The 224,267-nt window shown below is 66.8% G+C and carries 213 protein-coding genes and 2 pseudogenes (1 of these 215 running past the window's edge); 110 read left to right on the plus strand and 105 right to left on the minus strand.

The features are described from left to right. Positions 1–17 precede the first annotated feature (17 nt). The 3 genes from R1Z03_RS20675 to R1Z03_RS20685 form a co-directional block, all read right to left on the minus strand. Positions 18–194 (minus strand): hypothetical protein, encoded by a 177-nt coding sequence (locus R1Z03_RS20675; RefSeq protein ID WP_284429121.1) that lies wholly within the window; start codon positions 192–194, stop codon positions 18–20. After that, complete coding sequence (locus tag R1Z03_RS20680; RefSeq protein ID WP_284429120.1) at positions 191–748, minus strand: hypothetical protein; 558 nt, start codon at positions 746–748, stop codon at positions 191–193. The genes R1Z03_RS20675 and R1Z03_RS20680 overlap by 4 nt, the downstream gene beginning before the upstream one ends. Before the next feature lie 75 nt (positions 749–823). Continuing rightward, entirely contained in the window at positions 824–1,534 is a 711-nt protein-coding gene (locus R1Z03_RS20685) for a haloacid dehalogenase type II (protein WP_284429119.1), read from the minus strand. Between the two features lie 175 nt (positions 1,535–1,709). Here R1Z03_RS20685 and R1Z03_RS20690 point away from each other — a divergent pair, with 175 nt between their 5' ends. Further along, on the plus strand, positions 1,710–2,951 hold the full coding sequence (locus R1Z03_RS20690) for an MFS transporter (protein WP_284429118.1): 1,242 nt from the start codon (positions 1,710–1,712) through the stop codon (positions 2,949–2,951). Between the two features lie 9 nt (positions 2,952–2,960). Here the strand turns inward: R1Z03_RS20690 and R1Z03_RS20695 are convergent, their stop codons facing one another. Then, positions 2,961–3,806: a phosphatase PAP2 family protein gene (locus R1Z03_RS20695; RefSeq protein ID WP_317354631.1), complete on the minus strand. Its 846-nt coding sequence runs from the start codon at positions 3,804–3,806 to the stop codon at positions 2,961–2,963. 374 nt (positions 3,807–4,180) lie between these two features. On the opposite strand from R1Z03_RS20695, the gene R1Z03_RS20700 reads away from it, so the two are divergent. From R1Z03_RS20700 to R1Z03_RS20720, 5 genes are all read left to right on the plus strand, one after another. Then, positions 4,181–5,269: a diacylglycerol kinase family protein gene (locus tag R1Z03_RS20700; protein WP_317354634.1), complete on the plus strand. Its 1,089-nt coding sequence runs from the start codon at positions 4,181–4,183 to the stop codon at positions 5,267–5,269. A 23-nt stretch (positions 5,270–5,292) separates the two neighbouring features. Further along, complete coding sequence (locus R1Z03_RS20705; protein WP_284429115.1) at positions 5,293–6,102, plus strand: metallophosphoesterase; 810 nt, start codon at positions 5,293–5,295, stop codon at positions 6,100–6,102. A gap of 48 nt (positions 6,103–6,150) precedes the next feature. Continuing rightward, a complete protein-coding gene (gene corA, locus R1Z03_RS20710; RefSeq protein ID WP_317354639.1) occupies positions 6,151–7,122 on the plus strand; it encodes a magnesium/cobalt transporter CorA in 972 nt (323 codons plus the stop codon). A gap of 199 nt (positions 7,123–7,321) precedes the next feature. After that, positions 7,322–8,443: a TRAP transporter substrate-binding protein gene (locus R1Z03_RS20715; RefSeq protein WP_372588181.1), complete on the plus strand. Its 1,122-nt coding sequence runs from the start codon at positions 7,322–7,324 to the stop codon at positions 8,441–8,443. After that, the gene (locus tag R1Z03_RS20720) at positions 8,443–11,118 is read left to right on the plus strand and encodes an EAL domain-containing protein (protein WP_317354641.1); all 2,676 of its coding nucleotides are present in this window, start codon (positions 8,443–8,445) and stop codon (positions 11,116–11,118) included. The genes R1Z03_RS20715 and R1Z03_RS20720 overlap by 1 nt, the downstream gene beginning before the upstream one ends. Positions 11,119–11,275: 157 nt before the next feature. Here R1Z03_RS20720 and R1Z03_RS20725 read toward each other — a convergent pair whose 3' ends face one another. After that, on the minus strand, positions 11,276–12,184 hold the full coding sequence (locus tag R1Z03_RS20725) for a DMT family transporter (protein WP_284426497.1): 909 nt from the start codon (positions 12,182–12,184) through the stop codon (positions 11,276–11,278). Between the two features lie 134 nt (positions 12,185–12,318). Here R1Z03_RS20725 and R1Z03_RS20730 point away from each other — a divergent pair, with 134 nt between their 5' ends. From R1Z03_RS20730 to R1Z03_RS20750, 5 genes are all read left to right on the plus strand, one after another. Next, on the plus strand, positions 12,319–13,305 hold the full coding sequence (locus tag R1Z03_RS20730; RefSeq protein ID WP_317354644.1) for a quinone oxidoreductase: 987 nt from the start codon (positions 12,319–12,321) through the stop codon (positions 13,303–13,305). Beyond that, positions 13,302–14,123, plus strand: a complete 822-nt coding sequence (locus tag R1Z03_RS20735; protein ID WP_317354646.1) for an NUDIX domain-containing protein — start codon at positions 13,302–13,304, stop codon at positions 14,121–14,123. Before R1Z03_RS20730 ends, R1Z03_RS20735 begins: the two co-directional genes overlap by 4 nt. A gap of 357 nt (positions 14,124–14,480) precedes the next feature. Further along, a complete protein-coding gene (locus tag R1Z03_RS20740) occupies positions 14,481–15,710 on the plus strand; it encodes a hypothetical protein (protein ID WP_317354649.1) in 1,230 nt (409 codons plus the stop codon). Positions 15,711–15,811: 101 nt separating this feature from the next. Beyond that, positions 15,812–15,961 (plus strand): hypothetical protein, encoded by a 150-nt coding sequence (locus R1Z03_RS20745; protein WP_317354651.1) that lies wholly within the window; start codon positions 15,812–15,814, stop codon positions 15,959–15,961. Between the two features lie 236 nt (positions 15,962–16,197). Further along, positions 16,198–16,791, plus strand: coding sequence for a hypothetical protein (locus R1Z03_RS20750; protein WP_317354653.1), 594 nt, complete (start codon positions 16,198–16,200; stop codon positions 16,789–16,791). Positions 16,792–16,842: 51 nt separating this feature from the next. Here the strand turns inward: R1Z03_RS20750 and R1Z03_RS20755 are convergent, their stop codons facing one another. Continuing rightward, entirely contained in the window at positions 16,843–17,787 is a 945-nt protein-coding gene (locus tag R1Z03_RS20755) for a LysR family transcriptional regulator (RefSeq protein WP_284429108.1), read from the minus strand. A 96-nt stretch (positions 17,788–17,883) separates the two neighbouring features. On the opposite strand from R1Z03_RS20755, the gene R1Z03_RS20760 reads away from it, so the two are divergent. Next, a complete protein-coding gene (locus tag R1Z03_RS20760) occupies positions 17,884–18,954 on the plus strand; it encodes a bile acid:sodium symporter family protein (protein WP_284429107.1) in 1,071 nt (356 codons plus the stop codon). Positions 18,955–18,991: 37 nt separating this feature from the next. Here the strand turns inward: R1Z03_RS20760 and R1Z03_RS20765 are convergent, their stop codons facing one another. Together R1Z03_RS20765 and R1Z03_RS20770 are read right to left on the minus strand one after the other, a co-directional pair. Continuing rightward, a complete protein-coding gene (locus tag R1Z03_RS20765) occupies positions 18,992–19,147 on the minus strand; it encodes a hypothetical protein (RefSeq protein ID WP_284429106.1) in 156 nt (51 codons plus the stop codon). A gap of 81 nt (positions 19,148–19,228) precedes the next feature. Then, positions 19,229–19,588 carry an HPF/RaiA family ribosome-associated protein gene (locus R1Z03_RS20770; RefSeq protein WP_317354656.1) on the minus strand — a complete coding sequence of 120 codons (360 nt, stop codon included), beginning with the start codon at positions 19,586–19,588 and terminating at the stop codon, positions 19,229–19,231. Positions 19,589–20,477: 889 nt separating this feature from the next. Here R1Z03_RS20770 and R1Z03_RS20775 point away from each other — a divergent pair. Next, a complete protein-coding gene (locus R1Z03_RS20775) occupies positions 20,478–20,975 on the plus strand; it encodes a hypothetical protein (protein ID WP_317354658.1) in 498 nt (165 codons plus the stop codon). 45 nt (positions 20,976–21,020) lie between these two features. Here R1Z03_RS20775 and arsC read toward each other — a convergent pair whose 3' ends face one another. Further along, positions 21,021–21,413 carry an arsenate reductase (glutaredoxin) gene (gene arsC, locus R1Z03_RS20780; RefSeq protein WP_317354661.1) on the minus strand — a complete coding sequence of 131 codons (393 nt, stop codon included), beginning with the start codon at positions 21,411–21,413 and terminating at the stop codon, positions 21,021–21,023. Positions 21,414–21,493: 80 nt separating this feature from the next. Next, a complete protein-coding gene (locus R1Z03_RS20785) occupies positions 21,494–23,164 on the minus strand; it encodes a Na/Pi cotransporter family protein (RefSeq protein WP_317354664.1) in 1,671 nt (556 codons plus the stop codon). 266 nt (positions 23,165–23,430) lie between these two features. Between R1Z03_RS20785 and R1Z03_RS20790 the strand changes: the two genes are divergently transcribed. After that, a complete protein-coding gene (locus R1Z03_RS20790) occupies positions 23,431–24,828 on the plus strand; it encodes a hypothetical protein (RefSeq protein WP_317354667.1) in 1,398 nt (465 codons plus the stop codon). A gap of 56 nt (positions 24,829–24,884) precedes the next feature. Here R1Z03_RS20790 and R1Z03_RS20795 read toward each other — a convergent pair whose 3' ends face one another. The 6 genes from R1Z03_RS20795 to R1Z03_RS20825 all read right to left on the minus strand — a co-directional run bounded on the left by R1Z03_RS20795 (position 24,885) and on the right by R1Z03_RS20825 (position 30,494). After that, a complete protein-coding gene (locus R1Z03_RS20795) occupies positions 24,885–25,736 on the minus strand; it encodes a phosphodiesterase (protein ID WP_317354672.1) in 852 nt (283 codons plus the stop codon). Beyond that, positions 25,733–26,797 carry an ABC transporter ATP-binding protein gene (locus R1Z03_RS24975; RefSeq protein WP_372588182.1) on the minus strand — a complete coding sequence of 355 codons (1,065 nt, stop codon included), beginning with the start codon at positions 26,795–26,797 and terminating at the stop codon, positions 25,733–25,735. The genes R1Z03_RS20795 and R1Z03_RS24975 overlap by 4 nt, the downstream gene beginning before the upstream one ends. After that, positions 26,787–27,584 (minus strand): ABC transporter permease, encoded by a 798-nt coding sequence (locus tag R1Z03_RS20810; protein ID WP_284429102.1) that lies wholly within the window; start codon positions 27,582–27,584, stop codon positions 26,787–26,789. The genes R1Z03_RS24975 and R1Z03_RS20810 overlap by 11 nt, the downstream gene beginning before the upstream one ends. A gap of 13 nt (positions 27,585–27,597) precedes the next feature. Beyond that, entirely contained in the window at positions 27,598–28,416 is an 819-nt protein-coding gene (locus tag R1Z03_RS20815) for an ABC transporter permease subunit (protein ID WP_317354678.1), read from the minus strand. A gap of 4 nt (positions 28,417–28,420) precedes the next feature. Further along, positions 28,421–29,434: an ABC transporter substrate-binding protein gene (locus R1Z03_RS20820; protein ID WP_317354681.1), complete on the minus strand. Its 1,014-nt coding sequence runs from the start codon at positions 29,432–29,434 to the stop codon at positions 28,421–28,423. A gap of 67 nt (positions 29,435–29,501) precedes the next feature. Beyond that, on the minus strand, positions 29,502–30,494 hold the full coding sequence (locus R1Z03_RS20825; RefSeq protein ID WP_317354684.1) for a LacI family DNA-binding transcriptional regulator: 993 nt from the start codon (positions 30,492–30,494) through the stop codon (positions 29,502–29,504). Between the two features lie 444 nt (positions 30,495–30,938). Here R1Z03_RS20825 and R1Z03_RS20830 point away from each other — a divergent pair, with 444 nt between their 5' ends. Further along, positions 30,939–31,853, plus strand: coding sequence for a hypothetical protein (locus R1Z03_RS20830; protein WP_317354687.1), 915 nt, complete (start codon positions 30,939–30,941; stop codon positions 31,851–31,853). Positions 31,854–31,902: 49 nt separating this feature from the next. On the opposite strand, the gene lspA is transcribed toward R1Z03_RS20830, so the two are convergent. From lspA to R1Z03_RS20845, 3 genes are all read right to left on the minus strand, one after another. Next, positions 31,903–32,412 (minus strand): signal peptidase II, encoded by a 510-nt coding sequence (lspA, locus tag R1Z03_RS20835; protein ID WP_317354690.1) that lies wholly within the window; start codon positions 32,410–32,412, stop codon positions 31,903–31,905. After that, a complete protein-coding gene (gene ileS / locus R1Z03_RS20840) occupies positions 32,412–35,270 on the minus strand; it encodes an isoleucine--tRNA ligase (protein ID WP_317354693.1) in 2,859 nt (952 codons plus the stop codon). Before ileS ends, lspA begins: the two co-directional genes overlap by 1 nt. A gap of 109 nt (positions 35,271–35,379) precedes the next feature. Then, on the minus strand, positions 35,380–36,420 hold the full coding sequence (locus R1Z03_RS20845; protein WP_272564649.1) for a bifunctional riboflavin kinase/FAD synthetase: 1,041 nt from the start codon (positions 36,418–36,420) through the stop codon (positions 35,380–35,382). 166 nt (positions 36,421–36,586) lie between these two features. On the opposite strand from R1Z03_RS20845, the gene R1Z03_RS20850 reads away from it, so the two are divergent. The 4 genes from R1Z03_RS20850 to R1Z03_RS20865 all read left to right on the plus strand — a co-directional run bounded on the left by R1Z03_RS20850 (position 36,587) and on the right by R1Z03_RS20865 (position 40,181). Beyond that, the gene (locus R1Z03_RS20850) at positions 36,587–37,144 is read left to right on the plus strand and encodes an HNH endonuclease (RefSeq protein WP_284429095.1); all 558 of its coding nucleotides are present in this window, start codon (positions 36,587–36,589) and stop codon (positions 37,142–37,144) included. A gap of 114 nt (positions 37,145–37,258) precedes the next feature. Next, positions 37,259–38,242, plus strand: coding sequence for a TRAP transporter substrate-binding protein (locus tag R1Z03_RS20855; RefSeq protein ID WP_272564647.1), 984 nt, complete (start codon positions 37,259–37,261; stop codon positions 38,240–38,242). A 119-nt stretch (positions 38,243–38,361) separates the two neighbouring features. Further along, entirely contained in the window at positions 38,362–38,877 is a 516-nt protein-coding gene (locus R1Z03_RS20860; RefSeq protein WP_317354700.1) for a TRAP transporter small permease, read from the plus strand. A 20-nt stretch (positions 38,878–38,897) separates the two neighbouring features. Next, entirely contained in the window at positions 38,898–40,181 is a 1,284-nt protein-coding gene (locus R1Z03_RS20865; protein WP_272564644.1) for a TRAP transporter large permease, read from the plus strand. 77 nt (positions 40,182–40,258) lie between these two features. On the opposite strand, the gene R1Z03_RS20870 is transcribed toward R1Z03_RS20865, so the two are convergent. After that, positions 40,259–41,572, minus strand: a complete 1,314-nt coding sequence (locus R1Z03_RS20870) for a tetratricopeptide repeat protein (RefSeq protein WP_272548716.1) — start codon at positions 41,570–41,572, stop codon at positions 40,259–40,261. 215 nt (positions 41,573–41,787) lie between these two features. Beyond that, positions 41,788–43,095, minus strand: coding sequence for a glycoside hydrolase family 18 protein (locus tag R1Z03_RS20875; protein ID WP_317354705.1), 1,308 nt, complete (start codon positions 43,093–43,095; stop codon positions 41,788–41,790). A 176-nt stretch (positions 43,096–43,271) separates the two neighbouring features. Between R1Z03_RS20875 and R1Z03_RS20880 the strand changes: the two genes are divergently transcribed. Continuing rightward, positions 43,272–44,399: an esterase-like activity of phytase family protein gene (locus tag R1Z03_RS20880; RefSeq protein ID WP_317354708.1), complete on the plus strand. Its 1,128-nt coding sequence runs from the start codon at positions 43,272–43,274 to the stop codon at positions 44,397–44,399. Between the two features lie 28 nt (positions 44,400–44,427). Here R1Z03_RS20880 and R1Z03_RS20885 read toward each other — a convergent pair whose 3' ends face one another. From R1Z03_RS20885 to R1Z03_RS20895, 3 genes are all read right to left on the minus strand, one after another. Further along, complete coding sequence (locus R1Z03_RS20885; protein WP_317354711.1) at positions 44,428–45,543, minus strand: acyl-CoA dehydrogenase family protein; 1,116 nt, start codon at positions 45,541–45,543, stop codon at positions 44,428–44,430. 48 nt (positions 45,544–45,591) lie between these two features. Then, a complete protein-coding gene (locus tag R1Z03_RS20890; RefSeq protein WP_284405788.1) occupies positions 45,592–46,797 on the minus strand; it encodes an acyl-CoA dehydrogenase family protein in 1,206 nt (401 codons plus the stop codon). Positions 46,798–46,860: 63 nt separating this feature from the next. After that, positions 46,861–47,574, minus strand: coding sequence for a YceH family protein (locus R1Z03_RS20895; RefSeq protein ID WP_284429088.1), 714 nt, complete (start codon positions 47,572–47,574; stop codon positions 46,861–46,863). A gap of 21 nt (positions 47,575–47,595) precedes the next feature. On the opposite strand from R1Z03_RS20895, the gene purN reads away from it, so the two are divergent. Further along, entirely contained in the window at positions 47,596–48,180 is a 585-nt protein-coding gene (gene purN, locus R1Z03_RS20900) for a phosphoribosylglycinamide formyltransferase (RefSeq protein ID WP_317354713.1), read from the plus strand. Positions 48,181–48,207: 27 nt separating this feature from the next. On the opposite strand, the gene R1Z03_RS20905 is transcribed toward purN, so the two are convergent. Both R1Z03_RS20905 and xopAW read right to left on the minus strand, forming a co-directional pair. Then, on the minus strand, positions 48,208–49,266 hold the full coding sequence (locus tag R1Z03_RS20905; RefSeq protein ID WP_317354715.1) for a sensor domain-containing diguanylate cyclase: 1,059 nt from the start codon (positions 49,264–49,266) through the stop codon (positions 48,208–48,210). Positions 49,267–49,582: 316 nt separating this feature from the next. After that, positions 49,583–50,644 (minus strand): XopAW family type III secretion system calcium-binding effector, encoded by a 1,062-nt coding sequence (gene xopAW, locus R1Z03_RS20910; protein WP_317354718.1) that lies wholly within the window; start codon positions 50,642–50,644, stop codon positions 49,583–49,585. 253 nt (positions 50,645–50,897) lie between these two features. On the opposite strand from xopAW, the gene R1Z03_RS20915 reads away from it, so the two are divergent. Then, the gene (locus R1Z03_RS20915; protein ID WP_317354720.1) at positions 50,898–51,626 is read left to right on the plus strand and encodes a response regulator transcription factor; all 729 of its coding nucleotides are present in this window, start codon (positions 50,898–50,900) and stop codon (positions 51,624–51,626) included. Then, positions 51,626–52,786 carry an ATP-binding protein gene (locus R1Z03_RS20920; RefSeq protein WP_317354723.1) on the plus strand — a complete coding sequence of 387 codons (1,161 nt, stop codon included), beginning with the start codon at positions 51,626–51,628 and terminating at the stop codon, positions 52,784–52,786. Before R1Z03_RS20915 ends, R1Z03_RS20920 begins: the two co-directional genes overlap by 1 nt. Before the next feature lie 107 nt (positions 52,787–52,893). On the opposite strand, the gene R1Z03_RS20925 is transcribed toward R1Z03_RS20920, so the two are convergent. Then, positions 52,894–53,559 (minus strand): hypothetical protein, encoded by a 666-nt coding sequence (locus R1Z03_RS20925; protein ID WP_317354726.1) that lies wholly within the window; start codon positions 53,557–53,559, stop codon positions 52,894–52,896. 192 nt (positions 53,560–53,751) lie between these two features. Further along, positions 53,752–54,018: a DUF1653 domain-containing protein gene (locus R1Z03_RS20930; RefSeq protein WP_317354728.1), complete on the minus strand. Its 267-nt coding sequence runs from the start codon at positions 54,016–54,018 to the stop codon at positions 53,752–53,754. Positions 54,019–54,057: 39 nt separating this feature from the next. Between R1Z03_RS20930 and R1Z03_RS20935 the strand changes: the two genes are divergently transcribed. From R1Z03_RS20935 to R1Z03_RS20945, 3 genes are all read left to right on the plus strand, one after another. Then, complete coding sequence (locus R1Z03_RS20935) at positions 54,058–55,914, plus strand: M48 family metalloprotease (protein WP_317354730.1); 1,857 nt, start codon at positions 54,058–54,060, stop codon at positions 55,912–55,914. A gap of 52 nt (positions 55,915–55,966) precedes the next feature. Next, positions 55,967–57,289 (plus strand): RsmB/NOP family class I SAM-dependent RNA methyltransferase, encoded by a 1,323-nt coding sequence (locus R1Z03_RS20940; protein WP_284429079.1) that lies wholly within the window; start codon positions 55,967–55,969, stop codon positions 57,287–57,289. A gap of 137 nt (positions 57,290–57,426) precedes the next feature. Beyond that, on the plus strand, positions 57,427–58,641 hold the full coding sequence (locus R1Z03_RS20945) for a fatty acid desaturase (protein WP_317354733.1): 1,215 nt from the start codon (positions 57,427–57,429) through the stop codon (positions 58,639–58,641). Between the two features lie 64 nt (positions 58,642–58,705). On the opposite strand, the gene R1Z03_RS20950 is transcribed toward R1Z03_RS20945, so the two are convergent. Then, a complete protein-coding gene (locus tag R1Z03_RS20950) occupies positions 58,706–59,122 on the minus strand; it encodes a hypothetical protein (RefSeq protein ID WP_317354736.1) in 417 nt (138 codons plus the stop codon). 221 nt (positions 59,123–59,343) lie between these two features. On the opposite strand from R1Z03_RS20950, the gene R1Z03_RS20955 reads away from it, so the two are divergent. Further along, entirely contained in the window at positions 59,344–60,849 is a 1,506-nt protein-coding gene (locus R1Z03_RS20955) for a PLP-dependent aminotransferase family protein (RefSeq protein ID WP_317354739.1), read from the plus strand. Between the two features lie 123 nt (positions 60,850–60,972). Here the strand turns inward: R1Z03_RS20955 and rpmG are convergent, their stop codons facing one another. The 3 genes from rpmG to trxB form a co-directional block, all read right to left on the minus strand. After that, positions 60,973–61,143: a 50S ribosomal protein L33 gene (rpmG, locus tag R1Z03_RS20960; protein WP_008904999.1), complete on the minus strand. Its 171-nt coding sequence runs from the start codon at positions 61,141–61,143 to the stop codon at positions 60,973–60,975. 11 nt (positions 61,144–61,154) lie between these two features. After that, positions 61,155–61,388, minus strand: a complete 234-nt coding sequence (gene rpmB, locus R1Z03_RS20965; RefSeq protein ID WP_087496789.1) for a 50S ribosomal protein L28 — start codon at positions 61,386–61,388, stop codon at positions 61,155–61,157. A gap of 193 nt (positions 61,389–61,581) precedes the next feature. Further along, the gene (gene trxB, locus R1Z03_RS20970; RefSeq protein WP_272564625.1) at positions 61,582–62,541 is read right to left on the minus strand and encodes a thioredoxin-disulfide reductase; all 960 of its coding nucleotides are present in this window, start codon (positions 62,539–62,541) and stop codon (positions 61,582–61,584) included. Positions 62,542–62,766: 225 nt separating this feature from the next. On the opposite strand from trxB, the gene R1Z03_RS20975 reads away from it, so the two are divergent. Then, on the plus strand, positions 62,767–65,109 hold the full coding sequence (locus tag R1Z03_RS20975) for a DNA translocase FtsK (RefSeq protein WP_284429075.1): 2,343 nt from the start codon (positions 62,767–62,769) through the stop codon (positions 65,107–65,109). A 49-nt stretch (positions 65,110–65,158) separates the two neighbouring features. Continuing rightward, the gene (gene lolA, locus R1Z03_RS20980) at positions 65,159–65,791 is read left to right on the plus strand and encodes an outer membrane lipoprotein chaperone LolA (RefSeq protein ID WP_272564623.1); all 633 of its coding nucleotides are present in this window, start codon (positions 65,159–65,161) and stop codon (positions 65,789–65,791) included. Between the two features lie 110 nt (positions 65,792–65,901). On the opposite strand, the gene R1Z03_RS20985 is transcribed toward lolA, so the two are convergent. Beyond that, positions 65,902–66,258 (minus strand): DUF1304 domain-containing protein, encoded by a 357-nt coding sequence (locus tag R1Z03_RS20985; RefSeq protein ID WP_272564622.1) that lies wholly within the window; start codon positions 66,256–66,258, stop codon positions 65,902–65,904. A 259-nt stretch (positions 66,259–66,517) separates the two neighbouring features. Here R1Z03_RS20985 and R1Z03_RS20990 point away from each other — a divergent pair, with 259 nt between their 5' ends. The 5 genes from R1Z03_RS20990 (at position 66,518) to R1Z03_RS21010 (ending at position 71,752) form a co-directional block, all read left to right on the plus strand. Next, complete coding sequence (locus tag R1Z03_RS20990) at positions 66,518–67,822, plus strand: replication-associated recombination protein A (RefSeq protein ID WP_317354771.1); 1,305 nt, start codon at positions 66,518–66,520, stop codon at positions 67,820–67,822. A gap of 374 nt (positions 67,823–68,196) precedes the next feature. Then, entirely contained in the window at positions 68,197–69,126 is a 930-nt protein-coding gene (locus R1Z03_RS20995; protein WP_272564621.1) for a branched-chain amino acid ABC transporter permease, read from the plus strand. Positions 69,127–69,139: 13 nt separating this feature from the next. Further along, positions 69,140–70,219 (plus strand): ABC transporter ATP-binding protein, encoded by a 1,080-nt coding sequence (locus tag R1Z03_RS21000; RefSeq protein ID WP_272564620.1) that lies wholly within the window; start codon positions 69,140–69,142, stop codon positions 70,217–70,219. 19 nt (positions 70,220–70,238) lie between these two features. Further along, entirely contained in the window at positions 70,239–71,021 is a 783-nt protein-coding gene (locus R1Z03_RS21005; RefSeq protein ID WP_272548690.1) for an ABC transporter ATP-binding protein, read from the plus strand. A 2-nt stretch (positions 71,022–71,023) separates the two neighbouring features. Further along, on the plus strand, positions 71,024–71,752 hold the full coding sequence (locus R1Z03_RS21010; protein WP_272564618.1) for an ABC transporter ATP-binding protein: 729 nt from the start codon (positions 71,024–71,026) through the stop codon (positions 71,750–71,752). 144 nt (positions 71,753–71,896) lie between these two features. On the opposite strand, the gene R1Z03_RS21015 is transcribed toward R1Z03_RS21010, so the two are convergent. Continuing rightward, positions 71,897–72,496 carry an outer membrane beta-barrel protein gene (locus R1Z03_RS21015; RefSeq protein WP_284405804.1) on the minus strand — a complete coding sequence of 200 codons (600 nt, stop codon included), beginning with the start codon at positions 72,494–72,496 and terminating at the stop codon, positions 71,897–71,899. Between the two features lie 291 nt (positions 72,497–72,787). On the opposite strand from R1Z03_RS21015, the gene R1Z03_RS21020 reads away from it, so the two are divergent. Further along, the gene (locus R1Z03_RS21020; RefSeq protein ID WP_092740846.1) at positions 72,788–73,435 is read left to right on the plus strand and encodes a DUF47 domain-containing protein; all 648 of its coding nucleotides are present in this window, start codon (positions 72,788–72,790) and stop codon (positions 73,433–73,435) included. Positions 73,436–73,471: 36 nt separating this feature from the next. Then, entirely contained in the window at positions 73,472–74,482 is a 1,011-nt protein-coding gene (locus R1Z03_RS21025) for an anion permease (protein WP_317354779.1), read from the plus strand. A gap of 88 nt (positions 74,483–74,570) precedes the next feature. Here R1Z03_RS21025 and R1Z03_RS21030 read toward each other — a convergent pair whose 3' ends face one another. Both R1Z03_RS21030 and R1Z03_RS21035 read right to left on the minus strand, forming a co-directional pair. Then, entirely contained in the window at positions 74,571–75,017 is a 447-nt protein-coding gene (locus R1Z03_RS21030; protein ID WP_317354781.1) for a hypothetical protein, read from the minus strand. Positions 75,018–75,024: 7 nt separating this feature from the next. Next, positions 75,025–75,546, minus strand: coding sequence for an N-acetyltransferase family protein (locus R1Z03_RS21035; RefSeq protein ID WP_317354784.1), 522 nt, complete (start codon positions 75,544–75,546; stop codon positions 75,025–75,027). Between the two features lie 123 nt (positions 75,547–75,669). Here R1Z03_RS21035 and rpsP point away from each other — a divergent pair, with 123 nt between their 5' ends. The 8 genes from rpsP to R1Z03_RS21075 all read left to right on the plus strand — a co-directional run bounded on the left by rpsP (position 75,670) and on the right by R1Z03_RS21075 (position 83,164). Continuing rightward, complete coding sequence (gene rpsP / locus R1Z03_RS21040; RefSeq protein ID WP_272564613.1) at positions 75,670–75,921, plus strand: 30S ribosomal protein S16; 252 nt, start codon at positions 75,670–75,672, stop codon at positions 75,919–75,921. Positions 75,922–76,007: 86 nt separating this feature from the next. Continuing rightward, positions 76,008–76,580 carry a ribosome maturation factor RimM gene (gene rimM / locus R1Z03_RS21045; RefSeq protein WP_284395110.1) on the plus strand — a complete coding sequence of 191 codons (573 nt, stop codon included), beginning with the start codon at positions 76,008–76,010 and terminating at the stop codon, positions 76,578–76,580. 68 nt (positions 76,581–76,648) lie between these two features. After that, the gene (gene trmD / locus R1Z03_RS21050; protein ID WP_317354789.1) at positions 76,649–77,416 is read left to right on the plus strand and encodes a tRNA (guanosine(37)-N1)-methyltransferase TrmD; all 768 of its coding nucleotides are present in this window, start codon (positions 76,649–76,651) and stop codon (positions 77,414–77,416) included. Between the two features lie 112 nt (positions 77,417–77,528). Next, positions 77,529–77,915, plus strand: coding sequence for a 50S ribosomal protein L19 (gene rplS / locus R1Z03_RS21055; RefSeq protein ID WP_272548681.1), 387 nt, complete (start codon positions 77,529–77,531; stop codon positions 77,913–77,915). 122 nt (positions 77,916–78,037) lie between these two features. Beyond that, the gene (locus tag R1Z03_RS21060) at positions 78,038–78,736 is read left to right on the plus strand and encodes a CoA pyrophosphatase (RefSeq protein ID WP_284408398.1); all 699 of its coding nucleotides are present in this window, start codon (positions 78,038–78,040) and stop codon (positions 78,734–78,736) included. Between the two features lie 66 nt (positions 78,737–78,802). Further along, positions 78,803–79,780 carry a CobD/CbiB family protein gene (locus tag R1Z03_RS21065; RefSeq protein ID WP_317354793.1) on the plus strand — a complete coding sequence of 326 codons (978 nt, stop codon included), beginning with the start codon at positions 78,803–78,805 and terminating at the stop codon, positions 79,778–79,780. Positions 79,781–79,883: 103 nt separating this feature from the next. Continuing rightward, positions 79,884–80,969 (plus strand): hypothetical protein, encoded by a 1,086-nt coding sequence (locus R1Z03_RS21070; RefSeq protein ID WP_317354795.1) that lies wholly within the window; start codon positions 79,884–79,886, stop codon positions 80,967–80,969. A gap of 305 nt (positions 80,970–81,274) precedes the next feature. Then, positions 81,275–83,164 (plus strand): ATP-binding cassette domain-containing protein, encoded by a 1,890-nt coding sequence (locus tag R1Z03_RS21075; protein WP_317354797.1) that lies wholly within the window; start codon positions 81,275–81,277, stop codon positions 83,162–83,164. Positions 83,165–83,190: 26 nt separating this feature from the next. Here the strand turns inward: R1Z03_RS21075 and R1Z03_RS21080 are convergent, their stop codons facing one another. The 7 genes from R1Z03_RS21080 to R1Z03_RS21110 form a co-directional block, all read right to left on the minus strand. After that, positions 83,191–84,303 carry a chemotaxis response regulator protein-glutamate methylesterase gene (locus R1Z03_RS21080; protein WP_317354800.1) on the minus strand — a complete coding sequence of 371 codons (1,113 nt, stop codon included), beginning with the start codon at positions 84,301–84,303 and terminating at the stop codon, positions 83,191–83,193. A 23-nt stretch (positions 84,304–84,326) separates the two neighbouring features. Continuing rightward, entirely contained in the window at positions 84,327–85,088 is a 762-nt protein-coding gene (gene cheD / locus R1Z03_RS21085; RefSeq protein ID WP_317354804.1) for a chemoreceptor glutamine deamidase CheD, read from the minus strand. A 25-nt stretch (positions 85,089–85,113) separates the two neighbouring features. Next, positions 85,114–86,004, minus strand: a complete 891-nt coding sequence (locus R1Z03_RS21090) for a CheR family methyltransferase (protein ID WP_284431713.1) — start codon at positions 86,002–86,004, stop codon at positions 85,114–85,116. Positions 86,005–86,103: 99 nt separating this feature from the next. Beyond that, entirely contained in the window at positions 86,104–86,595 is a 492-nt protein-coding gene (locus R1Z03_RS21095) for a chemotaxis protein CheW (RefSeq protein ID WP_284431712.1), read from the minus strand. Positions 86,596–86,626: 31 nt separating this feature from the next. Next, positions 86,627–88,786, minus strand: a complete 2,160-nt coding sequence (locus tag R1Z03_RS21100; RefSeq protein WP_317354810.1) for a chemotaxis protein CheW — start codon at positions 88,784–88,786, stop codon at positions 86,627–86,629. Between the two features lie 39 nt (positions 88,787–88,825). Then, positions 88,826–89,188 (minus strand): response regulator, encoded by a 363-nt coding sequence (locus R1Z03_RS21105; protein WP_092745705.1) that lies wholly within the window; start codon positions 89,186–89,188, stop codon positions 88,826–88,828. 51 nt (positions 89,189–89,239) lie between these two features. Next, on the minus strand, positions 89,240–89,686 hold the full coding sequence (locus R1Z03_RS21110; RefSeq protein ID WP_272565370.1) for a hypothetical protein: 447 nt from the start codon (positions 89,684–89,686) through the stop codon (positions 89,240–89,242). A 166-nt stretch (positions 89,687–89,852) separates the two neighbouring features. Here R1Z03_RS21110 and R1Z03_RS21115 point away from each other — a divergent pair, with 166 nt between their 5' ends. Both R1Z03_RS21115 and R1Z03_RS21120 read left to right on the plus strand, forming a co-directional pair. After that, on the plus strand, positions 89,853–90,971 hold the full coding sequence (locus R1Z03_RS21115; RefSeq protein WP_372588183.1) for an ATP-binding protein: 1,119 nt from the start codon (positions 89,853–89,855) through the stop codon (positions 90,969–90,971). Next, entirely contained in the window at positions 90,968–91,597 is a 630-nt protein-coding gene (locus tag R1Z03_RS21120) for a response regulator transcription factor (protein ID WP_284431709.1), read from the plus strand. The genes R1Z03_RS21115 and R1Z03_RS21120 overlap by 4 nt, the downstream gene beginning before the upstream one ends. A 12-nt stretch (positions 91,598–91,609) precedes the next feature. On the opposite strand, the gene fliR is transcribed toward R1Z03_RS21120, so the two are convergent. The 13 genes from fliR to fliF form a co-directional block, all read right to left on the minus strand. Continuing rightward, positions 91,610–92,380: a flagellar biosynthetic protein FliR gene (gene fliR / locus R1Z03_RS21125; RefSeq protein ID WP_272565373.1), complete on the minus strand. Its 771-nt coding sequence runs from the start codon at positions 92,378–92,380 to the stop codon at positions 91,610–91,612. After that, on the minus strand, positions 92,377–92,646 hold the full coding sequence (gene fliQ / locus R1Z03_RS21130; protein ID WP_272565375.1) for a flagellar biosynthesis protein FliQ: 270 nt from the start codon (positions 92,644–92,646) through the stop codon (positions 92,377–92,379). Before fliQ ends, fliR begins: the two co-directional genes overlap by 4 nt. Positions 92,647–92,655: 9 nt before the next feature. Beyond that, positions 92,656–93,417, minus strand: coding sequence for a flagellar type III secretion system pore protein FliP (gene fliP / locus R1Z03_RS21135; RefSeq protein ID WP_284431708.1), 762 nt, complete (start codon positions 93,415–93,417; stop codon positions 92,656–92,658). Beyond that, complete coding sequence (locus R1Z03_RS21140) at positions 93,410–93,769, minus strand: flagellar biosynthetic protein FliO (RefSeq protein WP_284431717.1); 360 nt, start codon at positions 93,767–93,769, stop codon at positions 93,410–93,412. The genes fliP and R1Z03_RS21140 overlap by 8 nt, the downstream gene beginning before the upstream one ends. Before the next feature lie 13 nt (positions 93,770–93,782). After that, positions 93,783–94,220 carry a flagellar motor switch protein FliN gene (gene fliN / locus R1Z03_RS21145; protein ID WP_284407477.1) on the minus strand — a complete coding sequence of 146 codons (438 nt, stop codon included), beginning with the start codon at positions 94,218–94,220 and terminating at the stop codon, positions 93,783–93,785. Continuing rightward, positions 94,210–95,214, minus strand: a complete 1,005-nt coding sequence (gene fliM, locus R1Z03_RS21150) for a flagellar motor switch protein FliM (protein WP_272565382.1) — start codon at positions 95,212–95,214, stop codon at positions 94,210–94,212. Before fliM ends, fliN begins: the two co-directional genes overlap by 11 nt. 18 nt (positions 95,215–95,232) lie before the next feature. Next, positions 95,233–95,814, minus strand: coding sequence for a flagellar basal body-associated protein FliL (gene fliL / locus R1Z03_RS21155; protein WP_272565383.1), 582 nt, complete (start codon positions 95,812–95,814; stop codon positions 95,233–95,235). Positions 95,815–96,062: 248 nt separating this feature from the next. Next, on the minus strand, positions 96,063–97,457 hold the full coding sequence (locus R1Z03_RS21160; protein WP_317354817.1) for a flagellar hook-length control protein FliK: 1,395 nt from the start codon (positions 97,455–97,457) through the stop codon (positions 96,063–96,065). 2 nt (positions 97,458–97,459) lie between these two features. Continuing rightward, on the minus strand, positions 97,460–97,933 hold the full coding sequence (gene fliJ / locus R1Z03_RS21165; protein ID WP_317354819.1) for a flagellar export protein FliJ: 474 nt from the start codon (positions 97,931–97,933) through the stop codon (positions 97,460–97,462). A gap of 21 nt (positions 97,934–97,954) precedes the next feature. Then, positions 97,955–99,313 (minus strand): flagellar protein export ATPase FliI, encoded by a 1,359-nt coding sequence (fliI, locus tag R1Z03_RS21170; RefSeq protein ID WP_284402669.1) that lies wholly within the window; start codon positions 99,311–99,313, stop codon positions 97,955–97,957. Between the two features lie 85 nt (positions 99,314–99,398). Continuing rightward, positions 99,399–100,127 carry a flagellar assembly protein FliH gene (locus R1Z03_RS21175; RefSeq protein WP_284414736.1) on the minus strand — a complete coding sequence of 243 codons (729 nt, stop codon included), beginning with the start codon at positions 100,125–100,127 and terminating at the stop codon, positions 99,399–99,401. Then, positions 100,111–101,106 carry a flagellar motor switch protein FliG gene (gene fliG, locus R1Z03_RS21180; RefSeq protein ID WP_272565391.1) on the minus strand — a complete coding sequence of 332 codons (996 nt, stop codon included), beginning with the start codon at positions 101,104–101,106 and terminating at the stop codon, positions 100,111–100,113. Before fliG ends, R1Z03_RS21175 begins: the two co-directional genes overlap by 17 nt. 51 nt (positions 101,107–101,157) lie before the next feature. Then, on the minus strand, positions 101,158–102,840 hold the full coding sequence (gene fliF / locus R1Z03_RS21185; protein WP_284402654.1) for a flagellar basal-body MS-ring/collar protein FliF: 1,683 nt from the start codon (positions 102,838–102,840) through the stop codon (positions 101,158–101,160). Between the two features lie 171 nt (positions 102,841–103,011). Between fliF and fliE the strand changes: the two genes are divergently transcribed. Continuing rightward, positions 103,012–103,320, plus strand: coding sequence for a flagellar hook-basal body complex protein FliE (fliE, locus tag R1Z03_RS21190; RefSeq protein ID WP_272565395.1), 309 nt, complete (start codon positions 103,012–103,014; stop codon positions 103,318–103,320). Positions 103,321–103,638: 318 nt separating this feature from the next. On the opposite strand, the gene R1Z03_RS21195 is transcribed toward fliE, so the two are convergent. The 4 genes from R1Z03_RS21195 to R1Z03_RS21210 all read right to left on the minus strand — a co-directional run bounded on the left by R1Z03_RS21195 (position 103,639) and on the right by R1Z03_RS21210 (position 107,330). Next, a complete protein-coding gene (locus R1Z03_RS21195) occupies positions 103,639–103,938 on the minus strand; it encodes a flagellar protein FliT (protein ID WP_092745692.1) in 300 nt (99 codons plus the stop codon). Positions 103,939–103,940: 2 nt separating this feature from the next. Beyond that, complete coding sequence (gene fliS, locus R1Z03_RS21200; protein ID WP_284431706.1) at positions 103,941–104,366, minus strand: flagellar export chaperone FliS; 426 nt, start codon at positions 104,364–104,366, stop codon at positions 103,941–103,943. Between the two features lie 159 nt (positions 104,367–104,525). After that, on the minus strand, positions 104,526–105,950 hold the full coding sequence (fliD, locus tag R1Z03_RS21205) for a flagellar filament capping protein FliD (protein WP_284407482.1): 1,425 nt from the start codon (positions 105,948–105,950) through the stop codon (positions 104,526–104,528). A gap of 156 nt (positions 105,951–106,106) precedes the next feature. Further along, positions 106,107–107,330: a flagellin gene (locus R1Z03_RS21210; RefSeq protein WP_284431705.1), complete on the minus strand. Its 1,224-nt coding sequence runs from the start codon at positions 107,328–107,330 to the stop codon at positions 106,107–106,109. A 386-nt stretch (positions 107,331–107,716) separates the two neighbouring features. On the opposite strand from R1Z03_RS21210, the gene R1Z03_RS21215 reads away from it, so the two are divergent. From R1Z03_RS21215 to R1Z03_RS21245, 7 genes are all read left to right on the plus strand, one after another. After that, on the plus strand, positions 107,717–108,946 hold the full coding sequence (locus R1Z03_RS21215; protein WP_284431704.1) for a flagellin: 1,230 nt from the start codon (positions 107,717–107,719) through the stop codon (positions 108,944–108,946). 82 nt (positions 108,947–109,028) lie between these two features. Next, the gene (locus R1Z03_RS21220; protein WP_284431703.1) at positions 109,029–109,259 is read left to right on the plus strand and encodes an acyl carrier protein; all 231 of its coding nucleotides are present in this window, start codon (positions 109,029–109,031) and stop codon (positions 109,257–109,259) included. Between the two features lie 6 nt (positions 109,260–109,265). Next, complete coding sequence (locus R1Z03_RS21225) at positions 109,266–110,303, plus strand: ketoacyl-ACP synthase III (RefSeq protein WP_317354835.1); 1,038 nt, start codon at positions 109,266–109,268, stop codon at positions 110,301–110,303. A 4-nt stretch (positions 110,304–110,307) separates the two neighbouring features. Next, positions 110,308–111,075, plus strand: a complete 768-nt coding sequence (locus R1Z03_RS21230; RefSeq protein WP_317354838.1) for an SDR family oxidoreductase — start codon at positions 110,308–110,310, stop codon at positions 111,073–111,075. A gap of 9 nt (positions 111,076–111,084) precedes the next feature. Continuing rightward, entirely contained in the window at positions 111,085–111,750 is a 666-nt protein-coding gene (locus R1Z03_RS21235) for a NeuD/PglB/VioB family sugar acetyltransferase (RefSeq protein WP_284431700.1), read from the plus strand. A 52-nt stretch (positions 111,751–111,802) separates the two neighbouring features. Continuing rightward, a complete protein-coding gene (locus R1Z03_RS21240; RefSeq protein WP_284431699.1) occupies positions 111,803–113,032 on the plus strand; it encodes an FkbM family methyltransferase in 1,230 nt (409 codons plus the stop codon). 48 nt (positions 113,033–113,080) lie between these two features. Further along, the gene (locus tag R1Z03_RS21245) at positions 113,081–114,328 is read left to right on the plus strand and encodes a hypothetical protein (RefSeq protein ID WP_317354841.1); all 1,248 of its coding nucleotides are present in this window, start codon (positions 113,081–113,083) and stop codon (positions 114,326–114,328) included. 16 nt (positions 114,329–114,344) lie between these two features. Here R1Z03_RS21245 and R1Z03_RS21250 read toward each other — a convergent pair whose 3' ends face one another. From R1Z03_RS21250 to R1Z03_RS21295, 10 genes are all read right to left on the minus strand, one after another. After that, positions 114,345–115,391, minus strand: coding sequence for a hypothetical protein (locus R1Z03_RS21250; RefSeq protein ID WP_317354844.1), 1,047 nt, complete (start codon positions 115,389–115,391; stop codon positions 114,345–114,347). Further along, positions 115,388–116,329 (minus strand): NAD(P)-dependent oxidoreductase, encoded by a 942-nt coding sequence (locus R1Z03_RS21255; RefSeq protein WP_284431696.1) that lies wholly within the window; start codon positions 116,327–116,329, stop codon positions 115,388–115,390. The genes R1Z03_RS21250 and R1Z03_RS21255 overlap by 4 nt, the downstream gene beginning before the upstream one ends. Continuing rightward, the gene (locus R1Z03_RS21260) at positions 116,307–117,197 is read right to left on the minus strand and encodes an NAD(P)-dependent oxidoreductase (protein ID WP_317354848.1); all 891 of its coding nucleotides are present in this window, start codon (positions 117,195–117,197) and stop codon (positions 116,307–116,309) included. Before R1Z03_RS21260 ends, R1Z03_RS21255 begins: the two co-directional genes overlap by 23 nt. Beyond that, positions 117,187–117,753, minus strand: a complete 567-nt coding sequence (gene rfbC, locus R1Z03_RS21265; protein ID WP_317354851.1) for a dTDP-4-dehydrorhamnose 3,5-epimerase — start codon at positions 117,751–117,753, stop codon at positions 117,187–117,189. Before rfbC ends, R1Z03_RS21260 begins: the two co-directional genes overlap by 11 nt. An 8-nt stretch (positions 117,754–117,761) precedes the next feature. After that, positions 117,762–119,078: a lipopolysaccharide biosynthesis protein RfbH gene (rfbH, locus tag R1Z03_RS21270; protein ID WP_317354854.1), complete on the minus strand. Its 1,317-nt coding sequence runs from the start codon at positions 119,076–119,078 to the stop codon at positions 117,762–117,764. A gap of 6 nt (positions 119,079–119,084) precedes the next feature. After that, positions 119,085–120,173, minus strand: a complete 1,089-nt coding sequence (gene rfbG / locus R1Z03_RS21275; RefSeq protein WP_317354857.1) for a CDP-glucose 4,6-dehydratase — start codon at positions 120,171–120,173, stop codon at positions 119,085–119,087. Next, positions 120,167–120,937: a glucose-1-phosphate cytidylyltransferase gene (gene rfbF / locus R1Z03_RS21280; protein WP_317354861.1), complete on the minus strand. Its 771-nt coding sequence runs from the start codon at positions 120,935–120,937 to the stop codon at positions 120,167–120,169. The genes rfbG and rfbF overlap by 7 nt, the downstream gene beginning before the upstream one ends. Next, the gene (locus R1Z03_RS21285) at positions 120,934–122,064 is read right to left on the minus strand and encodes an aromatic ring-hydroxylating dioxygenase subunit alpha (RefSeq protein WP_317354863.1); all 1,131 of its coding nucleotides are present in this window, start codon (positions 122,062–122,064) and stop codon (positions 120,934–120,936) included. Before R1Z03_RS21285 ends, rfbF begins: the two co-directional genes overlap by 4 nt. 128 nt (positions 122,065–122,192) lie before the next feature. Then, positions 122,193–123,344, minus strand: a complete 1,152-nt coding sequence (locus R1Z03_RS21290; RefSeq protein WP_317354866.1) for a DegT/DnrJ/EryC1/StrS family aminotransferase — start codon at positions 123,342–123,344, stop codon at positions 122,193–122,195. Continuing rightward, on the minus strand, positions 123,341–125,017 hold the full coding sequence (locus tag R1Z03_RS21295; RefSeq protein WP_317354869.1) for a tetratricopeptide repeat protein: 1,677 nt from the start codon (positions 125,015–125,017) through the stop codon (positions 123,341–123,343). Before R1Z03_RS21295 ends, R1Z03_RS21290 begins: the two co-directional genes overlap by 4 nt. Before the next feature lie 250 nt (positions 125,018–125,267). On the opposite strand from R1Z03_RS21295, the gene motA reads away from it, so the two are divergent. The 9 genes from motA (at position 125,268) to R1Z03_RS21340 (ending at position 134,697) form a co-directional block, all read left to right on the plus strand. Next, complete coding sequence (gene motA, locus R1Z03_RS21300) at positions 125,268–126,128, plus strand: flagellar motor stator protein MotA (protein WP_284431688.1); 861 nt, start codon at positions 125,268–125,270, stop codon at positions 126,126–126,128. A gap of 15 nt (positions 126,129–126,143) precedes the next feature. Next, complete coding sequence (gene motB / locus R1Z03_RS21305) at positions 126,144–127,082, plus strand: flagellar motor protein MotB (RefSeq protein WP_272565427.1); 939 nt, start codon at positions 126,144–126,146, stop codon at positions 127,080–127,082. Between the two features lie 66 nt (positions 127,083–127,148). Continuing rightward, complete coding sequence (gene cheY, locus R1Z03_RS21310; protein WP_092745669.1) at positions 127,149–127,535, plus strand: chemotaxis response regulator CheY; 387 nt, start codon at positions 127,149–127,151, stop codon at positions 127,533–127,535. A gap of 2 nt (positions 127,536–127,537) precedes the next feature. Then, positions 127,538–128,167, plus strand: coding sequence for a protein phosphatase CheZ (locus R1Z03_RS21315; RefSeq protein ID WP_272565428.1), 630 nt, complete (start codon positions 127,538–127,540; stop codon positions 128,165–128,167). Between the two features lie 263 nt (positions 128,168–128,430). Further along, complete coding sequence (locus R1Z03_RS21320; protein ID WP_272569821.1) at positions 128,431–129,585, plus strand: flagellar biosynthesis protein FlhB; 1,155 nt, start codon at positions 128,431–128,433, stop codon at positions 129,583–129,585. After that, positions 129,582–131,663 carry a flagellar biosynthesis protein FlhA gene (gene flhA / locus R1Z03_RS21325; RefSeq protein WP_284402628.1) on the plus strand — a complete coding sequence of 694 codons (2,082 nt, stop codon included), beginning with the start codon at positions 129,582–129,584 and terminating at the stop codon, positions 131,661–131,663. Before R1Z03_RS21320 ends, flhA begins: the two co-directional genes overlap by 4 nt. Then, a complete protein-coding gene (gene flhF / locus R1Z03_RS21330; protein ID WP_317354876.1) occupies positions 131,660–133,186 on the plus strand; it encodes a flagellar biosynthesis protein FlhF in 1,527 nt (508 codons plus the stop codon). The genes flhA and flhF overlap by 4 nt, the downstream gene beginning before the upstream one ends. After that, positions 133,179–133,976, plus strand: a complete 798-nt coding sequence (locus R1Z03_RS21335) for a hypothetical protein (RefSeq protein ID WP_272565433.1) — start codon at positions 133,179–133,181, stop codon at positions 133,974–133,976. Before flhF ends, R1Z03_RS21335 begins: the two co-directional genes overlap by 8 nt. A 4-nt stretch (positions 133,977–133,980) precedes the next feature. Beyond that, positions 133,981–134,697 carry an RNA polymerase sigma factor FliA gene (locus R1Z03_RS21340; RefSeq protein WP_284402625.1) on the plus strand — a complete coding sequence of 239 codons (717 nt, stop codon included), beginning with the start codon at positions 133,981–133,983 and terminating at the stop codon, positions 134,695–134,697. Positions 134,698–134,818: 121 nt separating this feature from the next. Here R1Z03_RS21340 and R1Z03_RS21345 read toward each other — a convergent pair whose 3' ends face one another. The 3 genes from R1Z03_RS21345 to flgA form a co-directional block, all read right to left on the minus strand. Then, positions 134,819–135,181, minus strand: coding sequence for a hypothetical protein (locus R1Z03_RS21345; protein WP_284402624.1), 363 nt, complete (start codon positions 135,179–135,181; stop codon positions 134,819–134,821). A 42-nt stretch (positions 135,182–135,223) separates the two neighbouring features. After that, a complete protein-coding gene (flgM, locus tag R1Z03_RS21350) occupies positions 135,224–135,559 on the minus strand; it encodes a flagellar biosynthesis anti-sigma factor FlgM (protein ID WP_284402623.1) in 336 nt (111 codons plus the stop codon). 91 nt (positions 135,560–135,650) lie between these two features. Next, the gene (gene flgA, locus R1Z03_RS21355) at positions 135,651–136,409 is read right to left on the minus strand and encodes a flagellar basal body P-ring formation chaperone FlgA (protein ID WP_372588184.1); all 759 of its coding nucleotides are present in this window, start codon (positions 136,407–136,409) and stop codon (positions 135,651–135,653) included. Positions 136,410–136,623: 214 nt separating this feature from the next. Here flgA and flgB point away from each other — a divergent pair, with 214 nt between their 5' ends. The 12 genes from flgB to R1Z03_RS21415 all read left to right on the plus strand — a co-directional run bounded on the left by flgB (position 136,624) and on the right by R1Z03_RS21415 (position 148,813). Next, positions 136,624–137,082: a flagellar basal body rod protein FlgB gene (flgB, locus tag R1Z03_RS21360; RefSeq protein ID WP_272565438.1), complete on the plus strand. Its 459-nt coding sequence runs from the start codon at positions 136,624–136,626 to the stop codon at positions 137,080–137,082. A gap of 39 nt (positions 137,083–137,121) precedes the next feature. Next, positions 137,122–137,526: a flagellar basal body rod protein FlgC gene (gene flgC / locus R1Z03_RS21365; protein WP_272565439.1), complete on the plus strand. Its 405-nt coding sequence runs from the start codon at positions 137,122–137,124 to the stop codon at positions 137,524–137,526. A 21-nt stretch (positions 137,527–137,547) separates the two neighbouring features. Next, positions 137,548–138,198, plus strand: a complete 651-nt coding sequence (locus tag R1Z03_RS21370; protein WP_272565440.1) for a flagellar hook assembly protein FlgD — start codon at positions 137,548–137,550, stop codon at positions 138,196–138,198. Positions 138,199–138,255: 57 nt separating this feature from the next. Next, positions 138,256–139,533: a flagellar hook protein FlgE gene (gene flgE, locus R1Z03_RS21375; RefSeq protein ID WP_284407501.1), complete on the plus strand. Its 1,278-nt coding sequence runs from the start codon at positions 138,256–138,258 to the stop codon at positions 139,531–139,533. A gap of 53 nt (positions 139,534–139,586) precedes the next feature. Beyond that, positions 139,587–140,327 (plus strand): flagellar basal-body rod protein FlgF, encoded by a 741-nt coding sequence (flgF, locus tag R1Z03_RS21380; protein ID WP_272565443.1) that lies wholly within the window; start codon positions 139,587–139,589, stop codon positions 140,325–140,327. Between the two features lie 40 nt (positions 140,328–140,367). Then, positions 140,368–141,150, plus strand: coding sequence for a flagellar basal-body rod protein FlgG (gene flgG, locus R1Z03_RS21385; RefSeq protein ID WP_272565444.1), 783 nt, complete (start codon positions 140,368–140,370; stop codon positions 141,148–141,150). 65 nt (positions 141,151–141,215) lie between these two features. Then, positions 141,216–141,935 (plus strand): flagellar basal body L-ring protein FlgH, encoded by a 720-nt coding sequence (locus tag R1Z03_RS21390; protein WP_284431686.1) that lies wholly within the window; start codon positions 141,216–141,218, stop codon positions 141,933–141,935. Positions 141,936–142,139: 204 nt separating this feature from the next. Beyond that, positions 142,140–143,285, plus strand: coding sequence for a flagellar basal body P-ring protein FlgI (locus R1Z03_RS21395; RefSeq protein ID WP_272565446.1), 1,146 nt, complete (start codon positions 142,140–142,142; stop codon positions 143,283–143,285). Positions 143,286–143,354: 69 nt separating this feature from the next. Further along, positions 143,355–144,272 (plus strand): flagellar assembly peptidoglycan hydrolase FlgJ, encoded by a 918-nt coding sequence (gene flgJ, locus R1Z03_RS21400; protein ID WP_284407503.1) that lies wholly within the window; start codon positions 143,355–143,357, stop codon positions 144,270–144,272. Between the two features lie 13 nt (positions 144,273–144,285). Then, a complete protein-coding gene (flgK, locus tag R1Z03_RS21405; protein ID WP_284402618.1) occupies positions 144,286–146,217 on the plus strand; it encodes a flagellar hook-associated protein FlgK in 1,932 nt (643 codons plus the stop codon). An 18-nt stretch (positions 146,218–146,235) separates the two neighbouring features. Then, a complete protein-coding gene (gene flgL, locus R1Z03_RS21410; protein WP_284431684.1) occupies positions 146,236–147,522 on the plus strand; it encodes a flagellar hook-associated protein FlgL in 1,287 nt (428 codons plus the stop codon). Between the two features lie 31 nt (positions 147,523–147,553). Then, positions 147,554–148,813: an HDOD domain-containing protein gene (locus R1Z03_RS21415; RefSeq protein WP_317354890.1), complete on the plus strand. Its 1,260-nt coding sequence runs from the start codon at positions 147,554–147,556 to the stop codon at positions 148,811–148,813. 337 nt (positions 148,814–149,150) lie between these two features. On the opposite strand, the gene R1Z03_RS21420 is transcribed toward R1Z03_RS21415, so the two are convergent. From R1Z03_RS21420 to R1Z03_RS21445, 6 genes are all read right to left on the minus strand, one after another. Further along, complete coding sequence (locus R1Z03_RS21420; protein WP_317354893.1) at positions 149,151–149,621, minus strand: hypothetical protein; 471 nt, start codon at positions 149,619–149,621, stop codon at positions 149,151–149,153. A gap of 228 nt (positions 149,622–149,849) precedes the next feature. Continuing rightward, positions 149,850–150,176, minus strand: coding sequence for a barstar family protein (locus R1Z03_RS21425; RefSeq protein WP_317354896.1), 327 nt, complete (start codon positions 150,174–150,176; stop codon positions 149,850–149,852). A 175-nt stretch (positions 150,177–150,351) separates the two neighbouring features. Next, on the minus strand, positions 150,352–150,660 hold the full coding sequence (locus tag R1Z03_RS21430; protein WP_317354899.1) for a hypothetical protein: 309 nt from the start codon (positions 150,658–150,660) through the stop codon (positions 150,352–150,354). A gap of 8 nt (positions 150,661–150,668) precedes the next feature. Further along, positions 150,669–155,585, minus strand: a complete 4,917-nt coding sequence (locus tag R1Z03_RS21435; protein WP_317354902.1) for an RHS repeat-associated core domain-containing protein — start codon at positions 155,583–155,585, stop codon at positions 150,669–150,671. 90 nt (positions 155,586–155,675) lie between these two features. Next, positions 155,676–156,143, minus strand: coding sequence for a DcrB-related protein (locus tag R1Z03_RS21440; protein WP_317354905.1), 468 nt, complete (start codon positions 156,141–156,143; stop codon positions 155,676–155,678). A gap of 38 nt (positions 156,144–156,181) precedes the next feature. After that, positions 156,182–157,177 (minus strand): DUF2345 domain-containing protein, encoded by a 996-nt coding sequence (locus R1Z03_RS21445; protein WP_317354908.1) that lies wholly within the window; start codon positions 157,175–157,177, stop codon positions 156,182–156,184. A 26-nt stretch (positions 157,178–157,203) separates the two neighbouring features. Between R1Z03_RS21445 and R1Z03_RS21450 the strand changes: the two are divergent. After that, positions 157,204–157,458, plus strand: a pseudogene (locus R1Z03_RS21450) (VOC family protein); the annotation flags it as partial. Positions 157,459–157,494: 36 nt separating this feature from the next. Beyond that, entirely contained in the window at positions 157,495–157,902 is a 408-nt protein-coding gene (locus R1Z03_RS21455) for a GFA family protein (RefSeq protein WP_317354912.1), read from the plus strand. Between the two features lie 192 nt (positions 157,903–158,094). Here R1Z03_RS21455 and R1Z03_RS24980 read toward each other — a convergent pair. Then, positions 158,095–158,933: pseudogene (locus tag R1Z03_RS24980) on the minus strand (DMT family transporter). Between the two features lie 185 nt (positions 158,934–159,118). Here R1Z03_RS24980 and R1Z03_RS21470 point away from each other — a divergent pair. After that, positions 159,119–159,988 carry a LysR family transcriptional regulator gene (locus R1Z03_RS21470; protein ID WP_317354921.1) on the plus strand — a complete coding sequence of 290 codons (870 nt, stop codon included), beginning with the start codon at positions 159,119–159,121 and terminating at the stop codon, positions 159,986–159,988. Positions 159,989–160,054: 66 nt separating this feature from the next. Here R1Z03_RS21470 and R1Z03_RS21475 read toward each other — a convergent pair whose 3' ends face one another. Further along, on the minus strand, positions 160,055–161,674 hold the full coding sequence (locus R1Z03_RS21475) for a methyl-accepting chemotaxis protein (protein ID WP_317354924.1): 1,620 nt from the start codon (positions 161,672–161,674) through the stop codon (positions 160,055–160,057). Positions 161,675–161,961: 287 nt separating this feature from the next. Between R1Z03_RS21475 and R1Z03_RS21480 the strand changes: the two genes are divergently transcribed. Next, positions 161,962–163,896, plus strand: a complete 1,935-nt coding sequence (locus R1Z03_RS21480; protein ID WP_317354927.1) for a propionate--CoA ligase — start codon at positions 161,962–161,964, stop codon at positions 163,894–163,896. A gap of 68 nt (positions 163,897–163,964) precedes the next feature. On the opposite strand, the gene R1Z03_RS21485 is transcribed toward R1Z03_RS21480, so the two are convergent. From R1Z03_RS21485 to R1Z03_RS21530, 10 genes are all read right to left on the minus strand, one after another. After that, complete coding sequence (locus tag R1Z03_RS21485; RefSeq protein WP_272569271.1) at positions 163,965–165,158, minus strand: sugar MFS transporter; 1,194 nt, start codon at positions 165,156–165,158, stop codon at positions 163,965–163,967. Positions 165,159–165,189: 31 nt separating this feature from the next. Then, positions 165,190–165,792 carry a DUF1349 domain-containing protein gene (locus R1Z03_RS21490; RefSeq protein WP_272569272.1) on the minus strand — a complete coding sequence of 201 codons (603 nt, stop codon included), beginning with the start codon at positions 165,790–165,792 and terminating at the stop codon, positions 165,190–165,192. A gap of 2 nt (positions 165,793–165,794) precedes the next feature. After that, on the minus strand, positions 165,795–166,448 hold the full coding sequence (locus R1Z03_RS21495; protein WP_317354933.1) for an HAD family phosphatase: 654 nt from the start codon (positions 166,446–166,448) through the stop codon (positions 165,795–165,797). Then, positions 166,448–167,125 carry a dihydrofolate reductase family protein gene (locus R1Z03_RS21500; protein ID WP_272569274.1) on the minus strand — a complete coding sequence of 226 codons (678 nt, stop codon included), beginning with the start codon at positions 167,123–167,125 and terminating at the stop codon, positions 166,448–166,450. Before R1Z03_RS21500 ends, R1Z03_RS21495 begins: the two co-directional genes overlap by 1 nt. A 37-nt stretch (positions 167,126–167,162) precedes the next feature. Beyond that, a complete protein-coding gene (locus tag R1Z03_RS21505) occupies positions 167,163–168,182 on the minus strand; it encodes an alcohol dehydrogenase catalytic domain-containing protein (RefSeq protein WP_317354936.1) in 1,020 nt (339 codons plus the stop codon). Between the two features lie 7 nt (positions 168,183–168,189). Continuing rightward, positions 168,190–168,381, minus strand: a complete 192-nt coding sequence (locus R1Z03_RS21510; protein ID WP_317354939.1) for a hypothetical protein — start codon at positions 168,379–168,381, stop codon at positions 168,190–168,192. 463 nt (positions 168,382–168,844) lie between these two features. Further along, entirely contained in the window at positions 168,845–172,738 is a 3,894-nt protein-coding gene (locus R1Z03_RS21515) for an EAL domain-containing protein (RefSeq protein ID WP_317354942.1), read from the minus strand. Positions 172,739–172,943: 205 nt separating this feature from the next. Then, the gene (locus R1Z03_RS21520; RefSeq protein ID WP_317354945.1) at positions 172,944–173,879 is read right to left on the minus strand and encodes a DMT family transporter; all 936 of its coding nucleotides are present in this window, start codon (positions 173,877–173,879) and stop codon (positions 172,944–172,946) included. After that, entirely contained in the window at positions 173,876–174,466 is a 591-nt protein-coding gene (locus R1Z03_RS21525; protein ID WP_317354948.1) for a methylated-DNA--[protein]-cysteine S-methyltransferase, read from the minus strand. Before R1Z03_RS21525 ends, R1Z03_RS21520 begins: the two co-directional genes overlap by 4 nt. A 54-nt stretch (positions 174,467–174,520) precedes the next feature. Beyond that, on the minus strand, positions 174,521–176,077 hold the full coding sequence (locus R1Z03_RS21530) for an AlkA N-terminal domain-containing protein (protein ID WP_317354951.1): 1,557 nt from the start codon (positions 176,075–176,077) through the stop codon (positions 174,521–174,523). Positions 176,078–176,315: 238 nt separating this feature from the next. Between R1Z03_RS21530 and R1Z03_RS21535 the strand changes: the two genes are divergently transcribed. The 3 genes from R1Z03_RS21535 (at position 176,316) to R1Z03_RS21545 (ending at position 179,996) form a co-directional block, all read left to right on the plus strand. Continuing rightward, the gene (locus tag R1Z03_RS21535) at positions 176,316–177,704 is read left to right on the plus strand and encodes a phosphomannomutase/phosphoglucomutase (RefSeq protein WP_317354952.1); all 1,389 of its coding nucleotides are present in this window, start codon (positions 176,316–176,318) and stop codon (positions 177,702–177,704) included. A 67-nt stretch (positions 177,705–177,771) separates the two neighbouring features. Continuing rightward, positions 177,772–178,578: a carbon-nitrogen hydrolase family protein gene (locus R1Z03_RS21540; protein WP_317354953.1), complete on the plus strand. Its 807-nt coding sequence runs from the start codon at positions 177,772–177,774 to the stop codon at positions 178,576–178,578. Next, positions 178,575–179,996 carry a 3-deoxy-D-manno-octulosonic acid transferase gene (locus R1Z03_RS21545; RefSeq protein WP_317354956.1) on the plus strand — a complete coding sequence of 474 codons (1,422 nt, stop codon included), beginning with the start codon at positions 178,575–178,577 and terminating at the stop codon, positions 179,994–179,996. The genes R1Z03_RS21540 and R1Z03_RS21545 overlap by 4 nt, the downstream gene beginning before the upstream one ends. Before the next feature lie 157 nt (positions 179,997–180,153). On the opposite strand, the gene R1Z03_RS21550 is transcribed toward R1Z03_RS21545, so the two are convergent. Continuing rightward, on the minus strand, positions 180,154–180,882 hold the full coding sequence (locus R1Z03_RS21550; protein ID WP_317354959.1) for a type II toxin-antitoxin system death-on-curing family toxin: 729 nt from the start codon (positions 180,880–180,882) through the stop codon (positions 180,154–180,156). Between the two features lie 610 nt (positions 180,883–181,492). Here R1Z03_RS21550 and R1Z03_RS21555 point away from each other — a divergent pair. From R1Z03_RS21555 to xopAU, 5 genes are all read left to right on the plus strand, one after another. After that, complete coding sequence (locus tag R1Z03_RS21555) at positions 181,493–182,428, plus strand: hypothetical protein (protein ID WP_284428390.1); 936 nt, start codon at positions 181,493–181,495, stop codon at positions 182,426–182,428. Between the two features lie 8 nt (positions 182,429–182,436). After that, positions 182,437–182,910 (plus strand): hypothetical protein, encoded by a 474-nt coding sequence (locus R1Z03_RS21560; protein ID WP_317354965.1) that lies wholly within the window; start codon positions 182,437–182,439, stop codon positions 182,908–182,910. 179 nt (positions 182,911–183,089) lie between these two features. After that, on the plus strand, positions 183,090–185,783 hold the full coding sequence (locus tag R1Z03_RS21565) for a bifunctional acetate--CoA ligase family protein/GNAT family N-acetyltransferase (protein WP_317354968.1): 2,694 nt from the start codon (positions 183,090–183,092) through the stop codon (positions 185,781–185,783). 337 nt (positions 185,784–186,120) lie between these two features. After that, complete coding sequence (locus tag R1Z03_RS21570) at positions 186,121–186,621, plus strand: ester cyclase (protein ID WP_317354971.1); 501 nt, start codon at positions 186,121–186,123, stop codon at positions 186,619–186,621. Positions 186,622–186,783: 162 nt separating this feature from the next. Then, the gene (gene xopAU / locus R1Z03_RS21575) at positions 186,784–188,460 is read left to right on the plus strand and encodes a XopAU family type III secretion system effector serine/threonine kinase (RefSeq protein WP_317354974.1); all 1,677 of its coding nucleotides are present in this window, start codon (positions 186,784–186,786) and stop codon (positions 188,458–188,460) included. Here the strand turns inward: xopAU and R1Z03_RS21580 are convergent. The 4 genes from R1Z03_RS21580 to R1Z03_RS21595 all read right to left on the minus strand — a co-directional run bounded on the left by R1Z03_RS21580 (position 188,364) and on the right by R1Z03_RS21595 (position 191,578). After that, on the minus strand, positions 188,364–189,695 hold the full coding sequence (locus tag R1Z03_RS21580) for a TolC family outer membrane protein (protein WP_284428384.1): 1,332 nt from the start codon (positions 189,693–189,695) through the stop codon (positions 188,364–188,366). The genes xopAU and R1Z03_RS21580 overlap by 97 nt on opposite strands. A gap of 72 nt (positions 189,696–189,767) precedes the next feature. Next, entirely contained in the window at positions 189,768–190,112 is a 345-nt protein-coding gene (locus R1Z03_RS21585) for a rhodanese-like domain-containing protein (protein ID WP_284428383.1), read from the minus strand. 28 nt (positions 190,113–190,140) lie between these two features. Beyond that, positions 190,141–190,851 (minus strand): protein-L-isoaspartate O-methyltransferase, encoded by a 711-nt coding sequence (locus R1Z03_RS21590; protein WP_284428382.1) that lies wholly within the window; start codon positions 190,849–190,851, stop codon positions 190,141–190,143. A gap of 31 nt (positions 190,852–190,882) precedes the next feature. Beyond that, on the minus strand, positions 190,883–191,578 hold the full coding sequence (locus R1Z03_RS21595; protein WP_284428381.1) for a TetR/AcrR family transcriptional regulator: 696 nt from the start codon (positions 191,576–191,578) through the stop codon (positions 190,883–190,885). Between the two features lie 107 nt (positions 191,579–191,685). Between R1Z03_RS21595 and msrA the strand changes: the two genes are divergently transcribed. The 11 genes from msrA to R1Z03_RS21650 all read left to right on the plus strand — a co-directional run bounded on the left by msrA (position 191,686) and on the right by R1Z03_RS21650 (position 200,835). Continuing rightward, on the plus strand, positions 191,686–192,225 hold the full coding sequence (gene msrA, locus R1Z03_RS21600; RefSeq protein WP_284428380.1) for a peptide-methionine (S)-S-oxide reductase MsrA: 540 nt from the start codon (positions 191,686–191,688) through the stop codon (positions 192,223–192,225). 403 nt (positions 192,226–192,628) lie between these two features. Continuing rightward, positions 192,629–192,817, plus strand: a complete 189-nt coding sequence (locus R1Z03_RS21605) for a hypothetical protein (RefSeq protein WP_317354987.1) — start codon at positions 192,629–192,631, stop codon at positions 192,815–192,817. 5 nt (positions 192,818–192,822) lie between these two features. Continuing rightward, positions 192,823–193,023: a hypothetical protein gene (locus R1Z03_RS21610; protein WP_317354990.1), complete on the plus strand. Its 201-nt coding sequence runs from the start codon at positions 192,823–192,825 to the stop codon at positions 193,021–193,023. A gap of 137 nt (positions 193,024–193,160) precedes the next feature. Next, positions 193,161–193,643, plus strand: a complete 483-nt coding sequence (locus tag R1Z03_RS21615; RefSeq protein WP_317354991.1) for a transcriptional repressor — start codon at positions 193,161–193,163, stop codon at positions 193,641–193,643. Beyond that, positions 193,640–194,311 (plus strand): ATP-binding cassette domain-containing protein, encoded by a 672-nt coding sequence (locus tag R1Z03_RS21620; RefSeq protein ID WP_317354994.1) that lies wholly within the window; start codon positions 193,640–193,642, stop codon positions 194,309–194,311. Before R1Z03_RS21615 ends, R1Z03_RS21620 begins: the two co-directional genes overlap by 4 nt. 11 nt (positions 194,312–194,322) lie before the next feature. Further along, a complete protein-coding gene (locus R1Z03_RS21625) occupies positions 194,323–195,573 on the plus strand; it encodes an FtsX-like permease family protein (protein ID WP_317354997.1) in 1,251 nt (416 codons plus the stop codon). Between the two features lie 92 nt (positions 195,574–195,665). Continuing rightward, positions 195,666–195,926: a hypothetical protein gene (locus R1Z03_RS21630; RefSeq protein WP_317355000.1), complete on the plus strand. Its 261-nt coding sequence runs from the start codon at positions 195,666–195,668 to the stop codon at positions 195,924–195,926. A 109-nt stretch (positions 195,927–196,035) separates the two neighbouring features. Further along, positions 196,036–196,569 (plus strand): DUF3299 domain-containing protein, encoded by a 534-nt coding sequence (locus tag R1Z03_RS21635; protein ID WP_317355003.1) that lies wholly within the window; start codon positions 196,036–196,038, stop codon positions 196,567–196,569. Between the two features lie 51 nt (positions 196,570–196,620). After that, positions 196,621–197,046: a hypothetical protein gene (locus R1Z03_RS21640; protein WP_317355006.1), complete on the plus strand. Its 426-nt coding sequence runs from the start codon at positions 196,621–196,623 to the stop codon at positions 197,044–197,046. 211 nt (positions 197,047–197,257) lie between these two features. Continuing rightward, positions 197,258–199,480: a TonB-dependent receptor domain-containing protein gene (locus tag R1Z03_RS21645; protein ID WP_317355009.1), complete on the plus strand. Its 2,223-nt coding sequence runs from the start codon at positions 197,258–197,260 to the stop codon at positions 199,478–199,480. A gap of 401 nt (positions 199,481–199,881) precedes the next feature. Continuing rightward, the gene (locus R1Z03_RS21650; protein ID WP_317355011.1) at positions 199,882–200,835 is read left to right on the plus strand and encodes an AEC family transporter; all 954 of its coding nucleotides are present in this window, start codon (positions 199,882–199,884) and stop codon (positions 200,833–200,835) included. Between the two features lie 51 nt (positions 200,836–200,886). Here R1Z03_RS21650 and pdxH read toward each other — a convergent pair whose 3' ends face one another. Together pdxH and R1Z03_RS21660 are read right to left on the minus strand one after the other, a co-directional pair. Further along, positions 200,887–201,540: a pyridoxamine 5'-phosphate oxidase gene (gene pdxH / locus R1Z03_RS21655; RefSeq protein ID WP_284428371.1), complete on the minus strand. Its 654-nt coding sequence runs from the start codon at positions 201,538–201,540 to the stop codon at positions 200,887–200,889. A 31-nt stretch (positions 201,541–201,571) separates the two neighbouring features. Then, on the minus strand, positions 201,572–202,168 hold the full coding sequence (locus tag R1Z03_RS21660) for a gamma-glutamylcyclotransferase (RefSeq protein WP_284401998.1): 597 nt from the start codon (positions 202,166–202,168) through the stop codon (positions 201,572–201,574). Between the two features lie 58 nt (positions 202,169–202,226). Between R1Z03_RS21660 and R1Z03_RS21665 the strand changes: the two genes are divergently transcribed. Further along, the gene (locus R1Z03_RS21665) at positions 202,227–202,757 is read left to right on the plus strand and encodes an OmpA family protein (RefSeq protein ID WP_284428370.1); all 531 of its coding nucleotides are present in this window, start codon (positions 202,227–202,229) and stop codon (positions 202,755–202,757) included. 106 nt (positions 202,758–202,863) lie between these two features. Here the strand turns inward: R1Z03_RS21665 and R1Z03_RS21670 are convergent, their stop codons facing one another. After that, positions 202,864–203,832 (minus strand): threonine/serine dehydratase, encoded by a 969-nt coding sequence (locus R1Z03_RS21670; RefSeq protein WP_317355018.1) that lies wholly within the window; start codon positions 203,830–203,832, stop codon positions 202,864–202,866. Between the two features lie 114 nt (positions 203,833–203,946). On the opposite strand from R1Z03_RS21670, the gene R1Z03_RS21675 reads away from it, so the two are divergent. Then, positions 203,947–204,420, plus strand: a complete 474-nt coding sequence (locus R1Z03_RS21675) for an Lrp/AsnC family transcriptional regulator (protein ID WP_284427879.1) — start codon at positions 203,947–203,949, stop codon at positions 204,418–204,420. Here the strand turns inward: R1Z03_RS21675 and R1Z03_RS21680 are convergent, their stop codons facing one another. Then, positions 204,421–205,449 carry a LacI family DNA-binding transcriptional regulator gene (locus tag R1Z03_RS21680; RefSeq protein ID WP_317355021.1) on the minus strand — a complete coding sequence of 343 codons (1,029 nt, stop codon included), beginning with the start codon at positions 205,447–205,449 and terminating at the stop codon, positions 204,421–204,423. Between the two features lie 161 nt (positions 205,450–205,610). On the opposite strand from R1Z03_RS21680, the gene R1Z03_RS21685 reads away from it, so the two are divergent. From R1Z03_RS21685 to eda, 6 genes are all read left to right on the plus strand, one after another. Further along, a complete protein-coding gene (locus R1Z03_RS21685) occupies positions 205,611–206,189 on the plus strand; it encodes a gluconokinase (RefSeq protein ID WP_372588185.1) in 579 nt (192 codons plus the stop codon). Further along, complete coding sequence (locus tag R1Z03_RS21690) at positions 206,186–206,746, plus strand: TRAP transporter small permease (RefSeq protein WP_372588186.1); 561 nt, start codon at positions 206,186–206,188, stop codon at positions 206,744–206,746. The genes R1Z03_RS21685 and R1Z03_RS21690 overlap by 4 nt, the downstream gene beginning before the upstream one ends. Before the next feature lie 10 nt (positions 206,747–206,756). Further along, entirely contained in the window at positions 206,757–208,037 is a 1,281-nt protein-coding gene (locus R1Z03_RS21695) for a TRAP transporter large permease subunit (RefSeq protein ID WP_317355028.1), read from the plus strand. 74 nt (positions 208,038–208,111) lie between these two features. Continuing rightward, on the plus strand, positions 208,112–209,122 hold the full coding sequence (locus R1Z03_RS21700; RefSeq protein ID WP_317355031.1) for a TRAP transporter substrate-binding protein: 1,011 nt from the start codon (positions 208,112–208,114) through the stop codon (positions 209,120–209,122). A gap of 129 nt (positions 209,123–209,251) precedes the next feature. After that, positions 209,252–211,060 (plus strand): phosphogluconate dehydratase, encoded by a 1,809-nt coding sequence (edd, locus tag R1Z03_RS21705; protein WP_317355034.1) that lies wholly within the window; start codon positions 209,252–209,254, stop codon positions 211,058–211,060. Next, the gene (gene eda / locus R1Z03_RS21710; protein WP_317360455.1) at positions 211,057–211,731 is read left to right on the plus strand and encodes a bifunctional 4-hydroxy-2-oxoglutarate aldolase/2-dehydro-3-deoxy-phosphogluconate aldolase; all 675 of its coding nucleotides are present in this window, start codon (positions 211,057–211,059) and stop codon (positions 211,729–211,731) included. The genes edd and eda overlap by 4 nt, the downstream gene beginning before the upstream one ends. Before the next feature lie 367 nt (positions 211,732–212,098). On the opposite strand, the gene R1Z03_RS21715 is transcribed toward eda, so the two are convergent. The 3 genes from R1Z03_RS21715 to R1Z03_RS21725 form a co-directional block, all read right to left on the minus strand. After that, the gene (locus R1Z03_RS21715; protein WP_317355037.1) at positions 212,099–213,496 is read right to left on the minus strand and encodes a phospholipase D-like domain-containing protein; all 1,398 of its coding nucleotides are present in this window, start codon (positions 213,494–213,496) and stop codon (positions 212,099–212,101) included. Continuing rightward, the gene (locus R1Z03_RS21720) at positions 213,493–216,954 is read right to left on the minus strand and encodes an AAA domain-containing protein (RefSeq protein WP_317355039.1); all 3,462 of its coding nucleotides are present in this window, start codon (positions 216,952–216,954) and stop codon (positions 213,493–213,495) included. The genes R1Z03_RS21715 and R1Z03_RS21720 overlap by 4 nt, the downstream gene beginning before the upstream one ends. Before the next feature lie 596 nt (positions 216,955–217,550). After that, positions 217,551–218,507 carry a LysR family transcriptional regulator gene (locus R1Z03_RS21725; protein WP_317355041.1) on the minus strand — a complete coding sequence of 319 codons (957 nt, stop codon included), beginning with the start codon at positions 218,505–218,507 and terminating at the stop codon, positions 217,551–217,553. A 108-nt stretch (positions 218,508–218,615) separates the two neighbouring features. On the opposite strand from R1Z03_RS21725, the gene R1Z03_RS21730 reads away from it, so the two are divergent. Further along, positions 218,616–219,818, plus strand: coding sequence for an MFS transporter (locus R1Z03_RS21730; protein WP_317355044.1), 1,203 nt, complete (start codon positions 218,616–218,618; stop codon positions 219,816–219,818). A 176-nt stretch (positions 219,819–219,994) separates the two neighbouring features. Here the strand turns inward: R1Z03_RS21730 and gloA are convergent, their stop codons facing one another. Both gloA and R1Z03_RS21740 read right to left on the minus strand, forming a co-directional pair. Next, a complete protein-coding gene (gene gloA / locus R1Z03_RS21735; RefSeq protein ID WP_284402030.1) occupies positions 219,995–220,411 on the minus strand; it encodes a lactoylglutathione lyase in 417 nt (138 codons plus the stop codon). After that, complete coding sequence (locus tag R1Z03_RS21740) at positions 220,408–220,959, minus strand: PaaI family thioesterase (protein ID WP_317355049.1); 552 nt, start codon at positions 220,957–220,959, stop codon at positions 220,408–220,410. The genes gloA and R1Z03_RS21740 overlap by 4 nt, the downstream gene beginning before the upstream one ends. Positions 220,960–221,010: 51 nt before the next feature. On the opposite strand from R1Z03_RS21740, the gene R1Z03_RS21745 reads away from it, so the two are divergent. The 3 genes from R1Z03_RS21745 to R1Z03_RS21755 form a co-directional block, all read left to right on the plus strand. Beyond that, complete coding sequence (locus tag R1Z03_RS21745) at positions 221,011–221,466, plus strand: MarR family winged helix-turn-helix transcriptional regulator (RefSeq protein WP_284428359.1); 456 nt, start codon at positions 221,011–221,013, stop codon at positions 221,464–221,466. A gap of 63 nt (positions 221,467–221,529) precedes the next feature. After that, positions 221,530–222,828, plus strand: coding sequence for an MFS transporter (locus R1Z03_RS21750; protein WP_317355054.1), 1,299 nt, complete (start codon positions 221,530–221,532; stop codon positions 222,826–222,828). Positions 222,829–222,926: 98 nt separating this feature from the next. Then, positions 222,927–224,267, plus strand: the 5' portion of a protein-coding gene (locus R1Z03_RS21755; RefSeq protein WP_317360456.1) for an MATE family efflux transporter. It continues 30 nt past the right edge of the window; only the first 1,341 of its 1,371 coding nucleotides appear in the window; the start codon lies at positions 222,927–222,929; the stop codon falls past the right edge of the window.

A 224,267-nucleotide genomic window follows, 5' to 3' on the forward strand; every position in this document is an offset into this window, starting at 1 on the left:
GGCTGCGGCTTGGCAATTCATCCGCCGTCTTTGTCTTGGTCCAAAAAGTGGCCGAAACTCTGCGAAAGAAGATAAGGAACCATGGACCCCGCCACCCACCACCAGCTCGACTGCCAGTAGGCGATGGCCCAGCAGGCCCAGGCAAACCAGATTGTTGCCGTTTGAAGATAGTCGGAGGGTTTCCGTTTGCTCATCGGGTGACCTTAACGCCGTTGAGTCCCCATCTCACATACACCAGGTAAGGAAGGATACGTGCCGTGCCCGCTGGCGTGGCCAGCATGATCGGAACCCGGGCCTGCGCTGCCACGATCAGATTGGTGGGCCGCCCGATGCGCGCCATATAGACACCTGGACCATAGATGCCATGACGGGGGAAAGCGCTGGCTCGGATCACTCCGGTGCGTGCTATCCCTGCAGCACCGGCTGTCGTAGTGAAGTGAATCAGGTTCTTGGGCAGAGCGGCGAATCCATAACCTGCCGTTCCGAGCGTGAGTGCGGTGGTTGGTGCTATTTCGGGTGTCCATAACACCGCGACGGCGCCGGGGAGGTGTGCCAATGGAGCCCAAGGGCTTCTGGAGTTCACCGCGATGTCGGCCCAATACTGCGCCGCGTTGTCACCGGCCAGCGTCGAGGCCTGGTACAACTGCTGGAGTTGGAGGATGAACCGGCGCATCGGGCCTGGATCGGATATTTCGACGGGCTTGCTGCAGCCGTCGCGTCGACACATCAACGTTGTTCGGTCATCCATCCCTCGGCGCTGTGGTTATACGGTGAGCTTACCTGCCGCCGTCCCACGTGCGATGCTGGCGCCTCGCGTGCCGGCTTACGCGCCCAGTCGCTCCGCCAGCCCCACCAGACTCTCCGCATGCCAGTCGTTTCCCGCCTGCGGTGACACGTCCTTTGGCCTGGCCCTCCCGAACTCCCATGGCCGCTCGATGTAGGCCGTCCGCAGCCCGCATTCCCGCGCCGCCGCCAGGTCCTCGTGGTGGGCCGCCACCATCATCACCTGCCCCGGCGCCAGGTCGAACGTGCGGGCCACGCCCTGGTACACCGAGGGATCTGGCTTGTACGCGCGGAACACCTCGGCGCTCAGGATGCAGTCCCAGGGCAGGCCGGCCCGCTTGGCCATGTTCGTCAGCAGGCCGATGTTGCCGTTGGAGAGCGTGGTGATCGTGTAGCGGCGCTTCAGGCGCTGCAGGCCCTCCACGCTGTCGGGCCAGGGGTCGAGCCGGTGCCACACGCGGTTCAGGTGCTGGCGCTCGGGCTCGGTCAGGTGCTGCAGGCCGAAGCGGGGCAGCAGGCCGTCCAGGATCAGGCGGTGCAGTTCATCGATGCGGGTCCAACCCAGTTCGCCGCTGCGCACGCGCTGCATGGCGGGCTGGTAGCCCTCGCGCCAGGCCAGCGCGAAGGCGTCGGCGTCCACCTGCGGATAGAGGGCCTGCACCTCGCGCACGATGCTTCCGTGCCAGTCCACCACGGTGCCGAAGATGTCGAAGGCCAGCACGCGCACGCCGTGCCAGGGTTGGTCGTTCATGGGGACTCCTTGGGGGGATGGATGCAAAGAGGATTCGCGGGGCCGCAAGGCCGCTGCCGCCAAAGCATAGCGGCGCGTTCTGCGATGTTCCCCGGCCTGCGGAGCGCGGCGGAGCGTGATATGGTCTTTGGCCTGCGGGTTAACCCTGATCTGCTTGCCCGCCAGCCGTTCCTCCATGACCACGCCTTCGATTCCTCCCCCTTGCGCCGACGCCCCGGCGGCCGCTATCTCTCCCACTGCCCCCGCGCGGGACGACCGCACGCTGCTGCGCGCCGTGCTGGCGCTGGGCCTGGGCGGGTTTTCCATCGGTACCGGCGAGTTCGTCATCATGGGCCTGCTGCCCGAGGTGGCGCGCGACATCGGGGTGAGCATTCCTCAGGCGGGCCACGTCATCAGCGCCTATGCGCTGGGCGTGGTGATCGGCGCGCCGGTGCTGGCCGTGCTGGCGGCGGGCTGGGGCCGGCGGGCATTGCTGATCGCGTTGATGGGGGTGTATGCGCTGGGCAATTTCGCCTCGGCGATGGCGCCCGGATACCTGTCGCTGAACGTGCTGCGCTTCGTGACGGGGCTGCCGCACGGCACGTATTTCGGCGTCGCGGCGCTGGTGGCGGCGTCGCTCGCGCCACCGGGGCGGCGCGCCCACGCGGTGGGGCTGGTGATGCTGGGGCTGACCGGGGCCACCCTGCTGGGGGTGCCGATCGCGGCGTGGCTGGGGCAGGTGTTCGGCTGGCGCGCGGCGTTCGTCTTCGTGGGGCTGATCGCGGTGGCGGCCATGGCCATGGTGCGCCGGGGCGTGCCCTACCAGCCGCCGGCCGAGGGCGCCAGCCCCTGGCGCGAACTGGGGGCGCTGCGGCGCAAGCAGGTGTGGCTCACGCTGGGCATCGGGGCGATCGGCTTCGGCGGCATGTTCTCGGTGTTCAGCTACATCAAGCCCACGCTGACCGAGGTGGCCGGGCTGCCGCTGGCCGGTGTGCCGCTGGTGCTGGCGCTGTTCGGCGCGGGCATGGTGGCGGGCAACCTGGTGGGTGCCCGCCTGGCGGACAAATCGCTGATGCGCACGATCGGCGGGCTGCTGCTGTGGTCCATCGTGGTGCTGGGCGGCTTCGTGTTCGCGGCGCACCATGTGGTCACGGCGGCCGCGGCGACATTCCTGCTGGGCACGATCGTCGCCATCGGCCCGGCGCTGCAGATCCGGCTGATGGACGTGGCCGGTGAGGCGCAGACCCTGGCCGCGGCCCTCAACCACTCGGCCTTCAATTGCGCCAATGCGCTGGGCGCCTGGCTGGGCGGCGTGGCGATCACGGCCGGCCTGGGCTGGACCTCCACCGGCTGGGTGGGCGTGCTGCTGGCCTTGGGCGGGCTGGCGGTGTTCGGGTGGTCCCTGGCGGCGGACCGCGCCGCGCGCAGGGCGGGCTGACGCCCCCCCTCAAGCCACGGGCGTGGCGCGGGAGCGCCGCCAGTGGCCGATGCCCGACATCACCATCACGCAGCACACGAGCCATGCCCCGCCGGTGAGCCAGCCGGCGAGCACGTCGCTGGCAAAGTGCACCTGCAGCACCACGCGGCTCCAGCCCACGGTGAACACGGTGGCCACCGCCACCAGCACGGCCGGCAGGTGCCAGCGCGCGGGCAGCAGGCGCAGCGCCAGATAGGCCAGCATGCCGTAGGCCACCAGCGAGCTGCTGCTGTGCCCGCTCGGAAAGCTGAAGCCGTCGGCCACGGCGATCTCGTGCGTGTGCACCGGCCGCACGCGTTCGAAGGTGTGCTTGAAGCCGCGCGTGAGCAGCCCGTTGCCGGCCAGCGCCGCCGTCCAGCCCAGGGCCAGCAGGCGGTCACGGCGCAGCCAGAGGGCGGCGGCCACCGCCACGGCCAGCACCGTCAGCACGGCGGTGTCGCCGGCATGGGTCAGGTTCGCGAACAGGGTGAGCGTGGCCACGCTGGCGGTGGCGCGCAGCGTGGCGGCCAGGGTGTCGTCGAACAGGGCCCACGCGGTGGGCGCGGCCCATTCCTCTGCGATGGCGGCCAGCGCCTGCGCGCACGCCAGCAGCAGCAGGGCAGCCACGCACAGGGTGGCCAGCAGCCGCGCGCCGGCGTTTTGCGGCGCGCCCCAGCGCTCGGTCCAGGGGGCGACCCACCGGGCCCCATGCGTGCGCAGCGGCCCGTTGGCCGCCCAGGCCGCAGCGGCGGCCACCAGCGCGATGGCCAGTCCCCCGGTCCAGACGGTCAGGGGGTGCGATCCGGCCCACAGGGCCATGGCCTGGACGTCCATCATGCGCGGGTCTCCAGTGGGGCGGGCGATGGGTTCGGGCGCGGCCGCGCGGGGCGGGCAGGGCAGGGATGGCGGTGGGGCAGTGGCATGGATCGCGCAGCGAGGGAGTGGACCAGGGCGGCAATGGTGGCAGGCGCGTGGCGGGCGGCCAATCCCATTTCCTGGCGATCCGTCGGGGTTTGCGGGCTGCTGCGAGCGGCGCGCACAGCGGCGGCGTGGCGTGTCGGCCATGGCTGACAAGGGGTGCGCCTGACTGCCGATGCACCCTTGCCCGGTCCGTGTGCAGAATCGGGCGTCCCGCGGTGCGGGCACCGATCCCCGAGCCTGATCGGGTCCAGCCCTGCGCAGGGTGACACTCCCTCGAAAGCCTTCCCGACATGCCATCCAACGACCTGCCAGCGTCCATGCCAAGGGGCCGTGGCCCGATCCATCTGGTGGTGCCCCACCGGCCCGGCGCCGACCATGGCCAGCTGCGAGCCCGCCTCGAGGGACTGGCTCCCCTGCAAAGCAATGCCGTGCAGTGGCACGTGCCCGCGCAGCGCGCCGGCATCGTCCAGGCGGCCGAAGAGGCCGCGCTCGCCGCCCAGGCCGACGGCGGCCTGGTGGTGGCCGCGGGCGGGGACGGCACCATCAACGCGGTGGCCACCGCCGCCTGGAAGCACCAGGTGCGCATGGGTGTCATTCCGGTCGGCACCTTCAACTATTTCGCGCGAGAGCAGAGCCTGTCGCTCGACCCGGAGCAGGCGGCCAACGACATCCTGGCCGCCATGGACTCGGGCGATGCGCGGCCGGTGAGCGTGGGCTTCGTCAACGAACGCATGTTCCTCGTCAACGCCAGCGTGGGGCTGTACCCGCGCCTGCTGGAGCAGCGCGAGCTGGCCTCGCGCCGCTTCGGCCGCTCGCGCTGGGTGGCCATCGTGTCCGCCGTGTGGAGCTTCTTTCGGCCGGCCTCGGCGCGCCGCTGGCGCGTGGCGCTGCGCCAGCACCGGGTGGCCGATCCGACGCGCGAGGAGTTTTTCGCCTCCACGCTGTTCGTCGGCAACAACCCCCTGCAACTGGAGCGCCTGGGCATTCCGCAGGCGGAGGACGTGGCCGAAGGCGACCGCCTGGCGGTGCTGCTGCTCAAGCCCCAGGACCGCGCCGCCACGGCACGCACCGTATGGAATGCCGCCGTGGGCCAGCTGGCGCGCGATGAAGCCGTCATCAGCCTGGCCTGCGCAGAGATGGTGGTGGAGCCCACCTGGCGGCCGCACCGCGTGAAGGTGGCCTTCGACGGCGAGCGCGAATGGATGGCGCCGCCGCTGCGCTTTCGGGTGGAAGAGCGCCCGCTGTGGCTGGTGGCGCCCACCGCCACGGCACGCGACGACGATCCCGCCGCCGAGGGCGCCGTGCCGGTGGCGGCCCCGCCCCCGGCCGCCCTTCCGGAGGGCGCCCCGGTGGCGGTACCCGGCCTGGCGGCCGGCTGAGTCACCCGCCCCGAAGACCGCCCATGAGCGTTCTCATGCACCTGTCGGACCTGCACTTCGGTGCGCACGACCCGCGTGTGTGCGCGGCGGTGGCCCGGCTGGTCAAGACGCTGGACGTGTCGCTGCTGGTGGTGTCGGGTGACCTTACGCAGCGCGCCACGGCCGAGCAGTTCGAGCAGGCGCATGCGTTCATCGCCGGCCTGGGCGTGCCGCATCGGCTGGTCATGCCAGGCAACCACGACGTGCCGCTGTTCGCCTGGTGGGAGCGGCTGGGCCGGGCCTACCGCCGCTACGAGCGCTGGTGGGGGCGCGACCTGGAGCCGGTGTGCGACGTGGACGGCTTCCTGGCCGTGGGGGTGAACACCACGCGACCCTGGCGGCACGAGCGCGGCAGCCTGTCGCATGCCCAGATCGACGCGGTGGCGCAGCGCCTGGCCTCGGCCCCGCGCGACCGCTGGCGCATCGTGGTCACGCACCACCCGCTGGTGGTGCACCCCACGAGCGACACCGAGCACCGGCCCCACCGCGCGGGCGAGGCCCTGGCGCGCTGGCGCGAGGCGGGTGCCCAGCTGCTGCTGTCCGGCCATGCGCACGAACCAGGGCTGGCCGAGGTGCTGCCCGGCCTGTGGGCCGCCCGCGCGGGCACGGCCGTGTCGGTGCGCCTGCGCGCCCATGCGCCCAACAGCCTGGTGACGCTGGAGTGCCCCGCGCCCGTGCGGTCCGGCGCCGAGGTGCTGCCCGCGCGCCACCGGCTGACGCGCTGGGACTACGACGCGCGTCTGCAGGCTTTTTTGCCGCTGCCGCCCAGGGACCTCGGGAGCGCCGGAACGTAGCGCCGGCATGGCAAGATCCAGGCCGTTGCCGTCGACCTGAATTGCCCCATGCTGATCAATTGCGTTGCCTACCAAAACGGTGCCAAGCTGGCCGATATCTCGGTCGACCACATCAGCGATTACGTCTCCCTGCCAGGCTGCTTCGTCTGGGTGGCCCTGGCCGATGCCACGCCGCGGGAGCTTGCAGAGATGCAGCAGGAGTTCGGCCTGCACGAACTCGCCGTGGAGGATGCCCAGCACGGCCACCAGCGCCCCAAGATCGAGGAATACGGCAACTCGCTGTTCGCCGTCCTGCACCTGGTCGAGCCCGACGCGGAGCAGGGCGGCATCAACGTGGGCGAGGTCGATGTCTTCGTCGGCAGCAACTACGTGCTGTCGGTGCGCAACCGCAGCAAGCTCGGGTTCCTGGGCGTGCGCGAGCGCTGCGAGCGCCAGCCGGAGCTGCTGCGCACCGGGTCGGGCTTCGTGCTGTACGCCCTGCTGGACGCGGTGGTGGACCGCTACTTTCCGGTGATCGACGCGCTGGAGGTGGAGCTCGAGCAGATCGAGCAGCAGATCTTCACCAAGGGCGCGCCGCACAACAACATCCAGCGCCTTTACGAACTCAAGCGCCGTGCCATGGTGCTCAAGCGGGCGGTGGCGCCGCTGATGGAAGGGGTGGGCAAGCTGCACGGCGGGCGTGTGCCCCAGGTGTGCATGGGCTCGCAGGATTACTTCCGGGACGTGCTCGACCACCTGAGCCGCATCAACGGCTCGATCGACGCCATGCGCGACACCATCGGCACCGCCATCCAGGTGAATCTCTCGATGGTGACGATCGAGGAGAACGAGATCACCAAGCGCCTGGCGGCCTGGGCCAGCATCTTCGCGGTCTGCACCGCGTTCGCCGGCATCTGGGGCATGAACTTCGAGGGCATGCCCGAGCTGAAGTGGACCTACGGCTACCCGGCGGCGCTGGTGCTCATCCTCAGCGTGTGCGGCTACCTGTACTACCGCTTCCGGCGGGCGGGCTGGCTCTGAACCGCAGGTCGGTGAACGCGTGTCGGCGGCGGCCGGCCGCCGGGCATCCGGTGGCGCACCGTGCCGTGCGCGCGGGTGTTGTCAAACGGATCGCTCCTGGGTCGCTGCCCATTGGTCAAATCGCGGCAAGATGGTACAAAAGCCGGGGAGGGAGAAATCTCTGGCGGCGACACGGCAACAAGAACCACGGCGTTCCTTCATGCAACACCTTTTCCTGACCCGCGCACTGTGCCGACTGGCACTGGCCTGGCTCTGCTGCGCTACTTTGACAGGGCACGCCCAGAGTCCCCCGGCCGCCAGCGCCGGCGGGCCGGGCGCATCGGCACCGGCCCCCACCCCTGCGCCGTTCATGCTGCGCGTGGTCGGCAGCCTGGGTGCCCTGTCGCAGTACACGCAGCGCGAGGCACCGTTCTGGACGCAGGAGCTGGCCCGGCTCAGCAATGGCCGTTTTTCTTCCACCATCGTGCCCTTCGACCGCGCGGGCGTGCCGGGCATGGAGATGCTGCGCCTGGTCGAGCTGGGCGTGGTGCCCTTCGGCACCGTGCTGATGAGTTCCCTCACCGCGCAGTACCCGCAGTACACGGCGCCCGATCTGCCGGGCCTGAGTCCCGACATCGCCAGCCTGCGCACCACGGTCGCCGCGTTTCGACCATATCTCCAGGCGTCGCTGCGCCAGGAGCGCAACATGGAAATGCTGGCCATCTACGTCTATCCGGCCCAGGTGATCTTCTGCAAGAACGCCATGACGGGCCTGGCCGACCTGTCCGGCCGGCGCATCCGCGTGGCCTCGGCCTCGCAGGCGGACTTCATCAGCGCGGTGGGCGGCATTCCGGTGCACACGGGCTTTGGCCAGATGGTGGCCAGCCTCAAGGCCGGCGATAGCGAATGCGCCGTGACCGGCACCATGTCGGGCAACACCCTGGGGTTGTACGAGGTGACCCAGTACGTCTATCCCATGCCGCTCACCTGGGGCCTGTCGATCTTCGGGGCCAACCGCGACGTGTGGAATTCGCTGCCCCCCGACCTGCGCACCCTGCTGCAGCGCGAGGTGCCCCGGCTGGAGGCAGCCATCTGGGCCGATGCCGAGCGCGAGACGACCGAGGGGCTCGCGTGCAACACGGGCCGGCCCACCTGCGTGAAGGGCGCCAAGGGTTCCATGGTGGTGGTGCCGGTGTCGGCGGCCGACGATGCGCGGCGCGTGGAGATCCTGCGCACCACCGTGCTGGCGAACTGGCAGCGGCGCTGCGGCCCCGCCTGCGTGGATCTCTGGAACCGTACGGTCGGCCCCGCGCGCGGCATCGCCGCCCCACGGGCCCCGTGATGCCCTCCATTTCCAGGCGCATCCGCATCGCCGTGGGCGGCGTCGTGGCCTTGTTCCTGCTGGCCCTGACGGGGGCGGCGGCATGGCTGGTATGGAGCACGCGGCACTCGGCGCTGGCCGAGAGCGAGGCGCAGGTCACGCGCTTTGCCACCGGCGCCGAGGCCGCGGTCAACCGGTCGCTGCTCGGCCTGGATGTGCTGCTGGCCAGCACCGCCGACCTCATGGCGATGCGCGAGCAGGTGCATGAATCCCGCGATCCCGGCGCGGTGAGCCAACTGCTGCGCGCGGCCGCCCGCCAGAACCTCATGGTGCGCTACGTGGCCCTGCTGGATGGGCAGCGCAAGGTGGTCGCCTCGTCGGATGCGGCCGGCGCCCGCGTGGGAATGGAGCTGCCCTCGGGCTTCTTCGAGGAGGTCATGGGCCAGCCCGTGCCCACGCTGGCGATCAGCGTGCCGACCATCAGCTTCGCCAGTTCCGAGCGCGTGGTGTACGTGGCCCGCCACGTGCGCTCACTGGGCGGAGAGCGCCTGATCGCCGTGGCCCAGGTGCCCACCAGCATGCTGGTGTCGGTGCTCACGCAGGCGGTGGACATTGCCGGTCTGGAGGTCACGCTGGAGCGCGGGCAGGGGCAGATGCTGCTGGGGTTCTCGGGCCGGGGCGATGCGCGCCACCGCGCGCGGGTGCATCCGCTGAGCGAGGTCGGCGTGCCCATCAGCGCCTGGGGCCAGGGCGCCCGCATCACCGGCGTGTCGTCGCTGGTGGTCGCTCGGCCCATCCTGTATCCGGATTTCTGGATCTCGGCCAGCCTGCCCGAGGCGGCGGCGCTGTCGTCCTGGCGCAGCGAGCGCACGGCCATCTTGCTCGTGGCGCTGTTCTTCGGCGTGACCGTGGCTGCTGCGGGGCTGTTCACCATCGCCTACCTCACGCGCATGAACCGCGCGCGCGTGGCGCTGGCCAGTTCCAAGGCCACGCTCGACCAGGCGCTGGGCTCCATGGTCACCGGCTTCGTGCTGCTGGGCCGCAACCTGGAGGTGCTGCAATGGAACCGCCGCTTCGAGGACATGTTTCCCTGGCTGCGCGGCGTGATGACCGAGGGCCTGCCGTTTCGCGCGCTGCTGGAGGCGACGGTGCTGCACCACCTGCCCGAGGCCACCGAGCGGCAAAGGCGCGAATGGGTGGACCAGCGCCTGGCGCTGCAGCGCCACCCGGAGGGCACGCACGAGCAGATGCTGCCCAACGGGCATTTCATCCAGATCACCGAGCGCGCCACGCCCGAGGGCGGCCTGATGATTTCCTACCACGACGTGACCGACCTGCGCCTGGCCAGCGCCGAGATCGAGAACCTCGCCTTCTACGACTTGCTGACCGGCCTGCCCAACCGGCGCCTGCTGCTGGACCGGCTCAACCAGGCCGCCGCCACGGCGGCGCGCTCGCGGGAGCTGGGGGCGCTGCTGTTCCTCGACCTGGACCATTTCAAGACCCTCAACGACACGCAGGGCCACGAAGTGGGCGACCTGCTGCTGCAGCAGGTGGCGGTGCGCCTGAAGGACTGCGTGCGCACCACCGACACCGTGGCGCGGCTGGGCGGCGACGAGTTCGTGGTCATGCTGTGCGACCTGGCGCGCGACCCGCAGGAGGCCGCCACGCTGGCGCGGCGCATCGGCGAGAAGATCCTGCTGGCGCTCAGCAAGCCCTACCAGCTGCGGGCGCAGACGCACCACAGCAATTGCAGCATCGGCGCCACCGTGTTCGGCGACTCGCGGCAGTCGGCGGCCGAGCTGCTCAAGCAGGCCGACATCGCCATGTACCAGGTCAAGGCCCGGCGCGGCCACGGCCTGTGCTTTTTCGATCCGCAGATGCAGGTGGTCATCACCCAGCGCGCGCAGCTCGAAGTGGACCTGCAGGTCGCCATCCAGCAGGGCCAGTTCGTGCTGCACTACCAGCCGCAGTTCACCTTGCCCGGCACCATGGTGGGCGTGGAGGCGCTGCTGCGCTGGCAGCACCCCGAGCGCGGCCTGGTGGCCCCCGGCCATTTCATCGCGGTGGCCGAGGAGAGCGAGCTGATCGTGCCCATCGGCATGTGGGTGCTGCGCACGGCCTGCGAGCAGCTGGCCGAATGGCAGCGCGATCCGCGCCTGCGCAACGTGCACGTGTCGGTGAACGTGAGCGCACGGCAGTTCCGCCACCCCGACTTCGTGGCGGGCGTGGTCGAGGTGATCCAGGAGACCGGCATCCGCCCGCACCTGCTGGAGCTGGAACTGACCGAGTCGCTGGTGCTGGACAACGTGGAAGACTCGGTCGCCAAGATGCACCTGCTGCGCACCAAGGGCGTGCGCTTTTCGGTGGACGATTTCGGCACCGGCTATTCGTCGCTGGCCTACCTCACGCGGCTGCCGCTGCACCAGCTCAAGATCGACCAGTCGTTCGTGCGCAACCTGGGCGTGCGTCCCACCGACGACGTGATCGTGCAGACCATCATCGGCATGGCGCGCAATCTGGAGCTGCAGGTGATCGCCGAAGGCGTGGAGACCGTCGAGCAAAAGGACTTCCTGGCGCTGCACGGCTGCGACCTGTACCAGGGCTATCTCTTCGCACGCCCCCTGCCGGTCGGGGAACTGGTGGAGCGCTTTGCCAGCACCGCCGCGCCGAGCGCACCCCTGCCCGGGCCGCTCTGAACCGGCCGCGCCCGTGCGTCGGGCCGGCCGCGCCCGTGCGTCGGGCCGGCCGCGTCAGCGACCCAGCCCGCGGGGGGATCGCCGGTTTGCTATATTTTTAATAGCGGTATGCCCTAGTATCGATTGCGCTGGAGGCCGTTTTGCCTCGGATGGCCGGTCAGGCCTTGTGGGGCCGGGACGAGGCGACGATGCCGCCCACGATCAGCAGGAACGCCGCCGCGTGGTAGGGGCGCGGCGTCTCGCCCAGGAACATCGCCGACATCACGGCGGCAAAGAGCGGCGTGAGGTTGATGAAGAACCCCGCCACCGCCGGGCCCGCGCGCTGCACGCCCACGCCCCAGCACCGGTAGGCGAGGATGGCCGGCCCGAGCGCGATGAAGGCCAGCGCCGCGGCCAGCGGCCAGCCCCATTCGATGTGCGTGTGGCCCAGCGCCCATTCGCCGCTGGCAAACGCGCCCGACCAGGCCAGGCCGAACACCATCTGCGCCATCAGGAACGCCGCCCAGTCCGAGCGCACCGTGGCCGGCTCGTGCGTGCGCGACAGCAGCCAGCTGTAGAACGCCCAGGAGATCGTCGCCAGCACCATGAACAGGTCACCGGGCACCAGGCGCAGCGCGAGCAGCTGGCCCCACTCGCCCCGGCTCAGCACCAGCAGCACCCCGGCCATGGACAGCACCGCGCCGATCAGCTGCGGGCGCCGCACGGGCGCGCCGAAGCACAGCGCGCCCACCGTCAGCATCCACAGCGGCAGGCTGGAGCCCACCAGCGTCACGTTCAGCGGCGTGGAGGTCTGCAGCGCCATGTACTGCAGCGCGTTGTAGCAGCCGATGCCCAGCAGACCGAGCGCCGCATAGCGCCGCCAGTGCGGCCACAGCGGGCTTTGCGGCCCCAGCACGCGGAACGCCAGCGGCAGCAGCACCAGGAATGCCAGCGCCCAGCGCATGAAGTTCAGCGTGACGGGCGGCACCAGCGTGTGGACCAGCCGGCCCACCACCGCGTTGCCGGCCCACAGCAGCGGCGCGGTGGCCAGCAGGGCGATCGTGCCCGGGGTGAGTCGTTGCGTCATGGGCGAGGACTGTAGCGCCTCGCTCCGGCAGGCCGCGGCAAAACATGGCAGGATTCACCCGCTTTCCGTCAGCCGGTCGCCCGCTTTTCGTTCTCTCGTTCCTTCCCCCTTCTCAGCTTGCAGGAGTGTTCCCCATGAGCCTTGCCGTCCAGATCCGCCAGCATGGCGGCCCCGAAGAACTCCATGTCGTCGATGTGGCCGTCGGCGACCCCGGCCCGGGCGAGATCCGCATCCGCCACCATGCGGTGGGCCTGAACTTCATCGACGTCTACCACCGCACGGGCCTCTATCCGCTGTCCATGCCGGCCACCCTCGGCATGGAGGGCGCGGGCATCGTCGAAGCCGTGGGCGAGGGCGTCACGCACCTGAAGGCCGGCGATCGCGCGGCCTATGCCAGCAACCCGCCCGGCAGCTACTCCGAAGTGCGCGTGATGCCCGCCAAGACCGTCTGCAAGCTCCCCGACGCCATCGGCTTCGAGACCGGCGCGGCCATGATGCTCAAGGGCCTCACGGCGCAGTACCTGCTCAAGAAGACCCTGCCCGCCGAGGGCCTGCAGCCCGGCGACCACGTGCTCTTTCACGCGGCCGCCGGCGGCGTGGGCCTGATCGCCTGCCAGTGGGCCAAGGCCCTGGGCCTGCAGCTCATCGGCACGGCCGGCAGCGACGAAAAATGCCGCCTCGCGCTCGCCAACGGCGCGGCCCACGCCATCAACTACCGCACCGAGGACTTCGCCGCGCGCGTGAAGGACATCACCGGCGGCAAGGGCGTGAAGGTGGTGTACGACTCCGTGGGCAAGGACACCTGGGAGAAGTCGCTCGACTGCCTGCGGCCCTTCGGCCTCATGGCCACCTTCGGCAATGCCTCGGGCCCGGTGCCGGCGTTCCCGCCCGGCCTGCTGGGCGCCAAGGGTTCGCTGTACGTCACGCGGCAGACGCTCTTCACCCACATGGCCACGCGCGAGGCCACGCAGGCCATGGCGGACGACCTGTTCGCGGTGGTGCAAAGCGGCGCGGTCAAGATCCACATCGAGCAGCGCTACCCCCTGCGCGACGTGCAGCAGGCGCACCGCGACCTGGAGGCCCGCAAGACCACGGGCTGCACCATCCTCACCCTCGAATGAGCGGGCAGCCCGTGCCGGGCTGGGTGCCCGCCGCGCGCCGCCAGGCGCAGCAGCCCCCCGCCGCGCCGCGCCTGCCGTTCGTGGTGGCCGGGCACGCGGTGGGCTCGGTCGCCGAGGGCGTTCTGGATGAAATCGCCCTCACGCCGGGGTATTCTTTGCCCTGGTTGCTATCAAAAAAGGAGCATCACGGTGCAGCTGCATGGCACCTCGATGCCCCGGCCGGCGACGTGACCGCCGCCCTGGCGGCCCTGGCGCAGGCGCTGCGCCAGGCCGGCCGCTGCGGGGCCTGGCGCGACGAGCAGCTCGCCGTGTGCAACGCCGCCGGCGAGCGCATCGGCACCGTGGAGCGCGGCGCCGTGCGCCCCTTGGGGCTCGCCACCCAGGCCGTGCACCTGGTGGGCAGTGCGCCCGACGGCCGCGTGTGGGTGCAGCAGCGCGCCTTCGACAAACCCACCCACCCTGGAAAGTGGGACACGCTCATGGGCGGCATGGTCAGCGCCGCCGACACGCTGGACACGGCCCTGGAGCGGGAAACCTGGGAAGAGGCGGGCCTGCGCACGAGCGCGCTGCACTCCGTGGCGCACGGCGGCCACGTGGACTTCGCCCGGCCCAGCAGCGACGGCGAAGGCGTGGGCTACATGGTCGAGCGCATCGACTGGTTCCACGCCACCGTGCCCGAGGGCCTGGTGCCCGAGAACCAGGACGGCGAGGTGGAACGGTTCGAACTGCTGCCCACCGCCGAAGTGCACGCACGGCTGGCGCGCGGCGAGTTCACGCCGGAGGCGGCGCTGGTGCTGGCGGGGTTCTACGGCTGGTAGCGCGCGAGGGCCCTGGCAGGTCTCGCTTCGGTGCGCCGCAGGCGTTTCGGGCTGGGGTGGGAATTGAGGCCATCCGCTGGTCAGATCGGAAACATGGGCCCAGCCCCGTTTTCCAAGGAAATCACCATGCTCGGTCTCGGTCACATCAAGCGCAAACTCACCGGCGGCTCTTCGTCTTTGGAGCGGCCGGCATCGCCCCCCGCTTCGCCGCCGCGCACGTCGCCCCATCGGCACGCATCTCCCCATGGAATGCCGCCATCGCGGCAGACGGGGGCGGGGCCTGTGGCCGGGCAGCTGGGGCAGCCGCGGATCGACCTTCAGGCACAGCGCAACAGGACTGCACGCCTGGATTGGAGCGTGGCTTCCCAACTCTACGATCACCGCGTCATTTCAGCCGAGAGGAACAAGATCGGGAGCCAAATGTTCGCGCAGGCGACTGGCAGCGAGACATTCGTTCCAGATCGCGCGGCCCTTGATAGAGCGGTCAAGGAGAACCTGACGGCGCGCGCCAATGCGAGCAACTGCTCGACCGAAGAGGTTTTCCGACGCACGGCGGCCGACCCGCATCTCAAAGCGGAATACGAGGCAGTGTGCGCAAAGATGAACACCATCAACAACCAGGGGGTCAGTTTCCATCGATTTGAAATGCTGCACATTGCCGCTGAGAATCTCGCGGCCCGCCAGCGGGCGGGGCAGCGGCAAAACCTGCAAGGAGGCGCTCACCAGCCGACCGCCAGCACTCCCGCATACCCATCGCAGCGCCTGCGCAGGCAGCGCGATGAAAGTCCGGCGCCCCGGCCCGGGACGTCGGGCGAAGGGGCTGGGCCCTCGCGCCCACAGGAAGCCATTCGCCGGCCGGACAAAGAGCCCGTGCAGCCCGAGGCCCCTTTGGAATCCTCCAGTCCGACTTCGCCTTCGGCGACCGGCTGGCGGGCCGCGACGTCCCGAAGGACACGGCCTGCATCACCGCCGCCGCCGGAATCCGTTGCCGCCTCGGTTTCTGCCTCGCCTGCCAGCGCCGGCGCGCCATCCGACGCGACCGGCCCGTCCTTGACGGCAGGGGAGGGGCCGAAGCTCAGCCGCAGCACCCAGTTCCAAGGCCGGCGCTTCAACGCGGCGTACGCAGCGGTCCGGCCGCAAGGTGGCGCCGAGCCGGCCGCTACGGTCGCCGGCGCTCGCCGGAAGGTCCAGTTTGCCGAGTACGCGGTGAGGGAAGGGATCGCTGAGAAAACGGATGGCACGAAGGGAAAGCCCGCACCGCTGCCCGGTGAGCTTCGGGACGGCAGTCTCTCGGAAATCAATCAGCAGATCCACAGAAATAAGATCATGGAAAGCCAGGGCATGCTCCCGCCCGATGACGAAGACGAGGCAGAGACATCCGCATCGTCCGAAGCGGGCAGTCGCCGCACATCCGAACCCCTGACGCTGGAAAGTTTCGGTTTTTCGCTGGAGCAGGACAGCGATTCGGACACCATCTCCGACCACGGTCTGGCAGACGAAGAAGCCATGGAGGTCAGCGAAGAAGACCGGGCGGCGATTGGATCGATGGGCGGCCGCATGTTCACCCGGCCGGGCGTAGGACGCTGATTGCCGATGCGATGCCCCGTGCATCGCTGAGTGAATCATGCCGCTAGTAACAAGCACGTCTCGGTGAACGGGAGCGTGCGGCGGGTTCGCCCCCCGGCCTCGTGGCGGGCGTGGTCGAGGCGATCCAGCAGACCGGCATCCGCCACCACCTGCTGGCACTGACCGAATCGTTGGCGCTGGACAACGTGGACGACTCGGTTGCCAAGAGGAACCTGCTGCGCATCAATTTTCTAATGCTATTGTTTTTATAGCGATATGCCCTAGTACTTATTGCGGCGGAGGCCTTTCAGGCTCTTCATGCCTCCGGTTGGTGCGCAGCCGGTTCACGGCGGAGGCGGCGCTGGTGCTGGTGCGGTTGACTGGCCGCAGAAGTGAAGGCCAAGGCCAGTCGATTGCGTTTTGCAACGCACTGCTTCGGATGGCTTCGGCGCCCATCTGGCGCATGCCTAAAGTAGAGCCATGTTCCACACTGCACGCAAGGATTCCCATGTTCAACGGCATCACCCATAAATTAGGCATAGGTCGCAGCAAGTCCAGCGACACGCAGGCCCATCCGAAAGAGGGTTCAGGCAAATCCTCGGGGAGTTCGTCAGGAAAGACATCGCGCCATTCGCATGCCGCTCCGCCCGGAATGCCTTCTTCTCGTGCCCAATCGGGAGCCGCTGCGTCTGAGCAGGGCGCTCGCCCCCGCACGCGGATCGGTGGGGACTCGTCTTCGGGCCGCCCACTCAGCGTCAAGGAGCAGCGGTATCAGCAATTGATGGCGGATGCGGCCATGGTGGGGGGGCTCTATGCGCAGACCAGCCACACGCCCCAACCGAAAACGGAAAAACCGCCAGCCTCTGTGCCTTCTCCGTCCTCTAGCTTCACGCGTCAGGAATCTTTCGACCCCGACATGCAAACCATGATGTTCGACACGCCCGCTGCGAAGGAGTTTTATCAGCACATGGTGAACCCTGGCGCGCAAGCCCAAAGCAGTGCGTCTGCCGACGCTGCCGCGCCACCGAGCGGTCGTGTTTTTGGACGCAGCGGGCCGATCCAGAACCGCGATTACAACGCTGGGCCGGCGCCTCAGCGTTAGGGCGCTGGCGCAAGCCGCTGAGAGCGGGTTTCGAAGGCTTGGCGATGCAAGTTATGACGTCGCTTCGGTCGAGTGCCTTGGCTCTGCACGGGGCGGACTTCTTGTCTGCCGCTCCCGGGCCACCGTCCGTACCAAGTCCCACGCGGCCTGGGCCACCGGCGCCAGCGCCCGGTTGCGGCGGTGGACGAGCACGATTTCGCGGTCCACGCGCGGGCGCAGCGGGCGCACGGCCACCCCAGGCAGGCCCTCTGGCGGCAAGGCCAGCGTGGGCACCACGGTGATGCCCAGGCCCGCGGCCAGCATGCGAAAGATCGTGGTCGGATGGCCGACCTCCTGCGCCACGGTGGCGGCCACGCCCTGGGCGGAAAACGCCTGATCGATGAGGCGGCGGCTGCCCGAGGCATGGTCGAGCAAAACCAGCGGTTCGCCCGCCAGATCGGTCCAGCGCACGCTGCGCCGGCGCGCCAGGGGATGGCCAGGCGGGCAGGCCACGCAAAAGGGCTCGGTGAGGATGGCCTCGCAGGTGAGCGCCTCGCGCTCGCCAGGGTCGATCACCACGCCGAAATCCACCTCGCCCGACAGCACGCTCGCCAGCACGTCGTTCTGAATGCGGTCCAGCAGCACGATCTGCAGCCCCGGAATCTCGCGCTGGCAGCGGGCGATGCAGTCAGGCATGAGGTGGGCCGAAAGCGTGGGGCTGCTGGCCACGCGCACCCGGCCCCGCCGTTCGGACGCCATGCCGCGCACATCCAGCAGCACCGCGTCCAGGTCTTCCAGCACGCGCTCCAGGCGGGCGGCGAGGCTGCGGCCCGCCTCGGTCAGCTCGACCTCGCGCGTGGTGCGGTTGAGCAGCTGCAGACCCAGTTGCGCCTCCAGTTCGGTGATGCAGCGGCTCACCGCGGGTTGCGTCAGGCCGATCTGTTCGCCCGCACGGCTGAAATGGCGCGTGGCGGCGACGGCGCGAAAGACATGGAGCTGGCGCAGCGTGACATTCATGATTTCCCATCATAAAACCATCAGATAAATCCATTTCTCTTTGGATCGCGCGCCGGGCCTAATGGCGGCCATCCGATTGCAAAGGTTCCGCGCTCCATGGCCCGCTCCCGTTTCCTTCCCGACAATTTCACCCTCGCGCTGCTCGCCACCGTGGCGCTGGCCAGCCTGCTGCCCGCCTCGGGGCGGGTGGCCCAGGGCTTCGAGCAGGCCACGCTGGCCGCGGTTGCGCTGCTGTTCTTCCTGCACGGCGCCAAGCTGTCGCGGGAGGCCATCGTGGCCGGCCTGTCGCACTGGCGCCTGCACCTGGTGGTGGTGGCCTCGACCTTTGTGCTCTTTCCGCTGATCGGCTGGGCGTTGCGGCCGGTGCTGCAGCCGCTGGTCACGCCCGAGCTGTACCTGGGCGTGCTCTTCCTGTGCGTGCTGCCGGCGACCGTGCAGTCGGCCATCGCCTTCACCGCCATGGCACGCGGCAACATGCCTGCCGCCGTGTGCGCTGCCTCGGGCTCGACGCTGCTGGGCATCGTGATCACGCCGCTGCTGGTGGGCTGGCTGCTGCCGGGCGTTCCCATGGCGCATGGCGCCGCCGGCGCAGCGGGTGGGGGCACGCACGATCTGCTGGCCAGCATCGGGCGCATCACGCTGCAATTGTTCGTTCCCTTCCTGTCGGGCCATCTGCTGCGACCGTGGATCAGCGGCTTCGTGCAGCGCCGTGCCGCGGTGCTCAAGTTCGTGGACCAGGGCTCGATCCTGCTGGTGGTCTACACGGCTTTCAGTGCGGCGGTGATCGAGGGGCTGTGGCGGCAGATTCCGCTGCCGGCGCTGGCCGGGCTGCTGGTCGTGTGCGCGGTGATTCTGGCCATCGCGCTGACGGCCACGACGTGGATCAGCCGGCGGTTCGGGTTTTCGAAAGAGGACGAGATCACCGTGGTGTTCTGCGGCTCCAAGAAAAGCCTAGCGAGCGGCGTGCCCATGGCCAAGGTGCTGTTTGCCTCGCACGCGGTGGGGGCCATCGTGCTGCCGCTGATGGTGTTCCACCAGCTGCAGCTCATGGTGTGCGCGGTGCTCGCACAGCGTTATGCCCGCCGGCCCGAGGGGCTCGCCCCCGCGGATCGCATCGCCGCCAATGCAGCGACGGCCCGCGCGGCCGAAACCTCGCAGGTCCGGTAGAAGGCCGGGGTCAAGCGCCCCAGAGGGCACCCTGGCCTCAGTCCTGTTCTTCGCCGGGCGGCACCTTCAGGCGGTCGTTGCGGACCTCTTTCATCATGGCCTCGCCCTCGGGGTCTGTGTCGTCCACCGGCACGCTGTCTTCCTGGGTGATTTCCGGCTCGTCGTTACCGGGGGGATGCTTGGGGGTGTTCATCGTGTCTCCTGGGGCGGGGATGCCGGCGGGGCAGTGCCTGACGGGTCTGCCCGGCCTTCGGCGGATGCCGATTTGGATTCATCAAGGCTGCAGCATCTCCGGCTGCGTGCGGATCGAGGTGCGGTCGCGCTGGTCCTTGAGCTTGCCGAGTGCGCTGTCCAGCGCGCGCTGCAACTTGGCTTCGGCGCCTCGGAAGGCTTCATCCACGGTGGGCGCGTTGTGGCTTGCGACAACGGGCGCATGCTGGGGCACCAAAGCCTCGATCACGCAGCGCTTGTCGTCCGCACCACCCCGGTCATGGTTGACGTCCGACAGGTGCACTTCGACGCGCCGCACGCCCTCGGTGAACCGTGACAGATTCTTTCGGATCTCGGCGTCGGCCCAGCGTTCCAGGCTCTCGCGGTTGTCCATGCCATTGCCCGTGTTGATGTGAATTTCCATGAGATCTCCTGATGCAGATAAGAGAGCCCAGAGTGCCTTGGGCGGTCCCGCCGCCCTGTAGGCCGAGGGAGCATGGGGCCGTGCGCAGGGTCCTTTGTCACGTTGCGTGACACCTGGGCTGAAGCCCCCCTCACATCGCTCAGCCGTGGCGCTGCGCCCCGTGGAAATCCAAAAAAAAGCCATGCGGGTGCCTTGGCATGGGGCGGATTCGCCTGTTAAATCTCGTAAGAGGGGTGAGAGGTGCTGCAGGCGTCGAGCCATGCACCCGAAGCGGAAGACGCAGGCCGTTTTCCGGACAACGGCCCCGAATCTTTGCCGGGACCCGAGCGTCGTTGCACGCCCTGTTTCCCAGTTCGGAAAGAGGCATCCGGCAAAGAAGTCGTTTCTCAAAAAAATCAGAACGGGTTGCGCCATGCACACGATTTCCTCTGGCCCGCGGCATGGCCGCCATGTCCTCGCGGCGTTGATCGCCTGTACGGCATCTCTACATGTCGCCGCAGCGCATGCCGCCGATGTCAGCATCACGCTGCCCCCTGGCGGCGGCTTCAGCGTGCGCAGCAGTGGCGGCGCCGATGAGCGCCTGCGGGTGCAGTCCGATGGCGCGGTCCTGTTGCCTGCACTGCCTGCCTCGCCGCAACAGGGCCAGCTGGCATGTTTCGATGGCGCTTCGGGCCGCCTGGGGAGTTGTTCCCCGGCCGCTGCTTCGGCCTTGGCGGGGCCCACCGGCGCGACCGGTCCGGCCGGGCCCGGTGGGGCGACAGGTGCTACGGGGGCCACGGGCGCGCAGGGGGCAACCGGCGCAACCGGGTCATCGGGTGCGACCGGAGCGACGGGGCCCATCGGATTGGCTGGCGCCACCGGTCCGGCAGGTCCGCAAGGAATTCAGGGCGTGATAGGGGCCACGGGCCCGACCGGCGCGGCGGGCGCCACCGGCACGGCGGGTGCGACCGGGGCCACCGGCCCTGCGGGCACTGGCGGGGCGGTGAGCGCGGTGTCGATGGCCGCGCACAACACGGCCGGCTCCACCATCGCCGTCCTGCTGGGGGGCACCAATGTGCCGATGCCGCAGGCGCAGAACCTCGGCGGTGGCTTTGTCGCCAATGGTTCCAGCGACGTCTTCACGGTGCCCACCACGGGCCGCTACCGCGTGAAATACGCCATGCGCACCACCGCCGCCACCCTGGCGAGCGCCCGGGTGCTCATCAATGGCGCTTCTTACCCGGCCTTGACCGAGGTGCCCAGCATGTCGACGAACCGGTATCTCGGCGAGACCATCGTGACGCTGATCGCGGGCTCCACCTTGCAGGCCCAGTTCTATGGGATGTTGGGCTCGGTGACCTTGGACGGCGGGGCGGGCGCGACCCTGATCGTCGAGCAGATGGACTGACCCCATCCGATGGGCGCACGGGCGGGCACCGGGCCCACCGCTTCGCTAGCGGGCGGGCAGAATATCCGCCACCCGTTCGGCGGGCCGGCACAGGCGCACCCCCCGCGGCGATACCACGATGGGTCGGTTGATGAGTGCGGGGTGGGCTGCCATGGCATCGAGCAGCCGGGTGTCGTCCAAGGCCGGATCGGCGAGGCCCAGTTCGGCGTGCAGCGGGTGCTTCTCGCGCAGCATGTCGCGCGCCGGCACGCCTGCCCGCGTGACCAGCCATGCCAGCATGGCACGCGAAGGCGGGGTCTTCAGGTACTCGACCACATGCGGCTCGATGCCGCTCGCACGGATCATCGCCAGCACGTTGCGCGAGGTGCCGCATTCCGGGTTGTGATAGATGACGACGTCGGGTTCGAGGGCACGGTCGGGCAGGGCAGGGGAGGTCACAGGCGGGGCTTTCGGCAAGGGGTCTGGCGGCAGCAGTGGCGCGGCACTCGGAAGGGGCACGTGCGTGGGTGGCGAGCCCGTCATTTTCCGATCGTGGCGTCCTGCGCCGCGCTGGTGGCCGAGCGCAGGCGGTTGGGCGCCAGGGCACCGGCCGAGTCCAGGATGGGATAGGCGATCGAGCAGATGTGCGAGTTGATGCGCTTGAGTTCGCTGATCAGGTCGATGTGCAGCGAGCTGGTTTCCATGCTCTGCACCGTCTTGTCCGCCAGGCGCACCAGATGGGTGGCGGCGTAGGCGCGCTCCAGGTCGCGAAAGCGCGCTTTTTCTTCGAGCAGCTTTTGCGCGTCGCGCACCGTGCCGTTGAGGAACACGCTCATTCCCAGGCGCAGGTTGTTGATCAGGCGCTCGTGCAGTTCCGTGATCTCGGCCATGCCGGCGTCGGAGAACTGGCGGCCCTTCTTGATCTTCTTGTCTTCGATGTCCAGCAACACGCGTTCGATGATGTCGCCGATCTGCTCCATGTTGATGGTGAAGCTGATGATGTCGGTCCAGCGCCGGCTCTCGTCCTCGCCCAGCGCCTCGCGGGAAATCTTGGTCAAGTAGTACTTGATGGACGAATACAGCTCGTCCACCTCGTCATCCATTTTGCGCAAGCGTTCGGCCAGTTGCACATCATTTTTCTTGATCACATCGAGCACGCCCAGCAGCATGGTCTCCACCACGTCGGCCTGGTGCAGCGCCTCGCGGGCGGCGCAGGAAATGGCGAGCGAGGGGGTGGACAGGGCTGACGGGTCCAGGTGGTGGGGCCGCAGGCTCTGCGCGCCCACGGGCTTGGGCAGCAGACGTGTCACCCAGGTGGCCACCCATTGCGTGAACGCGATGAACCCCAGGCTGATGACCACGTTGAAGCCCAGATGGAACAGCACCACGCCCTGCGCGGTACCTGGCATGTGGGGCTGCACATAGCGCAGCCACAGCCCGGCGAACGGGGCCACCAGCGCCACGCCCATCAGCTTGAAGACGAGGTTGCCCACGGTCACCTGCCGTACCTCCACGGCCGATTTGGCGGTGGTCAGCACGGCCAGCAGGCCGCTGCCCAGGTTGGCCCCCAGCACCAGGCCCAGGGCCACGTCCAGCGGCACCACGTGCGAGGCCGCCATGGCCGAGATGAGCAGCACGATGGCCAGGCTGGAGTACGCGATCACGGCCAGCACCGCGCCCATGACGATCTCCATCACGATGTCGCTGTTGAGCGAGGCGAGCATGGCCTTGATGATGGGAGAGGCCAGCATGGGGCCGCTGGCCTGCACGACCATTTCGAGCGCCAGCAGCATCAGCCCCAGCCCGATGAGCACGCGCCCCACGCGCCCGGCCGAGCTGGACTGGCGGGTGATGAACAACACCACGCCCACGAAGATGAAGAGGGGGGACAGCCACGACAGGTCGGTGGAGAACAGCACCGACATTAGGGCGGTTCCCACGTCGGCCCCGCGCATCACCGCCAGCGCGGCGGGCAGGGTGATGAGCCCCTGGCCCACGAACGACGAGGTCATGAGCGAGGTGGCCGTGCTGGACTGCACCAGGGCCGTCACGCCGATGCCCGACAGTGCTGCCGTGAAGCGGTTGCCCATGCTGCGGGCGAGCATGGTGCGCAGGTTGGCGCCGAACACACGCAGCACGCCCGTGCGCACCAGGTGGGTGCCCCAGACCAGCAGTGCCACGGCGGCCAGCAGATTCAACAGGTGCTTCATGAAAGGGATCGGATGCTTCACCCGGGGGCGGGGCACAGGGCTCCTGGCCTGCCTGCCGTTCCGGGAGTGACAGCATACTCCTGAATCCATAGCAGCCCGCCAGCAACCACGGGCCTGGGCGGGTCGGATCGGTGTGCCGGGTGGCCTGGATGGCACGGGATGGCCCGGGTTTCGCGCGCCGGGCAAGGGCTTCGGGCGCTGCGGCGCGGTGGGTCAGGCCCGTTCCTACCCTCGGCCCTTCCACTAAAGCATTCAAGGGAGAAGCCATGGTCCACCTCAAAGAAATCACGTCTCCGCCGCGCGTTGCCCGCTCCGTTGAGGAGCGCATCCAGGAGGTCGCACCGCAACGCAGGTCCAATTCCATGTCCGCAGCGACACTGGGCTTGCACGGCAGAGCGCTGGCCCTGCAAACCAAACCCGAGGATTCGGGGCCGCCGCCCACCCGCCGTCCCCCTCCGCCGAAACTTTCCCGACCAGCCGGGGTGCGTCACCGCGAACCGGCCGTATCCGGCACCGCTGCGTCAGCCTCGGCGACCCGTGCGGCGGCGCTTGCCGAGGCGCGTGCCGGCAAGGCCAAGGCTGTCGCCGTCGCCTCTACAGGCCGCTCGGGCCCTCCGCCCGTGGAAAATACCGACGCATGGCGCGACCTCGCAGCCGCAGGGATTCTGAGGATGCAGGGGTATGTCGGCCAACCAGAAAAGTCAGTGGCCGAAAACCCGGCGGCAATGCAGATCCGGATCAAGCGTCTGCAAAGCATGGCGAGCCTCAAAGCCGATTCGCTGCGCTTTCAATCGGAAATGCGCAAGCAGATGAACGGCTTGGACGGGAGCGCGACGCCGGAGAGCTACAAAAAATGGGTGCAGGCTGCATCGGTGAACCTGGAAGCGGTGTTCCAGACAGCGGAGGCTGCGGCGCGCGAGATGCATGCGCGGCTGGAGGTAGAACCTGAATCGGACGCTGACTCCGATACGGACGTCTTCATGGACGCGCGGTCGGATTGGGACGCGGATCTGGAAACGCACACGGAAGCAGAAACAGATGCTGCAACGGAAGCGAATGAAAGTGTGCAGATCGACGTGGAGGCGAACGTGGCGTCCACCCAGTCGGAATCTCCGAAATCGGCTGCCAGCCCCCGTGACGGTGCATTGATCGCATCGACCCTGCCGGTGTTCAGCGCTTCTTCGACCGAGGGCTCCGCACCGGCTTCCCCCACACATGTTGCCAGCACGGCGGCTGCCGAATCAGCCGCCGCGCTGGCACAGAGAGCGGCAGACGAAAAGCGCCACGAAATGGCGCAGGCCCTGTTGTCGCTCCGCACCATGAACATGAGATATCACGTCAGTGGCGTGCTGGAACTGCTCGGAAACGTCCAGGCGATGGGTAGAAAGATCCAAAACCTGGAGCAGGTGCTGGCGACTAAAGATGAACTGCTTCAAGGCCATGGCGATCTGGTGGAACAACTGGCCGACGAAACGCTGAGCGCCCGGCTGGATCCTCGGCAGCTCAAGCAGTGGCGCGATGCGGCGGCCATGAACCCTGGAGCGAAATTCAATGAACTGGCGGCATCGATCAGCGACATCAAAGCCCGCATGCGCAACGGCGTGGAGCATCTGACCAGGATCGAGGGCTACTTCATGGAAGAGATTTTTCCGAGGAGCCGATGAGCGAAGCCGTGCCGAGCGGCGCCATCGCGGCGAATGGGTTTCGGTGGACGAGATCCTCAATCGATGAGTTGCCCCGCCTCATGGAACGGATACGGCCCGGGATATGTCCCGCTGGCCGCGATGTGGCTGACCAGCCGCCCGTCCTGCGGCAGCGCATGCACCGCAAAGCCCGGCGGCTCCAGCGTCCAGGCCGAGGCGGCTTCGGGCGCCAGGTCCAGGCACACCTGGTGCGCGGGCGATGGCACGGTCGCTGCCAGCGTGCCGCCGAAGCGCACCTGGATGGCGCGGTGCAGGTGGCCGCAGACCACCCGCTCCACGTTGGCGTGCCGCGCCACGATGGCCTCCAGCGCTTCGGCGCCTTCCAGCAGGCCGATGGCGTCCATGTGGCCGATGAGCGTGCGAAACGGCGGGTGGTGCATGGCGATCACCACGGGCCTGCCGCGGTGCGCTTCCAGTTGGCGCTCCAGCCAGGCGAGCCGTGCCTCGCACAGGCCGCCTTCGCTGGCGCCGGGCACCACGGTATCGAGCGCGATGAGCTGCAGACCGCCCACCGGCACGCTGTATTGCACGAAGCCTTCTTCGCCCAGGTAGGCGTGCTCGGGAAAGCTGGCGCGCAGTTGCTCGCGGTCGTCGTGGTTGCCGGGCAGCAGGTAGAGCGGCATGGCCCCGAGCGGCGCCAGCAGGTCGCGCAGGTGGCCGTATTCCGCAGGCCGGCCGAAGTCGGTCAGGTCGCCGGTGACCACGACGGCATCCGGGCGCTGCGGCATGCGCAGCACCGTGTCCACAGCCTGGCGCAGGTAGGGAGCGGTGTCCAGCCGGCCATAGGCCAGCCGGCCAGGCTCGCGGATGTGCAGGTCGGAGAGCTGCAGGAGCAGGGTGGTGGTGTTCATGCGGGTCATGCGGGTCATGCGCTGAGGCTTTCGGTGACGGACAGCAGGCGGTGCGTGGCGATCCGAAAGCCTACCCGCTCGCCCTCGCGCGCGGGATGGTCGCGGTGCACATCGGCCAGGAGGGGCGCATGCCCCGAAACGGCCAGCGTGAGCTGCACGCGGTCGCCCAGGAAACTGCGGCGCGTCACGGCGGCGGTGCCCCAGTCGGGCAGGGTCGGGCCCACCTCGACGTCCTCGGGGCGCACGAGCAGCGCATCGGCCGGAGCCGAAGGGGCGTCGCAGGCCTGCAGCGCCGTGAGGTGCGGCAGTCCCCGCGCTGCGCTGGGGTCCACGGCCGGCACGATGCGGTTCACCCGGCCCAGGAACGTGGCGACGAACGGGTGGCTGGGCGTGCGGTACAGCGCCTCGCCGTCGCCCACCTGCACGATGCGGCCGGCATGCATCACGGCCAGGCGGTCGGCAATGGCCAGGGCTTCCTGCTGGTCGTGGGTGACGTGGATCGCCGTGATGTGCAGGCGGCGCAGCAGGTCGGCCAGTTCGTCGCGCAGCGATTCCTTGAGCTTGGCATCCAGCGCGGTGAGCGGCTCGTCCAGCAGCAGCACGCGCGGGCGCGCGGCCACGGCGCGGGCCAGGGCCACCCGTTGGCGCTGGCCGCCGGAGAGTTCGGCCGGGCGTTTTTTCTCCAGGCCGCCCAGGCGCACCAGATCGACGAGTTCGCCCACGGTGCGGCGGCGCTCGCTTTCGGCCACCCCGCGGATCTTGAGGCCATAGCCGATGTTGGCCTGCACCGTCATTTGCGGAAAGAGCGCGTAGTGCTGGAACACCATGCCCACGCCGCGCTGCTCGATCGGCATGCGGGTCACGTCGGTGCTCCCGAAAGCGATGCGGCTGCCCGCATCGGGGGCCTCCAGCCCGGCGATCAGGCGCAGCAGCGTGGTCTTGCCGCAGCCCGACGGTCCGAGCAGGGCCATCACCTCACCGGGCTCCACGGTCAGGTCGGTGGGCTGCAGGCCGCGGGTGCCGTCGGCATAGGTTTTGGCGCACTGGACCACGTCCACGCGCGTGCGTTCAAGTTCCATGGTGTTTCTCGATGAAGGTGCCGATGGCCTGCAGGCCCCACAGCACGGGAAGGATGACGATCAGAAAGACCAGCGTGTAGGCCGAGCCGATTTCGATGCGCATCGAGGCATAGCTGTCGGCCAGCCCCACGGGCAGCGTGCGGGTGAGCGGGGTGTGCAGCATCCAGGTGAGATTGAATTCGCCCACCGAGAGCGTGAACACCATCAGGCTGCCCGCCACGATGGCCGGCAGCACGGCCGGCACCAGCACGCCCAGAAAGCGCTGCGCGAAGCTGGCGCCCAGCGAGCGCGCGGCCTCTTCGAGCGAGCGCAGTTCGTTCTTCTGGAATGCCGATCCCACGGTGCGCACCATGAAGGGCAGCGTGAACACCATGTGCCCCACCAGGATGAAGGCGAAGCTCTGGCGAAAGCCCGAAAGCTGCCCGTAGGCGAGGATGAGTGCCAGCGCGCTGGCCAGGCCCGGCACGGCGACGGGCAGGGTGAGCAGTTCTTCGAACAGCCGGGCCCAGCGGGAGCGGCTGCGCGCCAGGGCATAGGCGCAGGGCACGCCCAGCAACAGATTGCCCAGCACGCACAGCAGCGCGAGCACCAGGGACCAGCCCACCGTGCCGCCGTAGTTCTCCCACACCTCGCCCAGCCAGCGCAGCGTGAGCCCGCTTTTCAGGCCCACGCTGTAGTTGTGGACCAGACCGGCCACCACCGAGAGGGCGATGGGCGCGATCATGAACAGCGCGACCAGGGCGGTCAGCGCCATCAGCAGTGCCGGGGCCTGTCTTGCGTTTCGCATGGTTTCGGCTCCTTCAGAAAGCGGTGGTGCCGGACACGCGGCGCGACACCCACAGCACCATCCAGGTGATCAGCCCGAGCGTAATCGACAGGCTGGCCGCCAGCGCGAAGTTGGCATAGTTGGTGAACTCGTTGTAGATGGTGATGGGCAGCACCTCGAACTTGGCCGACAGCGTGAATGCCGTGCCGAACGCGCCCATGGCCGTGGCGAAGACGATCGCGCCGCAGGCCAGCGTCGTGGCCGCCAGTTCGGGCACCCACACATCGCGCGCCACGCGCCAGCGCGAGGCACCCAGGGAGCGGGCCGCTTCTTCCAACTGCGCATCCATGCTGCCGGCCGCCGCCGTGTAGGTGGCGATGGCCCGTGGCAGCGAGAAATACAGATACGCCAGGAACAGGCCGGTGAGCCCATAGGCGAACGTGGTGCGGCCGGCGCCCAGCGCCTCCGACAGGTCGGCCACCAGCCCCTGCCGCCCGCCCAGCAGGATCATGAAAAAGCCCACGATCACGCCGGGGAACGACAAAGGCAGCGTCAGCAGCGACAGCAGCAGCGCACGGCCATGAAACCGCTGGCGCGCGAGCGTGATGCCCACCAGCGCACCCAGCACCAGCGTGGCCAGCGTGACGGCGAGCGACAGTCCCAGCGTCTGCAGCAGGCTCTGCAGGTAGCGCGCATGGGTCAGCACCGCGAAGTAGGTGTCCCAGCCCTTGCCCGCCGGCAAGGCCAGCAGCAGGGCGACGGGCAGCAGCCAGAACGCCGCGAAGAACGCCACGGCAGGCGCGGCGCACGCCAGCAGCACCGGGCGCGAGGGAGCGGAACCACCGTGGCGCATGGCGTTACTGCACTTCCTTCAGATAGCGGTCGGAGAACGCCTTTTGCGCAGCCGCCATGCGGCCGTAGTCCACGGTCTTGGCGCGCGCGTAGTCGCTGGCCGGCAGGAAGCGGGCCTGCACTTCCTTGGGCATGGCATTGGCGCGCACCGGGCGCAGGTAGGCGTTGGCCCACAGCGCCTGGCCTTCGTCGGACAGCACGAAGTCCAGCACCTTCCTGGCGTCTGCCGCATGCGGGGCATTGGCCACCAGGCTCATCACGTAAGGCACGACCACGGTGCCTTCCGCAGGGATGACGAACTGCACGTTGGCCTGGTCCTTGTACTTGGCGCGGTAGGCGTTGAAGTCGTAGTCCAGCAAGATGGCGATCTCACCCGACAGTACGCGGGCGTAGGCCGTCTGCTTGGGCACGATGGGCTCGTTCTTCTGCAGTGCCTTGAAGTAGTCGATGCCGGGGGCGAAGTTGTCCATGGAGCCGCCGCGCGCCTGGTTGACCGCCACCGCACCCACATAGCCCACGAAGGCCGAGGCCGGATCGAGGTAGCCGATCAGGCCCTTGTAGTCGGGCTTGAGCAGGTCGGCCCACGATTGCGGCACCGGCTTGCCCTTGAGCGCATCGACGTTCACCATGAAGCCGAGCGTGCCCGAGTGGATGGTGAACCAATGGCCCGCCGGGTCCTTGAGGCCTTCCGGAATGTCCTTCCAGCCGGCGGGCTGGTAGGTGCCTACGACGCCGTCTTTCTGCGCCTGGATGGCGAACGTCACGCCGAGGTAGGTCACGTCGGCCACGGGGCTTGCGCGCTCGGCCACCATCTGGGCAAGGGCCTGGCCGGAGTTCTTGTTGTCCGGCGGAACGGTCACGCCCGTGCGGGCCTTGATGGCCTTGAGCTGGCTGCCCCAGTCGGCCCATTCGGGCGGGCAGTTGTAGCAAATGGCGGTTTGCGCCATCGCGGCGGCGCCGGAGGCCAGGCCGAAGGCCAGCACGGTGGTGCGGATCAGGGTTTGCAAGGTGTGTTTCATCGAGGGCTCCAGAAAAGCAGAACGAAGGAAGGGATGGGTTGGGGGAGTGGGTTGCAGGATCTGTCGGTCAGGCGCCTGCGCAGGATTCGCCGGCACGGAAGCGATGGGGCAGCGTCAGGCTGGCCTGTGGCGCCAGTGGCGCATCGGCGGCCATGGCCTGGATCAGCAGCTCCACGCTGCAGCGGCCGATGTCCGCATTGGGCTGGGCCACGGTGCTCAGCACGGGGGTCAGGTCCTGCCCCAGCGCGATGCCGTCGAAGCCCACCACGCTGAGATCGCGCGGCACGGCGAGGCCCGCCTGGTGGGCGGCCCGCAGGCAGCGGATCGCAATCAGGTCGTTGGAGCAGACCAGGGCGGTCGGGCGCTCGGCCCCGCGCAGCCACTGCGCCACGTCCTCCACCGCGGTTTCCACGAACGGCACTTCGACCACCGGCGCCTGCGTCAGCCCGGCAGCGGCCATGCCGCGTCGAAAGCCGCGGCAGCGCTGCTGTGCGCGGTCCGATGCGGCCAACTGGCCGCTCACCATGGCGATGCGCCGGTGCCCCAGGGCCACCAGCCGTGCTACCAGGTCGGCCACGGCGCCTTCGCTGTCCACCGAGACGCAGGGGTGGCCGGGGTGCCGGTTGTAGGCCAGCACGTAGGGCAGGGCGGATGCCGCCAGGCGTGCGAGCGCCGTGGAGGACTCGGGCTGAGAGACCACGAGGATCATGCCGTCCACGTCGCCCGCCAGCAGCAGATTCACGGCGCGCTCTTCCTGGGCGATCACGTAGTCGGTGGTGAATGGCAGGATGGCATAGCCCGCCAGCGCCGCGGCGCGCGCGATGCCTTCGAGGCATTCCGTGAACACGGGATTGAGCAGCGTGGGCAACACCACCCCGATGACGCGGCTGCGCTGCGTGCGCAGGGTGCGGGCACTGGCGTTGGGCGCGTAGCCCAGGCGCTCGGCCACGCCGAGCACGAGGTCGCGCGTGGTGGGGGTGACCTTGTCCGGCAGATTGAACGCGCGGGACACGGTGGCGACCGAAACCCCGGCTTCGCGGGCGACGTCCTGGATGGTCATGGGAATGGGATGGGGCTGCAAAAGGCCATGTAATCGATTTCATGGCATTGGAATGGGGCGGCGTGACGGCGTGATGACAGCTTGGGCTTACCCATGGGATTGCGCTTCGTCTGCACACGAAATTGTTCGCACGGCGCATTCGCGAAGGGTTCCTGGCGGTGCATCCTCTGGTCGGCATAGACTTGTTTTCCTCGCGATCGCACTGGAGCTGCCATGGTTACGCCTCTTACCTCTCGCGAGGCCCGGCCTGCGCAGCGGGCCGTGGTGCCTGGCGCCGATGCGTTGACGGTGCCTCATCCCATCTCCGCGTCGGCTTGCCGAACGTCTTGTGCCGGACTACCGGCGCGTGCGCCATCGCCCGGGGGGCTTCCTCCGCGCCAGTACTTCCCTTTTTCAGGCGCGGCAATGCACCAGCAGAACGACGCTCGGCTACGTCCCTACGTCATGGCCCGCGCCATCGATGGCCGGGTGGTGGACAGCGCAGACCTTGCCCGGCTGAGGCTGGCCAATCGAACGGTCGATGCAGTTCGCGAAATGCTGCCTTTAGGTCGGGGCAATGTGGCCAGCGATATCGAGCGCACGCGGGGAGAAAGCTCACGCAGAAGCGTTGCTTGCAATGCCATGACGTACCAGTTGATCCAGATGGCAGGGTGGCCACCGGTGCCGACACGGGCTACAGCTGCACTGTTCGCGCAGACGGGAACTTGCGACGAGCATGCTGCGCTCGGCGTCATGTTGCATGCACCCTTTTTGCGGCAGGGCGAGGTGCTGTATCAAGTGATCTCTTCGCAGATCGGCCATGTGTGGGCCGAGTGGAGGCAAGAGGCGAATCCTCACAGTGCCTTTGCTTTGGTCTTGGACCCGTGGATGGATGGCCCTGCCGTGTTCGCGTCCGATGGCCAACTGTCGGACGTGCCCGAGAGCACCCAGTCTTATTTCAACTTTTCTCAGACCTCCAGCCTGGCCGCAAAAACCCGGACAGATTGGCTGATTGCGAGTAACGGGCTGGGGTTGGCTGCCATGTTCTTTCAGGCGCGCGCAACGGTTGCGCCGGATTACCGCTGGCCGCCCCACCACACCTATCGTGGCATGCCGGTGATCAGCCGGGCTTTCGAGTTACGCGTCCAGACCAAACTCAATCGTGCGGTCGACACCGCCAAGGCCACCCAGTTCGGTGTTTCCAGCGATGCGCTAGCGGCACCACCCAGTCTGCAAAAAGCCCGGCGCAGACTGCTCAATGAAACTCTCGCAGTTGGCGTGGCCCGCGAGATGAAGCCCGGCCTCAACATTCGGGATGCGCAAAAGGAAGTGCCTGGCCTTCTGTATGGCGCGAAGTACCAACTTCGCAAAAGCCGCTGAAATTCCCGGGTGCGAGCCCTCCGCAGTCGGGCCCACCCGAGACCACGGCTCAGGACGAGCGCTTCACCCGCAGCAACTCATCCAGGATCAGGCAGGCCGCTCCCACCGTGATGGCCGAGTCCGCCAGGTTGAAGGCCGGAAAGTGCCAGCCCCGCGCGTGGAAGTCCAGGAAGTCCACCACGTAGCCGTGCATCATGCGGTCCACCACGTTGCCCACGGCGCCGCCCAGGATGCTGGACAGCGCGAAGCAAAACAGCTTCTGCCCGGGATGGGCGCGAAGCTGCCACACGATGAACAGCGTGGCCGCCACGCCGATGCCCGTGAACACCCAGCGCTGCCAGCCGCCCGCATCCGCCAGGAAGGAGAACGCCGCGCCCGTGTTGTGCGCACGCACGATGTTGAAGAAGCCGGTGATGTAGGTGGCATCGCCCAGCCGGTAGTAGCCCAGGATCAACGTCTTGGTGAACTGGTCTGCGATCAGGATCAGCAGTGCCCAGACGAGCCAGGGCCACATCTTGCCGCCCGTGGAAGATGAAGACGAATAGCTGCTGCGGGCCATCACGCGTGCTCCCGCGCTTCGCCGGCGCCATACAGGTTGCTGGTGCAGCGGCCGCACAGCGTCGGGTGGGCCGGGTCCTGGCCCACATCGCTGCGGTAGTGCCAGCAGCGCTCGCACTTGGTGTCGGTACTGGCCTGCACGCTGATCCGCAGCGCATCGCCCGCCACCAGTTCGATCGCGGACGTGATGAAGACGAACTTCAGGTCGTCCCCCAGGCTGGAGAGCAGCGCGTGGTCTTCGGAGGCGGCGGTCAGGGTGACCGTCGCCTGCAGCGACGAGCCCACCTGGCCGGCCGCGCGCAGCGCCTCGATTTCCTTGTTCACCGCATCGCGGATGGCGCGCAGGCGGACCCACTTGGCCAGCAGCCCTTCGTCGGCGCCCGCGATGGCGCCATAGGTTTCCAGGAAGATCGATTCGGACGTGCCGAACACCTTCCACGCCTCTTCCGCCGTGAACGAAAGGAAGGGCGCCATCCAGCGCAGCATGGCGTGCGTGATCTGGTAGAGCGCGGTCTGGGCGCTGCGGCGTGCCAGGCTCTTGGGCGCCGTGGTGTACAGGCGGTCCTTGAGCACGTCGAGGTAGAAGCCGCCCAGGTCTTCCGAGCAGTACAGCTGCAGCTTGGCCACCACGGGATGGAACTCGTAAACCTGGTAGTGGGCCAGCACTTCGGCCTGGAATTCGGCGGCCCGCGTGAGCGCATAGCGGTCGATCTCCAGCATCTGGTCGAACGGCACGGCGTCGGCCTTCGGATCGAAGTCGCTCACGTTGGCCAGCAGGAAGCGCAGCGTGTTGCGGATGCGGCGGTAGGCGTCCACCACGCGCGCCAGGATCTTGTCGTCGCCCGCGATGTCGCCCGAGTAGTCGCTGGCGGCCACCCACAGGCGGATGATCTCGGCGCCGAGCTTCTTGTTGATCTCCTGCGGATCGATGCCGTTGCCCAGCGACTTGCTCATCTTGCGGCCCTGGCTGTCCACGGTGAAGCCGTGGGTCAGCAGGCCCTTGTAGGGCGCGCGGCCCTCCAGCGCGCTCGCCAGCAGCAGCGAGCTGTGGAACCAGCCGCGGTGCTGGTCGTGGCCTTCGAGGTACAGGTCGGCCTCGGGGCCGGTGTCGTGGTGCACGTTCGGGTGCGTGCCGCGCAGCACGTGGAAGAAGGTGGAACCGGAGTCGAACCACACCTCCAGGATGTCGGTGCTCTTGGTGTAGCAGGCGGCGTCCTCGGCGCCCAGGATGTCTTCGGGCGTCACGCGGCTCCAGGCCTCGATGCCGCCCTTCTCGACGATATCGGCCGCCTGGTCCATGATCTCCATGGTGCGCGGATGCAGCTCGCCCGAGTCCTTGTGCAGGAAGAACGGGATCGGCACGCCCCAGCTGCGCTGGCGCGAGATGCACCAGTCGGGCCGGTTGGCGATCATGTCGTGCAGGCGGGCCTTGCCGTTCTCGGGATAGAAACTGGTGTGCTCGATGGCTTCCAGCGCCGTCTGGCGCAGGGTCTTGGGCGCCTTGTCCTTCGTGAACACGCCTTCGCCTTCGTCCATGCGGATGAACCATTGCGCGGCGGCTCGGTAGATCACCGGGGTCTTGTGGCGCCAGCAGTGCGGGTAGCTGTGGGTGATGTCCTTGGTGGCCATCAGGCGGCCAGCGTTGCGCAGCGCCTCGATGACGACCGGCACGGCCTTCCAGATGTGCTGGCCGCCGAACAGGGGGAAGTCGGCCGCGTAGGTGCCGTTGCCCTGCACGGGGTTCAGGATGTCGTCCAGCGCCAGGCCGTGCGCGCGGCAGGAGTTGAAATCCTCCAGGCCGTAGGCGGGAGAGGAGTGCACGATGCCGGTGCCGTCGTCGGCCGTGGCGTAGTCGGCCAGGTACACGGGCGACAGGCGCCGGTAGCCGGCATCGACGTCGTAGAGCGGGTGTTCGAACTCCAGCCCGCCGAGCTTTTCGCCCAGCGCCGTGGCGAGCACCTGGCCGGTGAGGCCGTAGCGGGCCATGCAGTCTTCCACCAGCGATTCGGCCAGCACCAGCAGGCCACGCTCGGTGTCCACCAGCGCATACGTGATTTCGGGGTTCAGGTTCAGCGCCTGGTTGGCGGGGATGGTCCAGGCGGTGGTGGTCCAGATCACCACGAAGGCATCTTTCTGCAAAGCGCTCAATCCGAAGGCGGCGGCCAGCTTCGCGGGCTCGTGCGCCTTGAAGGCCACGTCCAGCGTGGTGCTCTTCTTGTCTTGGTACTCGATCTCGAACTCGGCCAGGGATGAGCCGCAGTCGAAGCACCAGTACACGGGCTTCAGGCCCCGGTACACGAAGCCGCGCTCCATCACGCGCTTGAACGCCCGGATTTCGCCTGCTTCGTTGGCGAAGTTCATCGTCTTGTAGGGGTTGTCCCATTCACCCAGTACGCCCAGGCGCTGGAAGTCGCCCATCTGCTGGGCGATCTGCTCGGTGGCATAGGCGCGGCTCTTGGCCTGCATGTCGTCGCGGCTCAGGTTGCGGCCGTGCTTTTTCTCGATGGCGTTCTCGATCGGAAGGCCGTGGCAATCCCAGCCAGGCACGTACAGCGCGTCGAAGCCTTCGAGCTGGCGCGCCTTGGTGATCATGTCCTTCAGGATCTTGTTCACCGCATGGCCCATGTGGATCTGGCCGTTGGCGTAGGGCGGGCCGTCGTGCAGGATGAACTTCGGTGCGCCGCAGCGGGCGTCGCGCAGCTTCTTGTAGATGCCTTTTTCGTCCCATTCCTTCACCCAGCCCGGCTCGCGCTTGGGCAGGTCGCCGCGCATCGGGAAGGCGGTGTCGGGCAGGTTGAGCGTGGCGCGGTAGTCCGTGCCGGTGGAAGGGGTGGGGGTGGCGTTCGTGTTCTCGGACATGGCAAGACCTAAGGAGCGGGCCGTTCCGGGCCATGGCCTGGAACGCAGGAAGAGAAAGAAGATGAGGGGGCGGACGGGGCCGCAGGGCTGCGCTGCGGCACGGGGACCGTCAAATTCGGTCGCGCGTGGTCTGGCGACGGGTCTCGGCGTGCGTGGAAGCGGAGAAATACGCCCGCGCGTCATCGCAGTCCCTGGCGATGCCGCGGGTGAGGGCGTCGAAGCTGTCGTATTTCAGCTCGTCGTGCAGTTTGTGCAGGAGTTCCACGCGGACGATTTTACCGTACGCCCCTTCGGCCCCCAGATCGCGGGGCCAGTCCAGGCAGTGCGTCTCCAGCAGCACGCGGCCGCCGTTCACGTCCCGGGGATCGAGCGACGGGCGCACGCCCAGGTTGGCCACGCCCGGCAGGGGCTCGGCGGCCAGGCCGTGCACCCGCACCACGAAGATGCCGCCCGCAGCGGGCTTCCAATGGGCAAAGCGCAAGTTGAGCGTGCGAAAGCCGTCGCCGGCGCCCTCGCGGCTGGCGCCCAGCTCACGGCCGAGCTTGCGCCCGTGCACCACGTGGCCCGAGATGGCATAGGGCCGGCCCAGTAGCCGCGCGGCGTCTTCCATGCGGCCGGCGGCCAGGGCCTCGCGCACGGCCGAGCTCGATACCCGCAGGCCATGCACCTCGTAGCTGTTCATGCGGGCCACCTCGAAGCCCTGGCTGCGTCCGGCGCCGTCCAGCATGGCGTAGTCGCCCGCGCGCTGCGCGCCGAAGCGGAAATCGTCGCCCACCAGCACGTAGCGCGCGCCCAGGCCGCGCACCAGCACGTCCTCGATGAACGCCTGCGGCGGCTGGCTGGCCAGCCGTTCGTTGAAGGGTAGCACCACGGTCTGCTGCACGCCGCAGCGGCGCAGTTCGTCCAGCTTGTCGCGCAGGGTGCCGATGCGGGCGGGGGCCAGTTCGGGGCGTTGGCGGGCGCCGGCGAAATAGTCGCGCGGGTGGGGCTCGAACGTCAGCACGCAGCTGGGCACGCCGCGGTGGGCCGCCTCGTTGTTCAGCAGCGCCAGCATGGCCTGGTGCCCACGGTGCACGCCGTCGAAATTGCCGATGGTGAGGGCGCAGGCCGATGCAATGTCGGGGTGATGGAAGCCTCGAAAGATCTTCATCGGAGTGCTTTACTTTTGATAGCGCCGTGCGCAGGTGTATCAAGCGCTGGACGCCAATTTGTCATGAACGGAGTATATTGTGAGCCACAGGCCGGCCTTGGCACGCCGCCCGTGAGACATCAGCGTTCCGAATCCTTGTGTGCATCGTTGTTCCAGGAGGCGAGTTGTGAAGGTCTTGAAGTTGTCGGCCCAGGGGCTGCCCCAATCGTGGATTTCGCTGGAACAGGCGGTCATTCACTATGCCGCGGGCGAGGTGCGCTGGGAATCCGGCGCGCAGATCGCCCGGTTCCGCGGCGGCCACAACGCCGTGACGGGCGAGCAGTCGGTCATCGGCGTCAACAGCATCATCGGCACCAAGGGCGTGCCGGCCATCAACCCGTTCAACCTCAAGCCCAGCCTGACCAACGGCAAGCTCTTCGCCCGCGACCGCAACGTCTGCGCGTATTGCGGCGGGCATTTCCACGAAGAAGACCTCACGCGCGAGCACATCGTGCCCTATGCGCGCCAGGGCGTGGACCACTGGATGAACGTGGTCACGGCCTGCCGCCCCTGCAACCACCGCAAGGGCCCGCGCACGCCCGAGCAGGCGCACATGCCGCTGCTCTACGCGCCCTACGTGCCCAGCCTTTGGGAGGACTTCATCCTGCGCAACCGCCGCATCCTGGCGGACCAGATGGAGTTTTTGATGGCGCATGTGCCCAAATCGTCCCGCCTGCTGGACTGATCGAAAAAAAGCGCCTGCGCAGGTACTTTCCCCGAGGGCTGGGGGCCGGGGCTGCGGGAATAATCCTGCCTCCTTTGTCACAACGCCCCCTGGGGGCCAGATCGGACCGTTTCCATGCGCATTGCTTCCCGCCGCCTGTTGCTGGCCGCCGCCGTTGCCGGCTTGCCCATCCTTCCCGTGTTCGCCCAGCAGGCCAAGGAAATCAAGGTCGGCTATGCGCTGGCGATCAACTCGCATTACGGCGCGGCCGCCCAGGCCTGGGCCGACACGGTCGAGAAAGGCACCAACGGCGCCTTCAAGTTCAAGCAGTTCCCCTCCAGCGCCCTGGGTGGCGAGCGCGAGCTGATCGAAGGCCTGCAGCTGGGCACCGTGGAGGCGGTGATCGTCTCCACCGGCGCCCTGAGCAACTTCGTGCCCGACGTGGGCGTGGTGGACATTCCCTTCCTGTTCCGCGATACGGCCCATGCCCGCGCGGTGCTGGACGGCCCGTTCGGCCAGGACCTGCTGGGCAAGTTCAAGGGCCGGGGCCTGATCGCCCTGGCCTGGGGCGAGCAGGGCTTTCGCCACCTGACCAACAACAAGCATCCGGTGAGCACGCCGGCAGACCTCAAGGGCCTCAAGATCCGCGTGACCGAGAACCCCGTGCACATCACGGCCTTCCGCACGCTGGGCGCCTCGCCCACGCCCATGTCCTGGCCCGAGGTGATCGGTGCGCTGCAGCAGGGCACGATCGATGGGCAGGAGAACCCGATGTCGGTGATCGTTTCCGCCAAGCTGCCGCAGGTGCAGAAATACCTCTCGCTGACCGGCCACGTCTATGCGCCCATGGCGCTGATCGTGTCGCCCAACCTCTGGTCGAGCCTCAGCGATGCGCAGAAGGCCAGCTTCACCCAGGGTGCCAAGGCGGGTGCGGCGGCCTCGCGCAAGTTCGTGGACGACGTGGAGCAAAAGGGCCTGGCAGACGTCAAGGCGGCCGGCATGCAGGTCGTGGAGTCGGTCGACAAGTCGGCCTTCCAGAAGGCCCTGGAGCCCGCCTACAAGCAATACGCCACCAAGTTCGGCCAGAAGACGCTGGACCAGATCACCGGCACGAAGTGATGGTGGCCGGCGCGGCCGGAGCCTGTCCGGCGTGCGCTTTTCCTCTGCCCGGCCTGGCCGGGCTTTTTCCGTTTTGATCGATCGACCGACAGATTGGCGCCGGCAGGTGCCCCCCTCCCATGCTGAACCGAATCGAGCGCGCGCTGGTGGCCTGTAACCGCTGGCTGCTCATCATCCTGCTGCTGGCCATGGCCTGCATCGTCTTCGCCAACGTGGTGCTGCGCTACACCACGGGCGATTCCATCGTCTGGGCGGAGGAGGTGGCCCGGCACCTGATGATCTGGGGCACGTTCCTCGGGGCCGGACTGGTGCTGCGTTTCGGCGGGCACGTGGCCATCGACAACCTGCACCACACGCTGGGGCAGACTGGCGCGCGCTGGCTGCGCGGGCTGATCGTGGCGGGGCTGGGCGTGTTCTTCCTGGTGATGGCGTGGTTCTCGGTGCAGTACGTGTGGGCCACGCGGTTCCAGACCACGCCGGCCACCGACATCGCGTTCGCCTGGATCTATTCGGCGATGCCGGTGGGCTTCCTGCTGCTGTTCGTGCACCTGCTGTTCATGGCGCGGGGCTATGTGATTCATGGCAGCTATGTCGAGTCCGACGAAATGGACGCCGAGTCCGCCGCGTCGCTGTGATGTTCCGAAGGACCTGACCCATGGCCATCACCCTCTTCGTTTCCGCCATCGTCCTGATGGCACTGGGCTTTCCCGTCGCATTCGCGCTGGCCATGTCGGCCGCGATCGCGGTGTTCGTGGGCGGGCGCTATCCGCAGCTGATCGTGTTCAAGGAGATGTTCACCGGCATCGACAGCTTCCCGCTGATGGCGGTGCCGTTCTTCATCCTCGCGGCCGAGATCATGTCCGGCGGCGCGCTCACCGTGGTGCTGCTGCGCTTCGCGGCGCAGTTCGTGGGCCACCTGCGCGGCGGGCTGGGGCATGCCAACATCCTGTCACTCACGCTGTTCTCGGGCATCTCAGGCTCGGCCCTGGCCGATGCGGCGGGGCCCGGCTCCATGATGGTGAAGATGATGGACAAGGCCGGGTATTCGCGTGCCTACGCGGCGGCACTCACCGCCAGCACGGCCATCGTGGGCCCCATCATTCCGCCCTCGATCATCATGATCATCTATGCGCTGCAGGACGAGCAGGTGTCGGTGGGGGCGCTCTTCATCGCCGGCTTCGCGCCCGGGCTGCTGATCGCCGCGGCCATGGCGCTCGTCAACTGGCGCGTGTGCGTGCGCCGAGATTACCGATCGCGCGAGCCGCGGCCGAGCCGCGCGGAAATGCTGTCCAACAGCATTCGCGCCATCCCGGCGTTGATGCTGGTCGTGCTGATCCTGGTGGGCATCCGCTTCGGGATCTTCACGCCCACCGAGGCGTCGGTGGTGGCGGTGTTCTATGCGCTCATCTGCGGCAAATGGATCTACCGCACGCTGGAGTGGAAGGCGCTGCCTCACATCGCCGCGCGCTCGGCCTTGCTGACCGCATCGGTGCTGCTGGTGGTGGCGGCGTCGGCCGCGTTCGCCTGGGTGCTGACGATCGAAGGCATTCCCCAGCAACTGGCGGAGACCATCGTGGGGTGGAACCTGTCGCCCGTCACCTTCCTGATCGCGGTGAACATCCTGCTGCTGCTGTTCGGCATCTTCATGGAGCCACTGCCGGGCGTGATGATCCTCGTGCCGATCCTGGCGCCCATCTCGGCGGCGCTGGGCATCGATCCGATCCACTTCGCGATGGTGGTGATCGTCAACCTCACCCTGGGCATGATCACACCGCCCGTGGGCGGGCTGCTGTTCGTGACGTCGGTGGCCACCAAGGTGCCGCTGGCGGCCCTCACGCGGGAGCTGCCGCCCTTCCTGCTGGCGCACCTGGCGGTGCTGATCCTGCTGACTTTCGTGCCGGCCATCTCGACCTGGCTGCCGCACGCGCTGGGGTTCTGACCCCGCGCACGAGGGCATGAAAAAAGCGCGGCAACGGCCGCGCTTTTTCTTTGGGGGCGCCGTGGGCGCTCCCGCCGTCAGACCGCCTTGCGCGCCGTGACGATGAAGCCCTGCACGGGCGCGTTGTTCTCGTAGCGCAGCACGGTGTCTTCCACTTCCACGGTTTCGAAGCCCGCCGCCTTGCACAGAGCCACCACGTGGCTGCGCTTGTGGGCGTAGCGGCCGCTGGGCTGCAGCACCATGTCCGGGCCCGCTTCGTCCGAGGTCTCGCAAGAGAAGATCAGCTCGCCCTGGGGCACCAGGATGCGCAGGGCGTTGGGAACGGTCTCGGTGAGGTCGCCGGTGTAGATGAACACGTCCAGCGCGGCCAGCACGTCGTAGATGGCGTCGGGCGTTTCCTGCAGGGCGTCGAGCAGGTTGACGTGGTGGAAGCGGTCGTACACGTTGTGGCGGCCGGCCTGCTCGATCATCTTCATCGAGATGTCCACGCCGATCAAAAAGCCGTCCAGCCGACCCAGGCACACGCCGAGCAGGCCCGTGCCGCAGCCCAGGTCCAGCAGGTTGAGCTTCTTGTCCGGAAAGCGTTCGAGGATCTTGTCCGCCACGCGCTTGGGCAGCTGGTAGCGCAGGCCGCGCACCATGTGCTGGTCGTACATCTCGGCCAGGCTGTCGAAGAGGCCGCGGTTCAGTTCCGGCGGCTGGTGCTTCGGCGTCACGCCATGGGCCAGCGCGGCGTAGTAGGCATAGACCGAGTCGCCAGGGGCCAGTTCCAGCAGCGTGGTGGTGTCGGCGACGGCACGGGCGGGCGTGCCCGCGGCGAGGTGTGCCTTCACGCGGCCGAGCAGCGATTCGGTGTCGGCCGGGTTCTCGGCGATCAGGCCGCTCCACAGCTCGACGGATTCGGCGTGCGCGCCCTGGCCGCTCAGGTCGCGTGCCAGCTGGCGGCGCAGTTGCGCATCGCCCGGCACGAGTTCCAGCCCGCGGCGCAGGTGGCGCACGGCCATGTCCAGGTGGCCCGCGCGGTGCGCGACGTCGATCACCCCGGCCAGTACCACGAGGTTGTTGGGTTCGATCCGGGCGACCTTCTCCGCAGTGCTCACTGCTTCGTCGAACTGGTTCTGGCGTGCCAGCAGCAGGGCCAGTTCCAGCAGGCCAGGGCCCCAGTCCGGCGAGATCGCCACGGCATGGCGCAGCGCCTCGAACGCCTTGGGCAGGTTGCCGGCCTTCTCCGCCATCAGGCCCGCCAGCATGAACACGCGCGGATCGTTGGGGGACTGCTGCTGGGCCTTGTTCAGCGTCAGCGCGGCTTTCTGGAGTTCGCCCTGGGCGATCTGCGTCCTGGCGGTTTCAAGGTGTTGGCGGTTGGGGTCTGCGAGGGGTGTTGCGCTCATGTCGGGAGGGGCAAATAGGGGGAGGCGCGCATGCTTGGCGCCTTCAGGATGGGTGGACGATTATCCCGGATTCGCTGCGGGCCCCGTTCGTGCATTGGCCGCGCTGCGACGAGGGCGTTGCACCATGCCTGCGCGGGGCGGGCACGGGCCTGAAAAAAGGCCGCTGCGACCCAAAGGGCGACAGCGGCCTTCCACCTTTGGCGAGCAGTGATCGTTCAGCGCGAGAGTTCGTCGCCCACGGCGCGCACCAGCTCGCCGCCATCGCCCGACAGCTCCCAGAACATCATGCCGCGCAGGCGGGCCAGCTTCACGAAGCGCGCTTTCTCGCGCAGGGTCTGCGCATCGTCGAAGGTCCAGAACGTGGTGCCGTCGAACAGCCAGGCCGCGCGTGCATGGGCATCCCAGTAGCGGGTGAAGCCCGGCTTGGCCTGGAGGGTCTGGTAGTCCTCGATGCCCGCCTCGTACGTGCCGGCGGGAATGCCCGTGGCCGCCTGGTACAGGCCGCGCTGGGCGTTGGTCACGCCCGTCCAGCCGCGCGAATACAGCGGCGCCCCGACGACGATCTTGTGCGCGGGCACGCCCGCCTGCAGGTATCGGCCCACGGTCTCGACCACCGAGAGTTTCTGCGCGCGGGCCGGGTCGTTCGGGTTCGGCGCGAGCGCGGCCTGGTGGTTGGTGGTGCTTTCCCATGCGCCGTGCAGGTCATACGCCATCACGTTGATGAAGTCGAGCGACCGGGCCACTTCGGCCAGTTCGATCTTGGCGGCGGTCTGCGGGCCGGCCGGCGCGGCGATGGTCAGGCGCAGCTGCGGGTCGATCGCATCGAGCTGGCGGCGAAACTCCTGCAGGAGCAGCGTGAAGTTGCGGGTGTCTTCGGGCCGCACGGTGTTGCCCTCGGCGCCTTCCGCGGCCGGGTATTCCCAGTCGATGTCGATGCCGTCGAACACGCCGGCGGCCGGCCCGTTGCCCGTGGTGCTGCCGTCGGTCCGGCCCTTGATGAACAGGTCGATGCAGGAGGTGACCAGCGCGCTGCGGGATTCGGCGGTGAGCGCGGCGTCGGAGAACCATTTCGATCCGTTCCAGCCGCCCAGTGCGATCAGGACCTTGGTGCCGGGGTAGGCCCGCTTGAGTGCGAGCAACTGCTGGAAGTTGCCGCGCAGCTGCTGGCTGGCATCGACCGCCTGGCCGTCCACGCTCTCTTCGGCGGCCCAGGCGCGCTCCACATCGGCGTAGGCATCGCCCAGCTGGCAGACCACCGGGCCGGCGCCGCCGGCCTGCGCGGGCTGCACGTTGCCGAACGCGTAGTTGATGGTGGTCACCGCGGGAACGCCTCCCTGGGCGACCAGATCCTTGACCTTGAAGTTGCGCGCATAGATGCCCCACGAAGTGAAGTAGCCGACGACTTCGCGCGGCGGGCTGCCGTTGCCTCCGCCAGGGCCGTGGCCCGGTCCGTGGCTCCAGGCGCTGGTGGCCATGAGGGCCATCAGGGGAATGGCCGCAATCTGTTGGATCAAGGTGCGCATGGCGGAAAAACCTCCGAGATGTTGTTGGGGCGGCCACTATAGCGAAATTCCATCTTTCGGAATGTGTGAAATTTCCCCGCCAAATGCCGGGCCGTGAGTGCCATCAGCCTGTCATGCGGGCCCGCTAAGGTCCGGCGCTGTCCACCCCCGCCATCCCCTTGACCGAAGAGCCGTCCATGTTCAGACCCCTTGCCTGCGCTGCCATCCTCTCCGTGTGCCTTGCCGCCTGTGGGGGCAGCGACGGCGGTGCCCGCGACATCAGCGTGCGCCTGATCGGCGAGCAGACCGTGCCGAACACGCTGCAGGTGGGCGGCACCCTGGTGGGAGGGCTCTCGGGCATCGACTACGACGCCGCGCGCGACACCTGGGTACTGGTCAGCGACGACCGCTCGGACAAGAACCCCGCGCGCTTCTATACCGCGCGCCTGCAGTTCGACCCATCCACATTCGCACCCGTGCAGTTCCTGGGCACCATGCCCTTGCGCCAGGCGGACGGCAGCGTGTACCCCGCGCGCACGGCCTCCACGGCGACGAGCCCCGTGCCCGATCCGGAGGCCATCCGCATCGATCCGCGCGACGGCAGCCTGTGGTGGACCAGCGAGGGCGACCGCAGCCTGGGCCTGGACCCGTTCGTGATGCATGCCGATGCCAGCGGCCGGGCCCTGGGCGCGCTGCCCTGGCCAGCGGCTTATCGCATGTCGCCCACGCAGGCGACCGGCGCGCGCAACAACCTCACGCTGGAGGGGCTCAGCTTCTCAGCCGATGGCGCATCGCTGTGGGTCGCCATGGAGGCGCCGCTCTATCAGGACGGCTCGGTGCCCACGCCCACGGCGGGCGCGTATTCACGCATGCTGCAATACAACCGCAGCGGTGCGCTGCTGCGCCAGGTGGCCTATCCGGTCGATCCCATCCAGGCGGTGCCCGGCACGGGCAAGAACGCGGACAACGGCGTTTCGGAAATGCTGGCGGTGGACGACCACCGCTTCCTGGTGCTGGAGCGCTCGGGCGTGCAGGGCAGCGACGATCTGTACCGCATGTACATCCGCCTGTACGAGATCGACACCGAAGGCGCGAGCGACGTGAGCGGCATGGCCTCGCTGGGTTCGGGCGGCTTCACGCCGGTGCGCAAGCGCCTGGTGCTCAACCTGAACACGCTGGGCCTGCGCACGCTGGACAACATCGAGGGCATGGCCTGGGGGCCGCGTCTGGCCAACGGCCACCGCAGCCTGGTGATGGTGTCCGACAACAACTTCAACGACACGCAGATCAGCCAGTTCCTCGCCTTCGAGGTGCTGTCCGAATAGCGCGCTGCGCCACGCCAGGCCCGCCCCGTCAGGCGAAGACGCCGGCCGTGTCCTGCATGCGCGCCGATACCTCGCCCAGGTGGTGCAGCGTGTCGCCGTAGGTCATCTCCAACTGGGTGAGCGTCTTGAAGTAGTGGCTGCCGATGTATTCGTCGGTCACACCGATGCCGCCGTGCAGCTGTACCGATTGCTGGCCCACGAAGCGCATCGACTGGCCCAGCTGCACCTTGGCGCGGGCGATGGCGCGGCGGCGCTCATCCGCCGGGGCGTTGAGCTTGAGGCTGGCGTAGTAGCTCATCGAGCGCGCCAGCTCCAGCTGCATCTTCATGTCGGCCACGCGGTGGCGCAGGGCCTGGAAGCTGGCGATCACCACGCCGAACTGCTTGCGCTGGTTCATGTAGTCCACGGTGAGCGATACCGCCTGGTCCATCACGCCCACGCCCTCGGCGCACACGCCGGCGATGCCGGTGTCCACCGCCAGGGCCAGTGCGGCCAGCCCGTCGGTGGTGACGAGCGTGGCGGGTGCGTCGGCCAACTGCACTTCGGCGGCGCGGCTGCCGTCCTGCGTGACGTAGCCGCGCGTGGTGACGCCCGGGGCGCTGCGTTCGACCAGGAAGAGGGCGATCGCGCCATCCAGTTGGGCAGGCACCAGGAAGGCATCGGCCTGGTCGCCGGCCGGAACGATGCTCTTGAGGCCTGTCAGCGCATGCCCTGATGGCGCCGCCGCCGCGGTGGCTTCGCACACGTCGAGGCGGTAGCGGGCTTTTCGCTCCTGCTGCGCCAGCACAACCAGGGCCTCGCCGCTGGCGATGCGCGGCAGCCAGTCGGCCTGAACGGATTCGGGTGCGTACTGGCCCAGCACGCTGCTGGCGATGAAGGCCTGGGCGAGCGGCTCCAGCACGATGCCCCGGCCCAGTTCCTCCAGGGCCACCATGGCGTCCACCGGGCCCTGGCCCAGGCCGCCGTGCGCCTCGGGCACGGTCAGGGCCGTGAGGCCCAGCTCGGCCAGTTCGTTGTAGGCCGCGCGGTCGAAGCCGCCGGTGGCCACGATGCCGCGGCGGCGCTCGAAGGTGTAGCCCTTGTCCACCCAGCGGCGCACCGCGTCGCGCAGCGATTGCTGGTCGTCCGAGAAATCAAAGTCCATTTTTTTCACTCCTGGCGAAGTTCTCGCCCTGGCGGGAGGGGGTGGGGTTCAGCCCAGAACGGTCTGGGCGACGATGTTGCGCTGCACCTCGTTGGAGCCGCCGTAGATGGTGGTCTTGCGCAGGTTGAAGTAGTTCGCGGCCAGCGGGGCGTTGGCCACCTCGCCGCCCGGGAAGCCGCCCAGCGCGCCGGCGCCCGCATCGCCCTGCCAGCCGGCCTCCATCGCCTCTTCGATGAAGGGCAGGCTGAAGGGGCCGGCGGCCAGCATCATCAGTTCGGCATAGCGCTGCTGGATCTCGCTGCCGCGGATCTTGAGCAGGCCCGCGATGTCCAGCGAGTTCTTGCCGGATTTTTCGGCCGACAGCACCCGCAGCACCAGCATTTCCAGCGCGACGATGTCCACCTCCAGCAGGGCGATCTGGTCGCGAAAGCGCAGGTCGTCGTACAGCCCCTCGGCGCGGGCGATGCGCTTGAGGCGTTCCAGCTCGCGCTTGCTGCGGTTCACGTCGGCGATGTTGGTGCGCTCGTGGCTCAGCAGGTGCTTGGCGTAGGTCCAGCCCTTGTTCTCTTCGCCGATCAGGTTCTCGGCGGGCACCTTCACGTTGTCGAAGAAGACCTCGTTGACCTCGCACTCGCCGTCCAGCAATCGGATGGGACGCACGGTGACGCCGGGCGACTTCATGTCGAGCAGCAGGAACGAGATGCCGGTCTGCGGCTTGCCTTCCGTGCTGGTGCGCACGAGGTTGAACATCCAGTCGCCGTACTGGCCCAGCGTGGTCCAGGTCTTCTGGCCGTTGACCACGTAGTGGTCGCCCACGCGCTCGGCGCGCGTCTTGACCGAGGCCAGGTCCGAGCCCGCGCCGGGCTCGCTGTAGCCCTGGCTCCACCACACCTCGCCGCTGGCGATGCCGGGCAGGAAGCGCTTTTGCTGTTCGGCATTGCCGAAGGCCATGATGACGGGCGCCACCATCACCGGACCGAAGGGGATGATGCGCGGCGCGCCGGCCAGGGCGCATTCCTCTTCGAACAGGTGCTTTTGCACGGCGGTCCAGCCCGGGCCGCCGAACTCCTTGGGCCAGCCGAAGCCCAGCCAGCCCTTCTTGCCCAGGATCTTGGCCCAGCCCTGCATGTCGCCCCGCGTCAGGCGCAGGGCGTTGTGCACCTTGTGGGAAATCTCCGGGGGGAGATGCTCTTTGACCCAGGCGCGAATCGTTTCGCGGAAGGCCTGTTCTTCGGGGGTGAATGCGAGATCCATGCGGTGTGTCTCCTGGGGCTGCCGGTTCGAGCCGATCCGCCGGTTGTAGCACGGTCGTGCTTTTTACTCCTGTCCGGGCGGCGACACGGGCGCAGCGCCTTGCGGCTGCGCTGCCTCCAGCCCCAGTTCCTGGCACAGGCGCTGCACCGTGGCGCGCAACTGGGCCACTTCGGCCTCCAGCGCGGCCACGCGCGGGGCCAGTCCCTGGGCGGCGGGGGCCTCGGCGGCCGAGGCACCGGCGGCGTACTGGCTCGCATCGACCGGGCCGCACAGCAGGTGGGCCCAGCGCTGCTCGCGGGCGCCGGGCGCGCGTGGCAGCTGCACCACCAGCGGGCCGCCTTTTTCTTCGCTGCGCGACTGCAGCTCGTCCAGGAAGGCCTCCACCGAGGAGATGTCGGCGAACCGGTGCCAGCGTTCCGAGTTGATGCGCAACTCGCCCGCGGTTTGCGGTCCGCGCAGCATCAGCAGGGCCAGCAGCACCGCCGACTGGTCGGGCACGCCGATGCCGCGCGGGAAGTTGTGCTCGAACTTCGTCGCCCGGTTGCCGCCGATCTCGACCGCCAGCGTGCGCAGGCGCAGCGAATCGAGTGCCTCCTGGGCTTGGGACTCGGTCAGCTGCATCACCGGGTCGCGGCTGCTCTTTTGGTTGCAGCCGGTCAGCACGCCGTTGAGCGTGAGGGGGTAGCTGTCGGGCACGGTGCGGGCTTTTTCCATCAGCGTGGCGAGCACGCGGGCCTCGGTGGGCGACAGGGGGCGGGTGCGGGGATCGAAGGGCATGGCGGGGGATAATTTCCGGCAATGAAGAACATCGTGATTTTGATCTCCGGCAGCGGCTCCAATATGGCAGCCATCGTGAATGCTTCGCGCCAGCAGGATTGGGCCGGCCGCCACGGCGCCCGGGTGGCGGCCGTGCTGAGCAACAAGGCCGACGCCGCGGGCCTGGCCTGGGCCCGGGCCGAGGGGATCGCCACGGATTCGCTGGACCACCGGGCGTTCGATTCTCGCGAGGCCTTCGATGCGGCGCTGGCCGAGCGCATCGACGCCCATGCGCCGGCGCTGGTGGTGCTGGCGGGATTCATGCGCATCCTGACGCCCGCGTTCGTGGCGCGCTACGCCGGGCGGCTGGTCAACATCCATCCCTCGCTGCTGCCCGCCTTTCCGGGGCTGCACACGCACCAGCGCGCCATCGATGCGGGCTGCGAGGTGGCCGGCGCCACCGTGCACGAGGTGACGGCCGAACTCGATTGCGGCCCCATCCTCGCCCAGGGCGTGGTGCCGGTGCTGCCCGGCGACACGGCGCCGGCGCTGGCCGCGCGCGTGCTGGCGCAGGAACATGCCATCTACCCCCGCGCCGTGCTCAAACTGCTGCACCGGCTGGGCTGATCCGGACCGCCGGGCGGCGGCCCCCGCTCAGGACCAGCCGTCGAACACGCAGACCCGGTTGCGTCCCGAATCCTTGGCCACGTAGAGCGCCCGGTCGGCCCGCGCCAACAGTGCGTGGGGATCGCTCACCTCCTCGAACCCCGCCGTGGCCACCCCGAAGCTGGCGGTGACCGGCCGGTGCGGCCAGGTGCTGGCATTCAATGCCGCATGCAGCTTCTCGGCCACGAGGCGGGCGCCGGTGGCGTGCGTCTGGGGCAGCACCACGCAGAATTCCTCGCCGCCGAAGCGGGCCACGAAATCGCCCGTCCGCACATGGCTGCGGACCACTGCGGCCGCATGGCGCAGGATGTCGTCCCCGGCCGGGTGGCCCAGTTCGTCGTTGACGCGCTTGAAATGGTCCAGGTCCACCATCACCAGGCTCAGCGGCTGCCCGGCCTGCTTGCCTTCGTCCCAGCTGGTGCGCAACTGCCGGTCCAGGCAGCGCCGGTTCCACAGCCCGGTGAGCCCGTCGGTCATGCTCTCCAGTTCAAGACCGGCCATGGCCTGGCGCAGCTCCAGCTGGGTCACCACCTGGCGGGCCAGCGATTCGAGCGCGCGGCGCTCGGCGTCCGTCAGGGTGCGGGGCTCGCGGTCGATCACGCAGACGGTGCCGATGGGCATGCCATCCGAGGTCACCAGCGGCGCACCGGCATAAAACCGGATGCCCGGCTCGCCGGTGACCAGCGGGTTGCCGGCAAAACGCGGGTCCAGGTGCGCATCGGGCACCTCGAACACGTAGTCGGGCTGCAGGATGGCATGGGCGCAAAAGGCCAGCTCGCGCGGGGTTTCGGGGGTGTCCATGCCGGTGCGCGACTTGAACCACTGCCGCTCCGCGTCGATGAGCGAAATCAGTGCGATCGGCGCCTGGCACACCGCTGACGCCAGCATGGTGAGGTCGTCGAAAGCCTGTTCGGGGCGGGTGTCGAGCACGCGCAATTTTTCCAGGGCTTCCAGGCGCTGCGGCTCGTTGAAGGGCAGGGGGGCACCCTGGGATGGGGGCGATTGCGTGGCCCCGGCGGGAGCGTCGGGTTTCTGGATGGGGGGCATCAATGGCTTCACTGAAGGAATGACAGTGAGTGTGTACGCAGCATCCGGTCATTCCGTTGTATCCATTTGATACGGCCAGGGTCTTTGCCCGGGGATACAGACGGCAGCGTGGCAGGCATGCCGATGAGTTTGCTATAAAAAATATAGCTATATGCCCTAGATGATATTGCGCTGGAGCTGTTTTTTTGCTCCAATGCCATCGGCGCGGGGTGCCGGTCCACGCAGCTCGTCCACTGACGGGCTGTGCAGCACTGCGTGGACCGGCAAAACCAAAGGGCCGGGCGCCCGGTGCCTGCGGGCGCGGCCGGCGGCCCTCTCAGGCCAGGGCGCTCAAGGTGCTGGCGTTGCTGCTGGTGGTCCACGCGCCGGCGGCCGCCGCGTATTGCCGGCGTGCCTGTTCGGCCAGCTGGGTCAGGTCCAGCCGCTGGCCGCTGCGGGAGGCGCTGGCGGTGCTGTCGTCCTGGCCGGTACCGCTGCTGCTGGCCGTGCTGGTGGCATTGGCCGTCGCCCACTGCGTCAGCTGGTCGATGAACGACGACGACTCGCTGGCGCTGAGCTGCTGGTCGCCGTCGGTGTCGATGGCATTGAACAGCGCGGTGACCGCATCCGTCGTGCCGCCGGATGTGCTGGTGGTGCTGGCCGCCGCCAGTTCCGAGGCCGACACGACACCGTCTTCGTTCGTGTCCAGCACGTCGTAGGTGGTGCTGCCGGACGATGCGCTCGCGCTGCTGGCGCCCCCCGCTCCGCTGGGCCCGCCCGGACCACCGGGTCCACCCGGGGGTGGGGGCGGCATGCCGCCCGCCTGCGGTCCGCCCGCGCCGCCCTGGCCCGAAGGCCGGCCGGCATCGAACTCCGCCTGCGACAGGCTGCCGTCACCATCCGCATCCAGCTGGCCGAACAGCTCGTCGCTGCTGGTGCCGGTGGCGCTGGCGGTGCCGCCGGAGATTTTTTCCAGGAGGGCTTGCAATTCCGCCTGGCTCACCTTGCCATCGCTGTCGCCGTCCACCTTGCCGAACAGGTCGTCGCCGGCCTGGCCGGTGGCGCCGCTGCCGGCGTCGCTGCGCGACTGGGCGAAGTCCAGGGTAGAGCGCTGCGGCAGCACGCTCTCCAGCGTCTTGGACAGCTCATCGCTGCTCAGGCTGCCGTTGCCGTCGCTGTCGTACTTCTGGATCAGGTCCGAAGCGCTGGTGCTGCTGTCCACACCGCTTTTCTTCGCCACCTTGTCCAGCAGCCCCTGCAGCTCGGTGCCGTCCACGCCGCCGCTGCCATCGGCATCCAATTTTCCGAACAGGCGCTCCGGCGAAGGTCCGGGGCGCGAAGCCCGCTGGACGCTCGCACTGGACCACGCGCTGCCGACACTACTGATGGTCGTCATCATCGTTCCTTTCGTTCCAAGGGTTGGCGGCTGCCGCGCCGTCGTGCGTCCCGGGAGCGGGGCGCGCGCACCGGCAGCAGCCTGCAGCCCATTCTTGGAAGCGCCGGTAACGGCGGTTTGTCCCGTTTGTATCGGGCCTGGTACGAAAGGGTTGGCCAAGGCGCGAACAGCGGGGAAAAAGCCCGCCAGTTCCCGCGCAACGCCGCGCGGGCGCTGCGTACACTGGGGCGGCAACCCCGCTTTTCCGCCCGCTCCCATGCAACACATCCTGGTGGTCGATGACGACGACGACATCACCGCGCTGCTGACGCAGTACCTTGCCCGCTTCGGCTATGCCACCCATGCGGCGCGCGATGCGCAGACCCTGCGCGAGCGCATGGCCGCGCAGGCCATGGACCTCGTCGTGCTGGACATCATGCTGCCCGGCACCGACGGCATCACCCTGGCGCGCGAGCTGCGCGAGCGCTCGGCCGTGCCCATCATCATGCTCACCGCGCGCGCCAATCCGTACGACTGCGTGCTCGGGCTGGAAATGGGCGCCGACGACTACATGAGCAAGCCCTTCGAGCCGCGCGAGCTGGTCGCCCGCATCCAGAACGTGCTGCGGCGCGCGGCGGGCCGTCCCGCGGCCGAGCCCGCGGTGCCGGACGACGTCGTGCGCTTCGACGGCTGGGCGCTGCACAGTGTGGAGCGCCATCTCGTCTCGCCGTCCGGCGTCACCGTGCCGCTCACCAACGCCGAATACCGCCTGCTGTGCACCTTCCTGCGCATGCCGCGGCGCGTGTGCAGCCGCGACCAGCTCATGGAGCATGCGCGCGGCCGCACCATGGATTCGTTCGAGCGCAGCATCGACCTGCTGGTCTCGCGCCTGCGCCACAAGCTGTCGGACGACCCGCGCGCACCCGCCTTCATCCGCACGGTGCGCGGCGTGGGCTACCTGTTTCACACCCAGACCGTGCAGGGGTTGGCGGGCAGGACGCAGTGATGCGGGCCGCGGCCACCGCGTCGATGGCGCCCGCGCGCGCAGGGTGGCGCCGCTGGCTGCCGGACACCCTGTTCGGCCGGCTGGCGCTGCTGCTGTTCGTGGCCGTCACGGCCAGCCACGTGCTGGCCCTCACGCTGATGTTTGAGCTGCGCCCGGCCGGCATGGGCCCGCCGCCGCCACCCGGGGCCGCCATGGACGGCGATGCCGCGCGGCGCCCGCCACCCGCCCGGCCACCCGAACCCGGTGGCCCCTCGCGCGAACGCCGCCCCGGATTTCTGCACGCGGGCCTTGCGCTGGACATCGGGGTGCGGCTGCTGGCCCTCATGCTCGCCGCCTGGTGGGGGGCGCGCTGGCTGTCGCAGCCCATCCACCGGCTGGCCCGCGCCGCGCGCGATCTGGGTGGCGATCTCCACGGCCCGCCGCTGCCCGAGGATGGCCCCGCCGAATGCCGCGAGGCCAGCCGCGTCTTCAACCAGATGCAGGCGCGCATCCGCCAGCAACTGGCCGAGCGCGACGGCTTCGTGGCCGCGGTGTCGCACGACCTGCGCACGCCGCTCACCCGGCTGCGGCTGCGCGCCGAAACCCTGCACGACGACGGCGAGCGCGAGCGCTTTTGCCGCGACATCGGCGAGATGGACGCCATGATCACCGCCACGCTCGACCACCTGCGCGGCGTGGCCCATGCCGAGCCGGTGGCGCCGCTGGACATCGGGGCGCTGCTGCAGAGCCTGGTGGACGACGCGCAGGACTGCGGCCACGCCGTCACGCTGCAGGGCAGCGCGCGGCCGCTGCCGGCGCGGGTGGGCGCGCTGCGCCGCTGCATCGGCAACCTGGTGGGCAACGCCGTGCGCTACGGCGGCGGCGCCGAGATCACGCTGAGCGAGGATGGCGCCGCGGTGCGCATCGCCGTGCGCGACCATGGGCCCGGCCTGCCCGAGCAGGAGCTGGACCGGGTGATGCAGCCCTTCTACCGCGTGGAGGGCTCGCGCAACCGGCACAGCGGCGGCGTGGGCCTGGGGCTGTCGATCGCGCACGACATCGCGCAGCGCCACGGCGGCAGCCTGCAGCTGGGCAATGCGCCAGGCGGCGGTCTGGTTGCCACCGTCACGCTGCCGCGCGGGGACGGGAACGGGGACGGCCAGGCAATGCGTTTGCTATAAAAACAATAGCTGCGGAGGCAATCAACCTTCTGGCGCTGGCACGTCGGCGCATCGAATTGCTCTGGCGGGGGCCGGCAGGGAATGGCCCGCGTCGCCCCCCGCTCCGGCTAAGACCGTTGGAAGAAATGGCGCAGCCGCTGCGCGATTCCCCCGGAGGGGGCATGCGCCGGCGCGGTGGTGGCCGCCGCCGCGGTCGGCAAGCGGGCTTGCGCCTTGGCCTGGGCCTTGGCCCGCGCCTTGTCCTCGGCATCGAACAGATCCTGCAGGGTGACCCTCGTCGCTTGTGCCTCCAGCTCGGGCTCTTCGGCGATGGTGAACAGGGTCCGGCCTTGCAGTCGGGCCATCGCGGCTTGCACCTCGGTGCTCTCGTCGGCCTGGATCTCCTCGGCGTGTGCCGAATCCGGTACGGGCTGCGCTGCGGGCGGCGGCTCCTGCCGGATCGCCGGGTGCGCCCCGGAAGGGGCTTGCGCCGCCGGCGGTTCCGCTGCGGGGCGGGGGAGCGGGGCGGTAAAGGCCGGTCCCGCGCTCGCGTTCATGTAGCGGATGGCGGAGGCCACGTCGGACGCCCGCTGGCTGGCAGTGCCGTCCAGGGGCTGGCGCGGCCGGGGCGCCGTTTGTGGCCTGGAATGGCGCCCCACCAGGCCGGACAGCAGGCCGCCACCGCCGTGGCTGCTGCTGGCTTTGGGCGCCGTACCCACTGTTTTCCCGGGCGAGGTCGACGGGGCCGCGTTCGGGGTGGGACGGGAGTGCGGCAGCAGTTTGGAAAATTTCACGGACCAGACCTTCGTTTCAACTGGCACAGACCAGAGGATGAAACAGGATGGTGTTCCTGGTGCAGTGGAATTCGTTTTGCCGCACGAACGCGCCGTGGCCCATCCGAAGCTGGCGTATTGCAACGGATTAGAATTAATTTGCTATAAAAATAATAGCTGCCAAGGCATTCGGATCTAGGGCATTCGGCACTTCTATGGCTTGGCCGCGGGCACGGCTTCCGGCGATGCCTGCACCCGCTGAAAGCGCGGCTGTGCCCGTCCGTCGATCACCACGGTTTCCTCGAACATCGCGGCGGGCCGCACCCACAGCCCTCGCTCGCCGTAGAGCGCGCGGTACAGCGTCATGGGCTCCAGCGTCTCGCTGTGGCGCGCGGTGTCGATCACCTCGTACAGCAGGCCCTTGTAGTGGCGATAGAGGCCGGGCGGGGTGGGGCGCAGGGCGGGAAGGTCGTCGGTCATGGATACGATAAGGGATTGGCAAACGGGGGATGGCGGGACATGGACCAGGCGGATTTCGTTCACATGGTGCGCATGAGCGAGCACGCGAGCGCTGAAGACTCCAGCGCGTACCGGCGCAGTGTCGCCGCTTTCGCGGCCCTGGGGTACGCCTGGGTGGTGGGTTGCCTGCTGCTGTCGGCGGGGCTGCTGGCCTGGGTGTTGCCCCAGTTGTGGCATGGCCGCTTTCGCGTGGCCTACGTGTGGGTGGTGCTCGGGGCGGGCGGCCTGCTGTGGACCTGCCTGCGCGCGCTCTGGGTGCGCATCGATGCGCCCGATGGCCTGCCCATCACGGCGGCCGATGCGCCCGGCCTGTTCGAGGCGCTGGAGCGCATCCGCACCAAGGTCAAGGGCCCGGCGCTGCACGGCGTGTACCTGGACGGTGACTTCAACGCCAGCATCCGGCAGACGCCGCGCTGGGGCCTGTTCGGCGGCGCGGTCAACCACCTCACCATCGGCCTGCCGCTCGTCATGGCGCTGGACAAGCCGCGCCTGATGGCCGTGCTGGCGCACGAATATGGCCACCTGCGCGGTGGCCACGGCCAATTCACCGCCTGGATCTACCGCACGCGGCTGGGCTGGCTGCGCCTGCACGAGGGCCTGCGCGATGGCAGCGGGCCGGTGGCGGCGGCCACGCAGGCCTTCCTGCGTTGGTACTTCCCGCGCTTCGCCGCGCGGACGTTCGCCCTGGCGCGCCAGGACGAATACGAGGCGGACCGCATCGCCGGCCGGTTGCTGGGCCCCGACGTGGCGGCCGCTGCGCTGGCCGAGATCGAGATCAAGGCCGCCTGGCTGGCGGACGAGTTCTGGCCCGGGCACTGGCGCACGGCCGTGGCCCACCCGCTGCCGGTGGGTCCCTACGGCGCCCTGCGACGCCTGCTGGCGATGCCGGTCGAGGCCGGCTTCGCCCAGGAGGCGCTGCGCCAGGCCGTGCGGCGCATCAGCGGCGTGGACGACACCCACCCGGTGCTGCGCGACCGGGTCGAGGCGCTCACCGGTGCGCGGCCCGCCCTGCCCGAGGGATCGCGCCGCGGCGCCCTGTCGCTGCTGGGCCGCGATCCGCAGCGCTGGATCGACCATTTCGACCGCCTGTGGTGCCAGGAAAACGCCACCGGCTGGAAGGAACACCACGCCTGGCTGACCCGGGTGCGCGAACGGGCCGAGGCGCTGAAAGCCAGCGCGGCCCGCCACAACGCCGACGAAACCGTGGAATGGGCCACGCTGCTGCGCCAGCTGGACCCCGCCGCCGATGTGCGCCCCCTGTACGAGGCCGCCCTGCAGCGCAGCAGCGAGCACGCCGGCGCGCTGCAGGGGCTGGCCCGCTGCCTGCCGGCCCCCGACCGGGAGGCCCGCCTGGCCGTTCTGGCGCGGCTGTGGGATGCGGCGCCAGCTCGGCGCTGGTGGGTGGCCAATGCCGCCGTCGCCGAACTGGAGACGACGCGGCCGGGCCTGGAATACGACGCCGAGGGCCTCAAGCACTGGCGCGAACGGCTGCGCCAGGCGGGCGAGGCCGAGGAGCGGGCGTGGGAGGAGCTGTCCACCCCGCCGTACTTCAGCCGGGTGGTGCGGCACGATCTCTCGCCGTTCGAACTGAGCGAGGTGCAGTCCGAACTGGCCCGCTGCCGCCCGGTGGCGAAATGCTGGATCGTGTGCAAGGCCCTGCGGGAGTTTCCCCAGCGGCGGGCCTACCTCGTCTTCGTGCTCCTGCCGGCCATGGACGATGAGGACCGCTACCGGCTGTGCCGCTGGCTGGAGCGAAACCTCAGCCTGCCCGGGCCCGCGCTCGTGCTGTGGGCGGGGGAGTCGCCCACGCTGCAGGAGATCGAGCGCTCGGCCTTCGCGCCGGTGCTGTCGAGATAGCACCGGCGAGGGCCCCGGCGGGCCGGGGTGGCGCCAGTGGGACAATCGGGCGATGCACCCCAAAGCCCTTCTGGACGCCTGCGCTGAACTCGTCAGGCTGACCTTGACCCTCGAACACCCCGCCGACGCGGTGGTGTCCCGTTTTTTCCGTGACAACCGCTCCCTCGGCCCGCGCGAGCGCGCCACCCTTGCCGAGACCGCCTACACGGTGCTGCGCAAGAAGCTGCTGTTCGAGCAGCTCGCCCGTTCGGGCAGCGGCCCCAAGGAGCGGCGCCTGGCCATCCTGGGCTTCGCGCACAGCCAGGACGAGCAGGCCCGCCGCGCAGGCGCAGGCAATGCCTCCGGTGCGCGCGACTTCCTGCGTGGCGCGCTGAACGATCAGGAAAAGAACTGGCTCGACCAGTGCGATGCCGTGCCGGCGGACGACCTCATGGACCGCCACCGCCACAACCTGCCCGAGTGGCTGGTGGCCCCGCTCAAGAGCCAGCTGGGCGATGGCTTCTGGCCCCTGGTGGACAGCCTCTCGCAGAGCGCGCCGCTCGATCTGCGTGTGAACGCGCTGCAGGAAAAGCGGGCCGATGTGCAAAAGGAACTGGCCAAGGCCGGCATTCCGGCCCAGCCCACCCCGTATTCCCCCTGGGGCCTGCGCGTGGACGGCAAGCCCGCGCTCACCAAGCTCGATGCCTTCACGCGCGGCGCCGTCGAGGTGCAGGACGAAGGCTCGCAGTTGCTCGCGCTGCTGCTCGATGCCAAGCGCGGCGAGATGGTGGTCGACTTTTGTGCGGGTGCCGGCGGCAAGACGCTGGCCATCGGCGCGGCCATGCGCAACACCGGGCGCCTCTATGCCTTCGACGTGTCGGCCCACCGGCTCGACGCGCTCAAGCCCCGGCTGGCCCGCAGCGGCCTGTCGAACGTGCACCCCGCCGCCATCGCGCACGAGCGCGACGATCGCATCAAGCGCCTGGCCGGCAAGATCGACCGCGTGCTGGTGGATGCGCCGTGCTCCGGCCTGGGCACGCTGCGCCGCAACCCCGACCTGAAGTGGCGCCAGAGCCCCCAGGCGGTGCAGGAACTGGTGGCCAAGCAGACGGCCATCCTCGCCAGCGCCGCGCGCCTGCTCAAGCCGGGTGGCCGGCTGGTGTACGCCACCTGCAGCGTGCTGCCCGAGGAGAACGAGGCCATCGCGGAGGCCTTCGGTGCTGCGCACCCCGACTTCGTGCCGGCCGATGCAGGCGAGCTGCTCACCCAGCTCAAGGTGGAGCAGGCCGGCGCGCTGTGCAGCGGCGGGGAATCGGGCACTGGTTATCTGCGCCTTTGGCCCCATTTGCACCAGACCGACGGTTTTTTTGCCGCCGTGTGGACGCGCAAGCCCTGAAAGCCCTGCCGCACGCCCCCGCAAGACAACGGCGGTGTTGCGGGTATGCGCGGCATTGTGCCTGCATCGCCCCTTAAAATCATTCAGTTGCCCTGAACGGGCCGCGATTTCATCTTGTTCGCTAGCGAAGGCTCCCTATGCTGTTACCCGACTGGGCTGTTCTGAACGCCGCCATCGACTGGCTGGGCCACGGCCTGTGGAACCTGTCGTGGTGGCAGGTGGTGCTGTACACGCTGTTCACCACGCACATCACCATCGCGGCGGTGACCATCTTTTTGCACCGCGCGCAGGCGCACCGCTCGGTGGAGCTGGGCCCGGTGCCCTCGCACTTCTTCCGCTTCTGGCTGTGGCTGGGCACCGGCATGGTGACCCGCGAGTGGGTGGCCATCCACCGCAAGCACCACGCCAAGTGCGAGACCGAGGAAGATCCCCACAGCCCGCAGACCCGGGGCCTGGACACCGTGATGTGGCGCGGCGCCGAGCTGTACCGTGCCGAGGCGAACAATGCCGAGACGGTGCGCAAGTTCGGCCACGGCACGCCCGACGACTGGGTGGAGCGCAACGTGTACAGCCGGTTCGCCTGGCAGGGCGTGGGCCTCATGCTCATCATCAACCTGGTGCTGTTCGGCGGCCTGGGCGCCACGGTGTGGGCCGTGCAGATGCTGTGGATTCCCTTCTGGGCGGCCGGCGTGGTCAATGGCATCGGCCACTTCTGGGGCTACCGCAACTTCGAGGCGCAGGACGCCAGCACCAACCTCGTGCCCTGGGGCGTGGTGATCGGCGGCGAAGAACTGCACAACAACCACCACACCTATCCGACCGCGGCCAAGTTCTCGGTCAAGCCCTATGAATTCGACATCGGCTGGATGTACATCTCCCTGATGCGCGCCGTCGGCTGGGCCACCGTCAAGAAGGTGCCGCCCAAGCTGCGCCTGGGCGCCGTGAAGCCGGTGGCCGACGAGCACACGCTGGAGGCGCTGATCGCCAACCGCTACGAAGTGATGGCCGGCTACGCCCGTGGCGTGCGCCAGGCCTGCCGCGAGGAGCTGGTGGCACTCAAGGCCCGCAAGGCCGACGTCTCCGTGCTGCGCGCCGCCCGCCGCTGGGCCCACCGCGATGCCGAGAAGGTGCCCGCCCGCGCCAAGCCGCACCTGGCCCAGGCCCGCGCTGCCCATCCGGTGCTCGACAAGATGATGACCATGCGCGAAGAGCTGCGCCAGCTGTGGCTGAACACGTCGCAGTCGCGCGAGCAGCTCACGGCCGACCTGCAGGCCTGGTGCCACCGCGCCGAGGAAAGCGGCGTGGCGGCCCTGCGCGAGTTTTCGCTGCGGCTGCGCGCGGCGCAGGTCTGACCCTCAGGGACTGCCGGGTCGGCAACGCTTCGGCGTCCCAGGGCCGACCCGTGTCGGCTGCGGCTCAGTGCGCTGCGCCGACCTCGCCGGACGCCCGCGCTCCGCTGGCTGCGGCAGCATGCCACCGGGCCTTCATCCATCCCCAGGCCTGCGCCAGGGCGCCGGGCTGCGGCACCGCTTCGATCAAGACAGCGCGCACCGGCCAGCGGCCCGGGTTGCCCAGGCGCACCCAGGTGGTGGGCGCACCGCTGTCCTGGGTGAGCGCCTGCCCGGCCACCAGCGTCTGCTGGCCCCCATGCAGCACCTGCCCGCAGACCAGCGGGCCGAATCCCAGGGCGATGTCGCCCTCCAGCGCCCGGAGCGTGCTGGCGGGGGGCAGGCAGGCCAGCACGTGCTGCCCCGGCGCGATGTCCAGAACAAGGCGCAGGGCAGGGGGGGCGGCGGTGGTGGCAGTGGCGGTCGGGCGGGTGGCTTGCGTCATGGCGGACTCCTTCGGATGAGGGCTCCAGCGTAAGAAAAGCCGGCCTTTTGGGGCAGGTACAAGCGCCGCTGGTGGCAGGTAGAACAGCCGCGATCGGCAGGGGGCTGTTATGGTTCGCCATGTTCCATCCTGTATCTGTTCCGGTGCGCGGTGCCGGGGCATGATGGGATTCCCGCTTGCCGCGCGCGGGGCCTGGCGCGCGGGTTCTTCCGATGCCTGCCATGTCCCGCCCTGCCGATCCCCGAGAGACCACCCCCCTGTACCGCCAGCTGGCGGCCCTGTACGAGCAGGCGATCGCCGCCGGCAGTTTGCAGCCGGGCATGCGCATGCCGTCGGTGCGCGAGCTGTGCCAGCGCCACCAGGTGAGCCTGACGACCGCGCTGCAGGTGCTGCGGCACCTCGAATCCCAGGGCAGCGTGGAGGCCCGCGAGCGCGTGGGCTACTTCGTGCGCGAGCCCGGCGGCATGGCGCTGCCCGGCGCGCGCGAGCCCGAGTTGCTGGAGCCGCTGCCGGACGACCCGAGCGTGTTCGCCGGCATCAACGAGCGCATCTCTATGTTCCTGGAAAAGGCGCGCCGCGCCGGCCGGGTGCCGCTGGACCTGGGCAGCGCCATGCCGGCGCCCAGCCTGTTCGATGCCCGGGCGCTGAACCGGCTGGCGCAAAGCCTGCTGCGCGAGCAGCCCGACATCCTCGTCTACGGGCCCTCGGCGCCCACCACCCACGTGGAGTTCCAGCAGGCGATGGCCCGCCATGCGCTCACGTTCGGAGTGTGCCTGGCACCCTCCGACATCGGTGCCACCCATGGCAATTCGGAGGCGGTCACGCTGGCGCTGGATGCCATCGCCGAGCCGGGCGACGTGATCGCGGTGGAGTCGCCGACGTTCTTCGGCATCCTGCAGGCCATCCAGGTGCGCGGCCTGAAGGCGCTGGAGATTCCCTGCAGCCCGCACACCGGCATTTCGCTGGAGGCGCTGGAACTGGCGGCGCGCAACGAGCCGCGCTTGAAGGGCGTGGTGGTGGTGCCCCACCTGCAGATGCCGCAGGGCAGCGTGATGCCCGATGCGCACAAGGAACGCCTGGTGGCGCTGTGCGTGGAATACGGGCTGGCACTCGTCGAGGACGACATCTACCGCGAGTTCGTCGAGTCGCCCCGCGCACTGCGGCCGGCCAAGGCCTGGGACAAGGTGGGCGATGCCGGGCAGGTGATCTATTGCGCCTCGCTCAGCAAGAGCTTCGCGCCCGGCCTGCGCCAGGGCTGGATGAGCGCCGGGCGCTGGCAGGCCCGGGTGCAGATGCTCAAGTTCGCCCGCACGCGCAACATGCAGACCTGGTCCCAGTTGCTGGCCGCGCGCAGCGTGGACTCACCAGCGTACGAGCGCCACATGCGCCGCATGCGCACCCAGTTGCGTGTGCAGCGGGAGCATTCGGCGCGCGCGGTGGCGCGGTATTTTCCGGTGGGCACGCGCCTGAGTTTGCCGCCGGGCGGGATCAGCCTGTGGCTGGAGTTGCCCCCCGACATTTCCACTACGCGCCTGTACGACCAGGCCCTGCAGTGCGGCATCCGCATCGCGCCGGGCCCGATGTTCTCCAACACCGGGCGCTACGAGAACTTCCTGCGCCTGAGCTGCGGCATGCCGTTCACGCCCGAGGTGGAGGAGGCCTACCGCACGCTGGGCACGCTCATGGCCCAGCAGCGCGCCGAGCCGGCCCTGCGCCGCGCGGCCTGACGCGCCCGCTGCCGGGGCAGGCGCCGATAAGCAACACACCGGCCAGCGAACATGCACGGCGCAGGCGGGCATAAAAAAACCGCCCGGGGTGCCGGGCGGTTTTTGAAGGGGCCTGAGGCTGAATTACTTCAGCTTCATTTCCTTGTATTCGACGTGCTTGCGAGCTTTTGGATCAAATTTCATGATCAGCATCTTCTCGGGCATCGTCTTCTTGTTCTTGGTGGTGGTGTAGAAGTGGCCGGTACCCGCAGTGGATTCCAGCTTGATCTTGTCGCGTCCGCCTTTGCTTGCCATGGTGCTTCTCCTTAAGCTTGGCCACGTGCACGCAGGTCTGCGAGCACGGAGTCAATACCGTTCTTGTCGATCAAACGCAGGCCGGCGTTGGAGATGCGCAGGCGCACCCAGCGGTTTTCGCTCTCGACCCAGAAACGGCGGTATTGCAGGTTCGGCAGGAACCGGCGCTTGGTTTTGTTGTTGGCGTGGGAAACATTGTTCCCGACCATCGGGCCCTTGCCCGTGACTTCACATACGCGTGCCATGAGGACACTCCAATGTTTTCAACGGCCTTCGAGCGGGTGCCCTGCGGATCGCCAGCGAAGAACGCTTTGGATCGCAAGGCCTGCCGTCGGCCTCACCTCGCCAGTTCAGGGTGGCGGTAACCCGATTGCCGTGTCCAGGATGGCGCAAAGCCCGCCCAATTTCAGCAAAGCCGCGGATTATAGCCCGCTTTGTTCAGATGACGCCATCCTGCTCGAGAAAGCGCTGCGCATCCAGCGCGGCCATGCAGCCCGTGCCCGCACTGGTGATGGCCTGGCGGTACACATGGTCCTGCACATCGCCTGCGGCGAAGATGCCCGGCACGCTGGTCTGCGTGGCGAAGCCCTTGAGGCCGCCCTGCGTGACGATGTAGCCGTTCTCCATGGTCAACTGGCCTTCGAAGATGGCGGTGTTGGGCGAGTGGCCGATGGCGATGAAGCAGCCCTGCAGCGCGATGTCCTCGGTGCGGCCGTCCACCGTGCTCTTGACGCGGATGCCCGTCACGCCGCCGTCGTTGCCCAGCACCTCGTCCAGCGTGTGGAACAACTTCAATTCGATCTTGCCGGCCGCCACCTTTTCGTTGAGCTTGTCCACCAGGATGGGCTCGGCCTTGAACCGGTCGCGGCGGTGCACCAGCGTGACCTTGCGGGCGATGTTGGACAGGTACAGCGCCTCTTCCACGGCGGTGTTGCCGCCGCCGACCACGCACACGTCCTGCTCGCGGTAGAAGAAGCCGTCGCAGGTGGCGCAGCCCGACACGCCGCGGCCCATGAAGGCCTCCTCGGACGGCAGGCCCAGGTACTTGGCCGAGGCGCCGGTCGCCAGGATGAGCGCGTCGCAGGTGTAGGTGCCGCTGTCGCCCTTGAGCGTGAACGGCCGCTGGCTGAAGTCCACCTGGTTGATGTGATCGAACACGATCTGCGTCTTGAAGCGCTCGGCATGCTCCAGGAAGCGCTGCATCAGGTCGGGGCCCTGCACGCCGTGCACGTCCGCCGGCCAGTTGTCCACTTCCGTCGTGGTCATCAGCTGGCCGCCCTGGGCGATGCCCGTGATGAGCACAGGGCTCAGGTTGGCGCGCGCTGCGTACACGGCGGCGGTGTAGCCGGCGGGGCCGGAGCCGAGGATCAGGACTTTGGCGTGTTGCGTGTTGGACATGGAAGGAAGGTAAATGTTTGTATGCGCCCGCGGCCGGGCTGGATGGGCAGATGGGACCGCAGCCGCGGAGTATCAACCCGCCGCCACCGGTGGATGGCGCCGCTTTTTCAATCGCGCCCATTGTAAGAAGCGATGAAAAGCCGGGCGCTCCACCGGGGCGCTCGGCGCCGCGACCGGCGCAAAAACCGCGCAATGCGCATGGGGTAAGCTTGGCCGCGCACGTTTATGACCTACTCCCTCAATACCCTCAATGCCTCCGCAGGCAAGTCGCCGCCCCGCAGCGGGGCCGCACGTTTCGGCCACGAGATCAGCCTGGTGCTCGGTCTCGTGGCCCTGGTTTTCTGGCTGCTGGCGTTGGCGACCTATTCGGGGCAGGACGCCGCCTGGTCCACCTCGGGCGTGGGCGACGGCCGGCTGATGGCCAACTGGGCCGGCCGCTTCGGTGCCTGGCTGGCCGACAGCAGCTATTTCGCGCTGGGCTTTTCGGTCTGGTGGTGCGTGGCCGCGGCGGTGCGGGCCTGGCTGTCTTCCCTGGCGCGCTGGATGCGGGGCGGCGAAGACGCCGGCGCCAATGCGCACAGCCCGATGGTGCGGCGCGCGATGTTCTGGGGCGGCCTCATCGTGTTGATGGCGGCCAGCACCGGGCTGGAGTGGTCGCGTCTGTACCGGCTGGAGTCCCTGCTGCCCGGCCATGCGGGCGGTGCGATCGGCTATCTCACCGGGCCTGCGGGCGTGAAGTGGCTGGGGTTCACCGGCTCGGGCCTGGTGGGCGTGATCCTGGTGGTGCTGGGCGCGGCGCTGGTGTTCCGCTTCTCCTGGGGCCACGTGGCCGAGCGGCTGGGCGGGCGCATCGATGCGCTGGTGCAGCTGGGCCGGGCCAAGCGCGAGAAGGCCAAGGACGTGGCCGTGGGCAAGCGCGCCGCGCGCGAACGCGAAGAAGTGGTGCTGGAGGAGCGCCACGAGGTCGAGCAGCACCATCCGCAGCCGGTGCAGATCATCGAGCCGGTGCTGTCCGACGTGCCCCAGAGCGCCCGCGTGGTGAAGGAACGCCAAAAGCCCCTGTTCACCGACATGCCCGACAGCCGCCTGCCGCAGGTCGATCTGCTGGACGGCCCGCCCGCGCAGCGCCAGGAGACGGTCTCTCCTGAAACCCTGGAGATGACCAGCCGCCTCATTGAGAAGAAGCTCAAGGATTTCGGCGTGGAAGTGCGCGTGGTTGCCGCCATGCCGGGCCCGGTCATCACCCGCTACGAGATCGAGCCCGCCACCGGCGTGAAAGGCTCGCAGATCGTGGGCCTGGCCAAGGACCTGGCGCGCTCGCTGTCGCTGGTCTCCATCCGCGTGATCGAGACGATCCCAGGCAAGAACTTCATGGCGCTGGAGCTGCCCAACGCCAAGCGGCAGTCGATCCGGCTGTCCGAGATCCTCGGCTCGCACGTCTACCACGAGGGCAAGAGCATGCTCACCATGGGTCTGGGCAAGGACATCGTGGGCAACCCCGTGGTGGCCGACCTGGCCAAGATGCCGCACGTGCTGGTGGCCGGCACCACCGGCTCGGGCAAGTCGGTGGGGATCAACGCCATGATCCTCTCGCTGCTCTACAAGGCCGAGGCGCGCGATGTGCGCCTGCTGATGATCGACCCCAAGATGCTGGAAATGTCGGTGTACGAAGGCATTCCGCACCTGCTGGCGCCCGTGGTCACCGACATGAAGCAGGCCGCCCACGGCCTGAACTGGTGCGTGGCCGAGATGGAGCGCCGCTACAAGCTCATGAGCAAGCTGGGCGTGCGCAACCTGGCCGGCTACAACGTGAAGATCGACGAGGCCAAGGCGCGCGAGGAGTTCATCTACAACCCGTTCAGCCTCACGCCCGAAGAGCCCGAGCCGCTGCAGCGCCTGCCGCACATCGTGGTGGTGATCGACGAGCTGGCCGACCTGATGATGGTGGTGGGCAAGAAGATCGAAGAGCTGATCGCCCGCCTGGCGCAAAAGGCGCGCGCGGCGGGCATCCACCTCATCCTGGCCACGCAGCGCCCCAGCGTGGACGTGATTACCGGGCTGATCAAGGCCAACATTCCGACGCGCATCGCCTTCCAGGTGAGCAGCAAGATCGACAGCCGCACCATCCTCGACCAGATGGGCGCCGAGGCCCTCCTGGGCATGGGCGACATGCTCTACATGGCCAGCGGCACCGGCCTGCCGGTGCGCGTGCACGGCGCCTTCGTGTCCGATGAGGAGGTGCACCGCGTGGTGAGCTACCTCAAGAGCCAGGGCGAGCCCGACTACATCGAGGGCGTGCTGGAGGGCGGCACGGTCGATGGCGACGACGGCCCGCTGGGCGACGGGGACGGAGGCAGCGGCGAGAAGGACCCCATGTACGACCAGGCCGTGGAAGTGGTGCTCAAGGACCGCAAGGCCAGCATTTCGTATGTGCAGCGCAAGCTGCGCATCGGCTACAACCGCTCCGCCCGCCTGCTCGAAGACATGGAGAAGGCGGGCCTCGTGAGCGGCCTCACCACCAGCGGCCAGCGCGAAGTGCTGGTGCCTGCCCGCGGCGGCGGCGAATGAGCCGGCGGCCCTGGAAAAGCCGGCACCCGGCCTCAGATACCGAGAATCCATGAAAAAAATCATCCTCACCGCCCTGATCGCGGCCGCTGCCCAGTGCGCCAGCGCCGACGGCCTCAAAAGCCTCGAGTCCTTCATGAAGGGTGCGGCCGCCGGCCGTGCCGATTTCACGCAGACCGTCACCGCCCCCCCGAAGGACGGCGAGGCGGCGCGGACCAAGACGTCCAGCGGCACCTTCGAATTCCAGCGCCCCGGGCGTTTTCGCTTCACCTACCAAAAGCCCTTCGAGCAGACCATCGTGGCCGACGGCAAGACGCTGTGGCTCTACGACGCCGACCTGAATCAGGTCACCCAGCGCGCGCAGGCCCAGGCCCTGGGCACCACGCCGGCAGCGCTGCTGGCCTCGGCGCCCGACCTGCAGGCGCTGCGCGCCGACTTCGCTCTGGAGTCGCAGCCCGAGCAGGACGGACTGCAGTGGGTGCTGGCTACGCCGAAGGCCAAGGACGGGCAGCTCAAGAGCGTGCGCGTGGGCTTCCAGGGCGAACGGCTCGCAGCGCTCGACATCCTGGACAGCTTCGGCCAGCGCTCGGCCATCCGCTTCACCAACGTGCAGTCGAGCGCCTCGCTGCCGGCCTCGACGTTCGACTTCAAGCCGCCAGCGGGCGCGGACGTGGTCAAGCAGTGACCGGTTAAAAGTCTTTTTGCTATCGTATTTGTAGCGTAATGCCCTAGTACTAATTGCGCTGGCGGCCATTTTGATACATGGCATGTGCCCTGGCGCCGCAGCGCGCCGGATCAGGCCAGCAGCACCAGGGCCAAGCCCACGGCGGCCGGAATGGCCTGGATGAACAGGATCTTGCGGGACGCCGTGGCAGCGCCGAACACGCCGGCCACCAGCACGCACAGCAGGAAGAACACCTTCACGCCCAGGCCAGCCCCGCCCAGCCACAGGCCCCAGAACAGGCCCGCCGCGAGGAAGCCGTTGTAGAGCCCCTGGTTGGCCGCCAGCACCTTGGTGGCGGCGGCCCGTTCCGCGCTCTGCCCGAAGGCGCGCAGGCCAGCGGGCTTGTCCCACAGGAACATCTCCAGCACCAGGATGTAGACGTGGAGCAGGGCGATCAGGGCGACGACGGCATTGGCGGCGATGGACATGGGGGATCTCCTCCTTGGGTTTTCGAATCGAAACGGGCGCCGCGGCATTGTGCGGGAAATTCCCGCAGGCCCAGGGGGGCGAAGCGCCCCGCAGAGGGACGGAGAATAATCGGGCGTCGCAGGGCCGTGCCGCCTGCCTACCTGCCTGCCGAGCGTCCTCCCGCGTCACCCGGTGCCTGGCCCGTTGGCGTTGGCCCTGGGTCTTTTGCTCCCTCCGCGTTCATTTATTCACTGAGCCTACCCATTGACCCCCACGCCCATGGCCGATCTCTTTTCCTCCGCCCCCACCGCGCCGCTCGCGGAGGCCCTGCGCCCGGCCAGCCTGGACGAGGTCATCGGCCAGTCGCACCTGATCGGTGCAGGCCGGCCGCTGCGGCTGGCGTTCGAGTCGGGCAAGCCGCATTCGATGATCCTCTGGGGCCCGCCCGGCGTGGGCAAGACCACGCTGGCGCGGCTCACGGCGAGCGCGTTCGGCTACGAGTTCATCGCCCTGTCGGCGGTGTTCTCGGGCGTGAAGGAAATCCGCGCCTCGATGGAGCAGGCCGAACACAACCTGGCGCTGGGCAAGAAGACCATCCTGTTCGTGGACGAGATCCACCGCTTCAACAAGAGCCAGCAGGACGGCCTGCTGCCGTTCGTGGAGTCGGGCCTGGTGACCTTCGTGGGCGCGACCACCGAGAACCCGTCGTTCGAGGTCAATTCGGCGCTGCTCTCGCGTGCCCAGGTGTATGTGCTGCAGGTGCTGACCGACGACGAGTTGAAGCAGCTCGTGCGCCGGGCGCAGGACAAGGTGCTCACCCACCTGCAGCTGGACGACGCGGCGGTGGACACGCTCGTGGGCTATGCCGACGGTGATGCGCGGCGCCTGCTCAACCTGGTCGAGCAGACCGACACCGCCGCGCGCGCCGCCGGGGTGCAGCAGGTGGACGCCGCTTTCCTGGAAAGCGCGCTCACCCTCAACGCGCGCCGCTTCGACAAGGGCGGCGACAACTTCTACGACCAGATCTCGGCGCTGCACAAATCCGTGCGCGGATCGCACCCCGACGCGGCGCTGTACTGGCTCAGCCGCATGCTGGATGGGGGAGCGGATGCGAAATACCTCGCGCGCCGCATCGTGCGCATGGCCTGGGAGGACATCGGCCTGGCCGATCCGCGCGCCATGCAGATCGCCAACGACGCGGCGCTCACCTACGAGCGCCTGGGCTCGCCCGAGGGCGAACTGGCGCTGGCCCAGGCCGTGATCTACCTGGCCGTGGCGCCCAAGAGCAACGCCGGCTACATGGCCTACAACCAGGCCAAGGCGTTCATCAAGAAGGACAAGTCGCGCGAGGTGCCCAACCACCTGCGCAACGCGCCCACCAAGCTGATGAAGGAGCTGGGCCACGGCAAGGCCTACCGCTACGCCCACGACGAGCCCGGCGGCTACGCGGCGGGCGAGACCTACCTGCCCGAGGACATGCCCGAGCCCCGCTGGTACCAGCCGGTGCCCCGCGGGCTGGAGGCCAAGATCGCCGACAAGCTGGCCCAGTTGCGCCAGCTGGACCAGGACGCGGCCAAGGATTGAGGGGGAAGGGGAGGGCGCTGCGAGGCTGCGCCCCCCCGGTCCCTCACCGGGCAGCATCTCCGCCCGGCCCACCGGCCGCCCCCTCGGGCGGGGTGGTTGGCGGCTACTGAACCGTATAAGCCACCCGGGTCAATCCCTCGGCTGCATCACCCCGGCTAATGGTGACGTCGCCCCGCTGATGGCGCGCGAGTCCAAGGGAAAACCCCGCCAAACGTGCTAAAGGCGCACGGTTTCGACTGGCTACAATCCCGTCCACCAAACCCGCACAGCTTTGCTCCTGGCGGGTTTTTTGCTAGGTGGCATTGGGGGCTCACAAGGCACTGCCGATCTTGGCTTGCGAAGTGCGCGCGTTACAAACACGAAGGACTTTTTTTATGGACATCTTGCTGCAGCAGATCATCAACGGTCTGGTTCTCGGCAGCATGTACGCCTTGATAGCCTTGGGCTACACGATGGTGTACGGCATTATTCAGCTGATTAATTTTGCCCATGGGGAAGTGCTGATGATCGGCGCTCTCACCAGTTGGAGTTGCATTGGCCTGATGCAAGAGGCCATGCCCGGGGCACCGGGCTGGATCATCCTTCTCCTGGCCACCCTGATCGCCTGCGTTGTCGCCGCGGCGCTGAACTTCGTCATCGAAAAGGTCGCCTACAAGCCGCTGCGCAGCAGTCCGCGCCTGGCGCCCCTGATCACCGCCATCGGGATGTCGATCCTGCTGCAGACGCTGGCCATGATCATCTGGAAGCCGAACTACAAGCCGTATCCCACCCTGCTGCCCACGACCCCGTTCCAGGTCGGCGGCGCGGTGATCACCTCCACCCAGGTGCTGATCCTGAGCGTGACGGTGGTCGCACTGGCTTCGCTGGTGTATCTGGTGAACTACACCAAGCTCGGCCGCGCCATGCGCGCCACCGCGGAAAACCCCCGCGTGGCCTCCCTGATGGGCGTGAAGCCCGACATGGTGATCTCGGCGACCTTCATCATCGGCGCCATCCTGGCGGCCATCGCCGGCATCATGTATGCCTCCAACTACGGCACCGCGCAGCACACCATGGGCTTCCTGCCGGGCCTCAAGGCCTTCACGGCCGCGGTGTTCGGCGGCATCGGCAACCTGGCCGGCGCGGTGGTGGGCGGCATCCTGCTCGGCCTGATCGAGGCCATCGGCTCGGGCTACATCGGCACCCTCACAGGCGGCCTGCTGGGCAGCCACTACACCGACATCTTTGCATTCATCGTGCTCATCATCATCCTCACGCTGCGCCCTTCGGGCCTGCTGGGCGAGCGTGTGGCCGATCGCGCCTGAGGAACCCATTGTCATGAAGCAAAACAAAACCGCACAGTGGATCGTCGGCGGCATCGCGCTGCTGCTGCTTCCTTTCATGCTGCAGTACTTCGGCAACGCCTGGGTGCGCATCGCCGACCTGGCGCTGCTCTACGTGCTGCTGGCCCTGGGCCTGAACATCGTGGTGGGCTACGCCGGCCTGCTGGACCTGGGTTACGTGGCGTTCTACGCCGTGGGCGCCTACCTGTTCGCGCTGATGGCATCGCCCCACCTGTCGGAGACCTTCGCGTCGTTCGCGGCCATGTTCCCCAACGGGCTGCACACGTCGCTGTGGCTGGTCATACCGCTCGCGGCGCTGGTGGCCGCGATCTTCGGGGCGGTGCTCGGGGCCCCTACGCTCAAGCTGCGCGGGGACTACCTGGCCATCGTGACGCTGGGTTTCGGCGAGATCATCCGCATCTTCCTGAACAACCTGGACCACCCCGTCAACCTGACCAACGGCCCCAAGGGCATCGGGCAGATCGATTCGGTGAAGGTGTTCGGGCTGGACCTGGGCAAGCGCCTGGAAGTGTTCGGGTTCGACATCTCGTCGGTCACGCTGTATTACTACCTGTTCCTGGTGCTGGTGGTGCTGAGCGTCATCATCTGCTATCGCCTGCAGGACTCGCGCATCGGCCGCGCCTGGATGGCCATCCGCGAAGACGAGATCGCCGCCAAGGCCATGGGCATCAACACCCGCAACATGAAGCTGCTGGCCTTCGGCATGGGCGCTTCGTTCGGTGGCGTGTCCGGCGCCATGTTCGGTGCCTTCCAGGGCTTCGTGTCGCCCGAATCGTTCAGCCTGATGGAGTCGGTCATGATCGTCGCCATGGTGGTGCTGGGCGGCATCGGCCACATCCCCGGCGTGATCCTGGGCGCCGTGCTCCTGTCCGCCCTGCCGGAAGTGCTGCGCTACGTGGCCGGTCCGCTGCAGGCCATGACGGACGGCCGCCTCGACTCCGCCATCCTGCGCCAGCTGCTGATCGCGCTGGCCATGATCATCATCATGCTGCTGCGTCCCCGCGGCCTGTGGCCCGCGCCCGACCATGGCAAGAGCCTGACGCAAAAGACCTGAACAGCACTGAAAGTTAGAAATGGCAGAGAAATCCAACGATGTGGTGCTGAAGGTCGCCGGCATTTCCAAGCGCTTCGGCGGCTTGCAAGCCCTGTCCGACGTCGGCATCACCATTGAACGGGGTCAGGTCTACGGCCTGATCGGTCCCAACGGCGCCGGCAAGACCACGTTCTTCAACGTGATCACCGGTCTTTACACGCCCGACAGCGGCAGCTTCGAGCTGGCAGGCAAGCCCTACCAGCCCACGGCCGTGCACGAAGTGGCCAAGGCGGGCATCGCCCGCACGTTCCAGAACATCCGCCTCTTCGCCGAAATGACGGCGCTGGAGAACGTGATGGTGGGGCGGCACATCCGCACCAAGTCGGGGCTGCTGGGCGCCGTGCTGCGCACCAAGGGCTTCAAGGAAGAAGAGGCCGCGATCGCCCGCCGGGCGCAGGAGCTGCTCGACTACGTGGGCATCGGCAAGTTCGCCGACTACAAGGCGCGCACCCTGAGCTACGGCGACCAGCGCCGCCTGGAGATCGCCCGCGCCCTGGCCACCGACCCGCAGCTGATCGCGCTCGACGAGCCGGCCGCCGGCATGAACGCGACCGAGAAGGTGCAGCTGCGCGAACTGATCGACCGCATCCGCAACGACAACCGCACCATCTTGCTCATCGAGCACGACGTGAAGCTGGTGATGGGCCTGTGCGACCGCGTCACGGTGCTCGACTACGGCAAGCAGATCGCCGAAGGCACGCCTGCCACCGTGCAGAAGAACGAAAAAGTGATTGAGGCCTACCTGGGCACCGGAGGACATTGAGAATGGCCGAAAAATCCAACAACGTGTTGCTCAAGGTCTCGGGCCTGAAGGTGGCATACGGCGGTATCCAGGCCGTGAAGGGTGTGGACTTCGAGGTGCGCGAGGGAGAGCTGGTGTCGCTGATCGGCTCCAACGGCGCCGGCAAGACGACCACCATGAAGGCCATCACGGGCACGCTGCCGTTCGCCGATGGCGACATCGAGTACCTGGGCAAGAGCATCCGGGGGCAGGGCGCCTGGGACCTGGTGAAGAAGGGTCTCGTGATGGTGCCGGAAGGCCGGGGCGTGTTCGCGCGCATGACCATCACCGAGAACCTGCAGATGGGCGCCTACATCCGCAACGACAAGGCCGGCATCGCGGCCGACATCGAGAAGATGTTCACCATCTTCCCGCGCCTGCGCGAGCGCAAGGACCAACTGGCCGGCACCATGTCGGGCGGCGAACAGCAGATGCTGGCCATGGGCCGCGCGCTGATGAGCCAGCCCAAGGTGCTGCTGCTGGACGAGCCCTCCATGGGCCTGTCGCCCATCATGGTGGACAAGATCTTCGAGGTGGTGCGCGACGTGTACGCCCTGGGCGTGACCATCGTCTTGGTGGAGCAGAACGCCAGCCGCGCGCTGGCACTGGCCGACCGTGGCTACGTGATGGAGTCGGGCCTCATCACCATGACGGGCCCCGGCCAGCAACTGCTGAGCGACCCGCGCGTGCGCGCCGCCTACCTGGGCGAGTGAGCCCGTCTCCCGTTGCCTCCACGCGCCGCCAGCCGGCGCAAGAAGGCCGGCGTCTGGGATCGGGATGAAAGCGCGTGAAGCGCACGAAAAAAGGGCCCTGCGAAGGGCCCTTTTTGTTGGGGGTACGCGTGCGTACTTGCGCGCTCAGTAGCGGTACTGCACGCCCACCGTGGTCATGTCCACATCGGACTTGCCGTCGGCGAAGTTCAGGCGGTGGCGCTCCCATTCGACCACGGCCGCCCACTGCGGGTTGAACGCCCAGCGCACGCCGGCGCCATACGAGAGTCCGAAGCCGTTGTCGTCGCCGGTCGTCACGCCGAAACCGGGGTTGCCCGAGGTCTTGGTGCGGCCGTAGGTGGTACCGACCTTGCCGAACACGTCGAACTGCTCGCTGAGCGGCAGGCGGCCGACCAGGCTGAGGTTCAGGCCCTGCGCCTTGGTCTCGCCGCCCACGCGGGTGGCGTTGCCGAAGTTCAGATAGCCGAACTCGATGCCGAAGTTCTGGTTGAAATAGCCGCCGGTGTAGATTTTCCAGGCGGTGTCGTTGTCGTCGAACGCGAAGCCGCCCGTGCCGCTGCGCAGATCGTATTTGGACTGGCCGCCGCTCAGGCCGACGTAGCCTTGCTGCGTGCTGGGAATGAACGAGTCGCGGTTGGAGGCGCGGTTGGCCGTCTGCGCGTGGGCGCTGACGGCACCGAACGCAAGCGCGAGAACGCACGGAAGAACGCGAAGCGTGTGTTTCATGGGGAAATCCTTTGGCATGGCGATGAAAGAGGCGGTTGCGTCTGAGCGTCTGAAAGAGGGCGGATCAAAGACTGCCGATTCAATGTAAGCCGCGCCCCGCCAGGGTCATGTGGGCAGCGCGGCGCGATGTTTGTAGGAGTTGCCTGACACGCCCGCCGCCGCCCGTCGGCACACGATGGGCCGGAGTGCATGCAAACGGCGCGGTTAAACTCGCGCCTTTCGCAAAAGTGTCATCGTCCTGTCACATCCGTGGCGACCGTGGGCGATGGGTCCGTCTGTTCAGGAGTCCGCATGTTTTTTGGAAAGCTGTTGCCCCGCGAGGGCAATTTTTTCGAGATGTTCAATCAGCATGCTGACCGCATCGTCGAGGCCGCCCGCGCGTTTTCGCAGTTGGTGGCCAACTACAACGATCCCCACCTGCGCGACAAGTACAACCAGGACGTGGACAACGCCGAGCGCGCCGCCGACCGCGTGACCCACGAGGTCAACCGCTCGCTGCACAAGACCTTCATCACCCCCATCGACCGCGAGCAGATCCATTCGCTCATCAACACGATGGACGACGTGGCCGACCTGATCCAGGACTCGGCCGAAACCATGGCGCTGTACGACGTGCGCCACATGACCGAAGAGATCACCCGCCTGACCGACATCAGCCTCAAGTGCTGCGAACGCGTGCGCGACGCGGTCAAGCTGCTGGAGAAGATCGCCGATCCGGCCGTGGCCGAAGCCGCGCTCAAGACCTGCGAGGAAATCGACCGCCTGGAGGGCGACGCCGACCGCGTGATGCGCAGCGCCATGAGCAAACTGTTCCGCGAAGAGCCCGACGTGCGCGAGGTGCTCAAGCTCAAGGCGATCTACGAACTGCTCGAGACGATCACCGACAAGTGCGAAGACGTGGCGAACCACATCGAGGGCATCATCCTCGAGAACTCCTGATCCCGGCCTGCCAGAAGAAATACAAGCTCTCTACGCATGGAAACCGTCCAAACCGCCCTGTGGGTCGTGATGCTGCTGGTGGCGCTGGCCATCCTGTTCGACTTCATGAACGGGTTTCACGACGCCGCCAACTCGATTGCCACGGTGGTCTCCACCGGGGTGCTCAAGCCGACGCAGGCCGTCCTCTTCGCCGCGTTCTTCAACGTCATCGCCATCTTCATCTTCCACCTGAGCGTGGCCGCCACCATCGGCAAGGGCATCGTGCAGCCCGGCGTGGTGGACACGCACGTGATCTTCGGGGCCCTGGTGGGCGCCATCACCTGGAACGTCATCACCTGGTACTACGGCATTCCGAGCAGCTCGTCGCACGCGCTGATCGGCGGCATCGTGGGCGCGGTCATCGCCAAGGCGGGCGCGGGGGCGCTGATCTCGGCCGGCATCCTGAAGACGGTGGCGTTCATCTTCGTCTCGCCGCTGCTCGGCTTTCTGCTGGGCTCGCTGATGATGGTGGCGGTGGCGTGGATCTTCCGCCGCGCGCGCCCGAACAAGGTGGACAAGTGGTTCCGCCGGCTGCAGCTGCTGTCCGCGGGCGCGTACAGCCTGGGCCATGGCGGCAACGACGCGCAAAAGACCATCGGCATCATCTGGCTGCTGCTGATCGCCACGGGTCGTGCGTCCGCATCGGACGCCTCTCCGCCCACTTGGACCATCGTGTCGTGCTACCTGGCCATCGGGTTGGGCACCATGTTCGGCGGCTGGCGCATCGTCAAGACCATGGGCCAGCGAATCACCAAGCTCAAGCCCGTGGGCGGGTTCTGTGCCGAGACGGGCGGGGCGATGACGCTGTTCGTCGCCACGGCGCTGGGCATTCCGGTGTCCACCACCCACACCATCACGGGCGCCATCGTCGGCGTGGGCTCCACCCAGCGCGCCAGCGCCGTGCGCTGGGGCGTGGCGGGCAACATCGTCTGGGCGTGGATCCTGACGATTCCGGCCAGCGCATTCGTGGCGGCCATCGCCTACTGGGTCAGCCTGCAGCTCTACTGATCGCGATCCAGGGGACGTTCGCTATTATTTTTATAGCTGCCACCGCATGATTTCCTAGGGCGTTGGGCACATTCAATGCCCAATGCCTTCACTGGGAGATCTTGCGGGCCTCTTCGATCTGGTATTCGAAGTAGCGCTGGAAGCTGAAGGCCAGACTGGCCATCAGCACCGCCGTGCCCACCAGGAGCGACAGGGCGATGGCGAAGATCGTGAACCAGTGCGTGCGCCCCGGAGCGGCGTCCGGTGCCGCGGCCGGGTTGAAGCGGGCGTTCCATTTCTCGGGCGTCATCAGTCCGTAGAGGATGGCGCGCAGCGCGCAGCCCGCGATGGTGAAGCCCAGCAGCGGGATGAGCAGCCAGCTGGCGTGGTCGTCCTGCCCCATCGCCTGCACGCGCTGGATGCCGTAGATGCCCAGCGCCGTGGGAATGGGCAGGAGCCAGCCCAGCATGTCCGTCAGGCCGTGCAGATAGAAGCGGTGCAGCCCCAGGGGGCCGCCCACGAAGGCCAGCCAGGCGGCGACGGTCTTGTTCTTCATGAGGGGCTCATTCCGGCGACGTGGTGTCGCCCGCGCCCAGGGTCTTTTCCATCAGCACGATGTCGCGCCAGGCGCCGAACTTCCAGCCCACCGAGCGCATCACGCCGATCTCGGTGAAGCCGGCAGCGCGGTGCACCCCGATGGAGCCGGCATTGGCGGAATCGCCGATCACCGCGAGCAGCTTGCGCACCCCCGCCGCCTCCGCCTGCTGCGCCAGCGCATCGAGCAGCTTGCGGCCCAATCCCATGCCCCGGGCGGTGTCGGCGACATAGATGGAGTCTTCCGCCGAGAAGCGGTAGGCCGGGCGGGGCTTGAACCAGTTGGCGTAGGCGAAGCCGAGAACCTGGCCATCCTTTTCCGCCACGATGTAGGGCAGGCCCCGGGCCAGCACGTCGGCGCGGCGACCGGCCATGTCGGTTTCGGTCGGTGGGTCCACCTCGAAGGTGCCGGTGCCGTGCAGGACGTGGTGTTGGTAAATGGCGGTGATGGCAGCGATATCTTCGCTGCGGCTGTCGCGGATGGTGGGCATGTGGGGTGAAGTGGCTATAATCGCGGGCTTTGCAGCGTGTCGCTGGCCGGGTGGCCATGTCGCGTGTCTCAACGCAGCAAAAAACCATGCAGCTTTACGCTGCGACCACCCGAAGGATTCATTATGGTCGTTATTCGACTCTCCCGCGGCGGCTCCAAAGGTCGTCCGTTTTTCAACATCGTCGTGGCCGACAAGCGTGTGCGCCGCGATGGCCGATTCATCGAGCGCCTGGGTTTCTACAACCCCACGGCCAAGGAAAGCGAAGAAGGTCTGCGCATTGCGCAAGACCGTCTGACCTACTGGAAGAGCGTCGGCGCCCAGTCGTCGCCCACCGTGGACCGTCTGATCAAGCAGGCCGCCAAGAAGGCTGCCTGATCCGCGTCCTCCGGACAAAAGGCGGGTTCCGTTGGTTTTTCTGACGGGCCCCGCCTTTTTTCATTTCCGAAACCCCGTTGCACACCATGCCCAATCTGCCCGTTCTTGAGCCTGCCGAATTGCCTTCCGATGCGGTGGAGATCGGCCGCATTGCCGATGCCTGGGGTGTGAAGGGCTGGTTCAAGGTGCTGCCTTACAGCGCCGATCCGGAAGCGCTGTTTTCCTCCAAGCGCTGGTTTCTGCAGCCCAGCGAAAAGGGCGCCAAGAGCTTTTTCGAGGGCACGGTGGTGCTGGCGGTGAAGCAGGCGCGGGAGCATTCCGATACGGTGGTCGCCACTGCCCAGGGCGTGGACGATCGCGATGCGGCCGAGGCGCTGCGCGGCGCGCGCATCTTCGTGCCCCGCTCGAGCTTTCCCACCGCCGCCGAGGACGAGTATTACTGGGTCGACCTGATCGGCCTGGCGGTCGTCAACCGCGAGGGCGTGGACCTCGGCACGGTGCGCGAGCTGCTCTCCACCGGCCCGCAGACCACGCTGGTGCTGGCCTACGAACACGAGGGCAAGGCGCAGGAGCGCATGATTCCCTTCGTCTCGGCCTTCGTCGACAAGGTGGAGCTGGCCGAGCGCCGCATCACGGTCGATTGGCAACCCGACTACTGATGGATCGACCGACCGATTGAAGGACGGCCGCGCCGCCATACCTTCTGCGGCCCTGGCCCCCTCTGCCCATGCGTTTCGACGTCATCACCCTGTTTCCCGAGCTGTTCGCGCCGTTTCTGGCCAGCGGGGTGACGCGGCGCGCGTATGCGTCGGGTCAGGTCGAGGTGCGGCTGTGGAACCCGCGTGATCACGCCGAAGGCAACTACCGCCGGGTGGACGATCGGCCCTTCGGGGGCGGCCCCGGCATGGTGATGATGGCTGAGCCCCTGTCGCGGTGCCTGGCGGCCATCCGGGCCGACCGGGCCGAGGCGGCGGGGCAGGCGGCCCCGGTGGTGCTGTTTTCGCCGACCGGGCAGGTGCTCGATCACGCGGGCGTGACCCGCTGGTCCGGCAGCGCCGGCGCCATTTTGCTGTGCGGGCGGTATGAGGGCATCGACCAGCGCTTCATCGACGCGCACGTGCAGATGCAGCTCAGCCTGGGCGATTTCGTTCTGTCGGGCGGCGAGATCCCGGCCATGGCCCTGCTGGACGCCGTGGCACGCCTGCAGCCTGGCGTGCTGAACGATGAGGGGAGCCACCAGTTCGACAGCTTCAACGAGGCGCTCGACGGCTTGCTGGACTGCCCCCACTACACCCGGCCCGAAGAGTGGGAGGGCCTGCGGGTTCCTGCACCGCTGCTCTCCGGCCACCATGTGCAGATCGAGCGCTGGCGCCGGGATCAGCGCCTGTCAATCACCGCGAAGCACCGTCCCGAACTCATTGACGCGGCGCGCGCACAGGGGCTTTTGGGCAAGGCGGACGAGGCCGTTTTGGCAAAGAACGGCAACTTGCTATAATCGCGGGCTTTTCGATCCTCTGGCCGGCCGCTTTCGCCTTTGCTGCGAAAGCACCCCACGTCAATCCCGACGCTTGCCAATCTTGGCGCGGACATGATCGTTGGATGCAAACATGAATCTGATCCAGACTCTCGAGCAGGAAGAAATCGCCCGCTTGAACAAGACCATTCCCGAATTCGCCCCTGGCGACACGGTCATCGTGAGCGTGAACGTGGTGGAAGGTACCCGCAAGCGCGTGCAGGCCTACGAAGGCGTGGTGATTGCCAAGCGCAATCGCGGCCTGAACAGCGGCTTCACGGTGCGCAAGATCTCCAGCGGCGAAGGCGTGGAGCGCACGTTCCAGACGTACAGCCCCCTGATCGCCAACATCGAAGTCAAGCGCCGTGGCGACGTGCGCCGTGCCAAGCTGTACTACCTGCGTGAACGCAGCGGCAAGTCGGCACGTATCAAGGAAAAGCTGCCTTCGCGTGTCAAGGCCGCGCCGGTCGCAGCCGCATAAGGCGCCTTGCGCACTGCCCCGAAGCCGCTACAGCGCAAGCCGTAGCGGCTTTTTCTTTGGCCGCTTGGCCGACCAGGCCCACTCCAATGACGCCGCCAGATTCTTCGCCTCCTTCACCTTCCATGCCTTCGGTGATCGCTCCGCTGTCTTCGCTGCCGCAGTTCGATCCGCGCCGCGTGCCCGTGCTAGGGGTGGACGCCCATCTCCCCCGCGTTCCTGCTGCGGCGCAAACGGCGCAAGCACTGCGGCTGCGCTTCGCCTCGGCGCCGGCATGGGTGCCAGAGGTCGTGCATGAGCGTGCCTTCACCGACCGGCCGTTGCGCCATGCCGCCGTGCTGATCCCGATCGTGATGCGCGAGCGCGCGACGGTGCTGCTCACCGAGCGCACCGTGCACCTGTCCACGCACTCCGGCCAGGTGGCCTTTCCCGGCGGCAGCGCCGACCCGGAAGATGCCAACCCTGCCGCCACGGCACTGCGCGAGGCCTGGGAGGAGGTCGGCCTGGAGGGGCGGTATGTGGAGGTGCTGGGGGAACTGGCCACGTACAGGACGGGCACCGGGTTCAGCATCACCCCGGTGGTCGCTCTGGTGGAGCCCGATTGCACGCTGAATCCCAATGCCTACGAAGTGGCGGACGTGTTCGAGGTCCCGCTGGACTACCTGCTCGATCCGTCGCACCACCGGCGCCATGCGTTCGAATGGGAAGGGGTCACCCGCGAATGGTTTTCCATGCCCTATGAGGATGCCGCCGGCAAGACGCACTTCATCTGGGGCGCGACCGCGGGCATGCTGCGCAATTTCTACCGTTTCATGCTGGCCTGACATCGGGCGATCTTTCCGGTGGCGACGACGGCTGGGCACCGAACCGGGCCGCTATCATTGCCCCCCATGAGTTTCTTTGCCATCCTGTTCGCGTTGCTGATCGAGCAGGCACGCCCGCTGGCGCGCAGCAACCCCATCCATGCGGGCGTTCGCGCCTGGGCGCTGTCGATCAGCCGCAATTTCGATGCGGGAAAGGCCCACCACGGGTGGGTGGCATGGGCGCTCGCCGTGCTGTTGCCCTCGATCGCGGTGCTGGCAGTGCACTGGCTGCTGTTCTACGGCGTGGGCTGGCCGGCGGCGGTGGTCTGGAATGTCGCGGTGCTTTACGTCACCCTGGGGTTCCGGCAGTTCAGCCACCATTTCACCAACATCCGCGATGCGCTGGAAGAGCGCGACGAAGACAGCGCGCGGGCCCGGCTCGCGGCCTGGCAGCAGGTGGATGTGGGCCAACTGCCCCGCAGCGAGATCGTGCGGCACGTGGTTGAGTATTCCGTCATCGCTGCGCACCGCCACGTGTTCGGCGTGCTCGCCTGTTTTTCGGTGCTGGCCGCGTTGGGACTCGGTCCGACCGGTGCGGTGCTTTACCGGCTGGCTGAATTCGTCTCGCGCTACTGGAAGGCTGGCAGCCCGCATCCGGCCAGCGCCTCGTTGCAGCGAGCCTCGGCGCGGTCCTGGACCGTGATCGACTGGTTGCCCGCCCGCCTGACGGCCCTCAGCTTCGCCGTGGTGGGCAGTTTCGAAGAGGCCATCGATGGCTGGCGCTTCCATGCGCAGCGCTTTCCCAACGACAACGATGGCGTCGTGCTGGCGGCCACATCCGGCGCCATCAACGTGCGCCTGGGCGGAGAAGCTTTGCAGGCGCGGGTGGACCCGCTCTCGCCCGCCGGCTTCGATGGCGATATCGAGGCGGCAAGCAGCGACGTCACGCCCGGCCGGGAGCCCGAGGTGGGGCATTTGCGCAGCGTGGTCGGCCTGGTCTGGCGCTCGGTGGTGGTGTGGATGCTGCTGCTCGCCCTGCTGACCCTGGCCCGGTTGCTGGGCTGAGCCGGGTCTCTTTTTGAAGTTTCGTGGCGAAGTCGCTCCGCCTTTGACGCGGCCTTGTTCGTTACCGATGCCCTGTACCCGAGCAGGTGCCCCAGGACTGTCCATGAACCAATCTGAATCCCCCTCCGGCGAGCCTTCCACGCAGGAGATGTCCGCCGCCGCGGACCGCTTCTGGGCGGCGGTCCTGGGCGAACGGGCCGATTTGCAGGGCCTGGAGTCCGTCCCGTTCATGGAGCGCCTCAATGCCCTGCTGGAGCCTTGCGTTCCCGGGGTCACGGTGGAGGTGGCCGGCGCGGGCAAGGAGGGGCCCGTGGATGGCCAGGCCCGGCTGGTTTTCACGGCCCACGGGAGTGCCGAGCGGTTTGCCGATGTGCAAGCGTTGACCGCACAGGCACCGGCGCAGTTGCCATGGCGGGTGGAGGCCTTCCGCCAGCGGATGCCTGGTGGCTTCGGCATGCGCATGGATGGATTCGACCTGGCCACCCATGAGCTGCTGGTGCGCGTGGGCCAGATCGATGGACGCATCGCATTGGCGCTGTCGTTTTCCAAGCCCGTGCCCATGGACCTGCAGGACCATGCCCGTCACATGGCGTTCATCTTGCTCGACCACATGCTGGGCGAGTACGATTTTTCGGTGAAGGTCGGGGTGGTGGAATTCGACACGGATGGGCTCAGCGATGACGCGGGCTTCGAGGACTGGGAGCCCGCGTCGCTCGATGACAGCGTTTCGCGCATCGATACCTTCTGGCGCGAGACCCTGGGCCGCTCGGCGGTCTATCCGCCCGAGCCGGTGCGCTGGGCCGCGCTGGAGGGGCGGGATGCCCAGGGCGATCCCATCATGGTGCAGGTCAATCTGAGCGCCAACGCCTTGGTGTCCCGCGCAGACTTGGGCTGGCGCGTGCAGGCCAGCCTGCCGGCGCAGGACAAGTCCGCGCTGCAGCAGGCGCAGGATTTCGAGGACGCCTGGGTCAATGCGGCCACCATGTACCAGCAAGGCATCTGCAGCCACATCGTGCTGCGCGGTGGCACCCGCACGGTGCATTGCTACGTGACCAGCGCCGACCACGCCCTGGAGGCCGCGCGGCGCGCTGCCGAAGCGGTGCCGGGCATGGACCCCCCCGTGCTGGAGGCCCAGCACGAGCCGGCCTGGAGCGACTATCTGGGGTGGTACGTCGAGTGCCGGGACTGAGTAACCGTCTTTCAAGTCAAGCGCCGTGAAGCGATTGATCCCAAGGCTTGTTGGTTTTGACCATGGCGTTGCATCCAACCAGCGAAGCCTCGAATTATATACCGAATTTCAACCCGGCCACAACTCAAAACCAACCTTTCTTGTCAGAATCTCCGGACAACTCAGTCATCCGTCTCACCTGCCAAGCCCGCAAGTATAGACCACTTTCCTCACTCCCGTAGGAGAAAGATGACAAAAAATTGCAACGTGCCTTGTCGCAGCTGTCTTGCGCTTCCGTGAGCGCGAAGCCGGATAATTCCGCCGATATGGCACTTCTCACCTTAATTAACGCCCAACTGGCTTTCGGTCACGTTGCACTGCTAGATCACGCTGGATTTTCCCTGGAAGCCAGCGAACGCGTCGGACTGATAGGGCGTAACGGAGCAGGAAAGTCATCGCTATTGAAAATCTTGGGCAGCCTTGCCAAGCCCGATGATGGCTCCTTACAAATCCAACAGGGAATTCGAATCGCCTACGTAGCTCAGGAGCCGGCCTTAGAGATGGAGGCCAGTGTTTTCGCTGCGGCCTCAGAAGGGCTGCGCGAAGTAGCAGAGATAAGAGATCTTTACCTCTCTGGCGAGCCAGGATTGGACCTCAATGCGCTGCAGTCGCAGATCGAGGCGTACGACGCTTGGAACTGGGAGCAGCGGGTCGAAGAAACCTTGCAGCGACTTAGGCTAGACCCCCACTCGATCGTAGGCACTCTGTCTGGAGGTACGAAAAAACGAGTCGCTCTTGCACAGGCTTTGGTGTCAAGACCGGATGTTCTGCTACTGGACGAGCCGACCAATCACCTCGACCTGGACTCCATTGAATGGCTAGAAGATCTATTGATTGATTTTAAAGGCAGCGTCATCACGATCACCCACGATCGCTCATTCCTGGACAGAGTGGCCACACGGATTGTGGAGCTCGATCGAGGTCAACTCCGATCGTATCCGGGAAATTTCGCTCAATACGTGCTCCAAAAGGGTGAGCAGCTTACACAGGAGGCCGTTGTATCGGCCAAGGCCGACAAGTTGCTCGCTCAAGAGGAAATTTGGGTACGCAAGGGTGTTGAAGCCCGAAGAACTCGCAGTCAAAGCCGCATCGGACGCCTTGAGGCCCTCAGGGCTGACCGCAGTGCTAGGAGAGAGGTCCTAGGCAGCGTCAAGATGGATATTGCCTCAGGTGCCCAAAATGGCTATCAAGGCAAGATCGTTGCGGAGTTGTCTGACGTCAGAAAATCTTTCGGAGACAAAGTCATTGTCAACGGTTTTTCTGGAACGATCCTCCGCGGCGATAAAGTGGGCTTGATCGGCCCCAATGGCGCAGGAAAAACCACTTTGCTCAAGCTCATCCTAGGTGAGCTGGCTCAAGATGAGGGCACCGTTCGGCGCGGAAGCAATCTGCAGGTAGCGTACTTTGATCAGATGCGACATGCGATCAACCTCGACGCGACCCTTGAAGACTTCATCAGCCCTGGCAGCGAATGGATCGAGATTGGCAAGCAACGCAAGCATGTCAAAAGTTACCTCAGCGATTTTCTTTTTTCCCCTGCCAGAGCTCACTCACCCGTCCGCTCACTTTCAGGAGGAGAGCGCAACCGACTGCTTTTGGCCCGCCTCTTCGCCCGCCCTGCCAATGTGCTGGTGCTCGACGAGCCCACGAATGACTTAGATATTGACACGCTGGATCTTCTGGAGGAATTGCTTCAGACGTATGACGGCACCGTCTTCCTCGTAAGCCACGATCGGACCTTCCTTGACAATGTGGTGACCAGCACCATTGCATATGAAGGAAATGGGCTCTGGCGTGAGTACGAAGGCAGTGTTCAAGACTGGCTGATCCAGTCCCGACGCAGTGGGCAGCTCAATCCCACGTCTTTGCCACCCGCCAAGGCGGCAGCTGAGCGCAATGACAAGGTGGATTTAGAGGAAAAGCCAGCACATCTTCCCAAAAAGAAGTTGAGCTACAAAGAGCAACGGGAACTTGAACAGCTCCCAACTCAAATTGCGACACTAGAGACAGAGCAACAGTCAATTCAGTCAGCACTGGCTGACGGTTCCTTGTATGCCAAAGATGGTGCGCGAGCAGCAGCCCTCCATGCAAGGGAGGGAGAGATCGAAAATCAACTGATGATTGCGCTGGAGCGCTGGACCGCTTTGTCGTCCTGACTCCCTGTCTTCTTACGCACCGATACCTAGATGCGATGGTGCAATCGATCGGTTGCGCCACGCAGCTTGGCGATCAAAGCCGGTGCAATGTGCGTCAAAGGCAAAACCTCATCTGCAGCGCCATGTGCAATGGCTTCCCGTGGCATACCGAAAACGATGCAACTTGCCTCGTCCTGCACATAGTTGTAACTGCCAGCATCCTTCATCTCGCGCATCGCGGCGGCGCCATCATTTCCCATGCCGGTCAGCATGATGCCGAAAACATTGCGCCCCGCGACCCCGGCAGCCGACTTGAACAGAACCTCCACCGAAGGCTTGTGCCGATTGACGGGAGGACCATCGTCCACCACGGCCACATAGTTGGCTCCGCTGCGGGCGATATAAAACTGCTTTCCTCCCGGCGCTATGTAGGCATGACCGGGCAAGATACGTTCTCCATTGGTTGCTTCTTTCACTGTGATCTGGCACAAGCCGTTGAGTCTGGCTGCGAAGCTTGTGGTGAAACCTGGAGGCATGTGCTGTGTGATCACGATCGCGGGCGAGTCTGCAGGCATCTGCATCAGCACTTCGCGAATAGCCTCTGTTCCACCAGTGGATGCACCGATGCAAATCAGCTTTTCCGTCGACAAACGGCCCAGCAATGTGGTCGTATGCGTCGGAGCATGTGCCCCCTCTACAGAACCAGTTGCTGGAGAGTGCGAACGGGTTGGGCTCTGCACCGGCGCTCTTCGGACCTGTGCGACAGCGGCCACCTGAATCTTCTCAACGATCTGGGTCGCCAATTCATTCAGACCACTGGAAAGGCCGACCCGGGGTTTGGCAACGAAGTCAACCGCTCCCAGTTCGAGCGCCTTCATAGTGACTTCAGCCCCTCGCTCCGTGAGCGTGGAAATCATCACCACGGGCATGGGCCGAAGTCGCATCAGTCGCCCTAGAAAATCAATCCCGTCCATGCGCGGCATCTCGACGTCTAGGGTAATGACATCGGGGTTCATTTCGCGAATCATTTCGCGCGCAATCAGAGGATCGTTGGCGGTTCCAATGCACTCCATGTCCCGCTGGCGATTGATGATTTCGGCCAAAAGACTGCGCACCAACGCCGAATCATCCACAACGATCACCCGGATCTTCCTGCTCATTCCCTCATGTCCTTGTTCATTTCTCAAAAGAGGTCCACTGATCCACCTGCGGTCGCTTTGGCAACCGTCGCAGCGTTGCCGCGAACTTCCTGCTCCACCAGTGTCTCTGGATGCGCATGGGCGAGCCGCTTCACCATCGCTTTTCCTGTCACCGGAAAGAAAACGACCTTGCGAGGATAGATATCGAGCACATCTTCCGAAACAATCGGGATTCGCTCTGTCTGGAGATAGTTGAGCACAAAGTTGGTGTTGCGCTCCCCCACATTCATCGTGGTGAAGTTATGCATCACCTGCGCCCCACCAAATATCTTGGCCTGCATGCTTTCCCGGCGAGCTCCAAGTTTCAGCATTTCGTTGATCAGCAACTCCATGGCATACGAGCCATAGCGGCCGGATACATCGGACGAATCGCCATCGGGCAACATGAAGTGATTCATACCGCCGACGCGGCTGCGGCTATCCCACAGGCAAGCTGCAATGCATGAGCCGAGCACGGTCATGATCACCAGATTTTCATCCGAGACGAAATACTCCCCGGGGAGCACTTTGACCGCATTGTGCTGAAAATGATGATCAAAAAAGAAAAATGAGGCCTCTCCCGGACGACGGGCCTGCGCCTTCAGCTCTGGCAACGTTGATTGCCTCGCGACGGCGGCCGGAGCGCCAGTGTAAATATCGGCACTGAGCGGCGCAATTCGCGGCGCACGACGCCGCTCTACTGTTCCACCATAGGCGGACGGAGGTGCGCCAGACGGAGGGGGAAAGCCAGGGCGGGTATTGGTCATGTGGACTCTTGCGGAAGACTATCGGTCAACGGCGCTCATACACGGTCTTGCCGCGCAAAGTGAAAAGGTCACGGGACTCGCTGAAGTTTTCAGCATGCCCGACAAACAGCATGCCGCCCGGTTTCAATACGCGATGGATGCGCTCCAGAACCTTGCGCTGAGTGGGCGCATCGAAATAGATCATGACATTACGGCAAAAAACGACATCGAACGGCTCCCGAAAAGGCCAGTCGTCGCGGATGAGATTCACGCTCAGGAAATCGATGCTTCGGCGCAACTCAGGTTTTGCACGTGCAAACCCGGCATTTGAGGCCTTGCCCCGCAAGAAGAATCGTTGAAGGCGTTCAGGACTCAACCCTTTCACGCTGTCCAGGCGGTACACCCCCTCGGCTGCCGTAGCCAACACCCGGGAATCGATATCGCTGGCCGTTAATTTGAACGAGCCGTTACTGCTCAACGACTCCATGGCTGTCATCACGATGGAATATGGTTCTTCCCCGGTGGATGCAGCGTTGCACCACACACTCCACGGGCCAGCAGGCCGTGTGCGCAGGAGATTGGCCAGAATCTCAAAGTGGTGCTGCTCCCGGAAGAACGCAGTCAGATTGGTCGTGAGCGCATTCACGAACTCCTGCCACTCTGGGCCATCATGGGTTTCCAGCCAGCTCAGATATTCGTGAAAGCTTGTATGCCCGGTATCGCGCAACCGCCGCGACAAGCGGCTGTAGACCATTGCATGTTTGCCATCGTGCAAGCTGATGCCAGCTCGCTGATAAATGAGCGCTTGGACACGTGAAAAATCTGCGTTGGTCCAGACGAATTCTCTCCCTTGGGCCAAAGGCCCCGATGTAGGCGAAACCGCTGGTGATTCCGCCACGCCTCGCGCAGAAGGGGGATGACTGGAGGTCTGGCGCATGTTGCTTTTCACTTCGAGAGGTCGGTGGTCCACAGGCCAGTGGTTACAGATGCAGCCACGTCGATTCCTAAACCGTTGCGTGGCGGCGAGATGTCGGTCTCACTCGTTGGCGGAGACCAAACCCATGTCCATGCTAGCCATGAGTTTCTCGATGTCCAACAGGATGAGCATGCGCTCACCCACCGAGCCCAGGCCGACGATGCAGTTGGTGTCGATGGTGCTTTCCACCTCCGGAGCAACGCGTATCTGATCGGAATTCAGTTCCATGACGTCACTCACCGAGTCCACCACGATCCCGACAACCCGGTTACGCAGATTCAGGATGATGACCACCGTGAAACTGTTGTATTCCGCTTTGGAACAACTGAACTTCAGCCGCATGTCAACGATGGGAACGATGGTGCCGCGCAGATTCGTCACGCCCTTGATGAAGTCTGGCGCATTGGCGATGCGTGTCGGCGGCTCATAGCCGCGGATCTCCTGCACCTTCAGGATGTCGATCCCATACTCCTCTTGATCCAGCCGGAAAGTCAAATACTCCCGGGCGCCAGAGACAGCCGCTTCATTGGTTTTTTCCATCACTCCAGCCATAGGGCTCTCCTTATATCAACGGGTCGCGGGCTCAGTGGCGAGCGCGCCGCACCAAAGCACCTGTGTCCAGGATGAGTGCCACAGTTCCATCCCCGAGAATGGTGGCGCCGGAAACATTGGGCACTTTGCGATAGTTGGTTTCCAGGTTCTTCACAACGACTTGGTGTTGACCGAGCAACTCATCCACCAACAATGCAACCCGGCTGCCATCTGCCTCGACAACCACCATGATGTTGCTGGATTTGCTTTGGTCCAGGCGGGGGACTTGAAATGTTTTCTCCAGGGCAATGACGGGCATGTATTCATCCCGCACCTTGACCAACTGAGATCCTTGCGCAACTGTATTGACATCGTCGGGATTGACCTGGAACGACTCCACGACAGAAGACAGCGGAAGGATGTAGACCTCTTCACCCACCCCTACGGACATGCCATCCATGATCGCCAGCGTCAGCGGTAACCGCACGGACACGCGCATGCCATAACCTTCGGCAGAATCGATTTCCACCGACCCGTTGAGTGCAGCGATATTCCGCTTCACCACATCCATGCCGACCCCGCGCCCCGAAACGTCGGTCACTTCATCGGCGGTGGAGAAGCCTGGCGCGAAAATCAGTCCCCACACATCCGCATCGGTCATCTGGTCAGAGACATCCAGCCCCCGCTCTCTGGCTTTTCGCATGATTTTCTCGCGAGAAAGACCTCGACCATCATCGCGCACTTCAATCACGATGGAGCCGCCTTGATGCGAGGCGGACAACGTGATCGTTCCATGCTCGGACTTCCCTGCAGCAAGCCGGTCAGCAGGCATTTCAATGCCATGGTCACAGCTGTTGCGAACCAAATGCGTCAAGGGGTCGGTGATTTTCTCGACCAGGCTCTTGTCCAGTTCGGTGGCTTCACCCAAGGTGACCATCTCGACTTTCTTACCCAGCTTGTTGGCCAGGTCCCTGAGCATCCGCGGAAAGCGACTGAACACGATCGACATGGGAATCATGCGGATCGACATCACGGACTCTTGCAAATCCCGTGTGTTGCGATCCAGATCGGCCAGGCCCGCCAGCAATTGCTGATACGCGCCTGCATCGAGGCCGCGGCTGTTCTGCGCCAGCATGGCCTGGGTGATCACCAATTCGCCCACCAGATTGATCAACTGGTCGACCTTATTCACCGCCACACGAATGGTAGTGGACTCCATTTGCGCTTGGCTGACTGCCTTCGGCTCCGCGGCGCGGACTGCGGCTGCAGGCTGCTTGGCAGACGGGGCATCCGACACATTTGCAACGGCCACCTCCGTCCGATCGCTCGGCATACCAGGGGACCCATTGAAGAATCCATAGGGTGCTTCTGTGGACACCTCGCCCGCTTGCAGCAGGGCTGCTTCCGGATCAGCTTCCACACTGGCCGAACCGTCTTCTGCACCGATCCTGACCTGGTCTTTCGACACATGGAAGGCAAACAGATCCAGCAGGTCGTCGTTGGTGGAAGTCGTCTCGACCGCGAACAGCCGGACACCCTGCTCTTCAGAAGGAACGTCGCGAATGGAACCGAGGCCGGGAATATCGCGGAACAATTCCTTGATCGCGTCAGCCTGTTCCAAACGCTCCAGCGGACCGATACGGATCTCGAGAGAGCGCGCGCTGCCCGGTGAGGCTGCCGCAGCAGGAATGGATGGGGCATGCGTGACCGGAGCGGGCGCAGGCACAGGAGCCGGCGCTGGCGGCGGGGGGGGAGGCGCCACGGCCGCCACAGGTTCGGCAGGAACATTGCCGGCAGCCAATTCACTGATTCGGCGAACCAGCTCCGCAGTGGATACGGCTTCGCCTTGTCCTCCCGCCTGGTGCCTGGCCAGCAGACTGCGGGACGCATCGGCAGACTCCAGCAGCACATCCACCATTTGGGGAATGGGCTGCAATTCATGGCGCCGCAAGCGATCCAGCAGCGATTCCATTTGGTGGGTCAGCTCTGCAACATCGGAGAATCCGAAGGTTGCAGCCCCTCCCTTGATGGAATGCGCGCAACGGAAAATACCGTTCAATTCTTCGTCATTGGCCGCACTCAGATCCAGGTCCAGGAGCATGTGCTCCATCTGGTCCAGGTTCTCGCCCGCCTCTTCGAAGAAGATCTGATAGAACTGACTGAGATCGAAGTCCGCGCCACCGCCCGCGCCTTCTTGATAGGTATCCGCCATTAGGGGCTCCAGTACTTAGGTTATCTGCGCGCGATGGCGTTAGCGAATGACTTTTTGAATCACTTCGATCAAGCGGTTCGGATCGAAAGGTTTGACCAACCAGCCTGTGGCGCCAGCGGAACGTCCCGCCTGCTTCATCTGATCGCTTGACTCGGTAGTGAGGATCAGAATGGGTATGGTCTTGAACCGGGGGTGCTCACGCAGCTTGCGGGTCAAGCCGATTCCATCGAGCCTCGGCATATTCTGGTCGGCCAGCACCAGATGGATATCGTGGGTTTCGGCCTTTTCGAGCGCGTCTTGCCCGTCGACCGCTTCCACCACGTGGTACCCCGCCCCGGTCAGGGTGAAGGACACCATCTTTCGCATGGACGGTGAATCATCAACGGCAAGAATCGATTGCATGTAGGGCTCCACTCACTTGAATATATAAGGTAACCAATTACGGGCGCGTGCTCAGAACAGGTCGATTGATCCTGCATCCATTTCGCTCTGCGTGACAGGATTGGGACGGTCGGGGGCCATTTCAGCGAAGGGTGCGGCTTCTTCGCCCTCCTCGGTGCCCATGGCTTCGGAGGCCAGACGGAAAGCGCATCCTTGGAGCACCTTCGTGGTGTGCCAGATCAGCTGGGAGGCCATGTCCTGAAATTGCAGCTCAGTGACGGCACTGCGCAATGCCGTCCGCAGCGCGGCGAGTTCCGCCGAATCGCCAACCACATCGTCGGTCAATGCACCGTTGGCTTCGCCGAAGCGTGCCAGCAGGTTGTCGGTCGCATGGCTGAGCAAGCCCTCCAGGCGGTGCAGATCATGCATGACGACCAACAAGGAGTCTTGCAATTCTGCAGCAACCATGACTGGCACTTGAACCCCTGGGCCGCCAGGGCTAGTTAGCGTAGATTGCATCGTTTCTCCAGAACTGCAAGCGGCTGCAGGGCAAACAAATTCCAATTCGGCAAGACGCTGGTGGCGGAATCCACTGGCAAAGACGTCCCATGCAAACCATTCTCTCGACTTTCCTCGATCACCGCCGCACGGGACAAACACCCTTGTTTGTTCCAATATGTATCCTATGATAGCGTTCCCCATGCCATCAGGAGTAACGGATCAACCCTTGCGCATCCTGCATTTAGAAGATTCTGTAGCGGATCATGAGTTGGCTTGCATTACGTTGCGCCGCGCCAACGTGGTGTATGAAATCCACCACGTGGACACACTGCCATCGTTCATAGCGCAACTCGATGCAGAGCCTTTCAATCTGATCCTTGCGGACTACCGCCTGCCTGGCTTCACTGCGCTGGACGCTTGGAGTGTGGTGGCACAGCGGGAGCCCCACCCGCCCTTCGTTTTGCTGTCTGGCGCCATCGGCGAGGCAGCGGCCGTGGATGCAATGCGGCTGGGCATTGCGGACTACCTTCTCAAAGACGACATGGCGAGGTTGCCGCATGTCATTGACCGCGCCATCGAAGTGCACGAGGCTCGGCGCGCGAGGGAGAAAGCCACGGCGGATCTGGCTGCGTCCGAAAGGCGGCTGGCAGAACTCACCGAGCATCTGCAAAGCTCGATCGAAAAAGAACGGGCCGCGATTGCCCGCGAGATCCACGATGACATTGGTGGTGCACTGAGTGCCGTTCGCTTCGATGTGGGCTGGATCAGCCGGCATGCCAAGGACGACGGGACCCAGGCCCACGCGGCGGCCGCCACCGAGATGCTGCAGCACGCCATTGAGGCAAGTCAGCGCATCATGATGAACCTGCGCCCCCCCATCCTGGACCAGGGCTTGGTGGCTGCAGTGCAATGGCTGGCGGAAAGTTTCGAGCGGCGCACTGGTATTCCCACCCGGGTTCTTACCAACAAGGACACAATCCACGTGGACGCAGCCATTCAGCTGGTGGCTTACCGCGCGGCACAGGAAGCCCTGACCAATGTCTTCAAATATGCCGAAGCACGGCATGTCTCTGTCGACCTGTCGGACAGTGAGGGCGTGCTGACACTGGAAGTCACCGACGACGGCCGAGGCATGGAGCCCGCCATGCGGGAGAAGCCCAAATCATTCGGTCTCAAGGGCCTTCAAGAGCGAGCGCGCACCGTGGGAGGATGGCTCGACATCAGCAGCCATCCCGGCCGCGGAACCGCCGTCATCCTGTCGGTGCCGCTGACACCCCAAAATATTTCAGAGGAGGCACCATGATCCAGGTCGTACTGTGTGATGACCATGCGGTCCTGCGGCGGGGCATCCGTGACACGCTCTCGGAAGCACCGGACATTCAGGTGACCGGCGAGGCCGGCGGCTACTCCGAACTGAGGGAGGTATTGCGCACCGCGCCCTGCGACGTGCTGCTGCTTGATCTGAACATGCCCGGCCGCAGTGGCCTGGAGGTGCTCGCCAGCCTGCGCGAGACGGACTCCGCCGTCAAGGTACTGGTTGTATCGATGTATCCCGAGGACCAGTATGCGCTGCGGTGCTTGCGAGCGGGCGCACAGGGCTATGCCAACAAAGCGGGCGATCCCGTGGAGTTGATCGAAGCCGTGCGCACCGTGATGAAAGGCCGCAAGTACCTCACCCCGGAAGTGGCGCAGATGCTGGCGGACAGCTTGGCGCAGCCGAGTCCCGAGTTGCCCCACGAGGCGTTGTCGGAGAGGGAATTGCAGACCCTGGTCAAGATAGCGTCCGGAAGGCGCCTGTCGGACATCGCAGAAGAACTGATGCTGAGCCCGAAAACGGTCAGTGTCTACCGGTCTCGCGTGTTGGAAAAACTCAAGCTCACCAACAACGCGGAACTGACGGTGTACGCCATTCGAAACCAGCTGGTCTGAATGCCAGGCCGTCTACCGCTGTGAAGCGAAAAGATCGATGGATTGCTGCATCAACGCCATGACGGGCTGCTCGAGCATGGGCAGGGTCGCCGCGATGCCCAGAAGGCCCACGGTCAGCGTCACGGGAAAGCCCACCGCATAGATGTTCATCTGCGGCGCCACGCGCGAGATGATGCCCATGGCCATGTTCACGAACAGCAACAGGGCAATCATGGGCAAGGCGATCCACAGGGCGCTGGAAAAGAGCGAAGCACCCAGATCATGCAATCGCAACTGGCCCAGGGCCTGCATGAAATGGCCATTCACAGGAAAGCTGTCGAAGCTCTTGACCACCGCCATCAGCACCATCAGGTGGCCATTGATGACAACGAAGAGCAGCATGGCCATGTGCCCGAAAAACCGGGCCACGGCACTTACCTGCGTGTTGCTGGAGGGATCGAAGAACGATGCGAAGTTGAGACCCATCTGCAGTCCGATCACCTCGCCCGCCAGTTCCACCGCCGTAAATACGAGGCGCACCGCAAAGCCAATGGCGGCCCCCACGGCCAGTTGCTGGGCCACGGCACCCAGTGCCTCGCGCCCGTTGATGTTGATGATGGGCTGATCCGGTAGAGCGGCCTGCGCGCAAACCGAAATGAGGAAGGCCAGCCCGATCTTGGCCCGCATCGGAATCACGCGCATGGAGAATACTGGCGCCACCATGAACATGGCCAGGATGCGCAGGAAAGGCCACAGGATCGGCGACAGCCAAGCCACCAGTTGGGCCTCTGAAAACGTGATCACGACACGACCGACGGAATGGATTCGATGGTTCTGCGGATGAAGTCCACGAGCGAAGTGATCATCCAGGGGCCGGCGATGGCGAACACCACCATGGCAGCAATCAGCTTGGGCACGAAGGCGAGCGTGGCCTCATTGATCTGCGTCACCGCCTGAAAGATGCTGACGAGCAGCCCCACCACCATGACCACGCCCAGCACCGGCATCGAAATCATCAACAGCAAGGTCAGGGCGTCTCGCCCCATCGTCAAAACCATTTGCGAGGTCATGCGGGCTCCTCAGGTGGCGAAACTGGCGGCCAGGGAGCCGATCAGCAGATTCCAGCCGTCCGCCAGCACGAACAGCATGAGCTTGAACGGCAATGCGACCAGCACGGGCGACAGCATCATCATGCCCAGGGACATCAGGATGCTGGAAACCACCATGTCGATGACCAGGAACGGAATGAAGATCATGAACCCGATCTGGAACGCCGATTTGAGCTCGCTGGTCACGAATGCCGGCACCAGTACGCGAAGGGGCGCGGTTTCCGCCGTGGCCCCTGCATCGAGCTTGGCCAGGCGGGCGAACAGTGCGAAGTCGGACTGGCGCGTCTGCTTGAGCATGAAGCCGCGCATAGGGGCCTCCGCCTTCTCCAGCGCCTGCTCGAACGTGATGGTGTTCGATGTATAGGGCACGTAGGCGTCCTGGTACACGCGATCAAAGGTGGGTCCCATCACGAAGAACGTGAGAAACAGCGACAGGCCCACGATCACCTGGTTCGGCGGTGCCGATTGGGTGCCGATGGCCTGGCGCAGCAGTGACAGCACGATCACGATACGGGTGAAGCCCGTCATCATGAGCAGCACTGCCGGCAAAAATGACAGGGCCGTGAAGAACAGCAGCGTCTGAATGGGCACCGAAAAGCTCGCGCCCGCGTTGCCCGAACCGACCAGCACGGGCAACGAACCCGGTGCCGCTTGTGCAAGTGCCGCCGGAGCGAAAACCGTGGCGGCAACCGCCAACGCCCACCCGCTCCAGGCGCGCCGGCGATCAGCCATGGGGCGCCTCTTGCCCCCGCAACCTGGCTGCGGCCACCTCATCGGCAAAGGACGGCGCAGGAATCGCGCCCCGGGGCGCTCCGGCGGACACGGAAGGGTCGATCACATGCAGGCACCGGATCTGCTGCGCTGTGACCCCCAGGACCAGCCAGGTCCGCTGGTGCTCCGGCCCCACTTCCACCGTGATCACGCGCTGCTGCGGCCCGATACCCACAGTGGAGACCACCTTGGACGCGGCGCTCGCCGCCACTCCCGGCCCGCCACCCTGGCGTTGCTGCATGCGCCGGATCCACCAGGGCAGCGTGGCAATGGCCGCCACGAAGAGCACGACGATGACCAGCGTCTGCGTCATGTTGCCGCCCGCGCTATCCACGGCTGACCCTTCGCAGGCGTTCCGACGGCGTGACCACATCGGTCAGGCGTATACCGAACTTGTCGTTCACCACCACCACCTCGCCCTGGGCGATGAGATAGCCATTGACCAGCACGTCCATGGGCTCGCCGGCCAACGCGTCCAGTTCGACCACCGAGCCTTGCGCCAGCTGGAGGATGTACTTGATCGGCACCTTGGTTCGGCCCAGCTCCACCGACAGCTGCACCGGAATGTCCAGCACCATGTTGATGTCGTTGACCGGAGAGTCCGAGTTGGCCGAGAAAGGCCGCACCGGGTCGCCAGCCAGGGGGCCGCCCTGGTCCGCAGCAGGCTCGTCCGTGCGCTTTTGCTCTTCCAGCGCCTCGGCCCAGCCGGCAAACGGATCGTCCGCGCTGGCGTCCTTGTTGTCGTTGTCGCCTTCAGTTGACATTCTTTTCTCCCAGCCAGCTCAGATCGGAATTGCGCAGGCATTCCTCGATCCGGATGGCGTATTTCGCGTTGTGCGTGCCGTACTGGCACTCAAAAATGGGCACGCCTCCGATGGAGGCACGGATACGGGGTTCGCGGTCGAGTTCGATGAAATCGCCGGGCTTCATGGCCAGCAACTGCTCCACCGTGGCATCGGCCTTGGCCAGTTCAGCCACCAGCGTCACCTCTGCGGCCTGGATCTCCCGCGTGAGCACACGCACCCACCGGCGGTCCACTTCGATGGAGTCGCCCTGCGTGGACGAATACAGCACATCGCGGATAGGCTCCAGCGTCGCATAGGGCATGCAGATATGAATCGCGCCGGACAGGTCCCCGATCTCCAGCTGGAACGCCGTGGAGACCACGATTTCGCTGGGGGTCGCGATGTTGGCGAACTGTGGCTGCATTTCCGACCGCTGGTACTCCAGTTCGAGCGGATAGATGCCGTGCCATGCCTTTTTGTACTCGGCGCAGATCACATCGACCAGGCGGTTGATGACCCGCTGCTCGGTCGGAGAAAAGTCCCGCCCTTCGATGCGGGTCTGGAACTTGCCCACGCCGCCATACAGCGTGTCGATGATGCCGAACACCAGGGACGGCTCGCACACGATCAGCCCGCTGCCACGCAGCGGACGGATGGCAACGATGTTGAAGTTGGTCGGCACCGCCAGCTCGCGCAGGAAAGCGCTGTAACGCTGCACCGACACCGTGCCCACCGAGATTTCCGGGCTGCGCCGGATGAAATTGAACAGGCCGATGCGGAAGTTGCGCGCGAACCGCTCGTTGACGATTTCCATCGTCGGCATCCGGCCGCGCACGATGCGCTCCTGGCTGGAGATGTCGTAATTGCGGACCGCTCCGGTCTCGGCCACTTCCTCGACCGACTTCTGGCTCTCACCCGTGACACCCTCCAAAAGGGCATCGACCTCTTCCTGCGACAGAAATGAATCACTCATGGCAGTCTCCTGTCGCCGTCACTGGATGATGAAACTGGAGAAAAGGACTTGCCGCACAGGATTCGTATCAGCGGCAGGCTTGGCACGTGGTGCCTCTTCTTCGTCCTCCACCTCCTGGCTGGCGGGGCGCTTGCGGGGCTTGGGCACCGTGTATCCCAAGGGCTTGGAGACTTCGCGCCGGATGTCGGTCGCCAGTTTTTCCTTGCCTTCGCGGCCCAGCAACTCCTCGGAGGTGCGCTGCGACACCAGCATCAGGATGGCGCTGCGGATGCTCGGCAGGTAGAGCTTGACCTGCTCTGCCGTTTTCGCATCGGCCAGTTCCAGCGTGAGACCGATCTGGGCGAATCGCTCTCCACCAGTATCGGCCAGGTTCACGACCATGTTGTCGATGGGCAGGAAGGTGGGTGCCACCTTGGGCGCTGCCGGAGCGTGGGGGCGGGCCTCCGCGCCCTCTTCGTCTTCGGCGTGGCTGCGGCTGCTCATGATGAACCAGGCCGCGCCTGCACCAGCGATGACCAGCAGGGCAACGACCACACCGATGATGAGCATCTTCTTGCTCTTGGCCTTGGGTGGCGCTGCGGCGGCAGGATTGGCAGACACGTTGGGATTCCTTGCGCAACAAATTCAGGACAGGGCGGCACAGCGAAGGCCGCACAGGCGGCACACCTCATTCGATGTCCCATTATTGGGCGTCCCGGCTTTCGATAATAGCCAGAATAAAAGCCCAAAACCATGGCTTTCAGCCTCCTAGGGCGGCGCTTCGTCCAGAACCGATGCGGGATGTCGGCCCACCCGGGCATGCCGCCCGCGGCCATTCTTCGGCCCGGTGCGCCTGGGCCGGCTCGCGTTCAGGCAAAGACGTCCAGCGCGCGGGCGGAACCCGAAGGGCTCTTCACGGCCACGCCCGCTCCCGAGCCCACGCCGACGGCGGCCTGCACCTGGGCGTGCCGTGCCGGTCCGTCGCGGTCCGAAGCGGGGCGGCGGCCGTCGCTGCCCGAAGCCCCTGCACCGTCGCTACCCGACTGCCCCACGGTGACACCGGACAACTCCAGCCCCTCGCTGCGCAACAGATCCCGCAGTTGCGCCGCGCTGGAGTCCAGCCATTCGCGGGTGTTGGCTTGGTCACTGCGGAACGTGACATGCGCTTCATTGCCCGACAGCGACACCATGACCTCCACGGGCTGGCCTTCACGATCGATGGTGAGTTCGGCGTTCTGTGTTTTCTGGTGCACCCAGTAGGCGACCTGTTCGGCGATCTGGTCCTCTACCCCCACCTGCGACGGGTCGGCCAGCGCACCTGAGCCATCGTTGGCCACCGGCGCGTCGCTCAGGGAAAAGCCCATTCCGGACTCCGCTCCGGAAGCGCCACCCCGTGACGATTGCCCATCGGAGGCCCCGGACTCCATGCCACGCTCCGAAGAGCGCAACGCCACCGCTTCGGCCACCGCGCCAGCGACCGGCACAGCCGCACCCAGGGCATCCTGCGGTGCCCGCGCCAATGCCGGCCCCCCGGCGGCGCCCGCTCCATCGCGCCGGTCCGGCGCCAAGGCAGCAACCGCTGCGGTCAATGCGCCAGGCATCTCTGCCGAAGCCGGCTTCCTGTCTTCCTTGCCCAGCGCATTGCGCAGGCCGGCAGCACCTGTTCCTGCCGCGGATGGGTCGACGCCCAAACCGGCAGCGGAGGAACCCGCAGCCGCCGAAAGGCGCGCCTGCAGGCCCTTATGAGGCGTGCTGCCAGGGACCACCGGTGCAGCCGCATCGGACAGATCCGTTGCACGGTCCATCCAGGCCGTCTGTCCGACCAGGCTGCCCGAGTCCATCAGGCCGTTGAATCCATTGGCCCAGGCGCCCGTTCCAGCGTTGTCGCCCAACACCCGGCCCAGCGGTTGGCCCAGCATGCCCTGCTGCGCACCAGCCTGTGCCAGGATCTGCCCCTGGCCTTGGGGCAGCTGGGTAGGAAACTGCCCCCCCTGCAGCGCCGCCAGTGCGGCAGGGTCCAACGGCAGTGCACCGGCTTCGCCGGCCTGCAGCCAGGTGGCCTGGGCCGCGCTTGGATCGGCCGGCAGGGCCCCTGCGGTGCTATCCCCGAATGCAGTGGTATCCATGGCGGCCAGCAGCAGGGAGAAGCCACCCTGCCCCGCGGCCTGCTGCGTAGCATCCTGCGCTGAGCTGGCCTTGCCGGCGGCACGCGCGCCGCGCGTCTCGTGGGTCGTGTGCGAGCTGTTGATGCGTGTCGGTTCCATGTTCACCACTCCTTCGGCCCCTGCTGGCCCTGGGTTGCGTTTTCCTTGCCGAATTGCAGCGCAGCGCGCTCATCGGTTTGCTTCTGATCGCGACGCGCCTGGAGCTTGTCCATCTCGTGGCGCCGTTTCTCGACCACTTTCCTCAATGCCGACAGCCGCAACTCGGCCGCCAGCACGGCACGGGTGGCATGTTCCACGCGCCCGGCCTGATCGCCCACCACCGCGGTCTGCAGGCCGACCGCATGGGCGAGCCGGTCCATGAACTGGTAGTGGTGGTACATGACTTCGGGCTTGACGGTGGTGTCGGCCTGCGCGCCCCAGCGTCCCTGGGTTTCCAGCGCGTAGCCTTCCAGTTGCTGCAGTTGGGCCTGCGATGCCTGGCGGGCGCGCTGCGCGTCCTGCAGCACCTGCCGCGCCTCGTCGCGCTTGCGCTCGGCCATTTCGACGGCCACCAGAAAAGCATTCAGCGAAGACATGGTCGGTTCACCCCTGGCCCATCAATGGTTGAGCACCGCGCCCATGAAGCCCAGGCTTTCGCCCATGGGCGCCGCTTCGAACATGTTCTGCTGCAAAAAGTCCGCCATGGCAGGCTGCAGACGGATGGCTTCGTCCAGCGCCGGGTCGGAGCCGCTCATGTAGGCGCCCACCTGGATCAGGTCACGGCTCTTCTGGTAGCGCGAATACACCGCGCGGAACCGCCGGGCCAGTTCGAAATGCTCCCGCGACACCACGTTGTGCATCACGCGCGAGGCCGACTGCTCGATGTCGATGGCCGGAAAGTGCCCCGTTTCCGCCAGCGCGCGGGACAGCACGATGTGCCCGTCCAAGATGGCGCGCGCCGCATCGGCGATCGGGTCCTGCTGATCATCGCCTTCGGACAGCACTGTGTAGAAGGCCGTGATGGAGCCCACCCCGTGCAATCCGTTGCCGCTGCGCTCCACCAGCGCCGGCAGCTTGGCAAAGCAGCTGGGCGGGTAACCCTTGGTGGCGGGCGGCTCGCCGATGGCCAGCGCGATCTCGCGCTGCGCCATGGCATAGCGGGTGAGCGAATCCATCAGCAGCAGCACGTGCTTGCCCTTGTCGCGAAAGTGCTCCGCAATCGCCGTGGCGTACGCGGCGCCCTGCATGCGCAGCAGCGGCGGCGCATCGGCCGGCGCCGCCACCACGACGGCGCGACCCCGGTCTTCCTCGCCGAGGATGTCTTCCACGAATTCCTTGACCTCGCGGCCACGTTCGCCAATCAGGCCGACGACGATCACATCGGCCTGCGTGTAGCGCGCCATCATCCCCAGGAGCACGCTCTTGCCCACGCCGGAGCCGGCGAACAGCCCCAGGCGCTGGCCGCGCCCCACGGTGAGCAGGGCGTTGATGGCACGCACGCCTGTGTCCAGGGTCTCGCGCACGGGATCGCGGTCCATGGCGTTGATCTGGCGCCGGTCCATGGGCTCGGAATTCACGTTGACCACGGCACCGCCATGGTCCAGCGGAATGCCCTGGGAATCGATCACGCGCCCCAGCAGCCCGTCACCCATCGGCAGCCGCAGCACGCCGGCGGCCGGCGATGGCCGGGCGTCCTCGCCGAGCCTCGGCTGGGGCACATATGCCGCCGCAGGCACCACGCTGGCCCCGCTGGACAGCCCGTGGATGTCCCCCGCCGGCATCAGGAAAGCGCGGTCGGCCGAGAACCCGACGACCTCCGCCAGCACCGGCTCGTGGCCAGGCATCTGCACCATGCACTGCGACCCCACGGGCACGCGGATGCCAACGGCCTCCAGCACCAGCCCCGTCAATCGGGTGAGCGTGCCGCGGGTTTCCAGGGGCGCGCCCTGCGCGACGCGGGCCCGCGCATCCGCCATGAAACGGCCCCAGGCCGTGTCCGCCGGGCTCTGGACATCGGCCCCAGCGGGTGCATCCGGCAACAGCGAAGTTTCAGGGAGGGTGTCAGCCATGGGCCTTCTCCCCTTCGGCATCCCAGGCGGACGCCAGGCCCAGCGCGGCGATCGCACGCTCCCAGCGCCGGCCCAGCGAGCCATCGATCACCGTCCCGGCCGACTCCACGAAGCAATCGCCTGCGGCCACGGCCGCATCGGGCAGCCACTGCACCTTGGCCCCCGCATAGGCTTCGCCCAGCGGTTTTTCAAGCACCTCCCAGTCGGCGGGATTCATGCGCACCGTGGCCGGGCGGCCTTCGGCGATCAGCATGCCCAGGGCTTCGCGCACCACGGGCAGCAAGGCCTGCGGCTGGCTCGACAGTTCCTGGCGGATCACCTGGCGGGCGATGTCGCAGGCCAGCTGCAGCACTTCCTGCGCGACATGCTGCTGCATGTGGACGAGGCTGGCCTGGGCCGCCTGCACCACCTGGTCCATCCGCTGCGCGACCTCCTGGCCCTGGCCGGCGATGTAGTCGTCCATGCGCTGCTGCCATTCCAGCCCGGCCTTTTCCTCGCCATGGGCTTGGCCCTGCTCGAAGCCCTCCTGCCGCGCCGCTTCCAGGGCGCTCAGGTGCGTGGCCTCGTCGAAGACGACCGGCAGGGGTTCCGGTTCGGGCTCTGGCGCCGGGGGCAGCAGGTCCGATCCGTCCACGGCGCCGAACTGCCACTGGGTCACCTCCCCGACCTCTTCGCTGGGGATGAACCGCGTGTAGCTGCGCGGGTTATACGAATGCGTCATCACCGCCGCCTCCGATCACGATCTGGCCTTCATCCGACAGGCGGCGAACGGTCTTGAGGATTTCCTTTTGCTGGGCCTCGACTTCGGACAGCCGCATCGGGCCACGCGACTCCAGGTCTTCGCGCATGGCCTCGGCGGCGCGCGACGACATGTTGGCCAGGAATTTCTCGCGCAGCTCGGGCACGGCGCCCTTGAGCGCCACGATGAGCGTTTCGGACGCCACTTCCTTGAGCACGGTCTGAATCGCACGGTCGTCGAGCTTGGCCACGTCGTCGAAGACGAACATCTTGTCCATGATCTTCTGGGCCAGGTCGGGGTCGTAGCCCCGGATCGACTCCAGCACCACGCTGTCCATGTTGGAGCCCAGCAGGTTGATGATCTCGGCCGCCGCCTTGACGCCGCCCAGCGAACTCTTGCGGATCTTGTCGCCCCCCGCCAGCACCTTGAACAGCACCTCGTTGAGGTCCTTGAGCGCAGTGGGCTGGATGCCCTCCAGCGTGGCCACGCGCAGCAGCACCTCGCTGCGCTGGCGGTCGGTGAGCTGCATCAGCACGGCTGCGGCCTGCTCGGAATCCAGGTGCACCAGAATGGCGGCGACGATCTGCGGGTGCTCGTTGCGCAGCAACTCGGCCACCGACAGCGGGTCCATCCACTTCAGGCTTTCGATACCGGAAACGTCGCCGCCCTGGAGAATCCGGTCGATCAGCAACGCGGCCTTGTCGTCGCCCAGCGCGCGCTTGAGCACCGAGCGCACGTAGTTGCTGGTGTCGGACACCAGCAGGCTCTGCGCCGCGGCATCGCCGGAGAAGCGGTTGATGACCGAATCGACCTTCTCGCGCGAAACCGAGCGCATGCGGGCGATGGTCTCGCCCAGTTTCTGCACTTCCTTCGGCGACAGATGCTTGAAGACCTCGGCGGCTTCCTCTTCGCCGAGGGACATCAGCAAAATCGCAGCATCGTTCAGGCCTTGGTCATCCATGGAAAGCTCGTGGTTTCATGCGTCGGTGGGAAATCATCGCACGGCGCCGCGTCACGACTCGCCGTTGACCCACGTCTTGAGGATATTCGCCACGGCCATCGGGTTCTCCTTGGCCAGCACACGGGCCTCCTCCAGGCGCAGTTGCTCGGGCGTCTGGGCGACCTCCTCGGGCTTGGACGGCGCGGCCAGCGCCGGGCGCTGCGGCTCTTCCGCCTCGATGGCGTCGAGCTGGCCGCCCTGGGCCACCGGAATCGCCCGGGGCTTGCCCATGCCCTTGATGGCGGGGCGCACCAGGCCGAGCAGTACCATGGCCGCGAACAGGGACATGCCCACGGGCCAGCCCAGGCTCTTGGCCAGCTCGATCATCTCGGGCTGCTTCCACAGCGGCAGGTCCACCACGGGCGTGGAATCGACCAGGAACGGCGTGTTCATGAGGTTCACCGAGTCGCCACGCTCCTTGTTGAAGCCGATGGTTTCGCGCACCAGTGCCGTCATCTGCTCCAGTTGCTCGGGCGACAGGGCCTTGTTGGTGGGCGCCTTGCCCGCGGCTTCCGCCACGGCCTGGTAATTCACCACCACCGCCGCGCTCACACGCTTGAGGGCGCCGCTGCCGCCGCGCGTCACGCGGACGGTCTTGTCCACTTCGTAGTTGGTGATGGATTCGCGCTTGCTGCCCGTGCCCTGCGCGCCCTGCTGACCGGCGGCCGTCGGTGCGGGGTTGGCGCCGTTGATGGGCGCGGTCGAAGGCTGGGGCGGCTGGTTGCTGGTGGCGCCGGGCACGCCGCTGGGCGGCTGGGCGCCCTGGGTGCCGGCGCTTTCCACGACCTGCTGGCTGCGCACGGCGCTGGCGTCGGGCGTCTGGTTGGGGCGGTGCTGCTCGGAGGTGGATTCGGTCTGGCTGAAATCGACCTCAGCCGTGACCTGCGCCTTGACGTTGTTCTTGCCCACCACCGGCTCCAGGATGTCCAGGATGCGGCGCGTGTACTGCTGCTCGATCTGCTGCACGTAGCTCAGCTGCTGTGCGTCCACGCCCGAACCGGCGGCCGTGTCGGGGGACTGCGACAGCAGCTTGCCGGTGTCGTCCAGCACGCTCACGGCGGAGGGCGACAGCTCCGGCACGCTGGAGGCCACCAGATGCACGATCCCGGCCAGTTGCGTGCGGTCTAGGAAACGGCCGGGGAACAGGCTCAGCAGCACCGACGCGGAAGGCTTTTGCTGCTCGCGGAAGAACCCGTTCTGGTTGGGCAGTGCCAGATGCACGCGTGCACTTTGCACCGAAGACAGCGCCTGGATCGAGCGGGTCAGCTCGCCCTCCAGGCCGCGCTGGAAGTTCAGCCGCTCCTGGAACTGGGTGACGCCGAACCGGTTCGTCTCCATCAGCTCGAAGCCCGTCACCGAGCCCTTGGGCAAGCCCTGGGTGGCCAGGCGCAGGCGCACGTCGTGCACGCGCTCGGCCGGAATCAGGATGGCGCCGCCGCCCTCGGCATATTTGTAGGGCACGTTCATCGTGGACAGCTGGGCCACGATGGCACCGCCATCCTTGTCGCTCAGGTTGGCGAACAGCACCCGGTAGTCCGGCTGGCGGCTGAAGACCACCGCGGCGACCACGGCAGCGATCAGCAAGACCATGCCTGCGCCCAGGCGCATCCGCTGGCCCCGTTCGAGCGCGGAAAACCGCTGCATCCACGAGGGGTTGGCGGGACTGATGACAGGGACTTCAGCAACTGCGGACATGGTGCTTTCCAAAAGGTCCGACCCGGCAGAGGGTTGGCGTGGGGCGATTATTGGACGAGCCCCTTGCCGACGTAGCCGAGATAAGGCCGTCGTTTCACCATCTATTCCCCAGGATGGCGCGGCGCCGGCCCCCTAGGATTGCACCATCCCGCCATTCCTTCGGACACAGCCATGGACCTCCGCATATCAAGCCCCACCACGCCACTTGCAGGCGCCGGCCTTGCGCGCCGTGCCGCGGCACCGCAGGACTCGCAGGAAGTGGGGTTTTCCTCGGCGCTCAAGGGCGCGCTGCAGTCGGTCAGCGCCTCCCAGAACCGGGCGGCCGACCTGCAAAAGGAAGTGCAGATGGAAAATCCGGCCGTCAGCCTGGAAGAAACCATGGTGGCGATCCAGAAGGCCCAGATCGGCTTTCAGGCCACGCTGCACGTGCGCAACCGCATGGTTCAGGCCTACACCGACATCATGAACATGCAGGTTTGACGCCAGCCCGCAACATCCAACCCATCATTTGCTATTATTTTTATAGCTTAATGCCCTAGTGTTTATTGCACTGGAAGGCCATTTGACTGGTAATACCTTGCACCGCTGCGGCTGATACATCCGCGCCGCATGGGCTTTCGATTCCCTGCACCGCCCACATCAAACCCTCTCGGCGGCGGCGATCCTGAAAACAACACGGCCGAAGGCGCACTGCGCGTCAGGCATGCCGGCTTGCCGTTCGTTGCGCTGCGCTGCGCGGTGGCGCCGGGAGGCACTGGCCGGGCAGACAGCCCGGCGAAGGGCGGGCCCCACCCCTCCTCAATGCATCATCTGCGGCTGGCGCTCCAGCAAATGCTCGAACTGCGACAGCCAGGGTTCCGCCAGGCAGCGGATCTGGGCATCGTTGCTCAGGATGCGCTGCATGATGCGCGTCTTTTCCCGGCGGTGCTCCGGCAACAGATCGTGCTCCTGGGCCTTGAATCGCAGTTGCTCGATGAGCACCGCGCAGGCGCCTTCATAGCGAACCACGCCGTCCCAATCCTTGAGCTTGGCAGCCTCCAGCATCTTGGCACTGCTGTCTTCGATGGCTTTGTAGTAATCGATGAGCATTTCAGACATTCTTAGTTTCTCCCACCGGAGGCCGAAGGACGGCCGCCGGCACCGATCTCGCCCCAACCCTGCGCCACCGGCACGATCAGGTTGACCACTTCTTCCACCAGGGTGACGTCGTTGCGCAGGTTGGCCATGGTGAGCCGGCCCACGCAGTAGTCATACAGCGCACGGAGATTCGCAGCCAGCTCACCACCCTGCACAGGGTTGAGGCCGCCCTTGAGGCCTTCTTCGATGATGCGCACGGCCTTGCCCAGGTGGCGGCCCTTTTCTTCCACGTCGCCGCGCTGCATGGAGCCACGGGCGGCGTTGAGCGATTGCACCAGGCCATCGAACAACATCTGGATCAATTGATGGGGCGAGGCGCCATCCACACTGGATTGCACACCGACCTGCCGATAGACCGAGGCGGCGCGGGAACTGACTGGCGTGTACATCGAGAACTCCTTCATGCTACTTACATTCAATATCGGCAGATCAAGAAGGAACTCAAGGACATTTACGAGGTGTTTTGGCGTTCTGACAGAGTGGCGCAGCGGTGATTTATCCAGGGTTCAGGCCAGCCCGCGCGGGGGCGGGTGGCCCGGACGCCGGACTTACTTGTTCCACTGGGCGACCTGCTGCGTGATGTAGCTGTTGAGGGCCGAAAGATTGCCCATCTGGGTATCCAGCGCCGTGTACTGTGCCCGCATGCGCTTTTCCAATACGGCCGCGCGATTGTTCACCTTGTCCTGGTCGGAGGTGTTGCGCTTGACTTCCAGGTCCAGGGCATCGGCCTTGTTATTCATGAGGCCGTCGAGCGACAGCAGTCCGGAGGTGAACGACTTCATGCGAACCGCGGCGCCGGTGCCCGTACCGCCCGAGGCTGGGTCGGAAGCGAACAGCTGCTTGAGCGTGTCGGGCGTTTTCAGCGCGTTGTCCAGCTTGGTGTTGTCCACCGTCAGCTTGCCGCCACGCTGGACTTCCAGGCCGATGTCGGACAGCGTCTGCAGGGCAGCGGTGCCGCCCGCAGCGGCACCGATGGCCGCCCGCAGCGAGTTCTGCAGCCCGACCGCCGTGCTGTCGCCCTGCAGCACGCCTTTGGTCTTGCTCTCGCTGTCGTACTTGGTCGAGGAACCCAGCAGGTCATTGACGGCGTTGTACGCATCCACGAAATCCTGGATGTTCTTCTTCATCGTCGCGGTATCGGCCTTCACTCCCATTTCCACGTCGGTCGTGGTCACTTGCGACACCGTCAGGGTCAGCCCGGGAATGGCTTCGGTGAACGTGTTGTCCTTGGACGTCACGCTGATGCCGTTGATCTTGGCCTGCGTGTTCTGTGCGTACTGGATGGTATTGGCCGCCAGGCCCACGCCTGGGGAGTTCTGCGGATCAAAGGCGAGCTTGGAGAGGCCCGGCGCCGCCGGGTCCTCCGCCACCTGCACGCGAAACCCTGACGCTTCCCCGGTGGTCTTGGAGCGCAGCAGGAGCCGCTCGCCGGAGGCATCGCGCAACACGGTGGCCGTGACGCCGGCATCGCCTTCGTTGATCTTGGCGGCGATGTTCGTGATCGTGTCGGTCGCGCTGACCGAGACATTGATCGGCTTCGTGGATCCCACGCCGAAGGTCGGTGGATTCGCGGTGGAGTCCCAGGTCCCCAGCTGGATTGTCATGGTGCCTGCGCCAATCACGGAGTCCTTGGCCACGGCGGTGGACGCATTCGATTGCGCGCGGGCCAGTTGCTGCACACTCACGCCGAACGACGATGCGCTGGCAATCCCCGACACGGTGGCCGTGACAGCCGCACTGTTGGAAGAACTGACCGCCATGCCGTTCCACGCGCTGTCCCGGGTCAGCTTGGCCGCGGCATCCGACAAAGTCGAGAGCAACGACTTCACCTGGGAGAACGTGGAAATCTTGGTCTGGATGGTGTCCGCTTTGGCCTGCAGCTGAACGAGGGGCTGCTTTTCCAGCGCCACCGTCTTGGTGACGATGGTTTCGACGTCGAGCCCGCTGCCAATGCCTATCGAGGTAATACCCATTTTGGTCTCCCAGGCAGCCGGGGCCGCCATCAACAATCAATACACGATTGTGGCGAGAATCGCTTCGATCTAAAAGCAGGAAAAGCGGCGACAGGAGTGGCCCTGTCGCCGCTTAAAAGGGTTCGGACCGTTCCGATCCCCTTTATAAGCCACCGATTAACGCAGCAGGGACAGCACGCCCTGGGGCAGCTGGTTGGCCTGGGCCACCATCGCAGTGCCCGCTTGTTGCAGGATCTGCGTGCGCGACAGGTTCGCCGTTTCCTTGGCGAAGTCGGCGTCCACGATCCGGCCACGCGATGCCGACAGATTTTCGGCCTGGATGTCGATGTTGCCCACCGAGTTTTCGAAGCGGCTTTGCAGAGCGCCGAGGTCGGCACGTGCGGAGTTCACCTGGTCGATCGCGCTGTCGATCTTCTTCAGGGAAACCCATGCGTCCTTTTGCGTCGCGACGGTCACGGTGTCGATACCCTTCTTGTCGGTACCGGTGGCGGCCGCCAGCGTCGGGGCGGCGAAGCCCGTGTTCGCCACGGAGAAGCCGGTCGTGCCGCCGAAGGTGATGGTTTCCGGCACAGGAGGCGTTGCGCTGGTCAGCTTGGACGAAGCAAATTCCAGGTCGTACGTGCCGTCGTCCTTCTTGGTCAGGAAGGCGGTCACACCGGTGTCGGCGGACTTGTTGTTGATGGCGGACACCACTTGGCCCAGGCGTTCCACACCAGAGCCAGCGGCCTTGATTTCGCCCAGATCGATGGCGGATGCCGAGCCCACCTGGATGGTCAGGCCACCGGCGGCGATCTTGGTGCCGAAGCCCGTGACCGTCGTGTCGGAAGCATTCAGGGCGGTCACGCTGCCCGTGGAGTATTCGATGTTCGACAGGCCGGAAGCCGACGAATTGGTCAGAGCGCCGACGGTGATGTTTTCACCGGAGTTGGCACCGACCTGGAACAGGGCGCCCGCAAAGCTGCCGTCCAGGATCTTCTGGCCGTTGAAGCTGGTTTGCTTGGCCACACGATCGATTTCGTCGGTGAGCTGCTTGACTTCGGACTGCAGTGCAGCGCGGTCCTTGGTGCTGTTGGTGGCATTGCTGGCCTGCACCGACAGTTCACGCATCCGTTGCAGCATGTCGCCGACCTTGCCCAGGGCGCCTTCTGCCGTCTGGGCCAGCGAGATGCCGTCGTTGGCGTTGCGGGCTGCCACGGTCAGACCCTTGATCTGGGTGTTCATGCGCTCGGCGATCGACAGGCCGGCGGCATCGTCCTTGGCGCTGTTGACGCGCAGGCCGGAAGACAGGCGCTGCATCGAGGTGGTGAGAGAGTTCGCAGACATGCCCAGATTGCGCTGTGCGTTGAGCGAAGCAATATTGGTGTTGATGGTAGAGGCCATTGAAATGCTCCTTGGTAACTTAAATTCCGGCTAGACCGCCGATCACAACGCTGACCCCCATGGCCAGCTGCCAAGACCGGGGCGGCAGTCACGTGAACCCATCCATCGCTTGCCGGTCAACAAATTCGCTTGAACCTGTTGGTTAGGTTATCGGGCAGCCCCTGGAGAACTTGAGCGTCTCCATGCAAAAAAAATCGGCTTTCCCCGGCACCGCCCGGGTCAGCCAGCTCCCACAAGGGTGGATATGGATGGTTTTCCGCCCTTTTTTCCCCACGCCAGGAAAACCCCACCTGAGGAGAATTCTCCCAACGCTAGGGTTGCCCGCTGATGGTGGTGTCCTTGGCCACGGCAGCTGTGCCTTGTCCCTTTTGCGAAGGAGTTCCGTAATGGCCTCGACGATCAACACCAACATCGCCTCACTCAACGCCCAGCGCAATCTGGGAATGTCGGCAGCTTCGCTGACGACCACCATGCAGAGGCTGTCTTCCGGCCTGCGCGTCAACAGTGCCAAGGACGATGCGGCCGGCCTGGCCATCGCCGAGCGCATGAACACCCAGGTCAAGGGCCTGGCCGTGGCCTCCCGCAACGCCAACGACGGCATCTCGCTGGCCCAGACGGCAGAAGGCGCCCTGGGTAAGGTCGGCGACATGCTGCAGCGGATGCGCGAGTTGGCCGTTCAGGCCAGCAACGCCACGAACAGCAAGGCCGACCGGGCCGCGCTGCAATCCGAAGTCAAGCAACTCACCGACGAAATCGACCGCGTTTCCAAGCAGACCAGCTTCAACGGCCAGAAGATCCTGGACGGCAGCTTCGCGGGCGCCCTGTTCCAGGTGGGCGCCAACTCCGGCGACAACGTCACGCTCGGCGCCCTGGCAGACACCCGCGCCTCGGGCCTGTCCAGCATCATGTACTCGAGCACGAGCACCGCGATCGCCGTGGATGCGTCGGACACGTCGATCTCCGCCTTCGGCAGCGCGATTCCCGCGGGCGGACTGACGATCCAGGTCGGTTCGGGTTCCGCCATCGACCTGGGAAGCATCAAGGCCGCTGGCTCCGGCGTGGAACGTCTCGGCCAGGTGATCTCGGCGATCAACAACAAGACGGCCGATACGGGCGTGACCGCCTTCCTGACCAAGAACGATGACGGCAGCTACGGACTCGAGTTCGCCTCTTCGAAGCTGACGAATGCCGTTCCCCCCGTGCCGGAGACCATCACGTTCGGCGGCACCACCGGGTTCACCGTGGCCAACACGGGCTTTACCCCGCCCACGCTGACGAATGCCACCGGCACCGGTCAGAAAGGCATCGACAGCGTCGATGTCGGAACGCAGAGCCAGGCCTGGGTGGCCCTCAAGAAGATCGACAGCGCGATCGATCAGGTCAATTCGGCGCGCGCCGACCTCGGGGCCCTGCAAAGCCGCTTCGAAAACGCCATTGCCAATATCGACATCCAGGGCGAGAACATGGCGGCAGCCCGTGGCCGTATCGTGGATGCCGACTTTGCCAAGGAAACGGCGAACCTGTCGCGTACGCAGATCCTGCAGCAGGCAGGAACCGCGATGGTGGCCCAGGCGAACCAGTTGCCCCAGCAGGTGCTGAAACTCCTGCAGGGCTGAAGAAGAAGGCATCCGGGGCTAATACACTGCCGGTGGAGGCCGAAATCTTCGGTCTCAGCGATATTTTTATTCTGGAGTACGCATGCCTTCGCCTTCCATCGAGCAATTCATCGAAAGCTTTCTGACCGCTGTTGACTTCCAGGATCCGGTGGAAGTCACCCCGGATACCGAACTGCGTGCTCTGCCGGAGTGGGACTCCCTCGCCGCCCTGGGCGTCATCGTGATGTTCGACGTGGAATACGGTAAAACCATCGTGGGCGACGACCTGAAGAACTGCACCACGGTCACGGACCTCTACAAGCTGCTGGGGTAAAACACCATGGGCCTGTCCACCCTGCACAACGTGCGCTTTGCGGGCATGGCGAGCTGCGTGCCCAAGCGCGTGGTTTCCAACCTTGAGGATTGCCCTCCAAAAATCCGCTCGGAGCGGGAAAGGCTGGTTCGCAACATCGGCATCCAGCAGCGCCGCCTGTGCGCGTCGTGGCAGTGCTTTTCCGACCTGGCGCAGGACGCCACCGAAAAGCTGCTGGAGGAACTGCAGTGGGCCCGCGAAGAAGTGGACGCGCTGATCGTCGTGACGCAGTCGCCCGACTATCCCATTCCTTCCACCGCCATCATCTTGCAGGACAAGCTCGGGCTGTCGCAGTCCACGATCGCTTTCGACGTGAATCTCGGCTGCTCTGGCTACCCGTTCGGATTGCACCTGCTGGGCAGCATGATCGCGTCCGGTACGGTGAAAAAGGGCCTGCTGCTGGTGGGAGACCGCTCCGCAAGCGAAAAGGACCCGCTGTTCTCCGACGCCGGCACGGCGACCGCACTGGAATTCGATCCTTCGGCCGCGCCCATGTATTTCGACCTCAACAGCGACGGCAGTGGCTACAAGGCCATCATCAAGCCGGTGGGTGGGCATCGAGAGCCCTATGCCTTTCATCACAGCATCCCCACGCGCGACGAGGATGGGGAGCTGCAATGGCCAGACCGCCTCCTCCTCGATGGACCGGCCGTGCTCAGCTTCTCCACGCAGAAAATCCCTCCGGCCGTGGAGCGCACGCTGCAATATGCAGGCGTGTCCAAGGACGATGTGGACTACTTCGTCTTCCATCAGGCCAACCGGATGATCAACGAAACCATCCGCAAGAAGCTGGCACTCCCCCCTGAGAAAGTCCCATCGACGCTGGCCGACTATGGCAACACCAGTGGGGCGACACTGCCGGTCACCATGACCGCGCGCCTGAACGAAACGCTGGCCAGCGGCACGCACAAACTGCTGCTGAGCGGCTTCGGCATCGGCCTGTCCTGGGGCACATGCATCCTGGACATTTCAGGGGCTCGCTTCCCGGCCATGCTGGAGTCCTGACCCGATGGACGCAACGCCCACGCCTTTTCACCTGCAGGGACAGCGCATCCTCGTCACGGGGGCCACTTCGGGCCTGGGCCACGCCACCGCCCTCGCCTGCGCACGCATGGGAGCCCAGGTCATCGGTGTGGGCCGCGACGAGCAGCGGCTCGCTCGCACGCTGCAGGCACTGCAATCCGCCGCACCGGCAGCCGGCCACCTCGTGGTGCGAGCGGATCTGACCCAGTCTGCCGATCGCTCCGAGTTGGTGGAGCAGTTCGCTTCCGTGCCGTTGAACGGCATCGTTCACAGCGCAGGCATCTCGCGCCTGTCTCCCGTGCGGATGATCACCGAACAGCATCTGCGCGAAGTCCAGAGCATCAACGTGGACGCCCCGATGCTGCTGACGCAGGCACTTCTCAAGCGCAATCTGATCGCGCCGGGAGGATCGATGGTGTTCATCGCATCGATCGCCGCACACATCGGCGTGCCGGGAGTGGCCGCCTATTCGGGCACCAAGGCCGCACTGATTGCGATGATGCGTTGCCTCGCGATGGAAGTCGTCAAGCGGGGCATCCGGGCCAATTGCCTCTCGCCCGCCCTGGTTGAAACACCATTGCTCGATGCCACCGCCACGCTCGTGGGTTCGATGGAAAAAGAGCGGGGCAACTACCCGCTCGGTTTCGGCCAACCGGAAGACGTGGCCAATGCCGCCGTGTTCCTGCTGTCCCAGGCCAGCCGATGGATCACCGGCACGACGCTGGTGATGGACGGCGGCCTCACCATCAGTTGATCCACCACCATGGCTGCACCCTGCACGGATACGTCCTCCCCGCATCGGAACCTGCTCATCGTGGGCGCCGGCGGCTTCGGCCGCGAAGTATTGACGTACATCGAGGACGACAACCCGCTGTTCCGACCCAAGGGCTTTCTGGATTCGCGCACGTCGGCCCTGAACGGCATGCAGCGCTCGATCGGGATCGTGGGTGATCCCCTGACCTACGTTCCGGAAGATGGCGACGTCTTCATGGCGGCACTGGGCGATCCGATGGCGCGGCACAAATACACCGAAGTGCTGCGGTCGGTCCACGACGTCGACTTCGCCACGGTCGTGCATCCGCAGGCCCATGTGACACGGCATGCCCGGTTGGGCCGCGGCTGCATCATCGGTCCCCGTGTGGGCATTTCGGTGGATGTCCAGCTGGGCGATTTCGTCTGCGTGCAGGAATACACGGTCATCGGGCACGACGTTCGCATCGGGGATTGGTGCCAGATCAACAGCCATTGCTCCATCGGTGGTGGCGCGAAGATCGGCAACTTCGTGTCGATCCATCCCAATTGCGTCATCACCAGCGGCACCGTCATTGGCGACCACGTCAAGGTCGGTGCCGGCAGCGTGGTGTATGGCCGCATCCCGCCCAACATCACCATCATGGGCAATCCGGCCCGGCGCTTTTCCTGGAGCTGAACGTCTCCCCAGGCTCCGCATGCCCGACCGCGAGCAACCCACCATGGCCTCCATGCCCCCTTCCTTCCTGCCCGACGCCTTGGTCAGCCGCATCAACCTGGATCGCTTCCAGCTGGATGAAGCGCTGCTCGCCATGCTGGACCTCTACCGCCGCGATCCGCACTTCTGCATACCTGAGCAGGCGCGCGAGATCTTCGCCCGGCGCGGGGACCGGACACGCTTCATCCTGCTGGGAACGAAGACCTTCGCGGAAGTCTTCATCCGTGCGACCCGTGACCAAGGCTGGGCACTGGCCGTGGTCGACGATTTCAAATACGCCAGCGGCGAGGACTACTACGGCGTGGACATCATTTCCACCGACCGTTTCCTTGCGATGCTGCGCGAGGACCCGGACATCATCGCCATCAACTGCTGCCGAACGGACTATTCACGGCGGTTCTTCGACCGGCTTTGTACCCGCCACGGCATCGCCCATTTGAACCATGAGCAGGTCACCCGGCTCTTCGGCATGAATGACCGGGTGGACTACCGCACGGCCGACTGGGCCCCCGCCATCAGCAGCAGATTCGATGAATTCCTGGCGCTGGAGCGGCGGCTTGCGGATGCGCACTCCGTGAACACGTTGCGCAGCGTGCTTCTGTTCCACCTGAGCTGCAATCCCGAGTGGTATCTCACTGTGGCCAGGCCCTACTCGACCCTGTACTTCCGCTCGGGCCTGCTGACGTTCTCGGACCACGAGAGGTTCGTCGATTGCGGCGCCTCCATCGGCGAATCCACGACCGGGCTGCTGGGCCTCACGGGAGATCGCATCGAACACTCCTGGATGATCGAGCCCGACCGGCTGAACATCGAGGTGCTGCGCAAGCTGCAGCAGGGCTACGCAGGCACCCCGCTCGAATCCCGGATTTCGCTGCATCCCTTCGCCGTCGGGGAGAACGACGCGGAAGCCCCGTTCCACCATCTGGGGGGGCATGGGGGCAGCATCGCCGTCGATCCGAGCGCGCCCTTGGAGACCGTGCGCATCCGGCGCATCGACGATCTCATCGATGCGCCTCCGACCTTCATCAAGATGGACATCGAAGGCTTCGAGATTCCGGCGCTGCGGGGCGCCCAGGCGGCCATCCGCGCCGGCCTGCCCAAGATGGCGATCTCCGCCTATCACCGCGCGACCGACCTGCTGGACATCCCGGCGCTGGTGGATGCCGTGGCCCCCGGGTACTCGATCGGGCTGCAGCACCACACCGAAGATCGCTGGGATACCTGCCTGTATTTCCATCGCTGAAACGCGTCTGCAGAGGCATTCACTCCACTATCCAGAGGACACCGCAGGATGGCCAAGATTCGGGGCGGCCTCGACCGCGTTCTACTGAAATATCCGGAAATCGACCCGGCCAAGGTCCGGCTGATCGGCTGGGGCGCTGGACAGGCGTTCACGGACTACTATCCGCTGCTGGGCCTGCCGGTGGAATACACCGTGTGCCCGTTCACCGCTCACCAGGACAGGCAGATCCATGGTGTTCCCGTCCGCAGCCCCGAAGCGCTCATGAAAGAACCGCACGAGGATGTGCTTCTGGTGATCTTCGCAGCGCATTCGGCGGAAATCATGAACCAGATCCGCAACCTGTGGGGCGACTACCGCTGCGTGCCGGCGCTCACCCACAGCGGCCGGCATGGAGACATCGACCAGCTCCAGGCGTTCTCCAGGGTGTTCGAAGGCCTGTCCCTGCAGCGCAAACCGCCCGTGCGAACGCCTTCACTTGGCATCTTCGTGCAGGGCCCGGTGTTTCCCTATACCCCCATGGCACTGGCCTGGCAGCGAATGGCGTGTCCCGAGGCGCATCTGTGCTTCGTCACCTGGGATCATCAGTCCGCCGCCAGCCTCGATGCCTGCCGGCCATGGGTGGACGCCGTGATCACGCTTCCCCAGCCCCAGAACATGGTGGACAGCCGCAATGCCATCATTCGCTCGGCCAAGGCGGGCGCCCGGCATCTGGCCGAAGTGGGCGTGCCGTACTCGGTGCGCATGCGAAGCGATACGGTCGTCACCGGATCGCTCTACCGGGCGGTGGAAGAACTGTTCGACGATGGCAGCAGGAACGAGGGGAAATTCGGCTTCCTGGCGCATTCGTCCTGGAAGCAGATTCCCTTCCATTTCTCCGAGCGTTTTCTCGTGAGCCGCACCCAGGACATGTGCGAGCTGTGGGCGCTGCCGGAAGACCTGCGCGGTGCGTCCGAGATCCAGCACCGGACCGACGAGCCCTACCAGCAGATCCAGAAGGCGGCCGTCGAATGCCTGCTGTGGCAGAGCCTGGCACGCAAGTGGGGTGAGCCGGCCCGGGACCTCGCCGATGGCTACCGGTTCGCCGCGAACCATCTTCTGCCGATGGACGAGTACGCCGATGTCCTGTCGATCAAGAGCGTCCCGCTCTTCAATCTGACCCTCAACAAGGGCTTCGTCGGCACGCCCGCCTGGTGGCGGGAGGTCTATGCCGATCTGCCCTCGGCCATGCGGCAGGCGCACGAGGAAAGCGCTCAGGACTTCACGATCGCCGAATTCTTCAGTGGCCGGGTCGGCTGACCGCACCTCCATCTGATCAATAGAGCACGGCGCGCCGCTCGGGCGTCATGGGCTCGAGGGCTTCTCCACGCTCCAGCCTTCGCACGAAGTCCGGGTTCGCAAGGAGTGCGCGGCCCCAGGTGACCATGTCCAGATGCCCCTCCTGGATTTCGCGCTCGGCCTCCGCAGCGGATAGCGACGCGCCACCCATCAGGAAGTGGGGCCAGAGGGGACGCACGCGGCGCACGATCCTGCCGGAAGTTTCGGCATAGGGCGCATCCGCGCAGCTGATGTCCAGCTGCCTCAGCCCCAGGCGATCCAGCCGGGGGATGAGATGGTGCAGCATGTCGTCGAGGTCCGGCCACTCGTACAGTCCGCCCATCATCCGTGCGGGCGAGAGGCGGATCATCAGGCGCTGGGGGCCGCAAATGGGCAACAGGCGCTCCACCAGTTCCAGCACGATGCGGCAGCGGTTTCCGACCGATCCGCCATAGGCATCGGTCCGGTCATTGATGCGTGCATCCAGGAACTGGTCAATCAGGTATCCATGTCCCATATGGACCTGCACGCCGTCGAAGCCCGCATTCAGGGCCCGCTGCGCGGCCTCCTCGAAAAGACGGTAGATGCCCGGCATCTCCGACGCATGCAGTGCACGGGGCTGCCCGTAGGGCTGGCCGTTCTGGCGGTTGATGCCCGCCGCTGGCCGGTCCGTGGAACTGACCGGCGCCAACCCGCCAGTGAAGTCCGGGTGCGAGATCCGCCCGCAATGCCACAGTTGCGCCACGATGCGCCCGCCGGCCTCCTGCACCTGCCGGACGGCCGGGATCCAGCTGTCAGCCTGCTCGTCGTTCTGCAGGTGGGGCACGTTCCGGTAACCATCCGCCGAAGGATGGACCACGATGCCTTCCGTCAGGATGAGCGATACGCCGGCAGCGGCACGCCGCGCGTAGTAGGCAGCGATTTCGGCCGTGCAGCGGTGCTGCGCATCGGCAAAACCACGCGTCATGGCCGCCATGGCCACACGGTTGCGCATCGGACCGAACATGTCGTGGTGAACGAAGGGGCTCAGCAGTTGCAGGCTCATGGGGCGAACATTCCAGTGAAATAAGGGTGGTCGAGATAGGCGGCCAGGCTGTCCTGCCATGTGCGCTGACGATCCAGCCCGCGGGCCTGCAGCGCGGCGTTGCGCATCACCACCGCATCGGGGCGCACGGCTTTTTCCTTGCGGGCCATGGTTTCCGCAGGAACACGCGCGATCTCGATGCGGCGATCCAGCCCCAATCGGAGCACGATCTCCCGCGCCAGTTCGAAGAAAGAGGCTTGCCCATGGGAAGCCATGCAGAAACGGCCCGTCTCGCCGCGCGCCAGCAGCAGCAGGCTGTTGTAGGCCAGATCGTCCGTGAGCGTGGGCTGCCAGATGCGGTCACCGATCTCCATGCGGTCCACGCCGGAGCGCAGCAGTCCCGCGAGGTGCGGAATCAGCTTGCCGACGAAATTCTTGTCGCGCGCATGCTCTCCGAAAAACCCGCCCATGCGCACAGTGAGCGCCTGCGGCGACGCCTCCAGCACGATGTGCTCCGCCTCCAGCTTGAGGCGTCCGTACACGCTCAAAGGACGGGGGGGCGTGGCCTCGTCCACCGGCTGGCTTCCGTCGTAGATCAGGAAGGTCTGCGGGTAAAAAAACCGGGCTCCGCATTCGCGGGCCAGCTCGACCACGTGGCGGGTTCCTTCGATCTGCACCTGCGCCGCCGCGTCCGCATGATCCTCGCACCAGTTGACGTCGGAACACACGGCGCAATGGATCACGATATCGGGCCGCCAGGCGCGCAAGTCCTGGGCCTGCTCGCGCTGGCGCACATCGAGCGCGTGGCGGTCGAGGGCCGCGACCAGGGCAGTGGGTACCTGCTCAGCCAAGCGGCGAGCGAAAGCCTGCCCGAGCATTCCGCCCGCACCCGTGATCAGGATGCGCGAGCCCTCCAGGGCGGCCAGTTCGTTCAATTCAAGCAAATCGTTGCCCCTCATGCTCAGATCCAGACAGGAACAGATCGGCCTCCATCTCGGGGACGCAGCGCATCACCTCGTTGGGCCGGTACGGCAGGGCGCCGAAGAGCAGCCGGCCCGACGCCTTCCAGACAGACCACCAGTGCTGCGCGAAATCCTGCATCGATACCGGCCTGCCCGATCCCACATTGCGCACCCAGGGCCTGCCCGTCTCGACATCGCGGCGCTCAGCCGCATGCCGGAATGCCCGGGCGACCGTTTCCACGGGGACGTAGTCGCGCACCTGCGCACCCGGGGTCATCGAAAAATCAAGTCCCTGCGACGCGGCCAGACGCAACGCGGGCCAGAAGTTCCCGGCGTACTGGCCTTCGCCGAAGACCGAGAAGATCCGCAGGTAGCACAGTTCCATGGCGTGTTCGATCGCGTGCGCATGCGCAGCCTGAAAACCTGCGGCCTTGGATGCCGCGTAGCCATACGCGGGTGCCAGCGGTGCGCTGGCCGGAATGAAGTCGAAGGCATCCGCGCTGCGACCGTATTCCGCGAAAGTACCCGCGAGGACCGACCGCTTCACGCCAGCGGCACGCGCCGTATCGAGCAGTTGCAGCAAAACGGTGACGTTCCAGTAGAACAGGGTCTGCCAGTCGGCCTGCTGCGGCGGGACGCCGGGCGACGCCAGGTGCATCAGCACGTCCGCCCCGGCCAGATCGGCGGGTGCCAACTGGTCCATGGCGCGGCTGAGCCACACAAGGCGAGGGTGCACCGACGCAGGCGCGTCGGCCGGATGCCTCAGGACGGTGACGCGATGGCCCGCCTCCAGCAGAGACGCCAGCACGTGCCGGCCGATGAACCCCGTCCCTCCCGTCAGGAACACATGCCGTTCATTGGTCATTCGGCGGTCCTTCCAGCATCTCGAAGGGGCTGGCGAAATCCTCCATCCGCGGGTGCTCGCGGTCGCGCACCGACAGCACAGGATGTTCATCGGGCCAGGGAATGCCGGCAGAGTCCCAGCGGATGCCGGCATCATGCCGAGGCGCGTGGGCCGAGGTGACGTGATAGACGATGGTCGCGCCTTCGGTCAGTGCATAGCAGCCGTGGGCACACCCCGCCGGAATGTAGACCTGGTTGCCAAGCTCGGCGTCCAGCTCGAAGGTGGCAAAACGGCCCTGTGTCGGCGAGCCGCGGCGCAGATCGACCACCGCGTCGAAGAGGCGGCCGTGGCTGCAATGCACCAGCTTGGCATGGTGGTGCGGCGGCAACTGAAAGTGCAACCCGCGCAGCACGCCACGCCGCGATACGCTGTAGAAACTCTCCACCCAGTCGCAGTCGAGTCCCCGGGCAAGGAACGCCTCGCGGTTGAAGGTCTTCACGAATCGCCCGCGCTCATCGGGCCGCACTTCGGGCTGGATCAGGTAGCAGCCCGGCAACGGGCTTTCTTCGAAGCGCATGGTGGGTGCTAGAAGTTGACGCCGAAATAGGTTTCGATGCGATCGGCCACAAAGTCGATCATGGCCTCGCTCAATCCGGGGTAGATGCCCAGCCAGAACGTGTGCTCCATGACCGTGTCCGTATTCGCCAGGCTGCTGGCCACACGGTACGTCTGTCCCTGCATCGAAGGCTGCCGGGTCAGGTTGCCGGCGAACAGCAGCCGCGTGCCGATGCGGCTCTGCTCCAGGTACTCCAGCAGATCGACGCGGCGGGTACCGGCCGCTTCGCGCAGCGTGAGCGGGAACCCGAACCAAGAAGGCTGCGAATTTTCCGTGGCCCGGGGAAGCACCAGGAACTCCTCGCAGCTTTTCAGCCGGCCGGAGAGGTGCTCGAAATTGCGCTGCCGCGCCGCGATGAAGCCGGGCAAACGGTCCATCTGCGCCAGGGCACAGGCCGCCTGCATGTCGGTGATCTTGAGGTTGTAGCCGACGTGCGAATACGTGTACTTGTGGTCATAGCCTGGCGGCAGATCGCCCAGTTGCCAGCCATACCGCTTTCCGCAGGTGTTGTCCTTGCCGGGCCCGCAATAGCAGTCCCGCCCCCAGTCGCGGAATGACGTGACGATGCGTGCCAACTCATCGTCGTTGGTGAAGACCGCGCCGCCTTCGCCCATGGTGATGTGGTGGGCCGGATAGAAGCTCAGGGTCCCGATATCGCCGAAGGTGCCTACCAGCCGTCCGCCGTAGGTGGACCCCAGGGCGTCACAGCAATCCTCGACGAGCCACAGTCCATGCCTGCGGCACAGCGCTTGCACCGCCTCCAGGTTGTAGGGATTGCCGAGGGTGTGGGCCAGCATGATGGCCTTGGTGCGCGGCGAGATCGCAGCTTCGATCAGCGCCACATCAATGTTGTACGTGCCGAGCTCCACATCCACGAAAACGGGCACCGCGCCATTCTGCAGGATGGGATTGACGGTGGTGGGGAACCCCGCCGCCACACCGATCACCTCGTCGCCCGCGCGGATGGCCCTCTCGCCCAATGCGGGAGACGTGAGCGCCGAGAAGGCGAGCAGATTCGCGGACGAGCCGCTGTTCGTCGTGAGCGCGTGGCGCACCCCGAGGTATTCGCGCAGGCGCTTTTCGAACGCATCGTTGAATCGCCCCGTGGTCAGCCATCCGTCGAGCGATGCGGCCACCATGTTCTGCAGTTCGGCCTCCCCGATCACCTTGCCGGAGGGTGGAATGGCCGTGGCCCCCGGCAGGAATGGCTGGGCGCGATACGCGTGGGCCGCGTATTCGCCAACGAGCGCGGCGATCTGCTCGCGGATGTGGTGCAACTTGTCCATAGAACTTCAGCGCTCAGCGGCGCAATACGATTCGATCTGATGCTCGGTCACTTGGCGCATGTCTTCGCCGCGAGCGTGTGCGGAATGCCATTGGGCGATGCGCTCCACGGCCTGCGCCAGCGACCACCGAGGCCCCCAGCCCAGGACAGAGCAGGCCTTGCTGCTGTCGAGCCGGAGCATCTGCGCCTCGTGCACGCCCTCGGGCCCGGTTGCAAAGCGGTAGTCGACAGGGACAGGCCACGCGGCAGCCAGTTGCCGGATGACGTCGCCGACGCTTCGCACGTCCTGCTCGGCGGGCCCGAAATTCCAGGCGCCCGATACCGCCGGCCCCTTCTCGAAGAGTCGCTGCGCCAATTGGAGGTAACCCGCCAGGGGCTCCAGCACATGTTGCCATGGCCGCACGGCAGCGGGATTGCGCACCTCCAGCGGATCGCCGCCGCAGGAGGCTCGCAGGAAGTCCGGAATCAGCCGGTCGCTGGACCAGTCACCGCCACCGATCACATTGCCCGCCCGCGCCGTGGCCAGCGCCACACCGTGCTCCGCGTGCCTTGCCGGGGCGAAGAACGAGTCACGGTAGCAGGCGGCCACCAGCTCGGTGCATGCCTTGCTGTTGCTGTAGGGGTCGAACCCGCCCAGCGCGTCGTCCTCGCGATAGGCCCAGAGCCACTCCCGGTTCTCATAGCATTTGTCGCTCGTCACCACCACCACGGCGCGCACCGACGGCACGCGACGGACGGCGTCCAGAAGGTGCACGGTACCCATGACGTTGGTCGAATAGGTGCTGACCGGATCGGCGTAGGACTTGCGCACCAGGGGCTGTGCGGCCATGTGGATCACGACCTCCGGCGCCGCTGCTTCCAGCGCGCCTGCAAGCAACGCCACATCCCGCACATCGCCGATGACCGAATGCATGCCTTGCGCGGCCCGGGTCAGCGCGAACATCGCGGGCATGGAATCCGCCTCCAGCGCATACCCCGTCACCTGCGCGCCCAAACGCTGCAGCCAAAGCGACAGCCAGGTGCCTTTGAAACCAGTGTGGCCCGTGACGAACACCTTGCGTCCGGACCAAAAACCGCTGTCGGGACCGCTCACCATGATTTCCAGGGCGCATGCCCCCCCTGCCAAAGCTGTTCGAGATAATTCTTGTCGCGCAGCGTATCCATGGGTTGCCAGAAACCTTCGTGACGATAGGCCCGCAATTGGCCGGAACGCGCCAACGCCTCGAGCGGAGGGCCTTCCCACACCGTCTCGTCGGAATCGATCAGATCGAACACGGCAGGAGACAGCACGAAAAACCCGCCGTTGACCATGCCGCCGCCGCCATCGGGCTTTTCGCGGAACGACAGCACGCGGTCGCCCTCCATGTCCAGCGCGCCGAAGCGGCCGGGCTGCCGGGTGGAGGTGAGTGTGGCCGGCTGTCCATGCGCCCTGTGGAACCGGATGAGCGCGGTGATGTCGATATCGCCCACCCCGTCGCCATAGGTGAAGCAGAAGGCCTCGTCCTCGCTCACGTAGCGCCGCACACGGCGCAGGCGGCCACCCGTCTGGGTGGCATCGCCGGTGTCCACCAGAGTCACCCGCCAGGGTTCGGCATACCGCTCGTGAACGTCCATGCGGTTGTTCACCAGATCGAACGTCACGTCGGACATGTGCAGGAAATAGTTCGCGAAGTACTCCTTGATCACGTAGCCCTTGTAGCCGCAGCACACCACGAAGTCATGGATGCCATGGTGCGAATACATCTTCATGATGTGCCAGAGAATCGGGCGGCCGCCGATCTCCACCATGGGTTTGGGCTTTTGCTGCGTCTCCTCGCTCAGGCGGGAACCCAGCCCCCCCGCCAGGATGATGGCCTTCATGCTTTTCCGCCCATCGGTGTTTCGGAGCCCTGAAGCGCCCGGGCATAGGCCGCCTGGAAATGCGCCACCCGGTCCTCGATTCCGGCGCCCACGAGCGCCGGGCGCTGCGCCTGATCGACGCCCGCCTGGACCTTGGCGCAAATACCGCCGTCTTCCGCGAACACCTTGCGCGTGAAGGCATGGCCATCGGCATGGATGTGTTCCATCATCTTGGCGCCGGCAGGCGTGGTCCCGGTGAACTCCACGCCAACGGTCCTCGAGTGGACGGTGGTCTGGCGGGACGCGGTCGGCTCGAACGACTGGACATGGAAGCTGTATCCCATGAACGACGTGACGGTCAGGTTCGGGAAGATATGGTGGTGGGTGTAATGCGCGAAGCGCCAGGGCCACTGTCCGATCTTGCTCTCCATGCGGGCGAACCGCGCTACCCACTGCGCATCGGCGGCATGCTCCAGATGGCTGTGCCGGCGATCTTCGAGGAAGAAGCGGGGTGCCGTTTCGGCCCGGTCCATGCCGTCGACCTGCATGAAGGTTCGCGAATGCACGGCAGGGACGTGATACCCCTCGAGGGCATTCTCGATCACGATTTTCCAGTTGGCGCCCACCGGCTCCCGGAACTCGTCCAGCAAGCCTTGCATCCCCTGGCTGGCACGCTCGAGAAAGGCGTATTGCTCGCCCAGATACTCGCGCAGTGCCGGGCCGCTTTCGGAAATACGCACGAATACGAACTGCCCTACCGCCTCGCAGTTGAATTCCTGCAGGCGAAAGCGGGCAGGTTCGGCCACCACCTCGGGAAAGCAGTGTTTCGCCGGAATGCCGACGGGAACGCCCTCCCGGTCGTACACCCAGCCATGGTAGGGGCAGCGCGCAGGCCCGCGGTGCGTGCCCGATTCGCACAACTGGGCATGCCGGTGGGAGCAGACATTGAGGAAAGCACGCGGCAGCCCCTGGCTGTCGCACTGGAGCAACAACGACACCCCGCCCACCTGCACACCACGGTGCACGAGACCGCCGAGTTCGAAGCGCATGCAGACGAAAACCCAGCTTTCGCGGAACAGCCCCTCCAGTTCGCGGGCGTGGTGATCGGGATCTCGATAAAAGTGGGGGGAAAGGACACTGGTCGGCATGGATCGACTCTTCTGGATGGATGTTGCAAGGACCGCGGCCCCGTGTTCGGTACTGGTCTGGGGCCTGCCGAGCCAGCGGCGGCTCGTGCAGCCCATTGTCTCTACAGTGATCTGAAATGGACCCCTTCCTAGCTGCGCATTGCCTGCTCCATCACACGGGTGAGCCGCTGCATCTGCGCAGGATCCATCTTCGGAAAGAACGGCAGGCCGATCAGGGTCTCGGCGAGCGCATCCGCCTGGGGCGTGGGCAATAGCGTACAGAAGGGCAACAGCGCTTCCATGCGGTGCATGAGGGGCTGGTACCAGCGACGCGTCGCGATGCCCTGCGCGGCACACAGTGCCTCGAGCCGACTCCGGCAGGCAGTGTCGGGCATCCGTGCACACAACAGCGTCGGTGCCGCGATGGCGCCGGCCGGGCCGGCCATCTGCCATGCGATCCGGCCGTCCGCCGCGCGTGCAAGGGCGTCCTGCATTTCCCGCAGCAACGCGCGCCGGACCTGCGCGCCCTGCTCCCAGCAAGCGAGCGATGCCAGCGCCACGGCAGCGTGCAACTCGCTCATTTTGGCGTTGGTGCCCACTGCCGCCAGGGCGCCGACCGGCAGGTGGCTGGACGGGTCGAGGTTGATGCCGAAATTGGCCGACTGGCGCACTCGCGCCGCCAACCCGGGGCGCGATGAGACCACGAAACCGCCCTCTCCCGCCGGCAGCGACTTGGTGGCATGGAGGCTGAACACGAGCGTGCCCGAAGCGCCTGCCAGCCACTGGCTGCCAAAGCCGGCGGCGGCGTCGATCACCACCGGGAGGCCCGTTTCGTCCTCGAAGCGCTGCCATGCCGCCATGTCGTGCGGCATGCCGAGGGCCGCCACGGGCAGTACGGCATCCACGGCACCGGTGGCACGGGCCGCGCGCGCGATGTCGGGCGTCAGCAGCCAGCTGTCGGCATCCACATCGCAAAGTACCGGCACGTGGCCGGCGCGCAGCACGGCCGTCGCCGTGGCAGCGAACGTGAAGGTGGGCATGAGCACGCGGGAGCCGGCGCGCAGCCCCAGCGATTGCAGCACCAACTCCAGGCCCAGCGTCGCACTTGCCACGGTCGTGACCTGCTCTGCGCCCAGGCCGAAGCGCTCGGCAAAGCGGTCCTCCAGTTCGCGCACCAGTGGGCCGCCGTTGGAGTAGTAGCGCGCGGCATGCATGCGCTGCAGATAGGGCAGGAGGGACACCGGGTCCGGCACATCCGGCACCAGCAGAGGAATGGGATCGGTGGGAGCGCCGGCGGTCATACGGAGGGCGTGCCGTGCGCACGCTTCTCACCGCCGCCCAGGCGTGCCAGGACCGGCTCCGGATCGGCGAACACATCCAGGAAACGGTCGCGGCCTTCCAGGTAATTGAGCCACATGAGCCGGAACGCCTTTTCCAGCTCGGCCGTGCGGGCGGCATAGTCCATGAGTGCGCAGGCGGACAAGCGTTGCCGTGTTTCGTGGCGCAGGCGGGCCAGGGTTTCCGGATCGGCCATGAACGCCAGAGCCCGCTCGACGTATTGGTCGTCGCTGCGCGCCACCCAATCGGGATAGCCCACGCCCTGCAGCGTGCGCGCGGTGCTCGCGTCCACACCGCGCTCGGCGTCCAGCGACACGATCGGCAGTCCCATCCAGAGGGCATGCAGCGTCGTGGTGCCACCGGAGATCGGGGCCGTGTCGAGTGCCACGTCGGCAATATGTCCCAGTTCCATGAACTGGTTGAGCGGTTGCTGGTGCATCACGAACACGCGGTCCAGCGGCAGGCCCTGAGCCTCGACCCGCATCTGCATGTTGGCCTGGGCGGCCTCGGCAGACCGCTCCTTCACCATGATGACGAGGCGCGCATCGGTGCGCGCCTTCAGGATGCGCCCCCAGACACCCAGCATGCGGTCCGTGACCTTGGCGGAATTGTTCAGCGAGATGAGCGTGGGGTAGCCGTTGCGCAGCATTGGCGGCTCTTCGCACAGCGGCGCATAGGTGGGCGGTGCGTAGCTCGCCATGCAGGCCAGGCGAAAGAGCCGCTCGCTGTAGAAGACTTCATGGCCTGGCGGGGTGATGGCCGCATCGGTCAGGCGGTAATCCATGGCCTTCATGCCCAGCGGGCTCATGAATCCGAGCCACGTCACCTGCACGGGCGCCGCGCGGCGCGCGAAGACCAGCAGGCGGTTGCCGGCGGTGTGGCCCGACAGGTCCACCAGCACGTCGATGCCGTGCGAGCGGATGAGCGTGTAAAGGTCATCGTCGGACAGGTGGATCATCTCGTGCCAATGGGGCACGCACTGCTGCAGGGCATCGGTGATGCCGTCGCGCCGCCCGCCCGAGTACACATGCACCTCGACCTCCTGCGGGTCATGGTGGCGCAGCACGGGCAGCATGAAGAACGCGATGGAGTGCTCCCGGAAATCGGCCGTGACATAGCCCACCTTGAGGCGTTTCTTCGGGCGGCGATCGGTCACGACGAGGGGAGCGGCCTTGCGCGTCAGCGGATCGGCGTAGCGCCGGCCCCAGTCCCTGTAGACCTCCAGCGTCTTGACGGGACTGCCCTCGATCTGGTCATGCAGGAAGGCGCGCATGACCCACATGGCCGGGTTGTTGCCGCGGCGACACACATCGTCGATCATTTGCAACGCTTCGGCGTGCCGGCCCAGGTTGAACAATGCGAACGACAGGCCATGCTGCGCATCCGGCATGCCGGGCTGCAGGTTCAGGGCGGTCTCCAGCGCCGGAATGGCCTGCGCCCAGTTTTCCATCTTGAGGTAGGTGCGCCCGACATGCATCCAGACGTCCGCACGCTGTGGATCGAAAGCCAGGGCGGTGGCGAATTTCGTCAGGGCACCCACCAGATCCTGCTGCGCCAGGCACTGCTCGGCCTGAAAGAGCGCGATCAGCAGGTCGGCATGCTCTTGCACGTCAGCATCGTCGGTGGAAGTGGGCATGGAGCACATCGGCGGCAGGCAATGGAAAAGGGTGGGATCGGGGGCAGTGGACCGAAACGGCCGGGGTCCATCTTAGGGGCTCCCGGCCCCTGCGGTGGCCCCAATAAACCATGGTTTGCCCGCCTGTTTTGGCGGTGGGCGGCCGGTTTCACCAACAGGGCAACGGGACTTGTCAAGGGGAACGAATTGGGGTGTATCCCGCCTGCATTTCCGTTTTTGCGCTTCAAAAAGACTCTGCCAGAATGGCCCCATGTTTGTAATCATCGGTTACCTGGTCTGCCTCGGGTGCATTTTCGGCGTGTACGTGGTACACGGCGGGAATGTGAGCGTGATCATCAAAGCACTCCCTTTCGAGATGATCACGATCTTCGGCGGCGCGCTGGGCGCGTTCGTGGTGAACAACCAGCCGAAGGTGCTCAAGTCCACGCTGAAGGCGCTGCCCATGGCGCTCAAGGGGTCCAAGTACACCAAGGCACGGTACATGGAACTGATGGCGATGCTCTACGACATCCTGCAGAAAGCCCGCAAGGAAGGGCTGATGGCCATCGAAAAGGATGTCGAGACGCCCCACGAATCCGAAATCTTCAAGAAATACCCCACGGTCGGCAGCGACCACCATGTGATCGAGTTCATGACCGATTACCTGCGCATGATGGTCTCGGGCAACCTGAACGCGCACGAGATCGAGGCGCTGATGGACAGCGAGATCGAAACCCATCACCAGGAAGCACACGCCCCCGTGGCGGCACTGGCCCGCCTGGCTGGCGCGCTGCCGGCCTTCGGCATCATCGCCGCCGTGCTGGGCGTGGTGAACACGATGGGCTCGGTGGGCCAGCCTCCCTCCGTGCTGGGCGGCATGATCGGCTCGGCGCTGGTCGGCACCTTCCTCGGGATCTTGCTGGCCTATGGCGTGGTGGAACCCCTCGGTGGCCTGGTCGAGCAGAAGCTGGAAGATGCCGCCAAGGAACTGCAATGCATCAAGACCACGCTGCTGGCCAGCATGCAGGGCTACAACCCCGCCACCGCGATCGAATTCGGCCGCAAGGTCCTGTTCTCCACCGACCGTCCGAGCTTTTCCGAACTGGAAAGCCACGTGAAGGGCAAGAAGTAGGCTGAAGACGCCGCCATGGCCGACAAGAAACTCCAGCCGATCATCATCAAGCGCGTCAAGAAGGGCGGCCATGCCGTGCATGGCGGCGCCTGGAAGATCGCCTATGCCGACTTCGTGACGGCCATGATGGCGTTCTTCCTGCTGATGTGGCTGCTGGGCTCCACCGCCAAGGGCGAACTGCAGGGCATCGCCGCCTACTTCAATTCGCCGCTGAAGGTGTCCATGCAGGGGGGAGACGGTGCGGGCAACAGCTCGAGCGTGATTCCCGGCGGCGGCAACGATCTGTCCAAGGTGCATGGCCAGGTTCGGCGCTCCGACTCGGAGACATCGACGAACCGCCGCGCCAACCTCGAAGCCGCACGCGCCGAGCGCGCCCGCCAGGACGAGATGCGCATCAAGGCGCTGCAGGCCAAAATCGACGCGCTGATCACCGAAACGCCCAAACTGAATGAGTATCGCTCGCAGATCCGCATGGATGTGACGCCCGATGGCCTGCAGATCCAGATCGTGGACGACCAGAACCGGCCCATGTTCGACAGCGGCAGTGCGTTGGTAAAACCCTACATGCGCGACATTCTTCGAGAAATCGGAACCGCGCTCGGCGGCGTGCAAAACCGCATCAGCCTGGCGGGCCACACCGACGCGACGCCCTACGGCAACGGCGACCGCGGCTACAGCAATTGGGAACTGTCGGCCGACCGGGCCAACGCCTCGCGGCGCGAACTCGTGGCCGCCGGCATGCCGGATGCCAAGCTGGGCCGCGTTGTCGGGCTGGCGGCCAGCGATTTGCTGGAACCCAAGGAGCCGCGCGCGCCCGCCAACCGGCGCATCACGATCACGGTTTTGACCCAGGAAGCCGAGGAACGGCTGCTCGGAAAGAAATCTGCCACCATCACTTCCACGGAGTTCACCGCCGAAAAGCGCGAGAATCCGGCATCCGCCCCTCGGCCGTAACGTCTTGTCACCAAACCTGCGGCCCATGACAATACACACTGCAATTTCCGACCGAAAGGGTCCCACGTGACCACTGCACTCCGCTTTTTGATCGTTGACGACTTCTCCACCATGCGACGCATCGTGCGCAACCTGCTCAAGGAAAGCGGCTTTGCCGATGCCGATGAGGCGGAAGACGGCGTGGTGGCGCTGAACAAACTGCGCAACAGCAAGTTCGATTTCGTCGTCACCGACATCAACATGCCCAACATGAACGGATTCCAGCTGCTGGCTGAAATCAAGAAGGACGACAAGCTCAAGCACCTGCCCGTGCTGATGGTGACGGCGGAAGCCCGCAAGGAAGACATCGTGGCAGCCGCCCAGAACGGGGCAGCCGGCTACATCGTCAAGCCGTTCACCAAGGCCACGCTGGAAGAGAAAGTCACCCTGATCCTCAAGAAAATGGGCCTGTGATCATGGATACCTCGGACAACAACCTTCCGGAAGCCGGCGCCGTTCACAACAAGATCGGCCAGCTGACCCGCCAGCTGCACGACTCGCTGAACGAACTCGGCTACGCCGACAAGCTGCGCGGCACGATGGGCGAGTTGCCCGATGCGCAAAGCCGACTTTCCTACATCGCGCGCCTCACGGGCGAAGCGGCAGAGAAGGTATTGAGCCGGGTGGAGCAGGCCAAGGCCCAGCACGACTTCATCGCCGAGGAAACCCGCCGCGTCGTCTCCTCGCTGGTCAAGGACCCCGTGGCGGCCGTCGCCAAAGGCGAGATCATGAACTTCCTGCACGACGTGGAGCGCGTCACCAAGGAAGCCGACGGCCACCTGACCGAAATCATGATGGCGCAGGACTTCCACGACCTCACCGGCCAGGTGATCGCCCGTGTGGTCAATCTGGCGGCCACGATCGAAGAGCAGCTGGTGCAGTTGCTCATCCAGACCGCCCCACCGGCCGCGCAGGCGCAGGTCGCCCCCGTGGTGGAAGCGCGCCGCGAACACCTGGCCGGCCCGGTGGTCGATCCCGAAGGCACGCCCGATGTGGTCACCGACCAGTCCCAGGTGGACGATCTGCTGGCCAGCCTGGGCTTCTGATGCCGGGCGGGCGCTGGCGCTCCTGAAAAAGGAGCATCCACCGTATATCCACATGGGATTTCATGGCCTTTTGGCATGCAACGGCAATAAGTACTAGGGCATATTGCTATCATTTTTGATGTACCGGGGTGCGTGACACCCCGCCCCTGCCGGCCCACCCCACCGGCCGCCACCCTGAATAGCCGCCCGACAAGCCGTCTATTCGCGCTTTAGGTTTCCGGGGCGCTCACGACAATGGCATGACCACCAGCCGTCATGCCACCATGGACTCCAGCCAAGACAAAGACCTCCCCGCGACAGAGCACAAGCTCCAGAAAGCGCGCAAGGACGGTCAGGCTGCGCGCTCGCGGGACCTGTCCCACATCGCCGTCCTTGGCATGGGCGCCTGCAGCGTCCTCGTGCTGGCGCCCATGCTGACCGAACACCTGCAGCTGGCCGTGCGCGAGCAGCTGGTGTTCAACGCCGCCACGGTGCAGGCCACGGGCAGCATGGTCACCCGGTTGCATCAGATGGCGCTGATCGGCGTGGTCGCCAGCCTCGTCTTCGCCGTTCTCACCAGCGCCGCCGCCGTGGTCAGCGCCATCGGCGCCGGCGGCTGGGTGTTCAGCTTCCAGCCCATCACGCCCCAGTTCAGCCGGCTGAACCCGATCTCGGGGTTCACCAACCTGGTGTCCAAACAGCAGCTGGTCAACGTGGGCAAGATGGTGCTCATGACCGGCGTGATCACCGCCGTGGCCTGGAACTTCCTGGGCAACAGCATCCAGAAGCTGTCCATGCTGGTGCTGCAGCCCTCGCCGGTGGCTCTGCGCTGGGTGGGTGAATGGATGACCTCGGGCGTGAGCCTCATGCTGCTGGTGGTGTTTCTCGCGGCGGTCGTCGACGTGCCGCTGCAGGCGTTCTTCTTCAAGTCGCGCCAGAAGATGTCGCACGAGGAAATCAAGCAGGAGCACAAGGAATCCGAGGGCAGCCCCGAGACCAAGAGCCGCCAGCGCCAGCGCGCCCGCGAGATCGCCGACCGCGCCAGCATCGCCGCCGTGCCCAAGGCCGACTTCGTGGTGATGAACCCGACCCACTATGCCGTGGCCCTCAAGTACGAAGAAGGCACGATGAGCGCCCCGCAGGTGATCTCCAAGGGCACCGACCTGCTCGCCTTCAAGATCCGCGAAATGGCCACGCAGCATTCGGTACCGGTGCTGCAGTCGCCCATGCTGGCCCGCGCGCTCTACGCGCATGCCGAGCTGGACCAGGCCATCCCCGCCACGCTGTACGCCGCCGTGGCGCAGGTGCTGGCCTACGTTTACCGCCTCAAGGCCGCGATGCGCGGCGAAGGCCGCATGCCCGAGGCCCAGCCCGACCCGTTCGTGCCGCCCGAACTTGATCCGCTGAACCGCACCACCGACGCAGGGACCGCCCCATGACGCCCTCCATCAAATCCGTCCGGCAGTGGGCCGGCACCAACGCCTCGGCCGTGCAGGGCATGTCCGCCCCGCTGCTGGTGGTGGCCATCCTGGCGCTGATGGTGCTGCCCATCCCCGCCTGGCTTCTGGACACCTTCTTCACGCTGAACATCGCCGTCGCGCTGATGGTGATGATGGTGGCGGCCTACATGCTGCGGCCGCTGGACTTCGCGGCGTTTCCCTCGGTGCTGCTGCTGACCACGCTGATGCGGCTGTCGCTCAACGTCGCCTCCACCCGCGTGGTGCTGCTGGAAGGCCACACCGGCCCGGGCGCGGCAGGTGCGGTGATCGAGGCCTTCGGCCACTTCCTGATCGGCGGCAACTTCGCCGTCGGCCTGATCGTGTTCGCCATCCTGGTGGTGATCAACTTCGTGGTGGTGACCAAGGGCGCCGAGCGGATCGCCGAAGTGTCGGCCCGCTTCACCCTGGACGCCATGCCCGGCAAGCAGATGGCGGTGGACGCCGACCTGAACGCCGGCCTCATCGACGAGAAGGAAGCCAAGCGCCGGCGCCTGGAAGTGGCGGAAGAAGCCAACTTCTTCGGCTCGATGGACGGCGCCTCGAAGTTCGTGCGCGGCGATGCGGTCGCCGGCATCCTGATCCTGCTGATCAACATCGTCGGCGGCTTCGCCATCGGCATGCTGCAGCACGACCTGTCGGCCGGCCAGGCGGCCAACAGCTACATCCTGCTGGCCGTCGGCGACGCGCTGGTGGCGCAGATCCCGGGCCTGCTGATCTCGGTGGCCGCGGCCATGGTGATCTCGCGCGTGGGCAAGGAAGAGGACATGGGGCACCAGATCGTGCAACAGCTCTTCATGTCGCCCCGCGTGCTGGGCGTGACGGCCGGCATCCTGATCCTGCTGGGCCTGATCCCGGGCATGCCGCACGCCGTGTTCCTCATCATGGGCTCAGGCTTGGGCTACGCCGCCTGGACGCTGATGAAGCGCGCCAACGCCCCGCAGCCGGTGGTGGAAGCGCCCCCGCCCGCGCACGACGGCGAAGCCAGCTGGGACGACCTGCAGCCCGTGGACCTGCTGGGCCTGGAGCTGGGCTACCGGCTCATCACCCTGGTGGACAAGAACCGCCAGGGCGACCTGCTCACCCGCATCAAGGGCGTGCGCCGCAAGTTCGCGCAGGAAGTGGGCTTCCTGCCGCCGGCCGTGCACGTGCGCGACAACCTGGAACTCAAGCCCAGCGCCTACCGCATCACCCTGCGCGGCGTGGTGGTGGGCGAAGGCGAGGCCTTCCCCGGCATGCACCTGGCGATCAACCCCGGCGGCATCACCACCCCCCTGATCGGCACGCCCACGACCGACCCCGCATTCGGCCTGCCCGCCCACTGGATCGACGAACACCAGAAGGAAGCGGCACAAATGGCGGGTTTTACGGTCGTTGATTCAGAAACCGTGATGGCGACGCATTTGTCACACTTGATGCAAGTTCAAGCCGCCAAGCTCCTGAGTCGCACCGAAACCCAGCAACTCGTGGAACACGTGGCAAAACTGGCCCCCAAGCTCATCGAGGAAGTGGTTCCCAAAATGGTGTCGATCGCAACGTTCCAGAAAGTCCTCCAGCTGCTGCTGGAAGAGTCTGTGCACATCCGCGACATCCGCACCATCATCGAGACGCTGGCCGAACATGCCGGCGCCACCACCGACCCGGTGGAACTGGCCCGCCGCGTGCGCATCGCGCTGTCGCCCGCCATCGTGCAGCAGATCTACGGCCCGACGCGCGAGCTGAACGTGATCGCCATCGAACCTGGCCTGGAGCGCCTGCTGGTGCAGGCCCTGAGCAACAACGCCGGCCCTTCGCTGGACCCGGGCGTGGCCGACATCCTCACGCAGAAGGCCGCCGAAGTCGCCATGAAGCAGGAAGAACTGGGCATGCCCGCCTGCTTGCTGGTGCCCGACGCCATCCGCAACGCCATTTCCCGCCTGGTGCGCCGCGTCGCGCCCCGGCTGCAGGTGCTCGCCCACAGCGAGATCCCTGAAACCCACACCATCCGCATTGGCCCGATCCTCAAAGGTGCATCCGCATGAACATCAAACGCTTCACCGCCCCCACCTCGCGTGAGGCCCTGGCCAAGGCGCGCATGGCCTTCGGGGACGGCACCCTCATCCTGTCCAACCGCCCCACCGCCAATGGCGTGGAAGTCATGGCCACGGCGGAAGACACGCTGTCCAGCCTGGAAAACGCGCCCGAGCAGGCCCCGCCGAGCCGCCTGCAGGAGCGCGCCTCCGACATGGCCGCCAGCCCCGCGCGCACCCTGGCCCGCCCCGCGGCCGCCGCAGCCCGGGCCGAGCCCCAGCGCAATGCGGTGGCGCAGGACACGGAGCAGCTGGCCATGAGCACGCTGTCGTTCCAGGACTACGTGCGCGAGCGCATGCTGCGCCGCCGCCACGAAGCCCTGACCGGCACGGCCGAGGCCCCTTCGATCAACGAGCGCAGCCGCGAACGCGCGCCGGACCGCGAGCGCGAACGCATGCCCGCACCGGCCGCCGCGCCCGTGGTGCGCCACAACCCGCTGCGCTCCATTCCGATGGACGTCGCCCCCGAGCCCGTGGCCCCGCGCCGCGTGCAGGTGCCCGTGCCCTCGCTGGCTCCCGCCGCCGGCCAGCATAACCTGATGAGCGAGCTGCAGTCCATGAAGGACCTCATCGAGGACCGCTTCAACACCCTGGCCTGGCTCGGACAGGCCCGGCAGAACCCGATCCAGTCGAACCTGATGCTCAAGCTCATCCGCGCCGGCTACTCGCCGTCGCTGGCCCGCGCCGTGCTGGAGCGCCTGCCCGAGGAACTGGGCGCAGGCGATGCGGTGCGCTGGCTCATGGAAGTGCTGGAGCGCAACCTGAAGACCGACGCGCATGCCCGCCCCCTGTACGAAGAAGGCGGCATCTACGCCATGGTGGGCTCCACCGGCGTGGGCAAGACCACCACCACGGCCAAGCTCGCCGCCCTGTGCGCCCGCGTCCACGGCCCGGGCAGCGTCGGCCTCATCACGCTGGACACGTACCGGGTCGGCGCCCACGAACAGCTGCGCACCTATGGCCGCATGCTGGGCGTCGTGGCCCACCTGGCGCACGACCGCGCCGCGCTGCAGGACCTGCTTGGCCTGCTGGGCGGCAAGAAGATGGTGCTCATCGACACCACCGGCGTCGCACCGCGCGACCCGCGCAAGCGCGACATGCTGGATGTGCTGGACCTGCCCAACGTCAACCGCCTGCTGGTGCTGAACGCCGGCTGCCACGGCGACACGCTGGACGACGTGCTCAGCGCCTTCAAGACCGCCGGCTCGCAGCAGGCCATCCTGTCCAAGGTGGACGAAGCCGTGAAGCTCGGCCCTTCGATCGACGCCCTGATCCGCCACCAGATGGTGCTGCGCGGCGTGACCAACGGCCAGCGCGTGCCCGAGGACTGGGAGGCCGCCGATGCGCACAAGCTCATCAGCACCTCGATGCGCTCGCCCGCCAAGTCGGCCTTCGACCCCAAGGCGTCGGACCTGAACTTCTTCTTCTCGCACTCGCCCGAGCTGGCCTCGGAAAGGGGACTGGTCGATGCTTGATACCGGATTCCACCAGGCCACGAGCCTGCACAGCATCACGCCGCAGTCGGACCTGCGGGTCGTGTCTGTCGTGGCGCAGCCCGACGCCGCCTACGGGTTGGAAACCCTGTGGCAGGTGTGTTCCAGCCTGCAGCGGCTGGGGTATCCCGTGGCCGTGCTGGACGGCACCGCCCGCGAAACCGACGACGCGCCGGGCCTGGCCCACCTGCTGGCCGAGCCCTCCTGGCAGAACGGCGCCCCGCTCGAAACCGGCCCGGCGGCCTCGTCGCTGGCGGTGATTCCGGCCGGCTACGGCATGCAGCGCCTCGCCCGCCAGACCGCCGACGGCCCGGCCGCGATGCAGGCGCTGCAACCCTTCTTTCGCACCTATGCGCTGCTGGTGCTCTACGCCAGCGCCGAGGTGCTGGCACCATTGGTGCGCGCGACCTCGGCCATCCCCCTGGTGATCGCCGAAGGCGGCCCCGACAGCGTGGTGCAAAGCTACCGGCAACTGAAACACATGGCGATGCACGCCGGCGTGCACTGCTCGGTGGCCTCCATCCTGCCGCCCGGCGGGCCGGCCCAGGCCGACCCGACGCATGCGGCGTTGAACACGCTGCAGCGCTGCGCCGAGCGGCACCTGGGCAGCGGCATCCTGACCAGCACGGTGCGCGCCAACCACGCCCAGGACGTGCAGCGCCTGGCCTTGCAACTGCTGGAAAACGCGTGCACCATTGGCGCCGCAACGCCGCCCCCCACCCCGCCCTTCGGCATGACGGAGACGGCAGCGCATTTCGCCCGGAGACATTGACCCGATGTACACCGCCAAAGGACAGCTCGACCGCGATGCGCTGATCCGCCAGCACGTGCCGCTGGTTCGCCGGATTGCGCACCACATGATCGCCAAGCTCCCGCCCAACGTGGAGCTGGACGACCTCATCCAGGTGGGCATGATGGGCTTGAGCGAGGCCCTGTCGCGCTACGAGGTGGCGCAGGGCGTGCAGTTCGAGACCTTCGCCACCCAGCGCATCCGCGGCGCCATGCTCGACGAATTGCGCGAGGGCGACTGGATGTCCCGCAGTTCGCGCAAGAGCCAGAAGGAAATCGAACACGCCGTCCACCGGCTGGAGCAGAAACTCGGGCGCAGCCCGCTGGAATCCGAGATCGCCGCCGAGCTGGATCTGAGCCTGGGCGAATACCAGACGCTGCTGGGCAAGGTGCGCGGCACGCAGTTGGTCTACCTGGAAGACATGACGCGGGGCGACGACGGCGACGACGGGTTTCTCGACCGGCACGTGGCCGACGGCGAAGCCGACCCGATGGCCATGCTGCGCGACCAGCGGCTCAAGGCCTCGCTGGTGGCCGCCATCAAGAGCCTGCCGGAGCGCGAGCAGCACATCATGGGCATGTACTACGAGCACGACATGAACCTGAAGGAGATCGCGGCCGTGCTGGGCGTGACCGAATCGCGCATCTGCCAGCTGCACAGCCAGTCCATCGCCCGGCTGCGGGCCAAGATGCGCAGCCACTAGCGGAGCGCCGCCGTCCCACCGGACGCGCCCCTGGCGCCAACGAAAAAGGCCGCATGCAGATGCGGCCTTTTTGCTTTGGGAGGCTGGCTTTTGCCAGGAGCGAAGGGGAAGCCGGGCGGGATCAGCCCTGCGACCGGTAGATCCGAGCGGCGCCGCCCGATCGTGCCGGAGCACCGTTTCCGTAGGTCGCAGCCTCCTGGGGCGGCAGCAGGGTCGCCACCTGGCGCTCGGTCAACGCGGACAGGCGCGCCAATTGTTCCCGCTGCTGGGACAACTGGCTGCGAAGGGCCTGGATGCGGCGCTGGATGTCGGCCGGCAATTCGGTGGGGCGGGGGATTTTCTGGAGCGCCTGGGACAGATCGAGAGCGGCTTGGCGCAACAGTGGGGCGGTGCGTTCTACCGCGAGCGCGTCGGTTTCCAGCAGGGCGGCACCGACGTCTTTCAACCGGGATTCGACTTCAGACAGCGTGGTTTCGAGTTGCATGGGTGGATCCTGTGCCGATCAACCCCTGCAGGAAACCCGGGGTCAGTGGCTGTTGCTGGTGTGGGAGATGATTTCCTGCGCATTGGACAGCAGCTTGTCCGCGATCGCATCGGCGTCCACCGAGAAAGTGCCCTTTTCGATGGCGGCGCGCACGGCCTTCACCTTGTTGGCATCGAAATCGGTGCCGGCGCGGCCGTTGGCTTCGAGTCCGCGGGCGGCGCTGGAAAACGTGACAGGCACGCCAGCGGCCGCAGCGGCAGCGGGCGCGGCGCTCTTGGCAGCCGTTTCGGCGGCAGCTGCAGGGGCCTTGGCCTGCTTGGCAGCCGTGGCGGCTTGCGACACTGCATTGGCTATTTCGGGGTTTTGACCTATCTTCATCGCTCTCTCCCACCCCGCTCGATGTGGGGCACAGTAGCAATGTTTTCGACCACTTCGACAGGGACTTTAGGCCTTTCTTGCGCCCCATCGCTTACAAAGTGATCTCTACTGTTCCATTTTCGGACACAACACCGGCGACGACACGGCCATTCTCCATACGGATGCGCACAGTCTCGCCAACGGCGCCTGCGGTGATCGCCTGGCCTGCGGATGTTACCGAATAACCCCGCCCCTGCGCCACCACCCGCACCGCGGCCCCCGCCTTGAACAGGGTCGGCGCCTTCACCATGTGCTGGCGCACGGCCTGGCCGGCCATGAGCTGGCGCGAGGCCACCATGCCGACCCAGCTGTCGGGATTGGCCACGATCGCGGTGGTTTCCGCCGCCCAGTCCACTTCGGCCTCGGTCGCATCGGCGGCCGTGAGCACGGCCCCGGACGCGACATTGCCCGTGAGCACCCACGCCGGGCCATACGCCTTGACGGTGACGGGCAGGAACACGTTCCACGCGGTGGCACCGTCCACGCAGCGCAGCCCGAGGCGGGTGCGGCCCCACAGCCGCGAGCCGGCAGGCAGGTAGGGCTCGACGCGGGCGCATGGCGCCAGGCGCAGGCGGGGGTCCAGGGCCCCCACGCTCACTTCCATGCGCAGCGGCATGCTGGCCGTGCCCGACTGGCCGCGCTGCAGCGCATCGTCCAGCCAGCGCTGGGTGATTCCGCCCAGGTCCGCCGCCGGTTCGGCCACGGCCTGGGCCCGCAGCGTCGCGGCGGGCAGGGCAAAGGCCGCCGCCAGAGCGGCCATCCGGGCCAGGCGCAGGGTGGGAAGGAATCGGGGAGCGGTGGTGTGTGACATGGGAAAGCCTCCTGTGGCGGGGAATGCGCCGCCCAACAGGGAAGGCCATTCGGACCCCTGGCACTTTAGGGCCGGCCGGCGCGCACGAAGCACCGAACTGCGCGCCAATCGCCGCGTTCTTCGCGCTTTAGAAAAACCGGCCCATTTCCATAATCGAACCCACGCCGGAACCCCTCTTTTCCCCGGCCAGGACCCAACGCTTTGCGAGGCTGACATGCTCAACAAGATGACTGAAAGGCTGGATTTCCACGGCAACGCGCTTTTGCTGCGTGCCGAGCGCCAGCGTGCCATCGCGAGCAATATCGCCAATGCCGACACGCCGGGCTACGTGGCCCGCGACTTCAATTTCGCCGACGCGATGCGCGATGCGACCGGCGGCGGCTCGACCACGCTGAGCACCGGATCGGGGTCGACCATGTCCCTGGCCACCGGCCAGCGCCAGCAAAGCGCCACCGATCCGCGCCACATTCCGCTGCCGGCCGCCACGACGGGCATGGGATCGGGCAGCACGCTGGGCTACTCGGTGCAGACCCAGCCCAACCTGGACAACAACACGGTGGACCTCGATCGCGAGCGGGCCGCCTTCGTGGACAACGCCGTGCGCTACGAAGCCACGCTGCGGTTCATCAACGGCAACGCCAAGACGATGCTGAGCGCCATCCAGGGCCAGTAAGCGCCGCAACGCCCCCACCCACGGAAAGCGGAAACCGCCATGTCCATGTTCTCCATCTTCAATGTCTCGGGCAGCGCCATCAGTGCGCAGTCGCAGCGGCTCAACGTGGTGGCCAGCAACCTGGCCAACGTCGAGGCCGTCGCCGGCCCGGACGGCCAGGCCTACAAGGCGCGCCAGGTGGTGTTCCAGACGGCGCCGATGGGCGCCGAGAGCGCCGCCGGCGTGCGGGTGAGCGCCATCAGCGAGAGCAACGCGCCGGGCAAGCGGGTGCACGACCCGAGCCACCCGTCCGCCGATGCGGAGGGCTACGTCACCCATTCCAACGTGAACGCGGTGGAGGAGATGGTCAACATGATCTCCGCCTCGCGCTCCTACCAGAACAACGTCGAGGTCATGAACACGGCCAAGTCGCTGCTCCTCAAGACCCTGCAGATGGGCCAGTAACTTTTCGGGAAGAACCTCGCCATGATCCTCAATCCCATCGGCTCCACCGCCACCGTGAATTCGGGCACCAGCGCCAATTCGGCCACCGACCCCAACGCCGCGCAGGACCGCTTCCTGAAGCTGCTGGTCGCGCAGTTGAACAACCAGGATCCGATGAATCCGATGGACAACGCGCAGATGACCTCGCAGATGGCGCAGATCAACACCGTCACCGGCATCCAGACGCTGAACCTGACCATGCAGACCATGGCCGAGCAGTTTTCCACGATGCAGACGCTGCAGGGCACGGCCATGATCGGCCGCTCGGTGCTCGCGGAAGGCTCCAAGATGACCTACACCGACAGCACGGGCAAGGGCTACTTCGAGCTGGCCGGCGCGGCGACCAGCACCAAGGTCGAGGTCGTCACGCCCGGCGGCGCCGTCGTCGGCACGGTGGACATGGGCGCGCAGGACAAGGGCCGCCACGAGTTCGAGTTCGACGCCAGCAAGTACGCGGGCAACAAGAGCGACCTGCAGTTCCGCGTGGTCGCCTCCACCAAGGACGGCACCGTGCAGTCCACGGCGCTCATGCAGGCGAAGGTGGTGGGCACCGGCTCCAACAGCGGCGCGCTGACGCTGGACCTGGACACCGGCAGCACCGTCAACTACAGCCAGATCAAAGCGGTGCTCTGACCGGCACGCCCTTCCCACCTATCCACGCGCTTTCCTTCTTCCTCTCAGGAGAACACCATGAGCTTTCAGCAAGGCCTGTCCGGCCTCAACGCCGCCAGCAAGAACCTGGACGTGATCGGCCACAACATCGCCAACTCCAACACGGTGGGCTTCAAGGCCTCCCGCGCCGAGTTCGCTGAAATGGTGGCCTCGGCCATCGGCTCCGCGGGGGGAACCAACGCCGGCATCGGCGTGGAGACCGCCGACGTGGCGCAGCAGTTCAACCAGGGCAACCTGTCGATCACCGGAAACAGCCTGGATGTGGCGATCAACGGCGACGGCTTCTTCAAGCTGCAGCAGCCCGATGGCACCAATGCCTATACCCGTGCGGGCAATTTCAAGCTCGACGACCTGGGCAACGTGGTCACCAACAGCGGTGCCAAGGTGATGGGCTACACGGTGGACCCGGCCACGGGCCTGCGCACGGCCAGCAACGCCACGCCGCTGTCGTTCCCCACCTCGCAGCCGATCCCGGCCAAGCAGACCACGTCGATCACCGCATCGTTCAACCTCGACGCGCGCGCGCCGGACGCCGCGGGCGACTCCACCGCCACGCCGCCCGTGCCCGCCACGCCGCGCGCCACCTACGGCACCTCGATCAACGTCTACGACAGCCAGGGCGTCGCCAAGCCGGTGAGCCTGTACTTCCAGAAGAACGGCGCCAACACCTGGGACGTGTACGACAAGCTGGACGATCCCACGGCGACGCCGCCCGTGGTGGCCGCGCCCGTCGGCCAGATCACCTTCGACAACAACGGCAAGATCACCGCGCCCGCGGCGACCCCGCCCGCCACCGGCTTTCAACTGCCGCTCACGATCTCGCCCACGCCGCCCAACCCGAACAACCTCACGGACTACAGCGTGAACGTGAAGCTGGACGGCGTGACGCAGTTCGGCACCAAGTTCGCCGTGTCCGACCTGTCGCAGGACGGCTACACCGCCGGGGAGCTGACGGGCATCAACATCGAAAACAACGGCATGGTGATGACGCGCTACTCCAACGGCGTGACGCGCGCCGAGGGGCAGCTGGCGCTGGCCAGCTTCCGCAACACGCAGGGCCTGGCCTCCATCGGCAACAACAACTGGGCCGAAACCTTCGAATCCGGCCAGGCCGTGATGGGCGCGCCCACCGACGGCAAGTTCGGTGCCCTGCGCTCCGGCGCATTGGAAGACTCCAACGTGGACCTGACGGCCGAGCTGGTGAACATGATGACGGCGCAGCGGGCCTACCAGGCCAACGCGCAGACCATCAAGACGCAGGACCAGGTGATGTCCACGCTGGTCAACCTGCGCTGATCCTTTTCCTGAACCCCACCCCTACCGACTGAGACGCCTGCGCGAGACCCTCCATGGACCACATCATCTATACCTCGATGACGGGCGCCAGCGCTGCCGCGCAGCGCCAGTCGGTGCTGGCCAACAACCTGGCCAACGCCTCCACGAACGGCTTCCGTGCGGAGATGTCCACCTTCCGCGCCGTGCCGGTGCAGGGCGACGGCGCCAAGACCCGCGTGTTCGCCCTGGAGGCGACCTCGGGCCACTCCGAAGCGTCCGGCCCGGTGCAGCGCACCGGCCGCAACCTGGATGCCATGGCGGTGGGCAATGCCTGGTTCGCCGTGCAGGGGCTCGACGGCACCGAGGCCTACACCCGCAACGGCAGCCTGGAAGTCTCGGCCACGGGCCAGCTGCTCACGAGCAACGGCCTGACCGTGCTCTCGGACGGCGGCGGCCCCATCGACGTGCCCCAGGGCGCGGAGATCGCGCTGGGCTCGGACGGGACCATCACCGCCAAGGTCGGCAGCCAGCGCCCCGCAGCCGTGGGGCGCCTGAAGCTGGCCACGCCCACGCTGGAAGACCCGCTCAAGCGCGGCGACGACGCCCTGTTTCGCACCACCTCGGGCGATCCGCTGCCCAGCGATCCCAATGCCCGCATGCTGTCCGGCGCGCTGGAAGGCTCCAACGTGAATGCCGTGGAGAGCATGGTCGGAATGATCGCCGCCTCCCGCCAGTTCGAGGCGCAGCTGCGCCTGCTGCAGACGGCCGAGACCAACGACAAGTCGGCCAGCCAGCTGCTGAGCCTCAACGGCTGACCGCCGAGCCCGACGCAACCGCCTCCCCAAAGGAACCGCCATGATCAATTCCCTGTGGATCGCCAAGACCGGCATGTCCGCCCAGCAAACCCAGCTGGATGTCATCTCGCACAACCTGGCCAACGTCTCCACCAACGGCTACAAGCGCAACAACGCGGTCTTCGAAGACCTGATCTACCAGAACCAGCGCCAGGTCGGCGCGCAGACCACCGAGCAGAACCAGCTGCCCACCGGCCTGCACCTGGGCCTGGGCGTGCGCACGGTGGCCACCAGCCGCAACTTCACGCAGGGCAGCCTGCAGCAGTCCAACAACAACCTGGACGTGGCGATCAACGGCAACGGTTTCTTCGAAATCACCCAGCCCGACGGCACCATCGGCTACACCCGAGACGGCTCGTTCCAGCTCGACGCGCAGGGCCGCATGGTCACCTCCAGCGGCCTGCCGGTGGCCAACGGCATCACGGTGCCCGCCAACGCCACGGCCATCAGCATCAGCACCGAGGGCGTGGTCTCCGCCACCGTGCCGGGCAGCACCGCGCCCCAGCAGCTGGGCAGCATCGCGATGGCCAACTTCATCAACCCGGCCGGCCTCGAGCCCATCGGGCAGAACATGTACAAAGAGTCGGCCGCGTCCGGCCAGCCCCAGCAGGGCACGCCGGGCACGAACGGCCTGGGCTACATGCGCCAGGGTTTCCTCGAAACCTCGAACGTGAACGTGGTGGAAGAGCTGGTGACCATGATCCAGACCCAGCGCGCCTACGAAATGAATTCCAAGGCCATCCAGACATCAGACCAGATGCTGGCCAAGCTCGCGCAGCTTTGAAGCGCAACGCCGACCGTTCCCACGAAGAACGCCCACGCCCCCACCGCTTGTTGCAGGATTTCGCCATGCGTACCGCCTCCTTCCTCCGTTCGTTCCCCCTGCCGGCGCCGTCCGCGCGCCTGGCCGCCGTCGCCGGCCTCGTGCTGCTGTGCACCGGCTGCGCCACGCTGTCGCCGCCGCCGCCCGTGGACCTGCTGCCCACCACGCCGCCGCCCGTGGCCGCCACGCCGCGGCCCTCCGGCCCCGCGACGGGCAGCCTGTTCCACGCGGCCAGCTACCGGCCGGTGTTCGAGGACCGCCGCGCGCGCCTGGTGGGCGATGTGGTCACCATCCAGATCATCGAGACGGTGTCGGCCAGCCAGAAATCGACCTCCACCGTGGACCGCAAGTCGGGCACGGCGTCGGGCATCACCGCGCTGCCGTTCATCAGTTCGACCAACCTGGGCAAGGCCTCGCTGGGCGCGACCAGCACCAACAACTTCGAAGGCAAGGGCGGCACCGAAAGCACCAACACCTTCACCGGCACCATCACCACCACCGTGATCGACGTGCTGCCCAACGGCCACCTGGTGATCGCCGGCGAAAAGCAGATCGGCGTGAACGACAACGTGGACGTGCTGCGCTTTTCCGGCACGGTGGACCCGCGCGCCCTGCAGCCGGGCAGCGTGATCAGCTCCACGCTGGTGGCCAACGCCCGGGTGCAGTCGCGCGGGCGCGGCGCCCAGAGCGAGGCGCAGGCCATGGGCTGGCTGTCGCGGGCTTTCAATTCGGTCACGCCGTTCTAACCGCGCCACCCATCCCCCGCCCGCAATCTGCCGCCACGGCCTGGCGGCAGATTGCTATTATTTTCATAGCACAATGCCCTAGTGTTGATTGCACTGGCGGCATTTTTCGCTGGCATTCCCCCGGGGCCGACCGCCCCAATTGACCGGTAATCCGGCATCTTTTTGGCCCATCCCGTGAAGCGGTCCGCTTTCACAATCGAGGCCATGAAAGCCCTGCCCTCTCCCCTGATTTCGCGCGCGTCGCGGCTCGTGTGGCTGCTGGCCGCCCTGGCCACCCTGTGCGCGGCGTTGCCCGCCCATGCCCTGCGCATCAAGGAAGTGGCGGCCGTGCAAGGCGTGCGCAGCAACCAGTTGACGGGCTATGGCCTCGTCGTGGGCCTGGACGGCACGGGCGACCAGACCACGCAGATGCCCTTCACCACGCAGGCGATGACGAACTACCTGCAGCAGATGGGCATCAGCCTGCCGCCCGGCACGGCGGCGCCCCAGCTCAAGAACGTGGCGACGGTGATCGTCACCGCCCAACTGCCCGCCTTCGCCCAGCCCGGCCAGACCATCGACGTGAGCGTGTCCTCCATGGGCAACGCCAAGTCGCTCAAGGGCGGCACGCTGATCGCCACGCCGCTGCGCGGCGCCGACGGCGAGATCTACGCCATGGCGCAGGGCAACATGGTGGTGGGCGGTGCCGGGGCGTCTGCCGGCGGCAGCAAGGTGCAGATCAACCACCTGAGCGCCGGCCGCATTCCCGATGGCGCACAAGTGGAACGCTCGGTGCCCACCCCGCTGAACGACAGCGACACCATCACCCTGGGCCTGAACGCCTCGGACTTCCAGACCGCCCGCAAGGTGGCCCAGGCCATCAACGGCAAGCTGGGCAACGGCGCCGGCATCGCCACGGCGCTGGACGGCCGCACGGTGCAGGTCCGCGCGCCCCTGGACCCCGGCGCCCGGGTGAACTTCATCGCCGACCTGGAAGAACTGGCGGTGGCCGACTCCGTCCCCTCCGCCAAGGTCGTCATCAACGCCCGCACCGGCTCCATCGTGCTGAACCAGGCCGTGACGCTGGGCCCCTGCGCCATCGCGCACGGCAACCTGTCGATCACCATCAGCTCCACGCCCGTCATCAGCCAGCCCAACCCGCTGTCGCAAGGGCAGACCGTGGTGGCGCAAAAGAGCGACATCACCGTCAAGCAGGAGCCGGGCAACATCATCCAGATGCCGCCGTCGCCGCAGCTGGCCGACGTGGTGCGTGCGCTCAACACCCTGGGCGCCACGCCGCAGGACCTGCTGGCCATCCTGCAGGCCATCAAGGCCGCGGGCGCCCTGAACGCCGAGCTGGAGGTCATCTGATGACCCAGGCCGCCACCTTGCCGTCCCTGCGCCCCGCGGGACAGCGCCCGACCTGACGGGAGACCGCACATGGCCATGACCCTGCCCTCTGCCGCGACCACCACCGCCACCAATGCGCTGGCCGTCGATTCGCGCTCGCTCAACGCGCTCAAGTACGAGGCCGGTCAGAACAGCCCGCAGGCCGCCAAGGAAGCGGCCAAGCAGTTCGAGTCGCTCTTCATGCGCGAGATGATCAAGAGCATGCGCGAGGCGACGATGAAGTCCGGCCTCATGGAAGGCGGCCAGGCTGACTTGGGCACCGACATGCTCGACCAGCAGCTGTCCATCCAGATGTCGGGCCGCCAGGGCGGGCTCTCGGAGGCCATCCAGCGCCAGCTGACGCGCCAGATCGGCGGCGGCGATGCCGGCGCCGGCGCCGAGCCCACGTTTTCGGTGCCCTCCACCTTGAGCCTGGGCGCCGCCAGCCAGCGCGCCGCGGCCGTGGCGGCCGACCCGTCCGCCCCCGCGCCCAAGGGCCGCGAGAGCTTCGTGCAGCACCACCGCGATGCGGCCGAGCGCGTGGCCAAGGAAAGCGGCATTCCCGCCAGCTTCATGCTGGGCCAGGCCGGCCACGAGACCGGCTGGGGCAAGAGCGAGATCCGCAGCAAGGACGGCGACAACTCCTTCAACCTGTTCGGCATCAAGGCCGGCAAGGGCTGGACGGGCAAGGTCGCCGAGATCACCACCACCGAGTACATCGGCGGCGTGCCGCGCAAGGTGACGGCGAAGTTCCGCGCCTACGACTCCTACGAAGACTCCTTCAAGGACTACGCCAAGCTCATCAACGACAACCCGCGCTACGAGAAGGCGCGCGAGAAGACGCATTCCGCCGTGGCCTACGCCACCGAGCTGCAGAAGGCGGGCTACGCCACCGACCCCGAATACGCCAGCAAGCTGAGCCGGGCCATCAACAGCACCTTGCGCGTCTCGCCGCGCACGGCGGCGTGACGGAAAGCGCTCCATGAGCCTGCTCAACGTCGGCGCCCGCGCCCTGCTCGCCAACCAGGTGGCCCTGCAGACGGCGGGCCACAACATCGCCAACGTCAACACCGCCGGCTACTCGCGCCAGACGCTGTCGCTGCAGACCGTGCAGGGCCAGTTCACCGGCGGCGGCTACATCGGCCAGGGCGTGGACGTGCAGACCATCCTGCGCAACCACAACGAGCTGCTCACGCGGCAGGCCGCCGCGGCCAACGCCACCCAGGCGGCCGACCAGACGCGCGGCGAGCGCCTGTCGCAGATGCAGGACGTGTTCAGCGGCGGCACGAGCGGCCTGGGCGCCTCGATCACCGACATGCTGAACGCCCTGTCCGACGTGGTGGCGGCCCCGACCGATATCACCGCGCGCACGGTGGTGCTCACGCGCATGGACGAGACCGCCGGGCGCATGCGCTCCGCGGCCGACCGCCTGTCGGAGATCCAGTACACCGTCACCGAACAGCTCAACAGCAACGTCAACGCGATCAACAGCCTGGCCAGCCGCATGGCCGGCGTGAACGAGCAGATCGCGCGCGCCACCGGCAACGGCCAATCGCCCAACGACCTGCTGGACCAGCGCGACCAGATCATCCGCGAGATCAACCAGTACGTGCAGACCACGCAGGTGCAGGCCGACGACGGCACCGTGGGCCTGTTCGTCGCGGGCAGCCAGCCGCTGGTGCTGGGCTCCACCGCCACGCAGCTGTCCGTGGGCGAGGCCACGTCCTTTCCCGGCAGCGGGCAGACCAAGCTGTTCTTCAACCGCCCCGGCGTCGCGCCCGTGGAGCTGGACGAGAACATGCTCGGCGGCGGCGAGGTCTCGGGCCTGCTGCGCTTCAACAACACCGATCTGGCCGAGGGCGTGAACCTGCTCGGCCGCATGGCGCAGTCCATCGGCATGACGATGAACGCCCAGCACAAGCTGGGCCTCACGCTCGACGGGCAGGCCGGCAAGGACCTGTTCTCGGTGCCCACCAGCATGCCCGGCTACACCAAGGGCACGGCCGTGGGCACCGTGTCGTTCAGCGATGCGACGAAGTTCGCCGCGTCCGACTACGAAGTGCGCTTCACCACGCCGCCGGCCGGCCAGGTGGTGCGCATGTCCGACGGCAAGGCCACCGCCTTCACCGACCTGACCGACCTGGCCAGCAAGCAGATCGACGGGCTGAACTTCAACATGACGGCCGCAGGCGCCACCGGCGAGCGCGTGCTGTTCAAGCCCTTCAGCACCACGGCCGCGAACATCCAGGCCAAGGTGCTGTCGCCCCGCGACCTGGCCGTGGCCAGCCCGGTCAACGCCGCCATGGGCAAGACCAACGGCGGGTCGATGCAGCTCACCAGCGTGCAGGCGACCTCCACGGGCTTCACCGCCCCTCCCATTCCGGCGGGCGTGAGCCTGAGCTTCGCCGCCGGCCCGCCCACCACCTACACGGTGACGGGCTCCACCACGCCGCCCTCGGGCACCGCGGGCCTGGCCTACACGCCGGGCCAGCCCATCCAGATCGACGGCTGGGAACTGACGCTCAAGGGCACGCCCAACACCGGCGACACCGTCACGGTGGGCAATGCGCTCGATCCGCAATACGGCGACACCTACACCCGCAACGCCGGCAACGCCTCCGCGATGAACGCGCTGCGCGACGTGAAGATGTTCGACGAATCCACCATGAGCGACGGCTACGCCGGCCTCATGGCGCAGGTGGGCACGCGCACGCAGAGCGCGCTGAACTCCGCCCAGCTGTCCACCACCATCGCGGGCAACCTCGAAAAGGACCGCACGGCCGTCTCGGGCGTGAATCTGGACGAAGAGGCCGCCAAGCTGATCCAATACCAGCAGGCCTACCAGGCCTCCGCGAAGGTCCTGCAGATTGCCCAGAGCATTTTCGACAGCCTGATCCAGACGATGGGCCGATAAACCGCGCCGGAGAAAGACATGGCCAACTTCTATCGCACCTCCACCGCCAACATGTACGACAACGCCCTGCGCAACCTGGGCACGCGGCAGACGGCGTTGTCCAACCTGCAGGAAAACCTCACCTCCGGCAAGCGCGTGGTGCGCGCCAGCGACGACCCGGTGGCCGCCGCGCAGGCCGAGCGCGCGATGACCCGGCTGGCACGCGTGCAGACCGACCAGCGCGCGCTGGAGAACCAGCGCAACTCCATCGCCCAGGCCGAATCGACCATGGGCGAAGCCGTGGACCTGGTGCAGGAGGCCCGCCAGCTCATCGTGAGCGCCGGCAACGGATCGCTCACCCCCAACGACCGCAAGACCATCGCCAACCAGTTGCAGGGCCTGCGCGAGCAGCTGTCCTCCATGGTCAACCGCAAGGACAGCAACGGCATGCCGCTGCTGGGCGCCCTGGGCAGCGCGCTCACGCCGTTTCTCGGGCCGCAGTCCGGCAGCCCCGACTACACCTTCTCCGGCCTGCCCGGCCAGGGCTCGGGCACCGACAGCTCGCTGCCCCTGTCGCTGGACGGCGAATCGGCCTTCATGTTCGTGCCGCAGCGCGACGGCGCCTACAACGCCGCCGTCACCACCAGCTCGACCGACCACCTGCTGACCACCGACGGCATCAAGCCCACCGACACCAGCCTCATCACGGGCAACAACTACCAGATCGTCTTCAGCGGCGTGGGCCCGGGCGCCACGGCAGGCACCACGACGGCCACGTACACCATCACCAACACCACCACCGGCGTGTCGTCCCCGCCCGTGACGGTGCCCGACTTTCCGTCCGACAAGCCGGTGAGCATCGGCGTGACCGGCATCCCCGGCATGAGCTTCAACATCACCGGCACGCCCGTCAAGAAGGTCGATGGCACCTACAGCCTCTCGCCCGCCAATGGCGACAGCATCTCGCTGCAGCCCAGCGCCAGCATCTTCAGCACGCTGGACAGCGCCATCCGCGACATCGGCAGCGCCACCACCAGCGGCGCGGCCTCGCAGGCCGTGGGCCAGGCCCTGAACAACATCGACATCGGCATGGAGCGCATGCACAACATGCGGGGCTACGCGGGCGAGTTGCTCAACCGCGCCGACCGCATCACGGGCGACCAGGACAAGCGCGCCGTGCAGCTCGAAGCCGACCGTTCGCGCGCGGAGGATCTCGATATGATCAAGGGCATTTCCGACTTCCAGAACAACCAGGTCGGGTATGAAGCGGCCCTGAAGTCCTATGCCCAGGTGCAGAAGCTGTCCCTCTTCAACTACATCGGCTGAGCCCGCGCGGTAACGGCCGCCTTCGCATCCCATGGTCCAATCCGTTCTTGGCAGCCTTCTCCTCGGTTACCGCCCACTGTGGAACCAGGCGCGGCGCCTGGCAGCCGTGCAGCTCTATGTGCAAAGCGACGGTGCCGCCTTCGTGGACGCGCCCCACCTGCTGCGCACCTTGCAGGAACTGTGGAGCGCCAGCTCGCCCCCCCTGCTGCTGTCCCCGCAAACCCCGCAACTGCTCACCGACCTGCTGAGCCAGGCGCCGCGCGGCGCCCCCTGGATCGAAGTGCGCAACGAATGGCTGGGCGATCCGGCCTTGCTCGCCCAGGTACAGGCTGCCCACCAGCGCGGCCTGAAACTCGTCTGGCGCGGCGAGCTGCACCACCTGCCCGAACCCGCCGTGGCCGGCTGCTTCGACAACAGCCTGCTCACCCTCAGCGCCGCCGACGCCATGGCCGCGCTCAAGGCCACCGCCGCCGTGCCCCGCGCCGGAGCGGGCGCCCCCCACCACGCCGCCGCAGGCCAGCAGCCGCAGCAGCCCAGCCCCGTGCTGGCCGGACAGATGTACGAGAACGTGGCCAGCCGCGCCCTCATGGAACACTGCCTGGACCGGCACAAGGCCCTGGCCCTGGCCGGCTGGCCCGCGGAAGACGTGCTGTACGAACTGCGCCACCAGCCGCCCCAGCCCGGGCACGACACCGTGCTCAAGCTGATGAAGGCCATCGACGCCGAGCAGTCGCTGGAGGCCTTCGAGCAGATCCTGGGCGAAGACCCGTTGCTCGCCTACCGCTTCATGGTCTACACCAACTCGGCAGCGCTCGGCCTGCGCACCGGCGTGGATTCGCTGCGGCGCGGCCTGGTGATGATGGGCTACGGCTCGCTCAAGCGCTGGCTGTCGGACCAGCTGCCGCACGCCAGCACCGACCCCAACCTGCAGCCCATCCGCGAATCCATGGTGCTGCGTGCCCGCCTGACCGAGCGCCTGCTGGACGCCGGCGTGGAAAACGACCTCCGGCGCGAAATCTACCTGTGCGGCCTGCTCTCGCAGATGGACGACCTACTGGGCGAACCCCTGGGCGCCATCCTGCGCCGACTGCCTCTGTCCGAACGCATCTACGACGCCACCGTGCTGCACACTGGACCGTACGCGGCCAGCCTGGAGATGGCCTGCGCGCTGGAGACGGACAACGGCGCGGCGATCCGCCAGCTGTGCGAGACGCACGAGATGGATCTGGAAGAGGTGAATCGGGGGTTGCTGCGGGTGCTGGCAGATCTGGATGTGAAGCGCGGGGGTTGAGGCGCCAAGCGCTGCAGATCGCGGTCGGGGCATGGCGTTGGGCCCCGTGGTTTGTAGCAGCGGTGGCGGGCGATCACTGTTCCGCTGGCAGACGCGACGGAACCTCGCAAAGTGCCTTCCGGTCGCTCCTGTTCGGCTTGGACTCGTGCGCAGCGACGCGGAGGCTTTTCTGACGCCTTGATCGAAGGCCGCATGGCCCGGGCTCCTGCGCCGACTCAATGTTTTGCTGTTCTCTGAACAGCTCTGGGGGGTCTGCCGATGTTTCGCTATCCGCCAGTAAAACCATCTGTGTGATTCGATAGCCAGATCGCGCCGATGGCGGAAGAATTAGATGCATTCAGGCTCTAAAAACTGACAAATTCTCGAATACATGTTCGAGAGATAGAAAGTCAGTGATTTTTTCAAAATCATCGAAGCTGGGCGGCAAGGGCAACCCAATTCCTTGAACCCCATCAACGACGACACATCCGCCAAATGCAATCTGCTCTTTGGTTTTAGCGAGGACGTCGGAGACAGTCATCCCGGCCCACAATATTCCTTTGTAGTTGCCAGGAAATCGAGTACCGCACATCACAGAGTGAACAATACCTGATGATGACGCATAGCCAATCGAAATCAAACCACCGTCGAAAAGCGCAACCTCATCCAATATTTCTATTTCGTAATTTTCCGAAAATCTCTCAAAAACAGAGTCAATTGCTTCACCGATGGAAATTCCCCCCAAAGATACACCGGGAATGATCTCCGAGTTCAACAACATCTTTTCCAGCTTCTCGAAAAGCTCGATTTTTATTAAGAAAATTTTCAAGACAATGCCAAAGCACTCTCCGCCCTTGAAAATCTTAATTCATTATTTTAAACATTTTCTCCAAACTGATGCACTCTTCGTCATCAGATATTTCATAAGCCCCCGCGTTGCCCCGCGCGCAGTACTAACTTAAACAGCGCATCTATTTATCTGCAATTCTGCGATCTTCATAATTGCAACGGGAAATCACAAAAACTCCCTATAAATCACCCCACACCACAAACGCCATTAACCCACAGGGACAATATAAATAACTGGGCTTTTATTCAAAGAATATTCTCGAGCATTTACAAATTCGACGGCAGAAATTAGCCCTCGAAAAATTTCTTTAGCAGAATCCGACAATCCCTTGACCATCAACACAATATACTCATCATCTTTAACTGAGATAGTAGTCATAGCATCTTCCGGAGTTCTCAAACTGCCCCAACAGTCAATTAATGCGTTAAAGTTTTTTCCATAGAAGTCAGGAAACCCAAAAGCATTGGCTAGTACATCATGCAAATCAGCAACTTCTTTTAGTGAGCGCAAATCAACTTGGACAACCTTGTTCATTGGAACACCATATCAGATATATCGACATATGATTTGTAGTGGTCATTCGTCTAGCATGCTGTTTTCTCACGCCTGTTTGCCACGATTCTTCGCCCACTTTATTTCCAATTCCAGGGGGTTTAACCATATATTCTTGATAGTCGCCCTCGGCATCCAGCTTTAGATCTATCGAAAGCTATTTTCGAGTCTCCACCCAATCTCCTTCGCCCGCCACTTCGTCAGAAATTCCTTGATTAATCATATCTTGCATAGTTGCCCAACCGGCAGAGGGTCCATAGATCGGGACGTTAACACTAGGCATAAAATTGTTAATCAAATCAACCTCCTTAAGCTCGCTACCTATTTCTATATTTTCAATACTAGCCCAAAGGGCACTACATTCGTCACACGAAAACGCAAGGGATTTACCATCCCCGCATCGCCATACAAAGAGATTACCCTCATCATCACAGTAAGGGCAATTTTTTTTAATATAAAAAGCCATATACATCCTTAAGGCACTGGATATGCCGTGACAACATGATTTCCCTTTTCAACAACAATCTTGACGCCCGTTAAATCAGCACCGCTTCCTGCCGAGCCTCCCTCGTAGCCTACTTTCTTACCCATCGGCACTGTGTATTCCATTCGAGATCCTTTCGCCTGTACCTTTACATTTGGATCACCAGCTTTAACTTTCGCCCATGCGTCGTCAACAATATTAAGCGTCTGCTGTCTTCCGCCAGAAAATACACTATGTTTTGGTTTTGCTGTGTTGTTACGTGCGTGATCTAACACGTGCTGGACTCTATTTCTAAAAGCATTAGGTCCGAGATCTGGGCCATACATCAATCCCTCTCTAGATCTCCATAACTGCTTGCCTTTACTCACTAAAGCGCACCACCCCCAAGGATCAACCCAAGAAATGGCGTTCGGCGCAAAGGAATGAAGATTCATCCCCCCCGCCAACCCAATCGGATCAGGCGTCGTGAACGCCCCCAAATCCGGGTCGTAATACCGGAACGTGTTGTAGTGCAGCCCCGTTTCCCGGTCCAGGTACTGCCCTTGCATCCTCAGGTTCTGCGGCGCCGCCGCCGTTTGCTGACTCGCCCGCGCCCAGCTTTCGGCAACCGGCGCTCCGACCGGGCGGCCCACGGCATCGAACGCCTGCCATTCTTCCGCGACCGCGCTGCCCCAGGCCCTGTATTGCGCACGCCAGACCAGATTGCCGTTTCGATCCGACATCTCTTCCGGCAAGCCATTGCCTTGGGTATGGAAGTAATAAATCCGGGCGCCTGGCGGCGCTGACCGGGCGCTTACTTCTTCAACCCTCGGCGTTGGCGTGCTGTTTTCCATCACGGCCGGTTGCGCCGAATGGGCTTTGTCCATGGCCGCCCGCATGCGCGCCAACCCGCCCACCGGCCCGGCGACCGCGTGGTGCGCATCCGCCCACTCGCCATTGGTGGTCGGCACGGAGTTTTCCTTGCCCCGCGCGGTGTCCACGTCGCCCAGGGCCAGCGCGGACGCGGGGTGTTCCGGCTCCAGCGCGCCCTGGCCGTCGATGCGCGCCAGGGGCGTGTAGCTGCCCGGCTCGTAGACGTAGCTGCTGCATTGCCCGCCCCGGCGCTCCTGCAGCAGGCGCAGGCCTTCCCACGTGAAGGTGGTCTCGCCGAAGGCGTCGGCCTTGGCGATGCGCCGGCCCAGCGCGTCGTAGCGGTAGCGGAAGACCTGGCTCACCGGCTCGCCGTTTTGGCCCGCTCGCACCACGGCCGCCTGCGTCATGCGGTGCTGCGCGTCGTAGCGAAAGTGCTGCTCGGTGTGCGCGCCGATGCGCTTTCTCACCAGCCGGCCGAAGCCGTCGTAGTCGAAACGTTTGTCCTGCAGCACCTTCACCCGGTTGTTGCGCACCCAGCCCCGGCCGGCGCCGTCCATCGCCTGGGCCCGGTCGGCGACGCGGTTGCCGGCCGGGTCGTAGTGGAAGACTTCGTTCAGCGCGGCGGCGGCGCCGTCGCCCGCCGCGCCCTGGCCGGAAGGCGCCAGGGCGGACGGCAGGCCGGCGTGCACCGCCGAGAGCAGCCGGCCGACGGGGTCGTAGCGGTATTCGGTCTCGCCATGGCGGCTGTGCCGCGCCCGCGCCAGTTCGCCCGCGCTGTCGTACTCCCACTGCTTGAGCAGGCTGTCGGTGGCGGCGGGGCGCTGCAGGCGCTGGGCCCAGGCGGCGCTTTGGCCGGGGGTGCGGCCGGGGGCCCACGCGCCGGTCACCCGCAGGGCGGCGGACTGGGTCCACTGCGCACTGCGCCGCCCCAGGGCGTCGTAGGCGTAGCGGCTGGCCAGGCGGCCCTGGGTGCGCAGCACTTCCCGGTGCAGGTCGTCGCGCTCGATGTCGGCCACGACCACGCCGTCCAGATGGATCTGGTGCAGATGCCCGCTGCCGTAGTACAGGTGGTGCAGCGTGCGCCCATCGGGCAGGCCCGTCTCGGTGCGGTTGCCCAGGGCATCGTGGGCATGGCGCAGTTCGGTGCGCTCGCCGGTGGCGGCGTCGGTGGCGGACTCCTTCACCACATCGCCAAGGGCGTTGTAGGCGTACTCCAGCGTGTGGACCGGGGCCTGCGTCTCAGCGTCCAGCATCTGCGCGCGCACCAGCCGGTGCAGCGGGTCGTAGGCAAAGCGCTGCAGCAGGGCGCCGCCCGGTGCGCCCTCGCCGGAGGGAAGGATCTGCTTTTCCTGCAGGCGCCCGAGCGCATCGCGCCGGTAGAGGGTGCGGATGGGCGAGGCCGGCACGTGCCCGGCAATGCCCTGCAGGCGCACGTCGTCCTCGCCCGGGTGTTCCACCAAGGCCACCACGCGGCCGGCGGGGTCGTAGTCGAGGGCGTGGCGGCTGCCATCGGGTCGGCGCTCTTCCAGCAGGCGGTCGGCGCTGTCATAGGCGAATTCGTAGCTGGCGTGGTTCTCGTTGACCAGCGTGGCCAGGCGGTGCGCCGCGTCGTAGCCCAGGTGAACGGCGCGGCCGTTCGGGGCCTGCAGGGTCAGCAGCTGGCCGTGCAGGTTGTACTGGTAGCGGGTCGCACGCTGGCTCGAATCGCTGGTGGAGGCCAGCCGGCCGGCCGCGTCGTAGGCGTAGTTCTGCACGCTGCCATCGGGGTGCTGCACGCTCAGCAGGCGGCCCAGCGGGTCGTGGATGTACTGGGTGGACTGGCCCAGGGCATCGGTGCGCACCCGCAGGTGGCCGTTGGCGTCGTATTCGAAGCGGGTGGTCTTGCCCGAGCAGTCGGTGTGGCTGGCCAGCAGGGCCTGCGGCGTCCAGCGCCATTGCTGGCGGCCCCCGTTGGCATCGGTGGTGAGCACGGGCAGGCCGCGCGCGTCGTACACGGTGGCCTCCCGGTAGCGGGCGTCGGCCGGGGTGCCCGAAGGGTTTGCATCCGGCGCAAGGGACGCATCCGGCGCAAGGGACGCATCCGGCGCATCCTGCGCCAGGGGCGGGCCCAGCACTTCGGTGCAGTTGCCGCGTTCGTCGTATTCGTAGTGCCAGCGCGAGCCGTCCACGGCCGTCGTGGCGCGGATGCGCTGCAGGCGTTCGTGCCAGTCGATGCGCGCACTCTGGCCCAGCGGGTCGGTGGCGTGCACGAGGTTGCCCAGGCGGTCGTAGTCGAAGGTGAAGCGGGTGCCATCCGCCCGCGTCCACGCCAGCAATTGCCACTGGCCGTTCCATTCCATGCGCTGGATGTGGCCCAGGGGGTCTTCGTAGCGGGTGACGTTCTGGTCCGCGTCGTGGTCGAAGAGCTGCACGCGCCCCAGGTGGTCGGTGACGCGCGTGCGGCGGTCGCCGTCGGCTTCGCCGGGCAGGTCGTATTCGAAGGTCCAGCTGGTTGCCGGCAGGCCGCCGCCCGCATCGTCGAGCCAGTGCCGCAGCACGCGGCCTTGCGGGCCCGGCCGGTCCCACTGGTAGTGCGCGACCAGTCCGCTTTCGAAGGTCTGGGCCACCATCGTGTGCTGTGCCCATTCGAAGCGGCGCACCGTGCGGCCGGTGCGGTCGGTCACCTGGACCAGGTCGCCTTCGGTGCTGTAGCGGTATTCGACCAGGGTGCCAGGCGGCCCGCCCGCGGTGAGGTCGATGCGCAACAGGCGCGGCCCACTGCCGGCCACCGCGTCCGGGGTGTAGTGCAGCGCGAGCCGGTGGCCGCTGGTGTCGGTGATGTGGCGCACCAGGCCCTGGGCGTCGCGGTGGTAATCGATGGCGTTGTGGTTCAGGTCGGCCCATTGCAGCAGGGACAGGCGCTCGCCATTGGCCTGGCTCCGGCGCGCGCCGAAGGTATAGACCCAGCCCACCGAAGGCATGCCAATGTAGTAGACCCCGCCTTCGCTGCGGCTCAGCTGCAGGCCTTCGGGCACGCTGAACATCTGCCCGCCCGGCGGCAGGTCGTCAAAGGGAATGCCGCGCCCCTGCTCGTCGATGTAATGGGCCTTGCCGTCCTGGAACACCAGCTCCACGCTGAACGGCAGGCTCCAGCCGGTTCCCAGCACGCCGGTGCGCGCGTCGGTGGAGGCATAGGTGCGCTGCCACACGATGGGCAGCGCGCCGCTCAGCGCGAAGTCGGTGTCGTCGTCGCCCAGCAGCACCTTGGCCCCGGTGACGGCGTGCACGGGCTTGCCCTGCAGCAGGTTGCCCAGGGCGGTGCCGGCGCTGTTGCCCGCGCCCTTCGCCGCGCCCTGCCCGCCATCGAAGGAGGGCATGACCTCGCCCAGCACCTTGGCGCCGACCACACCCATGCCAACGGCAATGCCGAAGCACTTGATGCCGGCTTTCAGGGCGCCCGCGGCCCCGCCCAGGATGCCGGCCCAGAACCGGGCCTTGGCCGCCAGCTCGCGGTCGGAGTCCGGGATTTCCTGCGCCCGGAAATTGGCCACGGGCACCGACTCGCCGCCGAAGTTGACGTCCTCCGAGCCCTTACTGATCTTGGCCTCGCAGTCCACGTAGTCGCCCTCGCGGCCGGCGCGGAAGGTGTCGATGAAGATGTTCTCGCTGCCGAAGTTGACGAGGCTGGGCGGCATGCTGTGCTTGTCGCACATGGCCACGTCCAGCCCGGCGCGGATGGCGGGCAGCTTGTTGATGAAGACCGTGGCCGACCCCGTCGCGGTGAGCTCGCCGCAATCGGAGCTGAAACTTCGCCCCAGCGCCTCCCCGAACGACTGGAAGAAGTCGCCCACCAGGCTGAACATGTGGCTCACCACCAGCGTGCCCACGAACACGGCCGCGCCGATCAGAAAGCCCGCCAGGGTGCCGAGCCCCGGGCAGGCGATGGTGCCCACGGCCGCGCCGATCGCCACCGCCGCCCCGAACTCGATCGCCACCGCCGTGGCCGCCCCCGCCGCATGGCCCTCGCGGGCGTAGGTGTGGGCGATGGGATCGTGCAGGCGGGCGGCTTTGGGCATGGAGCGCGGAAGGAAGGTACGCCGGTGGGCGGGTTTGTAAAAGGCCGTGCGGTCTGTCGCGAGGGCGGCGTGGAGCCTTAGGGGCGTGCCTTACTGCGGCCGCACGCGCACGCTTTGCAGGATGGACGCCCACTGCGCTTCGTGGTGCGGCTTCCAGGGCGCCGCATGGGTGCCGGTGAGCACCAGCGCCTTGCGCTCGGGCAGCTCGATCAGCACGATGCGCTGGTACAGCGTGTGACCTTGCTTGCTGTACGAGACCGAGGCACCCACGGCATTGGGGGCAGCGGCTTCGTTGGCCGGCGGCTCACCGGCGGGGCCGTGCAGCGGCAGGCGCGCCCGGCTCATGTCGAGCTGCTTGTAGCTCTTGCCCACGGTGGACAGCGCACGCAGCTGCTCCTGCAGCAGCGCCTCGATCCCGCTGCCTTCGTCGAAGTAGTCGCGGGTGACGACCACGTTGAACGGCAGCGCCGGGTCCCCGAAGATGAGCACGTTCACGCTGCGGTCGATGAAGCCGTCGGAGGGCAGCTCGAACGCCGCCTCCTGGATGTGGTATTGCATGGATGGATTCCTAGGCTGCTGCCGGCGATGCCGGTGGGTCAGCAGTTCATGTTGATGGGCTTGCCGAACTCGTCGAGGCTTTCCGTGAAGCGCAGCAGGCCCTTGCGCACGCCGACGATCTCGATGTCCCCGTCCTTGGTGAGCTTGATGTAGGCCTTGCCCTTGCCGCACACCAGGGTGATGCTGTCGGCCGCCTCCAGGCGGATGTGCTGTCCGGCATCGACCAGAACCGAATCCTGCGTGGCCTTGATGTTGACGTTCTCGTGGCCCAGCACGCTCGCATCGAGCGTCTTGGATGCCATGGTGATGTTCTGGTTGGCCGTGAGGTTCATGTGGCCGGCCTGCGCCTCGGAGGCCACGTCGCCCTGGGTCACCGTGTTGCGCTGCCCGCCCTGGGAGACGTGGGTGAGCATGCCGCCCTTGGCCAGCTGGGTGAGCTGCGCGCCGCTCGATACCGTGATGTGCTGCGTGGCGTGCATCGATGCGCTCTGCCCGGAGCTGATCACGATGGGCTTGGGGCTGATCATCGAATGCCCCTCGGGGCTGACGATGGACACGATGGGTTTCGTGATGTCCTTGGACAGCTCGCGCAGCGCCTGCGACTGCGGCATGGCGGGGTCGGTGTTGGTTGGCATGCTGACCTCGGGCCCGCCCCCTCCACCGCCGTCCCCGCCGGCATCGGCAAAGGCGGCGACGGCCGCGGCGGCCTTCGCCAGGGACGACGCCCCGGCCTGGCCGCCGACCATGGAGGCCACGCCCGCGCCCAGGGCCATCATGTGCGAGGTCTTGAGGCCATTGATGGCGCCGATGGCCGAGTCCATGGCCTTCACGGCGCTTCCGGCCTCTTTCATCAGCGCCGCGGTGCCGGCCAGCCCGCTGCCCAGTTGATCGAACCCATCGGGGTTGTTGCTCGCCACCTTGGAGGTGAAGTCCTGCGGGTACGTGGTGATCAGCAGCCCCTTGTCCGCCCGGATCGAAAACGCTGCTAAGTTGTTGTCGCTGGTCAGTTTTTTGACGCAGGATTCCGATTTCACAACGAAACCGAGATCACCCCGGGGCGGGCCTGGGCAAGAACGGCAAACCCTCGCTCTGGATCTACGATGCGGAGGACCGGCCGAGCCCGCTGCACCTGGCGTTCACGGCAGAAAGCCGGCGCCAGGTGGACGCGTTTCATCGTGCGGCGATCGAAGCCGGGGGCCAGGACAATGGCCCTCCCGGACTGCGCCTGCACTACCACCCGCACTACTACGCCGCCTTCGTCATCGGGCCGGATGGCCACAACGTGGAAGCGGTGTGCCATCTGCCGCAGGAGTGAAGTGGCAATCCGACACCAAGGCCAAAGGAGCCAACGATGAAGGTTGAAGGAAGCTGCTACTGCGGCGCCATCGAATACGAAGCGCAGGTACAGCCTGGCACCACGACGGTCTGCCACTGCGCGGACTGCCAAGCCCAATCCGGCTCCGCCTTCCGGGCAAACATCGCCGCGTCGGCAGACGGGTTCCGGCTGATCAAGGGGCAGCCCCGCACCTACACCAAGACAGCCGCCAGCGGCAACCAGCGCCTGCTCGCGTTTTGCGAAGTCTGCGGGAGTTCGCTGTATGCCTGTGCGCTCGAGAATCCGCAGTCCTACTCGTTGCGGATCGGCACTTTGAAGCAACGGCAAGAGCTGGGCACCCCGCAGCGCCAGATCTGGACGCGGCGTCGTCACGATTGGGTGGGCCTGCCAGACAGTGTGGAGTCGTTCGACGGGCAGCCGTGAGCCGGGCAGGGCGGTGCCCGTGCCACTGCAACCCTGCAGGTTCGCAGAAGCTGCCGGGTGCCCCCATCTGCAAAGCCTGGCGAATGGCCTCTGACGGGCGTGTCGGCAGAAGCCGGCCGCCAAAACATCTTCGCGAGAGGACTCTTGGCGCGGCATGCGGGCGCGCCTTCCACTCCAAGTCGCATGGCCGGGCTATCGGGTCTTGATGACGAAGAGCGCCAGAGCCATCAGGCCGACGCCTGCCAGTTGGGTCGCGCTCAGCATCCGGCCGTAGACCGCCCAATCCAGCAGCACTGCCGTCAATGGATAGACATACTGCAGCACAGCGACCCTGCCCAGAGTCAGGCAGGCCATTGCCGTGAACAAAATGGCATAGGCCGGACCGGTATGCAGCACGCCCAGTCCGGCCAGCCAGGCCCATGCGGCGGCGTCCGAGGGCCAACCATGTGCCCATGGAACCCATAGCAGCACCAGCGTTCCCACCGCGCACTGCCACCACGCCAGCGCGAACGGGGTGACGACCTTCTCTGTCTTGGCGATGATCGTCACGCCCGCATAGCTGAGCGATCCGCCCAGGCACATCAGCAAACCCGTCAGATAGTCCCCCCCCCCGATGCGCCGGCCACGGAGCCACTGCCCCACAGGCCAGTCGTCAAGACCAGACCGCCCAATGCCACGGCGGTTGCGGTTTTCTGTGCCGCAGTGACATGCTCGCGGAGCACCAGCGCACCGAACACCATGATCCACACCGGCTGAATGTGGAAGACCACCGTCGCGACGGCAATCGACGTGCGCGGTATGGCGGCAAAGAACAGCGCCCAGTTCACGACCATCAGGCAGCCCGTCGCGCAGACGATCCACCCGCTGCGACCGCGCAGGGGAAGCTCTCTCGTTCGGCCGGTTGCCATGCCCCATGCCAGCAACGCCAGCGCTCCGAATGCGCAGCGAAACAGCACGGTCACCAAAGGGTGTTGATTTGCCTCTTCGACGAACACGCCGACGGTGCCCAGCAGCAGGCCGCCCGCGATCATCAGCCATTGGCCCTGCGCCTCCCGCTTGGCACAAGCGCCCACGTCGCAGGGTAGCGATGGTTGAAACGTGGCGGAAGGCTTGTGGTCCATGTCCCGATGCTCACGCCGCAGCGGGCTGCCGTAAAGCAAATAGTTCGATCGCTTAGTATTCGACAATCGAATTCAAAGAGGATCGAGCGCATTCAATGACCTACCCCGATCTGCAAATCGACTGGCTGCGCGCCTTTGTGGCGGTCGTGGATGCGGGCTCGCTTTCGGCGGCAGCACCCCTGGTTCACCGCTCCCAGGCGGCCGTGAGCATGCAGATCAAGAAACTGGAGGCCGCCCTGGAACGGCCGGTGCTGCTGCGCGGGCCGCACCACCTGCAACTGACGCCAGCGGGCGCCGAGCTGCTGGGCTATGCGCGCCGCATGCTGGCCCTTCAGACGGAGGCGCAGACGGCGCTTTTCGGGCCGGACCTGTCCGGGCGCGTGCGGCTCGGCGTTCCCGATGACTATGCATCGACCTACCTGACACCGGTGTTGCGCAGCTTTGCGGGCCGCTATCTGGGGGTGGAGATCGAGTTGACCTGCGAGCAATCCACTTCGCTCATCCCCAAGGTGGTACGGGGTGAGTTGGACCTGGCGCTCGTGTCCCGCGACAAGCCGAAACGGGGCCGGCTTCTCTTTCAGGAGCCCTTGGTCTGGGCCGGCGCTGCGCAGCATGAGGTGTGGCGCAAGACCCCGCTGCCCATTGCCGTCTACGAGGAAGGCAGCATGGCCAGGACCGCGGCGCTGTCCAGCCTCGCGGCCCATCGCCGGGCCTACCGCGTCGTGTACCACAGCTCGAGCCTGGCAGGACAACTGGCCGCGGTGGAAAGCGGCCTTGCCGTCGCGGTCTTTACCCACTGCAGCGTGCCTGCCCATCTCCAGGTATTGCAGAACCTGCCCGCGGGATTCGAGCTGCCGCCCTTGATTTCCATGGAAGTGGCCGCGCTGCGCAGCAAGGCATCCAGGCACTCCGCGGCAGTGGACGCCATGGAAGAGCAACTGCTGAAAACGCTGGCCAGGCCATAGGCCCGGCGCCTCGATGGCGTGCGGTTTCGGCAAGCGGGTTGTCAGCCGGCCTGCACCTGCGCTCTCTCATTGAAGGCGCGGCGCTCCCGACCCCGAGGCCGCAGCAAGCGCCCCCCGTGCCAGTCCCGCGCTGCCCATCGCATTGAGCCGGAACCGCGCCACCGTCGCCGCCAGGCGGCTGGCCTGGTCGTTCAGGCTTTCCGCGGCGGCTGCGGATTCCTCCACCAGGGCCGCGTTCTGCTGGGTCATCTGGTCGAGCTGGTTGACGGCGGTGTTCACCTGGCGGATGCCGTCCGACTGCTCGGAGGTGGCAGCGGTGATCTCCCCGATGATGTCGCTCACGCGCTGCACGCTGCTCACGATCTCTTCCATGGTCGTGCCCGCGTCCTGCACCAGGCGGGAGCCGGCCGCCACCTTCTCGACCGAGTTGCCGATGAGGGCCTTGATCTCCTTGGCTGCGTCGGCCGAGCGGCCGGCCAGGCTGCGCACCTCGCTGGCCACCACCGCGAAGCCGCGGCCCTGCTCGCCGGCCCGTGCGGCCTCCACGGCGGCATTCAGCGCCAGGATGTTGGTCTGGAAGGCGATGCCGTCGATCACGCCGATGATGTCGCTGATCTGGCGCGAGCTCTGGTTGATCTCGTCCATGGTGGAGACGACCTGGGTCACCACCTGCCCACCGCGCGCGGCCACTTCGGCGGCCGAGGTGGCGAGTTTGTTGGCGGTGGCGGCGGAGTCGGCCGACTGGCGCACGGTGGCGGTCAGCTCCTCCATGGAACTGGCGGTTTCCTGCAGGTTGCTCGCGGTCTGTTCGGTGCGCTGGCTCAGGTCGGCGTTGCCGGTGGCGATCTCGCGCGTGGCGGTGGCGATGGAGTCGGCCACGTTGCGCACCTCCATCAGCGAGCCTTCGAGCGCGCCGCGCATGGAGGCCAGGGCGCGCAGCAGCAGGCCAGTTTCGTCGGTGGCGTGGCGGCCGTGGTCCTGGCCGGTGAGGTCCATGGCCGCGATCTGCTCGGCCACTTGGCGCGCTTCGGCCAGCGGCCGCGTGATGCTGACCGTCAGGCGCCAGGCCAGCAGCGCCGCCAGCAGCAGCGAGCCCACGCACAAGGCGGTCAGCAAGCCGGTGGCGGCCTGGCTGGCCGCGCGGATGCGCTCGCCCGCCGCGTCCAGTTCGCTGCGCTGCAGGTCAGCCATCCTGGCCATGGTCTTTTGCAGGTTGGCCGAAGCCGGCTCGTAGCGTTCGGTGAACGCCCGGGCCGTCGCATCGGCATTGCCTTCCTTCTTGAGCCGCGACACCTCGTCGCGGGTGGCAAGGTACGCCTTGCGGTTCTCTCCGATCTGCGCGAACAGCGCCCTCTCGGCGTCGCTGTCCAGCATCTTTTCGATCTGCTGCTGAAGCGCCGATGACTGCTTGCTCGACTCGGCCGCGGTGGCGGCGAAGAAGTCCGCCAGCGACGGGTCGCTGCTCTTGGCGATGGCGGCCACGCGCTGCGCGCCGTTGGTGATGTTGCGATACCAGTCGCTGGCGGCCCGCTCCTTCGCCAGCGACGTGTTGAGCATGGTGTTCATTTCCTGCGTGACGGCCCGGAGCTGGACGATGCCGTACAGGCAACTGACCAGAAACAGCACCAGGATGGTGCCGAGCACGAGTGCCAGGCGGCGGCCGATGGTGAAACGGGTGGGTGTCATGAAGGTGCCTTCCAGGACGCTGAGCCAGAGGAAATGGGAAAACAGGGCCTCGGGTGACTGGGGTGGATGCCCTTGCCCGATGTTTCAAAGTGTAGGTGGGCCGTGCGCCAAGGTGGGGAGGGCAAACGAGAGCATGGCGCCTCGCATGGCGGAATTCGCTCCATTGCGACAAGGGTTGGGGGGCCGGTCAGTGGGCACGGCAAGCTGCAGCGCTGTCAGGGCGGCGTCGGGATCCCTGGGCAGAATGGCGCGGTCCCGGCAAAAGAACGATCCCAAGGAGACAAGCCATGCCCCGTTACGCCGACTTTCACCGCCGGTCCCTCCACGACCGCGACGCCTTCTGGGCCGAACAGGCTCGCCTGATCGACTGGCACACCCCGCCGCAGCAAATCTGCGACGACAGCGATCCGCCGTTCGCGCGGTGGTTCGTGGGGGGCCGCACCAACCTGTGCCACAACGCGGTGGACCGCCACCTGGCCCACCGGGCCGGCCAGCCGGCGCTGATCGCCGTCTCCACCGAGACGAACACCGAGCGCACCTATTCCTTCGCCGAACTGCATGCCGAGGTGCAGCGCATGGCGGCCGCGCTGCGATCGCTGGGCGTGGGGCAGGGCGACCGCGTGCTGATCTACATGCCGATGGTGGCCGAGGCGGTGTTCGCCATGCTGGCCTGCGTGCGCATCGGCGCGCTGCACTCCGTGGTGTTCGGCGGTTTCGCGGCCGCGTCGCTCGCCACGCGCATCGACGACGCCGAGCCCGTGGCCATCGTGAGCGCCGACGCGGGATCGCGTGGCGGCAAGGTGGTGCCCTACAAGCCGCTGTTGGACGAGGCCATCGCCCAGTCGCGTCACCCGCCCGCCGCCGTGCTGCTGATCGACCGGGGTCTGGCGCCCATGGCCCGGCAGGCCGGCCGCGACCACGACTGGGCGGCGCTGCGCGAGCAGCACCTGCATGCCGAGGTGCCCTGCGAGTGGGTGGACGCCACGCACCCCAGCTACACGCTGTACACCAGCGGCACCACCGGCCGGCCGAAGGGCGTGCAGCGCGACACGGGTGGCTATGCGGTGGCGCTGGCGGCCAGCATGCGGCACATCTTCGGCGTGGGCGCTGCAGAGGGCGGTGCAGAAGTCGCCGCTGCGAACCCCGGCAACCCCGGCGTGTTCTTCGCCACCAGCGACATCGGCTGGGTGGTGGGCCACAGCTACATCGTCTATGGCCCGCTGATCGCCGGCATGGCCACGCTGGTGTACGAAGGCCTGCCCACCCGGCCCGATGCGGGCGTTTGGTGGGGTCTGGTGGAAAAGTACCGCGTCACGCACATGTTCTCCGCGCCGACGGCGGTGCGGGTGCTCAAGAAGCAGGACCCGGCCTTTCTGCGCCGGCACGACGTGTCCAGCCTGCAGGGCCTGTGGCTGGCAGGCGAGCCGTTGGACGCGCCCACGGCCGAGTGGATTGCCCAGGCACTGGGCGTGCCCGTGATCGACAACTACTGGCAGACCGAAACCGGCTGGCCCATCCTCACCCTGGCCCGCGGCGTGGAGCCGCAGGCGGCGCGCCTGGGCAGCCCGGGCCGGGCGATGTACGGCTACGACGTGAAGCTGATCGACGAGACCACGGGCGAGGAGCTCACCGGGCCCGACCAGAAGGGCGTGCTCGCCATCGAAGGGCCGCTCCCTCCGGGTTGCCTGCAGACCGTGTGGCGCGACGACGAGCGCTTCGTGCAGACGTACTGGCAAAGCCTGCCCGGCCCCATGCGCTACAGCACCTTCGACTGGGGCATCCGCGACGCCGACGGCTATTACTTCATCCTCGGGCGCACCGACGACGTGATCAACGTGGCCGGCCACCGCCTGGGCACGCGCGAGATCGAGGAGAGCATCGCCGGCCACCCGCAGATCGCCGAGGTAGCGGTGGTGGGCGTGGCCGATGCGCTCAAGGGCCAGGTGGCCATGGCATTCGCCGTGGTGCGCGATGCGGTGGTGCTTACCGATGAAGCGGCGCGCCTGCGGCTGGAGGGCGAGGTGATGCAGCAGGTGGCCCAGCGCCTGGGCGCGGTGGCGCGGCCGGCGCGCGTGCACTTCGTGGCGGCACTGCCCAAGACGCGCAGCGGCAAGCTGCTGCGCCGCGCCCTGCAGGCCGTGGCTGAGCGGCGCGACCCGGGTGACCTCACCACGATGGAAGACCCGGCGGCGCTGCAGCAGGTGAAGGAACTGGTGGGCTGACGGACCGATTCGCCAGAAGATTGGAGGCCACCGCACCGGGTGGCCGATAGGGGGAACCGGCTTTTGCGTCAATGCGCCAGGGCCGGTGCCTGCCTGCGCGACCGCCGAGACATCCACAAGAGCAAGCCGATCATGCCCGCCGGACAGAGCGCGACGGCCAGCAGCCCGATGTGGATTTCCGAGTATTCGATGATGATGCCCACCAGCCAGGGGATCAGGCTGCATCCGGCATTGCCGAAAGCGGTCAGCACACCGAACATGGTCGCCCCACCGCGAGGGTAGGCGTCCGCCGTGATGGCCAGCATCGTGGGCCACAGGCAACTGCCCGAAAACCCAGCGGCAATGCTGGCGGCGATGGCCACGGCCGGGCTTGGCGGAAAGCTGATGATGAAGAAAAGACCGATGGTCACGGCACAGCAGCCCAGCATCAGGGAAATCGGCGCAATGCGTTCATGCAACAGGGCCGCGGCCATTCTGCCGAGTGCCATGCCGACGGAAAACCCGGCCAGCGCAAAGCCGCCCACTTCCTTCGAATACCCCAGCCCCTGCTCCGCATAGGTGGGTAGCCATTGCGACAGCCCCGTTTCCGTGGCGCCCCCGAGAAAGATGGCGATCAGGCACGCGATGAAGTAGGGCTGCTTGATCAGCTGGGGCATGGCTTCCCGTTGCGCGTCTTCCTGGATCAGGGGCGGCAGCCTCAATCCGAGAAACAGCAGGAAGGTGACGATCGGCGCGATCGTGATGCCCAGAGCAACCATCCGCCACGACACGTCCCATTTCAGGCCGATGCTGGCAATCAGCACGGCACCCACCGCCCCGACGCAGAAAAACGCATGCAGCCAATTCATGGCCGCGCTGCGGCGTTCGGGCTGGAGTGCGACCACGATGGGACTGAGGATCATGTCCAGTACGCCAGCGCCGAATCCCATCACGGCGACGGCAAACAGCAAAAAGGCGTAGGAAGGGGCAAAGCCGACCAGGACCAAGCCGGCGGTGGTGGTGATGAGCCCAAAAAGAATGATCCGCTTGGCATCGCCTCGGTCCGCCAAAGGCCCGGTCACCAGGATGGCAATGATGAAGCTGAGAAACATGATGGCCGGGATTCGCCCCAGCTGCTCCGCGGTCAGCCCGCCCTGTTTCCCGAAGGTGTCGCTGAACGTGGTCAGGTACACCGGCAGAAAGTTCAGGGCAATGGCCAGGCACATCATGGCCGCGTAGCAGACGTAAAGCGCGCGCCGGTTCTGATCGACTGAAGTTTTCATGGTGAATAGGGATATGGGTATGGCTGCTGTCTCAGAAGCGGGTGGAACCGTGTTCTTTCCAGAGGCATTCCGTCCACTCGATTTCCGAGAAATGCGCCTCGAATGACGAGTCGCCCGGGCTGCTGGCGAAGAACCCGAATCGAACGGCGCCTTGCGCATGGAATAAATGGAACATGCGCATCATGCTGAAGCGGATTCCATCGGAGGAGTTTTCAAGTAGAAAATCGCTGCCCCTTCGGCTCAGCCGGTAATGCATGGTTTGCGTGGTCCGGTCATAGTTGGCCATGGACCAGTCTGAAAAACCATGGTTGGTCACGACGGCGAACAATTGCTGAAAGCCGTTGCTCTGGTATTCGATACCGCTCTTCATCCAGGTGTTTTTGTCCTGGTAGATGAACAGGCCGCATTGGTCGAAGTGCACTTTGGAATCGAAGGCAACCTTGGCCTTCAGGGTCCAAAATGGTTCCTCGCTGGAAAGGACGAGCGCAGGTGCGTTGTCGTATTCCAGCCCGTAATAGGTACCCTGCCAAAAATCCGTATCCGGGGTGGTGCGAATGACGATTTCCTGATCGGTGATGGAAGACGACGCCGGTGGATTGATCCAGTTCAAATCCGCGATGTTGAATTTTTTCATTTTCATTGCTCAAGAAACCACTTCGTGATCTCGTCATGGTGGCGCACATGCCGATCCGCCGCGCTCAAATCCTGAAGTCCCGAATGGGGGTTGACGAATCCGATGCAGAACATGCCCGCGGCTTTGGCAGCGGCCACACCGTGGCTTGAATCTTCGATCACTGCACATTCGTGGGGAGCGACACCCAGCCGGCCGGCTGCCAAAAGAAAGATTTCGGGGTCGGGCTTGCTGTTTTTGACGTCCGTTCCACACACCACACGATCGAAAAAAGGCAGCAGCTCGGTTTTCCGCAAAATGACTCCCACCAGTTCAGCGGGCGAAGACGAAGCCACGGCGCAAGGTATTTCCGCTTCTTTCAACTTGACGAGAAAATCCGGCACGCCGGGCATGGCCGAAAGGGGGGCCATGCCCATGGCCCGAACCACCTGCTTTTGGTGTTGTGCCATCAAGAAATCCAGCGGCTCGGCCAGCCCATGCTCCGCCTTGATGGTGCTCCACATATACCGCTGCGTGGTTCCCACGAAACGCGACAGCCCTGCCGTGTCGAGGGTCACGCCGTAGCGGGCGTAGGAAAGCCTTTCCTGCTCCATATAAAGGGGTTCGCTGTCAACCAGTACCCCGTCCATATCGAAAATAACGGCGCGGATTTCCGGCATCAATGCGTCCTTTGCGGTGCCAGCTCGCGCTTGAAATGCATGAGGTTGTAGTTGGAGCGCGCATCGAAGGCATGTAGCTTGAATGACTTGGTCATTTCGATGTTTCGATAACCTTCGCCATCCGTCAGCGTGGTCGTTTCCGAGCCGCCGATGATGATGGGCAACTGCATGAGGATGATTTCGTCCACCAGGTCGAGATCGAAAATCTGCCAATTCAACTGGCCACCGCCCTCGACCATGATGTGCCTGATTCCGCGCGCTTCCAGCAAGGGGAAAAGCAGCTTGAAATCCACCTGCGATGCACCGACGAAAATCACTTCCTTTCCCTGGGCGCGAATCTGCTCCACCATCTCGTGGTCGCGCGCCTGCTCCGTCGTGGCGATGATGGTTTCTTCAGGCGAACTCAGGACCTTGGCGGACACGGGAAAGTCCAGCGATGTCGTCGGAATGATGCGGATGGGGTTGCGCCCGGCCTCATAACGGTTGGTCAACTGGGGATCGTCAGTGACGATGGTTTTGCGACCGACCATGATGGCGTCCACCTCACCGCGAAATTTATGGATGAAGCGCATGTCGTCATCGTTGAAACGCTGGAACAGCGCCTTGCTCGATGCCCCATTGCCCCCCAACGTCAATTTGCCGTCGATGGAAATCTGGCTGAATACAGTAACCTTCACGATAACTCCCTATGGTTTTTTGATGGCTGGCTGGGGTTTAAAGGTATTGCGGGTTCGGCGTGAACACGCCCTTGATGGTGGGCACGGACGGGTCATTCAATAACCCATCGAATGCCGCGGCGTAAGCCTCCAGTCCGTAGCGGTGCGTTACCAAGCGGCCCAGCTCGGGCAGCATTTTTGCCATGCGCAGTGCGCGGGGGAAATGCTGGTTGTATTCGCCGGCTGAAATAATGCTGATGGCGTTGACAAGAAAATGCTTGACGGGCAGCGGGTACTGATAATTGCCGTTGAATCCGAAAAGGACGATTTTTCCGCCCCGGCGAATGTATCGAGCGGCCGTGCCGAGCTGATTGCCAACGGTATCGATGGCGGCGTCCACATGGCCTTCCTGCATGCGGGCCTCAAGGTCGTCGGGGTGCATGACCTCCAATCCGAGCGAACGGCCGAATGCGATCCGGTGCGGATTCAGATCGGTGGCGAGGGTCTGAACGCCCATCGCGCGCAAAAGCAGTTGTGCGACCAGGCTCATGGGGCCGGAGCCGAGCAGCAAAACCCTTTGGCCTGCCTGAATCGCTGCCTGGTCGATGTTGTTCAAAATGCAGGCGACGGGTTCGATCAACACGCCAGTCTCCCAGCTCATGTCGTCGGGCAGGGGATAGACGAACCGCTCGCGGGTGGTGAAGCGTTCGGCAAAGGTGCCATGCTTGTTGACCCCCGCGATATTCAGCGTTGCATTGGCGCCGCCATTGCAAAGGTGGGTTTGGCCGGAGGCACAGAATTCGCAGGTTCCGCAGTATTCGTTGGGATCCACCACCACCCGCATTCCGGTGCGCAGGTATTTGACGCCTGCGCCCACCCTGGTGATCACACCGACTGCCTCGTGGCCGCGAACCACGCCGATTTTCCCTTCCTCCCGGCCGGACAAGACCGCCAGGTCGGTGCCGCAGATGCCTGACAGGACAATATCGATTTCCACGCCATCGACTGCAAATGCATCGATGTCGTGATGGGTGATCAAACCCAGTTTTTGCTGATCGATCAAACCAAGTGCGTTCATACCGTCTTCATACCTCCGAATGATTTTTTTGCGAAAGCCAGGCCGGAATCCGCATTGGCATGGCGTGGCAGACCATGGGTGAAACCGCCAGTTGCAGCGTCAGTGATTCATTGATAACTTTTGCATTGACAGGGGTGCTGCCATTCTTCCTCTGGCGAAATCTCCCCGTGTCAATGGCATTTAAATAAATGGCATTCAAGGCAATTTCACTCCGGCTGCTTGTGAATCAAATGCCCTGCGATACTTTATCCCAGTTGATATCCAAAATATTTTATTCAGAGAATGAATATTTTAAATATCAACAATATTCTTATGGCATTAATCAATATTGCCTTATATGTATTTAAATCATTCTTGTTTTTCAGAATGAAATGGCCGGAGCGGGGGGTGCCGGCCAGGCGAGGCCCTCCGCTTGCCGTGCTGCGCGAGCCAAAGGGGCGTTGAATGGGGCGCCTTGTCGGCACCCTGCGGTGAACCAGGCCGGTCACCTGGCTGGAATCGCCATCACGCCATACCGCCGATTGCTACTATTTGTATAGCAATATGCCCTAGTGGATATTGCGCTGAAGGCCTTTTTGATCCGAGGCTCAACGCGGCATGCGGTCGCTAAGCGACGCCGTCCGGTGCCAAGTTGGCCGGTTTCTGGCGGAACCGGCTTGGCGTCAAAGCCCGCGGCGCGGCTGCCAGCCTTCGGGCGCCTGCCATTGCCCCAGCCACTGCGGCAGTTCATCGGCCGGCATGGGCCGGGCGATGCAGTAGCCCTGCGCCAGCGCGCAACCCATCTGCAGCAGCATCTGCCCCTGCTCCACGGTTTCCACGCCTTCGGCGACGATGGAGTAGCCGAACGACCGCGCCAGGCCGATCACGCCCTGCACGATGGCCAAGTCGCCCGAGTCGGTCATCATCCCGTGCACAAAGCTCTGGTCGAGCTTGAGTGTGTCCATGGGCAGGCGGCGCAGGTAGGTGAGCGACGAGTACCCGGTGCCGAAGTCGTCCAGCGACACCGTCACCCCCAGGTCGCGCAACTGTTGCAGCTGCAGCGCGACGTGGCCGATGTCGTAGAGCGCCGCGCTTTCGGTGATCTCCATGTCCAGCAGGCTCGCGGGCACGTCGGGCCGCTGCGCCAGGCGCCCGGCCAGCCAGTCGGCAAAGCCTTCGCGCTGCAGGTGCTGGGCCGAGATGTTGACGCTCACCGGTAGCCGCAGGCCGGCGCGCATCAGGGCGGCGATGCAGTCCAGCGCGGTGTCGACCACCCATTCGCCGAAGACCGTCTCCAGGTCGGTGCCGTCCATCAGGTGCAGGAAGGCGCCAGGCGACAGGGTGCCGCGTTGCGGGTGGTGCCAGCGCGCCAGCGCCTCGGCGCCCACCACCGTACCCCGGCGCATGTCCACCTTGGGCTGCAGGAAGAGGGCGAACTCGCCCGCCACGATGGCATCGCGCACCTTCTCGCCCTGTTCGCGGTGGCTCTGCAGCGCGCGCTCCTGCGCGGCGTCGAAGGCGTGGAAGCGGTTGCGGCCGGATTGCTTGGCCGCGTACATGGCCTGGTCGGCGTGGCGCAGCAGGGCATCGGCGTCCGCGTCGTCGTCGGGGTAGATGGTGTAGCCCACGCTGGCCGTCACCGTCACCGCCACCCGCTCGGTGCCCAGCGTGTAGGGCGCGGCCACGCTTTCCATCACCCGGCGCAGCAGGCGCTCGCCGTCGGCGCGGGTCGCCAGATCGGGCAGCAGGATGACGAATTCGTCGCCACCCAGCCGCGCCACGCAGTCCACGGGGCGCAGCGCCCGCGTGAGTCGGCCGGCCACGATCACCAGCAGGCGGTCGCCCGCGTCGTGGCCGAGCCGGTCGTTCACGGGCTTGAAACCGTCCAGGTCGAGGTAGGCCACGCCCAGCAATTGGCCTCGCTCGCGCGCCCGCGCCATGACCTGCTGCAGCCGCGTGGCCAGCAGCACCCGGTTGGGCAGGCCGGTGAGCGCATCGAAATGGGCGAGCTTTTGCAGCAGCTCTTCCTGCACGCGCTGGCTGCTCACGTCGATGCCCACGCCCAGCATGCGCTGCGGCCGGCCGGCCTCGTCGTAGTCCACGATCTTGCCCAGGTTGCGCACCCAGCGGCCGGGCCCCTGGGGCAGCGCGATCTGCCAGGTGGCGTCGAACGGCGTGGCGGGGTGGGCGGTGTGGCGCGCCAGCTCAGTGGTCACCGCCTCGATGTCGGCGGGCGCCATGCCGGAGGTCCAGTGCACGGGCAAAGCGTCGCCGGTGGCGGGCGGCAGACCCTGCAGGTCGCGCCAGCGGCGGTCGCCGGTGAGCGATCCGGTCTGCAGGTTCCAGTCCCACAGCCCGATGGAGGCGGCCGAGATGGTCAGCGACAGCAGCGCCTCGCGCTCGCGCACCTGGTCTTCCATGCGCTTGCGCTCGGTGATGTCGTGCCCCGAAAACAGCCAGGCCTGCACGCCGTCAATCTCGGTGGCGTGCATGGACTGCAGCACCGTGCGCAAGCCGTCGTGGCGCGTGCGCATGGTGATTTCCACGCCGTTGACGGCGATGCGGTCCTGCACGGATTCCACCAGCGCCGCACGCACCTGCGGGGTGATGATGCCCAGCTCGACGGCGGTGCGGCCGATGGCCTCGTCCCGGGGAATGCCCAGCAGGGCCTCCCAGGCGGGGTTGACGTCGATGTAGGCGCCGTCCTCGCGGCGCGACAGGCCCATGGGGTAGGGCATGAGGCGGAACACGCGGGCGAAGCGGTCCTCGGACTGGCTCAGCCGCTCGCTGGCACGCCGGGATTCGTCGATGTCCTGGATCACGCCGCGCACGCGGGTGACGTGTCCGTTTTCCAGCACGGGCTCGGCGGTGGCGGTCACCCAGATGTGCCGGCCGTCGTCGGCCCGCTGGATCTGCACCTGCATGCTCCATTCGGCCCGGTCCACGATGCATTGCCGAAAGCGCTCGCGCAGGGCTTCGCGAAAGGGCGGCACCACGAACCGCTCCAGGTAGTCGGTGCGCGGCAGCGGCGCGTCGGGCGGCAGGCCGTGGATGTCGTACGAGACATCGGACCAGTACACCAGCCCCTCCCCGACGATGTGCTCCCACGCGCCCATGCGGGCCATTCGGCCGGCCTGCTGCAGCAGGCGGTTGGCGTCCATCAGCCGGGCGCGGCTGTGTTCCTCGGCCGTCATGTCGTGGAACACGAAGACGATGCATTCCTGGCCCGATACCGTCACGGGCCGCGCCGACATCAGCCCGGGAATGGGCCGCTTGCCGCGCTGCGCCACCATGGGCATGCGGTCCACGTAGCCGTCGCGGCGGTGCAGCGCCACCATCTGCGCGCGCTGCTCGGGATGGGCCCAGATGTCCAGTTCGGTCGAGGTGCGGCCCACCGCCTGTTCGCGGGTGTAGCCCAGCAGCTCGGTGAAGGCCTCGTTCACATCCAGGTAGCAGCCGTCGGACAGGCGCGCCACGCCGGCGGGGTCGGGCAGCATCTGGTAGATGGTGGTGTACTTGACCTCCGACAGCCGCAGCGCCTCCTGCATCTCGTGCAGCGAGGTCACGTCCAGGTCCATGCCCACCAGGCGCAGCGGCCGGCCGTGCGCGTCACGCTCGGCCACCTGCCCCCGGGCGATCACCCAGCGCCAGCGGCCATGGATGTCCTGCATGCGGAATTCGGCATTGAAGCTGTCTTCGTGCCCCTCCATCGTGCGCTGCAGGTAGGTGGCCAGGCGGGCGGCGTCGTCCGGGTGGCGGCGTTCGTTCCAGCGCTGCCAGTCGCTCGCGTCGCGCGCGGCTGCGCCAGCGCCACGGCGGGTGTCCCTGTCTTCCAGCCCGAAGGCCTGGTAGAAGCTGCCGCGGTAGGAAAACCGGCGTTGGGGCACATCCCACTCCCAGCGGCCGCCGCCGGTGGCATCCAGGGCCATGAGCAGTTCCTGCTCCTGCTGGCGCAGCGTCTGCAGTGCCCGGGCCCGGCCGCACAGCAGCTGCGTGCCCCCACCGAGGATCAAGAAGCCCATGCCATAGCGCCAGGGCAACTGCTGCAGCCAGGGCATCAGGTCGCCCTCCAGCAGGAAGCCCGCCGGCCCTTCGCGCCAGAACAGCATGCACGGCGGCAGGCAGGCGGCCACGGCGACGATCACCACCCACAGGTTCAGGCCCGTGGCCTGCCGCACCCCGCGCCACAGCAGGCCGATGGCGAACACGGCGCCGATCGCGCCCAGCCCGGCAGGCAGCGGCCCGGCCGACAGCCACCAGAAGCCGACGGCCGTGACCCCGGCCGCCAGCGCCCCGGCCAGCGGGCCGAACATCACCGTGCACACCGCCGTCACCGTGGGATGGGGCAATTCGGCATACAGGGGGTCGAACGCCCGGGTGAACACCATGATCAGCACGGAGGCCAGGCCCCCGATCAGCCCGGCCTGCACCCGCGTGCGCCGCGATGGCTGCAGCAGTTCGGCGCCGGGCAACAGCGCCAGCACCGCGATCAGCAGAAGGTGCAGCCCGCCGAGGAAGAAGATTTCATAGCCCATCGTGCGGCGCCGAAGGGAGAACACCTTGGCGGCCCATGGCACGGACCCGGACAGGACAATCCATGCGGAAGTGGGGCGCGAGGGGCATGGGCCGAGTTTAGAACGGGTTCATGACCATGGCAGAGCAGCGCCCGCAGGAAAGTGGGCGACCGGGCGCCTCTCTCGGGGTTTTCCGGAAGGCGGACGTCACGGGGCCGATGGGGCATGCGCGGGTGCGCGGGCGCCCCCCGCCGGCCTTTGCAGTTCGTCAGCCTGCGCCGGTGCGCCGCCGCGGCCCGATCAACCCGGTGGACAGCATCGTGCCGCACACGATCACCAGCCCGCAGCCCACCATCCACGGCGTGACGGCCTCTTGCAGGAACACCGCGCCGTAGAACACCGCGAACACCGGCGCCAGGAAGGTCACCGCCAGCGCCCGGCTGGGCCCCGCATGGGCGATCAGGCGAAAGTACAGGATGTAGGCGATGCCGGTGCACAGCACGGCCAGCGCCACCACGGCGGCCCAGGCGCGCAGGCCGGGCGTCTGCGCGGGCCAGAACCAGATCGCCGGCAGCGCCAGGCCCAGGGCGGCGCCCAGCTGGCTGCCCGTGGCCGTGGCCAGCGGCGGAATGCCCGTAAGGTAGCGGCGCGCGAAGCTCGCGGCCACCGCGTAGCACGACGAGGCCAGCAGGCAGGCCCCGAGCGCCCAGCCGGCGTGCCCCGTCTTCAGGCCCACGCCCGCCGGCGCCCGCCAGGCCAGCAGCGCCACGCCGATGAACCCCAGCGCCAGCCCGAGCCAGCGCAGCCGCGTGATGCGGTCGCCCAGCCACACCCAGGCCACCAGCGCACCGAAGAGCGGCACCGTCGCGTTCAGGATGGACGTGAGCCCGGTCGCCAGGTGCATCACCGCCCAGGCGAACAGCGCGAACGGAATGGCGGAGTTGATCAGCCCGGCCAGCATGATCGGCCGCCAGTGCCGGCGCAGCGCCGGCCACTGCCCCTGGCGCAGCAGGATCGGCCACAGGAAGAGCGTGGCCAGGCCCACGCGCAGGCCGGCGGCGGGCAGCGCGCCGAACTCCGCCGCGCCCAGCCGCATGAACAGGAACGAGGCGCCCCACAGCGCCGACAGCACGATGAACTCGCCCAGCCACGCCTTGGGCGCTGCGCCCACGGCACCCGGCGCGCCGGCCGCCCGCGCGCTCATGCCGTGGCCCCTGCGGCGGCAGATGCTTCGCCGGCAAAGAGCGGCAGCGTGCCGGGGCCGAGCCCTCCACTGGCGACCGGCACCGCGCCTTCGCGCTGCAGCAGCCAGGCCTTGCGCGGCAGCCCGCCGGCATAGCCCGTCAGGCTGCCCGCCGAGCCCACCACGCGGTGGCACGGCACGATCACGCTCACCGGGTTGCGGCCCACCGCTGCGCCCACGGCGCGCACGGCCAGCGGCCGCTCCAGCAGGCGGCTCAGGGCACCGTAGCTGGTGGTGGCGCCGCACGGAATGCCCAGCAGCGCCTGCCACACGGCCTGCTGGAACGGCGTGCCGCCCGACAGGTCCAGCGGCAGGTCGAATCGGGTGCGCCGGCCGTCCAGGTATTCGTGGAACTGGGCCGTGGCCCGCCGCAGCAGCGGGTGGGCGTCGTCCACGGGCCAGGCGCAGGGGCCGTCGAGAAACGCCTCGGGCTGGTGGCGCTGGCCGTCGAACCACAGGCCCGACAGGCCCAGCGGCGAGGCGGACAGGCGCACGTCGCCCAGCGGGGTGGGCGTGCGGCTTTGCACGGTGAGGGGATGGAACTGCATGATCGAATCCAAGGTAAAAAGTGGCTCCAGCACAATGAATGCGCCGGCATATTGCTATGTTTTTGGTAGTAATTGCGGGGTGGGCGCCCCCGATGCCGCGGGCGTGCTCCCCAGCGTCCACGCCCGGATCACCGCATAGCTGCGCCACGGCCGCCACGCGTGCGACGCGGCCGTGGCCGCCTGGGCCGCGCGCGGCGCGCCCTGCACGCCCAGGGCCTTGTGCAGCGCCACGTCGCCCGCCGGAAACGCATCGGGCCAGCGCAGCGCCCGCATGGCGATGTACTGCGCCGTCCAGTCTCCGATGCCCGGCAGCTCGCACAGCGCCGCCGTGGTCGCCGCTACATCGGCCGCGCCGTGCAGCGCCAGGCGCCCGCTGTCCACCGCCTGGGCCAGCGCCACGATGGCGGCCTGCCGCTGGCGCACGATGCCCAACTGCCCCAGCGCATCGCCCGCCGCGCCGGCCAGCACTGCCGGCGAAGGGAACAGCCGCGTCAGCGCCGGCCAGGGCGTGTCGATGGGCTCGCCGAAGCGCTCCATCAGCCGCTGCGCCAGCGTGCGGGCAGCGGCCACGGTGATCTGCTGGCCCAGCACGGCGCGCACCGCCAGCTCGAACCCGTCGAACGCGCCAGGCACGCGCAGCCCGTCGCCCTCGGGGAAGGCACCGTGCAGTACGGCGTTGATGGCCTGCGGGTCGGCGTCCAGGTCGAGCAGGGCGCGCACCCGCGCGATCACCAGCGGCAGCACCGGGTGCAGGTTGTCGCTGGTCTGCAGCAGCACCTGGGGACGGTCGGGGTCGAACCGGGCGCTCAGCCAGCCGGCATGCACCTGCCCGCCCACCACCAGCCGCACCGTGCGGCGCAGGGTTTGCTCGCCCTCGGTGGACACCGACTCCACCGCATGGATCTGCCGCTTGGCGAAAAACGCCAGCAGGGCCGGCACGTCCAGCGGCGGCCGGTAGGCCAGGCGCACCGTGCTGCTGGCGCCACCCGCCGCCGTGCCCGCGCCGGTCTTGCGCAACTGCGTGGGATTGAGCCCGTAGTGCCCGGCAAACGCCGCATTGAAGCGCCGCACGCTGCCGAAGCCGCTGGCCAGCGCCACCTGCGTGACGGGCAGGTCGGTGTCGGTCAGCAACTGCTTGGCGGCCAGCAGGCGGCGCGTCTGCAGGTATTGCAGGGGTGACACGCCCAGGGCCGTCTCGAAGATGCGGCGCAGGTGCCGGTCGCTCACGCCCAGCCGGGCGGCCAGGCGCTGCAGGGGGGACGGGCCGGTGGCGCTGGCCTCCCACGCGCCTTCGCCCTCCAGCAGGCGCAGCGCCTCGCGCACCAGGATGTCGGGCGCGTCCTGCACCGACCAGGCCAGCGCGCGCGGCGCCAGTTCGGGCCGGCAGCGCAGGCAGGGCCGAAAACCCGCGCTCTCGGCCTGGGCGGCCAGCACGAAGAAGCGGCAGTTCTCGCGACGCGGCGTGCGCACCGCGCACACCGGCCGGCAGTAGATGCCGGTGGAGGTCACGCCGGTGAAGAACCGCCCGTCGAAGCGCGCATCCCGGGCCGCCATCGCCCGGTAGCGGGCATCGTCGGCATCGGGGGCCAGGGGAGGGCGGGGCGCTGTCATGAAGGGCCATCATAGGCCGGCGACGCGGCAGCGCTGGCCGTTTCCGGACATGTGCCTGACGCGCCGGGGACGCGCCGGGCGCGGCCGAAGATGCGGCGCCGGCCTACGCGCCGCGGCCCCGGCGGCGCCCGACCCCGCGCCTACAATGCCGCGACCCCGTCCAACGAGAAGGGGCGCCGCAGCGCACCATGCGCCCGCCGCGCCCCGCGATTTCTCCCGAACCGCGAAGGAACCCCCTGTGCAGCCCACGCCCGCCATCTTCAAGGCCTACGACATCCGCGGCATCGTGCCGAGCACCCTGAACGGCGAAGTGGCCCGGGGCCTGGGGCGCGCCTTCGGCACCGCCGCGCGGGCCGAGGGGCAGACGGTGGTTGCCGTGGGGCGCGACGGCCGCCTGTCCGGCCCCTCGCTGGCCGCCGCGCTGATCGCCGGGCTGGTGGACGCCGGCATCGAGGTCATCGACATCGGCCCCGCCACCACCCCCATGCTCTACTTTGCCGCCCACACCCTGTGCCACAGCGGCATCCAGGTCACCGGCAGCCACAACCCCAAGGACTACAACGGCTTCAAGATGGTGCTGGCCGGCCGCGCCATCTACGGCGAAGAGATCCAGGCCCTGCGCCGCACCATGGAAGAAGAAAGCTGGACGCTGGCCCAAGGCGGCAGCGTGCGCCAGGCCGACGTGCTGCCCGCCTACGTGCAGCGCATCACCTCCGACGTCAAGCTCGCCCGCCCCATGAAGATCGTGGTGGACAGCGGCAACGGCATTGCCGGCGCCTCGGCCCCCAGCATCTTCCGCGCGCTGGGCTGCGAGGTGATCGAGCTGTTTTCCGAGGTGGACGGCAATTTCCCCAACCACCATCCCGACCCCAGCAAGCCCGAGAACCTGCGCGACCTGATCGCCACGCTGCAGTCGAGCGACGCCGAACTGGGCCTGGCCTTCGACGGTGACGGCGACCGGCTGGGCATCGTCACCAAGGACGGCCAGAACATCTTCCCCGACCGCCAGATGATGCTGTTCGCCCGCGACGTGCTCTCGCGCGTGCCCGGCGGCCACATCCTCTTCGACGTGAAGTGCACCCAGCGCCTGGCGCCCGCCATCACCGAGGCGGGCGGCCAACCCGTCATGTACAAGACCGGCCACTCGCTCATCAAGGCGCGCATGAAGGAACTCGACTCGCCCCTGGGCGGCGAGATGAGCGGGCACATCTTCTTCAAGGAACGCTGGTTCGGCTTTGACGACGGCACCTATGCCGGCTGCCGCCTGCTCGAAATTTTGAGCCGCGAAAGCGACCCCGGCGCCGTGCTCAACGGCCTGCCCACCAGCCATTCCACGCCCGAGCTGAACGTGTCGTGCGCCGAAGGCGAGCCGCACCGCCTGACCGCCGAACTGCAGGCCCTGGCCGCCGAAACCTTCGCCGCCCCGGCCACGATCAACACCATCGACGGCCTGCGCGTGGACTGGCCGGACGGCTTCGGCCTCATCCGCGCCAGCAACACCACGCCCGTGCTGGTGCTGCGCTTCGAAGGCCACACGCCCGAGGCGCTGGCGCGCATCGAAGCGGCCATGCTCGCGCTGCTGCACCGGGTCAAGCCCGACGCGCACGTGGGTGCCGCGGCCCACTGATCGTTCGCCGCCAGCCGCCTGCCATCCACCGCCCGCTTCACGGACCATCCGCCCCTTGAATCCCCCCGTGTTCCCACCGCTGTACACCGTGGCAGCGGCGCAGTCGATCTCAATCCCCGGCGATGTGCCGGCCAACGTGCAGGCGCACCTGGCCATGGTGCAGGCCGCCGCCCAGGAAGGCGTGCAACTGCTCGTCTTTCCCGAGCTGTCGCTCACGGGCTATGAGCCCGATCTGGCGGCCCGCCACGTGCTCGGCGCGGACGACGCCGTGCTGGCGCCGCTGCGCGAAGCCGCCCGCGCCCATGGCATGGCCGTGGTGGTCGGCGCGCCCGTGGCCCCCGCCGTGCCGGGCGGCCTGCCGGCCATCGGCGCCTGGGTATTCGAGCCCGATGGCCGCGCCGCCCTGTACCGCAAGCGCCACCTTCACCCCGGCGAAAACACCTTCGCCAGCCCGGGCACCGAGGATTTCCACGTGCGCCCCCTGGCAGGCCAGCCCACCGCGCTGGCCGTGTGCGCCGACACCACGCACCCCCAACACGCCCGCGCCGCACGCGCAGGCGGCGCGGCGCTGTATGCCTGCGGCTCGGTGATCTCCGAAGGCGCCCATGCGCGGGAGACCGCGCAGCTGCAGGGCTACGCGGCCGAGTGGGGCATGGCCGTGCTGCTGGCCAACCACGGCGGGCCCACCGGCGGCTACGCCTGCGCGGGCCGCAGCGCCTTCTGGGCGCCGGGCGGCGCCTGCGTGGTGGCCGCCCCGGGCACGGGCACCTGCCTGGTCATCGCGGAGCGCGATGGCAACGGCGATGGGTGGCAGGGCCGCGTGCTCCCCACAGAACCCGGCCGGCCCGGCACCGCGGGCGTGGCAGGGCAGTGACCCCCGCCCGCGCCCTGTACTCGGCCATCACCTGGCTGGCCCAGCCGCTGCTGCGCGCCAAGCTGCGCCGCCGCGCCGCCACCGAACCCGGCTACGGCGTGGCCGTGGAAGAACGCTTCGGCCACTACCCGCAGGCGATGGACAGCCTGGCCCCCATCAGCACCACCGGCCTGGGCAATCCCTTCGTCTGGGTGCATGCCGTCTCGCTGGGCGAGACCCGGGCCGCCGCCATCCTGCTGGCCGAGCTGCGCCAGTTGCTGCCCGGCATGCGCCTGCTGCTCACCCATGGCACCGCCACCGGCCGCGCCGAAGGCGAGAAACTGCTGCAACCCGGCGACGTGCAGGTCTGGCAGCCGTGGGACACGCCCGGCGCGGTGCGGCGCTTTCTGCAGCAGTTCCGCCCCGAGATCGGCATCCTCATGGAAACCGAGATCTGGCCCAACCTGCTGGCCGGCTGCCGCCAGCGCGGCATTCCCGTGGTGCTGGCCAACGCCCGCCTCAACGCAAAATCGCTCGCCGGCGCACGCCGCCTGTCATGGCTGTCCCGCCCCGCCTACGCGGGCCTGGCCGCCGCCTGGGCCCAGACCGAGGCCGACGCCGAGCGCCTGCGCGCGGCCGGCGCCCGCGTGCAGGGCGTGTTCGGCAACCTCAAGTTCGACGTGGTGCCCGACGCCGCCCAACTGGCGCAAGGCCGCGAATGGCGCGACGCCACTGGCCGCCGCGTGGTCCTGCTGGCCAGCAGCCGCGAGGGCGAAGAAGCGATGTGGCTGGATGCCTTGCAGTCAAAACGGCCTCCAGCGCAAATAACACTAGGGCATCATGCTATCAATTCAGGAGTGTCCGGCGCAGGGGCATCGGCAGCAGCCCTGCCCGTGCAGTGGCTGGTGGTGCCACGCCACCCCCAGCGCTTCGCCCAGGTGCGGGAACTGATCGAGGCCGCCGGCCTGACCGTGTCGCCCCGCAGCACCTGGGGCGCCGCACCCGGCACCGCCGACGTATGGCTGGGCGATTCGCTGGGCGAGATGGCGCTGTACTACGGCCTCTCGCACGCGGCACTGCTGGGCGGCAGCTACGCGCCGCTGGGCGGCCAGAACCTGATCGAGGCGGCAGCCTGCGGCTGCCCGGTGGTGACGGGGCCGCACACGTTCAACTTTGCCGAGGCGGCACGGTTGGCTTGCGAAGCGGGGGCGGCGCTGCGGGTGAAGGACATGGCCGAGGGGGTCGCCGTGGCGGAGGCGCTGGTGGGGGATGCGCCGAGGCTGGAGGAGGCGCAGGGCAGGGCGGTGGCGTTTACCAGCGCGCACCGGGGGGCGGCGTTGGCGACAGCGCTGGCTGTGGCGCAGATGTTGCGGGTGCAGGTGGGGGGCTCGGGGGAATTCAGGCAATCCAGTCCGTCGATTCCCAATAAAAAAACCTGAGCAGGTGGCTGGTTACTGGAGGCTTTGTAGCGGTTTCCACAGATCTGGGAAGTCGGCTACCGGCCAAGAGCAGCCGGGCACCGCAAATGAAAGCAAACGTTCAACTTTTGAATTTACCGGTCGCTGAAGGCCGTTCGGTAGAACGAATTGTTAGAAATCAAATTTTAGCTAGGCGTTTCATTACCTCTAACCGCAGTTGCATGAACATATTGAGTTCGTCGGTAATTCCTTTTTGTCCGTAGAAGCGGGCGCTATCTACCCCCTCTTCAGGGATAAGTTCAAGCCGCTTCCGAAGTTCTGCAATGTATGCTGGGTCGTAGTCTTCAAAACCCTTGGCACCTTTTTTCAGAATTGAGGTAATCACCTCGCCATCGCGGAGTACCTCAAGCGTTTTGCCAAGATCGTGAAGTTCGAAACCATATCGCGCCAGTGCATCTCGCAGCGCACCAAGTTTCATAGGTTTCTCGCCCTTTTGCTGCTTTCTCGAATTTCTCTCTAGCCATTCCGCAATTACTGGAACCTCATCATTTCGGTCGGCGGCGATTTCATGCGCCGCCACTTGACGAGTGAACTCATACATTTCTTCGTCATTGCATTTTTCCACCCAATAGCCGAATTCGCTCAAGTAGTAGAGAGTGGAAAGTAAGGCTGCCCGCTTGTTGCCATTATGAAATGAATGATTGCCGGCAATGCTATGAAATAACGCCGCGGCCTTCATGAAGTGTGTTGGATAGGCGTCATTGCCGCCCACCGTTGCATTCGGGCGTGCAGCAGCCGACTGAATGGTTGACATGTCTTTCACGCCAGGAGGGCTGATCGGATCCTCTTTGCCTTCAAAGAATTCCGTCAGGTGCTCATGAATAAAAACAATAGTAGATGCGTCCATGGATTTATCTAATTTCTTAGGCCTTACGTGGGAAGCAGTTGACGTACGTGGGGTTCGTTGATAAAGAAAAAATGAATTCCAGATACCTCCCGTCCTAGTATAAAAATTCTGTTAAATCCGGCTCGCGTCAACTCGGCGAAACTATAGCTCGCCAGTCGGCATACGATGGGATTTCCAAGAGCGGCATGCAGAAAGTCAAAGACAGCTTACGGGCGGCGCTTCTAAATAGCAGCTTAGGGCGACCATAGCTGCCCGCCACGATTGGTCTTTTCCAGCATTGCTCGGACCACATGCTGAGTTGATCCATTCCTCAATTCGCACCCGGGGCATGTCAGGTTGCCCAAAGCACTGTTTTTAAGTACAGTATTCCACGGGTGTCCACTCATCCTTCGCGGTGCGCTAACGACCCACACGGCGCAAAGTGCCCACGCGGCATGAGCCACCCCTGCACTTCGGCCAGCCCACGCCATGCACAGGCCGAAACACGTTCCATTCATCCGCGAAGCCAGCCGATCCGTTCGCCTGGCTCCGCATCCATCGCCCGCCGCCTCACACCTTTTTCCAAGGAGGTACGCACGCTGGCCATGCAACCCTTTCAGGAGGCAAAGCAATGCGAGTCAAATTCATGGGATTCCGGTTTGTCCTTCAACCGCAGGGCCCCCTGTCGCTGGAGACCTTCGCGCAGGCCCTTTCCGCCCGGGGCTACGATCCCAGCGCGCCCGCGGATGGGCAGCGCCTGTTCTTCCTGAACGATTCAGCGGACCCCGATTACCACGTGGGCGTGGTCATCACCGTCAAGGACCACAAGACCTATTGCGAACTGGTCCGCGCGCCCACCAACATCCTGGTGCGCGTGGCGCAGGTGCGCCGCGACGCCAGCCTGATGGATTTCAACTTCTTCGTGCTGCACAAGCGCACGGGGGCGGGCATGTACCAGTACTACCACCACTCCTGCAGCGTGAGCACCTTCTGCCACCTGGCCGGCACCCATTTCAACCAGTACAAGGAGCAGGCGATCGCCGAGAAAATCGCGGCGGCTGGTGGCAGTGAGTTGACCGAGGCGCGGCGCGTCAAAATCCGACGCGAGCACAATGCCCGCTTCTCCTGGGAAGTGCTGGTGCGGCAAGAGGCGCTGCAGTCCATGATCGAAGAACTGGAGAAGGTGAAGAGTTTCGAATACGTGGTCGCCACGCCCGAGGTGCCGCAGGCGCAGTTCAAGGCCCACACGGCCTACATCAAGAACCGCTCCAGCAAGATCACCTTCGTGGCGGGCACGCCCGGCAAAATGCTGGCGGCGGCCATCCAGGCGTGCGTGAGGGCGGAGCGCCCCCAGCGCGGCCGCATCGAAGGGGTGGATGCCCATGGCGTCGAGAAAGTGATTTCCATCTTGGACAACCCGGAAAATTTCGGCGAATACGACTACGACCAGCTGGCCTCCAGGCTCGACCAGCTGGACGTGACACGCTTTTCCACCGCCTGGGTGGTCGAGGAGCTGCTGCGGCAGTGCCGCGAGCACCGCCACATTTTCGAGATGCCGATGCGATGAGGCGGTATGTGCTCCAGGCGCTGCTGTTCTCGGCCGCCGTGGTGGCCGGTGTGGTCTTTGGAGTGCCCGACGCCGATGGGGCCATGCAGTTCTATGGCGAGAAGATCCGCGCCAGCCTGTTCACGGGCCTGCTCACCACGGGCAGCTTCCTGCTGTCGCTCAAGATCTTCATCGTGGTCAAGTTCAAGGAGACGGTGTTCGACACGCCAGGCTACCGCGAGCTGTTCGCGCAGCTGAGAAAGATCGACCCGCGCATCCGGCGCTATGCGCAGGTGCGCAATGTGAGCAACCTGATTTTTGCGTCCATCGTCTCGGCGCTCATCGGGGCGGCGGCGCAGGTCACGCTGGGCCTGTTGGACGTTTTTGCCTGCTTTCTGGCCTGCGTGGCGATCGCCGCGTTCGCCGGGGCCATGCTGTTCCAGACACTGTGGCTGGTGCACGCGATCATCTCGGACTGGCTGGACCGCACGGAGGACCTGTAACGGCCGTTGACGGCTGCCAGGAGCCACGGCGCGTGCCTGGCGGCGCACATCGCCCGGCGCCGGGGCGCCCACGGTGGCCGCGATGCCGCAAAATGCCAGCCACTGGCGCCCATTCGTCCGCCCTGGCCGGCCGATGCGATGGATTGCCTGCCTGTCTGCTTGCCCGCTGCCTGCCTGCCATGATCGAAAAACACTACCTCACCCCGCTCTTCGCCCCCAGCTCCATCGTGGTGCTGGCCGGCCGGGCCGATGCGCCCGAGTCGCTCACGCCGTGCGCCCGCGCGCTGCACACCGCGCTGCGGGCGCAGCGCTTCAGCGGCACGCTGCAGTTCCTGGACATCCACACCAGCGGCACGCTGGCCGATCTGGCGCAGACACGCGCGGACCTGGCCCTGATCGCGCTGCCGCCCGAGGATGTGGTGGCGGCGCTGGAGGTGGCCGGGCGCATCGGCTGCCGCGCCGCGCTGGTGATGTCGCACGGCATGGACGCGGACCAGGCGGCGCGGCTCAAGCACATCGCCCGGCGCGAGGGCATGCACCTGCTGGGCCCCAACTCGCTGGGCCTGCAGCGCCCGCACCTGCAGCTCAACGCCAGCGCGGCCGGGCCGCTGGCGCGGGAGGGGTCGCTGGCGCTGGTGTGCCAGTCGGGGGCGCTCACCGCGTCCATCCTGGACTGGGGCACCAAGAACGCAGTGGGCTTTTCCACGGTGGTGTCGCTGGGGCCAAACACTGACGTGGACATCGCCCAGGTGCTGGACTTCCTGGCCAACGACGCGCGCACGCAGAGCATCGTGGTGTACATGGAAGGCATCTCCAGCGCGCGCCGCTTCATGAGCGCGCTGCGCTCGGCCGCCAACGCCAAGCCGGTGGTGGTGCTCAAGGCCGGGCGCAAGCCGGCGGGCAACGAGGCGGCACACACGCACAGTGGCGCCATCGTGGGCAGCGACGACGTGTTCGACGCGGCCCTGCGCCGCGCGGGCGCGGTGCGGGTGCGGTCGTTCGTGGAGCTGTTCTCCGCCGCCAAGTGCCTGGCCTCGCGCTATCGGCCGGTGGGCCGGCGGCTGGCCATCGTCACCAATGGCGGCGGGCCGGGCGTGCTGGCAGCCGACTGGGTGAACGAGATCCTGCTGCAGCTGGGCCGCCTGTCCCCGGCCTCGGCCGAGGCGCTGGCGCCGCAGCTGCCGCCGCTGGCGTCCCTGGCCGATCTGATCGACTTGTCGGAAGAGGCGGGACCGGAGCATTTTCGGCGCGCGGTCGAGGCGGCCGAGAAGGACCGCCAGATCGACGGCGTGCTCGCCATCTATTCGCCCAAGCCGGGCACCGATGCCGCCGCGGTCGCCACCGCGCTGGCCGAGACCAAGCGCCTGATGGGCAAGCCGCTGCTGGCGTGCTGGATGGGCGATGCCTCGGTGGGCCCGGCGCGCGAAGTGCTGCGCGCGGCCGCCATTCCCAGCTTCCGCACGCCCGAGGCGGCCGTGGGGGCCTTCGGAAACATCGCTTCGTTCTACCAGAACCAGCAGTTGCTGCAGCAGACGCCGCCGCCGCTCACCTCGCTGGCCAAGCCCGACATCGAGGGCGCGCGGCTGATGATCGAGAGCGTGCTGGCCGAGCGCCGGCATGTGCTGACCGAGATGGAGTCCAAGACGCTGCTGGCCGCGTTCAACGTGCCGGTCACCAAGACGCTGCTGGCGCGCAGCGCGCATGAGGCGATGATGATCGCCACGCAGCTGGGCTTTCCGGTGGCGCTCAAGATCGATTCGCCCGATGTGAGCCACAAGTCCGACGTGGGCGGCGTGGCGCTCGACATCCACACCGGGGCGGCGGCGCGCGATGCCTATACCGACATGGTGCAGCGCGTGGCCCGCCTGCAGCCGGGCGCGCGCATCCAGGGCGTGACGGTGCAGAAGATGGCGCGCGCCCGGCGCGGGCGCGAGATCTGCATCGGCCTGGTGACGGACGACCCGTTCGGCCCGGTGATCACCTTCGGCGCGGGCGGCACGATGATCGAGCTGATCGACGACCGCGCCATGGAGCTGCCGCCACTCAACCAGTTCCTGGCGCGCCGGCTCATCGAGCGCTCGCGCGTGGCCGAAACGCTGGGCGAGTGGCGAGGCGCCAGCGCGGCCAACCGCGAGGCGCTGGAGCAGGTGCTGCTGCGCGTGTCCGAAATGGTGTGCGCGCTGCCGCAATTGCGCGAGATGGACATCAATCCGCTGATCGTGGACGAGCAGGGCGCCGTCGCCGTGGACGCCCGCATCGTGGTCGGCCACGCCGCGCAGTCCATGGGCGGGCGCAGCGAGCATTACAGCCACCTGTCCATCCTGCCGTACCCGGCGCGCTACGAGCAGGTGTGGCCCCTGCGCGGCGGTGGCGAATACCTGGTGCGCCCGGTGCGGCCCGACGACGCGCAGATGCTGCAAAAGCTGGTCAAGGAGCTGTCACCCGAGAGCCGGTACTTTCGCTTCATCTCGCAGATCGCCGAGCTGCCGGCCTCGATGCTGGCGCGCTTCACGCTCATCGACTACGACCGCGAGATGGCGCTGGTGGCGGTGTACCGCGAACGCAGCGCGGGCGAGGACGGCGAGATCATCGGCACCGAGCGCATCGTGGGCGTGTCGCGCTACGTGACCAACCCCGACCAGTCCAGCTGCGAGTTCGCGCTGGTGGTGGCCGACGACTTCAACGGCCGCGGCCTGGGATCGCGCCTGATGCTCAGCATCATGGACGTGGCCCGCGATCGCGGACTGTCCGAGGTCGACGGGCTGGTGCTGGCCAACAACCCCAGCATGCTCAAGCTGATGCGGCGCCTGGGCTTCGAGGTGAAGGCGTACCCGGACGATCCGGATTTCAAGCTGGTGACGCACCAGCTTTGAGGCGCGCCGGCAGCGCCAGCGTGCCTCTCCGCATCACAGGGCCGGACAGGGCCGCGCTGGCCCGCACGCCGCCCGTCCCGCCCCGCGTTCTGGTGGTTCTGCCGGCCCCAGGCGATCAGGACCGGCATGGGCTGCAGAAACGAATGTCCCAACGGCGTGACCGCATCGTCGACCCGGGAATCAGCGCTTTCAGCGCACTGAAGCGCAAGGTACCGCCGGCTCCCTGCTTGTTCCGCAAGAGCGGACCGGCGAACATCGCAGCACCCGGGCGGCACCCGGTGCTTTGCGATTGGCCCATGGCCCGTCCCTTCTCGCAACCCGTTACCCCAACCGATCCATGAAAAAACAGCTCACCCACCTTCTGCTGGCGCTCGCCGCCTCCCTGCCGCTGGCCGCCGTGGCGCAGGTGCCCGTTCAGCCCGCGGCCGACCAGGCGCCGTTGCTGGCAAGCGCGGACCCGGCACTGCGCGCCAACAAGCGGTTGGTCTACGACTTCTGGCGCGAGGTGTTCGAGGCCGGGCAAGTGGACCAGGCCGAGAAATACGTGGCCGAGTCATATATCCAGCACAACCCGAACGTGCCCACCGGCCGCTCGGCCATGGTGGGTTTCATCCAGCGACGGAACCCCACGCCGAAGCCCGTGGAGGATCGCATCAAGGCGCCGCTGGTCTCGATCGTCGCCGAACGCGACATGGTCATCCTGAGTTTCGTGCGCGAGTACGCCGAGCCGAAGGACCCGACGCGCCAGTACACCACCACCTGGTTCGACATGTTCCGCATCGAGAACGGCAAGATCGCCGAGCACTGGGATGGCGCGGTGAAGCCGTCAAACCCCTGAGAGGCGGCAGCAGGGGGCAGGGGCCCGACCGTCGGCGCACCTGCTGGGTCCGGGAGATGCATTCGCCATGCAGCGCATCGGTTCGCGCCGGCGCGGATGGCACCGGCCTGGCTGGGTTGTAGTCAAGGCCCCTGCCGCATCCCCTCCGCACGCTCCCCCTCCATGATCTCTCATCCGCTCTCTGCAAGCCCCCAACGCAGTGTGGCGGAGAACCGAGAATCCGCCAGCCAGGCGACCCCGCCCCCCGCGAACCCGGGCACTCCTGCCCCCGGGGCCAGCCACCCGTCGCTCCTGCTGGAGCGGAGGCGGCGGACACTGGGCGAGCGGGCCAGCGAAGGACTGCGGTTCAATGCGCAGCTTCCCGCGCTGGGCGACCGCATGGCCGGGTGGTTCAGTCCCCGCTCCTTGCCGGGGGTCGGCAGCCCGTTGTCGACGCCCCGGTCCAGCCCGGGCGCGAGAGCGTTCTCCAGCCCGCCTTCGATCCTCACGGCCCTCCTGGACCCGCCCACGCCGGTGGCGCGGCACCGGGCGTCCGATTCCTGGAATGCTGCCCTGGCCCTGGGCCAGGAGAGACGGCTCCAGAGCGTGATGCGCTCGACCAGCCCTGGCGTGGTGCTCAGCCCGCGCCTGGTGCGCAAGCTCAGCCAGCAGTGCAGCGCGCCGGACCTGGTGGAAAGACTCGCGGCGATGAAACCGGGCGCGGCGGACATCGGCAACGGCTTCACCGCCGTCGCGCTGGAGCCTTCCGGCGACGGCACGTCCCATGCCGCACAGGGCCTGCGGCGACTGGGCGCAGGCGCCGCGGGCACGGCCTACGCGGTGCGGCTGTCCGAGAACTTCTGGCGCGATGGCAGGGATTGCGGGCGGGATTTCGTGTTCAAGGCCATGCTGAGCACCGATCCTGCCAACCCTGCCTCCCGCACGCTGTACGACACGCTGGAGGAGGGCGCGGACCCGACCGATGCCATCGCGCAGGAGAAGGCCAAGATCCACAAGGAATACCAGGTGGCGGTGGCGCTCGGCAACACCGCCCAGGTCATGCGGGTCTATGGCCTGGTCCAGATCGGCAGCCTGTTCGGGATCCTGGCGGAGAAGATCGAAGGCCCCAAGGTCAGCCAGGTGATCGACTTGTCCCGCCAGGCGCTGAACCAGGGGGACATCAAGCCGCTGGAGTACCTGGCCCTGGCCTGGGAAATGGTGGCCGACGTGCTCATCGGCGCCTCGCGTTTCGCCGACGAGGGGGTGGTGCACCAGGACATTTCGCACAACAACGTGCTCTACGACGAGCGCCAGAAGATGTTCCGGCTGATCGACATGGGCCTGGGGGTCGAGAAGGGCGAGCCCCTGCGCATGGGCACCTGGGGATACGTCGAAATGCGTGCCTCGGCCAGCCACCACAAGCGCGACGTCTACAGCGTGGCCCAGTTGCTCGTGCATTTCCTGAAATCGCCGGACTTCCCCATGGGCCTGGTCGGCATCAGCAGCGCGTCTTCGGTAGAGACCTTTCCGTTCATGGACGCGTTGAAGGCGCTTCCGCCGGACAGCAAGGCCGATGTCGTCCAGCTTCTCAACCGCATGATCGCCCGGGATCCCGATGAGCGCGCTAGCGCCCAGGAATTGCTTCAGGACCCGCTCTTCGGCGAGATGCCGCCCCGCGATGACGTCCATGCGATCTACCAGCGATTGAGCGGCCCGCTTTCGCCGGTCCTCTTGCCGGTGGCCGACCGGGAGGGCACCAGCTCTCAGCGCACCGTCAGCGCATCGATGGCCAGCAGATCGTCCTGCGACAGCGTGCCCGCCGCCTGGCGCAGCTTGAGCGTGCCCAGCAGCACGTTGTAGCGGGCCTGGGCGAGGTCGCGCTTGGTCTGGTAGAGCTGGCTTTGGGAGTTGAGCACGTCGATGTTGATGCGCACGCCCACCTGGTAGCCCAGCTGGTTGGCCTCCAGCGCGCTCTGGCTGGAGGCCTCGGCCGCCTCCAGGGCGCGCACCTGGCCCTGGCCGGACTGCACGCCGTAGAACGCGGCGCGCGTGGCCTGCGCCACGGTGCGGCGGGCATTGTCCAGGTCGGCCAGCGCCTTGTCTTCGAGCGACAGGGTTTCCTTCACGCGGTTCTGCACGGCAAAGCCTGCGAACAGCGGCAGCGTGAGCTGCACGCCCACGGTGGTGTTGTTGGTGCGGGAGTTGACGTTGGGAATCGTCGGCGTGCCCTTGGGGTTGCGCGAGACGCTGTAGCCGGCCTGCAGGTCCACGGTGGGCAGGTGGCCGGTTTCGGCCTTCTTCGTCTCCAGGCGGGCCACGTCAAGCGCGATGGCGGCCTGGCGCACCTGCGGCTGCAGCTCTTCGGCCGAGCGCACCCAGGTGCCCACGTCGGCAGGGGCGACCTCGGGCAACCGCACGGGCTGGGCCAGCGGCTGCGGCGCCACGCCGGGGCGGCCCACCACCTGGTCGAGCGCCAGCTGCTTCACGCGCAGGTCGTTGTCGGCGGCGATCTCCTGGGCGACGACCAGATCGAAGCGCGCCTGCGCCTCGCGCGAATCGGTCACGGTGGAGGTGCCCACCTCGAAGTTGCGCTTGGCCGATGCCAGTTGCTCGGCCACGGCGGCTTTCTGGGCCTGCACGAAGGTGAGGGTGTCGCGCGCGGCCAGCACGTCGAAATACGCCTGGCTGACCCGCACGATGAGGTCCTGGGCCACGCCTTCGAGCTGGGCCTGCGCGATGTCGATGCCGCGCTGGCCCTGCTCGAAGGTGATGCGGTTGGCCGGGCGGAACAGCGGCTGCGAGGCGGTGAGGCCCACGCTCTGGCTGGGGGCGCTCAGGTCCACCGGCGGGCGGTTGACTTCGGTCTTGGCGTAGTTGGCCCCGGCGGAGAGTCCGGCGCTGGGCAGCAGCCCGGCCCGGGCCTGCTCGGCGCGGCTGCCGGCGGCGTCGTACTGCGCCTTGGCGGCCTGGAAGGGCGCGTCATAGCCGCGCGCCATCTCCACCAGTTGGGACAGGCTCTGGGCCTGCGCGCCGAAACTGGCGAGCGCAGCGGCCACGGCCAGGGACAAGGGAATGCACCGAAGCAAGGTCGTCATGAACGTCTTTCAGGAAAAGGAAGGCGTGGCGCCCCACGCTGCCGGGCCCGATGCCGCGGCCACGGGGAGCGATCAGTACCGGGGGACCGCCGCGTCGCGCTCGTGCGACCAGGCATCGATGCCGCCGCTGATGTTGGCCACGCGGTCGAAGCCCTGCTGGTCGAGGTAGTTCGCCACGCGCAGGCTGCGCACGCCGTGGTGGCACAGGCAGGCGGTGGGGCGATCACGGTCCAGTTCGGCCAGGCGCGTGGGCAGCTCGCCCATCGGGATGGCGGCCACATCGAACCCGTCCTCGGCGGCGACGCTCGCGGTCTGCAGCTCCCACGGCTCGCGCACGTCCAGCACCAGCGGGCGGGCACCGACGGGGGTGGCGGCGAGCCACTCGGTGAGCTGGGCGGGGCGGACGTGGTCGATCATGCGGATTCCTGAGAAAGACGAAAAGGGATCAGAAGGTGAAGCGCGATGGCTCGGGGAAGTGCAGCAGGCGCGGGGCGATGGTGTCCCACGGCTGCGTGGTCTCGAAACGGTCGCCGGTGCGGCGGACGATGGTGGCGCGCATCATCGGCTCCTGGCCGACGATGGCGGCGAGCCGGCCGCCTTCGCTCAATTGGGACAGCAGGGCCTGCGGCACCTCGCTCACCGAGCCGCTGAGCACGATCACGTCGAAGGGGCCTTGCGCCGCCGCGCCCTGGGCACCGTCGGCCTGGCGCACTTCGGCGTTCAGCACGCCGGCGCTGCGCAGGTTCTCACGGGCGAATTCGACCAGGTCGGGCTCGATCTCCAGCGCCAGCACCTGCGCAGCCCGGTGGGCCAGCAGGGCCGCCATGTAGCCCGAGCCGGCGCCGATCTCCAGCACCCGGTCGGTTGGCTTGACCTGCAGGTCCTGCAGCAGGCGGGCTTCCACGCGTGGCGCCAGCATGCACTGGCCCAGGCGCTGGGCCAGCTCGTTGGAGGCATTGAGGGGGATCTCCATGTCCATGAACGCCATGCTGCGGTAGGCGGGCGGCACGAATTCCTCGCGGCGCACCACGGACAGCAGGTCCAGCACGTCGGTGTCCAGCACGTTCCACGGGCGGATCTGCTGCTCGATCATGTTGTAGCGGGCCTGCAGGATGGGATCGCTGATGTTGGCGGACGTGTTCAGGGGCATGTTCATGGGGTTACTCCGGGCGGGATCGTGGATCGGGTCAACCCTCGATTTTAGGGGCCGCGGGCGGCGCGGCCACCGGCACGGAGAGCCCGCACAGGAGGTTGTCCACCTGCGCGGCGATGAAGCGCTCGGGAGAGAGCCGCTCCAGGTCGGGCATGCAGGCCGTGGAGTGCTTCCACATCGTCATGAAGATGAGCGGCGCCAGCACGATGTGGATGCCGCAATCCATGTCGGGCACGCGGAACTCGCCCCGGTCCACGCCGCGCTGCAGGATGCGGCCGATGAGCCGCTGGCCGGGCTCGACCACTTCGCTGCGGTAGAACGCCACGATGTCGGGAAAGTTGTTGGATTCGCCAAGCATCAGCTTGGTGATGCCGGAGGCGGGTGTGGCGCCGATGCGTTCCCACCACAGCTGGTAGGCGTAGCGCAGCAGTTCGGCGGTGCTGTGGGGGTACTGGTCGATCTCCAGGTCCCACTCGGGGAAATGGCGGCCGATGCTCTGGCGCACGACTTCCTTGAAAAGGTCTTCCTTGCTCGGGAAGTACAGGAACAGTGTGCCCTTGGACACCCCGGCGCGGGCCGCGACCTCGTCCACCTTGGTGGCGGCGTAGCCCTTCTCGACGAAGAGTTCCAGCGCAGCGTCCAGCAGTTCGCCCGGCCGTGCCTCCTTGCGGCGCTCGCGCTTGGAGGCCTCGGTGGACGGCGGGGGGGCGGGGGAGGGAGACGAATTCATAATTAATGACTGACTGGTTAGTAATGTAGCAATCCCGCAGAGCAGCGTCAACGCGGCAGGACTTCCATAATGGCCCGATCGCCACTTCTTGCCTGTAAGACCATCCCATGACACTGCAAACCATCACCCTGGGCGGCGGCTGCTTCTGGTGCACCGAAGCCGTGTTCGACCGCGTTCGCGGCGTGACCGACGTGGAGAGCGGCTACGCCAACGGCCGCGCGCCCAACCCCACGTACGAGGACGTCTGCACCGGCACCACCGGCCATGCCGAGGTGGTGCGGCTGACCTTCGACCCCGCGGTGATCGCGCTGCGCGACCTGCTGGAGATCTTCTTCGCCACGCACGACCCCACCACGCTGAACCGCCAGGGCAACGACGTGGGCACGCAGTACCGCAGCGGCATCTACACCGAAAACCCCGAGCACCAGGCCGAAGCCGAGGCGATGGTGCGGCAGATGTCGCAGGACAAGCTCTTCGGCGCCCCGATCGTGACCGAGGTGGTGCCGCTCAAAGGCTACTGGCCGGCCGAGGATTACCACCAGGACTACTTTCTGAACCATCCCGGCCAGGGCTACTGCGCCTTCGTGGTGGGCCCCAAGGTGGAGAAATTCCGCAAGACGTTCACGCGTTTCCTGAAGCCGGACTGAGCCGGCGGCGCCCCGGTGGCCTGTGGTCGCGCGCCACCGATTCGACCGAAAATTACGTAATTCATCGGCAAAATCCTTCGATTTTGTCTAGACTTGCGCCCTGTCAAAACAAGCACTCAGGCGGAGGTCGAACCGTGTCGGCAGGTGCAGAGAATGAACCCCGGTGGCTGGACTATTGGCGGAAGAACATGGAGGCGCTCGGGATTCCCGTGCCCGCCACCGCGTTCCCGAATGACGCGTTGATCGTGGGCACCATCAAGACCCTGGTGGACGCCGCCCGGGTGCATGGGCCGCGGGTGACGGTGGGCGAGCTGATCGTCGCCGGCACGCTGCCCGAGCGGCTGGCCATGCTGGGCGCGCGGGGCGTGGCCTACTTCGCCGGGCGGCGGTGGGCAGCGCGGCCGTGGCCACCGGCCGGGCGATCTCGGGCGGCACCGGACTGTCGGACGTGCTGTTCTATGCGTCGCGCCGCGGCTTTCTCAACCCGCAGGTGGGCACGGTGCTGCAGACCCACCCGCAGATCTACCAGCGCCAGCAGGCGGGGCGGCTCACCCTGGCGCTGTCTCCGCAAAGCCTGTCTCGGCTGAGGTGAATCCCATGGCTCCATCCCCCTTCAAAGACGGAACGTACTTGCTGGTCACGGCATTGGCGTGCGCAGGCGCATCGTGGCTGGCATTCGCGTATTTCGGGGAGGCGGTGTTCTACGGACTCTTCGGCCTCTCCTGGCTGGCCCTCAGCCTGGACAACGTGCGGCTGCGGCGCCAGCTCCGGAAACTGCAGGACGGGCAGGCGCCGTAGCGGCCGGGTGGGGCCAGCGGGCCACCTGCCAGACGGCCAAACGGGAAGGGTGGCTTGGGGCAAAGCTGCCATAATGCAACCCGTTTGCGTTACCAAGCCATCCCGGCGCCTTTTGCGCGCGCCGCCGGCCGCCCGCCATGCCCCGTTCTCCCCACTCCGATCCCTCCGCGCCCCGCGCCCTGCCGCCCGGCCTGCGTTCCACCCGCGCCACGCGCGCCCTGCTGGCGCTGATGTCCTCGCAGCCCTCCGTCGCAGTGTCCGGCGCGGAGGTGGAATCCGCCCTGGCACGCCGGGGCGTGGTGGTCAACCGCGTCACGGTCTACCGGCTGCTGGACCGGCTGGCCAGCGCCGGGCTGATGCGCCGGCACATCGATGCCCAGCGCGTGGCCCGCTACACCCTGGTGGGCCACAAGAGCGAGCCGGCCGCGCCGCATTTCGAGTGCAACGACTGCCACCGGCAGTTTCCCGTCACCGAAGGGGCGGCCCCGCTGCAGGCGGCCGCGCGCCAGATGCTGAAGGCCCTGGCCTCGGCCGGCCACGACCGCCTGGCGCTGGACGTCGCCGTGCGCGGTCGGTGCGCCGTGTGCGCGCAAACCGCGCACCCCGGGGACGGCGAGTGATCCGCACGCAGGCGCTGGCCTTCGCCCACGCCGGCACCGCACCGCTGCGGTTTCCCGATGTGGACCTGCCGCAGGGCGGCTGCCTGCTGCTGCAGGGCCGCTCCGGCTCGGGCAAATCGACGTGGCTGGCCCTGGTGGCCGGGCTGCGCCGCGCGAGCGCCGGCACGGTGGAGGTGGCGGGCCAGGCGCTGGACCGCCTGGGCGGCGCGGCGCGCGATGCCTGGCGGGCGCGCCACCTCGGCTTCGTGCCGCAGACCCTGCACCTGAGCGCCGCGCTCACCGTGGCCGAGAACCTCGCGCTGCCGTACTTCGCCGCCGGGCTGCCGCGCGATGCCGCCGCCATCCACACCGCGCTCGACCGCCTGGGTGTGGCCCCCCTGGCGGGCCGACGGCCGCATCAACTGTCGGGCGGGCAGGCGCAGCGCGTGGCCCTGGCGCGGGCCGTGCTGCTGTCGCCCCGGGTGCTGCTGGCCGACGAGCCCACCGCCAGCCTGGACAACGAGGCCGCCGCCGATGCGCTGGCGCTGTTCACGGCCTGCGCCGAGGCGTGCGGCGCCAGCCTGGTGGTCGCCACGCACGACCGGCGCGCGGCGCAGGCCCTGGCGGGCCGGCCGGGCGCCCAGCATCTGGATCTGAATGAAATCGGCCTGCAGGGCAATCAACCCTAGGGCATATCGCTATGAAAAATATAGCAAATGTCCTGGGTCTTTCGTGGCGCTACCTGTGGTCGCGCCCGCTGCCGGCCGCGCTCAACCTGCTGCTGCTCGCGCTCGGCCTCGCCGCGGTCACGCTGGTGCTGCTGGTCAGCCGCCAGATCGATCAGGCGTTCGAACGCGACGTGCAGGGCATCGACCTGGTGGTGGGGGCCAAGGGCAGCCCGCTGCAGCTGATCCTGGCGGGCGTGTTCCACATCGACGTGCCGCCCGGCAACATCGCCCTGGCCGACTTCGAGGCGCTGGCCCGCCAGCCGCTGGTGGCCGAGGCCATTCCGCTGAGCCTGGGCGACAGCTTCTCGGGCTACCGCATCGTGGGCACCACGCCCCAGTACCCCGCGCACTACGGCGCCGCGCTGGCCCAGGGCCGCCTGTGGCAGCAGCCCATGGAGGCCGTGCTGGGCGCCGCGGTGGCGCGCGCCATGGCCAGCGCCGCACAGGATGCCGCGCCGGGGCAGGGCGACACGCTGCTGGGCCGGCGGTTCGTGGGCAGCCATGGCCTGGCCGGTGGCGGGCACGCGCACGGCGACCACCCCTACACCGTGGCGGGCGTGCTCGCGCCCTGCGGCTGCGTGCTGGACCGGCTGGTGCTCACCGCCACCGAATCCGTGTGGAAGGTGCACGAAAGCGCGCAGGCCGACGACCCCGACGATCTGGAGGCGCTGCGCCAGGAGCGCGAGGTGACGCTGGCACTGGTGCGCTACCGCAGCCCGCTCGCGGCCGTGACCCTGCCGCGCTACATCAATGCCAACACCCCCATGCAGGCCGCCGCGCCCGCCGTCGAGGTGACGCGCCTGCTGCGCCTGCTGGGCGTGGGCGCCGACGTGCTGCAGGCCTTCGGCGCGGTGCTGCTGGGCGTGGCGGCGCTGAGCGTCTTCATCGCGCTGTGGAACGCCGTGCGCGAGCGCCGCGCCGATCTGGCCATGCTGCGCATGCTGGGCGCCTCGCCCGCGCGCGTGGGCGGCCTGCTGCTGGCCGAGGCGCTGTGGCTGGCGCTGATCGCCTCGGGCCTGGGCCTGGCCGCCGGCCATGCGCTGGCGACGGTGGTGGGCTGGATGCTGCAGGCGCAGAACGCCATGCCCGTCACCGGCGCGCTGTGGCTGCCCGAGGAATGGGCGGTGCCCGGCCTCGCGGTGGCCGTGGCGGCGGTGGCGGCGCTGCTGCCGGCCGTGCAGGCGTACCGGGTGGACGTGGCCGACCTGCTGGCGCGGCCCTGACCTGGAATGCCTGGATGCCTCGATGCCTGGACGTCCCCCGAACCCTTTCCCCTGTTTTTGTCACCCACCTCCTGAATGAAAGGACTTCTTCCATGACCGCCACCTCCCGACTCCGCGCCCTGGCGCTCGCACCGCTCTTGCTGCTGGCCGCCGTTGCCGCCCAGGCGCAGCAGCATTCCGACGCCGATACCCAGGCCGACATCCAGCGCCACCGCGCCATGGCCGCCGCGCACGAGGCCGCCGCCAAGTGCCTGGAATCCGGCAAGGGCCACGACACCTGCGAGAAGGAACTGCAGGCGGCGTGCAAGGGCCTGGCCATCGGCAAGTTCTGCGGCATGAAGCACCAGCATTGATCGCGATTCGATTCGTCGCATGCGCCCCTGCCCGGCGGGGCGCTGCGACAATCGCACCGGCCGGGCAGGGCGCCCGGCCGCCGTTCGCCGCCTTTTTGAGGACCCCCGCATGAAAGCCATCCCCCTCGCATTCGTCTGCCTGCTGGCCTGCGGCGTGGCCGGCGCGCAGGCGCCGGACGGTGCCGGCGCGGCGCTGTCGTCCCCGCTGGGCGGCGGTGGGCTGCCCCCGGGCAACGGCGCGGGCTACCACAGCCCGCAAAGCCCGATCAAGCCGCTGCCCACGCGCAGCGACGTGGTCCCCTGGTCCACGCTGACCAACCTGCAAAAGAAAACCCTCAAGACCCGCATCGAGCCGGTCTTCAACCCCGAGCAGAGGGCGCTGAACCAAACCGTGCAGCGCGTGCAGGGCTTCATGGTGCCCATGACGGCCAAGCCGCAACAGCGGCACTTTTTGCTCACCTCGGTGCCGCTCACCTGCGCCTTCTGCATTCCCGGCGGGCCGGAGAGCATGGTCGAGGTGAAGGCCTCGTCCCCCGTCACGTATTCGCTCGAACCCGTGGTGGTCGAGGGCCGCTTCGAGACGCTGCGCAACGACGAGTACGGCCTGTTCTACCGCATGGTCGACGCCAGGCCCGTCCCGTGATGCGAGCGCTTCGCTGACACAGCGCCCCGACCCGCCGCCCCCACCTTCCCCATGACACCCGCGCGCCCGCAGCCATTGCCGCACCGCCAACGCATCGCCGTCTGGTGGATCGCGTTCGCGCTGCTGCTGGCGCCGTTGCTCGGCCGCATGCACCAGGTGGTGCACGGCGGGGCGCCGGGCCTCGCCTCGGCCTCCGTCTCCTGGCCGGCGGGCGTGGCGCACCATGCCACGGCGCCCACCGCGCCCGATGCGCGGCCAGGGCAGGGCGGCGACGGGCTCCATGCGTTGTTCGCCGGCCACCATGGCGCCGACTGCCAGTTGCTGGACCAGTTGCTGCTCGGCGGCGCGCTGCTGGCGGCCCTGGTGCTGCCGGCGGCCCACGGCGCCGCGCAGGCACCGCTGCCGGAGCACCCCTCGCACACCGGCACGCGCCAGCGGTCGGCCTTTCTCGCCCGCGCGCCCCCTGCACAGGGCTGAAGCGCGCCCCCCTGCGGCCACCGGCCGCCATGCGGGGCTACTCCTTTTTTGATAGCTACCTGCCCTAGATGAATATGCGCTGGTGGCACTTTTTGGCCTGACTGCCTGCACAGCGATGGGGCCGTCCCGCCAGCCTGGGCGTGGTCCGGGCGGGCGCGGATGGAGCCGCGCGTGCGGGCCGCCGCTCTCTTTTTTCGTGAAGCTTTTGTCCATGAACTCCCACACCTCCACCGCGCGCGCCCCCCGCACCGCCGCTTCGCGCCGTGCCACGTTGCGCCCCCTGGCCTGGGCCGCACTCCTTGCGCTGGGTGGCCCCGGCCTGGTGCCGGCCGTGCATGCCCAGTCGGCCGCCGCCATCGCCCAGGCACCTGCCGAACCCGCACCCGCGGGCGTCCCGGCTGCCAGCGCATCCACGCCCACGCCCACGCCTACCGCCCGCCTGCCCGAGGTGACCGTCACCGGCAACCCGCTGGGCGCCGCCACCGTGATCGCGCCGGCCGCGCAGCTGTCGGGTGATGCGCTCACCCTGCGCACCCAGGCCACCCTGGGCGAGACGCTGGACGGCCTGCCGGGTGTGAGCAGCACCTACTTCGGCCCCAATGCCAGCCGCCCCATCATCCGCGGGCTGGACGGCGACCGCATCCGCATCCTGCAAAACAGCGGCGCCACGCTGGACGCCTCGGCCCTGAGCTTCGACCATGCCGTGCCCACCGAGGCGCTGGTGACCGAGCGCATCGAGGTCCTGCGTGGCCCGGCGGCGCTGCTGTACGGCGGCAGCGCCGTGGGCGGCGTGGTCAACGTGATCGATAACCGCATTCCCCGCGAGCCCATCAACGGCGTGGCCGGCAAGGCCGAGGCGGCGGCCGCCACGGGCAACGGCGAGCGCTCGGGCGGCGCGATGGTGGAGGGCGGCAACGACCGCTACGCCCTGCACGTGGACGTGTTCGACCGCGACACCGACGACGTGCGCGCCCCGGCCGACCTGGCCTGCGAAAAGCCCGGCTCGCCGGGCCTGGCGCGCCGCATCTGCAACTCCGCCAGCCACACGCGCGGCGGCGCGGTGGGCGGCACGGTGTTCTTCGACCGCGGCTACCTGGGCGCCTCGGCCAGCACCTACCGCAACGACTACGGCACCGTGGCCGAGGACGACGTGACCATCGGCATGCGCTCCAACCGCTACGCGCTGGACGGCGAGTGGCGCATCGACGCGGGCCCGCTGCAGAGCATCAAGATGCAGGCCAGCCACACCGACTACGTGCACACCGAATTCGAGGGCGGCGAGGCCGGCACCACCTTCCGCAACCGGGGCAACGACCTGCGGCTGGAGGCCAAGCACGCGCCGCTGGGCGCGCTGCAGGGCGTGATCGGCCTGCAGGCCGAATCGTCGCGCTTCTCGGCGGTGGGCGAAGAGGCCTTCGCGCCCTACAGCCGCAGCCGGTCCACCGCGCTGTTCGCGCACGAGGAACTGGCCACGGGCTGGGGCAAGCTGACCTTCGGCGCCCGCACCGAGCAGGTGAGCGTGGAATCGTTCGGCAGCGCCGACACCGACCGCTTCGACACCGGCAAGCACACCTTCCACCCGCACAGCGCGGCGGTGGGCGCGCTCGTGAACCTGGCGCCCGACTGGCAGCTGACCTCCAACCTGTCGTACACCCAGCGCGCCCCCAAGGACTACGAGCTGTTCGCCAACGGCCCGCACATCGCCACCGGCGCCTGGGAGACGGGCGACAGCCGCCTGGGCCTGGAGAAGGCGACCAGCATCGATGTGGGCGCCGCCTGGAAGAGCGGGCCGAACCGCTTCGCCGTCACCGCGTTCTACAGCCGGTTCTCCAACTACATCGGCCTCACGCCCACGGGCGCCAGCCTGACGGAAGACGGCGAGCGCGTGCCCGCCGGCACGGCCGATGCGCTGCCCGAGTACCGCTACCAGGGCGTGCGCGCCAAGTTTTACGGCCTGGAGGCGAGCGGCAGCGTGCGCCTGGTGGGCGAGAGTGGCCTGGCCGGCGCCAAGTTGTTCGGCGACACGGCATCGACGCTCGACCTGCAACTGCGCGGCGACCTCGTGCGCGCCACCAACGAGGACACGGGCGAGCCGCTGCCGCGCATCGCGCCGCTGCGCCTGGGCAGCACGCTGGCCTGGGCCAGCGGCCCGTGGCGCGCCGGCGTGGGCTTCGACCACCTGGCCGCCCAGGACCGCGTGCCCAGCGACGGCACCCGCGCCACCGGCGCGTACACGCTGTGGAACGCCTCGGTGGGCTACCACCAGCAGGTGCAGTTCGGCGCCACGCGCAGCAACCTGCTGTGGTATGCGCGCCTCGACAACATCACCGACAAGCTGGCCTACAGCGCCACGTCGATCCTGACCACCACGGCGTTTCCGAAGTCGCCGCTGCCGGGCCGCAGCCTGAAGGTGGGCGTGAAGGCAACGTTCTGAGCGGGCGCCGGGGGCGGGCGGCCGGGCGCCGTCGCGCCCCCGGGCGGGCTCCGCCCGGGTCCTCGGGGCATCGGCGCCAGGAATTGCTATTGATTTAATAGCTATATGCCCTAGTGATGATTGCGCCGGAGCCCATTTTGAAGGATGGCGCAAAGGGTATGAGGGCGCCCCTTTCGCCAGCACCGACCGCCTGGGACTGGCGCGGGCCTGGACCATGCGCGCCGGGCAGGGGCGTGTGCACGCCGCAGCGGCTCACCGGTGCGCGGGCGGCTGGACATCCGCCGGGACAGGACAGGCCGCTGCGTCGAGCCGCCACCCCACGGGACCCATCGGACGCGGCGGTGCGCAGGGCGCGATGCACCGCACCGATAATCGAAGGCTTTGCCCGCAGGATCGCCGCCGTGAACTCCCCCGTCTTCGCCTCCATGATCCCGGTGATCCTGTTCATCGCCATCGGCTTTCTCGCCGGGCGCCTGGGCTGGGTGCGGGCCTCGGCGGTCAAGGATCTGTCCAACCTGGTGTTCCTGGTGCTCACGCCCGCGCTGCTGTTTCGCACCATGGGCACGTCGCGCGTGCAGGACCTGAACTTCGAGCCGGTGGGCCTGTACTTTCTCGCGGCCGGGCTGGTGTTCGTCGTGTCGCTGGCGCTCATGGGGTTCTCCACCCGCTCGGCCGCGTTCGGGCTGGCCAGCATGTTCAGCAACACCATCATGATCGGCGTGCCGCTGGTCGGGCTGGTCTACGGCCAGGAAGGGCTGGTGACGCTGTTCACGCTGATCTCGCTGCACGCGCTGATCCTGCTCACGGCGGCCACGGTGGTGTTCGAGCTGGCGCAGGCGCATGAAAGCCAGCGCGACGGCCGCAGCGCGCCGCGCCCCATGCTGCACACGGTGCTGCAGGCCGTGCGCAACGGCATCCTGCACCCGGTGCCGCTGCCCATCCTGGCCGGGTTGCTGTTCGCGCAGACCGGCCTGCACCTGCCCGAGGTGGTGGACAAGCCGCTGCAACTGCTGGGCATGGCGCTCGGCCCCATGGCCCTGCTGCTGGTGGGCGTGACGCTGGCGTTCAGCAAGGTGGGCCACCATGCGCGCGACGCGCTGCGCATTTCGCTGGTCAAGAACCTGGCGCACCCGGTGTTGCTGCTGGCGCTGGCCTGGGCCTTCGGCCTGGGCGGCACCTCGACGGCGGTGATGTTCCTGGCCGCGTCGCTGCCGGTGGGGGCCAACGTGTTCCTGTTCACGCAGCGCTACGACACCATGCAGGACGAGGTGACGGCCAGCATCGCCGTGTCCACCGCGCTGGCGCTGGTGACGGTGCCGCTCATGCTGGTCGTCGCGCAGCGGTTCTTCCACTGAGGCCTGGCGCCCGGTCGGCCGGGCCGACGCGCCGGCGCGCGGCGCGGGCGGTCAGGGCGCGAGGCGCTCGCGCACCCACTGGCCGCCATCGGCCCGGTAGCGCAGCCGGTCGTGCAGCCGGCTCTTGCGGCCCTGCCAGAACTCCCATTGCTCGGGCTTGAGGCGGTAGCCGCCCCAGTGCGGGGGGCGCGGCGGGCTGAGCAAAAACTGCGCGCCGTACCTGGCCGCGTTGGCCACCAGCACGCCGCGCCCGGGGATCACCTGGCTTTGCGGGCTGGCCCAGGCGCCGATGCGAGAGTCCAGCGGGCGGCTCTTGAAATAGGCGTCGCTCTCGGCGTCGTCCACCTTTTCCACGGTGCCTTCGATGCGTACCACGCGTTCCAGCTCCACCCAATGGAACTGCAGCGCCGCGAACGGGTTGCCCGCCAGTTGCCGGCCCTTGCGGCTGTCGTAGTTGGTGAACCAGACGATGCCACGCTCGTCGTAGCCCTTGACCAGCACGATGCGCGTGCTGGGCCGAAGATCGGGCCCCACGGTGGCGAGGGTCATGGCGTTGGGCTCGGGCACCTGGGCGGCCAGGGCCTGCTGCAGCCACTGGTCGAACTGGGCCAGCGGGTCGGCCAGGGAAGCGTCTTCGCTGAGTTCCGCGCGCTCGTAGCTCTTGCGCAGGTCGGCGATGGAGGAGGAAAGGGGGCTGCTGCTCATCGGGCGATTGTGCCCCGGCGCGCGCCGCGGGTCAGCGCTTGTGGCCGGGCGCCAGCGCCAGCAGCTTGCCCAGCGCCCGGTCGTGGATGCCCAGGCGGCGCAGTTCGTCGTAGGTGGCCTGGGCATAGTCGCGGGTGGTGCCGTAGATGCCGGTGGCCTGCTCGAAGATGCGGCGGTATTCGTCGTCCGGCAGCACGCCGGCGTGGCTCGGGCTGCGGCGCGACAGCGTGAAGGCGAGGGCGCGCACCGTGCCCTGGGGCGTCTGGCAGGGCAGCCAGCGCGGGTCGTACACCGCCAGCGCCATCTCGCGCTGCCAGAGGTTGACCATGGTCTGGCGGGCGTGCTCGCGGTCCACGCGGAACACCATGCCGCGGCAGCTGCCGCCCGAGAGCATGCCGAACACCAGGCCGGGCCGCTCGGGCGTGCCGCGGTTGATGCGGCTCCACATCTTGAGGGCGCGGTGCCAGCCATGCACGCGGGCGGGGCGCTGCTCGGCGAAGTCGAAATCGGGCCGCCAGATCAGCGAGCCGTAGCCGAAGATCCACAGATCATCCTGGCCGCCCCATTCGTCCAGGGTGCGCTGGAGCAGGGGGGCGGGGTCGCGCAAGGGGGCGGGCAGCGGCGTCATGACTCTACAATCGCGGGTTGTCTTCAGCCCCCATTATTTACTTTACGGAGTTCTTCCCATGGCCTTCAGCAGTTCCGATGACGACAGCCAGCAACGTTTTGCCCTCGGGTTCCTGTTCGCGTTGATTGCCCTGGTGGTGTCCTCGGTGGTGGGCGTGACGGTGTACAAGCAGCGCAGCCTGGCGCGCGCCCCGGTGGTCGAGCCCGCCGCCGTGGTGGTCGCACCCGCCGGCACGCTGGTGGTGGCCGAGGACGAAGTGGCCCGCGTGGTGGTGGATGGCGGCGTGGTCCGCTTCTACTTCGCCACGGGCCGTGCGGACCTGGCCCCTGGTGCCGCACCGGCCCTGGCCGACGTGTCGCGTGCCGTGGCCGAAGGCCGCTCGGTGGTGGTCTCCGGTTACCACGATGCCACGGGCGACGCCGCCGCCAACGCGCAGCTGGCCAAGGACCGCGCCCTGGCCGTGCGCGACGCGCTCAAGACGGCCGGCGTGCCCGAAGACAAGATCGACCTGCGCAAGCCCGCCGTCACGCAGGCCGGCGGCAGCAACGCCGAAGCCCGCCGCGTCGAGGTCACGCTGGCACCGCTTTGATCCGGGCGTGAGGGGGTGGCCGCCGGCCGCGTCCTCCGATCCCTCGACAGCAAGCCCGGTCCGCCGGGCTTTTTCTCTGGGCGCTCCAATCTCGGCGGAAGGGGCCTCAATGCAGCCACTGCACGATCTGCTGCGGGGTGAGGTTGCTGCCGCACAGCACGGTCGCCAGCTTCTGCAATCGCAGCGCGGGGTGTTCCATCACGGCGGCCACGCCGACGATGCCGGCGGGCTCCACCATCAAGCCGGCCGTCTGGAACACCCGCTGCATCGCGCGCCGGATGGCCGCATCGCTCACCAGCAGCACGTCGTCCACCAGGCCTTGCATGTCGTCCAGGGCCTGGGGAACGGGTCGCCGCACCGCAATGCCATCGGCGATGGTCTGCGTGGCGGGCCGCTCGATCAGCCGGTGCGCCTTCCAGGAGGCGGCCATGGCATCCGCGCCTTCCGCGCAAACGCCGATCACCCGCGTGGCCGGCGCATGGGCTTTCGTCCACAGGCCCATGCCGTTGAGCAGGGCGCCATTGCCCAGCGGCACCAGCAGGGCATCGAAGGCATCGCGCGCCAGCAGTTCGCGGGCGATGGTGCCGGCGCCTTCGCTGATTTGGGTCTCCAGCCCATCCTCGACCAGCAGCGCGCCGGACGACGCGCAAAAGCGCCGGGCTTCTTCCTTGGCGGTGTCGAAGTCGTCGCTGTGCAGGCGCACCTCCGCGCCCATCGCGCGCATCCGCTCGACCTTGAAGGCATTGGCCGTGGTGGCGGTATAGACCACCAGCGGCCAGCCGCGGGCGCGGCACACATAGGCCATGGCCTGCCCCCAGTTGCCGGCCGTGGCGCAGACCAGGGGCCGGCCGGCCAGCGCCGCCGCGTTGTCCTTGAGGAAGAAGTCGGCGCCGCGCCCCTTGAACGAGCGCAGCGGGTTCAGTGTTTCGACCTTGAGCGTCAGGGCGGCGCCCAGCGCCTGGCTGAGCGGCTCGCATTCGTACTGCGGGCTGTGGAGAAACACGGGGTCGATCAGGGAGGCCGCGCGCTCGATGTTGCGCAGCGAGAGGCGGTGGGGGGTGTCGATAATGGTCATGCCCAAAGTATGCAAACCGGGGCGGTGGGCCGGGCCGCGATTGCGCCCCCGCCAGCGCCGCCTCGCCGCATTGTGGGCGCCTTCCACGCGGCCTTCGTGCAACCCTCCGACGCCATGCCCCTCGACGCCTTCGACCGCCAGATCCTCGACCTCTACCAGCGGGACACCCGCGTGCCCAGCGAGCAGATCGGCGCGCGCGTTGGCCTGTCCGCCGCGGCGGTGCAACGGCGATTGAAGCGCCTGCGCGAGGCGGGCGTCATCCAGGCCGAGACCGCCCAGCTCGATTGCACCCGGCTGGGCCTGGGCATCACGGCCATCGTGCAGGTCGACCTGATCGACGAGTCGGCACGCGCCACGCGGGCCTTCCGCGAGACCGTGGGACAGCGCGGCGAGGTGCAGCAATGCTACGGCGTGGCCGGCAGCGTCGACTACGTGCTGATCGTCATCGTGCCCGACCTGGCGGCCTACGAGGCCTTCTGCGAGGCGTGCCTGCTGCACGACCCCAACGTGCGCAGCTTCACCACGCAGATCGTTCTGGATGCGCACCAGCGCGGCGCACCGCTGGCCATTCCCGCGCTGGATCGGTGATCAGGTGCTGCCGCGCACGACGAGTTCGTAGCCCAGCTCGACGCAGCCCGGCCCGGTGGGCGCGCCGCGCATCAGCCCGAGCAGCATCGCCGCGCCGGCGCGCCCGACCTCGGCGCGCGGCGTGCGCACGGTGGTGAGCGGCGGCACCATCTGGTCGCTGCCCTCCAGGTCGTTGAATCCGGCCACCGCGATCCGCCCGGGCACCGCCACCCCCAGCCGGTTGGCCGCCAGCAGCCCGCCCTGGGCGATGTCGTCGTTGCAAAAGAAGATGGCATCCACGCCGGGCATGCGGCGCACCACCTCTTCGAACAGCCGTGCGCCCAGTGCGACCGACGAGCGCTCCGGGCTGAGCACCTCCAGCGCCGGGTCGTACAGGCCCGCCTCGCGCAGGCAGCGGCGGTAGCCCTCGGCGCGCTGCAGCGTGCGCGGGTCCAGCTGGGCGGCGCAGAAGGCGATGCGGCGGCGGCCCCGGTCCAGCAGGTGGCGGGTGATGGCAGCGCCCGCAGCGGTCTGCGAAAAGCCCACGCAGGCGACGTCCGGCGCCGTGCTGGTCTCCATCAGGTGCACGCAGGGCACGCCGCTGCGGGCGATGAGCTGGCGGGCGGTTTCGCTGCGGTCGAACCCGGTGACCAGCAGGCCGGCGGGCCGGTGGGGCAGATAGGTGCGCAGCAGCAACTCTTCTTCGGTGGTGTCGTAGTGGGTCACGCCGATGAGCGGGTGAAAGCCCTCGGGGAACAGCGTGCGGTGCACCGCCTCCAGCAGATCGACGAAGAGCGTGTTGGACAGCATGGGCACCAGCACCAGCACCTGGGTGCTGCGCTGGGAGGCGAGGGCGCGCGCCGCCGGATCGGGCACGTAGCCCAGGCGGTCGGCCGAGGCGCGCACACGCTCGGCCAGTTGCGCGTCCACGCTGCGTTCGCCGCGCAGCACGCGCGAGACGGTGATCGGGCTCACGGCGGCATCGCGCGCCACGTCATCGAGCGTGATGCGGCCGCTGGAACGGCGGGGGCGGCGGGTGGCGTCGGTCAAGGGTTAATCCGGAGCAGTCTGGGTGGCATTGTTTCCTAAGATAGCGCTATCTTTCACAGGGTAAACAAGCATGCGGCGACCGATGGCGCTGTAGCGTGCAGCAAACCCGGCCCAGCCACCCGCGGTGCGGCGCCATGCCCCACCGCATTTCTTCGAATTCAATGGATAGCGCTATCTCAATGTTTCGCCCGCAGGCCATCGTCGTGATGGGCGTGTCGGGCTGCGGCAAGTCCAGCGTCGGCGAGTCCTGCGCGCAGTCCTTGGGCTGGACGCTGCACGAAGGCGACGCCTACCACGCCCCCGAGAGCATCGCCAAGATGCGGGCCGGCACGCCGCTGACCGATGCCGACCGCGCCGGCTGGCTCGGCCGCCTGGCCCGGTTGCTGGACTCCAGCGAAGGCGGGCCGGGCGTGGTGCTGACCTGCTCCGCGCTGCGCCGCAAGTACCGCGACCGCCTGCGCGAGGCGCACCCGGCGCTCGGCTTCGTCTTCCTGAAGCTGGGCTATGACGAAGCGCTGGTGCGCGTGCAGTCGCGGCCCGGCCACTTCTTTTCGCCCGCCCTGGTGGCCGACCAGTTCGCCACACTGGAATCGCCCGAGGGCGAGCCCGGCGTGCTGACGCTCGATGCCACGCAGCCCATCGCCACGCTGGTGCAGGACGCCGTGGCCTGGGTGCGCGGCCCCGAGGCTTTCACCCCCGAAAAAACAGGCCGCGACACAGCGGCAGGAGACAACGCATGAGCAGTCCGCAGCCGCCGACGAGGGATCTGGCCGCCCCGTCCGCCCCGTCTTCCTCCCCGCACGCGCCACCCCGCCGCAAGCCGGCGCTGCAGCGGCTGGCCGAGCTGTTCATGGTGCTGGCGCTCGCCGGCATGGTGGTGGCGGTGTTCGTCAACGTGGTGCTGCGCTATGTGTTCCACACCAGCATCGTGTCGTACGAAGAGGTCTCGCGCCTGCTGTTCGTGTGGCTGGTGGCGGTGGGCTCCATCGTCGCGGCCTTCGAAGGCAAGCACCTGGGCTTCGACATGCTCACCTCGCGCGTGAAGGGCGGGGCGCGCAAGGGCCTGTTCTGGGTGAGCCAGTTGCTCGTGGCGGTGTGCATGGTGCTGCTGCTGAAGGGCTCGTGGGAGCAGGTGGTGGCCGGCATGAGCAGCTACAGCACGGTGCTCGGCTACCCGCTGGCGCTGGCCGCAGCCGCCACGCTGGTGCTGGCGGCCGGCCTGCTGGTGGCCCTGGTGTTCGACCTGCTGCGCGGCGAGCCGCCCACGCCGGCCGGCGGGGCGGGTGACATCGAATAAGGGGCCGGACATGATCGTGACCGCGATTTTTCTGCTGGTGCTCATCGGCGGCATGGTGATCGGCATGCCGATCGCCCACGCGCTGGTGCTGACGGGCGTGGCCCTGATGTGGCACCTGGACTTCTTCGACTCGCAGCTGCTCGCGCAGAACCTGCAGGCCGGCTTCGACAACTTTCCGCTGCTGGCGGTGCCGTTCTTCATCCTGGCGGGCGAGCTGATGAATGCGGGCGGGCTGTCGCGCCGCATCATCGACCTGGCGCGCGCTTTCGTGGGGCACATCCGCGGGGGACTGGGCTTCGTGGCCATCGGCGCCGCGGTGCTGCTGGCCTCGATGAGCGGCTCGGCCATCGCCGACACTGCGGCCCTGGCCACCATCCTGCTGCCCATGATGCGCCAGCAGAACTACCCGCCCAGCTACAGCGCGGGCCTGCTGGCATCGGGCGGCATCATCGCGCCGATCATTCCGCCGTCGATGCCGTTCGTGATCTATGGGGTGACGACCAACACCTCCATCAGCAAGCTGTTCCTGGCGGGGGTGTTTCCGGGCCTGATGATGGGCATCTTCCTGATCCTGGCCTGGTGGTGGATCGCCCGCAAGCACCAGCTGCCGTCCATGGAGCGCGTGGAATGGGGTGCGCGCATGAAGGCGCTGGTCCACAGCTTCTGGGCCATGATGATGCCGGTCATCATCCTGGGCGGGCTCAAGGGCGGCATCTTCACGCCGACCGAAGCCGCCGTGGTGGCCGCGGTCTACGCCCTGTTCGTGTCGATGTTCGTCTACCGCGAACTCACCTGGTCACAGCTGTACGAAGTGTTCCTGGCGGCGGGCAAGACCACCGCCGTGGTGATGTTCCTGTGCGGCGCGGCCACTGTGACGGCCTACATGATCACCCTGGCCGACCTGCCCGCCATGCTGGCGGACAGCTTCTCCGGCGTGATGGGAAATCCCATCGTGTTCATGGCGCTGATGATGCTGTTCCTGCTCGTCGTGGGCACGGCCATGGACCTGACGCCCACCATCCTGATCTTCGGGCCGGTGTGCCTGCCGCTGGCGGTGAAGGCCGGCATCGATCCGGTGTACTTCGGCTTCATGTTCATCTATGTGGGATCGCTCGGCCTCATCACGCCGCCCGTCGGCACGGTGCAGAACGTGGTGGCGGGGGTGGGTGGTCTGCGCATGGAGACCGTCATCAAGGGCACCACGCCGTTCCTGCTGATGTACGTAGTGCTGCTGGTGCTGTTCGTGCTGTTCCCGGTGCTGATCACCGGCCCGCTGCGCTGGCTGCATTGAACCGCAGCCGGCCCCGATTTCCAATGGTTTCGTTTTCCCTCTCTCTTCAGCGCTTTCAATACAAGGAGACAAGCATGCGTATCCGTTTCGCTCTCGCCGGCCTGGTGGCCGCACTGGTGGCCGCCGGGGCCGCCCAGGCCCAGGACTTCAAGCCGCGCCTCGTGCGCTTCGGCTATGGCCTGGTCGACGATTCCAACCAGGGCCGCGCGGCCCGCCTGTTCGCGCAGGAGGTCGAGAAGGCCTCCGGCGGCAAGATGAAGGTGCGCACCATCGGCAACGCCGCCCTGGGCTCCGACACCCAGATGCAGCAGGCGCTGATCGGTGGCGCACAGGAGATGATGGTGGGCTCCACCGCCACGCTGGTGGGCATCGTGCCCGAGATGGCCGTGTGGGACACGCCGTTCCTCTTCAACAACGTGAAGGAGGCCGACGCCGTGCTCGACGGCCCGGTCGGCGAAAAGGTCAAGGCCAAGCTGGAGCCCAAGGGCATGGTCGGGCTGGTCTATTGGGAGAACGGCTTTCGCAACCTCACCAACAGCAAGCGCCCCGTCAACAAGCTGGAAGACCTGGGCGACATCAAGCTGCGCGTGATGCAGAACAACGTGTTCCTGGACAGCTTCAAGGCCCTGGGCGCCAACGCCGTGCCGCTGCCGTTCTCGGAACTGTTCACTGCCCTGGAAACGCGCGCGGTCGATGGCCAAGAGAACCCGTTCAACACGGTGGTGTCCAGCAAGTTCTACGAAGTGCAGAAGTACCTCACGGTAACCAACCACGTGTACAGCCCGTGGATCGTCACCGTCAGCAAGAAGTGGTGGGACACCCTCTCCGCCGCGGAAAAGAAGGTGCTGCAGGACGCCGCCGTCAAGAGCCGCGACTTCGAACGCAAGGACACGCGCGAAGAAGCCGCCAAGGCCCTGGCCGACCTCAAGACCAAGGGCATGCAGGTCAACGAACTGCCCGGCTCGGAAGCCAACCGCATGCGCGAAAAGCTCGCCAGCGTGAACACCGGCATCGCCAAATCGGTCGGCCAGGAAACCTGGGACGCGGTGAACGCGGCCGTCAAGCAGGCGCGCGGCGCCCAGTAACCCGGCACGCATGGGCTCGCCCCGCGGCCACGGGCCGGGGCGGGCCGACACATGCCCTTTGCCTACAGACGGAGCGGCCTGCGGGTTTACCATGGGCGCTCCGCCAGCCCGTTGCCAACACCCGCCAGCATGCCCATCCACGACACCGTTGAAGCCGTTACCCGGCGCATCCGCGAGCGCAGCGCGCCCACCCGCGCCGCCTACCTTGCCCAGCTCGAAGCCCATGCACACCGCGACCGCGGTGCCGACCGACTGGGTTGCGCCAACGTGGCGCACGCCTTCGCCGGCATGCCCGGCAACGACAAGCTGCGCGTGGTGGCCCAGAAGGCACCCAACGTTGGCATCGTCAATGCCTACAACGACATGCTCTCGGCCCACGCGCCGCTGCAGCACTACCCCGATCTGATCAAGGACGAGGTCCGAAAGCACGGCGCCACCGCGCAGGTCGCCGGCGGGGTGCCCGCCATGTGCGACGGCGTCACGCAGGGCACGCCCGGCATGGAGCTGAGCCTGTTCAGCCGCGACGTGATCGCCATGGCCACGGCGGTGTCCCTGAGCCATGACGTGTTCGACGCCGCGCTCATGCTGGGCGTGTGCGACAAGATCGTGCCCGGCCTGCTCATCGGCGCGCTGCAGTTCGGCCACCTGCCCACCGTCTTCGTGCCGGCCGGGCCCATGACCTCGGGCCTGTCGAACAACGCCAAGGCCAAGGTGCGCGAGCAGGCCGCGCAAGGCCTGGTGGGCCGCGCCGAACTGCTGGCCGCTGAATCCGCCGCCTACCACAGCGAAGGCACCTGCACGTTCTACGGCACCGCCAACAGCAACCAGATGCTGCTGGAAGCCATGGGCCTGCACGTGCCCGGCACCGCCTTCATCAACCCCGGCCAGGCGCTGCGGCAGGAGCTGACCCGCGAGGCCGCGCGCACCGTGCTCGGCCCCGCGTGCCCGCCCATCGGCAAGGTTATCGACGAGCGCGCCATCGTCAACGCCATGTCGGCCTTGCTCGCCACGGGCGGCTCCACCAACCACCTCATCCACTGGGTGGCCGTGGCGCGTGCGGCCGGCATCGTCATCGACTGGGACGACTTCGCCGCGCTGTCGCACGCCGTGCCGCTGCTGGCCCGCGTGTACCCCAACGGCAGCGCCGACGTGAACCAGTTCCAGGCCGCGGGCGGCCCGGGCTACGTGTTGCGCGAACTGCTCGATGCCGGCCTGATGCACGAAGACGTGCTCACCGTGCGGCCCGGCGGCATCCGCGAATACACCCGGCTGCCCCATGGCAACGCCGAAGGGCGCCTGGGCTGGACCGACATCGGCGCCAGCGGCGACGACGGCGTGCTGCGCCCGGCCACCGCGCCGTTCAGCGCCACCGGCGGCCTCAAGCTGCTGCAGGGCAACCTGGGGCGCAGCGTGATCAAGGTCTCTGCCGTGCCGGAAGACCGCCACGTGGTCGAGGCGCCCGCCGCCGTGTTCGGCTCGCAGGCCGAACTGCAGGCCGCCTTCCAGGCCGGGCAGCTGGACCGCGACGTGATCTGCGTGGTGCGCTGGCAAGGGCCGCAGGCCAACGGCATGCCCGAGCTGCACAAGCTGACCCCGCCCCTGGCCGTGCTGCAAGGCAAGGGATACCGCGTGGCGCTGGTGACCGATGGCCGCATGAGCGGCGCATCGGGCAAGGTGCCGGCCGCCATCCACGTCTCGCCCGAAGCCAACGCCGGCGGCGCGCTGGCGCGGGTGCAGGACGGCGACGTCATCCGGCTGGACGCCGTGGCGGGCACGCTCGACGTGCTGGTCGATGCCGCCACCTGGCAGGCCCGCACGCCCGCCGTGCTGCCGCCCGCACAGGCCGAAGACAACGCCCACGGCTGGGGCCGTGAACTGTTTGCCGGATTCCGGCGCAACGCGCTCAGCGCAGAAGAGGGAGCCTGCTCGTGGCTGTGAACGACGACGACACCAACCAGCAGAACCACGGCAACGCGGCCTTCACCGCCGTGCAGGTCATGCGCGACGCGCCGGTCATCCCGGTCATCGTGCTCAACGATGTGGCCCACGCCGTGCCCATGGCCCGCGCCCTGGTGGCTGGCGGCATCCGCATGCTGGAGGTGACGCTGCGCACCCCGCAGGCCCTGGCCTGCATGGAAGCCATCGCCCGCGACGTGCCCGAAGCAGTGGTCGGCGCCGGCACCGTGCGCAGCGCGGCCGATGCCCAGGCCGCCGCCCGTGCCGGGGCCCGCTTCGCGGTGAGCCCGGGCTTCACCCCAGCGGTCGGCCGCGCCTGCCGCGACCTGGGGCTGCCGTTGCTGCCCGGCGTGGCAACGGGCAGCGAGATCATGATGGCGCAGGAAGAGGGCTTCAACGCGCTGAAGTTCTTTCCCGCCGTTCAGGCCGGTGGCCTGGCCATGCTCAAGGCGTGGCAGGGGCCGTTCAGCGATGTGGTCTTCTGCCCCACGGGTGGGATCCAGCCGGGCAATGCGGCGGAGTTTCTGGCGCTGGGGAATGTGGCCTGCGTCGGCGGGTCGTGGCTGGTGCCAGGGGATGCGCTGGCGCAGGGGGATTGGGCGAGGGTGACCGAATTGGCACGGGGGGCCGTGGCGCTGCGCGCGAAGGTTTGAGGCGAATGGGCTGCTGGCGCTGATGGGTGAGTGCTGGCCGCTGTGCCAAACACAGTCGGTGGTTTGCGGTTGTTTTTGATCGCCTTGGCACCCCCTTTATCTGGCAAACAATTGCTACTACCACTACAGCGACCGGCCGGGAGCTAGCAATTGCCACGGCTTCTGACTAACTGGTTTAGGCTGGTCTCCGACGCTCAGCGAAGCCAATCAGACGGCGGCTGTACGCCCAAAGCAGTCGCTCGCAACGGCGTCTGGAGAGGCCGCTCAGCGATTGCCGGCAATCGATTCCTCGAGTTCGACGCCCAAAAACCGACGTTCAACCTGAAAACCGGCCGCCTCCAGTCAAGAGTTAAATCACATCGGCAGTCTAGACACCTTGGTAGCCCTGCTCGATTAGTCGAATCCCCTCGTCGTAGTGCTGGTCAATATAGTGCTGCTTGCGAACCATTTGTCCATACTCGTCCCTCGGTTTATCACGTGGACTGCCTCGGAAGGAGAGCCAGTTGAAGCTCGTGGTCACTGAAAAATCGGTGTCGCACACGAGCATCTTCCGGTGGGTGTTGCCGATGTAGACAAACTTGAAATTTGGGTAGTGCTTCGCCAGGGCGTCTAATGCTCGTTTTGCCTGCTCGGTGATTGCTGGCTTAACGTCGGCGGCCGCGGGCGCTGCAGGTTGTCCCTGACGGTCTCCCTCATCGATGCCGTATCCGATGTGCACCTTCACCCGACGACGGAGCGCTGCTTCAAGGTCCACAAGGAAGAATCGATCTACGACCTGATGCCGAATCCATGGCGAGATGATCAGCAACCTCGATTTGGCGTTCTTGAGGGCATCCCGTAGGACCTGTGGATGCTGGTGGCAAAGCAGCGATTGCAGCGTACTGCCCACGGAGTCCTCAAGCTCGGCAGGGACGGTAGGTTGGCCCGCAACTCTCGTTGCCACCCGCGTCTCCCGTGCGGTCTGCATGACCGACTCTGGCCGGTTGCTCGCGGACTCGGCAAGTAGCCGTGCGCCGACTCGCTCAGGACCGCCAATCTCGCGGAAGGCCTGTTCGTGCGGCAGGGACGCCCCATCCTCTCTCCAGAAGCCAACATCTATAATCGCTGGCTCTGCTGTCCTTCGGTAGAACAACATCAGACATTCGAGATAGCGCAACTCACGACGGTCGATGCTTTGGATGGCGATGAGTTCTTGCTTGAGAGCCAGAGCCGGCTTATTTCGCTCAAGGATGGCGTCGAAGAACTCTAGAGAGATATCTGTCGGCCGAAGCTCGCGAGCATTTACGCCTGGGACTTCAAAGCGCCCCTGCTCAGTCATGTCTCGAGGCTTTGTGAGTTGCTCCGAACTTATATTGACGACCTTGCGAGTCAGCGCATCCCAGCAAATCTGAACTGTTCGCTCGACCGGTAGAACAGAGCAGGCCTCAGCGACCGCGATTCGCCCCGGTGCGGTCAGCTTGACCATGGCATCGGTGCTGCCAATGGGCCGGCTGTACTGCAGATATTCTTTCTTCCCCAGTTCTGCCAGCACCGGCATGAGAGAGCGCTCAGGCAAGCCGAGGAAGCGATAGATCTCGTGGGGCTGGGTGAGGCCTGCTCGCACAGCGCGAAGCACGGCGGTCTCTACTGGCGGCAGCGCGCGAACCTCTTTGACAAGCACGCGCACATTGAGGACGTAGATAGGTAGCCCCGCTTCCTTGAAGCACGTGAGCTGCAGGCCAGGACGACTCTCAGCCGCCTCGTTCAACATCGTTTGGAGCGTCACGGTTTCAACTCCTGAATTTGACAGTCATCGGGATTTCGTCGCATGTGCTCAATGACGTCCTTGAGCGGATTCAAGTCGCCCTTCACAGTCTGGCAGTAGTAATGGTCGCCGACGATGCCGAGTAGCTCTCTGCCTCGGGAGAGCGCAACGTTGATGCGCTCCATCTCCTTTAAGAAACCGAGGCTATCTACCTCGGAGCGGGTGACGGAGAACAGGACCACGTCAGCCTCTCGGCCTTGGAAGGCGTCTACTACGTTGACGTAGATGTCGCTGAAACTCTTCCACTCGTGTCGTCTCGATTGAACGCTTTGATCGAGACGCTGTCGCTGCTCGCCATAGCCCGTCAGTAACGCGACGCTGACTCTCTTTGCAGGAAATTTACCGTTCCTTATTTTGAAGTCTAGTAAGCCAAGTTGCTTCAGGATCTCCTCGACCTCAACATCGTTGTAGTGCGATGTTCCTATTTTTTGCGAGCGGTGCCTTGGCAGCCGTGACGTTGAGAACCACATGACAGGTTTTGGCCAAGCGCTCATCAAATGCTCGGCCGGCGCTCGTTCTACGCTTTTCAGCTGGCCGTTGTAGAAGCACTCGGAGACAAGATTTCCGAGTGCCGGCAACATCCGATGCTGGGTCGTCAGCGTCTTTCGCAGGTCTAGGGGAAGTCCCTCGGTCAGTCGCTGGAACAGCGTTAGTTTTTGGTCTGCCGGGACCAGCCCAAACTTTTCGAGGAGGCCTGCGTTGCCCAGCTCGCGATCCTGAAATGGCGAAAGTTGCTTGTTGTCTCCCACGAGCACTGTCCGATGTGAGCGAGACATCGGCACGAGTACCTCCGTCGGTGTGGCAATCGATGCCTCATCGACGATGCATAGATCGTACGTCAGGTCGTGCTTGCCAGGGACGCTGGCCACGCCAAGGCATGTGCCGGCCACCACCTGAGCGGAGGCCACCACGGCGGCTTTGAACTCGACGCTGCGTCCAAACTCCGCTGACCAATCGGCGTGAATATGCAGCAGGTCCTTGAGTTGAGCCCCTCCCGGCGAGCGGTCGTTGTACTCATCGACCCAGATCCGCAACTCTTCAAGCGGACATTGGGTGAACTCGGCGAAGTCTTCCTTGGACACATATTTCGCAAGTTCGCCCCGGGCCTTGGTCGCGCTCCTATCAAGCTCATCCTGCTCGGCGGTCAAGCCGGTGAGCTCGTCCTTCATCTGCCGCAGGAACTCGGGCAGCAGTGGCTTTACCTTCTGCTCTTCAAGCAGCTTCGCAATTGCTTGGATACGCGATGTGACCTGCTCCAGGCGTGTCTTCAAGCTGCAAAGTTTGTCTAACGCCATAGAACGGTGGACTTGCTCCAGGGGGATGCCCAGCGCGGTGGCACGGTCTTCCAAAAACAATGCACCTGAGGCCAGAGCCCGCTTGCGGAGTACAGGCAGCTGCTCGTCGAGCAGTAGCTCGCGCGTGCTTTGGGCGATGCGGTCATCCTCTCGTTGGCCAATCCTAATGGCTTCGACTTTTCCGCCCGATTGCGAGACGATTCGCTCTAGGGAGTTGTCAAGCGCCACGTGCGTTTGCGATGTCAGCAGTACCCGCGCGTTCGGCTCGCGGCGCAGCGTTTGGAGAACGAGTTCAGTGATGAAAGTGGTCTTGCCTGTGCCAGGAGGACCCTCCACGACCAGCAGATCAGGTCCTGCGTACGCAGCAAGCACTGCTGCCTTCTTGTCGTCGTCAATCTTCGTCTGGATGAAATCGATGTCCTGGGACGGAGGCACGGACACCTTCTCCGGACTCGCAATCAGCTTCCCAAGCTCCGGATTCACAGACCGGCCGAATCTGACAGCCTCCACGGCCGCCCGCTGACGGTCTAATGCCATATCTGTGCGAGTTGAGTCAGTCTCGACACGGCCTGAATCGGGCAGGGCGGTAAGGCTGAGTCTGTTTCGGTCGCTTGGCCGGATCAGCAGGGTGTTTCCGTGCGCTCGCACAACGAGGCCCTGGAAAACGTCCCTTAAACCCGAATCTATAGAGACCTGTTGGTCCAGTAGCACGTTGGCTGTCTGATTGGGCGAGAGGGTCAGCTTCAGGAACTCTTGGAACTCTTCCTTCTTTTCGTACAAGAGGTGCGTTTGCCGCTGCTTTTCCATTGCAGCCTTCGCAGACAGCAGGTCCAGCCATGTGTAGAACAGCTTGCGTTCGCGCTCCTCCAATTGTTGGTGTTTGCGCTTCTCATGTGCCTCGGCGAGTACCTCGCGCATTGCTGCCAACGAAGCGGTTGATGCCGCTGGGGCAGTGCCGGTGATGTCGAATCGGACGCCCAGCTCAAACGCTTGCTTGGTACGTCGCTCGAGCTCCGATGCTGAGTAATCTCGAGCGCTCACGAGAGCCAGCTTGCTGCCGAACTCATCAGGTCGCGCGATGTAGCCATACTTGTCCCCGTAGAGATACATGCTCCAGCCTGGCCGCGCCGGATCTTCAGGCATTTGCTCGCCGACTGCCTGGGCAAGATCTGCGGTCACAAATCGGTCAGCATCAGAATTGTTGATGGCCATGTCGTGCTCAAGCGTCGCGCGGACCTTGTTCGTTAGAACGAAGAGCGCTACCGGCTTCGTTGGCAACGCCTGCGGAGCGGCCTGTGCGAGCTCTGCAATCAACACGGCAGCCATAGCTAGCCGATCGGCAGGACTGTCTGTCGAGAGGCATCGCCGTAGCAGTTGCCGTACGCCAGGAGGAACGTCTACCTCTTCCACGACGCGCTGGACGTCCGCTGCAGTCTTCACTGGCATTGCACTAAGCAAACTTAGGCTCAGAACGGCGAAGCCGAAGACATCGCGGCTGTAGCTGTAGCTGCCGTCATCTGGTTCGGGCGGGGAGAACGGCTCGGATGCGAACTGGGCAAGCGTGACGCCAGGCGCAAGATAGTTCCGGATTTTCGAAATACCGAAGTCGCAGAGGCGGACCTGGCCCTCGGGCGTCAGCAGTACATTGCTTGGTTTGACGTCCCGGTGTGCCACACCGCGGGAGTGGGCGAAGGACAGAGCCTCCAGCACAGGAAGACCAATTGTTTGGTAGTAGCTATCCCAGTCGGGAAATGCAGACTGGGAGGAGGGCGTTTCCAGATACCTCGTTTTGAGATCTTGGTCGACCCAGTCCATCACTAAGTAGTGCACTTCCTCGTCGTCGTCACGCCCAGAGTCTAGGATGCGGATGATTCCAGGGTGCTTCAGCTCCGATAGCGCCTGGACCTCTCGGCGGAACGATTCCTCGACGATGTCGTCCGGCTCACCCGTGACGCGGAAAACCTTTACAGCGACAGTTTCGCCAGTCTCCGTGTCTGATGCTTGGTAAACCTGTGCCAAGCCGCCGCTACGAGGCTTGCCGCGTGTCACGTACCTGCCATCGGCAAGGATTAGCTTCGGCACCTTCAACGTGCTAGCTTTCACTACCGCATCTGAACTCTGCATAAACCTCATTCCTCCCTGATGCGGCACTTTATAGGCATACCGCTGCAGGCGATTCTGACAGTGCTGGGGGAGGTCTGCATAAATCACATCACGATGTGCTCGGCATTAATTTGAAGCCTTGAGACGATACGGTGCATGAAACAGCACTGACTTGGCTTGGGAAAGACGACCATCAGGACCGAGCGGGCTCATGGATCAACAACGTTCGCAAGTAAGCATGTCCGCGTTTGCTGGTACCGAGCAGAGAAGCAACAGGCTTGGGCTGCACTGCGTATCAATGAGGTTCGGGTATCTGCTCGTTCATGTGTTTATTGTGCAGACAGTAAGCTGGCGGCGATTTGATACCAATTCGCAACGGGGCTCTAGTGGTTCTTTAGCCTACAACCACCTCTTGCACCTCTGTGTCTAACGTCTGCTTTTGGCCCCGATTCCGGCCCTGAACGAGCGGCTGCTCCTGGCCCCACAGCGGCCTGTAGGCATCATCGGTCCAAGGTCTGCAACCGCTGCACGGCCGACACCCACACGTCAAAGCTGAAAAGCGGTAGTGGGCCTAACCCCTCGTACTGCTCGAGACCGCTCCCCGCGTGAATCCCATTTCAACGCACGCGCAAATGCTCCGCCAAGTGGCCCAGCAAGCTATCCACCTTGGGCAGCAGCCGTTTGCTGCGCGGCCAGACGATGTGCAGCGGTAATCCCTCCAGATCGTAGTCCGGCAGGATCGGCACCAACTGCCCCGCACGCAGCGCGTCCCCCGCCAGCCAGGTCGCCAGTTGCGCGACCCCCAGGCCCGCCACCACGGCGTTGAGCTGTGCCTCTCCATCGCCCACGACGATGCGGCTGTCCACCGCGCGCCGCTCGGTCGGGCCGGCTCCCTGGGAAATGAGCCAGGGGCTGGCCGTTCCGTCCGCGCGGCCGTAGGTGATCGCGTCGTGCGAGGACAGCAGGTCTTCCAGCGTGGCGGGCACGCCCTTGCGCTCCAGATAGGCGGGTGAGGCGCAGAAGATCAGGCGCTCCTTGCCGAGGAACCGGTGCCCCAGGTTGGCGGGCCAGGTGTCGGCGCCGCCGATGCGCACGGCGACGTCGATGCCGTCATCCACCACGTCCACGAAGCGGTCGGTGAACGAGACGTGCAATTGCACCGCGGGGTGATCCGCCGCGAAGGCCATGAGCCAGGCCATGACCTGGCGGCGGCCGAAGGTGGCGGGTACGTCCACGCGCAGGCGGCCGGATGGCTCGGCGGTGTCGGATGCCAGCACGCGTTCGGCCGATTCGATGTCTTCCAGCACGCGCAGGCAAACCCGGTGGAAGGCGGTGCCGGCGTCCGTCAACTGCAGCTTGCGGGTGGTGCGCTCGAACAGCCGGGTGCTCAGCCGCGCCTCCAGCCGTGCGATGGATTTTCCGACGGCGGAACCGGTGAGGTTCAGCCGCTCTGCCGCGGCCGCGAAGCTGCCGGCGGCGGCGACGGCGACAAACACGTCGATGCCTTTGAGGCGTTCCGAGCTGTTCACGATGGCGGGGCCCTCCAGGGAGTCGATTGCAGAATTTTTCTCCATTGAATCAGGAAAAAGCATCCAACAGAAGAAACCTGGGATTGAATAAGCTGGTGGATCAGCCAGAAGAAGGCTTTGCCCATCCCCATTCCTATCCCCATCCCCATCCGTATGCCCACGCTTGCCACAGAACCCCTCACCACTGAACCCACCGGCACGAAAGCCGGCGCATCGTCCATCGTCGTGCTGGCGGTGGCCGCGTTCGTGATCGTGACCACTGAATTCCTGATGGTGGGGTTGCTGCCGGCATTGGCCCGGGATCTGGGTGTGTCCGTTTCCACGGCCGGCCAGTTGGTGACGCTCTTTGCCGTGGTGGTGATGCTGTGCGGGCCGGCGCTGACGGCGTGGCTGGGCCACATCGAGCGCAAGCGCCTGTTCGTGGCGGTGCTGGTGCTTTTTGCCGTGTCGAATGCCGTCGCGGCGATGGCGCCCAATCTCTGGGTTTTGGCGATCGCGCGCACCGTGCCGGCCCTGGCCTTGCCCGTGTTCTGGGGCACGGCCAGCGAGACCGCCGCGCAACTGGCCGGGCCGCAGCGGGCGGGGAGGGCGGTGTCGACGGTCTACCTGGGCATCTCGGGCGCCATGCTGTTCGGCATTCCGCTGGGCACCCTGGCTGGCGATGCGGTGGGGTGGCGCGCTGCCTTCTGGATCCTGGCGGCCCTGTCGCTGGCGGTGGCCGCGCTGCTGCAGATGGCCATGCCCCGCATGAAAGCCGGCCAGCGCGTGGGCTTGGCGGCGCAGGCACGCCTGCTGCGCCATCCGGCGTTCATCGCCAATGCGGTGCTGTCCGTGGTGGTGTTCACCGCGATGTTCACCGGCTATACCTACCTGGCCGAGCTGCTGGAGCAGGTGGCGCAGGTGCCGTCATCGCAGGTGGGCTGGTGGCTGATGGGCTTTGGCGCGGTGGGTTTGATCGGCAACTGGCTGGGCGGCCTGTGGGTGGATCGCAGGCCCCTGGCGACGACGGCTGCGTTCAGCGCGATGCTGGCGGTGGGCATGGTGGCGGTCATGTGGTTGGCGCGACAACCCATTGGGTTGGTCGCCGCGCTGGCGGTCTGGGGCGTGGCCAATACGGCGCTCTATCCGATCTGCCAGCTGCGGGTGATGAAGTCGGCGCCGGATGCGCAGGCGCTGGCCGGGACGGTCAACGTGTCGGCGGCCAATGGCGGGATCGCGCTGGGCGCCATGCTGGGGGGCGCCAGCATTTCGCTCTGGGGTGTGGGCAGCGTGGCGCTGGCTGGCGCGGTGGTGGCCCTGGTGGCCGTGGCGGCGTGCCCGTGGGTGGCACGGTGGGCCCACAAGGGACAGGGCTAGCCGCTGGAGCCAAAGCCAGGCCTGCCCGCGCGGACGGGCAGGCAGGGGCCAATGGGCCAGGAAAGCGGATCAGGCCGCCCGCCCGGCCGGTCATTTCCCGATCCAGGTCAAATCGGTGCCCAGCGCATGTTTCACTAGGGCATTGCGCTATCAAAACTATAGCTATTAGCCCGCTGTCAGCGCAAACCGGTTCCCGCGCCCACGTCGTTCTTGCGTTCGATCAGCTCGATCTTGTAGCCATCGGGGTCGGTGACGAATGCGATCACCGTCGTGCCGCCCTTGACCGGGCCCGCCTCGCGCGTGACGTTGCCGCCGGCGGCCTTGATCTTTTCGCAGGCCGCATAAGCGTCCGGCACGCCCAGGGCGATGTGGCCGTAGGCCGTGCCCAGGTCGTAGCTTTCGGTGCCCCAGTTGTAGGTCAGCTCGATCTCGGCCTGGCCGGGGTTGCCGCCGTCGAAGCCCAGAAAGGCCAGCGAGTATTTGTACTCGGGGTTCTCGGACTGGCGCAGCAGTTGCATGCCCAGGACGTTGGTGTAGAAATCAATCGAGCGCTGGAGGTTGCCAACGCGCAGCATCGTGTGGAGGAATCTCATGCCCGCGATTGTGCCGGCATCTCGAAGACCAGGCACGTCGTCGTGGCGTGGGCGTAGAGCGTGCCGTCCGGTCCCACCAGCCGGGCGTCGGCGGTGGCCAACTGGCGGCCGCAGTGGATCACGCGGCCTTCGGCGCGCACGCGCGGTACCTTGGGCGTGAGGGCCTTGACTATGTTCACGCTCAGCTCGGCCGTGGTGTAGCCGCGCCCCACCGGCATGCGCGTGTGCACGGCGCAGCCCAGGGCGGAGTCGAGCAGGGTGGCGAACCAGCCGCCATGCACCGTGCCCATGGGGTTGAGGTGGGCCGTGCCCGGCGTGCCCTGGAAGATGGCCGCGCCGTCGCCCACTTCGATGAGCAAAAAGTCCAGCGTCTGCGCGATGGGCGGGTAGGGCAGTTGGCCGGCCAGCATGGACTGCATGACCTCCAGCCCGGTCTTGCCGGCAATCTGCGCCGGCGTGGCAACGCCGGCACCTGGGCCCGCGTTCATTCGCTCCATCACGGCCTGTTCCTGCGCAAGCCACTGCGCCAGGGTGTCTTCTTTCGCCATCGGCATCTCCTTTGATTGCACCTGCAATTGTTGTAGATACAATCATATGCCATGGATGCACCCCAGAAACCCCGAGGCTGTACGAACCTCAAACTACGCCAGGTCACCCGCCTGGTCACGCAGCACTACGACACCGAGGTCGGCAAGACCGGGCTGAAGACCACGCAGTATTCGCTGCTCTCGCACATCCAGAACCTGGGCCCCGTGCGGCCGGGCGATCTGGCGCGTGCCATGCGCATGGACGCGTCCACGCTCACCCGCAACCTCCGGCCGCTGCAGGACGCGGGCTGGGTGGAGGTGGCGGCGGGAGACAACGCCCGCAGCCGCAGCGTGCAGCTCACCGAATCGGGCCGCGCCAAGCGCCAGGAGGCGCAGCGCCACTGGCGCATTGCGCAAGAGGCGCTGAACGAGCGATTGGGCGTGGCGCACGTGGCAGCCCTGCACGCGCTGCTCGACGAAACGGTGCGCTTGCTGGATGTCGGCGCGGCTGCTGGCGTGCAGCCCTGATCGGTTTCGACCGAACGGCATCTCCGCTACCACACCATACCTTCTTCACCCAAAGGCCCGCCCATGCTGTCCCAATCCGCCGCACGCTGGCTGCAGCGCCATGGCATCCACTACGGCTGGCTGGTGGCCGGCATCACCTTCCTGACCATGCTGACGATGTCGGCGGCGCTGGGCCTGCCGGGCGCGATGCTGCAGCCGCTGTCCAGGGAGTTCGGCTGGACGACGGACCAGATCTCCACCGCGCTGGCATTGCGTTTTGCGCTGTTCGGGCTGATGGGGCCGTTCGCCGCAGTGCTGATGGAGCGCTGGGGCCTGCGGGCGGTGATGTGCCTGGGCCTCGCCCTGGTGGGCACCGGCATGGCGCTGGTCACGCTGGCCAGCCAGCTGTGGCAATTGTTCGTTCTGTGGAGCCTGCTGCTGGGCCTGGGCACCGGCCTGACGGCGCTGGTGTTGGGCGCGGTGGTGGCCAACCGCTGGTTCGTCGCACGGCGCGGTTTGGTCGTCGGGCTGCTGACGGCCAGCGCAGCGACGGGGCAACTGGCGTTCCTGCCCTTCGCGGCCTGGATGATCGAACACTGGGGTTGGCGCTCCGCCATCGCGCCGATCTTCATCGCCTGCGCGGCAGTGGGCATGATGGCGCTGGCCTTCGTGCGCAACCGCCCGTCGGACCTGGGCCTGGCAGCCTATGGCGACACGGCGCCGGCCGCGGCGACGCCCCCGCCACCGGCCATGGCGATGAACTTCGCCACGCCGTTCAAGGCATTGGCCGAGGCATCGCGCAGCGGCACGTTCTGGATTCTGTTCGCCACCTTCTTCATCTGCGGTTTGTCCACCAACGGGCTGCTGCAGACCCACTTCATTTCGCTGTGCGCGGACAACGGCATGGGCGCCGTGCCCGCCGCGTCGGTACTGGCGATGATGGGCGCGTTCGATTTCGTGGGTACGGTCCTGTCGGGCTGGCTGTCCGACCGGTACGACAACCGCAAGCTGCTGTTCTGGTACTACGGCTTGCGTGGCCTGTCGCTGTTCTGGCTGCCGCATTCCGAGTTCACGTTCTACGGATTGGGCCTGTTCGCCATGTTCTACGGGCTGGACTGGATCGCCACCGTGCCACCCACCGTCAAGCTGGCCGGCGCCACGTTCGGCCCGCAAAAGGTCGGACTCGTCTTCGGGTGGATTTTCGCGGCCCACCAGATCGGCGCGGCCGTGGCGGCCTGGGGCGCGGGCCTCACGCGCACGCTGCTGCTGACCTACACCCCGGCGCTCTACGCGGCGGGTGCGGCCTGCCTGCTGGCGGCCGGCCTGGTGCTGCTGATCCAACGGCCGGCCCGGCCCGCAAAAGCCGTGGCACAGCCCGCCTGACCGGAGTCGCCATGTCTTCCACCGCCACATCCGCCTCTGCCCTGGCTTCGGCTTCTTCGGCGTCAGAGCCGCCCCAGCTGGATCCACGCACCCGCCGCATGCTGGAGGCGCCGCTGGCGCCCTTGCTGTTGCGCATGGCGGCGCCCAACGTCCTGATCATGGTGGCGCAGGCTTCGGCGGGCCTCATCGAAACGTGGTTCATCGGCCGCCTTGGTACTGATGCGCTGGCTGGCATGGCGCTGGTCTTTCCCATCGTCATGCTGATGCAGATGACGTCTGCCGGCGCCATGGGCGGTGCCATCGCGTCCGCCATCGCGCGCGCTTTGGGCCGCCGCGACCTTGCGCAGGCTGAATCGCTGGCGTGGGCCGGGCTGGTGATTGCCATCGCCTTCGGCTTTTTGTTCACGGTGGTGCTGTGGTGGGGCGGGGCGGCGCTTTACCGTTCGATGGGCGGGGAGGGCGCGTCGCTGGAGGCAGCGCTCACCTATTCGCACACAGTGTTTGCCGGCGCGGTGCTGGTGTGGCTGTTCAACGCATTGTCGGCGGTGGTGCGCGGAACGGGAAACATGGCGCTGCCAGCCAAAATCACGACCGCCGGCACGGTGCTGCTCGTGCCGCTGTCGCCAGTCCTGATCTTCGGCTGGGGGCCGATTCCCGGCCTGGGCATTGCCGGGGGCGCGCTGGCGCTGGTGTTGTATTACCTGGGCGGAACGCTGGCGCTGTGCGCGTATCTGCGTTCGCGTCACAGCTTGCTGCGGCTGTCTCGCCAAGGGCTTCAATGGCGCGGCGCCTTGTTCGGCAGCATCTTGCGGGTTGGGCTTGCAGGCGCCGTATCGACGCTTGCCACCAATCTCACCATTGGCATCGCCACGGGACTGGTCGGGCATTTCGGGCCGGCCGCCATTGCAGGCTATGGCACGGCATCGCGGCTGGAATACATCCTCGTCCCCTTGGTGTTCGGACTGGGGGCGCCACTGGTCACACTGGTCGGCACATGCCTGGGCGCTGGCGACCGCGCCCGCGCGCTGCGCGCGACCTGGATCGGCGCAGCCGTCGCGTTTGTACTGACCGAGGGCATCGGCGTGACCGCCGCGCTGTTTCCCCATGCGTGGCTTGGCCTGTTCGGTTCCGATCCCGCGATGCTGGAAGCCGGCGCCCAATATTTGCGGATCGTAGGACCGGTCTACGGCTTTTTCGGACTGGGACTGGCGCTGTACTTTGCGTCACAAGGCGCCGGGCGGCTGGCTTGGCCGGTGGGCGGAAACGTTGCGCGTTTGATGGTCGCTGGCATCGGCGGCTGGTGGGCGATGGAATCCGGCGGAACGCTGATCCAAGTGTTCACGGCCCAGGCGGTAGCGCTGGTGGTGTATGGGTCGATGAATGCGATGGCCATCGCGGGCGGCGCTTGGTTCGGCCGCGTGGGTTGGCCCAAGCTAGAT

Source organism: Acidovorax sp. BLS4, assembly GCF_032929295.1.
Lineage (GTDB): Bacteria > Pseudomonadota > Gammaproteobacteria > Burkholderiales > Burkholderiaceae_C > Paracidovorax.

Excerpts from the sequence above, each read along its gene's own strand:
- rfbH (WP_317354854.1), bottom strand. The coding sequence starts at position 119,078 with ATGGACAAGTTGCACCACATCCGCGAGCAGATCGCCGCGCTCGTTGGC.
- fliD (WP_284407482.1), bottom strand. The coding sequence starts at position 105,950 with ATGGGTATTACCTCGATAGGCATTGGCAGCGGGCTCGACGTCGAAACC.
- R1Z03_RS21455 (WP_317354912.1), top strand. The coding sequence starts at position 157,495 with ATGAAGGTTGAAGGAAGCTGCTACTGCGGCGCCATCGAATACGAAGCG.
- R1Z03_RS21035 (WP_317354784.1), bottom strand. The coding sequence starts at position 75,546 with ATGCCCACCATCCGCGACAGCCGCAGCGAAGATATCGCTGCCATCACC.
- R1Z03_RS21220 (WP_284431703.1), top strand. The coding sequence starts at position 109,029 with ATGCCTTCGCCTTCCATCGAGCAATTCATCGAAAGCTTTCTGACCGCT.
- R1Z03_RS21595 (WP_284428381.1), bottom strand. The coding sequence starts at position 191,578 with ATGAATTCGTCTCCCTCCCCCGCCCCCCCGCCGTCCACCGAGGCCTCC.
- fliE (WP_272565395.1), top strand. The coding sequence starts at position 103,012 with ATGGACCTCCGCATATCAAGCCCCACCACGCCACTTGCAGGCGCCGGC.
- fliI (WP_284402669.1), bottom strand. The coding sequence starts at position 99,313 with ATGGCGGATGCGCGGGCCCGCGTCGCGCAGGGCGCGCCCCTGGAAACC.
- R1Z03_RS20890 (WP_284405788.1), bottom strand. The coding sequence starts at position 46,797 with ATGGATCTCGCATTCACCCCCGAAGAACAGGCCTTCCGCGAAACGATT.
- R1Z03_RS21065 (WP_317354793.1), top strand. The coding sequence starts at position 78,803 with ATGAGTTTCTTTGCCATCCTGTTCGCGTTGCTGATCGAGCAGGCACGC.
- R1Z03_RS21095 (WP_284431712.1), bottom strand. The coding sequence starts at position 86,595 with ATGGCTGGAGTGATGGAAAAAACCAATGAAGCGGCTGTCTCTGGCGCC.
- R1Z03_RS20730 (WP_317354644.1), top strand. The coding sequence starts at position 12,319 with ATGAGCCTTGCCGTCCAGATCCGCCAGCATGGCGGCCCCGAAGAACTC.
- R1Z03_RS21640 (WP_317355006.1), top strand. The coding sequence starts at position 196,621 with ATGACACCCGCGCGCCCGCAGCCATTGCCGCACCGCCAACGCATCGCC.
- R1Z03_RS20755 (WP_284429108.1), bottom strand. The coding sequence starts at position 17,787 with ATGAATGTCACGCTGCGCCAGCTCCATGTCTTTCGCGCCGTCGCCGCC.
- flhF (WP_317354876.1), top strand. The coding sequence starts at position 131,660 with ATGAACATCAAACGCTTCACCGCCCCCACCTCGCGTGAGGCCCTGGCC.
- R1Z03_RS21530 (WP_317354951.1), bottom strand. The coding sequence starts at position 176,077 with ATGACAGCGCCCCGCCCTCCCCTGGCCCCCGATGCCGACGATGCCCGC.
- R1Z03_RS21610 (WP_317354990.1), top strand. The coding sequence starts at position 192,823 with ATGGCTCCATCCCCCTTCAAAGACGGAACGTACTTGCTGGTCACGGCA.
- fliM (WP_272565382.1), bottom strand. The coding sequence starts at position 95,214 with ATGAGTGATTCATTTCTGTCGCAGGAAGAGGTCGATGCCCTTTTGGAG.
- lspA (WP_317354690.1), bottom strand. The coding sequence starts at position 32,412 with ATGGCCCGCAGCAGCTATTCGTCTTCATCTTCCACGGGCGGCAAGATG.
- R1Z03_RS20905 (WP_317354715.1), bottom strand. The coding sequence starts at position 49,266 with ATGCCCCCCATCCAGAAACCCGACGCTCCCGCCGGGGCCACGCAATCG.
- R1Z03_RS21725 (WP_317355041.1), bottom strand. The coding sequence starts at position 218,507 with ATGGAGAAAAATTCTGCAATCGACTCCCTGGAGGGCCCCGCCATCGTG.
- R1Z03_RS21525 (WP_317354948.1), bottom strand. The coding sequence starts at position 174,466 with ATGCAGTTCCATCCCCTCACCGTGCAAAGCCGCACGCCCACCCCGCTG.
- R1Z03_RS20985 (WP_272564622.1), bottom strand. The coding sequence starts at position 66,258 with ATGTCCATCGCCGCCAATGCCGTCGTCGCCCTGATCGCCCTGCTCCAC.
- rpmG (WP_008904999.1), bottom strand. The coding sequence starts at position 61,143 with ATGGCAAGCAAAGGCGGACGCGACAAGATCAAGCTGGAATCCACTGCG.
- R1Z03_RS21090 (WP_284431713.1), bottom strand. The coding sequence starts at position 86,004 with ATGCGCCAGACCTCCAGTCATCCCCCTTCTGCGCGAGGCGTGGCGGAA.
- R1Z03_RS21060 (WP_284408398.1), top strand. The coding sequence starts at position 78,038 with ATGCCTTCGGTGATCGCTCCGCTGTCTTCGCTGCCGCAGTTCGATCCG.
- R1Z03_RS21625 (WP_317354997.1), top strand. The coding sequence starts at position 194,323 with ATGAAAAATATAGCAAATGTCCTGGGTCTTTCGTGGCGCTACCTGTGG.
- R1Z03_RS21690 (WP_372588186.1), top strand. The coding sequence starts at position 206,186 with ATGAGCAGTCCGCAGCCGCCGACGAGGGATCTGGCCGCCCCGTCCGCC.
- R1Z03_RS21740 (WP_317355049.1), bottom strand. The coding sequence starts at position 220,959 with ATGGCGAAAGAAGACACCCTGGCGCAGTGGCTTGCGCAGGAACAGGCC.
- R1Z03_RS21015 (WP_284405804.1), bottom strand. The coding sequence starts at position 72,496 with ATGAAACACACGCTTCGCGTTCTTCCGTGCGTTCTCGCGCTTGCGTTC.
- R1Z03_RS21395 (WP_272565446.1), top strand. The coding sequence starts at position 142,140 with ATGAAAGCCCTGCCCTCTCCCCTGATTTCGCGCGCGTCGCGGCTCGTG.
- R1Z03_RS21120 (WP_284431709.1), top strand. The coding sequence starts at position 90,968 with ATGATCCAGGTCGTACTGTGTGATGACCATGCGGTCCTGCGGCGGGGC.
- R1Z03_RS20720 (WP_317354641.1), top strand. The coding sequence starts at position 8,443 with ATGCCCTCCATTTCCAGGCGCATCCGCATCGCCGTGGGCGGCGTCGTG.
- R1Z03_RS21315 (WP_272565428.1), top strand. The coding sequence starts at position 127,538 with ATGGATACCTCGGACAACAACCTTCCGGAAGCCGGCGCCGTTCACAAC.
- R1Z03_RS20690 (WP_284429118.1), top strand. The coding sequence starts at position 1,710 with ATGACCACGCCTTCGATTCCTCCCCCTTGCGCCGACGCCCCGGCGGCC.
- flgJ (WP_284407503.1), top strand. The coding sequence starts at position 143,355 with ATGGCCATGACCCTGCCCTCTGCCGCGACCACCACCGCCACCAATGCG.
- R1Z03_RS21245 (WP_317354841.1), top strand. The coding sequence starts at position 113,081 with ATGGCCAAGATTCGGGGCGGCCTCGACCGCGTTCTACTGAAATATCCG.
- R1Z03_RS20695 (WP_317354631.1), bottom strand. The coding sequence starts at position 3,806 with ATGATGGACGTCCAGGCCATGGCCCTGTGGGCCGGATCGCACCCCCTG.
- R1Z03_RS20795 (WP_317354672.1), bottom strand. The coding sequence starts at position 25,736 with ATGACCCGCATGACCCGCATGAACACCACCACCCTGCTCCTGCAGCTC.
- R1Z03_RS21195 (WP_092745692.1), bottom strand. The coding sequence starts at position 103,938 with ATGTCTGAAATGCTCATCGATTACTACAAAGCCATCGAAGACAGCAGT.
- flgM (WP_284402623.1), bottom strand. The coding sequence starts at position 135,559 with ATGAAGATAGGTCAAAACCCCGAAATAGCCAATGCAGTGTCGCAAGCC.
- R1Z03_RS21070 (WP_317354795.1), top strand. The coding sequence starts at position 79,884 with ATGAACCAATCTGAATCCCCCTCCGGCGAGCCTTCCACGCAGGAGATG.
- R1Z03_RS21020 (WP_092740846.1), top strand. The coding sequence starts at position 72,788 with ATGTTTTTTGGAAAGCTGTTGCCCCGCGAGGGCAATTTTTTCGAGATG.
- R1Z03_RS21080 (WP_317354800.1), bottom strand. The coding sequence starts at position 84,303 with ATGAGCAGGAAGATCCGGGTGATCGTTGTGGATGATTCGGCGTTGGTG.
- R1Z03_RS21660 (WP_284401998.1), bottom strand. The coding sequence starts at position 202,168 with ATGACGCCGCTGCCCGCCCCCTTGCGCGACCCCGCCCCCCTGCTCCAG.
- rpsP (WP_272564613.1), top strand. The coding sequence starts at position 75,670 with ATGGTCGTTATTCGACTCTCCCGCGGCGGCTCCAAAGGTCGTCCGTTT.
- fliP (WP_284431708.1), bottom strand. The coding sequence starts at position 93,417 with ATGGCTGATCGCCGGCGCGCCTGGAGCGGGTGGGCGTTGGCGGTTGCC.
- R1Z03_RS21435 (WP_317354902.1), bottom strand. The coding sequence starts at position 155,585 with ATGCCCAAAGCCGCCCGCCTGCACGATCCCATCGCCCACACCTACGCC.
- R1Z03_RS21475 (WP_317354924.1), bottom strand. The coding sequence starts at position 161,674 with ATGACACCCACCCGTTTCACCATCGGCCGCCGCCTGGCACTCGTGCTC.
- R1Z03_RS20975 (WP_284429075.1), top strand. The coding sequence starts at position 62,767 with ATGACCTACTCCCTCAATACCCTCAATGCCTCCGCAGGCAAGTCGCCG.
- R1Z03_RS21255 (WP_284431696.1), bottom strand. The coding sequence starts at position 116,329 with ATGAGGGGCAACGATTTGCTTGAATTGAACGAACTGGCCGCCCTGGAG.
- R1Z03_RS21695 (WP_317355028.1), top strand. The coding sequence starts at position 206,757 with ATGATCGTGACCGCGATTTTTCTGCTGGTGCTCATCGGCGGCATGGTG.
- pdxH (WP_284428371.1), bottom strand. The coding sequence starts at position 201,540 with ATGAGCAGCAGCCCCCTTTCCTCCTCCATCGCCGACCTGCGCAAGAGC.
- corA (WP_317354639.1), top strand. The coding sequence starts at position 6,151 with ATGCTGATCAATTGCGTTGCCTACCAAAACGGTGCCAAGCTGGCCGAT.
- R1Z03_RS20870 (WP_272548716.1), bottom strand. The coding sequence starts at position 41,572 with ATGAGCGCAACACCCCTCGCAGACCCCAACCGCCAACACCTTGAAACC.
- R1Z03_RS20820 (WP_317354681.1), bottom strand. The coding sequence starts at position 29,434 with ATGAAACACACCTTGCAAACCCTGATCCGCACCACCGTGCTGGCCTTC.
- R1Z03_RS21100 (WP_317354810.1), bottom strand. The coding sequence starts at position 88,786 with ATGGCGGATACCTATCAAGAAGGCGCGGGCGGTGGCGCGGACTTCGAT.
- R1Z03_RS20830 (WP_317354687.1), top strand. The coding sequence starts at position 30,939 with ATGGCCCGCGCCATCGATGGCCGGGTGGTGGACAGCGCAGACCTTGCC.
- R1Z03_RS20685 (WP_284429119.1), bottom strand. The coding sequence starts at position 1,534 with ATGAACGACCAACCCTGGCACGGCGTGCGCGTGCTGGCCTTCGACATC.
- R1Z03_RS21615 (WP_317354991.1), top strand. The coding sequence starts at position 193,161 with ATGCCCCGTTCTCCCCACTCCGATCCCTCCGCGCCCCGCGCCCTGCCG.
- R1Z03_RS21295 (WP_317354869.1), bottom strand. The coding sequence starts at position 125,017 with ATGCCCACTTCCACCGACGATGCTGACGTGCAAGAGCATGCCGACCTG.
- R1Z03_RS20815 (WP_317354678.1), bottom strand. The coding sequence starts at position 28,416 with ATGCGCCACGGTGGTTCCGCTCCCTCGCGCCCGGTGCTGCTGGCGTGC.
- R1Z03_RS20955 (WP_317354739.1), top strand. The coding sequence starts at position 59,344 with ATGTCCCGCCCTGCCGATCCCCGAGAGACCACCCCCCTGTACCGCCAG.
- R1Z03_RS20725 (WP_284426497.1), bottom strand. The coding sequence starts at position 12,184 with ATGACGCAACGACTCACCCCGGGCACGATCGCCCTGCTGGCCACCGCG.
- fliQ (WP_272565375.1), bottom strand. The coding sequence starts at position 92,646 with ATGACCTCGCAAATGGTTTTGACGATGGGGCGAGACGCCCTGACCTTG.
- R1Z03_RS21240 (WP_284431699.1), top strand. The coding sequence starts at position 111,803 with ATGCCCCCTTCCTTCCTGCCCGACGCCTTGGTCAGCCGCATCAACCTG.
- R1Z03_RS21670 (WP_317355018.1), bottom strand. The coding sequence starts at position 203,832 with ATGACCATTATCGACACCCCCCACCGCCTCTCGCTGCGCAACATCGAG.
- cheD (WP_317354804.1), bottom strand. The coding sequence starts at position 85,088 with ATGACCAATACCCGCCCTGGCTTTCCCCCTCCGTCTGGCGCACCTCCG.
- R1Z03_RS21210 (WP_284431705.1), bottom strand. The coding sequence starts at position 107,330 with ATGGCCTCTACCATCAACACCAATATTGCTTCGCTCAACGCACAGCGC.
- R1Z03_RS21565 (WP_317354968.1), top strand. The coding sequence starts at position 183,090 with ATGATCGAAAAACACTACCTCACCCCGCTCTTCGCCCCCAGCTCCATC.
- R1Z03_RS20995 (WP_272564621.1), top strand. The coding sequence starts at position 68,197 with ATGGACATCTTGCTGCAGCAGATCATCAACGGTCTGGTTCTCGGCAGC.
- R1Z03_RS20825 (WP_317354684.1), bottom strand. The coding sequence starts at position 30,494 with ATGACCATCCAGGACGTCGCCCGCGAAGCCGGGGTTTCGGTCGCCACC.
- R1Z03_RS21030 (WP_317354781.1), bottom strand. The coding sequence starts at position 75,017 with ATGAAGAACAAGACCGTCGCCGCCTGGCTGGCCTTCGTGGGCGGCCCC.
- rplS (WP_272548681.1), top strand. The coding sequence starts at position 77,529 with ATGAATCTGATCCAGACTCTCGAGCAGGAAGAAATCGCCCGCTTGAAC.
- R1Z03_RS20785 (WP_317354664.1), bottom strand. The coding sequence starts at position 23,164 with ATGAAGCACCTGTTGAATCTGCTGGCCGCCGTGGCACTGCTGGTCTGG.
- R1Z03_RS20940 (WP_284429079.1), top strand. The coding sequence starts at position 55,967 with ATGCACCCCAAAGCCCTTCTGGACGCCTGCGCTGAACTCGTCAGGCTG.
- trxB (WP_272564625.1), bottom strand. The coding sequence starts at position 62,541 with ATGTCCAACACGCAACACGCCAAAGTCCTGATCCTCGGCTCCGGCCCC.
- R1Z03_RS21590 (WP_284428382.1), bottom strand. The coding sequence starts at position 190,851 with ATGAACATGCCCCTGAACACGTCCGCCAACATCAGCGATCCCATCCTG.
- R1Z03_RS20935 (WP_317354730.1), top strand. The coding sequence starts at position 54,058 with ATGGACCAGGCGGATTTCGTTCACATGGTGCGCATGAGCGAGCACGCG.
- R1Z03_RS21720 (WP_317355039.1), bottom strand. The coding sequence starts at position 216,954 with ATGCAGAGTTCAGATGCGGTAGTGAAAGCTAGCACGTTGAAGGTGCCG.
- R1Z03_RS20810 (WP_284429102.1), bottom strand. The coding sequence starts at position 27,584 with ATGCGAAACGCAAGACAGGCCCCGGCACTGCTGATGGCGCTGACCGCC.
- R1Z03_RS21415 (WP_317354890.1), top strand. The coding sequence starts at position 147,554 with ATGGTCCAATCCGTTCTTGGCAGCCTTCTCCTCGGTTACCGCCCACTG.
- R1Z03_RS21370 (WP_272565440.1), top strand. The coding sequence starts at position 137,548 with ATGATCCTCAATCCCATCGGCTCCACCGCCACCGTGAATTCGGGCACC.
- R1Z03_RS21665 (WP_284428370.1), top strand. The coding sequence starts at position 202,227 with ATGGCCTTCAGCAGTTCCGATGACGACAGCCAGCAACGTTTTGCCCTC.
- rimM (WP_284395110.1), top strand. The coding sequence starts at position 76,008 with ATGCCCAATCTGCCCGTTCTTGAGCCTGCCGAATTGCCTTCCGATGCG.
- fliN (WP_284407477.1), bottom strand. The coding sequence starts at position 94,220 with ATGTCAACTGAAGGCGACAACGACAACAAGGACGCCAGCGCGGACGAT.
- fliG (WP_272565391.1), bottom strand. The coding sequence starts at position 101,106 with ATGGATGACCAAGGCCTGAACGATGCTGCGATTTTGCTGATGTCCCTC.
- flgF (WP_272565443.1), top strand. The coding sequence starts at position 139,587 with ATGGACCACATCATCTATACCTCGATGACGGGCGCCAGCGCTGCCGCG.
- fliJ (WP_317354819.1), bottom strand. The coding sequence starts at position 97,933 with ATGTCTTCGCTGAATGCTTTTCTGGTGGCCGTCGAAATGGCCGAGCGC.
- R1Z03_RS20790 (WP_317354667.1), top strand. The coding sequence starts at position 23,431 with ATGGTCCACCTCAAAGAAATCACGTCTCCGCCGCGCGTTGCCCGCTCC.
- R1Z03_RS21260 (WP_317354848.1), bottom strand. The coding sequence starts at position 117,197 with ATGACCAATGAACGGCATGTGTTCCTGACGGGAGGGACGGGGTTCATC.
- xopAW (WP_317354718.1), bottom strand. The coding sequence starts at position 50,644 with ATGATGACGACCATCAGTAGTGTCGGCAGCGCGTGGTCCAGTGCGAGC.
- R1Z03_RS21505 (WP_317354936.1), bottom strand. The coding sequence starts at position 168,182 with ATGAACGCACTTGGTTTGATCGATCAGCAAAAACTGGGTTTGATCACC.
- R1Z03_RS20860 (WP_317354700.1), top strand. The coding sequence starts at position 38,362 with ATGCTGAACCGAATCGAGCGCGCGCTGGTGGCCTGTAACCGCTGGCTG.
- fliF (WP_284402654.1), bottom strand. The coding sequence starts at position 102,840 with ATGTCCGCAGTTGCTGAAGTCCCTGTCATCAGTCCCGCCAACCCCTCG.
- R1Z03_RS20915 (WP_317354720.1), top strand. The coding sequence starts at position 50,898 with ATGCAACACATCCTGGTGGTCGATGACGACGACGACATCACCGCGCTG.
- R1Z03_RS20680 (WP_284429120.1), bottom strand. The coding sequence starts at position 748 with ATGGATGACCGAACAACGTTGATGTGTCGACGCGACGGCTGCAGCAAG.
- R1Z03_RS21485 (WP_272569271.1), bottom strand. The coding sequence starts at position 165,158 with ATGAAAACTTCAGTCGATCAGAACCGGCGCGCGCTTTACGTCTGCTAC.
- flgE (WP_284407501.1), top strand. The coding sequence starts at position 138,256 with ATGAGCTTTCAGCAAGGCCTGTCCGGCCTCAACGCCGCCAGCAAGAAC.
- R1Z03_RS21215 (WP_284431704.1), top strand. The coding sequence starts at position 107,717 with ATGGCCTCGACGATCAACACCAACATCGCCTCACTCAACGCCCAGCGC.
- R1Z03_RS20930 (WP_317354728.1), bottom strand. The coding sequence starts at position 54,018 with ATGACCGACGACCTTCCCGCCCTGCGCCCCACCCCGCCCGGCCTCTAT.
- msrA (WP_284428380.1), top strand. The coding sequence starts at position 191,686 with ATGACACTGCAAACCATCACCCTGGGCGGCGGCTGCTTCTGGTGCACC.
- R1Z03_RS21010 (WP_272564618.1), top strand. The coding sequence starts at position 71,024 with ATGGCCGAAAAATCCAACAACGTGTTGCTCAAGGTCTCGGGCCTGAAG.
- motA (WP_284431688.1), top strand. The coding sequence starts at position 125,268 with ATGTTTGTAATCATCGGTTACCTGGTCTGCCTCGGGTGCATTTTCGGC.
- R1Z03_RS21225 (WP_317354835.1), top strand. The coding sequence starts at position 109,266 with ATGGGCCTGTCCACCCTGCACAACGTGCGCTTTGCGGGCATGGCGAGC.
- R1Z03_RS21490 (WP_272569272.1), bottom strand. The coding sequence starts at position 165,792 with ATGAAAAAATTCAACATCGCGGATTTGAACTGGATCAATCCACCGGCG.
- R1Z03_RS20950 (WP_317354736.1), bottom strand. The coding sequence starts at position 59,122 with ATGACGCAAGCCACCCGCCCGACCGCCACTGCCACCACCGCCGCCCCC.
- lolA (WP_272564623.1), top strand. The coding sequence starts at position 65,159 with ATGAAAAAAATCATCCTCACCGCCCTGATCGCGGCCGCTGCCCAGTGC.
- ileS (WP_317354693.1), bottom strand. The coding sequence starts at position 35,270 with ATGTCCGAGAACACGAACGCCACCCCCACCCCTTCCACCGGCACGGAC.
- R1Z03_RS21320 (WP_272569821.1), top strand. The coding sequence starts at position 128,431 with ATGGACTCCAGCCAAGACAAAGACCTCCCCGCGACAGAGCACAAGCTC.
- flgC (WP_272565439.1), top strand. The coding sequence starts at position 137,122 with ATGTCCATGTTCTCCATCTTCAATGTCTCGGGCAGCGCCATCAGTGCG.
- R1Z03_RS21585 (WP_284428383.1), bottom strand. The coding sequence starts at position 190,112 with ATGATCGACCACGTCCGCCCCGCCCAGCTCACCGAGTGGCTCGCCGCC.
- R1Z03_RS21160 (WP_317354817.1), bottom strand. The coding sequence starts at position 97,457 with ATGGAACCGACACGCATCAACAGCTCGCACACGACCCACGAGACGCGC.
- R1Z03_RS21470 (WP_317354921.1), top strand. The coding sequence starts at position 159,119 with ATGACCTACCCCGATCTGCAAATCGACTGGCTGCGCGCCTTTGTGGCG.
- R1Z03_RS20675 (WP_284429121.1), bottom strand. The coding sequence starts at position 194 with ATGAGCAAACGGAAACCCTCCGACTATCTTCAAACGGCAACAATCTGG.
- R1Z03_RS21025 (WP_317354779.1), top strand. The coding sequence starts at position 73,472 with ATGGAAACCGTCCAAACCGCCCTGTGGGTCGTGATGCTGCTGGTGGCG.
- R1Z03_RS21700 (WP_317355031.1), top strand. The coding sequence starts at position 208,112 with ATGCGTATCCGTTTCGCTCTCGCCGGCCTGGTGGCCGCACTGGTGGCC.
- flgG (WP_272565444.1), top strand. The coding sequence starts at position 140,368 with ATGATCAATTCCCTGTGGATCGCCAAGACCGGCATGTCCGCCCAGCAA.
- R1Z03_RS20865 (WP_272564644.1), top strand. The coding sequence starts at position 38,898 with ATGGCCATCACCCTCTTCGTTTCCGCCATCGTCCTGATGGCACTGGGC.
- R1Z03_RS21430 (WP_317354899.1), bottom strand. The coding sequence starts at position 150,660 with ATGGCTTTTTATATTAAAAAAAATTGCCCTTACTGTGATGATGAGGGT.
- R1Z03_RS20750 (WP_317354653.1), top strand. The coding sequence starts at position 16,198 with ATGTTCAACGGCATCACCCATAAATTAGGCATAGGTCGCAGCAAGTCC.
- R1Z03_RS21390 (WP_284431686.1), top strand. The coding sequence starts at position 141,216 with ATGCGTACCGCCTCCTTCCTCCGTTCGTTCCCCCTGCCGGCGCCGTCC.
- rpmB (WP_087496789.1), bottom strand. The coding sequence starts at position 61,388 with ATGGCACGCGTATGTGAAGTCACGGGCAAGGGCCCGATGGTCGGGAAC.
- flhA (WP_284402628.1), top strand. The coding sequence starts at position 129,582 with ATGACGCCCTCCATCAAATCCGTCCGGCAGTGGGCCGGCACCAACGCC.
- R1Z03_RS20880 (WP_317354708.1), top strand. The coding sequence starts at position 43,272 with ATGTTCAGACCCCTTGCCTGCGCTGCCATCCTCTCCGTGTGCCTTGCC.
- R1Z03_RS20705 (WP_284429115.1), top strand. The coding sequence starts at position 5,293 with ATGAGCGTTCTCATGCACCTGTCGGACCTGCACTTCGGTGCGCACGAC.
- R1Z03_RS20885 (WP_317354711.1), bottom strand. The coding sequence starts at position 45,543 with ATGGACTTTGATTTCTCGGACGACCAGCAATCGCTGCGCGACGCGGTG.
- R1Z03_RS21570 (WP_317354971.1), top strand. The coding sequence starts at position 186,121 with ATGAAAAAACAGCTCACCCACCTTCTGCTGGCGCTCGCCGCCTCCCTG.
- R1Z03_RS21745 (WP_284428359.1), top strand. The coding sequence starts at position 221,011 with ATGGATGCACCCCAGAAACCCCGAGGCTGTACGAACCTCAAACTACGC.
- flgB (WP_272565438.1), top strand. The coding sequence starts at position 136,624 with ATGCTCAACAAGATGACTGAAAGGCTGGATTTCCACGGCAACGCGCTT.
- R1Z03_RS20895 (WP_284429088.1), bottom strand. The coding sequence starts at position 47,574 with ATGCCCTTCGATCCCCGCACCCGCCCCCTGTCGCCCACCGAGGCCCGC.
- R1Z03_RS21550 (WP_317354959.1), bottom strand. The coding sequence starts at position 180,882 with ATGGACGCATCTACTATTGTTTTTATTCATGAGCACCTGACGGAATTC.
- flgK (WP_284402618.1), top strand. The coding sequence starts at position 144,286 with ATGAGCCTGCTCAACGTCGGCGCCCGCGCCCTGCTCGCCAACCAGGTG.
- flgA (WP_372588184.1), bottom strand. The coding sequence starts at position 136,409 with ATGTCACACACCACCGCTCCCCGATTCCTTCCCACCCTGCGCCTGGCC.
- R1Z03_RS21115 (WP_372588183.1), top strand. The coding sequence starts at position 89,853 with ATGATAGCGTTCCCCATGCCATCAGGAGTAACGGATCAACCCTTGCGC.
- R1Z03_RS21730 (WP_317355044.1), top strand. The coding sequence starts at position 218,616 with ATGCCCACGCTTGCCACAGAACCCCTCACCACTGAACCCACCGGCACG.
- gloA (WP_284402030.1), bottom strand. The coding sequence starts at position 220,411 with ATGAGATTCCTCCACACGATGCTGCGCGTTGGCAACCTCCAGCGCTCG.
- R1Z03_RS21345 (WP_284402624.1), bottom strand. The coding sequence starts at position 135,181 with ATGCAACTCGAAACCACGCTGTCTGAAGTCGAATCCCGGTTGAAAGAC.
- R1Z03_RS21175 (WP_284414736.1), bottom strand. The coding sequence starts at position 100,127 with ATGACGCATTCGTATAACCCGCGCAGCTACACGCGGTTCATCCCCAGC.
- purN (WP_317354713.1), top strand. The coding sequence starts at position 47,596 with ATGAAGAACATCGTGATTTTGATCTCCGGCAGCGGCTCCAATATGGCA.
- R1Z03_RS21440 (WP_317354905.1), bottom strand. The coding sequence starts at position 156,143 with ATGCAATACCACATCCAGGAGGCGGCGTTCGAGCTGCCCTCCGACGGC.
- R1Z03_RS20875 (WP_317354705.1), bottom strand. The coding sequence starts at position 43,095 with ATGCGCACCTTGATCCAACAGATTGCGGCCATTCCCCTGATGGCCCTC.
- R1Z03_RS21675 (WP_284427879.1), top strand. The coding sequence starts at position 203,947 with ATGCCCCTCGACGCCTTCGACCGCCAGATCCTCGACCTCTACCAGCGG.
- R1Z03_RS20700 (WP_317354634.1), top strand. The coding sequence starts at position 4,181 with ATGCCATCCAACGACCTGCCAGCGTCCATGCCAAGGGGCCGTGGCCCG.
- R1Z03_RS21140 (WP_284431717.1), bottom strand. The coding sequence starts at position 93,769 with ATGACGCAGACGCTGGTCATCGTCGTGCTCTTCGTGGCGGCCATTGCC.
- R1Z03_RS21580 (WP_284428384.1), bottom strand. The coding sequence starts at position 189,695 with ATGACGACCTTGCTTCGGTGCATTCCCTTGTCCCTGGCCGTGGCCGCT.
- edd (WP_317355034.1), top strand. The coding sequence starts at position 209,252 with ATGCCCATCCACGACACCGTTGAAGCCGTTACCCGGCGCATCCGCGAG.
- R1Z03_RS21750 (WP_317355054.1), top strand. The coding sequence starts at position 221,530 with ATGCTGTCCCAATCCGCCGCACGCTGGCTGCAGCGCCATGGCATCCAC.
- fliS (WP_284431706.1), bottom strand. The coding sequence starts at position 104,366 with ATGTACACGCCAGTCAGTTCCCGCGCCGCCTCGGTCTATCGGCAGGTC.
- R1Z03_RS21105 (WP_092745705.1), bottom strand. The coding sequence starts at position 89,188 with ATGCAATCGATTCTTGCCGTTGATGATTCACCGTCCATGCGAAAGATG.
- R1Z03_RS21340 (WP_284402625.1), top strand. The coding sequence starts at position 133,981 with ATGTACACCGCCAAAGGACAGCTCGACCGCGATGCGCTGATCCGCCAG.
- R1Z03_RS24975 (WP_372588182.1), bottom strand. The coding sequence starts at position 26,797 with ATGGAACTTGAACGCACGCGCGTGGACGTGGTCCAGTGCGCCAAAACC.
- flgL (WP_284431684.1), top strand. The coding sequence starts at position 146,236 with ATGGCCAACTTCTATCGCACCTCCACCGCCAACATGTACGACAACGCC.
- R1Z03_RS21285 (WP_317354863.1), bottom strand. The coding sequence starts at position 122,064 with ATGCCGACCAGTGTCCTTTCCCCCCACTTTTATCGAGATCCCGATCAC.
- R1Z03_RS20920 (WP_317354723.1), top strand. The coding sequence starts at position 51,626 with ATGCGGGCCGCGGCCACCGCGTCGATGGCGCCCGCGCGCGCAGGGTGG.
- R1Z03_RS20765 (WP_284429106.1), bottom strand. The coding sequence starts at position 19,147 with ATGAACACCCCCAAGCATCCCCCCGGTAACGACGAGCCGGAAATCACC.
- rfbG (WP_317354857.1), bottom strand. The coding sequence starts at position 120,173 with ATGGTGAGCGGTCCCGACAGCGGTTTTTGGTCCGGACGCAAGGTGTTC.
- R1Z03_RS21555 (WP_284428390.1), top strand. The coding sequence starts at position 181,493 with ATGCGAGTCAAATTCATGGGATTCCGGTTTGTCCTTCAACCGCAGGGC.
- R1Z03_RS20845 (WP_272564649.1), bottom strand. The coding sequence starts at position 36,420 with ATGAAGATCTTTCGAGGCTTCCATCACCCCGACATTGCATCGGCCTGC.
- R1Z03_RS20855 (WP_272564647.1), top strand. The coding sequence starts at position 37,259 with ATGCGCATTGCTTCCCGCCGCCTGTTGCTGGCCGCCGCCGTTGCCGGC.
- R1Z03_RS21110 (WP_272565370.1), bottom strand. The coding sequence starts at position 89,686 with ATGCAATCTACGCTAACTAGCCCTGGCGGCCCAGGGGTTCAAGTGCCA.
- R1Z03_RS21005 (WP_272548690.1), top strand. The coding sequence starts at position 70,239 with ATGGCAGAGAAATCCAACGATGTGGTGCTGAAGGTCGCCGGCATTTCC.
- R1Z03_RS21645 (WP_317355009.1), top strand. The coding sequence starts at position 197,258 with ATGAACTCCCACACCTCCACCGCGCGCGCCCCCCGCACCGCCGCTTCG.
- R1Z03_RS21520 (WP_317354945.1), bottom strand. The coding sequence starts at position 173,879 with ATGAGCGCGCGGGCGGCCGGCGCGCCGGGTGCCGTGGGCGCAGCGCCC.
- R1Z03_RS20735 (WP_317354646.1), top strand. The coding sequence starts at position 13,302 with ATGAGCGGGCAGCCCGTGCCGGGCTGGGTGCCCGCCGCGCGCCGCCAG.
- R1Z03_RS21000 (WP_272564620.1), top strand. The coding sequence starts at position 69,140 with ATGAAGCAAAACAAAACCGCACAGTGGATCGTCGGCGGCATCGCGCTG.
- R1Z03_RS20715 (WP_372588181.1), top strand. The coding sequence starts at position 7,322 with ATGCAACACCTTTTCCTGACCCGCGCACTGTGCCGACTGGCACTGGCC.
- R1Z03_RS21495 (WP_317354933.1), bottom strand. The coding sequence starts at position 166,448 with ATGCCGGAAATCCGCGCCGTTATTTTCGATATGGACGGGGTACTGGTT.
- R1Z03_RS21290 (WP_317354866.1), bottom strand. The coding sequence starts at position 123,344 with ATGACCGCCGGCGCTCCCACCGATCCCATTCCTCTGCTGGTGCCGGAT.
- R1Z03_RS21630 (WP_317355000.1), top strand. The coding sequence starts at position 195,666 with ATGACCGCCACCTCCCGACTCCGCGCCCTGGCGCTCGCACCGCTCTTG.
- R1Z03_RS20770 (WP_317354656.1), bottom strand. The coding sequence starts at position 19,588 with ATGGAAATTCACATCAACACGGGCAATGGCATGGACAACCGCGAGAGC.
- R1Z03_RS21685 (WP_372588185.1), top strand. The coding sequence starts at position 205,611 with ATGGATAGCGCTATCTCAATGTTTCGCCCGCAGGCCATCGTCGTGATG.
- R1Z03_RS21480 (WP_317354927.1), top strand. The coding sequence starts at position 161,962 with ATGCCCCGTTACGCCGACTTTCACCGCCGGTCCCTCCACGACCGCGAC.
- R1Z03_RS20945 (WP_317354733.1), top strand. The coding sequence starts at position 57,427 with ATGCTGTTACCCGACTGGGCTGTTCTGAACGCCGCCATCGACTGGCTG.
- R1Z03_RS21635 (WP_317355003.1), top strand. The coding sequence starts at position 196,036 with ATGAAAGCCATCCCCCTCGCATTCGTCTGCCTGCTGGCCTGCGGCGTG.
- R1Z03_RS21425 (WP_317354896.1), bottom strand. The coding sequence starts at position 150,176 with ATGAACAAGGTTGTCCAAGTTGATTTGCGCTCACTAAAAGAAGTTGCT.
- rfbC (WP_317354851.1), bottom strand. The coding sequence starts at position 117,753 with ATGCGCTTCGAAGAAAGCCCGTTGCCGGGCTGCTACCTGATCCAGCCC.
- R1Z03_RS20760 (WP_284429107.1), top strand. The coding sequence starts at position 17,884 with ATGGCCCGCTCCCGTTTCCTTCCCGACAATTTCACCCTCGCGCTGCTC.
- R1Z03_RS21235 (WP_284431700.1), top strand. The coding sequence starts at position 111,085 with ATGGCTGCACCCTGCACGGATACGTCCTCCCCGCATCGGAACCTGCTC.
- trmD (WP_317354789.1), top strand. The coding sequence starts at position 76,649 with ATGCGTTTCGACGTCATCACCCTGTTTCCCGAGCTGTTCGCGCCGTTT.
- R1Z03_RS21075 (WP_317354797.1), top strand. The coding sequence starts at position 81,275 with ATGGCACTTCTCACCTTAATTAACGCCCAACTGGCTTTCGGTCACGTT.
- xopAU (WP_317354974.1), top strand. The coding sequence starts at position 186,784 with ATGATCTCTCATCCGCTCTCTGCAAGCCCCCAACGCAGTGTGGCGGAG.
- rfbF (WP_317354861.1), bottom strand. The coding sequence starts at position 120,937 with ATGAAGGCCATCATCCTGGCGGGGGGGCTGGGTTCCCGCCTGAGCGAG.
- motB (WP_272565427.1), top strand. The coding sequence starts at position 126,144 with ATGGCCGACAAGAAACTCCAGCCGATCATCATCAAGCGCGTCAAGAAG.
- R1Z03_RS21250 (WP_317354844.1), bottom strand. The coding sequence starts at position 115,391 with ATGAGCCTGCAACTGCTGAGCCCCTTCGTTCACCACGACATGTTCGGT.
- R1Z03_RS21335 (WP_272565433.1), top strand. The coding sequence starts at position 133,179 with ATGCTTGATACCGGATTCCACCAGGCCACGAGCCTGCACAGCATCACG.
- R1Z03_RS20990 (WP_317354771.1), top strand. The coding sequence starts at position 66,518 with ATGGCCGATCTCTTTTCCTCCGCCCCCACCGCGCCGCTCGCGGAGGCC.
- R1Z03_RS21230 (WP_317354838.1), top strand. The coding sequence starts at position 110,308 with ATGGACGCAACGCCCACGCCTTTTCACCTGCAGGGACAGCGCATCCTC.